General features: G+C 33.8%; 245 protein-coding genes, 1 tRNA gene, 1 other RNA gene, 8 pseudogenes and 3 riboswitches (1 of these 258 only partly in view). Of the genes and pseudogenes, 49 read left to right on the forward strand and 206 right to left on the reverse strand.

What is annotated here, in order from left to right; all coding sequences use genetic code 11:
- Window positions 1-25: 25 nt before the first annotated feature.
- Window positions 26-1357 carry a branched-chain amino acid transport system II carrier protein gene (brnQ, locus tag DM447_RS10070; RefSeq protein WP_112181100.1) on the reverse strand — a complete coding sequence of 444 codons (1332 nt, stop codon included), beginning with the start codon at window positions 1355-1357 and terminating at the stop codon, window positions 26-28.
- Between the two features lie 306 nt (window positions 1358-1663).
- Here brnQ and solA point away from each other — a divergent pair, with 306 nt between their 5' ends.
- Both solA and DM447_RS10080 read left to right on the forward strand, forming a co-directional pair.
- Window positions 1664-2797, forward strand: coding sequence for an N-methyl-L-tryptophan oxidase (solA, locus tag DM447_RS10075; protein ID WP_112181101.1), 1134 nt, complete (start codon window positions 1664-1666; stop codon window positions 2795-2797).
- Between the two features lie 465 nt (window positions 2798-3262).
- Entirely contained in the window at window positions 3263-3673 is a 411-nt protein-coding gene (locus tag DM447_RS10080) for a hypothetical protein (protein ID WP_112181102.1), read from the forward strand.
- A gap of 312 nt (window positions 3674-3985) precedes the next feature.
- Here DM447_RS10080 and DM447_RS10085 read toward each other — a convergent pair whose 3' ends face one another.
- The 7 genes from DM447_RS10085 to DM447_RS10115 all read right to left on the reverse strand — a co-directional run bounded on the left by DM447_RS10085 (window position 3986) and on the right by DM447_RS10115 (window position 12122).
- Window positions 3986-5122 (reverse strand): glycosyltransferase family 4 protein, encoded by a 1137-nt coding sequence (locus tag DM447_RS10085; RefSeq protein WP_112181103.1) that lies wholly within the window; start codon window positions 5120-5122, stop codon window positions 3986-3988.
- Window positions 5123-5139: 17 nt separating this feature from the next.
- Window positions 5140-6288: an NAD-dependent epimerase/dehydratase family protein gene (locus DM447_RS10090; protein ID WP_112181104.1), complete on the reverse strand. Its 1149-nt coding sequence runs from the start codon at window positions 6286-6288 to the stop codon at window positions 5140-5142.
- 111 nt (window positions 6289-6399) lie between these two features.
- On the reverse strand, window positions 6400-7164 hold the full coding sequence (locus DM447_RS10095) for an alpha/beta fold hydrolase (protein ID WP_112181105.1): 765 nt from the start codon (window positions 7162-7164) through the stop codon (window positions 6400-6402).
- 5 nt (window positions 7165-7169) lie between these two features.
- Window positions 7170-8711 carry an FAD-dependent oxidoreductase gene (locus DM447_RS10100; RefSeq protein WP_112181106.1) on the reverse strand — a complete coding sequence of 514 codons (1542 nt, stop codon included), beginning with the start codon at window positions 8709-8711 and terminating at the stop codon, window positions 7170-7172.
- A gap of 160 nt (window positions 8712-8871) precedes the next feature.
- The gene (locus tag DM447_RS10105; RefSeq protein WP_112181107.1) at window positions 8872-10104 is read right to left on the reverse strand and encodes a peptidase U32 family protein; all 1233 of its coding nucleotides are present in this window, start codon (window positions 10102-10104) and stop codon (window positions 8872-8874) included.
- 15 nt (window positions 10105-10119) lie between these two features.
- Window positions 10120-11046: a peptidase U32 family protein gene (locus DM447_RS10110; protein WP_112181108.1), complete on the reverse strand. Its 927-nt coding sequence runs from the start codon at window positions 11044-11046 to the stop codon at window positions 10120-10122.
- A gap of 89 nt (window positions 11047-11135) precedes the next feature.
- The gene (locus DM447_RS10115) at window positions 11136-12122 is read right to left on the reverse strand and encodes a P1 family peptidase (RefSeq protein ID WP_112181109.1); all 987 of its coding nucleotides are present in this window, start codon (window positions 12120-12122) and stop codon (window positions 11136-11138) included.
- A gap of 89 nt (window positions 12123-12211) precedes the next feature.
- Between DM447_RS10115 and DM447_RS10120 the strand changes: the two genes are divergently transcribed.
- Window positions 12212-12490: an acylphosphatase gene (locus tag DM447_RS10120; protein ID WP_112181110.1), complete on the forward strand. Its 279-nt coding sequence runs from the start codon at window positions 12212-12214 to the stop codon at window positions 12488-12490.
- Window positions 12491-12544: 54 nt separating this feature from the next.
- Here DM447_RS10120 and DM447_RS10125 read toward each other — a convergent pair whose 3' ends face one another.
- The 12 genes from DM447_RS10125 to DM447_RS10180 form a co-directional block, all read right to left on the reverse strand.
- A complete protein-coding gene (locus DM447_RS10125; protein ID WP_112181111.1) occupies window positions 12545-12784 on the reverse strand; it encodes a 4Fe-4S ferredoxin in 240 nt (79 codons plus the stop codon).
- 98 nt (window positions 12785-12882) lie between these two features.
- The gene (locus tag DM447_RS10130; protein WP_112181112.1) at window positions 12883-13428 is read right to left on the reverse strand and encodes a histidine phosphatase family protein; all 546 of its coding nucleotides are present in this window, start codon (window positions 13426-13428) and stop codon (window positions 12883-12885) included.
- A 98-nt stretch (window positions 13429-13526) separates the two neighbouring features.
- Entirely contained in the window at window positions 13527-13730 is a 204-nt protein-coding gene (locus DM447_RS10135; RefSeq protein WP_112181113.1) for a DUF6501 family protein, read from the reverse strand.
- A 77-nt stretch (window positions 13731-13807) separates the two neighbouring features.
- Entirely contained in the window at window positions 13808-14866 is a 1059-nt protein-coding gene (locus DM447_RS10140; RefSeq protein ID WP_112181114.1) for an AbrB family transcriptional regulator, read from the reverse strand.
- A gap of 86 nt (window positions 14867-14952) precedes the next feature.
- A complete protein-coding gene (msrA, locus tag DM447_RS10145; RefSeq protein WP_112181115.1) occupies window positions 14953-15915 on the reverse strand; it encodes a peptide-methionine (S)-S-oxide reductase MsrA in 963 nt (320 codons plus the stop codon).
- 67 nt (window positions 15916-15982) lie between these two features.
- The gene (gene vrrA / locus DM447_RS10150; protein ID WP_112181116.1) at window positions 15983-16543 is read right to left on the reverse strand and encodes a VrrA/YqfQ family protein; all 561 of its coding nucleotides are present in this window, start codon (window positions 16541-16543) and stop codon (window positions 15983-15985) included.
- 193 nt (window positions 16544-16736) lie between these two features.
- Window positions 16737-16985, reverse strand: coding sequence for a DUF2584 family protein (locus DM447_RS10155; protein WP_112181117.1), 249 nt, complete (start codon window positions 16983-16985; stop codon window positions 16737-16739).
- Window positions 16986-17036: 51 nt separating this feature from the next.
- Window positions 17037-20144, reverse strand: coding sequence for an AAA family ATPase (locus DM447_RS10160; RefSeq protein ID WP_112181118.1), 3108 nt, complete (start codon window positions 20142-20144; stop codon window positions 17037-17039).
- A 1-nt stretch (window position 20145) separates the two neighbouring features.
- Entirely contained in the window at window positions 20146-21300 is a 1155-nt protein-coding gene (locus tag DM447_RS10165) for an exonuclease SbcCD subunit D (protein WP_112181119.1), read from the reverse strand.
- Between the two features lie 66 nt (window positions 21301-21366).
- A complete protein-coding gene (locus tag DM447_RS10170) occupies window positions 21367-21582 on the reverse strand; it encodes a YozE family protein (RefSeq protein WP_112181120.1) in 216 nt (71 codons plus the stop codon).
- A gap of 24 nt (window positions 21583-21606) precedes the next feature.
- Window positions 21607-22107, reverse strand: a complete 501-nt coding sequence (locus tag DM447_RS10175) for a dihydrofolate reductase (RefSeq protein WP_338418753.1) — start codon at window positions 22105-22107, stop codon at window positions 21607-21609.
- An 8-nt stretch (window positions 22108-22115) separates the two neighbouring features.
- Window positions 22116-23075, reverse strand: a complete 960-nt coding sequence (locus DM447_RS10180; RefSeq protein ID WP_112181122.1) for a thymidylate synthase — start codon at window positions 23073-23075, stop codon at window positions 22116-22118.
- 143 nt (window positions 23076-23218) lie between these two features.
- On the opposite strand from DM447_RS10180, the gene DM447_RS10185 reads away from it, so the two are divergent.
- On the forward strand, window positions 23219-24292 hold the full coding sequence (locus DM447_RS10185) for a C40 family peptidase (protein WP_112181123.1): 1074 nt from the start codon (window positions 23219-23221) through the stop codon (window positions 24290-24292).
- Window positions 24293-24348: 56 nt separating this feature from the next.
- Here the strand turns inward: DM447_RS10185 and DM447_RS10190 are convergent, their stop codons facing one another.
- Both DM447_RS10190 and DM447_RS10195 read right to left on the reverse strand, forming a co-directional pair.
- Window positions 24349-24963 carry an HD domain-containing protein gene (locus DM447_RS10190; RefSeq protein ID WP_112181124.1) on the reverse strand — a complete coding sequence of 205 codons (615 nt, stop codon included), beginning with the start codon at window positions 24961-24963 and terminating at the stop codon, window positions 24349-24351.
- An 18-nt stretch (window positions 24964-24981) separates the two neighbouring features.
- Window positions 24982-25839 carry a DUF72 domain-containing protein gene (locus tag DM447_RS10195; protein WP_112181125.1) on the reverse strand — a complete coding sequence of 286 codons (858 nt, stop codon included), beginning with the start codon at window positions 25837-25839 and terminating at the stop codon, window positions 24982-24984.
- Between the two features lie 267 nt (window positions 25840-26106).
- On the opposite strand from DM447_RS10195, the gene DM447_RS10200 reads away from it, so the two are divergent.
- Entirely contained in the window at window positions 26107-26511 is a 405-nt protein-coding gene (locus tag DM447_RS10200) for an RNase H family protein (RefSeq protein ID WP_112181126.1), read from the forward strand.
- Here DM447_RS10200 and DM447_RS10205 read toward each other — a convergent pair.
- Window positions 26504-26776 (reverse strand): DUF6123 family protein, encoded by a 273-nt coding sequence (locus DM447_RS10205; RefSeq protein WP_112181127.1) that lies wholly within the window; start codon window positions 26774-26776, stop codon window positions 26504-26506. The genes DM447_RS10200 and DM447_RS10205 overlap by 8 nt on opposite strands.
- A gap of 268 nt (window positions 26777-27044) precedes the next feature.
- Here DM447_RS10205 and DM447_RS10210 point away from each other — a divergent pair, with 268 nt between their 5' ends.
- A complete protein-coding gene (locus tag DM447_RS10210) occupies window positions 27045-27569 on the forward strand; it encodes a hypothetical protein (protein ID WP_112181128.1) in 525 nt (174 codons plus the stop codon).
- 41 nt (window positions 27570-27610) lie between these two features.
- Here DM447_RS10210 and DM447_RS18750 read toward each other — a convergent pair whose 3' ends face one another.
- Both DM447_RS18750 and DM447_RS18755 read right to left on the reverse strand, forming a co-directional pair.
- Window positions 27611-28150 (reverse strand): cytochrome P450, encoded by a 540-nt coding sequence (locus DM447_RS18750; RefSeq protein WP_338418754.1) that lies wholly within the window; start codon window positions 28148-28150, stop codon window positions 27611-27613.
- A 5-nt stretch (window positions 28151-28155) separates the two neighbouring features.
- Window positions 28156-28866, reverse strand: a complete 711-nt coding sequence (locus DM447_RS18755; protein WP_338418755.1) for a cytochrome P450 family protein — start codon at window positions 28864-28866, stop codon at window positions 28156-28158.
- Window positions 28867-29204: 338 nt separating this feature from the next.
- Here DM447_RS18755 and DM447_RS10220 point away from each other — a divergent pair, with 338 nt between their 5' ends.
- On the forward strand, window positions 29205-29870 hold the full coding sequence (locus DM447_RS10220; RefSeq protein WP_112181129.1) for a hypothetical protein: 666 nt from the start codon (window positions 29205-29207) through the stop codon (window positions 29868-29870).
- 85 nt (window positions 29871-29955) lie between these two features.
- On the opposite strand, the gene DM447_RS10225 is transcribed toward DM447_RS10220, so the two are convergent.
- From DM447_RS10225 to DM447_RS10240, 4 genes are all read right to left on the reverse strand, one after another.
- Window positions 29956-30426, reverse strand: a complete 471-nt coding sequence (locus tag DM447_RS10225) for a hypothetical protein (protein WP_112181130.1) — start codon at window positions 30424-30426, stop codon at window positions 29956-29958.
- Between the two features lie 54 nt (window positions 30427-30480).
- Window positions 30481-31020, reverse strand: a complete 540-nt coding sequence (locus DM447_RS10230) for a hypothetical protein (RefSeq protein ID WP_112181131.1) — start codon at window positions 31018-31020, stop codon at window positions 30481-30483.
- A gap of 185 nt (window positions 31021-31205) precedes the next feature.
- Complete coding sequence (locus DM447_RS10235) at window positions 31206-31703, reverse strand: NUDIX hydrolase (protein ID WP_241964514.1); 498 nt, start codon at window positions 31701-31703, stop codon at window positions 31206-31208.
- Between the two features lie 55 nt (window positions 31704-31758).
- Window positions 31759-32565 (reverse strand): alpha/beta fold hydrolase, encoded by an 807-nt coding sequence (locus tag DM447_RS10240; protein WP_112181132.1) that lies wholly within the window; start codon window positions 32563-32565, stop codon window positions 31759-31761.
- A 461-nt stretch (window positions 32566-33026) separates the two neighbouring features.
- On the opposite strand from DM447_RS10240, the gene DM447_RS10245 reads away from it, so the two are divergent.
- A complete protein-coding gene (locus DM447_RS10245) occupies window positions 33027-33584 on the forward strand; it encodes a winged helix-turn-helix domain-containing protein (protein WP_112181133.1) in 558 nt (185 codons plus the stop codon).
- A 26-nt stretch (window positions 33585-33610) separates the two neighbouring features.
- Window positions 33611-34915 carry an MFS transporter gene (locus tag DM447_RS10250; protein ID WP_112181134.1) on the forward strand — a complete coding sequence of 435 codons (1305 nt, stop codon included), beginning with the start codon at window positions 33611-33613 and terminating at the stop codon, window positions 34913-34915.
- Window positions 34916-35276: 361 nt separating this feature from the next.
- Here the strand turns inward: DM447_RS10250 and DM447_RS10255 are convergent.
- Together DM447_RS10255 and DM447_RS10260 are read right to left on the reverse strand one after the other, a co-directional pair.
- Window positions 35277-36056: pseudogene (locus tag DM447_RS10255) on the reverse strand (IS256 family transposase); the annotation flags it as partial.
- Between the two features lie 94 nt (window positions 36057-36150).
- Window positions 36151-36300 (reverse strand): ABC transporter ATP-binding protein, encoded by a 150-nt coding sequence (locus tag DM447_RS10260; protein ID WP_112181135.1) that lies wholly within the window; start codon window positions 36298-36300, stop codon window positions 36151-36153.
- Window positions 36301-36699: 399 nt separating this feature from the next.
- On the opposite strand from DM447_RS10260, the gene DM447_RS10265 reads away from it, so the two are divergent.
- The 3 genes from DM447_RS10265 (at window position 36700) to DM447_RS10275 (ending at window position 38968) form a co-directional block, all read left to right on the forward strand.
- The gene (locus DM447_RS10265; RefSeq protein WP_112182719.1) at window positions 36700-37251 is read left to right on the forward strand and encodes a cysteine hydrolase family protein; all 552 of its coding nucleotides are present in this window, start codon (window positions 36700-36702) and stop codon (window positions 37249-37251) included.
- Window positions 37252-37325: 74 nt separating this feature from the next.
- Window positions 37326-37526 carry a DUF1272 domain-containing protein gene (locus tag DM447_RS10270; RefSeq protein WP_112181136.1) on the forward strand — a complete coding sequence of 67 codons (201 nt, stop codon included), beginning with the start codon at window positions 37326-37328 and terminating at the stop codon, window positions 37524-37526.
- Between the two features lie 191 nt (window positions 37527-37717).
- Complete coding sequence (locus tag DM447_RS10275) at window positions 37718-38968, forward strand: MFS transporter (RefSeq protein ID WP_112181137.1); 1251 nt, start codon at window positions 37718-37720, stop codon at window positions 38966-38968.
- On the opposite strand, the gene DM447_RS10280 is transcribed toward DM447_RS10275, so the two are convergent.
- The gene (locus DM447_RS10280) at window positions 38894-39700 is read right to left on the reverse strand and encodes a helix-turn-helix domain-containing protein (protein WP_112181138.1); all 807 of its coding nucleotides are present in this window, start codon (window positions 39698-39700) and stop codon (window positions 38894-38896) included. The two genes, DM447_RS10275 and DM447_RS10280, sit on opposite strands and share 75 nt — an antisense overlap.
- Window positions 39701-40113: 413 nt before the next feature.
- Here DM447_RS10280 and DM447_RS18680 point away from each other — a divergent pair, with 413 nt between their 5' ends.
- Complete coding sequence (locus DM447_RS18680) at window positions 40114-40236, forward strand: hypothetical protein (RefSeq protein ID WP_277871485.1); 123 nt, start codon at window positions 40114-40116, stop codon at window positions 40234-40236.
- Window positions 40237-40367: 131 nt separating this feature from the next.
- Here the strand turns inward: DM447_RS18680 and DM447_RS10285 are convergent, their stop codons facing one another.
- From DM447_RS10285 to DM447_RS10300, 4 genes are all read right to left on the reverse strand, one after another.
- Window positions 40368-41252, reverse strand: coding sequence for an LCP family glycopolymer transferase (locus DM447_RS10285; protein WP_112181139.1), 885 nt, complete (start codon window positions 41250-41252; stop codon window positions 40368-40370).
- Complete coding sequence (locus DM447_RS10290; RefSeq protein ID WP_112181140.1) at window positions 41245-41769, reverse strand: sigma-70 family RNA polymerase sigma factor; 525 nt, start codon at window positions 41767-41769, stop codon at window positions 41245-41247. The genes DM447_RS10285 and DM447_RS10290 overlap by 8 nt, the downstream gene beginning before the upstream one ends.
- 553 nt (window positions 41770-42322) lie before the next feature.
- Window positions 42323-42874, reverse strand: coding sequence for a YcxB family protein (locus DM447_RS10295; RefSeq protein ID WP_112181141.1), 552 nt, complete (start codon window positions 42872-42874; stop codon window positions 42323-42325).
- Window positions 42875-42912: 38 nt separating this feature from the next.
- Complete coding sequence (locus DM447_RS10300; protein WP_162632626.1) at window positions 42913-43485, reverse strand: YcxB family protein; 573 nt, start codon at window positions 43483-43485, stop codon at window positions 42913-42915.
- 887 nt (window positions 43486-44372) lie between these two features.
- Here DM447_RS10300 and DM447_RS10305 point away from each other — a divergent pair.
- Window positions 44373-44882 carry a GNAT family N-acetyltransferase gene (locus DM447_RS10305; RefSeq protein WP_112181143.1) on the forward strand — a complete coding sequence of 170 codons (510 nt, stop codon included), beginning with the start codon at window positions 44373-44375 and terminating at the stop codon, window positions 44880-44882.
- A gap of 632 nt (window positions 44883-45514) precedes the next feature.
- Window positions 45515-46162, forward strand: a complete 648-nt coding sequence (locus tag DM447_RS10310; RefSeq protein ID WP_112181144.1) for a hypothetical protein — start codon at window positions 45515-45517, stop codon at window positions 46160-46162.
- Between the two features lie 540 nt (window positions 46163-46702).
- Here the strand turns inward: DM447_RS10310 and DM447_RS10315 are convergent.
- The 9 genes from DM447_RS10315 to DM447_RS10355 form a co-directional block, all read right to left on the reverse strand.
- Window positions 46703-48202, reverse strand: a complete 1500-nt coding sequence (locus DM447_RS10315) for a carboxypeptidase M32 (RefSeq protein WP_112181145.1) — start codon at window positions 48200-48202, stop codon at window positions 46703-46705.
- A 14-nt stretch (window positions 48203-48216) separates the two neighbouring features.
- Window positions 48217-49350 carry a THUMP domain-containing class I SAM-dependent RNA methyltransferase gene (locus DM447_RS10320; RefSeq protein ID WP_112181146.1) on the reverse strand — a complete coding sequence of 378 codons (1134 nt, stop codon included), beginning with the start codon at window positions 49348-49350 and terminating at the stop codon, window positions 48217-48219.
- 101 nt (window positions 49351-49451) lie between these two features.
- Window positions 49452-49840, reverse strand: an RNA gene (rnpB, locus tag DM447_RS10325) — RNase P RNA component class B.
- Between the two features lie 131 nt (window positions 49841-49971).
- Window positions 49972-50274 (reverse strand): cell division regulator GpsB, encoded by a 303-nt coding sequence (gene gpsB / locus DM447_RS10330; RefSeq protein WP_112181147.1) that lies wholly within the window; start codon window positions 50272-50274, stop codon window positions 49972-49974.
- A 60-nt stretch (window positions 50275-50334) separates the two neighbouring features.
- A complete protein-coding gene (locus tag DM447_RS10335; protein ID WP_338418756.1) occupies window positions 50335-50904 on the reverse strand; it encodes an SLOG family protein in 570 nt (189 codons plus the stop codon).
- Window positions 50905-50976: 72 nt separating this feature from the next.
- Complete coding sequence (locus DM447_RS10340; RefSeq protein ID WP_112181148.1) at window positions 50977-51273, reverse strand: CotD family spore coat protein; 297 nt, start codon at window positions 51271-51273, stop codon at window positions 50977-50979.
- 134 nt (window positions 51274-51407) lie between these two features.
- Window positions 51408-51803, reverse strand: a complete 396-nt coding sequence (locus DM447_RS10345; protein ID WP_112181149.1) for a cytidine deaminase — start codon at window positions 51801-51803, stop codon at window positions 51408-51410.
- 49 nt (window positions 51804-51852) lie between these two features.
- Window positions 51853-52203: a DUF1798 family protein gene (locus DM447_RS10350; protein ID WP_112181150.1), complete on the reverse strand. Its 351-nt coding sequence runs from the start codon at window positions 52201-52203 to the stop codon at window positions 51853-51855.
- Between the two features lie 33 nt (window positions 52204-52236).
- Window positions 52237-52548, reverse strand: a complete 312-nt coding sequence (locus DM447_RS10355) for a hypothetical protein (RefSeq protein ID WP_112181151.1) — start codon at window positions 52546-52548, stop codon at window positions 52237-52239.
- Window positions 52549-52863: 315 nt separating this feature from the next.
- On the opposite strand from DM447_RS10355, the gene recU reads away from it, so the two are divergent.
- Together recU and DM447_RS10365 are read left to right on the forward strand one after the other, a co-directional pair.
- Window positions 52864-53454 carry a Holliday junction resolvase RecU gene (recU, locus tag DM447_RS10360; RefSeq protein ID WP_112181152.1) on the forward strand — a complete coding sequence of 197 codons (591 nt, stop codon included), beginning with the start codon at window positions 52864-52866 and terminating at the stop codon, window positions 53452-53454.
- Window positions 53455-53472: 18 nt separating this feature from the next.
- Window positions 53473-55998 carry a transglycosylase domain-containing protein gene (locus DM447_RS10365; protein WP_112181153.1) on the forward strand — a complete coding sequence of 842 codons (2526 nt, stop codon included), beginning with the start codon at window positions 53473-53475 and terminating at the stop codon, window positions 55996-55998.
- Between the two features lie 35 nt (window positions 55999-56033).
- On the opposite strand, the gene DM447_RS10370 is transcribed toward DM447_RS10365, so the two are convergent.
- From DM447_RS10370 to DM447_RS10455, 18 genes are all read right to left on the reverse strand, one after another.
- Window positions 56034-56375 (reverse strand): YpoC family protein, encoded by a 342-nt coding sequence (locus tag DM447_RS10370; protein ID WP_112181154.1) that lies wholly within the window; start codon window positions 56373-56375, stop codon window positions 56034-56036.
- Window positions 56365-57033: an endonuclease III gene (gene nth / locus DM447_RS10375; RefSeq protein WP_112181155.1), complete on the reverse strand. Its 669-nt coding sequence runs from the start codon at window positions 57031-57033 to the stop codon at window positions 56365-56367. The genes DM447_RS10370 and nth overlap by 11 nt, the downstream gene beginning before the upstream one ends.
- Before the next feature lie 14 nt (window positions 57034-57047).
- A complete protein-coding gene (locus DM447_RS10380; protein ID WP_112181156.1) occupies window positions 57048-57740 on the reverse strand; it encodes a DnaD domain-containing protein in 693 nt (230 codons plus the stop codon).
- A gap of 97 nt (window positions 57741-57837) precedes the next feature.
- Entirely contained in the window at window positions 57838-59130 is a 1293-nt protein-coding gene (gene asnS / locus DM447_RS10385; protein ID WP_112181157.1) for an asparagine--tRNA ligase, read from the reverse strand.
- 27 nt (window positions 59131-59157) lie between these two features.
- The gene (locus DM447_RS10390) at window positions 59158-60342 is read right to left on the reverse strand and encodes a pyridoxal phosphate-dependent aminotransferase (RefSeq protein ID WP_112181158.1); all 1185 of its coding nucleotides are present in this window, start codon (window positions 60340-60342) and stop codon (window positions 59158-59160) included.
- A gap of 18 nt (window positions 60343-60360) precedes the next feature.
- Window positions 60361-60891: a cell wall elongation regulator TseB-like domain-containing protein gene (locus DM447_RS10395; protein ID WP_112181159.1), complete on the reverse strand. Its 531-nt coding sequence runs from the start codon at window positions 60889-60891 to the stop codon at window positions 60361-60363.
- Window positions 60857-61027 (reverse strand): YpmA family protein, encoded by a 171-nt coding sequence (locus DM447_RS10400; protein WP_112181160.1) that lies wholly within the window; start codon window positions 61025-61027, stop codon window positions 60857-60859. Before DM447_RS10400 ends, DM447_RS10395 begins: the two co-directional genes overlap by 35 nt.
- 243 nt (window positions 61028-61270) lie before the next feature.
- The gene (locus DM447_RS10405) at window positions 61271-62062 is read right to left on the reverse strand and encodes a ComEC/Rec2 family competence protein (protein WP_112181161.1); all 792 of its coding nucleotides are present in this window, start codon (window positions 62060-62062) and stop codon (window positions 61271-61273) included.
- Between the two features lie 53 nt (window positions 62063-62115).
- On the reverse strand, window positions 62116-64908 hold the full coding sequence (gene dinG / locus DM447_RS10410; protein WP_112181162.1) for an ATP-dependent DNA helicase DinG: 2793 nt from the start codon (window positions 64906-64908) through the stop codon (window positions 62116-62118).
- Window positions 64909-65011: 103 nt separating this feature from the next.
- Window positions 65012-65401, reverse strand: coding sequence for an aspartate 1-decarboxylase (gene panD, locus DM447_RS10415; protein ID WP_112181163.1), 390 nt, complete (start codon window positions 65399-65401; stop codon window positions 65012-65014).
- Between the two features lie 11 nt (window positions 65402-65412).
- Window positions 65413-66285 (reverse strand): pantoate--beta-alanine ligase, encoded by an 873-nt coding sequence (panC, locus tag DM447_RS10420; protein WP_112181164.1) that lies wholly within the window; start codon window positions 66283-66285, stop codon window positions 65413-65415.
- Window positions 66286-66287: 2 nt separating this feature from the next.
- The gene (gene panB / locus DM447_RS10425; RefSeq protein ID WP_255421345.1) at window positions 66288-67115 is read right to left on the reverse strand and encodes a 3-methyl-2-oxobutanoate hydroxymethyltransferase; all 828 of its coding nucleotides are present in this window, start codon (window positions 67113-67115) and stop codon (window positions 66288-66290) included.
- Window positions 67116-67128: 13 nt separating this feature from the next.
- On the reverse strand, window positions 67129-68103 hold the full coding sequence (locus tag DM447_RS10430) for a biotin--[acetyl-CoA-carboxylase] ligase (protein WP_112181165.1): 975 nt from the start codon (window positions 68101-68103) through the stop codon (window positions 67129-67131).
- Window positions 68079-69281 carry a CCA tRNA nucleotidyltransferase gene (locus DM447_RS10435; RefSeq protein WP_112181166.1) on the reverse strand — a complete coding sequence of 401 codons (1203 nt, stop codon included), beginning with the start codon at window positions 69279-69281 and terminating at the stop codon, window positions 68079-68081. Before DM447_RS10435 ends, DM447_RS10430 begins: the two co-directional genes overlap by 25 nt.
- Window positions 69274-70410 (reverse strand): N-acetyl-alpha-D-glucosaminyl L-malate synthase BshA, encoded by a 1137-nt coding sequence (gene bshA / locus DM447_RS10440; RefSeq protein ID WP_112182722.1) that lies wholly within the window; start codon window positions 70408-70410, stop codon window positions 69274-69276. Before bshA ends, DM447_RS10435 begins: the two co-directional genes overlap by 8 nt.
- Window positions 70411-70418: 8 nt before the next feature.
- Complete coding sequence (mgsA, locus tag DM447_RS10445) at window positions 70419-70823, reverse strand: methylglyoxal synthase (RefSeq protein ID WP_112181167.1); 405 nt, start codon at window positions 70821-70823, stop codon at window positions 70419-70421.
- A 31-nt stretch (window positions 70824-70854) separates the two neighbouring features.
- On the reverse strand, window positions 70855-71655 hold the full coding sequence (gene dapB / locus DM447_RS10450) for a 4-hydroxy-tetrahydrodipicolinate reductase (protein WP_112181168.1): 801 nt from the start codon (window positions 71653-71655) through the stop codon (window positions 70855-70857).
- Window positions 71648-72004, reverse strand: a complete 357-nt coding sequence (locus DM447_RS10455; RefSeq protein WP_198663113.1) for a nucleotide pyrophosphohydrolase — start codon at window positions 72002-72004, stop codon at window positions 71648-71650. Before DM447_RS10455 ends, dapB begins: the two co-directional genes overlap by 8 nt.
- A gap of 197 nt (window positions 72005-72201) precedes the next feature.
- Between DM447_RS10455 and DM447_RS10460 the strand changes: the two genes are divergently transcribed.
- Window positions 72202-73077, forward strand: a complete 876-nt coding sequence (locus DM447_RS10460; protein ID WP_112181169.1) for a YitT family protein — start codon at window positions 72202-72204, stop codon at window positions 73075-73077.
- Window positions 73078-73122: 45 nt separating this feature from the next.
- On the opposite strand, the gene DM447_RS10465 is transcribed toward DM447_RS10460, so the two are convergent.
- The 32 genes from DM447_RS10465 to prsW all read right to left on the reverse strand — a co-directional run bounded on the left by DM447_RS10465 (window position 73123) and on the right by prsW (window position 102488).
- Window positions 73123-73803, reverse strand: coding sequence for a zinc metallopeptidase (locus tag DM447_RS10465; RefSeq protein ID WP_112181170.1), 681 nt, complete (start codon window positions 73801-73803; stop codon window positions 73123-73125).
- Window positions 73804-73868: 65 nt separating this feature from the next.
- On the reverse strand, window positions 73869-74636 hold the full coding sequence (locus tag DM447_RS10470; protein WP_157967312.1) for a sporulation protein YpjB: 768 nt from the start codon (window positions 74634-74636) through the stop codon (window positions 73869-73871).
- 80 nt (window positions 74637-74716) lie between these two features.
- A complete protein-coding gene (gene lhaT, locus DM447_RS10475) occupies window positions 74717-75307 on the reverse strand; it encodes a lipoprotein heptaprenylglyceryl N-acetyltransferase LhaT (protein ID WP_112182724.1) in 591 nt (196 codons plus the stop codon).
- Between the two features lie 123 nt (window positions 75308-75430).
- On the reverse strand, window positions 75431-75985 hold the full coding sequence (locus DM447_RS10480) for a ReoY family proteolytic degradation factor (protein ID WP_112181172.1): 555 nt from the start codon (window positions 75983-75985) through the stop codon (window positions 75431-75433).
- Window positions 75986-76085: 100 nt separating this feature from the next.
- Complete coding sequence (locus tag DM447_RS10485) at window positions 76086-77351, reverse strand: tetratricopeptide repeat protein (RefSeq protein ID WP_112182725.1); 1266 nt, start codon at window positions 77349-77351, stop codon at window positions 76086-76088.
- Window positions 77352-78139: 788 nt separating this feature from the next.
- Window positions 78140-79432 (reverse strand): 3-phosphoshikimate 1-carboxyvinyltransferase, encoded by a 1293-nt coding sequence (gene aroA, locus DM447_RS10490; protein WP_112181173.1) that lies wholly within the window; start codon window positions 79430-79432, stop codon window positions 78140-78142.
- Window positions 79433-79446: 14 nt separating this feature from the next.
- Window positions 79447-80547 (reverse strand): prephenate dehydrogenase, encoded by a 1101-nt coding sequence (locus tag DM447_RS10495; RefSeq protein ID WP_199286606.1) that lies wholly within the window; start codon window positions 80545-80547, stop codon window positions 79447-79449.
- Window positions 80544-81650, reverse strand: coding sequence for a histidinol-phosphate transaminase (hisC, locus tag DM447_RS10500; protein ID WP_112181175.1), 1107 nt, complete (start codon window positions 81648-81650; stop codon window positions 80544-80546). Before hisC ends, DM447_RS10495 begins: the two co-directional genes overlap by 4 nt.
- An 18-nt stretch (window positions 81651-81668) precedes the next feature.
- Window positions 81669-82031: a chorismate mutase gene (gene aroH, locus DM447_RS10505; protein ID WP_112181176.1), complete on the reverse strand. Its 363-nt coding sequence runs from the start codon at window positions 82029-82031 to the stop codon at window positions 81669-81671.
- The gene (gene aroB / locus DM447_RS10510) at window positions 82028-83113 is read right to left on the reverse strand and encodes a 3-dehydroquinate synthase (RefSeq protein ID WP_112181177.1); all 1086 of its coding nucleotides are present in this window, start codon (window positions 83111-83113) and stop codon (window positions 82028-82030) included. The genes aroH and aroB overlap by 4 nt, the downstream gene beginning before the upstream one ends.
- Window positions 83113-84279, reverse strand: coding sequence for a chorismate synthase (aroC, locus tag DM447_RS10515; protein WP_112181178.1), 1167 nt, complete (start codon window positions 84277-84279; stop codon window positions 83113-83115). The genes aroB and aroC overlap by 1 nt, the downstream gene beginning before the upstream one ends.
- A gap of 187 nt (window positions 84280-84466) precedes the next feature.
- Window positions 84467-85237 (reverse strand): CheR family methyltransferase, encoded by a 771-nt coding sequence (locus DM447_RS10520; protein WP_112181179.1) that lies wholly within the window; start codon window positions 85235-85237, stop codon window positions 84467-84469.
- A gap of 92 nt (window positions 85238-85329) precedes the next feature.
- On the reverse strand, window positions 85330-85734 hold the full coding sequence (ndk, locus tag DM447_RS10525; RefSeq protein WP_112181180.1) for a nucleoside-diphosphate kinase: 405 nt from the start codon (window positions 85732-85734) through the stop codon (window positions 85330-85332).
- Window positions 85735-85758: 24 nt separating this feature from the next.
- On the reverse strand, window positions 85759-86727 hold the full coding sequence (gene hepT / locus DM447_RS10530) for a heptaprenyl diphosphate synthase component II (RefSeq protein ID WP_112181181.1): 969 nt from the start codon (window positions 86725-86727) through the stop codon (window positions 85759-85761).
- A gap of 23 nt (window positions 86728-86750) precedes the next feature.
- Window positions 86751-87467 (reverse strand): demethylmenaquinone methyltransferase, encoded by a 717-nt coding sequence (locus DM447_RS10535; RefSeq protein WP_112181182.1) that lies wholly within the window; start codon window positions 87465-87467, stop codon window positions 86751-86753.
- A gap of 3 nt (window positions 87468-87470) precedes the next feature.
- Window positions 87471-88262 carry a heptaprenyl diphosphate synthase component 1 gene (locus tag DM447_RS10540; protein ID WP_232824055.1) on the reverse strand — a complete coding sequence of 264 codons (792 nt, stop codon included), beginning with the start codon at window positions 88260-88262 and terminating at the stop codon, window positions 87471-87473.
- 97 nt (window positions 88263-88359) lie between these two features.
- Window positions 88360-88584, reverse strand: a complete 225-nt coding sequence (mtrB, locus tag DM447_RS10545; RefSeq protein ID WP_112181184.1) for a trp RNA-binding attenuation protein MtrB — start codon at window positions 88582-88584, stop codon at window positions 88360-88362.
- Window positions 88585-88672: 88 nt separating this feature from the next.
- The gene (locus tag DM447_RS10550; protein ID WP_112181185.1) at window positions 88673-88945 is read right to left on the reverse strand and encodes an HU family DNA-binding protein; all 273 of its coding nucleotides are present in this window, start codon (window positions 88943-88945) and stop codon (window positions 88673-88675) included.
- 318 nt (window positions 88946-89263) lie between these two features.
- On the reverse strand, window positions 89264-90742 hold the full coding sequence (gene spoIVA, locus DM447_RS10555; protein WP_112181186.1) for a stage IV sporulation protein A: 1479 nt from the start codon (window positions 90740-90742) through the stop codon (window positions 89264-89266).
- 360 nt (window positions 90743-91102) lie between these two features.
- The gene (locus DM447_RS10560; protein ID WP_112181187.1) at window positions 91103-91363 is read right to left on the reverse strand and encodes a stage VI sporulation protein F; all 261 of its coding nucleotides are present in this window, start codon (window positions 91361-91363) and stop codon (window positions 91103-91105) included.
- Between the two features lie 60 nt (window positions 91364-91423).
- A complete protein-coding gene (locus DM447_RS10565; protein WP_112181188.1) occupies window positions 91424-92464 on the reverse strand; it encodes an NAD(P)H-dependent glycerol-3-phosphate dehydrogenase in 1041 nt (346 codons plus the stop codon).
- 18 nt (window positions 92465-92482) lie between these two features.
- Window positions 92483-93793 (reverse strand): ribosome biogenesis GTPase Der, encoded by a 1311-nt coding sequence (der, locus tag DM447_RS10570; RefSeq protein ID WP_112181189.1) that lies wholly within the window; start codon window positions 93791-93793, stop codon window positions 92483-92485.
- Between the two features lie 216 nt (window positions 93794-94009).
- Window positions 94010-94195, reverse strand: a complete 186-nt coding sequence (locus DM447_RS10575) for a capping complex subunit for YIEGIA (protein WP_112181190.1) — start codon at window positions 94193-94195, stop codon at window positions 94010-94012.
- 1 nt (window position 94196) lies between these two features.
- Window positions 94197-95090: a YIEGIA family protein gene (locus tag DM447_RS10580; RefSeq protein WP_112181191.1), complete on the reverse strand. Its 894-nt coding sequence runs from the start codon at window positions 95088-95090 to the stop codon at window positions 94197-94199.
- A complete protein-coding gene (locus DM447_RS10585) occupies window positions 95083-95688 on the reverse strand; it encodes a YphA family membrane protein (RefSeq protein ID WP_112181192.1) in 606 nt (201 codons plus the stop codon). The genes DM447_RS10580 and DM447_RS10585 overlap by 8 nt, the downstream gene beginning before the upstream one ends.
- A gap of 119 nt (window positions 95689-95807) precedes the next feature.
- On the reverse strand, window positions 95808-96947 hold the full coding sequence (gene rpsA / locus DM447_RS10590; protein ID WP_112181193.1) for a 30S ribosomal protein S1: 1140 nt from the start codon (window positions 96945-96947) through the stop codon (window positions 95808-95810).
- A gap of 103 nt (window positions 96948-97050) precedes the next feature.
- Complete coding sequence (locus DM447_RS10595) at window positions 97051-97632, reverse strand: lysophospholipid acyltransferase family protein (protein WP_112181194.1); 582 nt, start codon at window positions 97630-97632, stop codon at window positions 97051-97053.
- Window positions 97629-98315: a (d)CMP kinase gene (gene cmk, locus DM447_RS10600; protein WP_112181195.1), complete on the reverse strand. Its 687-nt coding sequence runs from the start codon at window positions 98313-98315 to the stop codon at window positions 97629-97631. Before cmk ends, DM447_RS10595 begins: the two co-directional genes overlap by 4 nt.
- Before the next feature lie 251 nt (window positions 98316-98566).
- Window positions 98567-99223 carry a flagellar brake protein gene (locus DM447_RS10605; RefSeq protein WP_112181196.1) on the reverse strand — a complete coding sequence of 219 codons (657 nt, stop codon included), beginning with the start codon at window positions 99221-99223 and terminating at the stop codon, window positions 98567-98569.
- Between the two features lie 128 nt (window positions 99224-99351).
- The gene (gene ypeB, locus DM447_RS10610; RefSeq protein WP_112181197.1) at window positions 99352-100692 is read right to left on the reverse strand and encodes a germination protein YpeB; all 1341 of its coding nucleotides are present in this window, start codon (window positions 100690-100692) and stop codon (window positions 99352-99354) included.
- Window positions 100693-100710: 18 nt separating this feature from the next.
- Complete coding sequence (gene sleB, locus DM447_RS10615) at window positions 100711-101640, reverse strand: spore cortex-lytic enzyme (RefSeq protein ID WP_112181198.1); 930 nt, start codon at window positions 101638-101640, stop codon at window positions 100711-100713.
- Between the two features lie 155 nt (window positions 101641-101795).
- Entirely contained in the window at window positions 101796-102488 is a 693-nt protein-coding gene (gene prsW, locus DM447_RS10620) for a glutamic-type intramembrane protease PrsW (protein WP_112181199.1), read from the reverse strand.
- 90 nt (window positions 102489-102578) lie between these two features.
- Between prsW and DM447_RS10625 the strand changes: the two genes are divergently transcribed.
- Window positions 102579-103553: an asparaginase gene (locus DM447_RS10625; protein WP_112181200.1), complete on the forward strand. Its 975-nt coding sequence runs from the start codon at window positions 102579-102581 to the stop codon at window positions 103551-103553.
- Between the two features lie 20 nt (window positions 103554-103573).
- Here DM447_RS10625 and DM447_RS10630 read toward each other — a convergent pair whose 3' ends face one another.
- The 3 genes from DM447_RS10630 to DM447_RS10640 all read right to left on the reverse strand — a co-directional run bounded on the left by DM447_RS10630 (window position 103574) and on the right by DM447_RS10640 (window position 106040).
- On the reverse strand, window positions 103574-104566 hold the full coding sequence (locus tag DM447_RS10630; RefSeq protein ID WP_112181201.1) for a YpdA family putative bacillithiol disulfide reductase: 993 nt from the start codon (window positions 104564-104566) through the stop codon (window positions 103574-103576).
- 27 nt (window positions 104567-104593) lie between these two features.
- The gene (locus tag DM447_RS10635) at window positions 104594-105178 is read right to left on the reverse strand and encodes a genetic competence negative regulator (protein ID WP_112181202.1); all 585 of its coding nucleotides are present in this window, start codon (window positions 105176-105178) and stop codon (window positions 104594-104596) included.
- Between the two features lie 226 nt (window positions 105179-105404).
- The gene (locus tag DM447_RS10640; RefSeq protein WP_162632634.1) at window positions 105405-106040 is read right to left on the reverse strand and encodes a CBS domain-containing protein; all 636 of its coding nucleotides are present in this window, start codon (window positions 106038-106040) and stop codon (window positions 105405-105407) included.
- A 141-nt stretch (window positions 106041-106181) separates the two neighbouring features.
- Between DM447_RS10640 and DM447_RS10645 the strand changes: the two genes are divergently transcribed.
- From DM447_RS10645 to DM447_RS10655, 3 genes are read left to right on the forward strand one after another with little or no spacing between them, the layout of a single operon-like run.
- A complete protein-coding gene (locus DM447_RS10645; protein WP_112181204.1) occupies window positions 106182-106406 on the forward strand; it encodes a spore coat associated protein CotJA in 225 nt (74 codons plus the stop codon).
- Entirely contained in the window at window positions 106403-106672 is a 270-nt protein-coding gene (locus DM447_RS10650; protein WP_232824038.1) for a spore coat protein CotJB, read from the forward strand. The genes DM447_RS10645 and DM447_RS10650 overlap by 4 nt, the downstream gene beginning before the upstream one ends.
- A 15-nt stretch (window positions 106673-106687) precedes the next feature.
- A complete protein-coding gene (locus tag DM447_RS10655; protein ID WP_112181205.1) occupies window positions 106688-107257 on the forward strand; it encodes a manganese catalase family protein in 570 nt (189 codons plus the stop codon).
- Between the two features lie 139 nt (window positions 107258-107396).
- Here DM447_RS10655 and DM447_RS10660 read toward each other — a convergent pair whose 3' ends face one another.
- From DM447_RS10660 to DM447_RS10675, 4 genes are read right to left on the reverse strand one after another with little or no spacing between them, the layout of a single operon-like run.
- On the reverse strand, window positions 107397-108005 hold the full coding sequence (locus tag DM447_RS10660; RefSeq protein WP_112181206.1) for a LysM peptidoglycan-binding domain-containing protein: 609 nt from the start codon (window positions 108003-108005) through the stop codon (window positions 107397-107399).
- Window positions 107998-108585, reverse strand: a complete 588-nt coding sequence (locus DM447_RS10665; RefSeq protein ID WP_112181207.1) for a CPBP family intramembrane glutamic endopeptidase — start codon at window positions 108583-108585, stop codon at window positions 107998-108000. Before DM447_RS10665 ends, DM447_RS10660 begins: the two co-directional genes overlap by 8 nt.
- On the reverse strand, window positions 108582-110111 hold the full coding sequence (locus DM447_RS10670; protein WP_112181208.1) for a RecQ family ATP-dependent DNA helicase: 1530 nt from the start codon (window positions 110109-110111) through the stop codon (window positions 108582-108584). Before DM447_RS10670 ends, DM447_RS10665 begins: the two co-directional genes overlap by 4 nt.
- Window positions 110108-111175 carry a YpbB family protein gene (locus tag DM447_RS10675; RefSeq protein ID WP_112181209.1) on the reverse strand — a complete coding sequence of 356 codons (1068 nt, stop codon included), beginning with the start codon at window positions 111173-111175 and terminating at the stop codon, window positions 110108-110110. Before DM447_RS10675 ends, DM447_RS10670 begins: the two co-directional genes overlap by 4 nt.
- Window positions 111176-111324: 149 nt before the next feature.
- Between DM447_RS10675 and DM447_RS10680 the strand changes: the two genes are divergently transcribed.
- Entirely contained in the window at window positions 111325-111576 is a 252-nt protein-coding gene (locus DM447_RS10680) for a ferredoxin (protein WP_112181210.1), read from the forward strand.
- Between the two features lie 74 nt (window positions 111577-111650).
- On the opposite strand, the gene DM447_RS10685 is transcribed toward DM447_RS10680, so the two are convergent.
- The 15 genes from DM447_RS10685 to DM447_RS10755 form a co-directional block, all read right to left on the reverse strand.
- Window positions 111651-112811 (reverse strand): hypothetical protein, encoded by a 1161-nt coding sequence (locus DM447_RS10685; protein ID WP_112181211.1) that lies wholly within the window; start codon window positions 112809-112811, stop codon window positions 111651-111653.
- 5 nt (window positions 112812-112816) lie between these two features.
- Window positions 112817-113341 (reverse strand): sigma-70 family RNA polymerase sigma factor, encoded by a 525-nt coding sequence (locus tag DM447_RS10690; RefSeq protein ID WP_112181212.1) that lies wholly within the window; start codon window positions 113339-113341, stop codon window positions 112817-112819.
- A gap of 67 nt (window positions 113342-113408) precedes the next feature.
- Entirely contained in the window at window positions 113409-113897 is a 489-nt protein-coding gene (locus tag DM447_RS10695) for an ECF transporter S component (RefSeq protein ID WP_112181213.1), read from the reverse strand.
- 3 nt (window positions 113898-113900) lie between these two features.
- Window positions 113901-114290, reverse strand: a complete 390-nt coding sequence (locus DM447_RS10700; RefSeq protein ID WP_232824039.1) for a DUF4430 domain-containing protein — start codon at window positions 114288-114290, stop codon at window positions 113901-113903.
- A gap of 98 nt (window positions 114291-114388) precedes the next feature.
- Window positions 114389-114570: riboswitch (cobalamin riboswitch) on the reverse strand.
- A 4-nt stretch (window positions 114571-114574) separates the two neighbouring features.
- Window positions 114575-116335, reverse strand: coding sequence for an ATP-binding protein (locus DM447_RS10705; RefSeq protein WP_112181215.1), 1761 nt, complete (start codon window positions 116333-116335; stop codon window positions 114575-114577).
- Entirely contained in the window at window positions 116335-117051 is a 717-nt protein-coding gene (locus tag DM447_RS10710; protein ID WP_112181216.1) for a response regulator transcription factor, read from the reverse strand. The genes DM447_RS10705 and DM447_RS10710 overlap by 1 nt, the downstream gene beginning before the upstream one ends.
- 130 nt (window positions 117052-117181) lie before the next feature.
- Window positions 117182-117928 carry a pseudouridine synthase gene (locus DM447_RS10715; protein WP_112181217.1) on the reverse strand — a complete coding sequence of 249 codons (747 nt, stop codon included), beginning with the start codon at window positions 117926-117928 and terminating at the stop codon, window positions 117182-117184.
- 104 nt (window positions 117929-118032) lie between these two features.
- Window positions 118033-118566 (reverse strand): spore maturation protein, encoded by a 534-nt coding sequence (locus DM447_RS10720; RefSeq protein ID WP_112181218.1) that lies wholly within the window; start codon window positions 118564-118566, stop codon window positions 118033-118035.
- Window positions 118563-119153, reverse strand: coding sequence for a nucleoside recognition domain-containing protein (locus DM447_RS10725; RefSeq protein WP_112181219.1), 591 nt, complete (start codon window positions 119151-119153; stop codon window positions 118563-118565). The genes DM447_RS10720 and DM447_RS10725 overlap by 4 nt, the downstream gene beginning before the upstream one ends.
- Window positions 119154-120056 carry a D-alanyl-D-alanine carboxypeptidase family protein gene (locus DM447_RS10730; protein WP_112182727.1) on the reverse strand — a complete coding sequence of 301 codons (903 nt, stop codon included), beginning with the start codon at window positions 120054-120056 and terminating at the stop codon, window positions 119154-119156. It abuts the gene before it with no gap.
- A 93-nt stretch (window positions 120057-120149) separates the two neighbouring features.
- Window positions 120150-121010, reverse strand: a complete 861-nt coding sequence (locus tag DM447_RS10735) for a superoxide dismutase (protein ID WP_112181220.1) — start codon at window positions 121008-121010, stop codon at window positions 120150-120152.
- 115 nt (window positions 121011-121125) lie between these two features.
- Window positions 121126-121716: an SMC-Scp complex subunit ScpB gene (gene scpB, locus DM447_RS10740; RefSeq protein WP_112181221.1), complete on the reverse strand. Its 591-nt coding sequence runs from the start codon at window positions 121714-121716 to the stop codon at window positions 121126-121128.
- Entirely contained in the window at window positions 121713-122453 is a 741-nt protein-coding gene (locus tag DM447_RS10745) for a segregation/condensation protein A (RefSeq protein ID WP_112181222.1), read from the reverse strand. The genes scpB and DM447_RS10745 overlap by 4 nt, the downstream gene beginning before the upstream one ends.
- A 147-nt stretch (window positions 122454-122600) precedes the next feature.
- The gene (locus DM447_RS10750; protein WP_112181223.1) at window positions 122601-122951 is read right to left on the reverse strand and encodes a GNAT family N-acetyltransferase; all 351 of its coding nucleotides are present in this window, start codon (window positions 122949-122951) and stop codon (window positions 122601-122603) included.
- Between the two features lie 335 nt (window positions 122952-123286).
- On the reverse strand, window positions 123287-125062 hold the full coding sequence (locus DM447_RS10755) for an ABC transporter substrate-binding protein (RefSeq protein ID WP_112181224.1): 1776 nt from the start codon (window positions 125060-125062) through the stop codon (window positions 123287-123289).
- A gap of 146 nt (window positions 125063-125208) precedes the next feature.
- Between DM447_RS10755 and DM447_RS18550 the strand changes: the two genes are divergently transcribed.
- Window positions 125209-125382 carry a hypothetical protein gene (locus tag DM447_RS18550; RefSeq protein ID WP_241964516.1) on the forward strand — a complete coding sequence of 58 codons (174 nt, stop codon included), beginning with the start codon at window positions 125209-125211 and terminating at the stop codon, window positions 125380-125382.
- Window positions 125383-125416: 34 nt separating this feature from the next.
- On the forward strand, window positions 125417-126118 hold the full coding sequence (locus DM447_RS10760) for a DMT family transporter (RefSeq protein WP_338418757.1): 702 nt from the start codon (window positions 125417-125419) through the stop codon (window positions 126116-126118).
- A gap of 167 nt (window positions 126119-126285) precedes the next feature.
- Here the strand turns inward: DM447_RS10760 and DM447_RS10765 are convergent, their stop codons facing one another.
- The 19 genes from DM447_RS10765 to DM447_RS10855 all read right to left on the reverse strand — a co-directional run bounded on the left by DM447_RS10765 (window position 126286) and on the right by DM447_RS10855 (window position 142196).
- A complete protein-coding gene (locus DM447_RS10765) occupies window positions 126286-126723 on the reverse strand; it encodes a peptidylprolyl isomerase (protein ID WP_112181225.1) in 438 nt (145 codons plus the stop codon).
- A gap of 2 nt (window positions 126724-126725) precedes the next feature.
- Window positions 126726-128030 carry a diaminopimelate decarboxylase gene (gene lysA / locus DM447_RS10770; protein WP_112181226.1) on the reverse strand — a complete coding sequence of 435 codons (1305 nt, stop codon included), beginning with the start codon at window positions 128028-128030 and terminating at the stop codon, window positions 126726-126728.
- 218 nt (window positions 128031-128248) lie between these two features.
- Entirely contained in the window at window positions 128249-129688 is a 1440-nt protein-coding gene (locus tag DM447_RS10775) for a spore germination protein (protein WP_112182728.1), read from the reverse strand.
- A 22-nt stretch (window positions 129689-129710) separates the two neighbouring features.
- Entirely contained in the window at window positions 129711-130277 is a 567-nt protein-coding gene (gene spoVAEA, locus DM447_RS10780) for a stage V sporulation protein SpoVABEA (protein WP_112181227.1), read from the reverse strand.
- Window positions 130278-130307: 30 nt separating this feature from the next.
- Window positions 130308-130733 (reverse strand): stage V sporulation protein AB, encoded by a 426-nt coding sequence (locus DM447_RS10785; protein WP_269813814.1) that lies wholly within the window; start codon window positions 130731-130733, stop codon window positions 130308-130310.
- Window positions 130714-131328, reverse strand: a complete 615-nt coding sequence (locus tag DM447_RS10790; RefSeq protein WP_112181228.1) for a stage V sporulation protein AA — start codon at window positions 131326-131328, stop codon at window positions 130714-130716. Before DM447_RS10790 ends, DM447_RS10785 begins: the two co-directional genes overlap by 20 nt.
- A gap of 204 nt (window positions 131329-131532) precedes the next feature.
- Window positions 131533-132282: an RNA polymerase sporulation sigma factor SigF gene (gene sigF / locus DM447_RS10795; protein ID WP_112181229.1), complete on the reverse strand. Its 750-nt coding sequence runs from the start codon at window positions 132280-132282 to the stop codon at window positions 131533-131535.
- A 16-nt stretch (window positions 132283-132298) separates the two neighbouring features.
- Window positions 132299-132739, reverse strand: a complete 441-nt coding sequence (gene spoIIAB, locus DM447_RS10800) for an anti-sigma F factor (RefSeq protein ID WP_112181230.1) — start codon at window positions 132737-132739, stop codon at window positions 132299-132301.
- Window positions 132736-133089, reverse strand: a complete 354-nt coding sequence (gene spoIIAA / locus DM447_RS10805) for an anti-sigma F factor antagonist (RefSeq protein WP_112181231.1) — start codon at window positions 133087-133089, stop codon at window positions 132736-132738. Before spoIIAA ends, spoIIAB begins: the two co-directional genes overlap by 4 nt.
- Before the next feature lie 105 nt (window positions 133090-133194).
- Window positions 133195-134376: a D-alanyl-D-alanine carboxypeptidase family protein gene (locus tag DM447_RS10810; RefSeq protein WP_112182730.1), complete on the reverse strand. Its 1182-nt coding sequence runs from the start codon at window positions 134374-134376 to the stop codon at window positions 133195-133197.
- Window positions 134377-134513: 137 nt separating this feature from the next.
- The gene (locus DM447_RS10815) at window positions 134514-135815 is read right to left on the reverse strand and encodes a pyrimidine-nucleoside phosphorylase (RefSeq protein WP_112181232.1); all 1302 of its coding nucleotides are present in this window, start codon (window positions 135813-135815) and stop codon (window positions 134514-134516) included.
- A 28-nt stretch (window positions 135816-135843) separates the two neighbouring features.
- A complete protein-coding gene (locus tag DM447_RS10820; RefSeq protein WP_112181233.1) occupies window positions 135844-136662 on the reverse strand; it encodes a purine-nucleoside phosphorylase in 819 nt (272 codons plus the stop codon).
- An 11-nt stretch (window positions 136663-136673) separates the two neighbouring features.
- Window positions 136674-137852: a phosphopentomutase gene (gene deoB, locus DM447_RS10825; RefSeq protein ID WP_112181234.1), complete on the reverse strand. Its 1179-nt coding sequence runs from the start codon at window positions 137850-137852 to the stop codon at window positions 136674-136676.
- Between the two features lie 30 nt (window positions 137853-137882).
- Window positions 137883-138770: a site-specific tyrosine recombinase XerD gene (xerD, locus tag DM447_RS10830; protein WP_112181235.1), complete on the reverse strand. Its 888-nt coding sequence runs from the start codon at window positions 138768-138770 to the stop codon at window positions 137883-137885.
- A gap of 3 nt (window positions 138771-138773) precedes the next feature.
- Complete coding sequence (locus DM447_RS10835; protein ID WP_112181236.1) at window positions 138774-138989, reverse strand: DUF4227 family protein; 216 nt, start codon at window positions 138987-138989, stop codon at window positions 138774-138776.
- A 174-nt stretch (window positions 138990-139163) separates the two neighbouring features.
- Window positions 139164-139622, reverse strand: a complete 459-nt coding sequence (gene fur, locus DM447_RS10840) for a ferric iron uptake transcriptional regulator (RefSeq protein ID WP_112181237.1) — start codon at window positions 139620-139622, stop codon at window positions 139164-139166.
- Between the two features lie 106 nt (window positions 139623-139728).
- Entirely contained in the window at window positions 139729-140367 is a 639-nt protein-coding gene (gene spoIIM / locus DM447_RS10845; protein ID WP_112181238.1) for a stage II sporulation protein M, read from the reverse strand.
- A gap of 94 nt (window positions 140368-140461) precedes the next feature.
- Entirely contained in the window at window positions 140462-141637 is a 1176-nt protein-coding gene (locus DM447_RS10850; RefSeq protein ID WP_112181239.1) for an endonuclease Q family protein, read from the reverse strand.
- 10 nt (window positions 141638-141647) lie between these two features.
- Entirely contained in the window at window positions 141648-142196 is a 549-nt protein-coding gene (locus DM447_RS10855; RefSeq protein WP_112181240.1) for an NUDIX hydrolase, read from the reverse strand.
- Window positions 142197-142315: 119 nt separating this feature from the next.
- Here DM447_RS10855 and DM447_RS10860 point away from each other — a divergent pair, with 119 nt between their 5' ends.
- Entirely contained in the window at window positions 142316-143224 is a 909-nt protein-coding gene (locus DM447_RS10860; protein ID WP_112181241.1) for an aldo/keto reductase, read from the forward strand.
- Window positions 143225-143379: 155 nt separating this feature from the next.
- On the opposite strand, the gene DM447_RS10865 is transcribed toward DM447_RS10860, so the two are convergent.
- From DM447_RS10865 to DM447_RS10885, 4 genes are all read right to left on the reverse strand, one after another.
- A complete protein-coding gene (locus tag DM447_RS10865) occupies window positions 143380-143931 on the reverse strand; it encodes a GNAT family N-acetyltransferase (protein WP_112181242.1) in 552 nt (183 codons plus the stop codon).
- Window positions 143932-144690: 759 nt separating this feature from the next.
- Window positions 144691-144909 (reverse strand): YqkE family protein, encoded by a 219-nt coding sequence (locus DM447_RS10875; protein WP_112181243.1) that lies wholly within the window; start codon window positions 144907-144909, stop codon window positions 144691-144693.
- Window positions 144906-145238 carry an iron-sulfur cluster biosynthesis family protein gene (locus DM447_RS10880; RefSeq protein WP_157967313.1) on the reverse strand — a complete coding sequence of 111 codons (333 nt, stop codon included), beginning with the start codon at window positions 145236-145238 and terminating at the stop codon, window positions 144906-144908. Before DM447_RS10880 ends, DM447_RS10875 begins: the two co-directional genes overlap by 4 nt.
- Window positions 145239-145305: 67 nt before the next feature.
- Window positions 145306-146097, reverse strand: a complete 792-nt coding sequence (locus DM447_RS10885) for an SDR family NAD(P)-dependent oxidoreductase (RefSeq protein WP_112181245.1) — start codon at window positions 146095-146097, stop codon at window positions 145306-145308.
- 756 nt (window positions 146098-146853) lie between these two features.
- Here DM447_RS10885 and DM447_RS10890 point away from each other — a divergent pair.
- From DM447_RS10890 to rnz, 3 genes are read left to right on the forward strand one after another with little or no spacing between them, the layout of a single operon-like run.
- Window positions 146854-147600, forward strand: coding sequence for a glycerophosphodiester phosphodiesterase family protein (locus DM447_RS10890; RefSeq protein WP_112181246.1), 747 nt, complete (start codon window positions 146854-146856; stop codon window positions 147598-147600).
- Between the two features lie 16 nt (window positions 147601-147616).
- Window positions 147617-148633, forward strand: coding sequence for an NADPH dehydrogenase NamA (gene namA, locus DM447_RS10895; RefSeq protein ID WP_112181247.1), 1017 nt, complete (start codon window positions 147617-147619; stop codon window positions 148631-148633).
- Window positions 148634-148636: 3 nt separating this feature from the next.
- Complete coding sequence (gene rnz, locus DM447_RS10900) at window positions 148637-149560, forward strand: ribonuclease Z (protein WP_112181248.1); 924 nt, start codon at window positions 148637-148639, stop codon at window positions 149558-149560.
- Window positions 149561-149616: 56 nt separating this feature from the next.
- Here the strand turns inward: rnz and DM447_RS10905 are convergent, their stop codons facing one another.
- Both DM447_RS10905 and DM447_RS10910 read right to left on the reverse strand, forming a co-directional pair.
- Window positions 149617-150864: a DNA polymerase IV gene (locus tag DM447_RS10905; RefSeq protein WP_112181249.1), complete on the reverse strand. Its 1248-nt coding sequence runs from the start codon at window positions 150862-150864 to the stop codon at window positions 149617-149619.
- 145 nt (window positions 150865-151009) lie between these two features.
- The gene (locus tag DM447_RS10910; RefSeq protein ID WP_112181250.1) at window positions 151010-152131 is read right to left on the reverse strand and encodes a M20/M25/M40 family metallo-hydrolase; all 1122 of its coding nucleotides are present in this window, start codon (window positions 152129-152131) and stop codon (window positions 151010-151012) included.
- Between the two features lie 155 nt (window positions 152132-152286).
- Here DM447_RS10910 and prli42 point away from each other — a divergent pair, with 155 nt between their 5' ends.
- Window positions 152287-152424, forward strand: a complete 138-nt coding sequence (gene prli42, locus DM447_RS18370) for a stressosome-associated protein Prli42 (RefSeq protein WP_157967314.1) — start codon at window positions 152287-152289, stop codon at window positions 152422-152424.
- A gap of 40 nt (window positions 152425-152464) precedes the next feature.
- Here prli42 and DM447_RS10915 read toward each other — a convergent pair whose 3' ends face one another.
- From DM447_RS10915 to DM447_RS10925, 3 genes are all read right to left on the reverse strand, one after another.
- The gene (locus tag DM447_RS10915) at window positions 152465-152971 is read right to left on the reverse strand and encodes a L,D-transpeptidase (RefSeq protein WP_112181251.1); all 507 of its coding nucleotides are present in this window, start codon (window positions 152969-152971) and stop codon (window positions 152465-152467) included.
- Between the two features lie 62 nt (window positions 152972-153033).
- Window positions 153034-153996 carry an aromatic acid exporter family protein gene (locus DM447_RS10920; RefSeq protein WP_112181252.1) on the reverse strand — a complete coding sequence of 321 codons (963 nt, stop codon included), beginning with the start codon at window positions 153994-153996 and terminating at the stop codon, window positions 153034-153036.
- Between the two features lie 107 nt (window positions 153997-154103).
- Window positions 154104-154508, reverse strand: coding sequence for a BrxA/BrxB family bacilliredoxin (locus DM447_RS10925; RefSeq protein ID WP_112182731.1), 405 nt, complete (start codon window positions 154506-154508; stop codon window positions 154104-154106).
- 236 nt (window positions 154509-154744) lie between these two features.
- Here DM447_RS10925 and DM447_RS10930 point away from each other — a divergent pair, with 236 nt between their 5' ends.
- Together DM447_RS10930 and DM447_RS10935 are read left to right on the forward strand one after the other, a co-directional pair.
- On the forward strand, window positions 154745-157387 hold the full coding sequence (locus DM447_RS10930) for an EAL domain-containing protein (RefSeq protein ID WP_112181253.1): 2643 nt from the start codon (window positions 154745-154747) through the stop codon (window positions 157385-157387).
- A gap of 63 nt (window positions 157388-157450) precedes the next feature.
- The gene (locus DM447_RS10935; protein ID WP_112181254.1) at window positions 157451-157792 is read left to right on the forward strand and encodes a DUF5634 family protein; all 342 of its coding nucleotides are present in this window, start codon (window positions 157451-157453) and stop codon (window positions 157790-157792) included.
- 64 nt (window positions 157793-157856) lie between these two features.
- Here the strand turns inward: DM447_RS10935 and DM447_RS10940 are convergent, their stop codons facing one another.
- Complete coding sequence (locus DM447_RS10940; RefSeq protein WP_232824040.1) at window positions 157857-159500, reverse strand: methyl-accepting chemotaxis protein; 1644 nt, start codon at window positions 159498-159500, stop codon at window positions 157857-157859.
- A gap of 72 nt (window positions 159501-159572) precedes the next feature.
- Window positions 159573-159661, reverse strand: a riboswitch (cyclic di-GMP riboswitch).
- A 414-nt stretch (window positions 159662-160075) separates the two neighbouring features.
- Between DM447_RS10940 and DM447_RS10945 the strand changes: the two genes are divergently transcribed.
- Window positions 160076-160900, forward strand: a complete 825-nt coding sequence (locus DM447_RS10945) for an MBL fold metallo-hydrolase (RefSeq protein ID WP_112181255.1) — start codon at window positions 160076-160078, stop codon at window positions 160898-160900.
- Between the two features lie 56 nt (window positions 160901-160956).
- On the opposite strand, the gene DM447_RS10950 is transcribed toward DM447_RS10945, so the two are convergent.
- From DM447_RS10950 to DM447_RS11130, 38 genes and pseudogenes are all read right to left on the reverse strand, one after another.
- Window positions 160957-162993, reverse strand: a complete 2037-nt coding sequence (locus tag DM447_RS10950) for a methyl-accepting chemotaxis protein (RefSeq protein ID WP_112181256.1) — start codon at window positions 162991-162993, stop codon at window positions 160957-160959.
- 194 nt (window positions 162994-163187) lie between these two features.
- On the reverse strand, window positions 163188-164105 hold the full coding sequence (locus DM447_RS10955) for an aldo/keto reductase (RefSeq protein WP_112181257.1): 918 nt from the start codon (window positions 164103-164105) through the stop codon (window positions 163188-163190).
- Between the two features lie 108 nt (window positions 164106-164213).
- A complete protein-coding gene (locus DM447_RS10960) occupies window positions 164214-165464 on the reverse strand; it encodes a dihydrolipoamide acetyltransferase family protein (protein ID WP_112181258.1) in 1251 nt (416 codons plus the stop codon).
- A 29-nt stretch (window positions 165465-165493) separates the two neighbouring features.
- Window positions 165494-166477 carry an alpha-ketoacid dehydrogenase subunit beta gene (locus DM447_RS10965; protein WP_112181259.1) on the reverse strand — a complete coding sequence of 328 codons (984 nt, stop codon included), beginning with the start codon at window positions 166475-166477 and terminating at the stop codon, window positions 165494-165496.
- Window positions 166478-166492: 15 nt separating this feature from the next.
- Window positions 166493-167488 carry a thiamine pyrophosphate-dependent dehydrogenase E1 component subunit alpha gene (locus DM447_RS10970; RefSeq protein WP_112181260.1) on the reverse strand — a complete coding sequence of 332 codons (996 nt, stop codon included), beginning with the start codon at window positions 167486-167488 and terminating at the stop codon, window positions 166493-166495.
- Window positions 167489-167507: 19 nt separating this feature from the next.
- The gene (gene lpdA, locus DM447_RS10975; protein ID WP_112181261.1) at window positions 167508-168932 is read right to left on the reverse strand and encodes a dihydrolipoyl dehydrogenase; all 1425 of its coding nucleotides are present in this window, start codon (window positions 168930-168932) and stop codon (window positions 167508-167510) included.
- Window positions 168933-169154: 222 nt separating this feature from the next.
- Window positions 169155-170249 carry a Glu/Leu/Phe/Val family dehydrogenase gene (locus DM447_RS10980; RefSeq protein ID WP_112181262.1) on the reverse strand — a complete coding sequence of 365 codons (1095 nt, stop codon included), beginning with the start codon at window positions 170247-170249 and terminating at the stop codon, window positions 169155-169157.
- Window positions 170250-170386: 137 nt separating this feature from the next.
- The gene (locus DM447_RS10985; protein ID WP_112181263.1) at window positions 170387-172147 is read right to left on the reverse strand and encodes a sigma-54 interaction domain-containing protein; all 1761 of its coding nucleotides are present in this window, start codon (window positions 172145-172147) and stop codon (window positions 170387-170389) included.
- Window positions 172148-172151: 4 nt separating this feature from the next.
- Window positions 172152-173918, reverse strand: a pseudogene (locus DM447_RS10990) (IS1182 family transposase).
- Window positions 173919-174090: 172 nt separating this feature from the next.
- The gene (locus DM447_RS10995) at window positions 174091-175443 is read right to left on the reverse strand and encodes an aspartate kinase (RefSeq protein WP_112181264.1); all 1353 of its coding nucleotides are present in this window, start codon (window positions 175441-175443) and stop codon (window positions 174091-174093) included.
- 234 nt (window positions 175444-175677) lie between these two features.
- Window positions 175678-176271 carry a SafA/ExsA family spore coat assembly protein gene (safA, locus tag DM447_RS11000; protein ID WP_112181265.1) on the reverse strand — a complete coding sequence of 198 codons (594 nt, stop codon included), beginning with the start codon at window positions 176269-176271 and terminating at the stop codon, window positions 175678-175680.
- 79 nt (window positions 176272-176350) lie between these two features.
- Window positions 176351-177133: a sporulation transcription factor Spo0A gene (gene spo0A, locus DM447_RS11005; protein ID WP_112181266.1), complete on the reverse strand. Its 783-nt coding sequence runs from the start codon at window positions 177131-177133 to the stop codon at window positions 176351-176353.
- Window positions 177134-177476: 343 nt separating this feature from the next.
- Window positions 177477-178765 (reverse strand): annotated as a pseudogene (spoIVB, locus tag DM447_RS11010) (SpoIVB peptidase).
- 177 nt (window positions 178766-178942) lie between these two features.
- A pseudogene (gene recN, locus DM447_RS11015) lies at window positions 178943-180671 on the reverse strand (DNA repair protein RecN).
- A 29-nt stretch (window positions 180672-180700) separates the two neighbouring features.
- A complete protein-coding gene (gene ahrC / locus DM447_RS11020; RefSeq protein ID WP_112181267.1) occupies window positions 180701-181150 on the reverse strand; it encodes a transcriptional regulator AhrC/ArgR in 450 nt (149 codons plus the stop codon).
- Between the two features lie 106 nt (window positions 181151-181256).
- Window positions 181257-182078: a TlyA family RNA methyltransferase gene (locus DM447_RS11025; RefSeq protein WP_112181268.1), complete on the reverse strand. Its 822-nt coding sequence runs from the start codon at window positions 182076-182078 to the stop codon at window positions 181257-181259.
- Between the two features lie 3 nt (window positions 182079-182081).
- Window positions 182082-183975: pseudogene (gene dxs / locus DM447_RS11030) on the reverse strand (1-deoxy-D-xylulose-5-phosphate synthase).
- A 39-nt stretch (window positions 183976-184014) separates the two neighbouring features.
- A pseudogene (locus DM447_RS11035) lies at window positions 184015-184600 on the reverse strand (hypothetical protein).
- Between the two features lie 694 nt (window positions 184601-185294).
- On the reverse strand, window positions 185295-185417 hold the full coding sequence (locus tag DM447_RS18760; RefSeq protein WP_338418758.1) for a hypothetical protein: 123 nt from the start codon (window positions 185415-185417) through the stop codon (window positions 185295-185297).
- Window positions 185404-186180, reverse strand: coding sequence for a polyprenyl synthetase family protein (locus tag DM447_RS11040; RefSeq protein WP_338418759.1), 777 nt, complete (start codon window positions 186178-186180; stop codon window positions 185404-185406). The genes DM447_RS18760 and DM447_RS11040 overlap by 14 nt, the downstream gene beginning before the upstream one ends.
- A gap of 1 nt (window position 186181) precedes the next feature.
- Window positions 186182-186418: an exodeoxyribonuclease VII small subunit gene (locus DM447_RS11045; RefSeq protein ID WP_112181269.1), complete on the reverse strand. Its 237-nt coding sequence runs from the start codon at window positions 186416-186418 to the stop codon at window positions 186182-186184.
- Window positions 186411-187763: an exodeoxyribonuclease VII large subunit gene (gene xseA / locus DM447_RS11050; protein ID WP_112181270.1), complete on the reverse strand. Its 1353-nt coding sequence runs from the start codon at window positions 187761-187763 to the stop codon at window positions 186411-186413. Before xseA ends, DM447_RS11045 begins: the two co-directional genes overlap by 8 nt.
- A gap of 24 nt (window positions 187764-187787) precedes the next feature.
- The gene (gene folD, locus DM447_RS11055; protein ID WP_112181271.1) at window positions 187788-188642 is read right to left on the reverse strand and encodes a bifunctional methylenetetrahydrofolate dehydrogenase/methenyltetrahydrofolate cyclohydrolase FolD; all 855 of its coding nucleotides are present in this window, start codon (window positions 188640-188642) and stop codon (window positions 187788-187790) included.
- A gap of 10 nt (window positions 188643-188652) precedes the next feature.
- On the reverse strand, window positions 188653-189039 hold the full coding sequence (gene nusB / locus DM447_RS11060; RefSeq protein ID WP_112181272.1) for a transcription antitermination factor NusB: 387 nt from the start codon (window positions 189037-189039) through the stop codon (window positions 188653-188655).
- A gap of 179 nt (window positions 189040-189218) precedes the next feature.
- Window positions 189219-189617: an Asp23/Gls24 family envelope stress response protein gene (locus DM447_RS11065; RefSeq protein WP_112181273.1), complete on the reverse strand. Its 399-nt coding sequence runs from the start codon at window positions 189615-189617 to the stop codon at window positions 189219-189221.
- Window positions 189618-189638: 21 nt separating this feature from the next.
- Window positions 189639-191003, reverse strand: coding sequence for an acetyl-CoA carboxylase biotin carboxylase subunit (gene accC, locus DM447_RS11070; protein WP_112181274.1), 1365 nt, complete (start codon window positions 191001-191003; stop codon window positions 189639-189641).
- Window positions 191004-191015: 12 nt separating this feature from the next.
- Complete coding sequence (gene accB / locus DM447_RS11075) at window positions 191016-191501, reverse strand: acetyl-CoA carboxylase biotin carboxyl carrier protein (RefSeq protein WP_112181275.1); 486 nt, start codon at window positions 191499-191501, stop codon at window positions 191016-191018.
- 220 nt (window positions 191502-191721) lie between these two features.
- A complete protein-coding gene (locus DM447_RS11080; protein WP_112181276.1) occupies window positions 191722-192321 on the reverse strand; it encodes a SpoIIIAH-like family protein in 600 nt (199 codons plus the stop codon).
- 3 nt (window positions 192322-192324) lie between these two features.
- Window positions 192325-192975: a stage III sporulation protein AG gene (gene spoIIIAG / locus DM447_RS11085; protein WP_198663190.1), complete on the reverse strand. Its 651-nt coding sequence runs from the start codon at window positions 192973-192975 to the stop codon at window positions 192325-192327.
- The gene (spoIIIAF, locus tag DM447_RS11090) at window positions 192975-193592 is read right to left on the reverse strand and encodes a stage III sporulation protein AF (RefSeq protein ID WP_277871488.1); all 618 of its coding nucleotides are present in this window, start codon (window positions 193590-193592) and stop codon (window positions 192975-192977) included. The genes spoIIIAG and spoIIIAF overlap by 1 nt, the downstream gene beginning before the upstream one ends.
- Window positions 193593-193609: 17 nt before the next feature.
- Window positions 193610-194794 (reverse strand): stage III sporulation protein AE, encoded by a 1185-nt coding sequence (gene spoIIIAE / locus DM447_RS11095; RefSeq protein WP_112181278.1) that lies wholly within the window; start codon window positions 194792-194794, stop codon window positions 193610-193612.
- Window positions 194795-194819: 25 nt separating this feature from the next.
- On the reverse strand, window positions 194820-195209 hold the full coding sequence (spoIIIAD, locus tag DM447_RS11100) for a stage III sporulation protein AD (protein WP_112181279.1): 390 nt from the start codon (window positions 195207-195209) through the stop codon (window positions 194820-194822).
- 4 nt (window positions 195210-195213) lie between these two features.
- On the reverse strand, window positions 195214-195420 hold the full coding sequence (gene spoIIIAC, locus DM447_RS11105; RefSeq protein ID WP_112181280.1) for a stage III sporulation protein AC: 207 nt from the start codon (window positions 195418-195420) through the stop codon (window positions 195214-195216).
- Window positions 195421-195434: 14 nt separating this feature from the next.
- Complete coding sequence (gene spoIIIAB, locus DM447_RS11110) at window positions 195435-195947, reverse strand: stage III sporulation protein SpoIIIAB (RefSeq protein ID WP_112181281.1); 513 nt, start codon at window positions 195945-195947, stop codon at window positions 195435-195437.
- Window positions 195892-196869, reverse strand: coding sequence for a stage III sporulation protein AA (gene spoIIIAA / locus DM447_RS11115; protein ID WP_255421351.1), 978 nt, complete (start codon window positions 196867-196869; stop codon window positions 195892-195894). The genes spoIIIAB and spoIIIAA overlap by 56 nt, the downstream gene beginning before the upstream one ends.
- Before the next feature lie 162 nt (window positions 196870-197031).
- A pseudogene (gene efp, locus DM447_RS11120) lies at window positions 197032-197591 on the reverse strand (elongation factor P).
- A 45-nt stretch (window positions 197592-197636) separates the two neighbouring features.
- Window positions 197637-198699 (reverse strand): annotated as a pseudogene (locus DM447_RS11125) (M24 family metallopeptidase).
- Window positions 198700-198819: 120 nt separating this feature from the next.
- Complete coding sequence (locus DM447_RS11130) at window positions 198820-199317, reverse strand: YqhR family membrane protein (RefSeq protein ID WP_112181283.1); 498 nt, start codon at window positions 199315-199317, stop codon at window positions 198820-198822.
- A gap of 245 nt (window positions 199318-199562) precedes the next feature.
- On the opposite strand from DM447_RS11130, the gene DM447_RS11135 reads away from it, so the two are divergent.
- Window positions 199563-199949 (forward strand): SA1362 family protein, encoded by a 387-nt coding sequence (locus DM447_RS11135; RefSeq protein ID WP_112181284.1) that lies wholly within the window; start codon window positions 199563-199565, stop codon window positions 199947-199949.
- A 138-nt stretch (window positions 199950-200087) separates the two neighbouring features.
- Here DM447_RS11135 and DM447_RS11140 read toward each other — a convergent pair whose 3' ends face one another.
- The 5 genes from DM447_RS11140 to mntR form a co-directional block, all read right to left on the reverse strand.
- Window positions 200088-200978 carry a patatin-like phospholipase family protein gene (locus tag DM447_RS11140; RefSeq protein ID WP_112181285.1) on the reverse strand — a complete coding sequence of 297 codons (891 nt, stop codon included), beginning with the start codon at window positions 200976-200978 and terminating at the stop codon, window positions 200088-200090.
- A gap of 63 nt (window positions 200979-201041) precedes the next feature.
- Entirely contained in the window at window positions 201042-201971 is a 930-nt protein-coding gene (locus DM447_RS11145) for a hypothetical protein (protein WP_112181286.1), read from the reverse strand.
- On the reverse strand, window positions 201958-202503 hold the full coding sequence (locus DM447_RS11150; RefSeq protein ID WP_112181287.1) for an RNA polymerase sigma factor: 546 nt from the start codon (window positions 202501-202503) through the stop codon (window positions 201958-201960). Before DM447_RS11150 ends, DM447_RS11145 begins: the two co-directional genes overlap by 14 nt.
- Window positions 202504-202634: 131 nt before the next feature.
- Window positions 202635-204344, reverse strand: a complete 1710-nt coding sequence (locus DM447_RS11155; RefSeq protein WP_112181288.1) for a DNA-binding protein — start codon at window positions 204342-204344, stop codon at window positions 202635-202637.
- Window positions 204345-204576: 232 nt separating this feature from the next.
- Window positions 204577-204999, reverse strand: coding sequence for a transcriptional regulator MntR (gene mntR / locus DM447_RS11160; protein ID WP_112181289.1), 423 nt, complete (start codon window positions 204997-204999; stop codon window positions 204577-204579).
- Between the two features lie 217 nt (window positions 205000-205216).
- Here mntR and DM447_RS11165 point away from each other — a divergent pair, with 217 nt between their 5' ends.
- Window positions 205217-205609 (forward strand): rhodanese-like domain-containing protein, encoded by a 393-nt coding sequence (locus DM447_RS11165; RefSeq protein WP_112181290.1) that lies wholly within the window; start codon window positions 205217-205219, stop codon window positions 205607-205609.
- A gap of 42 nt (window positions 205610-205651) precedes the next feature.
- On the opposite strand, the gene gcvPB is transcribed toward DM447_RS11165, so the two are convergent.
- Genes gcvPB through gcvT form a run of 3 tightly spaced genes read right to left on the reverse strand, consistent with a single transcriptional unit; the run spans window position 205652 to window position 209564 of the window.
- Window positions 205652-207109, reverse strand: a complete 1458-nt coding sequence (gene gcvPB / locus DM447_RS11170; RefSeq protein WP_112181291.1) for an aminomethyl-transferring glycine dehydrogenase subunit GcvPB — start codon at window positions 207107-207109, stop codon at window positions 205652-205654.
- The gene (gene gcvPA, locus DM447_RS11175; RefSeq protein WP_112181292.1) at window positions 207102-208448 is read right to left on the reverse strand and encodes an aminomethyl-transferring glycine dehydrogenase subunit GcvPA; all 1347 of its coding nucleotides are present in this window, start codon (window positions 208446-208448) and stop codon (window positions 207102-207104) included. Before gcvPA ends, gcvPB begins: the two co-directional genes overlap by 8 nt.
- A 12-nt stretch (window positions 208449-208460) precedes the next feature.
- Window positions 208461-209564, reverse strand: a complete 1104-nt coding sequence (gcvT, locus tag DM447_RS11180) for a glycine cleavage system aminomethyltransferase GcvT (RefSeq protein ID WP_112181293.1) — start codon at window positions 209562-209564, stop codon at window positions 208461-208463.
- A gap of 164 nt (window positions 209565-209728) precedes the next feature.
- Window positions 209729-209820, reverse strand: a riboswitch (glycine riboswitch).
- A gap of 142 nt (window positions 209821-209962) precedes the next feature.
- Between gcvT and DM447_RS11185 the strand changes: the two genes are divergently transcribed.
- Window positions 209963-211633 (forward strand): DEAD/DEAH box helicase, encoded by a 1671-nt coding sequence (locus tag DM447_RS11185; RefSeq protein WP_112181294.1) that lies wholly within the window; start codon window positions 209963-209965, stop codon window positions 211631-211633.
- Entirely contained in the window at window positions 211611-212420 is an 810-nt protein-coding gene (locus DM447_RS11190) for a YqhG family protein (RefSeq protein ID WP_157967389.1), read from the forward strand. Before DM447_RS11185 ends, DM447_RS11190 begins: the two co-directional genes overlap by 23 nt.
- Window positions 212421-212427: 7 nt before the next feature.
- On the opposite strand, the gene DM447_RS11195 is transcribed toward DM447_RS11190, so the two are convergent.
- Window positions 212428-212616, reverse strand: coding sequence for a YqzE family protein (locus tag DM447_RS11195; protein ID WP_112181296.1), 189 nt, complete (start codon window positions 212614-212616; stop codon window positions 212428-212430).
- Window positions 212617-212661: 45 nt separating this feature from the next.
- Window positions 212662-213156, reverse strand: a complete 495-nt coding sequence (locus tag DM447_RS11200; protein WP_232824277.1) for a shikimate kinase — start codon at window positions 213154-213156, stop codon at window positions 212662-212664.
- 237 nt (window positions 213157-213393) lie between these two features.
- Between DM447_RS11200 and comGA the strand changes: the two genes are divergently transcribed.
- The 8 genes from comGA (at window position 213394) to DM447_RS11240 (ending at window position 217423) form a co-directional block, all read left to right on the forward strand.
- Entirely contained in the window at window positions 213394-214398 is a 1005-nt protein-coding gene (gene comGA, locus DM447_RS11205) for a competence type IV pilus ATPase ComGA (RefSeq protein ID WP_338418760.1), read from the forward strand.
- Window positions 214376-215434 carry a type II secretion system F family protein gene (locus DM447_RS11210; protein WP_112181299.1) on the forward strand — a complete coding sequence of 353 codons (1059 nt, stop codon included), beginning with the start codon at window positions 214376-214378 and terminating at the stop codon, window positions 215432-215434. Before comGA ends, DM447_RS11210 begins: the two co-directional genes overlap by 23 nt.
- A 3-nt stretch (window positions 215435-215437) precedes the next feature.
- Window positions 215438-215767 carry a competence type IV pilus major pilin ComGC gene (comGC, locus tag DM447_RS11215; RefSeq protein ID WP_112181300.1) on the forward strand — a complete coding sequence of 110 codons (330 nt, stop codon included), beginning with the start codon at window positions 215438-215440 and terminating at the stop codon, window positions 215765-215767.
- A 3-nt stretch (window positions 215768-215770) separates the two neighbouring features.
- Window positions 215771-216208, forward strand: a complete 438-nt coding sequence (gene comGD / locus DM447_RS11220) for a competence type IV pilus minor pilin ComGD (protein ID WP_112181301.1) — start codon at window positions 215771-215773, stop codon at window positions 216206-216208.
- Window positions 216198-216539, forward strand: coding sequence for a hypothetical protein (locus DM447_RS11225; RefSeq protein WP_112181302.1), 342 nt, complete (start codon window positions 216198-216200; stop codon window positions 216537-216539). The genes comGD and DM447_RS11225 overlap by 11 nt, the downstream gene beginning before the upstream one ends.
- Window positions 216490-216933, forward strand: a complete 444-nt coding sequence (gene comGF, locus DM447_RS11230; protein ID WP_112181303.1) for a competence type IV pilus minor pilin ComGF — start codon at window positions 216490-216492, stop codon at window positions 216931-216933. The genes DM447_RS11225 and comGF overlap by 50 nt, the downstream gene beginning before the upstream one ends.
- The gene (locus tag DM447_RS11235) at window positions 216908-217288 is read left to right on the forward strand and encodes a hypothetical protein (protein ID WP_112181304.1); all 381 of its coding nucleotides are present in this window, start codon (window positions 216908-216910) and stop codon (window positions 217286-217288) included. Before comGF ends, DM447_RS11235 begins: the two co-directional genes overlap by 26 nt.
- Window positions 217289-217351: 63 nt before the next feature.
- Window positions 217352-217423, forward strand: a tRNA-Gln gene (locus DM447_RS11240).
- A 583-nt stretch (window positions 217424-218006) separates the two neighbouring features.
- Here DM447_RS11240 and DM447_RS11245 read toward each other — a convergent pair.
- Window positions 218007-218627: an MBL fold metallo-hydrolase gene (locus DM447_RS11245; RefSeq protein WP_112181305.1), complete on the reverse strand. Its 621-nt coding sequence runs from the start codon at window positions 218625-218627 to the stop codon at window positions 218007-218009.
- 139 nt (window positions 218628-218766) lie between these two features.
- On the opposite strand from DM447_RS11245, the gene DM447_RS18850 reads away from it, so the two are divergent.
- Window positions 218767-218931 (forward strand): DUF2759 family protein, encoded by a 165-nt coding sequence (locus DM447_RS18850; protein ID WP_112181306.1) that lies wholly within the window; start codon window positions 218767-218769, stop codon window positions 218929-218931.
- Window positions 218932-218981: 50 nt separating this feature from the next.
- On the opposite strand, the gene DM447_RS11255 is transcribed toward DM447_RS18850, so the two are convergent.
- The 4 genes from DM447_RS11255 to DM447_RS11270 all read right to left on the reverse strand — a co-directional run bounded on the left by DM447_RS11255 (window position 218982) and on the right by DM447_RS11270 (window position 223879).
- Window positions 218982-220901, reverse strand: coding sequence for an LTA synthase family protein (locus DM447_RS11255; protein ID WP_112181307.1), 1920 nt, complete (start codon window positions 220899-220901; stop codon window positions 218982-218984).
- 278 nt (window positions 220902-221179) lie between these two features.
- Window positions 221180-222139 carry an ROK family glucokinase gene (locus DM447_RS11260; protein ID WP_112181308.1) on the reverse strand — a complete coding sequence of 320 codons (960 nt, stop codon included), beginning with the start codon at window positions 222137-222139 and terminating at the stop codon, window positions 221180-221182.
- A 12-nt stretch (window positions 222140-222151) separates the two neighbouring features.
- A complete protein-coding gene (locus DM447_RS11265) occupies window positions 222152-222346 on the reverse strand; it encodes a YqgQ family protein (protein ID WP_112181309.1) in 195 nt (64 codons plus the stop codon).
- Between the two features lie 78 nt (window positions 222347-222424).
- On the reverse strand, window positions 222425-223879 hold the full coding sequence (locus DM447_RS11270; RefSeq protein ID WP_112181310.1) for a spore germination protein: 1455 nt from the start codon (window positions 223877-223879) through the stop codon (window positions 222425-222427).
- Window positions 223880-224191: 312 nt separating this feature from the next.
- Between DM447_RS11270 and DM447_RS11275 the strand changes: the two genes are divergently transcribed.
- Window positions 224192-224905, forward strand: coding sequence for a hypothetical protein (locus tag DM447_RS11275; RefSeq protein WP_162632638.1), 714 nt, complete (start codon window positions 224192-224194; stop codon window positions 224903-224905).
- Here the strand turns inward: DM447_RS11275 and DM447_RS11280 are convergent.
- From DM447_RS11280 to rpmG, 4 genes are all read right to left on the reverse strand, one after another.
- Window positions 224881-226434, reverse strand: a complete 1554-nt coding sequence (locus DM447_RS11280) for a rhomboid family intramembrane serine protease (protein ID WP_162632640.1) — start codon at window positions 226432-226434, stop codon at window positions 224881-224883. The genes DM447_RS11275 and DM447_RS11280 overlap by 25 nt on opposite strands.
- Window positions 226435-226528: 94 nt before the next feature.
- Window positions 226529-226714, reverse strand: coding sequence for a hypothetical protein (locus DM447_RS11285; protein ID WP_112181313.1), 186 nt, complete (start codon window positions 226712-226714; stop codon window positions 226529-226531).
- A 94-nt stretch (window positions 226715-226808) separates the two neighbouring features.
- Complete coding sequence (locus tag DM447_RS11290) at window positions 226809-227384, reverse strand: 5-formyltetrahydrofolate cyclo-ligase (protein WP_338418778.1); 576 nt, start codon at window positions 227382-227384, stop codon at window positions 226809-226811.
- A gap of 44 nt (window positions 227385-227428) precedes the next feature.
- On the reverse strand, window positions 227429-227578 hold the full coding sequence (rpmG, locus tag DM447_RS11295; RefSeq protein ID WP_112181315.1) for a 50S ribosomal protein L33: 150 nt from the start codon (window positions 227576-227578) through the stop codon (window positions 227429-227431).
- A gap of 184 nt (window positions 227579-227762) precedes the next feature.
- Between rpmG and DM447_RS11300 the strand changes: the two genes are divergently transcribed.
- Both DM447_RS11300 and DM447_RS11305 read left to right on the forward strand, forming a co-directional pair.
- Window positions 227763-228116: a hypothetical protein gene (locus DM447_RS11300; protein ID WP_112181316.1), complete on the forward strand. Its 354-nt coding sequence runs from the start codon at window positions 227763-227765 to the stop codon at window positions 228114-228116.
- An 11-nt stretch (window positions 228117-228127) separates the two neighbouring features.
- A complete protein-coding gene (locus DM447_RS11305; RefSeq protein WP_112181317.1) occupies window positions 228128-228598 on the forward strand; it encodes an endolytic transglycosylase MltG in 471 nt (156 codons plus the stop codon).
- 42 nt (window positions 228599-228640) lie between these two features.
- On the opposite strand, the gene phoU is transcribed toward DM447_RS11305, so the two are convergent.
- The 3 genes in view from phoU to pstA are tightly spaced (at most 46 nt apart) and all read right to left on the reverse strand, a layout consistent with a single transcriptional unit that may run on beyond the window.
- Entirely contained in the window at window positions 228641-229300 is a 660-nt protein-coding gene (gene phoU, locus DM447_RS11310) for a phosphate signaling complex protein PhoU (RefSeq protein WP_112181318.1), read from the reverse strand.
- Window positions 229301-229329: 29 nt separating this feature from the next.
- Entirely contained in the window at window positions 229330-230133 is an 804-nt protein-coding gene (gene pstB, locus DM447_RS11315; RefSeq protein WP_232824281.1) for a phosphate ABC transporter ATP-binding protein PstB, read from the reverse strand.
- Window positions 230134-230179: 46 nt separating this feature from the next.
- On the reverse strand, window positions 230180-230686 hold the 3' portion of the coding sequence (gene pstA / locus DM447_RS11320; RefSeq protein WP_112181319.1) for a phosphate ABC transporter permease PstA. Its footprint extends 378 nt past the window's final position; only the last 507 of its 885 coding nucleotides appear in the window; its start codon lies beyond the right edge, outside the window — the gene reads right to left on this strand; the stop codon is at window positions 230180-230182.

Consider the following 230686-nt stretch of genomic DNA (forward strand, 5'->3'; position numbering starts at 1 on the left):
AATTTTGGTTTCTATTGTATCAACGTTATCTTGTTGGCCAAAGTAATCCAATGATCGCCCCAATTAACGCTGGCAAAATCCAACCAAGTCCAATTTCATAGAATGGCAGATATAAAAGGTAGAATTCCCTTATCGATTCAATGACTGAAATTCTTACACCCGGAATACTATTTGCTAAAGCGTTATAACCATCAATGATACTAACGAAAAAAGTAAGAAACATCGACACAGCATAAACTTCTTTCTTATTCGCGAAGAAAGAAGAGAAGAGGCCTAACAAAATAAGAACAATTGCTAAGGGATATAAAAACATTAATACTGGAACAGCAAATTGGATAATATTATTTAAACCAAAGTTAGCAATTATAAATGAAACAAGGCATAAAACAAGAACAAATGTCTTATAGCTAATTTTAGAGTACGTTTCATGGAAGAATTCACTACAAGCCGTTATGAGACCAATACTTGTTTTTAAACAAGCTAGAACAATAATAATTGCAAATAAAATAGCTCCAAACGGACCGAAATAGTGTTGCGCTACTTTAGCAAAGATAAGACCACCATTTTCAAGAGTGCCAATGACGGATATACTAGATGCTCCAGTATAGGCAATTAGTCCATAGATCACTGTCATTAAACCCATTGCAAAAAAGCCAGATTTCCATGTTGCACTTGCAATCTCTTTTGTGTCTGTAATTCCTCTTCGTCTAATTGCACGTATGACAACAATACCGAACGCAAGTGATCCCAGTGCATCCATTGTGTTGTAACCTTCTTTAAATCCTGTCATAAATGCAAATTCTTTATAATCTCCAATTGGATCACCAAAGTTACCCATTGGTTTAAGTATAGCTACAATTAGTAAAAGAAACAGGAATAGCAGAAAAGCTGGTGTTAAATATTTGCCAATATAATCTGCAATTTTTGCAGGATTTAATGAAAAATAATAGACCATAATAAAAAATAAAAAACTAAAAATCGCTAACCATAAACTCGCTTGTGCTGGATTAATGAATGGTTCGAATCCAACAACGAAAGGTACGCTAGCTGTACGCGGAATGGCAAAGAAAGGACCAATTGTTAAGTAAAGAAGTAGGCTAAAAGTAAGACCGAAGATTGGATGGACACGACTCGCTAAGTCGCGCAAACCGTTACTTCCCGATAGGCCAATAGCCAATATTCCCATAAAGGGCAAACCAATTGTTGTTACTAAAAACCCAATTAACGCAGGCCAAAAATTTGTACCAGCAAGTTGCCCTAATTGAATAGGGAAAATCAGGTTCCCTGCACCGAAGTACATTCCAAACAGCATCGTACCGATAACTGCATAGGTTGAAAAAGAGGTTCTCTGTTGCATTTTTTATGACTCCTTCTAGTTGTAAACTTCATATTCTTTTATCGACAATAAATAATAGTAACAATAATTTGTTCAAGAAACAATAGATATTATGTGAACGATCCATGATACTAGTAACAATATCAAGGATCGATTTATTATTTTAACAAAAATCCACATAATATAATCTGTTTTTGATAGTATTAGAGGATAAAACTAATATTTTACTTATGAGCCTTATCTTAGATTAGGATTCTTAATGGTTCATTATAATAGTAGTTACAACTTAGTGAAGATTACTAGAATTATTTATGGAGGTTAGGTAGCGTGGACTATGATGTAATTGTAATTGGCGCAGGTTCAATGGGAATGGCAGCAGGTTATTATTTATCCAAAAGTGGTAAAAAAACGTTATTATTGGACTTATTTAACCCACCACATAATAAAGGGAGCCATCACGGGGATACGCGAATTATCCGTTATGCCTATGGTGAGGGGGAAGAATATGTTCCATTAGTTCTCAAAGCACAGGAATTGTGGAATGATTTAGAGAAAGCCAGTGGGAGGAAAATCTTCACGCAAACTGGGGTTTTAAATGTTGGTAAGGAAGAATCCGATTTCATACAAAACACTATCTCTAGTGCGAAAAAGTATTCCTTACCACTTGATATATTGGATGCAACAAAAGTTCAAAATCGATGGCCAGGCATTACGTTACCAAACGACTTTGTTGGTTGCTTTGAACCAACATCAGGCATACTTAAATCCGAGGAAATTATTAAAGCGTACCGTGAGCTTGCGGAATTAAATGGTGCTACCATAATTTCGAATAGTAAGGTCACTGAAATTTCCGTTCAAGATGATCGTGTAACAATTAAGACAGACAAAGAGACCTTTTACTCGAAGTCGTTAGTAGTATCAGCAGGAGCAGGCTCAAAAGATCTACTTTCTATGATAGATTTAGATATGCCACTTACACCAGTGAGAAAGACTTTTGCTTGGTTTAATGTTGACGAAACTAACTATAATCATAGTAAGTTTCCAGCCTTTGGATTTGTTACACCACTAGGAACATATTATGGTTTTCCAAGTATTGATAAAATGGGTTTGAAGTTAGGGCGACATGATGGTGGGGATCAAATAAATCCAGATAAAACAATGGTAGAGTTTGGTGGAATAACAGAAGATATAGAAGATTTAACACAATTCTTGAATCAATATCTCCCTATTACTCAGGAATTAAAGTATGGGAAAACGTGTATGTACACACTTACACCAGATGACAAATTTATTATTGATCTCCATCCAAAGCATTCAAATGTTGCAATTGCAGCAGGTTTTTCTGGTCATGGTTTTAAATTTAGTAGTGCGGTCGGACAAGTCCTAAGTGATTTAATTATCTCAGGTAAGAATGAAATAGATATTTCTCACTTTTCTATAAAGCGATTTATTAATGAATAATAAAGTTAAAGAGCGTATTCAATACGAACACGCTTTTTTTACAATTTATTTAATAGATACTAATTCACTATCTGTAATCCATTTATGATTTATTAATATTATCATAGTAAATAACAATACAACACAATAAAAGGGAGAGGGATAGTCAACTGTCATTATATTATAGGATTTGTTGTAATAATTACAATTGCAGGCACCTGCAATAATGAATTTATTAACAATGTCTTATTTATTTTCTACACTATCAAGAGAAATATGGACTTGAAAGTTTAAACTACATATAATAGAAACATAAAATTCTAAACTTTTAACTTGCGGGATACATACAGCATATAGAGAGAAGTATAAGCATATGAACGCTATATGTCTATATGTCTAAAATTTAAATAACTAAATTGGATGACCTAATTCAACTTAAATTTTAAAGTTTTAAAAAAGAAGTATATGTGCGAAGGGGTGGATATATTGAAAAAGGTTTTGTTTCTATTGCTTATCTCTATATTTTTAAGTGGATGTACACAAACTGAAACTGAAGTATTTAATTTTGAAGGTGAAAGTGATAATTGGAAGGTAATTTACACTGCGGAAATACTTGATGCACAAAAAGCGCAAACAAAGTTAAAAATACAATACATTGGTGAGGAATCAATTCCTGAAGAAGGTGAAGGTGGTTATACGCTGGAAACTAACAGTGACATAATGGGAGGAAGTATGTCACTAGATGATAAGGGTGTAGTAGAAATAGAAGGGCTTGCAGGTGATTGTAATGACTGTTTATATTTATATGTCGATGAAAATGAAGATCTAACATCAAGTATAAGTTGGAACGGAAACATCGAGGAATTAAAACTATATAACGATGTAACCGTCGAGTAGAATCAAAAGGTATCTTCACAAGTTTAGTTCTCTAAGGTTATTTAAGTATAGACAACTGTTTCATTGTCGGAGAGTTAAAAATAAATAGTAATAGATAAGCAAGGCAAAAAAACATAAATAGAAATAAACAATCTTACATGAGTGTGAAGAGGATATCCCAAAGTAACGATATTATAGAGATATCAGAGGACACAATCAAATTAAATAAAATTTTATTCTAGTTTACATAATATATATTATCGGAAGTTAAAGAAATAAAATATATTCTGTCTCAAAACTAAAGTATTCTCTAGATAGTGAGACAGAATATATTTATTTTGCTAGTTTATGTGATTCATTCATAATTAATAATTCATCATAAAAATCTACTAATTGCTGTGACGGTTCAGTCCAACTGAATTTTTCAGCTTCTTTGCGCGTATTATGTCTTAATTGTTTATACGTTTCTTCGTTATCTAATTTACTAATTGCGGCAATTAGACTGTCTATATTTTCATTTTCAAATAAAAAGCCAGTTTGTCCATCTGTAATTTGTTCCATAGTTGGACCACTTTTTGCTGCAATTATTGGTAAACCTGTCGCCATTGCTTCTAATATTACTAAGCCTAATGTCTCTGTAACTGATGGAAAAATCAACGCATCAGCTGATGCAAATGCTGTTGAAAGTTCTTCTCCTTGCATAAATCCGGTAAATACAGTATTTGTTTCTTCAAATGTTCGCTCTAACATTTCCCTTGCTGGACCATCACCAACAATGGCTAAACAAACATCGTCACGCGTATCTAATAAAGGTTTTAATTTATGGATTTCTTTTTCTGCTGCCAATCTTCCTACGAAAACTAATAATTTTTTGTCTTCTAATCCATTAGATAAACGTTGTCGCATTGACTTATCTCCATAACTTGGATGAAATTTATCAATATCAACTCCGCGTTTCCATAAATGAACATTATGAAAGTTTTTTTCAACTAATTCATCTTGAATTGCTTTAGATGTACATAAATTTATATCCGCCATGTTGTGTAATTTCCGTGCATAGCTCCAAAAGATTGGTTTCATTGGTTTATACAGCTTATAATAGTCCAGATATTTCGGAACATGTGTATGATAAGATGCAATTAACGGATAACCTAATTTCTTAGCATAATAGACGCCTGTTGCGCCAACTAACGCAGGATTAACAACATGAACTAGATCAGGGTCATGTTTACGTAATAACGTTTTAACTTTTCTTTGTGGAAGTGCAAACGGACGATAGCGATAAAAAGGCATTGTCGTTGCTTTTAACCCTTCAACAATTGCACCTTCATATTCATAAACCCCTAAGTCTGGTGCAATTACAACTACTTCGTGATTTTGTTGACGCAAATGTTTAATTGCTGCTGTTAACCTCGTTACTACTCCATCTATCGAAGGCAAAAAGGTTTCTGTTACGATGACTATTTTCAAAACAACATGCTCCTTTGTTACTTCCAAGAAATAGTAGGTAACACATTATCCTTAATAACGCGGTCCTTATGTTCCACTACTGTCTCCAATATTTCTTTTAAAACTTGATCTGTTAATAAATTCGGTTCCAGTCCTAATGACTTTAATTTTGTATTTACTGCATGATAATAATGCTCTTCAGTTTCTACTCTTGGATTTTCTATATGAGCTATATTGGTCTCAAGATTAAGTTGACCGGCAACGTTTTTCACCTTTTCAGCTAATTCTTGGACAGTAAAGTATTCTGTGAATTGATTAAATACACGAAACTCACCATTGTCAGCTGGATTATTTACAGCTATTTCAACACAACGAATTGTATCTTTAATGTTGAGAAAAGCACGTGTTTGTGAACCTGATCCATACACGGTTAAATCATGACCAGTTACAGCTTGTATCAGAAAACGGTTCAATGCTGTACCATATACACCGTCATAATCTAGTCTATTATTTAAAATAGGATCTAATTCAGTTTCTTCTGTATGTAACCCATAAACAACACCTTGATTTAAATCTGTAGCTCTTATGCCCCAAGCCTTACAAGCGAACATGATATTATGGCTATCATGTACTTTAGACAAGTGATAAAAGGAGCCTGGTTGTTTCGGAAATGGCACGGTATCTTTACGTCCGTTATGTTCAACTTCTAAGTAACCTTCTTCAATATCAATATTCGGTGTACCATATTCGCCCATAGTTCCCAATTTAATTAGATGACAATCGGGCGCTAGTTCTTTAATCGCATATAAAACGTTTAGATTCCCCATCACATTATTTGTTTGTGTATAGATTGCATGCTCACGATCAATCATGGAATACGGTGCTGATCGTTGCTCACCAAAGTGAACAAATGCATCTGGTTTTGTTTGTTCAAATACTTGTGTAAGGAAGTCATAATGATTTAAGTCACCGACAAAGATCTTTATATCATTTCCGGTAAGCTCTTTCCACTTTGTGACACGTTCTTCTAATGTGGCAATAGGCGTTACTGAATTTGAACCTAATTCCTCATCGATTTTTCTCCGTACCAAATTGTCTAAAATGGAAACTTCATGGCCTTGTTTTGATAAGTATAATGCGGTCGGCCAACCACAAAAACCATCTCCCCCTGCTACTACTATTCTCATAGTTTCCCTCCTGTTTCTTCTTAACATCTCTCTTATTATAAGATAAATAAATTGAAAATGAAAATGAAAAGTGTTAATATTTTTAATAACAAAAATTTCACAAATATTAACTTACTTGAAATAACGTTGCATATAGTGTCTAATAAGCTGATTAAATGAAAGCCAATTCTTTGTTGGTAATTGATGAAATGCATTTGCAACAATAGTAATTTCGATATTCGAATTGTCTTGATAATACTTCTTATGCATGCGTACCCAGTAAGCGCGCTGGCCATATGCAAAAAGGCTTGGACAGTTAATGTCATTAATCCAATCTCTCACATCATAGTGATACGTATCATTATAATATGCATACCAATGATCAATATTAGTCTTCATCGTATGGTCAAATAGTATATCTTTATATACCTTATTTCGTGCATTACTAAACGCCAATAGTTTAGCTAATTTTTCGGGATTCTTTTTAACCATATATAAACCAAATTTATACATTAAATCTAATCCTAAAGAGCCTACTTTCGGATATGCTCCAGCAATCAAAAGGCCTTTTACTTTTTCAGGAAACGCATGAACAAAAGCATGTGCTATTGTACCTCCTGCTGAATAGGCGCAGATAATCACCTCTCCTATTTGCTCCTTTAATAAAATCTGTCTAATCTCAATAACATATTGGTTGACAATATCATCACTTAAGATAGATGTAGAATTTCCATGCCCACTAAAATCTGGTATTAATAAATGAAATGCATCAGCCAATTTCTTCTGATTATCAAATATACGTCTCCCTAAACCTGGTGGGTGAATAAATAGAATCGGTACACCCTTCCCAAGGCTATCATAATAGACGATAGTATCATCGTATGTTACAGATTCCATTATATTTACCTCTCTTCATTTGTTGGTATTTTTTTTAACGGTTTATGTGCCGGACCTTCAATTACTTCTCCATCTATAGTGAAACGCGATCCATGACAAGGACAATCCCATGTATGCTCTGCTTTATTCCAATTAACCTCACACTTCATATGTGTACAGGTGGTATCTATATGCTGTATCTTTCCTGAAGTATCGCGATATACGCCAATTCTTTTTCCATTCTCACGTATAATAGTAGCTCTATTCTCTTCTAATTCATTTAATTTATCTTCGGGAATTTCAAACTTTCCTTTAATCATATGCTTAGCTACATCTGTATTTGCTTTAATAAAATTCTTTACATCAGGATCAAAATCAAATCGTGATGGCTTAAATAAAGATATATACGGATTTTCTTTGTTTCGAATAGTGTCTGATAGTATCATTGCGGCCGCTGTTCCACTTGTCATACCCCATTTACGATAACCAGTTGCAACAAGTACATTTGGTTCATTCGCTGTAACCGGTCCAATATATGGTAGTTTATCTATTGTAGTCAAATCTTGAGCAGACCAACGATATTTATATGACTTTATTCCGAAATTTTCGTTCACAAATGTTTCCAACTCTTTATGATGATCAAGCGTTTCCTTTTCCTGACCTGTTTTATGTCTTTCACCACCAATTAGCCAAACTTCCTCTCCTTTATTCATCGTTGTTCGAATAGATCTTGTTGGTTGCTCGGCATTAATATACATACCACCAGGAAATTTTTGATTAGTTGTAACGGCTATTAAATAAGAACGTTCAGGATGAATTCTAGAAAAATATAATCCCTTTTTATCATAAAAAGGATAATGAGAGGCAATCACGACGTGTTTACATGTTATTTTTTTCTTATCTTTTGTATGAATCGTTGGATTATCACCAAAATCTATATTGGTTGCGGTTGTGTGTTCATAAATATCTACACCACTATCACTTATTGCTTTAATTAAATAATTCAAATAGTGTAGGGGATGAAACTGGGCTTGGTGTTTCATAACTAGTGCAGATTTCATTGGTATGTTTAACGGCATTTTTGATACGAGTTCCCCGTCAATTCCTAATTTTTGATAAGCATTATTTTCATCTTCTATATTTTTTATCTTTTTTTCTGTATTTGTATAAATATATGCATCCTCTTCTGCATATTCACAAGAAATGTTATGCTTGACAACAGTATCCCTTATTTGTTGCTTCGCGTCCATTGCGGCTTGATAATATAATTTGGCTTTCTCTAAACCAAAGTGTTGGATTAGTTCATGATAAATCAAGCCATGTTGTGCAGTGACTTTTGCCGTTGTATAACCTGTTGTTCCACTTAAAATGGTATCAGCCTCTATTAATGCTATTTTATAACCTTCATTTCTTAGAAGATATGCTGTAGTAATACCAGTAATACCAGCACCTACAATTGCAACATCCACTTCTATGTCTTGTGTTAATTGCGTAAATGCAGGAAAAGCTGCAGTATTTCTCCAATATGACGCTGTTTCAGTAGGCACCTGATATGATTTTTGATCCATTAGCCAAACCTCCTATAATTCATTTCGGTTATTATTCACTAGTAAGGTTGGATTCATGTAAAAAGCCTTAAATTTTAAAGTTCCAATTATTAGTTCAGTTAATTAAAACAGAAAAAAACACCTGTAACATCTTTAAGTGTTATAGGTGCCGATCTATTGTTTATTTACTTTTTCGCATCATATCGTAATAGCTTAACGGCTGATCTACTTTTATTTTCGTAATCATCAAGGCATGTTTTGCTCGATCAATAGATTTTCCGCTTTCATCCATTATTTTCCTGATTTTCTGTTTAAAGTGATAGAAGTTAGGACCAAAAAATTCAATCTCATCACCAACCGCAAAACTATTGCGCTGTTGGATCGTTGCAATCTGCGTTTTTTCGTCATAATTTAAAACAAGACCAGAGAAATCATATTTTTGAATCCGATCAGGCTTTCCAAATAACTGATCTTTTTCGGTTGGTTCCTTGTAATAAAATGCTGTGGTTAAAGAACGTTGTGCTGCTTTCCATATTTCATCTACCCAATTTGGGTCTAACTGATAGTTATCTGGATCTTCATAATACGTATCAATAATCTCTCGATAGACATTTACAACAGTTGCTACATAGTGAATACTTTTCATTCGACCTTCAATTTTAAGACTATCCACACCGGCTGCTAATAAATCTGGTAACTGTTCTACCATACTAAGATCTTGTGAACTCATGGTATATGCTTCATCCGTTTTATCCGTCACACTAATAGCACCATCGACACCATCTTCAAATAAATCATATTTCCAACGACATGATTGTGCACAACCACCCCTATTTGCATCTCTTGCAGTCATATGATTAGATAAGACACATCGGCCAGAATACGAAATGCACATTGCACCGTGAATAAAGGATTCAATTTCAATATCAACCTTTTCTTTTATCTCTTTTATTTCTTCAAGGGAGACTTCACGCGCTAATACAACACGCGGAATACCTTCTTTTTTCCAAAATTCTACTGTACGCCAGTTAACAATTGAAGCTTGTGTACTAATATGAATTTCTAATTCAGGCGCTCCTTCTTTACATGCCTGAATTAAGGCAGGATCAGCAACAATAACTGCTGCAATACCTACTTCATATAACTTCTTAAAATACGCCTGTGCACCCACTAAATTTTCGTTGTGTGCAATAATGTTAGCTGCGACATAAACTTTCGCTCCATATTGTTTGGCAAAAGCAACGCCTTCTTTCATATCTTCAAATGAAAAGTTTCCTGCTTTCGAACGTAAACCAAATTGTTTTCCACCAATATAAACAGCATCAGCACCATAGTGTATCGCGAATTTTAATTTTTCTAAATTACCTGCTGGTGCAAGTAATTCTGGCTTTTTAAGCTTTGTTTTCTTATGCATAAACGACACCTCTTATTAATAAATCTGTTCTTTAAAGTAAAAACCAGTATGTAACTTTCGATCTTTTGGTTGAATTTTATATAAGCCTTGCTTCCAATCAGCCTTTTTAAAATGAAACGTTACCGGATCTTCGAGATATAAGTCTACTGCTTTACGATACATTTGCACTACAGCTATGTTGTATACTCTGCTCTTGAGTAAGCCATTGATACGCAAACCATCAATCTTAGCGTCTAAGACGTGATCTAATTGTTCAATCATACATAAATCTTCATTACTCATAATGTGTGTTCCATTCTCATCCTCATAGACAGGATAATGTGTAGCTTCTATTTTTCTTTCTTTTAAGTAAAAAGATAAATCACTATCATAAGGTAAATCTACATGTGAATAGTAATTACGAACAAGTTTTCGTTTAGAATGAAAAATACATGTCATACCGTGAACTTGTACTTCAATTGGAAAGGTAAGTTCATTCTTGATGTCCTTAATTTCATTTAAGGTTAGTTCATTAGATAAAATTGCACGTTTGATACCTTTTTGATGCCAATAGCGTAAAGTTTGGTAATTAGTTGATAATGTTTCTGGATTCCATGTGATTGGAATAACGTATTTAAATTCATCCATAACAGTAAATATAGAAGGATCTCCACAAATAATCCCGTCAACCTGCAGTTCTACCAACTGTTTTATATAAGCTGGTAAAGTTGCTAGAATTTCATTATGAAAAATCGCATTCACTAGAATATATACTTTTTTATTCACCTGATGAAGGTATTGAGTCGCTTCTGCTAAAGCATCTATGGAAAAATCGCCAGCTACACGTAATCCATAACGTTGATGCCCAATAATGATTGCGTCAGCTCCTGCATCAGCTAATGCCTTAACTTCTACTATATCCCTTGCTGTAGCAAGTAGCTCTGGTTGATAAGATTTCTTCATTTTTTCACCTCAAAATACAGTCTACAGTAGATTATGACTGATTTTGAAATTCCATCAGTGATCTTTATCACAAATAAATATACTTTTCATTACTTTTGGTTTATATCTTGGTAGCTGGGTTGACCAAATAAAGAACTTGCTTGCTTTACAGCACGTATAATTGCTTGTTCTACTACTTCTACCGCGAGCATACCAACAATATTTAAATCCACATCTACTTGATTCGAAGTCATTGCGAATAACGTATCGCCATCTACTAAAGTATGAGAAGGTCGCATTGTTCTAGCCATACCATCGTGGGCGATAGATGCTATTTTATTCATTTCTGCTTTACTAGCTTTCGCATTCGTTAGTATGCTGCCGATTGATGTATTACTTGAAAAACGATTTGTTGTGCTCTCTAACTGTTTCAGTAATTGTTTCTCCGTATTTAAATACACACCTTGTTCTCGGTCAAATATACCAGCTAAAATCTCATTTGTACTCGGATCAATAATATCACCAAAACTATTGACTGCAATAACAGCTCCTATTTTTAAGTCTCCTATTTGAATAGCATAAGTACCAACTCCACTCTTCATGCTGTAAGAAGGTCCAAGGCATTTCCCAACAGTTGCCCCCATTCCTGCTCCAACATTTCCTTGTGCATGATCACGCATGTCATATTCACTGTTCAGACATGCTTGGTATCCCATTTTCGCATCAGGACGAATATTCACTTCACCAATTGCTAGATCAAACAGAATCGCTCCTGGAACAATTGGTACCTTTGCAACTTGCACGTCAAAACCTATTTTTCTCTCTTCTAGATAATGCATTATGCCAGTTCCGACTTCCAGACCATAAGCACTCCCACCGCTTAAAAAAATAGCATGGACTTGGTCAACTAAGTTTTCTGATTTTAATAAATCAGTTTCTCGTGTACCAGGTGAACCACCTCGAACATCTACTCCTGTAACCGCACCTTTCTCAGAAATAATTACGGTACAGCCAGTAGCTGCTTTCTCATTTTGAGCATGACCAATTTTAAATGCGTCTATTTCGTTCATAGTAATTTCAATAATATTATGATGCATTATAGTTCCTCCTCGATTTTTGATAAAAATTAGTTTAAATTGTTGATATAAAGTAAATAGTTAAATAACAACTGATATGGGGTGATAATATGAGTAAATTAGGAGCACACATGCTTGTTAGTGGCGTCGTACAAGGTGTAGGCTTTCGCGCTACAACCCAAATGAAGGCAACTGAAATGGGAGTTAACGGTTGGGTGAAGAATTTAGCAGATGGTAGGGTTGAAATTGAAGCAGAAGCAGAAGTCGAAACCTTATATGAGTTCATTGATTTGATTAAAAAAGGTCCAAGAAAATTTATTAAAGTAGATCACGTAGAACTGACAACGTATGAGAAATTAAATGACTTTCAGAATTTTAAAGTCGTGTAGATAAAAAAGCCGTAATTTCACAATCTGAAATTAGCGGCTTTTTATCTATTCTGTCTATTTCTCTTCAAAGAATTTACGATTCAAAGCAATATAATCATGTTCCTTATCTGGAACTTCATCTTCCATATAAATTGCCTCTACTGGACAAACCGCTTCACACGCTCCACAATCAATACAAATATCTGGATCGATATAGAACATATCTTTTCCTTCTTCTATACAATCAACAGGGCAAACTTCTTCACATTCGCCTGCTTTCTCTTCTATACACGGTGACGTTATTACAAAAGCCAAAAATTACTCCTCCTTTAAAACATTCTTACTGTGTTATCATATCACAAATACATAATCTACCCAATGTATTTCATGCATCCAGCTAACTGAAATTCACTTTACCATACATGTTCAACGGCATACTTATCTGCTTCTTTTTGAATAACAAATACATCAGGAGTTGTTAGCATCTTCCAGTTAATAAAGCCGAATTCTTTTTCAAATTGTGATAGTAATATCGTTAATAAATTACCATGGGTAACAATAGCAATATGTTCATGTTCTTCATCTTTTAGTGCTTGATGTAAGACTTCCAAACCTCTTTTTAGTGCATCATTGGAAGATTCACCACCAGGTAATCGAAAATCAAAGTTAGAAAACGATGTCTCCAACACATCAATCCAGTCATCTATTGGTTCATTACTTAATATTCTTTCTTGTAAGCGACGATCCTTTTCAATTGAGATATGGTGTTCATCTGCATAAGGTTTAATGGTTTCTATTGCACGCATAAATGGACTGGATATAATCCTGTCCAATTTAATTGGTTGTTTATTTAAAAATGCAGCTAAACGATGTGCTTGATTGACACCACTTTGTGTTAGTGGTGAATCTTTATGTTGCCCTTCTGCCTGACAATGACGAATTAATATAAGTTGTTTCACTACATCATCTCCTAAAAAGGGTTCAGTCTATTATTATACATAAATAGTGGAAACACAAGTCTGATAAGTAAGTCTATTTTGATTATTTATAATTAATTTCATTTTTCTGTGAAATACTCTTTCCTAAAACCACCAATACGATTCGTATTATCTATTATAAAATAGAATTCGTCTGTTTCATTTTTAACGTCGTACACTTTCTCAGGTGTTAAGACATGATTGACTACAAACTTTTTTGCATCTGCATGTACGCATTTGATTTGTTTTACTGTTACGTTATTTTCCCAATTTAAATGGATCATGTTTGCACTCCCTTCTTCTATCTCTAAGTAAAGCACTTTACTCTCTTAGTTTATCACGTTTTCTATTAAAAAATAAGCTATTGATTTCTAGATTGGACAAACTTTGGTAAAATCAGTTGAATGATAAAGGGTACTAATAGAACAATAGTGAGTAATCGAATCGTTTGCAAGGAGCTAACAATGGAAGAATCACCACCAACTGACTGAGCAGTTAGAGCCATTTCAATTAAACCTCCAGGTGCAAAACTTAGTATAGCAGTAGCTAGATCCACCGCTGTCAACATGCTAAATATATACCCAAAACTACCCGCCACTATTATTAGAAAAACGGAAAGCAAAAAGTAATACAAGGCGAATTTCCCTGCCTTTTGTATATCTTTTAATGAGATCGAGTAACCAAGATAAATACCTAAAGTAAGTTGTGCAAAAATATAGAATACATTTGGTAAGATAAATAATTGAATGGGCAGCATTTGCAAGATACCGACTAGTATCATTGGAATAATAACAAGTGCTGCTGGTACTTTTTTCTCAAATCTAAAAGCTATAAAATAAATGACTACATATAATGCTACTGTCCATAGCGGACCTTGGTTAACAACAACAGCTGATTGCAAAGTAGTTGAATTGACAGGTATAAAATAATGTGATGCTACAAAGGGAACGATTAGTAGAACAGACAACAAACGAATGGTGTGAAAAATAGTCACTAGTCCAGTATTACCCTTTACTGACTCACTTAATGCGATAATTGCCGATAAACCACCTGGAATACTACCAAGCATACTCGTAATCGGGTCAATAGGTAACCATTTCGACAATAAATAGGCAGCTATTAAGCTAATAGCAATCAACAAAAGCGTAAATAAACCATAAGGAATGATATAAGGCATTACATCAGTGAATGTCGTAGCTGTAAAGGTTGTACCAATCTGAATTCCCATTATAGTAAAACTTACTTTACGTAAAGGTAAAGAAGCTTGGACCTCTATTCGTGTAACTGTTTGAACTGCAAAAATACCTATTAATGGACCTAATATCCACGGTAACGGAACATGAAGCCACGTAAATAATAAACCAATAATGACCCCCACTAGGTAACCTGTTCCTAAACGTTTTATGTAAGGCAATGTCATAGAAATCCTTCTCTCAATCAGTTCAATATTAGTTTATTATAAATAAAATGACCTCCTACCACAAAAGTAGCATGAGGTCATTGGTCTTATTTAAAAAAGGCTGTTAGATATCCATACCCTTCTTCTTCCAATTTTTCTTTTGGTACGAATCGCATGGCTGCTGAATTCATACAATAACGCATTCCACCAGCTTCAACTGGTCCGTCATCAAAGACATGACCTAGATGAGAATCTGCATCTGTACTGCGAATTTCTATTCTTCTCATGCCATGTGCAGTATCAAGGTTTTCTTGTAATTGGTTACGATCAATTGGCCTGGTAAAGCTTGGCCAACCACAGCCCGCATCATATTTATCTTTAGATGAGAACAAAGGTTCTCCACTTACGATATCTACATAAATGCCCTCTTGTTCTAAATCATAATATTCATTTTGATAGGGTGCTTCGGTACCCTTTTCCTGTGTTACTTGATATTGGATTGGTGTTAATTTCTTTTTTAGATCTTTTTTATCATATTTAGGTTTCCAATTGTTCTTAATAAAATCTTCTCTACCAGAGCCTTTTTTATATAAACGATAATGAAAACCTTGCTTTTTATAGTAATCCTGATGGTGTTCTTCCGCACGATAAAAGGTAGAAGCTGGTAATATCTTTGTTGCAATTGGCTTTTTAAATTTACCTGAATCTTCTAGTTCCTGCTTTGACTGTTCAGCTAGCTCTTTTTGTTCATCTGTATGATAAAAAATAGCTGTCTTATATGAATCGCCTCTGTCATTAAACTGTCCACCTGGATCGGTAGGATCTATTTGACGCCAGAAGAGTTCAAGTAATCGCTGATAGGGAAAAATGGTCGGATCATAAGTAATTTGAACCGCTTCGACGTGACCTGTTGTATCGGAACACACTTCTTCGTATGTGGGGTTTTCTGTATATCCCCCTGTATAGCCTGATACAACCTTCTCTATACCAGGTTGTTCGTCAAAAGGTTCGACCATGCACCAAAAGCACCCACCCGCAAATGTTGCTACTGCTTTATTTAATTGATCCACAGATCATTCCTCCAATGATTAATAGTGTTCGTACATAGGTATAGTTTAATTCTTTTTACATTTGTTTTCAAATATATAGTTTAGGTTTCGAACTCTGTGACTGTGTTTGCTTTATTTGTTTGGTATTCATTTCTGTTTCAATATGATAAAGATCATCTGATGATTCATTAATGGATACTTTTTGTCCTTTATCAACCAATTCGTCTTCCTGGGTTGGATTTGTTACTTGATCTTCATCCTTAATTTCATCTTCATCAAGGACCGTATCCGCTTCGTCTTCCTCATCATCAGACTCTTGAAATGCTTTTAATAACGCTAACATAGAAGGTATATTTTTAACCATTGGTCCGTATTGTTGAATTAGTGGTGTAACAGACTGTGACATCTTCAGCACTTGTTGAATATTGTTTAGTGTTCCTGTAACCCCAGATCCGCCACCTGAGTTTTCTAACAGTTTAGTAGGCAAATACTTTTGAAGAATCCCCATTATACCTGTTTTTTCAACTGGAGCGACTTGAGAAGGTAATCCTCCTTGTTGAAATGGTCCCCCCCAATAATCAAATGGTTGTCTGCTAGCTGGTGGTAACAATTGTTGTGTTGGAGGCCTTCCTTGGAAACGTGAAACCATAATAATCCCTCTTTTCTACTGATTTTGCTATGATATTGTACGCCATGGAACGGAATCTGTGTAGGTCAGGTACACAAAAAAAGAGCCGTTCATTAAATAAGAACGACTTTTTCATTATAGAATAGCTGCATTATTTCCTGGGCAAGCGCAAAATAATTGTTTATATTACATAGGAGTAGAAGCAAACGTGTCATTAATTGACGCTATAAAGAGAAAGAAGTTGATACGTGCAAATTGTTTCGTCATTTTTCCAAGTTAGTTCGATAACTTTTCCAAAACCAATTTGATCTGATTCTTGATGGCGTCTAATTTCCATCCGCTCTTGCATGGGAAATAACCAATAACCTGCTAATGTGATAGAAAAATGATTCTCAAACCCTTCCACACGTATTTCTTTTGCATCTGTAACGAGTTTTGTTTCTATTGTAAGCGGCATTGTCATATAAAACCCTCCGTTCTATTTTCTTTCATTATACAGTAATATCGTTTCAATTTAAAAAGTAAAGACTGCACGTGATCCTTGTGGAGAAGGTTTAATTTGTAACTTCGCATAAATTTCCTCTTTTAATTGTGGTACATGTGAAATAATTCCTAATACACGATTAGATTGTTGCAGTCCTTTTAAACATTCTATAGCTTGCTCTAAAGATAGTTCGTCCAATGTTCCAAATCCTTCATCAATGAAGAGCGTTTCTAATTGTACGCCACCTGCATGAGCCTGGACAACATCTGCCATTCCTAAAGCTAGGCTAAGTGCCGCTTTAAATCCTTCGCCACCTGATAGTGTTCGGACAGAACGTTGTTGGCCTGTGTGTTGATCCATCACCTCTAAGTCTAAACCACTCTTTGCACCTCGTTTTGCGACTTCATTACTGCGTATGAGTTGGTAACGATGTTCTGTTAACTGATCCATCCGTATATTAGCTTGTAATAGTATTTCATCTAAGAAAGAAGATAAAACATAGCGCTCAAATGATAATTTCAAATGATTCGTACCACGCGCAAGATCTGCTAATTCAGCAATATCATAATATTTCTTTTCATATGATTGTTGCTCTTTCACTAATTTTAGAATACTAGTAAGAAGTCTTTCATGTTGTTGTATCCTCAAATCACTTGCATGAAATGCTTGATTTGTTTGTTCTAGTTCTACTGTATATTTATCAACCATTTCTTTTAACTTATCAAGATCTGGTTCTGTTTGATTGTATAATTGTTCGGTTAATACATGTAACTGTTCCGTAATCTTTTGTTTTAATTGTGTGTAGTGTTCAATTTCAGTTCTTAACTTATTTAAGTGTTCGATTGATCGTTTTGCTTCTTGATAATGCTTCATACTTGCAAAACCAGCTTCTTCAACTTTTTGATTTAAAATTGCTTCCTGTTCTTCTTTTCTATGTGCTAATTCTGTTGTGAACTTTTCAAAAGAGACAAGATTAATTCGAGCTTCATCACGTTTTCGTTTACTACTTTCCCATATCTTTTGTTGTTGTTCCAACTGTTTAAACCATTCATCCAATACTTGTTCTGTTTTTTGAATATGGTCCTGCCATTCATTTACTGTCAGTGACTGTGTTGGAATGTCTGATTTTAATTGTGTTAGTTGCGCTTCTATTGTTAATTGTTCATTCTTTGCATCTTCTAATCGTTGCTTCTCTGATTCCAACTCACTAGTTAACTTTTCTATTTCCTTTGTAATCTGTTGCTTCTCTACTTCCGCTTTGTCTAAACGTTTAGCTTTAATCTCTTCTTCTTTGAAAGCTTGTTTTCTCTTTTCTACTTTAGCTAAAGATTGCATCGTTAGTTCTTTTAAAGCTTCTTGATTAAGGCTATCAATGGAAAGATTAAATTCTCCAGCTAGATTCTCAACTAATTCCCGTTTTGTTTCCCCTTTAGACTTTGCATTAACATATGCATCTTGCCATTTTGTTACTGCTTCCTCTAATTGAACTAAAATAGCTTGTTCTTTATTATATGCTTCTTCTGATATTATAGTTGCTTTATTCGTTGCTTTAGAAGGATGATCTTGTGACCCACAAACTGGGCACGCTTCACCATCGTGTAAGTTATTCGCTAATACAGAAGCATGATGTATTTGCTGTTTTTTTTCCATTTCTTGCAAACGTTGACGCTGGTCTTTTATTTGTTGATTTATATTTAAATAGCTATTTTTCACTTGTTTATAGTCCTTGCGCAATGCTTCTAAATCAGTGAGAGCCTCTAGCAACGTATGGCTCTTTTTATCTGATTCTTTTGCGTGTTGTAAATCTTTCTCTGCCTGATAATAAGCTTTTGTTTGTTGGGATTGTGTACGTAATAAACCGTCAACTTGTTGAAACGCTTTTTGCTTAGCTTCCATTACTTTTGTCACAGATTGTACGTTATCACTTGTTTTAGCAACCTTTTTCTTAGCTGCTTCTAAAGCGCTGTTACGTTGTGTGTATTGACGTAACTTTTCAACTTGTTTTTTCTTTTCAACAAGTTGGGCTCGTTCTTCTTGTTTTTCTTTTTCCATTTGTTTTTGTTGCTCATACTTTTCTGTCACGTCTTGAAAACCATTTTCGAGAGTTAGTAGTAACTTTTTTTGGTTCGTTACTTTTTCTTGTTGCTCTTTCCATTCTTGTCGACGATCAGCTGCTTGTTTCTCATATGCTAGTAATGTATTTGCTTTATCACCCAACAATAACACGTGCCTTTTCTCTTCTATTTCTTTTTTTTGTTGCTCCATGTTTTGCTTTTCTTTTGTCAGTTGTGCCTTCTCTAGAAATTTATTTGCCATCTGTTTTCCGTTGAAGAAAGCTTCCTGACTATGTTGAAGTTTATCCTTTTCTTTCGTTACCCTTTTATTTAAATCTATTCTCTTCTCTTTATCTACTTTTATTTTATCTTGTAGTGCTTCAATAGCTTTATTAGTAGTTGATAGATCTACTAGAGTAGGATCATCCCATTCTATTTTGTTCATTTCCTGCGTTACTTTCCACTCTGTTTGCTCTAATTGTTCTTTTATATCTTTTGCTTGTGCTTTTAGTGCTTCTGTTACATCTTGATAAAAATACGTTCTAAATATTTTCTGTAAAATTTCTTCCCGCTCGTTACTATTTTCAGCTATTAACTTACGAAACTCTCCTTGAGGAATCATAATCATTTTACGAAATTGATCATAATCAAGACCTAGCATCTCCTCGATTGTTTCGTTAACGTCTTTAATTTTCGAGTGAATTAGCAGTTTTTCACCGTCTTCTATCTGATAAAGTTCCGCAAGTGCGGGCTCTTCTCGAAATCCTTCACCTCTTTCTTTTAACTTTAGCTGTTTAGGTTGTCGGTAAACGAAGTAGGTCTTTTCTTTTAATTGAAAGGTAAAAGAAACTGCGGTTTTGTCATCAGGTGTAGCAAAATGACTACGAAATGTATCATGATCACGGTCACTACCACTTGCTTTTCCGTATAGCGCAAAGCAAATTGCATCAAATATGGTAGTTTTACCAGCACCAGTTGGGCCTGTTATTAAAAAAATAGATTCATTGCCTAACTCCCTGAAATCTATCTCCTGTTCTTCCTTATATGGTCCAAAAGCAGATAGTATAATAGATACAGCCCGCATCTTATTTCCCCCTCTCTTGTTCGATTAACGTTTGAATAACTTGATCGATATGATCTTCACGTTCTTTCGTAATTGGTTCGCCTTTCATTTCTTCATAAAACGTATGAAATAGTTGTGCATGGGTCATCTTCTGTTTTTCTTTAATTTGATTTAATTCATTTAACTGTCGGTTCGATTGCAGTACTTTGCGCTCTAGACGTAAAATATTTGGATACTTTTGCCGTAACTTCCCAATCGGATCTAATATTTGACCATCATCCAGTAAACGAATGTGTAAATAATCCTCTGTTGGTTCCGCTTTATCCCCATTTATAAATTCATCAAAGTAACCTTCAATAATTCGCAAATCACGTTTTGGTTGCAGTGGAATACGTGACATGTCAATGGTTTTGTCTGCGGCTAAGTTAATCATCGTAACTGATTTTGTATTACTGGCTTCCGAGAAAGAATATTTCAAAATAGATCCACTATATTGAATCCAGTCATAGGTAACCTTTTGTGGCTGATGTAAATGGCCTAAAGCTACATAACTAAAATCTTTAAATAAATAGCTATCAATATAGGGACTACCACCAATCATCGATAACCTTTCTTCAGAATCAGTTTCCATACCACCAGCAAGAAATGCATGTCCAATTAAAACATGTCGTTCTTCCATATTTTCACGTGCTTTTATACGGTCAATAATCGTTTCCATTGCTTGTTGATGTGATTGAATCGTCTCGTCCTCAAATACAGATCGAGCATCAGCAGGTTCAATATATGGAATAAGATGAAAATGAACAGGTCCAAATTCGTCATCAAATGTTAGTGATCTCAATTCAGTTGTTAACTTTGTTTCGATAAAGAGATTATTTTCTCTAAATAAACGACTACCAAATTGTAAGCGATCAGGACTATCGTGGTTACCAGATATAATCAAGATAGGACAATTAAATTCCGTAATTAATTGTGTCAAGACACTATCTAAAAGTTCAACCGCTTCTTTAGGTGGGATTGAACGATCGTAAATATCTCCAGCTATAATAATTAAATCTGGTTTTTCTTCTCTAACAATATCTATTAATTGTGCTAAAACATGTACTTGATCTTCAGTCATGTGAACGCTGTTAACGATTTTTCCTAGATGCCAATCTGCAGTATGCAAAATTTTCATGTATTCTACTCTCCCTCTTGCTAAAAAAGCTAATATAAATGGAGAGGCCCTAGTATACACTAGAGCCTACTTTACTTCTTGATAGTCATCCCATAAATGATCAAATACTTGAACGGCCTCTTTGAATGGGATATTCCATTCTAAATACCGACTAATCTCATCATATGATTCACTATGTTTAGGAAAATCATGATCACGAAACATCCATTCTGCTAATCGGCTTTCGTTTGTTACTTTCTTCGCTCCTCGGTACCGCATCATATATTGATAGAATGAGCGCATTTTTTCTCTCCTTACATGACTTGCTTATTTTTTTCGGTCATATTGTATAAAGTAATAATCCTCTTGATTTTTTTCATCCTTTATTCCTTTTGTTTTACTAGTGATGATCCACTCTTCTTCGTTGTAGGAAGGAAAATACGTATCACCTTCAAACGTGTTATCGATGTAGGTCATATACATTCTGTCAGCATAAGGCAAGACTTGTTCAAAAATAGTACCTCCACCAATGACGAAGTATTCCGTTTCTGGGTTAGCTTTATTCCAATCAAGAATTGTATCAATAGAATGGATTATGTCACATCCTTCTTGTTGATAGGTTTGATCGCTGGTTAAAATAACGTTCTTTCTTTTTGGTAAAGGTTTCTTAAATGATTCGAATGTTTTTCTACCCATTATAATCGTATGATTTAGTGTTACATCTTTAAAGAATTTCAAATCCCGTGGTAAATCCCAAGGCATCCATTGTTCATATCCAATTACCTGATTTTTATCCATAGCAAAGACAAATGAAATCACGCTATGCACTCCTTTCTTTATACAGCTACTGGTGCTTTAATTGCTGGATGTGATTGATAATCAACAATTTCTAGATCATCCATTTCGATATCAAAAATAGACGATAACGCCGGATTAATTTTTAATGTAGGAAACGCATAAGCTGTTCGATCAAGTTGTGTTTTCACTTGTTCTAGATGATTAACATAGAGGTGTGTGTCTCCTAATGTATGAATAAAATCACCAACTTCTAAGTTACATTCATGCGCAATTAAGTGTGTAAGCAAAGCATAACTTGCTATATTAAACGGAACACCTAGAAAGACATCACCACTCCGTTGATATAATTGGCAAGAAAGTTTACCATCCGCTACGTAAAATTGAAACATGATATGACAAGGTGGTAATGCCATATTACTTGGAACATCTTCTGGATTCCACGCAGTGACAATATGTCTTCGTGAGTCAGGGTTTTCTTTAATAGCCTTTACTACTTGACGCAATTGGTCAATGGTTTCCCCTTGTGACGTTTTCCATGCTCGCCACTGGCTTCCATATACAGAACCTAAATCCCCATATTTTTTTGCAAAAGCATCATCATTTAAAATGTTATCTTTAAACTTATCCATTTCCGTTTTATATACTTTTGCAAACTCTGGATCATGTTGACTCCGGTTGCCAAAATCGGTCATATCAGGACCTTCATATGCTTCGCTTTCAATCCATTTTTTAAATGCCCACTCGTTCCAAATATTATTGTTGTGCTTTAATAAATATTGGATATTCGTGTCACCTTTTATAAACCAAATTAATTCACTGGCTATTAATCGAAACGGAACGCGCTTCGTTGTTAATAAAGGAAATCCTTCTTGTAATGGAAAACGCATCTGGTGTCCAAATATGGATAATGTACCTGTTTGTGTTCGATCATTTTTTTTGTTTCCATTTTCTAAAATCATATGACATAAATCGAGATAAGTTTGCTCTCCTGTTGTCATGATATACACTCCTTTATTTACAAAATTACTAAAATCTTATTGTATCATATTACAAAAACATTTCGTTTTGTATAATAGTACATTTCTTAACCAATTGCATCATAATTTACTACGTACAGATAATTTGAAAGGAGGCGTTTTACATGCTTTCGACTAGTAACATCCAACAAGTCGCAAAACACTCCATGGCTTATGGCTATATGATAAGTCAACCTTTCGCCTTTTACGTAGATGCCTATCCGATGATTCAAAATGAAATCTTTCAAAACGAAGACGTAGCTGTTGAGTTTGGTGAACATAATCAAGCTGTTCGTGTACTGCAAAAAAAATTAAATTACTTATCGTATTACAACAAGGAAATTGATGGAGAATTTGGTATATTTACCGAATATGCACTAAAGAAATTACAGATTGAACATGATCTAAGTATAACAGGTAAAACTGATCAACAAACAATTAATATCATATTAAGCAGGGAACGCGAAAAATATTTAGCACCTTTAAAAGACATAGACCAAACGTATTATCTAGGTGAAACTGGAGAAGCAATAAAGAGCATCCAACAGGCATTATACTATTTTGGTTATTATAAAGATTCATTAGATGGCATTTTCGGTCCAAAGACTAATCAAGCACTGATGTATTTTCAAGAAGACAATGGATTAGAAGTAAGGCAAGAAATCAATCAAGAAACCATACAAACACTTCAACAAAAAGAAACCGAAGCAAAGACTGCTGCTATAGAGGTTGCTGTTGAAGTGAAAACAAATCAAGAAAAAAGTGTAAAAGAAGACAATGCTACACCAAAAGAAAGCGTAGTCGTCCCTAAAAAAGAGACAAATCAATCAGTTGATATCAACCAGTTAATTACTACAGCAAAACAGTATAGAGGAACAACCTATTTATGGGGCGGGACGTCACCTAGCGGATTTGATTGTAGCGGTTATATTCAATATGTATTTCAGCAAATTGGTATATCTATTCCAAGAACTGTTTCTGAAATATGGAATATGTCAGTACCGGTGGAACAACGTTCAATTGGTGACTTAGTCTTTTTTGAAACCTATAAATCAGGACCATCACATATGGGAATATACCTAGGCAATAATCAATTTATACATGCTGGCGAATCAAATGGTGTAGAAATTAGCGATTTAGGTATTAGTTACTGGCAAGAAAGGTATATTGGAACAAAGCGCATGGCTGTGGAAAAATAACTACTAAAATTGGTGAAGCAAGCGGAAAGCTAATGGATCCACCGCTTGCCTTTTTATTAATGATATGCATCACTGTTCCACTCGTTATAAAAAATAGAAAGAAAATGTTCCATATATGTATGGCGTTCGATCGCTATACGTTTCGCTGTCGGTGTTTTTATTTTGTCCTTTATTAATAATAGTTTATCGTCAAAATGTTGAATAGTTGCATGTTGTTTTTGTTGTTCATCCTCTGAATGTATGGGACGATTTTTATTGCCACCATAAGCAAATGCTCGTGCAATCCCCATTGCCCCGATTGCATCTAAACGATCTGCATCTTGAACGATTTTACCCGCTAAAGATTTTGGATCTTGTCCTTTTCTAAATGAAACAGTAGATATTATCTCTACGATCGTATTAATCTGATCGTCTGATAGAGAAATAGACGCTAAAAATAGTTTTAACTCTATTATTGCCTTTTCGGGATCTTTCGTTAGTTTATCGTCTGCAACATCGTGAACCCAACCAGCCAATTCACAGAGAAGTACATCACCATGTTCTTGTTCTGCTAAATACTTCGCCATTTTGGCCACACGTTTCATGTGATAATAATCATGTCCGGTGGCATCCGAATGAAACATCTTATAAATGTAAGCCTCTACTTTCGCTATAATAATCTCGTTTTTCATTAATAGCTCACCTCATTTCTATTCGAATAAATCTAATTGTCTCGGATTTAGGTTATCATATGAAATATGTAATAACTGTATTAATTCTTTTGCATTATTACTAGCATCTCCACCGGAATTATTATTAAATAAGACCGTGACGGTTTGTGTCATTTTCTCTAATTGTCTTATGTATGTTGCCCATTCTGTTAACTCTTTTGCATTATATTGATAAAGGTATCGTACATTTCGCCAGTCTTCACCACCACGACCATTGCGATTCCAGCCATGGACATTTTTACCATGCATGCGAATAAGTGCAGTAGTTGGATTGGTAATTTCTAAGACAGTCGGAACAGATCCTTCACCAGCTTGTGGTTCATCACAAATCGTATGTATCCAGTCATTCTTCTTAATTAAATCTAATGTAGCTTGTCGATGAGCAGCTTCAAACCATGTTTGGTTCCTGAATTCAATTGCTATTGGTTGATTTGGAAGTAGTTGTTTTATTTTTTGCAACTTTTGAATGTGGGCCACGCGAACATCGAACCAAGGTGGAAATTGAAATAAAATAGCATGTAGCTTAGATGCCTTACTTACTGGTTCAATCGATTCAAGAAATGACTGAAATAATTGCTTCGCTTCCTGAATCGTTCGTGTTATACGATCATGTCCGGTCATAGATTGATGCGCCTTGATAACAAATTGAAAATGATCTGGTGTCTCAGAAATCCATTTATCATAATTTTCTTGCGACTGAATGGCATAAAAAGAACTATCTATCTCCACAACTGGGAAATGTGAACTATACGTTGCTAATTTATTCTTCTTTTTATCTGCATCTGTATACAAGGTGGTATGATCTCCCCATCCAGTTAAGCCAATTAGTATTGTCATACATGCTCCTCCATTTATTCTGGTGTAACTAACAAGCAAAAGAAAAAGGCAAAAACTCTCTTTGCTTGAAATTTCACTTTATAGTAAAACGAATTACTTTATTTTACCACATGCAAAAGGGATAGTGTATTCAATTCCTTGACTGCTTAAATTGAATAAGCTATATTGAGATCAAGTAGTAGACCGTATTAGATGCATGTATGTAAAGTAGCTTTTTTAGAATTGGATGCACAAATGCTCAACGTCTTTAGATAGGGGTGCGTACTAATGATAGAAGTATATGTAGATGGGGCTTCTAGTGGAAATCCTGGACCAAGTGGTGTTGGTATTATTATTAAAAACAAACAACACTATTTATCCCAATATTTTTATGTAGGTATTCTTTCTAATCACGAAGCCGAAATACATGCCGTGATCAAAGCACTACAGTTATGCAAAGATAATTTCCCAGATCAAATCTTGTCTATACGTTCTGACTCAAAATTAGTCGTAGATATGATTGAAAGAGAGCACACTAAAAATAAAACTTACCAACCCTTATTACAGGAAATACTAGCCGAAATTGAAACGTTTCCCCACTGTTTTATTAAATGGATACCAAGTACACAAAATAAAAAGGCAGATCGTCTCGCACGAGAAGCAATTTTACAATGGAAAAATACAACTACATGATTCCTTTATTCTGAAATTCCTTTATCGCCTGTTTTTCGGTCGTCACCTTTTTCTCTTGTAACAACTCCAACAAACTAATATAGAAACTTCCATCAAATTGATGTTGAATTTGGAGCGTCGTTTTTAATGCCATGATGATTAACCAATCATTTGCATTCGTATACTGTTTACCAAAATAAATAAATTGCACTTCCTCATCTGTTAATTTGAAACCCTTTTCCCATAATAGTTCAATATAATCTCCAAGCGTTACATTATTCTTCATTCGATCCCCTCTTTCAAAAAACCTCACCAACACATTAAAATGGAATCATGACCTTACTAATGACAGCACCTATAGTAAGTATAATACAGTTTTTTGTCGAATACTAGATTAATTTTATACGCCATTGCCCATACTGAGACTATCTTTATTTAATTAACAGAATTATTTTAATAATTAAACTAATTATTAATATATTTACATTTCATAACAAGCGGAATAAAATAGATAATTAGCATTATATTACATAGATACAGTAGGAGGAAACAACATGAAGAAATTTTTATTTGCGTTTAGTTTAGTAACACTATTAATTATCACTGCTTGTTCATCGGATGAAAACGAAGATGCAACAACAGAAACACAAGAAGAGCAAACAACAGATGAGCAATCCGTGCAAGTTGGGTTATTAGATGCTCAAGCTGAATTAACAAGTGATGTAGCGCCATACCAACAACAGATTAATGCTTATCAAGCAGCAGCCGCTGATGAAGAAGTAGACGAAGCAACAGTTCAATCTGCATTAGATGAGGCGAAAACTGCTGCTGAAGAGGCATCTAGCACGCTTGAAGGTTATTCATTAGAAACTGAATTACCAGAAGAACAAAAAACGCAATATGAAGAAGCTATTGATACTTTGCAAAGCTATTACCAAGAAGTTCAAACTGGTTTAGATGCTGATGAAGTAGATTTAACAACTGCACAAGCTGCGTGGGATGATTTTCAAGCGGAAATCACTTCACTTTATGAAGCAAATGATTTAATTGCTCCTGATATGGCCTCAGCATTAAGTTAATAGAATCAAAAAGGATTATGAGAATTTCTCATAATCCTTTTTTATACGCATTTTATGTTTTTTATTACCAATTTACTTTCTGGTAAACTTGGCATTTTAACCATACTTAAACTTAAATCTTGTTTAGGTACCTCATAGTCTATTTGATGGATTAAAAATTTTAGACTTACTTTCATAATATCTAGTGTTATCCATTCACCTGCACAGCGATGACCAAGGTCAAATTCTCCTCCACCTTGAGGAATAAAATCAAATGGACTACCTTTCCATTCATGAAAACGTTCTGGCTGAAATGAATATGGATTCTCCCAAATTTTCGGATCATGGTTTGTACCATATAAATCTAATAGTGTAAGTGTTCCTTCTTCAAATGAAAAACCGTTCCAGGTGAAATCTTTTTTTACTCTTGCTGCTGCAAATGGGAAAAACGGATAAAATCTGCGCACTTCTTGTATGAACCATTGGTGATCTTTATCTTTTCCAGATTCTAGTTTTGCTACTTCATTCGGAAATTGATGTATCGCAAGCCCTGTTAAACATACATAAACAGATATCGCTACTATAGGCCGTAATAAATTCAATAATTCTACTGCAACAGTTTTTTTGTCAAGTAAATTTCCCTCAAGATCTTTATGCCATGAGAATGTGTATAATGCACGATCAGGTGAAACGGCAAGTTGTTCATTAGTACATTCTCAATCAGGTCCTCTAGCCATTTCTCAGCACTAGCACGGGCTTTTCTGCCTTTCCAATGCTTTGGCCCAATAGCTGCTGCTGATTCAAACATATCTGCTAGCTGTTCAGCTCTTTTTGCTAGATCACGTTCCGGTAATGGCACTCCTGTCCATGCACAAGCAACCTTTGTCATTACTTGTTTCGCTTCTTCATACAGAATAATTTCCTTTTCACTTTCCCAATTCTTAGCCGCTTGTTTCCACTGTTTTTTGGTTATATTAGAAATTTCCTCAAGCGCATCTTTTGTCATCAATGACATGAACATAGCTTTTCTATGCCGATGTTCTTCTCCATCTAAGCCCTGCACACCACCCTGACCAAATAGTGTCTTCTTCAGACGTTTCGGAGCAGCATCACTTCTTCTAAAATAGTTCGTATCATAAAAAAGCGTTGCGCTCTCTTTACCTGATAAACAAATTGCATCCTGAGCTAGTAATTTCGTTTTAAAAACGTTTGTATCATAACGATCACGTCTATTTAGAATAAAGTGATACCCTTCTTTTAACAGCGCTATGCTATGATCCAATCCACCTTCGACTGGCATGGTTCTTCTTTCTCCCATATCCTCTTGTTCCTCCCTCATAATACATTTAGTTATTATATATACTTACCTTGCGCTATAAAATTAAACATTTTGATATGAAAATCACTTACTTTTTAAGTAATGCATAGATAACTAACTATAACCTCTAATTTAGATATGTATGAAATAAGAAATAATACTGTTTCGAGGTTGTGGTAAATAATATTTTGACTATATTAATAGTGTGAATTCATTACAAAAGGAGTCGTATTTGTATTAGAAGAAGGAATTATTATAATTACTAAACTTTTACATTTTTAAATTGATTAACAGACTTTTAGTGTGATATGTTGTGAGTGCAAGAAAGGAATGATCAAATGAATAAATTCACAAAAATGTTTATTTGCAACATAACTCTACTAATGCTCTTTGGTTGTACAAGCGGGATGAACGAAGAATCAAATACAGATTCTTCAGTGAAGGACTCTGCTTTACAATATGAAGAGGAAATTGACGATAATACAGAAGACATCAACCTACAAGGCACAGAGGTAAATGAATCGGCGCCTACAACTAAAACAGAAGAAGATATGAATAGCGATTCAGGCAAAGAATCTTCAGAAGAAACAGAAAGTGATGAGCAAAATGAAGAATTATCAAGCTATTCTTCTGAAGAAATTGAATATGCTCGGGTTTGGTTACAACTTGGAATGATTAAAGACGTAGAAGGATTGTATGTTCGACATATACAGGCAGGCGAATTAGTGAATCCTAACGATGATACTAGTGTTAAATATCCAGAAGATGTTATACAACTATCAGGTGGGCGCCTAGTGGCTGGTTCGGTAACTTACAGTAGTAATGGGGATGGCACAATTAATGTATACAGTGTTCCATTACGTTGGGATTCCTCTCCAGATTTAGAAGAAGGCGTGATGCGAGAAGTAACAGAAGATATGATTAATAATCTAAAACTAGTTTATGTTGACACAGGTGACAATAAAGAAATCATAAATCTTATTGACGTAATAATTATTCAATAATCTGAATTAGTCGTTTTATAATAGAGAAATTAGCAGAAATGGAAGCAGACAAAAAACAGTCTCAATTGAGAACGTTTTTTGTCGGTTACTTATCTATCAGCATATGAATTTCTTCTTGAATATCTTCTATTTCTTCAAAATATTCCTTTTCTGATTTGTTGTTTTGAAAAGATTCTTCTGTAATTTCAATTGCCTCATCTACTAAATCCGCAACTGATTCAGGCACTTCATCTAGTGCTTTAAAATGCTTTAAATAAGAATTTGCAACTCTTATTCTATGATTTTTAAAATCATCTTCTTGATAAATAGATTTTTGTTCATCGAATTTTTCTTGTGTTATTTCACTTTCAATGTAGCCTTCAAACGAACTATATTCTGGTTTTGATAATATATTTGAACTATTATCTTCAACAGTGTCAATTTCCTTATTTAGTTTTAATTCATAAGAACTGTCAGCTTCTACCTTAACCCTATCAGCGTTAGAATTCTCTGCATATGTGATACCAAATACCAATACAACTAACAACGTAAATAAACCTATAAACGTTCTTTTCATCAAACCATCCCCTTATTTTTTGAAGGAACCTATCAATTTACTCATTAACATAATTTATTCTACACTCACTTTTTCCAAATTTAAACCAGTATTCTTGATATATTGATGAATTCGAGTATTATATTCATTTATTTCCTCATCCGTAAAATTAACGGGATAGTTTTTAATTACAAACAACTGAGGAGTTCCAGAAATTAACAAGAAATATCTTCTTGCATCTTCTTTGGCCATTGTAATCGATGACCATTCCGTTTTGGTTATTAAATCACTATACTCTCTTATAAACTTATCTTCAGAAATAGTAAGTTTACACTCTCCATCTAAATATTTATTTTTAGCAACTTTTTTTTTCACAAATTTGACTAAAGCTCTTTTATAAACATATTTACTACCTACGAAATACATGATAAGAGTAAAAAGTATAATATAACGCCAAAATTGAACACCCACTAGCGATGTTGCAAGTACTAAATATAAGATACTTATAAACAAACCACATATTATCTTGTTCTTTTTATAATTCGGGAATTTATCAGCAAACTCTTTATATATCGCTATCAAATCCTCTTGGTCCACTTTAAAATATGCAATCATACAACTTCACTTCCTATATTTTCAATTATAAATTATCTACTAAATCACTAGTTTAATATCAGCTTACTTCTTCTATTAAAAAACAATTAAAGTTTAATTTACAACGACATCTAGTTTTGAAATAATATGTTCACTTAACTTTTTAAAAACAAGCGCATGTGCTTCTGAATTACCTAGATTTGTCATCACAGAACTTTGCTAAATGTTTTAAAAAATATTTTAAGTAATGTAGTTCTCATAGGTGAAACGGTAATTGCTTCTTGTATTAATATGTCTTTATAGCTCAAGTACTTGCTTAGTTGTTTTCTTCTATTAGGAATCATAAATAAAGGTAATCTATTAGGACTAAACCATTTTACCTTTTCTGTTTCAGGACCATCTTTAATTGGTTTACCACCTTTTAATTCTCCTAAGAATATATGTTGCATATCATCATATTGAGGTTGATAATATTCCCCAACTTTCTTCTTGATTTTAATAATGTATCCTGTCTCTTCCTTAGTTTCTCTTATAGCGCACTGTTCTATTGACTCTTCTTTTTCCAAAGTTCCTCCTGGAAAGTCCCACACAGGGTAGTCCTTTCGCTTCGCCAATAATACATTTCCATCTTTGTTAAAAACTATAGTGAAGCAACCCGAACTTTTACTCAAATTAATCATCCTCTTTTTAAAAAATATCCCCATCTAAATTATACTTTAAGTAGGGCAATTTGGTAGTTAATTACCTTAATTTTAAAAATCATTCAACCCTGTCCAACCATTCATTTATAAGGAAATCAAAAATTTGTGGTTGGTCAATTTGTAGATTGTGACCTGCTGTATCCAATACAGTAAATGTTCCACGTGGGTATTTATTCATAATGTCAAGTGCATCTTTATAGCCCACAGAAGAGTCTTGTCTTCCTAATAGAAATAAACTTGGATTATTGAAATCAGACTGATCAATCTTAAAAGAAAATTCATATTTACTCTTAACTTTATTTAGAAACTCTTCATCTCTAATTTTAATACCACTTAAAATTTCTTTGTTGTATCTCAACCAGTTGTACTCATTGAGTACAACTTGATTATTTCTAAAATCCTTTAATTCTTCTTCTGATAAATTGAGTAAAAATTTGTCATCTGTTTTTAAAACTTCATGTTTTTCAATTAACCTATTTTCTGGACTAGGAATAATTAATGGACATATAAATGCTGCACCAAGTATTCTTTCTTTTTGCTTTTCTATAATACCCCTGGCAATATATCCACCGTACGATTCACCAACAATTAAATATTCTTGGTTAGGAATTACTGTTTCAATAAAATCTAAAACGGTATCCAACATTTCATCAGAACTGCATATATCATGGTAATTTTTTGTTAATCCCATTCCAGGTAAATCAATATAAATACGACGCCACCCTTCTTTCTTTTTAAAAATAGGTTCCATACAACCACTCATTAATCGGTGGTCAGGAGAATAACCGTGTATCATTAATACTGGTTTTCCTTTCCCTAAATCTTCATAAAATATATCCGCTTGGTGAACTTTGCAATATGCCATATTTAATTCCTTTCAATTAAAAACTGTGTAATCGTTCACAATACATATTTAGTTTAACATAAATATTCAGATTATTTTTAAAACAAGAAGAAAACTAATAAATTCACAATCTATCTATGTAACATCCACATTAGTTTACAGTAGAAAATGTACCATTCTTGTTTAAAACTAGATGACCAAAAATATAACAATGAATGAAATACTGTGTATCACTTCATACCTTAACCTACGGGGTAACGTTCTTTTGGGTATTCATTATTAGCGAAAAAACAAGTTATTTCCGATCAATCTGTCCTTAGGCTTTAGATGAGGGCATATGTAGTGAGCTCAAAAAGTTAGATTTTTTAAAGGGTCTATTTGCTTTCTAATCTTTAAAATTTATAGACAAAATTCACGACGCGTGTTAATCTATTTTAAACAGGTTAATATTTTTTAACCATAAAGAGAAAAGAGGAATAAACATGTTAGAAAGATATGTAATAAAAAATTATACGCAACTTAAAACTATTTCTGATCCTTTAAGAGTACAAATCGTTATCATGTTAATTGAAAAAGAATGGACTGTCACAGAAATTAGCAAAGAGATTGGATTAGAAAAAGCTAAAGTTTTTTATCATTTAAAAGAATTAGAAAAACAAAACATGATTGCCATTGTAAGAAAAGAAGAAGTAAAAGGTAATATTCATAAATATTATAGAGCAACACATAAAGGCTTTAAGATAGATAAAGAGTTAATACCTCTATCAAAGGAAAATGCAGAACATGTCTATAATTCTCTTATTGTACAACAACTTGAAAACACTAAAAAAATCGTTTCTAAAAATAGTCATTTAGTAACAGAAGAAACCAGTATGGCTCAAACTGTACAAATCAACTGTTCAACTAAACAATTTCATATGTGGAAGGAGAAATATAATCAACTCATAGAAGAATTAGAGCAAATGAAAAGCGATGATGACAATCATACTTTTTATATCAATACGATTGCAATAGAATTAGAAAATAAGGTCTTTGAATAGAGACTTAAAGAAGGGATAGATAAAAGATGGATGTGTTAAAAAACAAAAACTTTCTTTCTCTTTTTTGGGGCCGTTTAATTACAAATGCGGGAGATAGTATTTATTACATAACAACCACTTGGTTAGCAGCTACAATAACAGATGATCCATTTTACGTAGGTGTAACAAGTGCTGTGATTTTGATACCTAAAACCTTACAATTCTTATGGGGACCTTTAGTTGATCGCTGGAATATTAAGCCTGTTCTTATATTTACTCAACTGATTCAAGCGGCTTTGATTCTCTTAATCCCTATTCTCTATTATATGCAATTATTAACTATTTTTAACTTGTTGCCTATTGTTTTTGTAGCAGCAATCGTTGCAGAACTTGGGTATCCTGTACAACTAAAAGCTCTTCCTATTATTCTACCTAAAAATCAACTTATTAAAGGAAATTCTTTGTTAGCTATGGCGAATCAATCAGCCGATATTGTCCTAAATGCTTTGGCTGGTATCTTATTAGCCATTTTAGGAGTTGCGACTTTATATTTAGTTGATTCGGTTATCTTTACTTTAGCTGCTCTTACATTTTCTTTAATCAAACTTAAAAAAACATCTTCAGCTACTATAAAAGTAGAAAAGTTTAGTTTAAGAAATTATCGATTAGAAATGAAAATGGGGTTAAAAATTGTTTTTACATCTATGATATGGATTTTTCTAATAGCAAATACGATTAGTAATTTTTGTTTAGGAATTATGTATGCCATATTACCTATTTATGCAAACTCACTTGGCGGAGAAGAAAAATATGGCTTTATATTAACAGCTATATCTGTGGGTACTGTTTTAGGGGCATTAATTAGTACTAAGCTGAATAAAGTTCCAATTGGATTATTTATTGCCTCCTCCTTTATTTTAGCTTTTATTCTATGGGGCATTGCTCCTTATATGAACTTTTACGTCTTTCTTTTATTATTTACGTTATCCTGGATACCAGTAGGAGCTGCGAATATCATTATCGGTTCCATCATGCAATCCGTTATCCCTTTATCAATTATTGGAAGAACCAACACTGTTATTGCTAGTTTTTGTGCCATTGCTATGCCCTTAGGTTCTTTAGCTGGAGGATTACTTGTAAGGTATCATGATAGCCGATTAATTCTTTCCTTATCAGCTATTGGCTATTTAGCAGTTGGGTTAACATGGTTATTAAATAAAAAACTTAGGAATCTTCCTAATAGTGAAATCATTCGTTTTACAGATTTTAATATACCTAGAGAATTAATAGATGTAGATACTATGGAAAAAGAAACAAGAAATCATACAAATGTATTTGGAGGGCGTGAGTAACCGAAAAAGACAGCTGAGCAACAAATGAACATAGTAGACATGAATGAGATGTTGTTGAGACAGGTTATTCAATCAGTTATACAACTATTCGAAATTTTGTGAATCAGGAAACGGCTATATCAAAGTAGGTTTTCATTCGAAGATGTTGTGAATCTGGCTACGAAGTACTGAAATTCAAGCTGATGTCCTTCCGTAATCGCATCCGACTACCGATTAAAATTAGTAATTCAACCCACGTCATGTAACTCATCCTTGTTTAAATCCTAACAGAGCATAAACTATTAATCTTGTCTTCTTGTGCTTTGCTTGGGCAATATTTTTAAGTTTTTAAGAAGCTAGTTTTGTTTTATGGCTGTAATCAAATATCAAACAGGATATTACGCATAAAGTGAACTTGACATCGTTGGCATGAAGCATTTGTAAATGACTTCTTGATTGCTTTAACCAAGCCTTTGTGAGCATCAGAAATAACCATTTCTACTCCGTCTAAACCTATGGTTTTAAGGTAGTCGAAGAAGAGAGACCAGGTCTCGTCACTTTCTTAATTTTGGATCATGAAACCAATAATCTTTCGCTCTCCATCTCCTGAAATTCCAACCGCTATATGGCAGCTTTTAGAAACCAAACGATGATTTCCTCTGATCTTGATGTAGATTACATCGGTCATAACATAAGGGAAATAACGGTCTGATAGAAAGCGATTTTGCCATTCAGAAACCATGGGGTCTAACTGGGCAGTTAAACTTTAGACAAAGGATTTAGAGACTGATTTACCGCACAGTTCTTCAACGATTCGAGAGACTTTACGAGTAGAGACACCATCTCTAACATAGAAGCTAAAAGAGCCTTCTCATTGCGTTGATACCGCTTAAATACAGTCGGTGTAAATTCGCCGTCGCGTGTTCGAGGAACTTTCAATTCAAGAGAACCAATACGGGTCGTTAATTCTCTTTCATAATAACCGTTGCGCTGGCTTATTCGGTTGTCTGATTGATCTTTCATAGTTCGTGGCTTGAATATAATCTGTTCGCTGTTCGTCCATCAATTGATTGAATACCGTTTGAAGAATTTGTTTAGCTGCATTATCTTTGACCGATTGGTCAATTAGGCTTTGAATATCTTCTGTTTCTAGGTAGTAAATTAAATGAAATTGTATGACTATGGTACTCTCAAAAAAAATTTATTCTGAGAGATTTTTTCCTAAATATAGTATTTTTTACGACAAACAAGCTAAATCACCTATTCTTTGGATTAAATTTAGCTAATTTTTCATTTCCTCGTTTAAAATTACCAGTAATTCTAGCAAGTAGATATTGTTCTTCTTCCTCGCTAGAATCAATAAGTTCTTCAAGTAATTTTTGGGCTTTTTGCTCTTTTAAAACCATGACTTCTTTCCTATTAAAATAAATAAATAATTTGTTATTTTTACCTTTTTTCCAAGAAAATGTTTAATTATTTACTAATTCATTTAATCCCACGTTAGTAACTCCTCAATTTTTGACTTACAGTATGATATAAAATCGCTAAATTTATTATATCAAAAAAGAACATGAATTGTTCGTGTTCTTTATCTATTTTACTTTGTCTTTATCTTTTTTTAAGTAAAAAGAATCAACACCAAATTCGATAATTTAAATTAATTAAGAATCTATTCCTTAATATAGTGCTATTTTTTTCTCCTTTCTGTATTAATAGATTGTGGTTGATATTCCAGAGTTTTAAGACGGAAATTAATTAATTATAATTAAGTTATTAATTCTCTGGGGGTAAAGGCTTTGATAAAGTTGCGAAACAATGTCCCGTTAATTGTAATAGATGTCCAAAACGCTTTCGATAATGTCAGCTGGGGAAAGAGAAATAATCCATGTGCTGAAAGAAATATCAAAATGTTAATAGAGTATTGGAATTTAAATCAAAGATTAATCATCTATGTTAAACACTTATCTAAGAATATAGAATCGCTTTTTTATTTTAAAAGTAAAACAAGTGAATTCAAAGCAATGATTAAACCGATGCCTAAAGATATTATTATGATCAAAAGTGTAAATAGTGCTTTTATCGGTACTAACCTCGAAGAAACATTAAGGAAAATCAATTGCCCTAATATTATTATTACTGGACTGACTACTAACCATTGTGTTGAAACAACAACTCGTATGGCTGGAAATCTAGGCTTTAATCCTTTTTTAGTTTCAGATGCGACAGCAACCTTTGATAGGCGTAGTGTTAATGGGGAAACATTATCTGCTGAAAAAATACAAGAGATGACTTTATCAAATTTGCATGATGAATTTGCAACTATAAAAAAAACAAAAGAAATAATAGCAATGTTATAAAAACGAATTGGGGGGTTTTTAACTCATATTCATTTGTGCTCTAAATAAAAATTAACTTAACAAAGAAGTCATAAATGGCATTAGAAATGAGAAAGTCTTGTGAAGCTTGTGAACAAAAAATATCAATAGAAACTACTGCGTACATTTGTACTCACGAATGCACTTTTTGTGAACCTTGCACAGAAAAAACGAATTATATTTGTCCTAATTGCAGTGGGGATTTTGTTAGACGTCCCAAACCTAGTGGATCGTGCCCTATCATTTCTTCAGGATAAAACATAATAAATTCAAACTAATTTAGGTTAGCTTGTAAAAATGAACAAAAGATTGAAAGTGTCTGAAACCTCCCTATATTAATAAAGCATCGGTAAAATAAATATTCTTACAGAAAATTGTCCTTTTTTTAACAATAATCAAGCAGACTCTAACTAGCTTTCTTCTTATAGTTGTATATGAGGTGATTTAATTGTATACACGGATATGGAAAGATAAGAATATACGGTACTACTTACTTGGAGGAGGAGCTTCTAAGCTCGGGGATGTTCTATCGGGAATGGCTTTTCTATTTTTAGCATATGACTTGACAGGATCCAAGATTCTTACAACTGGTATGGCTATTGCTGAGACCCTACCCTATCTACTATTTGGTTTAATTGGTGGGGTTGTAGCAGACTGGCTACCTAAGAAAAAATTATTAATCGTTTTAGATGTGATTCGGGTTCCATTAACATTTTCCATTGTATGCCTATTTTACTTAGAATTACTCTCCTACTCTTACTTGTTAGTCGTTAGTTTTCTTATTCAGAGTATTGGTTGTTTCTTTAATCCGACGCACAGAACTGTCCTGCCTACCATAACAGTGGAAGAACATAGAACTGAAGTAAATAGTATACATGATACCTTAACTAGAGGCGTGACTGTTTTAAGTCCATTTCTATCTGTTTGGCTATTAAGCAATTATGGGGCCATCCATTTCTTTACTTTTGATGCCTTAACATACGCTGTTAGTGCATCCTGCATTTCAAGAGTAAATATAAAGGAAGGAAAACAGGTAGTTAACAAATCAGTTAAGAAGGTTTTTAGTTCTATCACAGAATTTGCTTCTTGGGCTAAAACTCACACTAGTGTAAGGCAACTATTTATTTTCACTTTTATAACAGTTTTTTTCAACACATGGGTCTGGGAAGTGGGGCTTTTACTTGCTCTTAGTGAAATGAGTTCCAAAAGTGAAGAATTGTACAGTATCATCCAAGGAGTTTTTGGAGGCGTAGTTATTTTAACCAATATCATCCTAGCCTTTTTCTTAAAGAAAATGACTCTTCAGATTCATCTTGTTGGGGCAATGATTTGGGGAATTGGGATAACTTACTATGGTCTCTTCTATGGAATAAACTACTTTTTAATTGGCAGCGCAATAGTAGCTATTGGATTACCAATAGCGGGTCTATCACGTATTTATCTTATTCAAACACTTGTACCTGAAGAAAAGATGGGGAGAGCTTTTAGTTCAAATGCAGTTTTATTGTATTTTTCAAATACTGTTTCATTAGGAATCTACGGTTTTTTAGCATCATTCATTTCGATACAAAAGTTAATGCTGTTTAGTGGCATTCTTATAATTACAATAAGTGTTATAGGCTTATTAATTACTATGAATAAAACGAAATTCCGTTGGCGTTTTATTATAAACTTTTTTAAACAACTGGTTATAAGATGACACGTTACTAAAACCATTTGCAAGGGCAATGGTTAAAATAGTTTGATTTGTTGAAATAAGGGCTTGTTGACTTTTAAATAAACGATATAACTGTAGCCATGAATAAGGGGATATTCCAATTTCCTCCTTAAAAAAGTGTGCAAACTGGTATTTACTCATTTTTGCGACTACAGACATCTGATCCAGTGTCCAATCTTCTTGATAGCTATCCTTTAGTGCATCTAATACATCATTAATATTCTGCTGGCTAATTATCTTTGGGAACTGATTTTGGTGTGAACCAGAACCATATTGAAGCATTAAAATAGAAACTTGCGCTAAACTATTTTCGAGAAAAAGTTGATTGGACATTGGATTAGAATCCTTGTTAATTATTAAGAAGTCTCTAATAAATAATGTCCATTGATGGATCTGGGCATGTCGATAGGAAAGCAAAGAAAATTCAGGTTCTACCATATTGAAGCCTAATTGCTGTGCCGTCTCTTGTAATAATGATGGCTGTATCTCAACTAGAAACTTTTCCTTTGTGGCTTTTAATTGTTTATGATCTATATTTGGGTTAAAAATAAAAAATTCATTTTGACCGATAGAAATATCGCCTTGACTTAACTGATATTCAGCTTGCCCATAGGGAGAAAAAATAAGTTTATAGCAATCATCGTTTCTCCAGTCTCTTTCATGTAAGTGATCATGGCGCATGAGAAGAAGACCATTATTGTTATTTAATATCATTTGTTTGTCTCCCCATTCCGTAATTGTTTTACGGTTTATTCTATCACATTTTCCAACTTTAAAGGATTGGTTTTAATTCTGTAAATATAATGATATCAGATATCATTATGATAACTATTTATTTCACTGAAGAATAACAATGACTTTTCAATAAAATGATAGGAATGAATGTGCTTTCAGTGCCGGGAAACATTATTTATATTGAACATTTGATAGTTATTAAAATAGTATATTATCTGACCCTGAAGTATTTCCAGTTTGCTTTAGTACATACAACCAGCAAATCTTATCTTTAAAAGTTCTGTTATTGAAACCATATTTGTATTTAATAAACCATTAGGAAGATGCATCACGCTACAAAAGGTTAAATCAAATTACTAAAAGATCAACCAGCCATCTGAAAAGCGTCTTTTGTGACAGTTCACTCTTCAATTCTTGATTATCGGAAACAGAAAACAATAGATGAAATCATCGCTCGTAACAAAAAATCACGAGATTTTAACGAGAAGAAGAAAAACCTTAAAAAACAACAATAATTGTAAGTGTAAATACGTTAATACATTGGTTTGATTTGAAATTGCAATAGAATTCAAAAAATGAGGATACCATATAGATGTTCTCTGTTAATCTTAACTTCCGCATTCCGAAGCAATTCAAATTTAACTCATTATTTATTATCCAAATGCTGTTTTAAAGTATTAGAGGTCATATCTAATAGATTTTGGTTAATTTCTACATAATAGACATCATTAATAAATTTCTCCTCAATTCCCTCTTCCATATCAATCACCTGAATGGATTCAGAATTACTGTCCTCCAGTTGAAATTGATTAAATATGTCACTTGGAATGTTAGTTTCACTTTCTTCTAAGAGATTTTTAAATTGAGAGAAGGATAATTGTTTTTTTAATAAATTTCCAACTTCATTTTTTTTAATAATATTATCTTTTTCAGCACTTTCACTAACTCCTAACACTTCGTAAAAATCTTCTATTGATGTAACTGAATAATAATCAATTGAAATATCGAATAGGTTGGATACAGTTTTCAAGACTGGGTCACGCTTTACATTTAAAGCAGTTGCATGGAGTAACTTATCCTTACCAATCATTTTTCCTTCCGAATTAAACATTTCAACATACGTATCACGTGGAATTGGGACAAGAATTATACTGTCGTCACCGCTATTATAAGTAAGTAAAATATTAATATCACTTCGATGAGAATTTGAATCTACGCCCATCAGTAAGGTGGAAAAAGATATGTCTTCCTGTTGAGATGCTTGTTGTTTATTCGGAGTTTCCTGACTAATTTCATTGCCTGAATATAGATTAGGTAAAAGTAAACCAATTGCTAAGATTAATACCATTACACTACCCAATATAGGACCTACATAATGTATACCAATACGATGGAGAGTAGTATTATTGTTTTCTTTTTTATATTTTTTTTTCTGAATTTTATTTAAAGTTTCGACTCTATCTTTTTTAGTAAAGGCTAAATCTTCCTCATCCAAATATGAAAATAACTCCTTATTAAATTTGTTATCCATAAATATTTGCCTCCTCAATTAAAGTTTTTAACCTTTGCTTTGCTCTACTTAGCCTTGTTTTAACTGTATTAATATTCAGATCTGTTACTTCGGCTATTTCACCAATTGATAAAGACTTATAGTAATATAGAAAGATAACTTCCCTATAATTTTTGGGTAAAGAAAAGATAAACCCCTTCATCTCTTCGTGTTCCGAATCTCTAATTACCTTGTCTTCTGTTGTAGGTAAAAGGCCTGTAATAGAACTTCCAAATAAACTTTTAGCATGAACTTTTCTGTAATGCCAACTTCTTAAATAATCCTTGCACTGATTAATTGTGATTCTATATAGCCACGTTTTTATCGATGAATCAAAATGAAAATCATCTAAGTTCTCATAACATTTGATAAAGGTATTCTGAACCATATCTTTTGCAGTCTCTTTGTCTTTCACATAATTAAATGCTAACCTAACCAATTCACTCCCATGTTCTAACATAATTTCTTCTAATAAATATTCTTTTTCATTTTCCCCCATAACAACCCTCTTTTCTAACCTGTTTCAGTGATTTTACCTTTAGACGATAGCTAAACAAAAATAGTTTCAAGATCCGTTAGTAATCATTTTTAACTTTCACCAGTTACATAGTGCATTGATTTATATAAAGAAAAAAACATTATATACAAGATCATGTATCTTGCAAATAATGCTCAACTTTAATTATTCCATTACAGAAAAATAGAGTCGCCATAATCGACGACCCACTGTTTAACTATTGCACCGGTTTGTTTAAGTACAATAGTTAATATAATATTACTTCCTTTTCATTAAACAACTTTTAGCAAAAGGCAACCGTTCGAGTGCCTGTTTCGCAATCAAGCTCGATTAGTATATAGAATAAAAAAACAGTTTCAACATTTTATGATTACTTTTTATGACTATACGTTTCTAAGGTTTTTGATGCTTCTTTTCTTATCTATTGCTTACAAGATAATTGAACCAGAAACTAAAATGTCGATATTATTAAAGGTTATTGATTTTGGAACATAACTATTCTGACGGCAAAAAAGTAAGAGTATGGAATTTATAACTAATATTTTGTATACATGTACCGATGATTATGAATATATTTTTCTAATTTCCCTATACTGTCCGGATTTCTATCATTTGGTGTTTTTGGCAGGATAACACCATCCACTTTGCTATAGTAGATGAAGTATCGTTCTTCATCCTCTCTTATCCGTTTCACCGCTTCCCACGGGACTTTTACAGTATTCTCCGCTTCTAAACTATGATTAACCTGCTTGATTTCCTGGTCATTTATGACGTATTCCATCTCTTTTTGTACGTTGTCGGTTATTCTTTTTTTTAGTACAAAACGTTCAGATGCCAATGCAATCAATTCAAATAAGACGGGCGCTTTACGATTAATATATATAGTGAAAACCACCATAATTAAGGCGATAATAAAACGTCCAGGTATTATCGGAGTCAGAAGCAGTAGTAAAATTAGTATTATCCAGATAAAGACAATACACCATTGAAAAACTTTTCTTCGAAAACCATACATGTTCGAATTCATTAATAAATCTTTCTGCATACCCCATATGTCTTCAAATGTTTCTGTATAATGAAAATTCAATGCTACACTTCCTTTGTATTTTTTCTTTGTGTAAACAACTATTTAACTTTTTTCAATTGGTGATTCGTACGAGGGAGAATATATTTATGGATCAAAGCTTGATAATCTTCTTTTTGTTCCTCGCCAGCTCTTGAAATTTCTTTCGGCAAAAGCAAAGCAGCTCGATCTTCATAGTAGACAAAGTAACGATGCTTGTCGTGACTTACTCGTTTTACCCCATCCCACGATATTCGATTGATTATCTTAACTGATTTCCCTATATTTTCTTCTACAATCCCGTGGCTATCAATCGTTAATTCGATTTCTTCTCCTGCCTGGTTGAAAATACTTCTCTTCAGTTTAACTTTCTCCTTTAGAAATTCAATTGGGTTGTAAATAAACGTTATAAACCAAAAGAAAAAAATAGAAAGTAGTATTAGTATCCCTATAAAGGTTAGTAAATTCATATTCTCCAGGTAGGTTCCTTCACTAAAAAAAGAGAAATAAATCGTTAAAGAAACAATGCAGATGGCTACCATTAACCAACTTTGGAATTTCTTATCTCTATTGTGGCCAGTTGATGTTTCAATCACATTTTTCTTCATAGCCAGTATATCTTTCTTTTGCTGCATATAACGTATAACCATTTTAAGTTCCTTTCATTTACTGTTATTTTTAGTTATCAGTGACATTCTAAACATTATCAAATAAGCACTTTTCCAACTGACAGTTTAAGTTTCCTAATCCCAGTTTTTTTTATAAACACATGTAACATAACGTGATGGTCAAGTTTCCAACCATGCAACATATATGGGATACATCCCCGTCCAATAACTTTATTGTTGAATCGACATGGGCACTTAATCCTATGATACATATATCACAACTTTACAACCTTCATTGTTTACTTAAATGCTTCTTTAGCGCAACAAGCAATTGCTTTCTTATTGAACAATTGCATCCCGATAGTTTAAGTGAAGACTTTAATGTTTTTTTATTTTCCCCTCTCCAAAAATTCATAAAATAATAGTTTTTCATACCAAAATTTTACCATAGATTAGAGTTTTATTGTTCTTGTTCTTTAAAAATATGGAAATAATTTCTCTATGACATTCAAAATATATTGGCGGAATCAAGCTATGCAATTAACTAAAGCTTGGCATTCTTAAGGCGTGGCATTTAGTGATACATTCTTTGTAATTCGGTGGTTCATAGTATAGCGACGTCGATAAAATTCATTTGCTATAATCACATTAGACAAGTGTGACCACTGAACAAGATGACACCGCTTTTGCTTGATAAAATGAATCACTTTTTTCAATTAATACTTCCCTTTTTTATGGAAGATTGTGTATGATTGTCTTAACGATAATGAAAACATTTTTTCTATGTATTATTAATGCTCACGAAAATGTATATAAGCTAATAATTATACTCATTAACGTAGATCTGCTTGTTGTACTAACAAGCTGTTATGTTTAACAAGATGATAAAAAAATTTATAGAGGGGAAGGTCGTAATGATTAAGATAAGAAAAGCCATATTAGAGGATATAGATGGAATTATTAAAGTTTGTTCTGAAGGACATAGATATACCTATCCAGAATTGTTACCCCAACAGCATATAGAAAAGATGATTAAAGAATTCTACAATGAAGAAAGAATAAAAAAAGAAATTACAAGTATTACTCAAGACTGGAACGGGTGGTTTGTTGCCATTGATAACGGAAATATAGTAGGTGCAGCTGGAGGCGGGTTTATTGATAGTGGTGTTTCTGAGTTATTCGTCATATATTTAGACCCCGAAAGAAAACAAGAAGGAATTGGTAGTAAGTTATTAGAAGCTGTTACAAAAGACCAAATTGAACGTGGAGCAAAAGAACAGTGGGTGTCAGTTGCAAAAGATAACTTTATGGGAATTCCATTTTATGAGGCGCTCGGTTTTAAATATCAAGGTGAACGTCCATCATATGAACTGCCAGAAGAAGAAGGATATAAAGCTCTTAGATATAAAAGAGAACTAAACTAAACTGTGTCTATATATTCTTCAACTAAATGATGGTTAGTTCATCAATACAAATGTTTTAAAGAGCTTTTTCCGTTTAAATTCAAGACGTTGATTTATAGATGTCTCGTAAGTAGAGGTTGCATTTCAATTTCAAATGGTAAGATATTTTCCAGTAATGTGTATCAGTTAACAGCAACAGTTGCATTTTAAATGACCATCACAACATGTTTACACATAATAATATCGTCAATATAATCATTAAAGTATTACTTTCATCCGCTAAACTGCATCTTTAGTTTAAGTTCAGTATATAAAATAAACCAATTCTTCATAAGAATAATTACTCTAAACATTCAAAGTACATCGGAAAGATCCAGCAATGCAACTCGCTAAATCTCTCAAACATAATACGTTTGTAGTCGTTAAAAATGATTACCATTTATGAATACTAACTTAATATTACACAAGAATGATTGAATAAGAATGTAAACTTTTGAGTTGTACCTTCATATTAATTTAAGATGGAGAACATACATGTACAACTAAATATTTAAATAGAATTTAACATATAAACTATACTATTAATTTATGGTTCTGTCTTCTCCTCTACTCCCCTTAAGATGAGGACACTATCATTAGTTAGGAGTTTTGTTATGTCTTATACAGATGTATTAAAAAAAGAATGGAAATCCGAGGTTAAAATAAATACCCTTGGTTTCTTAACGGCTATTTTTGTTTCGATATATTTTTTTATCACGCAAACTGATTCAGTATTAATATACTTCCTTTTATGGATTTATCCTGCATTGATTTCTATACACCCTGCGCGTCTTCCAAAAGCTACTGTACAGACTTATTGGTCCAAATATCCAGGTCACTCCCTCAATTTTTACCGAGGTAAAGTCTCGTTACGATTTGTTCAGTTAGTGTTACATATGCTATTACTTATCTGTTTAAATCAAATATATAATGCATTCTTTGATTCTAACTTTACAAGTAATTTTTGGAATCATCAATTCTATATTGTTTTCGTGCTTCTTTATTTGTATTTAATGTGTTTAGGACAATCAATGAAAGAAACTATCGTACCTCGAAAAAACTTCGTAAAATCGATCGTACTCATACTTTCGATTTTTGGAGTTACTATATTGGCTGCATTCTTTTCTTGGGTATTTGACTTTATATATTACCTTGTAAATTCTACTTATATTGAATTTAAACTAATGAGACCCCTCGTATTTATGATGTTTTCTATAATTCAATATAATGTAAACAAGAAATTTATCCGTCAATTACCATAGAGCACAAAAGACCACACTAAACAAAGTGACTTTAGATTACCACTAAAGTCGCTTTTCTATTAATCAATTAAACAACTGCGTCCTCAATATAGAATCAGCCAAAAATTACTAGGCGAATACAATACTTAATAATGCAATTAGAGCTACTGTTGATGCATGTTTTAACAACATAACTATTAATAAATCAATTAATATATACTAATCCCGTATTAACTTCATGAAGAATTTTTTTACATTACGTATAGACAAACCAAGTATTAAAGTGTGAATATATATGTCACCTGTTTCAAGAGCATTCAAGATTGATAAATGACCTCTTTTCTCTTACTTCGTATTTCCATCTATGGTAAAAAACTCAATAGTCCTACAACCTCTTCCTCTTATAAAATAAAAAGAGATCATATTCTAACGGGGCAATGTTTTCCCCTATTGAATTGATCTCCTCCATATGACAGTCTAAAGGCATTGAAATTATTCATATTCACTCGCTAACCAATAAGTTTGCAAATATTTTAGAAAAAAGCAGTTGCACAGTTACTGTTATAGATCGTATATTTTTGTGTATTTATCTGTTAAATAGTCCAACAAATAGTTTGCATTCAAAGGTTCATTGGTGACTTCTTTAATGATTTCAAGTGGCTTTTTCATTTTACCATGCTGATGTATGTGACGCGTAAGCCAATTCTTAATTGGAGAAAAATCGCCTGAATTTATTATTTCTTCGATATTCATCTCTTTTGACAATTGATTGTTAAATTGTGCAGCATACATGTAACCTAATGCATAAGATGGGAAATATCCGAAGTCTCCGGCAGACCAATGAATATCTTGTAAAACTCCTTCTTGGTCAGAATTAGGTCTAATTCCTAAATAATCTTCCATCTTCTGATTCCAAGCTTCAGGTAAGTCCTTTACAGCTAACTCCCCATCAATTAGAGCCTTTTCTAATTCATAGCGAATCATAATATGTAAGCAGTATGTTAATTCATCCGCTTCGATTCGGATATAAGAAGGTTTCACTTCATTGATTGCTGTATAAAAGTCAGAAAAATCAAGTGTATGAAAAGCAGCTGGTGCATAGCTATGGAATAAATCAAAATGCTCTTTCCAAAACGCTTCGCTTCTTCCAATGAAGTTTTCCCAGAATAAAGATTGTGACTCATGTATGCCCATAGAAGTTCCACTAGCCATTGGTGTTTGTGCAAGTGACGCAGAGATGTTTTGTTCGTATAAGGCATGTCCACCCTCATGAATGGTACCAAAAACGGCCATGCGGAAATCATTTTCGTCATAACGAGTCGTTACACGCACATCATTCGGATTTATTCCAATTGCAAATGGATGAATTGTTTCATCTAATCTTCCAGCATTAAAGTCATAACCCATCTTCTTTAATATATCTAAACTAAAATTCTTCTGATCATCTTTTGGAAAGTGATGTGTCAACAAATTCGCGTCTGGTTGTACTTTTGCTTCACTAATTTGCTGCACAAGCTTTGTTAAACCTGTCCTAACTTGTGCAAATACGTTATCTAAAATCTCTGTAGTCATTCCTGGTTCATATAAGTCTAATAAGCCATCATATTTATTATCTTGATAGCCCCAATACGTGGCAAACTTTTTATTATAAGATACAAGCTCTTCTAAATAAGGTTGAAGTAGACTGAAATCATTTTCTTCTCTTGCTTTTTGCCAAACAGATTCTGATTTAGAACGAAGTGTAACAAATGCTTTATATTCAGCATCAGGAATTTTGATATTACGTTTATATTCAACTTCACATTCTTCCACTGACTTTTGTAACAGGGTATTACTTGTTTTATCCTTTAACTGATCAATTAAAAGTTTCATTTGATCGGAAGTTGCTAGTTGGTGCATTTTCTGTGATAAGAAACCAATTACTTCTGATCGTTGTTCTGCTCCCTTTTCAGGAATTTTCGTCCTCAAATCCCACTGAACTAATGCTAACGCTTCACGATAAGCATCTTGATCTTTTAATAATTCTTTGAATTCTTCTTCTAATTGTTCTAGAGTTTGCATTTTATCACTCCTTATTACATTCTTTTACCAAAGTATTGATAATAATCCACTTTAATAAAGCCATTAAATAATTTGCGTTTTTTTGTTGCCTTTTTACCATACATGGCTTCAAACTTTTCATCAGATGTTAAGACATAAGAACTCCAAGAAGGATTTGATCGCATCACTTCTCCTACTTGTTGATAGGTATGTCTAACTTCCTCTTGATCGCCAATACGTTCACCGTATGGTGGATTTGATATCAAGTAACCATTCGGCCGTTTAGGATTAAAATCCTTTGCTTGCATCTGTTTCCAATCAATTAAATCTGCTAACCCTGCTTCTGTTGCATTATTTTGTGCAATTTGGATCATTTTGTGATCAATATCAGTGCCAGTAATATCTAACACTTGGTCATAATTAGCAAGATCTTCCGCTTCTTCAAATGCCTTATCCCATATTTTACGCTGAATAAGAGGCCATTCTTCAGATGCGAATGAACGATTAAATCCAGGTGCAATATTTTGTCCTATTAAAGCTGCTTCAATTAAAATCGTACCAGAACCACAGAATAAGTCAACTAAGGGATAATCTGGTTTCCAATTTGTTAATTGCACAAGCGCGGCTGCTAACGTTTCTTTTAATGGCGCTTCCCCTTGACCTGTTCGGTAACCGCGTTTATGTAAGCCAGCACCAGTAGCGTCAATTGTCAAGGTAACGAGATCTTTTAATATCGCAACTTCAACACGATATAATCCATCTGTTTCCGGAATTCGATCTACTATTGAGTACTTATTCTTCAGCCTTTCAACGATTGCTTTTTTAACAATTGCTTGGCAATCAGAGACACTGAACAGTGTTGATTTATGCGACTTTCCTATAACAGGAAATTTTCCGTTTTCAGGTATGTACTGACCCCACTCTAATGCTTTTGTTGCTTCAAAAAGATCATCAAACGTTGTTGCATAAAACTGGCCAATAACGACTTTTAATCGATCTGCCGTACGCAACCACAAATTACAACGTGGGATTGCACTAATATCCGCTTCAAATATTACTTTTCCATTCTCGACTTGTACCTCTGTGTATCCTAACGCTTTGACTTCATTTGCAACTACTGACTCAAGTCCCATTGCAGCTGTTGCTATTAATTTAACTGTTTGTGTCATTATTTTTAATCCCTTCCTATCCAAAATAAAAACCCTTCCAAACACCAATTAACAATTAGTTTAGGAAGGGCAATACATCTTATTTAATAGACCAATGAATGTTTTGTAAGCCATGTTCTGTACTATTTGCACTACAAACGGTGGTCAGCCTCGTGCACAAGTAGTAATCATCTATCTACAAGCAATCAAGCTTGTCCTTGTTTCGGTTGAATTCCCTAATCCAAGATGCCCCTACCAAAATTTGGGTTGCTCACTCATGGGGTTTACCCGTTCCACTCAGACTGTTTCCAGCCTGATTACGTCACTGTGGCACTTTAAAGGACATCACACCATATCTATTTAAATAGACGTAGGTGCTTATCCTGCCGTTAACCATATAGGTTACCTTGATTTATGTCTTCATCAAGCACGAACACTACAAGCATCTCAGTTTGTGTGAGCATGGACTTTCCTCTACACATCATAATATGTGCAGCGATTACTAAAACATTCATCTTATAATTATTTTAATTCAATTTATGCATTATTATTGCCGACCCAGTATTTCATTGCGACAACTAAACTAGTATACCATACTTTTTCATTCTAATGTTGTGGTAATTTACGGTAAATGCATAAACATTAAGAATCTGCGTATTTCTTACCAAATACAGACTTCTCTAAATTAGATAAACGTTTTAAAATATCATAATTGACTTGATGGTTTGAAGTTGATGGTCTCGTTCTAGTTTGATCTGTTGTTTGTTTTTTAATACGATCATTTTCTTGTCTTAGTTTGGCAATCTCATTTGCAAACCGCTCATAGTCTTGAATGATTACATCCAAAAATTCATCTACTTCTTCTTGGTTATATCCACGCATTGACGTTTTAAAATCTTTATCTAAAATATCTTTTGTTTTCAATTGATTAACTTCTTCTGTCATTTTATTCACCTCGTATTTTCCAAAGCTCTGACCCTATTTTTTCAAATTTCTCGCCAAATGTCAATCACTGTTTGGTAAATCAGGATTATTTTCAAGCCATTCTTGTACAATATCATCTAAATCAAATGGTGTTATGTAGTATATTGGATAGTCAGTCTGGTTATGTTTTTTCTTCGCTTCTTCTAAAAAGAACTTTACACTGCCTGGATTTTCTTCATCAACAAGTATAAGGCTTGCTTGACTTTTTTCTAAAAGCCATTTGTTTTTCGCCTTAAATTGATGGGGTCCTTTATAATCGCTTTGGTAAAGTAGTTCAAAAAAGTCAGCTTGAATGATAACTTGCTGATAAGCCTCTTTATATGGCTCAGGCCAACGAGATTCTTGATTATCAAATGGTGGAATAACAGCTAGTTTTATATCATATGTATCCTGTAAATCCATAATTACCTCAGCTGCCCATAATTCTACACCCATTTGACCGGAAACAATGACCCATTCTAACCCTTCCTCAATAAGAGAAATAAGTCTTTTTTCTATTGCCTTTTTTATAAAGCTAATTTTCTGATCATCACTATTATAAATATTTATTTCAAATGATTTATAACCTGTAATAGTTAATATCTTTATCATAGATCCATCTTTCCTTTTTTCATAAAAAAAGCTGGAAGCTCCAGCTTTTTTTATGGTACATAGTTGATTCTATTATCTCCAAAACCCTGGTCTAGGTGGTTGATTCACTGTTGGTGCTGGCGGAGCAGGTACTTGCGGTGCGCCTCCATATACGTTAACACTATTCACAGAATTCTGAAATGATGTTGAATGCGGGTAAATATGCGTATTTTTCACTAAATGATGATTCTTTACCACCGTATGTGATGGATGAATATACTGTACATTACTCTGACTAGCAGTATTTACCTCATTACACGTAGTAGGGCAAACAATAGTTTCCGTTGGCCCACAAGCTTGATTACCATAAAAAGGTTTGTGATGTCTCATAAAATTATCTCCTCTCCAATTGTTTAACAGTTAACAATCATTCTCTGAATACAAAGTAATGATTGATTCCCTATTAACCTATGTTAGGATTGGGATAATTGTCTGAGTCAATGTCCTAGTTTTTTAAACTTTCTTTATTTCATATCTGTAGCTTGAAAAGAGTACGGTAATAATTGATCAATTGTTACTGTCTTTAAATCATTTTTTAAATTCGTAATATGCACAGAGACATCTTGATTAAAAAATTCACTCATCACTTGTCGACATGATCCACAAGGGGATATTGCTCTATCTGTATCCGCAACAACCGCTAATTGTTTGAATTCCGTTTCTCCTTCTGAAATTGCTTTAAATATTGCTACTCTCTCTGCACACAAGCTTACAGGATAAGCAGCATTTTCAATATTACAACCTAAATAGACTTTCCCAGACCTTGTTTCTAAGGCTGCACCAACTGCAAATTTAGAATACGGTATATATGCTTGTTTTCTAGCTTCCTTTGCACTTTCAATTAATGTTTCTTTATCCATACAGGAACCCTTCTCTCACTTTTTTATGTAAATTTGAACAGAATATTCTTTATTGGAAATCTTCTAATATTAAATCGCATACATATTGTACGGATTGGTACAATTCCATATATCTTTTTCTTTTTACATCTATGTAATAACTATGCATTAATAATAGATCCATATTCTCTCTTGTCGATGCCACTTGCTGTGGATGTACACGGATATTTCTGTTTTTAACATGCTCAGCTGCAAGAGTTTCCCATGATTCATTTAATTGAAACACGGGAATTGTCTTTTCTTTTACAAAAAGGAAAAAGTCTTTGTCGCGTTTATGTGCTGGTTTCTCTTGTTCAAGATAATTTGACTTCAACAATTCTAATTCTTTTTTTAATTGAATGGTTGTTTCTTTTAAATTCATTCTTATCGCTCCAATCACTACCTTCTTACTTTATCATGATTTTTGTACAAATGGGAGTAATTTAACCCAATTTTTATTTCTTTTCTGTCTCTTTAAAGGAATGGAATGGACATTATCTGCATGCGTTTGTTGCAAATCTTCTACTATCTTATGGATATGATTCACTTCCTGTTGTAAATTTTCAATTTCACCACGATGAGCCAATACCATCGTTAACACAACATCATCAGCCTTAGAACTAATGCGTTGATCCATTAAACGAATAGTTTCGATAAGTTTTGTATAGGATTGATTATATGCTTGTTTTGATACACCATTCATTTGATTGACTAATTTTTGTCCCAAATCGATCACTCCTCTAGTTTAAGTTTGCATTGTTTTAAAGATTCTCTATCGAATGAAATAACCCTGCACAGTTGACAAAACTAGAAGAAAACATACATATTTAGTGCAAAAAATCTTATTTTTTTATCTGAATCATTCTATCAATAGATTAGCTTGTTTTTGTAAAAATAGTGAAAAACAATTATAATAAGATAAAGCTTTGATCTTCCCTATCAAAAATAGGTATTTGCACACATTTTTGTAAAAAAAGACACTTTTATACTCAATTTGCGGACTTATTTGGTATGATACTTTCTAGCAGGAGGAATAAATAGCATGAATTACCCGAATGGGAGTAAAGCTTCCTCCCAGTCTAAACTTACTACTAATAAAAATAAGACAAGCTTTAGTAATCGTGGAATGACGTTAGAAGATGACATTAATGATACAAACGACTACTACCGTATCACGAATCTAGCAGTCATTCATAAGAAACCCACGCCAGTGCAAATTGTCAAAGTAGATTATCCGAAGCGAAGTGCAGCAGTAATCAAGGAAGGTTATTTTAAACAGGCTTCCACCACTGACTATAATGGGATATATCGATCCAAGTACATTGACTTTGAGGCAAAAGAAACGAAAAATAAAACATCGTTTCCTCTTAGCAATATTCATGATCATCAAATAGATCATATGAGGACAATTATCGATCATGGTGGTATCTGTTTTCTATTAATTCGATTTGCTGTATATGATCAAACTTTTTTTCTACCAGCAATGAAACTTTTCCCTTATTGGGATCGTCAATCTAATGGTGGAAAAAAATCTATTCCCTATCAAGAGATTAAGGAAGCTGGTGTTGAAATCCCAATAGCTTTCCAAGCACGAATAGATTATTTGAAAATTATTGACCAGCTTTACTTTTAGAACGGAGGAAGATGAGTTATGGCAAATGATAGCCAATCTCGAGCAGCAAGAAGAAAACAACAAAATCAATCAAAAAAGAAAAATAAATCTATATTCAAAAAAACATTGCTAGTCATAGGCATTGTATTTTTAGCATCTGTTATCGGAATTGGTGGGTTATTCACTTATTATGTTGCCACTGCGCCTAACTTAGATGGTGCATTACTTTCAGATCCTGCTTCTTCAAAAATTTATGATATGGATGAAGAATTATATGCGGATCTAGGTACTGAAAAGCGAACAAAAATTAGTTATACAGATCTACCAGATACATTAATTGATGCGGTATTAGCAACAGAGGATGTCCGTTTCTTTGAACATTCTGGTATTGATTTAAGAAGGATTGGCGCAGCAGTTTTAGCCAATTTCACGGATGGATTTGGTTCCGAAGGTGCAAGTACAATTACACAACAGGTAGTAAAAGATTCATTTCTATCTACTGATAAAACAATAAAAAGAAAAGTACAAGAACAATGGATAGCGATTCAATTAGATCGTGAATATTCAAAAGAAGAAATACTTGAAATGTATCTAAATAAAATCTATTATGGCTCTGGTGCTTATGGTGTTGCAACAGCGGCAAATACGTATTTTAGTAAAACGGATTTATCAGAATTAACGCTTGCAGAATCTGCTATTTTAGCTGGTTTACCACAACGACCTTCTGCATACGCTCCAACAGTTAATCCTGATTTAACCCAAGAAAGAATGGAAACTGTTTTAACTTTAATGGTAAGACACGGTAAGATTACAGAAGCAGAAGCCGAAGAAGCGAAAGCTGTTAATGTAGAAGATATATTAAATGTTTCGGTAGAACAAGAAACACCGTATCAAGCTTTTATACAAAAAGTAGCCGATGAAGTGGAAGAAAAAACAGGTGCAAATATTTATACAGATGGTTTACAAGTTTACACTACACTTGATCCCGTTGCGCAGGAAGAAGTTGAATTGGTCTTATCTAATTCAGATGATAACCCTATTGACTTTCCGGATGACGAGTTACAATCAGGTATTGTTGTAACAGCTACCAATACCGGTGCTATTCGAGCTATTGGTGGTGGAAGAAATCGTGAAAATAATAATGGTTGGAATTACGCTTTTCAAGGTGATGGTCGACAAGCTGGTTCAGCAATTAAACCTATACTTGATTATGGACCTGCAATTGAATATCTAAATTGGTCAACATACCAACAAATAAATGATGATGCACCTTATGAAATTGGAAATGAAGCTGGGGATACGATTAATAACTGGAATAATCAATTCCAAGGATGGATGAGCATTCGATATGCCCTCCAATGGTCACTTAATGTTCCTGCCGTTAAAACGTTAGATGAAGTTGGTACGTCACAAGCAGCAGATTTCGCGAATGGTTTAGGTTTTAATTATGATGAAAATAATTTAGGTATTACAGAGGCGATTGGAGGAGCTGAATCAGATGTCACTCCACTAGTAATGGCTGGAGCTTATAGTGCATTTGGTAATGAAGGTATTTACAATGAACCATATGCTGTAACAAAGATTGTTTATGATGACGGTAGCTCAGAAGATTTGAAATCAGAGCCAGTAGCTGCTATGTCTGACTCAACTGCTTACATGATAACAGATATGTTGAAATCGGTAGTTCAAAGTGGTACAGGTACAGTTGCAAATGTATCTAGTATTCCAATGGCAGGGAAAACGGGAACAACTGATAACGATGCAGATATTTGGTTTGCAGGTTATAGCACAAATTACACTGTTTCTGTATGGTCTGGTTACCCAGAAGGTAATGAAAGAGCAGTACCTGATACAAAGATTTCACAAAATTTATTTAATCATGTTATGTCAACTATATCAGCAGGCGTTGAGACACCGGACTTTGAGAGACCTAGTTCTGTTGTTGAAGTGAAGGTTGAAAAAGGTTCAAACCCTGCTAAATTAGCAAGTTCATACACCCCGTCATCACAGATAGTTACTGAATTATTTAAAAAAGGTTATGAACCAGAAGCGACATCCGAAAAGTTTGAACAAATTGATCCTGTTTCAAGCTTACGTGCAAGTTATGATGAAGAATCGAATCTGATTGATGTCTCCTGGAGTTATAATGGTGACGAAGATGTTACATTCCAAGTTAGTACCGGTTCAAATAGTACAACTACTGATAATAACGAACTTGAAATAAGTAACGTGGAAAGAGGCACTTCTTACACCATTGAAGTTATTGCGATCAGTAATACTGATGAAAGTAATGTAAGTGAAGTAAAAACTGTTGAAGTCACTGTTCCAGAGGAAGAAGTTGAAGAAGAAGAACCTGAAGAAGAAATAGAAGAAGAAGAACCTGTGGAGCCTGAGGAAACGGAAGAACCCGAGGAACCCGCAGAACCTGAAGATACTGATGAAAATAGTGAAGAACAAGACGATCCAGCTAGTGATGATTCGACCGAAGATGAAGAAACGACAGAAGATCCAGAAACTCCTGTAGTTACTCCACCAGAAGAAGAAGAAGAAACGACACAAGAATAATATAGATAAAAAAAGGCAGCATCTGCTGCCTTTTTTTATTGCTCTAATATTTCCGCTTTTGCATACAGTTTCTCTGTTTCTTTATACAATTCATTCAAATGAATATAAGAGTGATATTGATGTGGGTATGACTGTATAAATTGAATTCTTTCTTTTATATTTAATGGTTTGTAGGTGAAGTTTTCCAGTTTGTCAACACCATCTAGTTCTTCATCCCACTTCTCTTTATTTAATAAAAATAACAAGTGAATATAGTTTTTAATAAACTGTTGCATAGGAAAAGAAGCTTCTTGAAATTTTCTTTCATGAAATAGATTTGAAATATTTCCTGATTTATCTTTCCATTCGTTCAACAATTCTATCCCTTCAGTTTGCATATTCCTCACGTTCCTTTTGTTTCATTCTTTTCTTACCTTCTCGACAAATAGTTAACAAGGGGCATGCAGGACAATTAGGATTTCTTGCTTTACAATGATAGCGACCAAAGAAAATCAAGCGGTGGTGTGTATCACTCCACTCCTCTTTGGGGACCTTGCGCATTAATGTCTTCTCCACTTCTAAGACAGAATCTTTCCAACGACACAAAGCCAATCGTTTAGATACACGTTCAACATGTGTATCTACAGCAATTGCTGGTTCTTTAAAAGCTACTGATGCAACAACATTTGCTGTTTTACGGCCAACACCAGCTAATGTTTCTAAATCTGCTTTACTTTCTGGAACCTCTCCATTAAAGTTATCCAATAATGATTGGCAAAGCTTTTGTATATTTTTTGCTTTATTACGATATAAACCAATAGATCGTATATCTTGCTCTAATTCTTCAACTGTTACAGCTAAAAAATCTTCCGGAGTTTGGTATTTTTGGAAGAGATTTTTAGTTACTTTATTAACCAAATTATCTGTACACTGCGCTGATAAAAGAACAGCAATTACAAGTTCAAATGGATTTTTATGCACGAGTTCACATTCTGCGTTTGGATACATTTCCTTTAAACTATCTAAAACGTAAGCAATATCTTTTTTATTAAGCATAATACTTTCTCTCCTTATTCATCTTCTAACCAATTGTAATACAAGGAGACATCCCGTTTTGGCTCTTCTCGTTCTAAGTTTGAATTTGATTGATTACTATGGAATGATTTACTCTGTTCTCTTGCTTGTTCAACAGATCGAATTCCTTTCTTCTTCCACTCTCGTAAGATTCGATCTATATATTTAAAATTGAGTTTACTCATTAATACAGCTTCACGTAAGGCTGCTTTAATAAGTGCAGGTTTTTGTTCATCTTCATCAATCCAAATATTAATCGTCTCAATTTCAAATGGTGATAATGCTCGTCCGAATTCTTGTTCAAATAAAAGAAAGATATTCATTGCAAGCTCATGATCCGTGTCATCTTTTTTTGGTTGAGCTTCCTGATATAACTTCTCCCACAAAGGTTCGAGGGAATATTGTTCACCCATCAAAACTTGTTCTGCTTCATTTTGTTCAATTGCTAACATATTTTTTTGTATTAATTTGCGTAATATCGTCGAACACTCTTGTTGATCAAACGAGACACAGTCAGCTATTTCATCAGGTGTTGGAAAATAAACCGCAGATATACTAAAGCGATGAATTTGCAAAAGAACAATGACATCTTTTTCTGTTAATCCAAGTGTATGATATTCTCCTAATAGTTTTGCAGGAATCGTTAATTGATCCCTCAAAAAGGTTTGATAAGAATGTTTATTTTTCATGTAAGTCACCTCAAAATAGTCTGAACATCTTTAGAAATTGATAGTAAAACCCCTGACAACATCAAATATGTCAAGGGTTCTACATTAAATAAACCTATTATGGATATAGTCGATTTAACAGACGTGGAAAAGGAATTGTCTCACGTACGTGTTCAACACCTGAGAACCATGCAACCGTTCTTTCTAAACCTAATCCGAATCCTGCATGTGGAACACTTCCAAATTGACGTAATTCTAAATACCATTTGTAAGCATCACCTGATAATTTATGTTCATCATAACGCTGCTTCAATAATTCCAGGTCATCTATTCTTTGTGACCCGCCTATAACCTCACCATAGCCTTCTGGTGCAATCAAGTCAGCACATAAGACTACTTCTGGCCGATTTGGATCAGGCTTCATGTAGAAGGCTTTAATGTCGGCTGGGTAATTCGTAATAAATACTGGTAAGTCAAAACTTTCTGCAATCGCCGTTTCATGAGGAGATCCAAAATCTTCGCCCCACTCAATATCTGTGAAACCTTTTTCTTTAAGGAGTTCCACCGCTTTATCATATGTAATCCGTGGAAATGGCGCTTTAATTTTTTCTAATTTAGATACATCACGTTCAAGTGTTTTTAATTCTAATTGACAATTATCTAAAACTGCTTGCGCTAAATAACTAACATAATTTTCTTGAACTTCTAAACTTTCCTCATGATTCATAAATGCCATTTCTGGTTCAATCATCCAGAACTCAATTAAATGTCTTCGTGTTTTAGACTTTTCTGCTCTGAAAGTTGGTCCAAAAGAAAATACTTTACCAAACGCCATTGCTGCTGCTTCCATGTATAATTGGCCACTTTGTGAAAGATATGCCTCTTCATCGAAGTATTGTGTGTGAAACAATTCTGTCGTACCTTCTGCAGCAGCTCCAGTTAAAATCGGTGGATCAATTTTCATATAGCCATTTTCATTGAAAAATTGGTAAGTTGCACGAATTATTTCGTTACGGATTTTCATAATTGCATGCTGTTTTTTAGAACGTAACCATAAATGACGATGATCCATTAAAAACTCAGTACCATGCTCTTTTGGTGTTATCGGAAAATCAACTGCAGCATGAATAATTTCAATTTCTTTGACTTGTAGTTCATAACCAAACGCTGAACGTGTATCTTCTACAACAGTCCCAGTAACATACAATGATGTTTCTTGCGTTATATTTTTAGCCAATTGAAAGATTTCCTCTTCTACATCAGCTTTTGCAACGACACCTTGGATAAAACCTGTTCCATCTCTAAGTTGAAGAAAAGCAATTTTACCACTTGATCTTTTATTGGCTAACCATGTGCCAATTCTCACTTCTTCCCCTACATGTTTTGCTACTTGATCTATTGTTGTTTTCATCCTTAATTCCTCCAAAAATCTCAATACTTATGATTGATGATTAATTACAAATCGTTTAATTCTCTTCATTGCTTCCTCTAGTTGCTCTAACGAAATCGCATAGGAAAGTCTGACATTTTCTGCTGCACCAAAACCAGTTCCAGGAACCAATGCTACCTTTTCCTCTTCTAATATTGCTTCTACCCAATCATCAACTGTTTTATAACCTGTCATCTTAACTGCTTCTTTTACATTTGGAAATAAATAAAAAGCACCTTTTGGTTTAACACATGTAATACCAGGTATTGCAGTGAGCCATTGATAGGTTTTCTCTAATCTATCTTGGAACGCTACACGCATCTGTTCAATTTCTTCATCTCCGTTTGAATAGGCAGCCAATGCAGCATATTGTGCAATTGATGTTGGGTTTGACGTTGAATGTGATGCTAGTCCCGTCATTGCTTTAATAATTTGTTTGTTGCCAATCGCATAACCAATTCGCCAGCCTGTCATAGAGTGAGATTTTGATACACCATTAATAATGATGGTTTGTTCTTTTAATGCGTCGGAAATCTCAGCTATTGATACATGTGCTTCTTCTGTATAGATTAGCTTCTCATAAATTTCATCTGAGACAATCAAAACATTATTCTCCAAACAAATTTTACCAAGGTCGTTTAATTCCGATTTAGTATACATAGAACCTGTTGGGTTACTTGGTGAATTAATAATAACAGCTTTTGTTTTATCTGTTATCGCATTCTTTAGTTGATCAGGTGTTAATTTAAACTGGCTCTTTTCATCCGCTTCTACATAAATAGGTGTACCTTGGGCTAACTTAATTTGTTCTGGATAGCTTACCCAATAAGGCGAAGGAACAATTACTTCATCGTCAGGATTTAACAAAACTTGAAATAAAGTATATAGTGCATGTTTAGCACCAGTAGTAACGATGATTTGATCTCGATCATAGTCTAAATGTTGATCGTTTCTCATTTTCTCAATAATTGCATCTTTTAACTCTACTATACCACCTGCAGGAGTGTACTTTGTAAATCCACTTCTCATTGCATTTGTTGCTGCATCTAGAATATATGATGGTGTATTAAAATCTGGTTCACCTGCGCCTAATCCGATAACATCATGTCCTGCATCTTTTAGCTCTTTTGCTTTAACAGTAATTGCTAATGTTGAGGATGGCGTCAATGCTTGTACTCGATGTGCTAATTCCATTTGATCACCCTTCTTTTTTTAATAATCATTTGAAAACGATACACCACTATCATAAGACCCATCATCTAAGCGGTAGTATGCATAACTTAATCGATCTTCTGCATCAAAGTAACTTAATTCTAACAATGGGGTATCCCCTCTGATCCCGTATTGTGATTGTAATAGCTCACATGATGTACTACAGGAATTTTGCCATTGTGATAATAACGTATTCTTATCCAAAAAATTAGATAACTCAAAAGTTTTTATCTCAACTTCTTGATTTGAAACCTCTACAAAGGCAAGGATACTGTCACCAGTTTCTGTCTGTCCCTCTACCACATTATAATAAATCTCACCGTGATAGCGAGAAATATCATCTATTTCAATGATCGCTGTTTCTTCTAGCACACGTTCTTCTGAAGTTGAAAAGTCGGACGTTTTATTCGCTTCTACAGTTTGATACAAGATGACACTGTAAACAAAGATTCCAATAATAAGCAGAATAAATCCAACTAGAATCCAACTTAGCCAATTAGGTACGGTAAATAGTAAAGATTGCTTTTTCATGATCATCCTCATCCAATGCTAATCCAAACATTAAATCATCTTCTTTCAATGTACGATTTAAACTGTCAACTATTTTATACATGTCTGTTGAATGTGTTAATTTTACTGTTGATAATGTTTCTATTTTATCCTTCATAAATATCTCCTAAATGTGAATTTTTAATTAACTGAGAATTAAAGTGTTTTTATTACAAAAAATTGTTACACATAGATAACTAATTCATTTGTATACTAATGATATGTTGAAAAGAAATATGTAATATGTCTATATATTATAACAGGTTTTATGACAAAAATTGATAGACAATTATAATTTTTCAACTAAATTTATCCCAACCCACCATATTTACTGTGTACAGTTTACTGTACACAGGTTTTTTTATGAAATTATTTCGTAATCATTCAAGTCCATTCGGATAATTGTCGTTCCTACTTGTTTTAGTTGGTAGACATCAATCCAAGATTCATTAAGTCTCTCCATTAAATCTTTATTAGGTGTACCAGCCTCTTGATTAAAAACTATACTAATATGTGGATCCATTTTCTGTAACAATTTTGCGCTGGGGGAATTACTTTGACCATAATCAGCAATTTTAATTATTTCAGACTGCAAATTGTAAGCTTCCAATCCTTTATCACTATCTGGATCATTGACACTCATATACAAAATGCTGTTTTTTCCAAATTCAATTAAAAACGTCATTTCTCCCGCAGTATTTGTTTGTAATACATGAATGTTTAAAGCACTACCAAGTTTGATTTGGTCATCTTTTTTCCACATTGTTTTATTAGTGATACCTGTTAATAACTGTTTTTCTGAATTTGCATAATAAACATTTTGCACATCAAAATTCTCGTGTATTTGATCTATATTACCACAGTATTCTTCTGTTTGCTTCGTTAGTATTAAGCCATCCAACTTCTCTACATGTAGTTCCTTTAACTGTTTCCAAAGCTCTAATCTACTCTCTTTTGAACCAGTATTAATCAAAAAATTCTTACCATCAGGTGTTTGAATAATAGTTGCTTCACCATCTGGTATATTCAGAAATGAAACATATAATTCGTTTTCCTCGACCGGCGATGTTGAGGCAATCACATTAATTATACCAGTTACTGGAAAGAAGAACAACGCTAATAAAAGCGTAAAAACATGAATAAATCGATTCATCTAATCACCTACTTCACAATATTGTAGGCTTAGGATGCGTAAATGTTAACAGATCATAACCAATCTTGAGCTATTTCCATTAATTCTTTTGTTGTTTTATGATGGATAGGTATTTCTGGTATCGAATCAATAAAGTAATTACTGTATTTAGCAGTCATTATTCGATCATCACAAACAAATACAATACCTCGATCAGTACTGGAACGAATTAATCGACCAAATCCTTGTTTAAAACGAATAATTGCATTAGGTAAGGCTAGTGTGGCAAACGGGTTTTTTCCCGACTTTTTTAGATAGTTTGCTTTTGCTTGATATACCGGATGATTAGGTGGTTGAAATGGTAATCGCACGATCACAACACAAGATAAATCACTTCCTGGAATATCAATTCCTTCCCAAAAAGAATTCGTACCTAACAAGATAGCCTGATCAAATGTTTGAAAATTCTTTTTTAATCTAGATCGACTTCCGCTTGAAACCCCCTGAGCAATTAACATATATTCTTCTTCATCGATTATCTCACGTAATAAAATATACGCTTTTTTTAACATATCATAAGATGTAAATAAAACGAGCATCCTACCCTTTGTAATATGAGCTAATGATAAAATCGCTTCACACGTTGCTTCAATAAAATCATCCATTTTACCGTATTTTGCATAGGGGAAATCAGTTGGAATTAATAACTGAACTTGATCTTCGTATGCGTATGGTGAAATGATTTTCTTTTCTAAAACATCTTCTTTTAGAAGACCGACTCTTTCCTTAAAAACAGAGAATGAATTTTTCATTGTTAACGTTGCACTCGTCATGATAACGCTCTGTTTTTCTTGGAATAGTTTCTCCTGTAACAGATCGGCAACATCAATTGGTTCTTGGTATAAATACACTGCATTTTGAGCTCCAAATGCATCAATTTCAATCCATTTAACTTCTTCCATTTTCAATTGGTGAATAAAATAATTTTCCAATTCATCGATAATAGTCTGAATGCGTTTCATATGCCATTTAACTTCTTCCATTAAATCTACAGCCATGTCACTTTCCCGCATCAAATGTAAGATTCGTGATAAAATATGAATGAGGTCACGTAATTGAAAAGACAATCGGTTTACCATCTCAATAATTGTGTCCCAACCTTGATCTGTTCCCTCTGGTATACGATATTGATAACGACCTATATCGTTAATTGCAATGTCATTTACTTGTTTTTCTTTAACATATTGAAATAAAAAGCGAAATAAGGTATCCGTTTCTTCTTTAGCCTCTAACCACCATTTATCCCATTCGTATTCTTTACAAATAAGAGCAATGTCATTGTCATACTTCATTAATTTTTGAATCCAAGCTCCATCTTCCATACTTCCAATCGCTTGTAATGTTCGTTGAACGGAAACGTAATCTAAACTCAGTCCAAAATGTTTAGAAGCAGTTGCTTCTAAATGATGTGCTTCATCGATAATTATCTTCTGAAATGATGGCAATAAAGGAATCTCGCTTGTCATATTAGCACATAATAATGCGTGATTCGTAATGATTACATCCGATTTTTGAGCATTTGTTTTAGCCCTATAATAAAAAGAACGTGTGAACCAAGGAGAGCTAACATCTAAACCACCTTCTGCTTCAGTAGAAACTTTACGAAAGAATTGTTGTCCACTTGATGGTAATTGAATTTCATCTATATCACCAGTAGTAGTTTCCGTTAGCCAAATTAGGATAATTGCTTTTGTTAACGTAATATCGTAGTTGTCAAATTCAGATGAACGGAGTGTTTGTTCAAATTTAGCCAAACTAAGATAATGTTGTTTTCCTTTTAAGATAGCTGTTTGGAATGGAAAAGACAGTACTTTTTCTAGTAAAGGTATTTCTTTCTCGATTAACTGCGTCTGTAACTGCGTTAGATGCGTACTAACTACCACTCGTTCATTATCATGAACTGCCTGAAATAAAGCCACGATTAAGTAAGCTAATGATTTACCTGTACCCGTTTCTGCTTCAATAATAGCATGTTGTTTTGACTGAAATGCATCATAGATTAGTTCAGTCATTTCACGCTGTCCACTTCGCATTTCAAACTGACTCATCGCCTTCGCCAAGTCACCATCTTTTTGATAAAATCGCTCCATGATTTCACCAAAAGAAATAGTTGTGTTGTTAGTCGACTTTGCTTTTGTTACGTGTTTCTTTAAAGCTAACCCTCGAAAAATTTCAATACCTTCAGGTTCTTCTGTTAGAAAAGCTAATTGATTTTCTCGTTCTTTTAAAACTTCTCCTAGATCACTTTTTATTCTTGGTTCCATTTGCCTAAGTTGAACAATTGTTTCGTATGGTAATGCATATATTTTATTTAATAAATGCGCAAGTAAATAAGATGTTACATGCGCATCAGACAGCGCTCGATGTGGGTCTACATGGCTTAATTCTAAAAACGTAGCTAACTGACCCAATTTAAAACCTGGTGCTTGAGGTAATAATATACGTGATAGTTCTACCGTATCAATCACCGGTTGTATTAAGGGAGCAAGACCTACCCGTTTAAACTCATCATTTAAAAACCCTAAATCAAACGGTACATTATGCGCGACAAAATATGCATCATCAAAGAGTATTCTGATTTGTTCTGCTATATCCTCGAATATTGGTTGACCGGAAACATCTTCATCCGTAATACCTGTTAAATTTGTTATAAAAGTTGATATGTTGACTTCTGGATTTACTAAAGTAGAATATTCTTCAATTATTTCGCCATTTGACCAAACAATTATGCCCACTTCTATAATTCGATCACCTTTAGATGGTGTATGTCCAGTAGTTTCCAAATCAATAATTACATATTTGTTCATTAACCCATCCCCATATGATAACTTATAAGAAGTTATTTATATTTCTTCCAGTATGTAGGATATATAAAAAGAAAACTCCTACCAAACATACTGTTGATAAGAGTTAAGACTGAAGTGACGTAAGTGGTGTCTCCTGTTCAAGCATCTCAACCACGTCATTTTTTTCGTTCATAATGGCAACTTTAGGTTTATAAGTTGAAAACTCTTCATCAGATACTAGCGCATATGAAACGATTATCACTATATCGTTTTTTTGAACAAGTCTTGCGGCAGCACCATTTAGACAAATAACTTTACTTCCTCTTTCTCCTGGAATCACATATGTTTCTAATCTAGCTCCATTATTATTATTAACGATCTGCACCTTTTCGTGCGGTAAAATATCGACTTTATCTAGTATATCCTGATCAATTGTAATACTACCAACATAATCTAAATTTGCTTCGGTAACACGAGCTCGATGGATCTTCCCTTTCATCATCGTGCGATACATACGCTTTCCTCCTAGCCTAATACGTTTGAACTTGTGCCATCAGGCATTAAGATAATATTATCAATAAGCCTAGCTTGACTAAATTGTACAGCAACTGCAATGATCACTTGCTGATCTACTCTAGTTAAAGGCTTTAACGATGGAAATCGTAATATTTCAACATAATCTATATTACCAGTTGTGTGCGTATTGATATATTTTTTTACTTCATTCACTATAATAGCAGGATTTTTTTCACCGTCAAATATTTTTTGTTGCGCTACTTGTAAACTCATAAATAATGAAGGAGCTTCAGTGCGTTCTTGTTCTGTTAGATAGACGTTTCTACTGCTTTTAGCTAAACCATCTACTTCTCTTATTGTCTCTAACATGTGCAATTGTATTGGAAAATTGTAATCTTTAATAAGTTGATCAACAACCGCAACTTGTTGCGCATCCTTGATTCCAAAATATACATGATCTGGTGAGGTTGTATGGAATAATTTCGTTAATACAGTGACAACACCATCAAAATGACCTGGTCGTGATTTAGCGCATAAGACATCAACACGATCAACCACTTGAATTGTTATACCTAAATCTGTTGGGTACATTTCTTCTACTGTAGGCATATAAAGAGCATCCACGCCATTCTTTTTCGCAATTTCTATATCATGTTGTTCGTTTCGTGGATACTTTTCGAAATCTTCATTAGGACCAAACTGTAAGGGATTGACAAAGATACTTGCAACCAAAATATCATTTTCTTGACGGGCTTTCTTAAGTAAAGATTCATGTCCTTCATGCAAATAGCCCATTGTCGGAACAAATCCAATCTTCTTCCCAATTCTCTTGTTTTTCAATGTATACTCCTGCATGGAGCTAACTGTTTTTATAATCTGCATGCTTATTCCTCCGGTAGTATTGTATCTGCATTAATCGTGTAGCTATGTTTTTCTTCCGGAAAGCTCGCAGTTTTAACTTCTTCGACATATGTTGATAATGCTTTAAAAATAGGTTCCGTAACATTTTCATATGTTTTTACGAATTTCGGAAGATGATTGTCACCGTATTGGATCAAATCATGATAGACAAGCACTTGACCATCACATGAACTACCTGCTCCAATACCAATTGTCGGAATTTCTAGTTGATTCGTTATTATTTTAGTGACTTCTTTTGGTACACATTCTAATACTAAAGCAATTGCACCGCTTGCTTGTAATGCCTTGGCATCTGCAATGATTTTTTCAGCACTAGCCTGGTCTTTACCCTGAACACGATATCCGCCAAGGACATTGACTGTTTGTGGAGTCAAGCCTATATGAGCAACGACTGGAATTCCAGCATTTGTTAAATGTGTGACTAAAGTTAGAATCTCAGGTGATGCACCCTCAATTTTTAAACTTTGTGCATTTGTTTCTTGAAAAATACGTTTTGCATTTTTTAATCCATCTTCTAATGAAATATGATACGACATAAAAGGCATGTCTACTACAACATATGTATCATTTGCAGCTCTTGTTACTGCTTTTGCATGGTGAATCATGTCATCTACTGTTACTTGGATGGTTGAATTATAACCTAGTACAACCATCCCTAAGGAATCACCGACTAAAATCATATCAACATTTGCCTGTTGTGCTAGTTTCGCTGCAGGATAGTCATATGCAGTTACCATTGCAATCTTCTCATTTTCATGTTTCATTGTCTGAAATGTTCTACTAGTTTTCAACGTTGACGCTCCTTTACCACTTTATTTCTGCTGAATACAAGACTTCAATTTGATTTTGCTCGTTTTCTATCCGTAATGCACCATCAGCACTAATCCCTCTAATAATTCCTTGCTTTTCAACATTTCCTGCTTTATAAACTATTTCTTTATTTATTTTATAACCAAAGGATTCCCATTTACTTTTTGTTTCTGAAAACCCCATTAATAGATAGCGATCATACGCTTCTTCAAAGCGTTGTAATAGTGCTTGAATCAATTCTTGTTTTTTAAGTGTCTTTTCAACTTCTATTTTTAAAGAAGTGGCAAATTGACTTATCTCCTCTTCAAAACTATCTGCGGTTTGATTTACATTCAGACCAATTCCTATTACAATGTGATTGATATTATCTTGTTCTGCTTGCATTTCAGTTAAAATTCCTGCTACTTTCTTACCATGAATAAGTATATCATTTGGCCATTTAATTGTAGGTGTAACACCTACCTCTTCTTCAATCAGTTCAGCTAATACTGTTGCTGCTACTAAAGTGAATTGTGGCGCCTGTAATGGCGGAACATCAGGACGTAAAATAATACTCAACCACGCACCTAAATCATTGTTAGAGAACCATGACCGATTCATACGTCCTCTTCCGCTTTCTTGTCGATCCGCTATTACCACGGTTCCATGGGCATATCCATCTTGAGCTAATTTATTTGCTTTCGTTTGAGTGGAGGGCATTTTCTCTTGGTAGACCATACTTTTCCCTAACCACTTTGTCTTCAATCCCCATTGGAGTGTGTTTTTACTCATTTTCAAAGGGAATGCAACAATCCGATAGCCTTTATTTGGAACGGCTTCTATTTGGTAACCTTCTTCTTCTAAACGTTTCATCTGCTTCCATACTGCTGTGCGTGATATGTCAAGTCTTTCAGAAATAGCTTGTCCAGAAATAAATGCAGTACCACTTAATGCTAATAACTCCATTAATTGTTCTTGGGTGGATGACATGTAATAACCCACTCCTTAATTTCTATCTTTTTATTTAATAACTCACCATCAACAATCGCCTTTTCAATTTCATTAAGATAAGTTGCAATCCAATCACCTTTTTCTCGATTCGGATACAACGCAATTAGCTCTGTACCAGATAATTCGACTTCCTTACGAGATTGAATAGGTAAGCTATCTACAACTGCTAACAAATCTGTTTTTTTTATTTCAACTTGATAAAGGATTCGGCTTAAACGTATAAACGCTTCATATAATGTTTCAGGTAATTGATATAAAAGCCAGTTATGTATACCATCTTGTTTATATAAATGTAAAATTCGCACTAACTTATCAGCCATTAAAAAAGTTCGATTTGATTGTTTCCATTCTCGGACCACATCTTTAATCGATACATGTGATGCTTCCATTTTTAAAAATGCAAATACTTCATGTAGCGATAAAAGTGGGGTCTGTATAGTTTCCATACTTTGCACTAAGATTGGATCGTGCTTAAATACAGGCAATTTATCCCACATTTGTACAGTTGACCAAAGTACCATAGCATCTGAAACTGCTTGACCTGCAAGGGTTTTCTCAAATTCAACTGCTAAACGTTCTACTGCAATCTCTTCTATCCATGCTACTTTTTCTTTAATTGCAACTAATGTCTCTACTTCTAGCGTGAAATTTAATTGACTGACAAACCGTAATGCACGCATCATTCGCAGTGGGTCTTCATGAAATCGATCACGAGCATTTCCTACTGTTGAAATAATCTGTTTCCTTATGTCCAATTGACCTTTAAACGGATCATATAAGTCTCCACTTTTATCCATTGCTATCGCATTAATAGTAAAATCTCTACGACTAAGATCTTCACCGATTTGATTAACGAATTGCACTTGATCTGGATGTCTAAAATCCGAATAATTGCCTTCTGTTCGAAATGTAGTAACTTCAAAAGATTGTTTCTTTAGACGTACAATGACAGTCCCATGCTCAATTCCAACTGGGATAACTTTCGGGAAAATGGCTTGAACTTCTGTCGGAGTTGCAGATGTTGCAATATCAATATCTTTAACCGGGTTCTTTAATAGATAATCGCGAACTGCACCACCAACAAAAAATGCCTGATGCCCTTTCGCTTCTAATTTTTCTAATACAATTACAGCTTGTGAAAATAAGGCATCAAGCATTATTTTCACCCTCTAAAAGTCGATCATAGATTTGTTCATATTCATCAACTATTTTATCAGCCGAGAATTCTTGCTTTACGTGAGCTATTGCCGCTTGAGAAAATGCTTTCCATTCATCTTTATTTGTTAATAAATGAAGTGCCTTGGAAACGATCGCTTCGTTATCTCCTAATTCCACAATATAGCCATTTATTCCATCCTCAATTACTTCAGGAATACCACCAATATTTGTACCAATACAAGGGACACCACACGCCATTGCTTCTATTAAAACAAGGCCAAAACTTTCTTTTTCAGATAACAATAACTTTAGATCAGCTAACGATAATATTGAAGCGATATTATTTTGCTTACCTAAAAATAGAACGCGGTCTTGTAATTGCAACGATTCCACTAGTTGGAACATTTCAGCGTACTCTGGTCCATCGCCAATCAGTATTAATTTAGAAGGAATTTTCTCATTTATGTCACGAAAAGCATAGATAACATCTTGTATTCTTTTCACTTTACGAAAATTAGAAATATGTAATAGTACTTTTTCATCAGACTTGATACCATAATGATTACGAAGATCACTCGTATCTTGATAATAATATTCACTTTCATCGACAAAATTATAGACAACATTAATTTTCTTGTTAACTGCTAACATATCTTGTGTTTGCTTAACTAGACTGTTTGAGACAGCCGTAACAGCATCTGAATTCTCAATTCCGTGCGTGATCATTCGTTTTAAACTTCGATCAATACCAAGTACAGTAATATCTGTTCCATGCAATGTCGTAACAATCTTTATATCACGTCTAGCCATTTGTTTAGCCAGTAAGGCACAAATAGCATGAGGCATCGCATAATGAACATGTAAGATGTCTAATTCTTCTGTATCAATTACTTCAGCCATTTTATTTGCAAGAGCTAGATCATACGGTGGGTATTGAAAAACTGGATAATGGTTTACCTCTACCTCATGAAAGTATATATTCTTATGAACGCTATTTAATCGAAATGGTATGCTTGATGTTATAAAATGAACTTCATGTCCTTTTTTTGCTAAAAATTTCCCTAATTCAGTAGCAACGATGCCAGAACCACCTACAGATGGGTAACATGTTATTCCAATTTTTTTAATATTCATCATTAATTATCCTTTTTATTTAGATTTCTCCAATCAAAAAAACCAGCTTCTAAAGCACGTATGACAATCTCTGCTCCCGCTAAATTAGTAACTAAAGGAATTTGATGCACATCACATAAACGCATTAATGCACTAATATCAGGTTCATGGGGCTGTGCAGTTAATGGATCTCTGAAAAAAATTATTAAATCCATTTCATCTGTTGCTATCTTCGCGCCAATTTGCTGATCGCCACCTAGTGGTCCAGACAGAAAGCGTGTGATAGAAAGACCAGTTCCTTCACTGATTTTAGTTCCTGTTGTTCCTGTAGCAAAAAGCTCGTGTTTTTCTAATATATGTTTATAAGACATAGAGAATTGAATAATTGCTTCTTTCTTTTTATCATGCGCTACCAATGCAATTTTCATTTAACAAACACTCCTCGTTTAATTTCTAACTCTACTCCAATAGATTTTCTAAACCATATACAAGTACATCTAGCTTCATTACATGATCAATTGAAAACTTAATTCCAGACATAAATGATTCCCGATGAAATGAATCATGTTTAATAGTTAAATTCTCACCAGGTCCACCGAATATGACTTCTTGATGAGCAACTAGTCCCGGTAATCTTACACTATGAATGTGCATACCATCAATATTAGCACCTCTTGCACCAGCTATTGTTTCTTTTTCATTTGGATGTCCCTGTTGTTTCGCTTCCCGTTCTTGCTTTATTAATTCAGCTGTCTTCACCGCTGTGCCGGAAGGGGCATCAAGTTTTTTATCATGATGTTTTTCAATGATTTCAACGTCAGGAAAATACTTAGCTGCCCACTTCGAGAATTCCATCATTAATACTGCCCCAATCGCAAAGTTTGGTGCAATTACTACGCCTATTCCCTTCTCTTCTGCTAAATCAGTTAATTCCTCTAATTGTTCAGATGTAAAACCCGTTGTTCCCACAACTGGACGTACACCATATGAAATAGCCGTTTTTGTATGTAAAAAACCTACTTCTGGTGTAGTAAGATCTACTAATACATCTGCTTGTGACTCACTAAAACATTGATCAATATCCGTATAGATTAGTGCATTAAAGCTTGGTAAATCTTCAACATCTTTAACTTTTTTTTGGTCATTTTTCGTATCTAAACAAGCCACTAATTCTAAATCATCATGTTTTTCAATCATACGAAGCGCTTCACTACCCATTCGTCCACGAGGTCCTGCCACTACTACTTTAACTTTACTCATCTTGATCACGCTCCAAATCTATTTTTGTCCATCTGTCTTTGTCTCTTGTTTCAATTTTTGTCATCGCTTTATCAAAAGCTTGACTAATGTCAATATCTAACGAATTAGCAAATGAAAGTACAACAAACATCAAATCACCTAATTCATCTTCAATTGTATTTGAATCTTCTGTATCCTTTTTAGTTTTTTCTCCATGCACATGATTAACTTCTCTTGCTAACTCCCCAATTTCTTCTGTAAAGCGAGCTAACATACTTAAGGGACTAAAATATCCTTCTTTAAATTGCGCTATGTATGTATCGACACGTTTTTGCATTTCCACTGTATTATGTTTATCTTCAATTGACATAAAGGAAACTCCTTCTTTTTCTTATAAGTATAACATTTCCTATTCAAATTCTCTTCTAATGTTAGCGAAAACAACTCAGTTTGACAAATTTTTTAATCTATTTAGGACAAAATAATTTTTAAATTGATTCGTTAGTTGAGAATACGCTTCTGTTTGACTATAATAGATAAGGTGCTTTTAACAGGAGGTCGAATAGTTTGTCATTATTTGGTTTAAAATTGAAAAATATTTTCTTTATTTTAATTGGTTCAGCTATTTTTTCGTTTGGTATAGTTCACTTTAATATGCAAAACAATTTGGGGGAAGGTGGATTTACAGGGATTACGTTACTTTTCTATTTCTTATGGAATTGGGACCCAGCTATTTTAAACATCATTCTAAATATACCGGCATTTATTATAGGTTGGCGTTTCTTGGGTCGAAATACGTTTCTATATTCGATTATTGGAACTTTAGCAGTATCTGTGTTCTTATATATTTTTCAGATTAGTCCTTATCAACTTCATTTAGAATCCGACATGACACTTGTCGCATTATTTGCAGGTGTGTTTATTGGTGTTGGTCTTGGAATTATCTTTCGCTATGGCGGGACTACAGGTGGGGTCGATATTATTGCTCGGATCGTTCATAAATATGTTGGCTGGAGCATGGGGAAGACGATGTTCATTTTTGACGCAGCCGTAATAGCAACATCTCTTGTTCTGTATTTAGAATTAGTTGAAGGTATGTATACACTAGTCGCCGTTTATCTTGCTTCACGTGTGATTGATTTTATACAAGAAGGTGCTTATTCTGCAAGAGGTACAACGATTATCTCCAATTATAGTCATCAAATTTCAGAGAAAATCCTAATAGAGATGGACAGAGGCGTAACTGTCTTGCAAGGAAAAGGCCGATTCTCTGGAGAAAATAAAGAAATATTATATTGTGTCGTTGGTAGAAATGAAATTGTACGCTTAAAATCAATCATTCATCAGATTGATCCGCATGCTTTTGTAGCTGTTTCTGCGGTACATGATGTTTTAGGAGAAGGTTTTACGTTGGATGAGAATAAAAAGCCCTATCCAGATTAAAAAAACAAGCTGGCGTCTAAAGACACCAGCTTGTTTTTTATCTAATTACTCGTCACCTAGCACAAACATCAGTACAAAACGAATTAATTCCGCTACAGCAACCATTGCTGCGGCTACATATGTTAGTGCAGCTGCATTTAATACTTTTTTAGTTTGTCTTTCCTCATTATTTCGAATGACACCAGATGAAACTAGCTGGGTCATCGCTCGACTAGATGCATTAAACTCAACTGGTAACGTTACTAATTGGAATAAAACAGCAAAAGCCATAAAAATAACACCAATCAAGATTAAATTTGATGCTTGCAAGATTACACCTGCAATGATCAGAATAAACGACGTCTTATCCCCAAAACTAGCGATTGGAAATAAAGAGTGTCTAAAACGCAAGAATGCGTATGCTTCAGCATCCTGAATAGCGTGTCCCACCTCGTGTGCTGCAATTGCAGCTGCTGCCATAGAATGGCCATGAAAATTATCACTTGATAAGCGAACAACTTTTTTACGTGGATCATAATGATCCGATAAAGTTCCTCTTGTTTCTTCTATCGTTACATTATATAAACCATTATCATCTAATATTTTTCTAGCAACTTGTGCACCTGTCATATAAGATGAAGTTGCAATTTTGGCATATTTTTTATACGTACTTTTTACCTTTGATTGCGCCCATATAGGAATAATCATTAATAACGCAATATAAATTAGGTAAGAAACCCAGTCCATTTCCATTCCTCCATAAATTTTCTTCAACTACTTACGATTAATTTTAGTCAATAATGGTCAAATAGTCAACTGTTATGTTGTTTCTGTTTTTTCTTTTTCTGACCTTTGTATTTTCTCCACGCAACATACGTTAGCGTTAAAATAATGGCGCCACCTACGATTAGAATAATCCAATAAAAAGATAAATAAGCACTTTGTTGAGCGGGAATCGTAATGTCCATTAATTCAGCCTGTCTAAATACTACTTGAAAGGGTTCCATATTTGTTTCGCTACGCACATCATACAATCGATTGTAGGAAGAAACGAGTTCATAATAATCTTCTTCTTCTAACATGATCGATAATGTTGGTTGAATTATTTCCCATTGTGAAATAATCTCTTTTCTTTTACTGTCAGATGCCAGTCCTTCTGCAAGCACAGATTCGACGGTTTGGTGCAATGACTCCTTCGTTTTTACCCAAATTGGTTGTTGATTATGCTCAAGTGCATCTAATGCAATAACAAGCGACATGGCAGTATGTAGTTTTTCCACCCGACCTATTGATGTATCATTTACTATTTCAAGATTTTCATGAATTAACTCTCCGATGACAGCTTGTGATTTTTCATGATCTGTATTCGCAGCAAGGCGAATTACTTCCTGATTTTCTTTTAACCAATTATTTGCCATTTGATATCTTTCTTCTGTTATATACCGTTCATATTGATATGCAATAGAAGAAGCCTCTATTTCATCTGCATCTAATTCGGAGAATAACTGATATAAAACAATACATAAAAGTATTGTCAGGCTAGTAATAATGGCTTTTTTTTGAAATTTCCAGTGTTTCACTCGAGATCCCCTTCTCTCATTCATTCTTCCTTACTTAATACTTAATGTATGAGAAGAAGGACGAGCTTAGACCAGATGAATTAGGATAAATCTATTTGATTTCTGCTTCGAATCGTTAAATAATATGCCAACGCTACCGAAAATACACTTAACCAGAAGGTGAAATAACCAATCTCATTCATATACAGATCTAAACTACTATATCTGGGCATCATATTATAAACATAATCAATAAAATCATTATGAAATGTCCAAACTGCAGCCACAACTAAATGGCGAATCTTTATTTTATAATGAGGCGCATATAAAAGTCCTTGTATAGCCATTGCGCCATGGGAAGCTATTAACATATACCCTGCCCAAGAGAGAGAACCATTCACTAGTAACATAAGAAGATTCATCACAACTGCCCAAACACCATACTTAAACAAAGTGACTATTGCTAATGCTTCAATATATGGAATGTTTTTACCAAAAATAAAAAACGTTAAAAATATGGTGAAAAATAAACTGGCTGTTGGACTATCCGGCACAAAAATCAAAAACTTAGCAGGTGTGTTCGCTAGTTGGCCTTCATACCACATATAACCGTAAATCGTTCCAAAAAAATTAATCATCCATAAAAGAATCAAGAAAGTTCTGTTCTTTAATATCAACCTTAGGTAATTCATCATTTATTCCTCTCCACTCAAATAAGAAACCCCAACCAATAAGGAAGGAGTTTCCTGATTATACACTATTTACTGATTAAAATTAAACATAGCATGTACGTGCCTACATATCAAGCGTAAAAGCTATTTCTTATTTGGGTCTATTAACCCATTTAATTGATCAATATACATTGTAAAAGCAATCTGATCTCGTTTATCTAGCGCTTCATCAATTTTGTCTTCTAATCGTTTCTTTTGTGATTGATAAATTGTATATTCTAGAACCTCTTTAGCTATTTCCTTTTCCCTTTTCGTAATAAAAAAGTCTTCAGATAAATATGGATTATCCTCTAAAACCGCTACATAATTAGCATTTTGATGGGCATTTTCAAAACTTAATTGTACATAAATGGGGTCACTTCGATTCAACCTTATATCATGAAAAGATTTCTCAGCATCGGTTGTAACAATATGATTTTTATAAAAACGAAAAGGTACATCATTCGAGCAATGCGTAGATATAACAATCCCTCTTGGGCAATAGCGTGCTTCTCTAATAAAGTGAACATGCGCTAATAAAGCATCATGGTTTGTTAAATAGTTCAATATCCAGACGCTTTCTCTTTTTTTTAATTGGTAATTTTGCAAAAACCAACGAATAAATAGTTTTTTATCTTGTACAGAAACAGATGTATCCAAATTATATCCCTCCTAAACCGACTATAGGAAAGTAAAACACCAGATGTAAGAAAAGTATTATAATCGTCATTATGTGCTAGTTCAATACAACATAGCTATATTAATAATCTTCAGCTTGGTCTTTTAACCTTGCAATATATTCTTCTAATTCTGTATCACTTGGTTCCAAACCTAAGTAACGTTCTAATATCGTAATCGCTTCGTTTCTCCTCCCCTCTTCTACTAGAAAGTAACCATATTCTTTAAGGAAATCCTCATCATCCTTAAAAGTATTATATGCATCTTGATAAAATTTTAGTGCTTCAGAGAAGGATTCTTCTTCTTTATATGCTTTCGCAAGTTCCCATTTATAATAACCTTCTTCTTCCCCTTGTTCAATACTATGCGTTAACAGGTCTATTATTGCCTCTTGATCTTGATCGTGTTTATAACTTTCAACTAAAAACAGAACAGCCTCTTTAAATCCTGGATCAATACTAACCGCTTCTCTTGCTAGCTGATAACCTGCCGCATGATCACCCATTTTCCGTGCTAATGAACCTGCTACAAGATATAAGTCCTTGTTTAATTCATCCATATCTAAGCCTTTTTTTGCCGTTTCATAGGCCTCTTGAATAAGCCCTTCCGCTTCGTATACTTCTGCTAAATATAGATAGACAGATTGATATTCGGGATCTAATTCTATTACTTGTTCCCATGCCTGTTTAGCAATATCATACCGATCTGCGCGATAGCCAATAAAACCATAGCGGAATAGCACATCCACATCATCTGTTTCAACGAGTTGAAAATATTCTATCGCTTTCTCAAATTCACCAGTTGCTGCATAGCATTCAGCAAGTCTTACAGGAATTTCCACTTCCGCCATTACTTGTTGCATGGCATAGACTTTCTCATAATAGGGAATCGCTTTTAGATATTCACCATTTGAAAAAGAAAGCTCACCTAATGCAAAATCAAGTAACGTTTCAGCAGGATCAAGTTGCTTTGCCTCTAGTAACTTTTGTTCAGCAACTTCAAATAGACCTTGGGTTTGGTAAAGATCAGCTAATTGCAATAAAACAGCTAAGTATTCTTCATCTTGTGGATTGAATTTGTTTAGCAATTCAATTGCTTCTTGATCCTCTTGTAAGTCAATATGTATGTCAGCTAACATTAACTTTAAATCCGTTTCATCTGGATATTGTTGTACAATACCTAGCAAAATCATCTTCGCTTCTTCTAGCATGCCCCATTGTTTATATAATTCTGCAATGGTATATTTTTCATCCTCATTCGCTTGTGGTAAGAATTCTTCTAGAACCTTAATTGCCTCTTCTGTTTTATATTGTTCCATTAATTTAATAGCTCGATGTATTTCTTCCATTTTCACGTCCAACCTCTCTGTCATAAAATATAACTATCGATAGCTCCATAATAACTAAAAAGTGTTTTAACAGCAATTAATTAGTAGTCGCCACTGTTATTTATTTAATAGTAGTTAACTTAAATTTCTCAATTCAAATTAGAATTTGACTTCACACTTGAGAGAAACTGCTACGTAGTGGAGCTTTTTAATCCGCTACGTCAGCAAATGGATGCCCTTTCCTTGGGCACAGGAGTGTCATCCATTTGCTTCCTTCGCTAGAAAGAACTTAAAGTCCGAAAAAGTCTGTAATTGTTGATATTGTAACTTCATCAATAAACATATTACCGACCAGCGATGAAAATCCACTACGACTCCTGCAGGAACAGCGCGATCTGAAGATCCACTTGGAAGTGTCTTTCTTCCAAGTTAGCTGAAGACGTGCCTGCGGAAAGCGTAGTGGATTTTCAGAGCGAAGTAATCTGGTGAGTTAAGTCGTAGTTGATGATGATTCCGATGTAAGGAACGTTACGTTGGAGTCTAGGCTTAATCCGTTATTGACAACTTTTTTAGAATGCAGAGCTGTTTAAAGAATATCAAGTAATAGAACAGCTATAATCCAAACGAATGACAACCAATGATAAGCGCTTATTTTTCAAGTTAGAAAGTTAATTCATTTAATATAAAGCATTCTATTTGTTTTTATCCAACTATCAATGAATTCCTTTAACATAGCCAAACAAAAAAACACCCCCATTTTTAAATTTATTGTTACATACGCAGAGGGTGTCTGATTAATTATAAAGTAATTATTTTTTTATACTTTTATCCAAGTGTTCAAAAAATGTTGGATAAGATATGTTTATACAGTCTGGGTTATTTAATGTTACCTGATCAGTAGTGATTAACGATGCGATTGCAATCATCATTCCAATACGATGATCTCCTAATGAGTCTACTGAACCACCAGTTAATTTTGATTGTCCTTCTATTATCATACCATCATTTGTTGCTGTAACCGACGCACCTAGTGCTTGTAATGTATTGACAACGGAAGCAATTCGATCTGTTTCTTTATATCGCAATTCTTCTGCATCGCGAATAATCGTAGTTCCTTTTGCTTGGGTCGCAAGCAATGCTACAATTGGAATTTCATCAATCATTCTAGGAATTAAATCTCCACCAATTTCAATTCCTTTCACATCTGACGAACGAACAGTTATCGATCCAATCGTCTCTCCACCTATATGACGTTCTTCTACTACATCAATATCAACACCCATTAACTGAAGTACATTTATAATACCTGTTCGAGTATGATTTAAACCAACGTCTCGTATGGTTAATTCACTATTAGGTACAATTGCTGCAGCAACAAGGAAGAATGCAGCTGAAGAAATATCGCCTGGTACTTGAATCGTTGTACCCGTTAATTTCTGTTCTCCGTCTACTATTATTTTCTCATTCTCTACCGTAATATCTCCACCAAATGCTTGCAACATATTCTCAGTGTGGTTTCTTGTTGTGGTTTTTTCTATAACTTCCGTGGAACCCTCTGCTAATAAACCAGCTAATAAGATGGCAGATTTAACTTGCGCACTTTTAACTGGTGATTCAAAGGAAATCGAATGGAGATTCCCACCACGCATTGCTAAAGGAAGGTACTTACCATTTTCTCTTCCATCAATATGGGCACCCATTTCTCTTAACGGAACTGTTACACGATCCATTGGTCTTACTGATAAAGAATCGTCTCCATATAACGTGACATGAAAAGGTAATCCCGCTAACACCCCTATTAGTAAGCGAGCTGTTGTCCCAGAATTCCCTAAATTAATTGGTGTTAGCGGCTCTAATAATCCTTCTACACCAGAACCCTCTATTGTAACTTCCTGAGCTTCTTTCTTGATGACTACTCCCATTGCTTGAAAAGCATGAATGGAACGCATACAATCTTCGCCATCCAAAAAATTAGTAATAGATGTTTTACCATAACTAAGTGAGCCAAATATAATGGCACGATGTGAAATTGATTTATCACCTGGAACGTATATATCACCACTTAAACCAGATGTGATTGGAGATAACTTTTTACTATCCATATGATTACGACCTCCTATTCTTGAAGCATTGTTTCATAGCCCTTTTTGACTAATAATCGATGACTTTCAATTTGATCTTCTTGGGTAATAAAACTTAACCGAAGTACACCAGTAATACCTTCTCTAATTTCAAGAATTTCAATGTTTTTAATACTGATTTCATGTTCTGCTAATAAGGATACAACTTTTAACAACGCACCTGTTTGATCAAATATATCAATATATAAATCATAAAAAGATGGAATAGCTCCTTTTTTCTTTGTTTCTAGACCGTCTCGGTATTCTCTAGCTTCTTCCAAGTATTGGTACATTACATCTTTCTCATTCATATCCAACAAGTTTTTCAGTTGATCCATTTCTTTGATCCAGTCTTCTAAAAGATTGGCGATCACTTTTTTATTTTGAAAAAAGATATCTTGCCACATTGCTGGATTACTAGAAGCAATTCGGGTGATATCACGAAATCCACCAGCTGCTAATGTAGGAATATTAACGTGTTTTTTTTGCCATTTTTTTGCTTGATGGACAAGTGAAGAAGCAATTAAATGTGGGAAATGTGAGATCACACTTGTCATTTCATCATGTTCAGTCGGTTCTAACACCAAAAAACTACTTCTTGTACCTTCTAGCAGCATTTTTAAAGCGTTTATATGTTTCTTTGGACATGATTTCTCTGGTGTTAAAATATAGATGGCATTTTCAAAAAGATGTCCTTTTGCAGCTTGTATACCCTTTTTATGTGAGCCCGCCATTGGATGTCCGCCGATAAAAGTGATCAGATTTGATTCAATTCCTTTAGCTGCTTCGACAACAGGGGATTTCACGGAAGAAACATCTGAAATAAGCAAAGGTTTTTTAATCTCTATTTCATTTAATTGCTCAATTAATTCGACCGTCTTTGAAACCGGTGCTGCTAAAATACAGTAGTCCGCTAGTTTTAATGCTTCAGAAAAAACAGTATAAGCTTCATCTATTATTCCATTCATTATAGAATAGTCCAATGTGTTGGAATTAACATCGTAACCAATAACATAATGGTCCGTATTATCTTTAATATTAACAGCGAGAGAACCGCCAATTAATCCCAATCCCGCAACTAAAACGGTTTGTTTCACGATTCCATACCTTTTAATATAGGAGTCAAAAATGCGCGAATATGTGCTTGTATTTGTTCCATGTCTTCTTTCTTTCCAATAGTTATCCGCACACCATTAGGATGTCCTAATGCTTCTCCAGAACGAATGATATATCCTTTACTCAATAAGTGTTCAAATAACATATCACCGCTAGTAGGTAATTTAACAAAAACAAAATTGGTTTCGGAATCATAATATTCTAAATTCAGTTCATCTAAGAAATCCAAAAATGCTTGTTTATTCTTCTCAGTTTCTGTTAATGAATAAGAAAGAAAGTCAATATCTTCTAAAGCAACAACTGCAGCTCCTTGTGCAACACTCGTTGTATTGAAAGGACCTCTTGTTATATTTAATAGAGTAGTAACTTTTTCATTCGCTACCCCGTATCCTATACGAAGACCTGCAAGTCCATATGCTTTTGAAAAGGTACGTAAAACAATTAAATTTGGATATTTATCTAATGCTTTAATCGCATCTGGAGCATTTTCAGCGGTAACATACTCATAATAAGCTTCATCAACAACAACTAGAACATCACTAGGACATTCATCCATAAATATCGTTAAAGACTCCTCGTTAATTAAACAGCCTGTTGGATTATTTGGTGTACATAACCAGACTATTTTTGTTTTATTATCAACTGCATCTAACATGCCTTGTAGATCATGATAGCCATTAAGTAGTGGTATTTCTTTAACAGTAGCGCCTTGAATAAGTGCGTTATGTTTATATTGAGGAAACGTTGGATTAGCAATGATTGTATTAGAACCCTCTTCAAGAAAAGTTCGGCAGATAATATCAACAACTTCATCAGAACCACAACCAAATACAAGTTGGTCTTTATCCACTTGTAATTTTGCTGCTAACACTTTTCTAAGTTCTGTTGTATAGCCATCAGGATAAATTTCAAAATTAGTAGCTAAAGATGGAATTGCATTTTTTACTTTATCTGAATAACCGAATGGATTCTCATTTGATGCCAGTTTCACTATGTTCTTTAGACCATATTCTTTCATTACTTCTTCCGTCTGCTTTCCCGGTTTATAAGGTGTCATTTCTTCAAATACTTTTTTTCCATTCATTTTAATTCGCTCCTAACGTTAATTCAATAGGTCTGGTCTAAGTTTTGTCGCATTGTGATGATAGACATGTCTGATTTCTTTTTGTGTTTGTTCTGTGTCAACTGTCATCATAATTCGAATACACTTTTCTAAACTTCCTGGGACATCTATTTCTTGCATGCACATCACGGGGACATACATCCACCCATCAAGTTCTCTAATTGGTTTTGCAGGAAAGGTTGCATTTAAGTCGGACGTTACGGATACTAATACATTTGAAACGCTCTCTGGCTGAATCTGATTCGCTTTAATCATTTCGCTTACTAATTCATTTGTATTTCTTAATATTTCTTGCGCTTCGTTATGTACAACAGTTGTCGCACCTCGAACACCACGTATCAATAGCCCACCAACTCTCGTAAAAATTTCTCTAGTAATATCGCTAAGTTATGGTCATCAATCAATTCAATTGCTGGTTCACCAACTGATTTAAGTAATACCATCTGAACGTTATGATTTCTAGCCTTTTTGTCTTTTTTCATACGATCTATTAACTTATTTATTTGTAACCGCGGTAGATCGAATGGATACTGATTTGTTCTAAGCCATGTCAATAATTCATGATAAGGTAACTTATTGTTATTATCATAAAAATATTCACTAACACGGATAGCAAATAGCATTCCAATTCCAACTGCTTCTCCATGTGTAATTTCCCCATAACCTAACTCAGCTTCTAGAGCGTGACCTAACGTATGTCCGAAATTTAAATACTGACGGATGTTACTCTCTCTTTCATCTTGTTCCACAATTGATGCTTTTACTGCAATCCCTTTTAACAAGTGATCCATTAATACTTCTTCAGACAAAGCATCTTTTACATTAACAGAACTAATTTTATCCCAAAACGGTTTAGGACTAATTAAGCTATGTTTAGCTATTTCTGCATAACCAGAACGAATTTCTGTTTGTGTGAGTGTATGTAATGTTTCTACATCATAAATGACTGCTTGTGGCGGGTGAAAGTTACCGATTAAGTTCTTCCCTTCTGGGTGGTTAATCGCTACCTTACCACCTACACTACTATCATGTGCCAGAATAGTTGTTGGCATTTGAATATAATCTATCCCTCGCATAAAGGTAGAAGAAACAAAGCCAGCTAAATCACCAACCATACCTCCACCCAATGCGATTATTAATCCATGTCGATCTAGTCCATATTGTAACGCTTGTGTAATGACATCGAAATATACACGAACACTTTTAGAACTTTCACCTGCAGGTACAATTGTATAATTAACTTCTTGATGTTTTTGTAAGGACGTTAGAACGTCTTGTAAGTATAACGATTCTACATTGCTATCTGAAATAATAAATATACCGCTATACGACTTTGATATGAATTTGTCCGTATCAAAGCGTAATTTGGTTCCAATAGTAACATTATACTTATTTGTACTCGTCTTTACTGTTATGGTTTCCATTAAAAGCACCTTAATTCTTCACGATATTGTTTCACCGCTTCTTGTAATTTAGGAAACTGATCATGTGGAAATTGTTCTAGTATAGCTTTTGCAACTTCGAATGCTACAACGTGTTCCATTACAACGGCAGCAGCCGGAACTGCACATGAGTCAGATCTTTCTATACTTGCATTAAAAACTTCTTTTGTTTCAATATCAACACTTTGTAATGGTTTATAAAGTGTTGGTATAGGTTTCATAACACCTTTTACAACGATTGGCATGCCAGTAGACATTCCACCTTCAAATCCACCTAAACGATTGGTTTTTCTATAATACCCTTGTTCTTTATCCCAAGCGATTTCATCGTGAACTTGACTACCATTTTTTCTAGCAGCTTCAAAACCAATTCCAAATTCCACACCTTTAAAGGCGTTAATACTTTGAACTGCTCCGGCAATTTTAGCGTCTAATTTGCGATCATAGTGCACATAAGAACCAACACCCGCTGGCATGCCTTCTATGTATACTTCACAAACTCCACCAATTGAGTCACCGTCTTTTTTGGCTTTATCAATAGCATCCATCATTTCCTGTCCTGCATTTTCATCAAGACAACGTACAGGAGATGCTTCTGAAACTTCCATTTTTTCTTTGATTGACAAGGTTTCGATTTCTTTTGCCTTAATGCCAGCAATTTCTTTTACATATCCAACTATTTCGATTCCTAAATGAGTAAGCATTGTTTTAGCTACAGCACCTGCAGCAACTCTAGCTGCAGTTTCTCTAGCAGAAGAACGTTCTAATATATTACGCATATCACGATGGCCATATTTTAAAGCACCATTTAAATCAGCATGTCCAGGGCGTGGACGTGTAACTTTTCTTCTAATATCCTGATCACTTTCGATTGGATCTTCTCCCATAATATCTTCCCAATGTGCAAAATCATCATTGCTGATAACCATCGCGATTGGCGAACCCAACGTATAGCCATGTCGAACGCCACCTGCAATGTCAACTAAATCCTTTTCAATTTGCATCCGTTTACCTCGTCCATGCCCTTTTTGACGACGTAATAAAGAATGATTAATATTTTCTGATGTCAATGGCATTAAAGCTGGTAAGCCTTCTACTATTGTTGTTAGTTGTTTACCATGTGACTCGCCTGCTGTTAAGTAACGCATTAAAATCCCCCCGTGTGATTACAATTTTGTATTACTATACCATACCTTGAACCATCTGTGTGGTTGCAATTAATAGATTATTCATTTTTTTCGAAAAGTTTAGAATCGTCCAATACAAATCATTTATATTTTACCATAAATGTGATTTACTGGACGATTGATATACGATTAATTTAATTTGTCTATGCTAATTCTTTTGATAAAAAAAGGTATCCAAAACTTCAAAACCAAATTTTTCAGGAGTGAAAATTTGTTCGGTACTTCCGACAAAAAACACACCTTTTTCAACTAAAGCATTATTGAATTTATTATAAATAGTTGTTTTAGCCTCTTCTGTAAAATAAATAAGTACATTACGACAAACAATTAAATCAAAATTAGATTGGTACGGATCCGATAAAAGATTATGTTTTTTAAAAGTGATAGATTTCTTTATCTTATCATCAATAACATAAAGTGCTCCCTCTTGTTTAAAAAACTGGCTCTTTAATTTAGGTGGTACTTCATTTAATGCACGTTCAGTATATATACCTTTTCTAGCACGTTCTAAAATTTTATCATCAATATCAGTTGCTAAAATACTAACATTAGCCAAGTCAACGTATTGACTTAACATCATCGCAAGCGTATATGGCTCATCACCAGTCGAACAGGCAGCACTCCAAATTTTTAATTTTTTATTTTTTTTAAGTAAATCCGGCAAAATCTTATTTTCTAATACATTCCATCTTGTTGAATTCCGATAAAACTCTGACACATTAATAGTCATTTTATCTAGAAATTCTTCCATTAATTCTTTATCTGAAACTAACGCTTTATAATATGAATTAAAATCAGAGAACCCTTTTTTATCACGTAACGAAGTCAATCTTCTTTTCATTTGAACTTCTTTATACAATGATAAATCAATTCCTGTTTTTTTCTTTATTGAATCGCTAAACGTTTGATAGTCAGTCATCTTAATATCCCCTAACATAGATAATAATAAGCTAAGCCTCACCCATTAAAAGGGAATGAAACGTTCTTACTAAATATATAATTAAAAAACCTTTACAAGTCTGGAAAAAATAAATTGATTTCTCGCCTTGCATTTTGCAAAGAATCCGAACTGTGTATCACGTTTCTTCTTTTATCTGTTCCATAATCAGCTCTTATCGTTCCCGCCTCTGCTTGAGCAGGATCGGTTGCACCTATCATCATTCTCGATTGCTCTACTATATCTTCTCCTGCCCAAACCATTGCAAATACAGGTCCAGAGGTTATATATTCTTTTAGTCCAGGATAATATTCTTTATTTCGATGTTCTTGATAATGTTGGTTTGCAACTTCACTCGTCATTGTTAACATTCTAGCAGTAATCATCCGATAACCTTTTTTCTCAAATCTAGAAATGAGTTCACCAATTATAGCTCTTTTTACACCATCAGGTTTTATCATAATAAACGTATTATCCATGAGTATCCTCTTTTCCTAATGTAATTATGTTTTTCGATTTCCTATGTAAGTAGCGATGTCTTTTAACGTTTCTTTTGCTTTTATATCAGGTAGGGCATCTAATGCATGGTAAGCTTTTTCTAAATAAAGATTGCTTAATCTAAAAGAAGCATCAATAGCATCTGAATTCTTAATTTGTTTTATAAGTGCTGGCATCTTCATATTGATATTCATCGGATCAGAAAATACTTCTTTTAACTGCTGATAAAAATAATGATCTCTCATCGCGTATAGGACAGGTAATGTTATATTACCTTGCATTAAATCACTACCCGCTGGTTTACCTAATTGTTGTGCCGAAGCCGTGAAATCTAAAATGTCATCTATAATTTGATAAGACATGCCAATATAATAACCATATCGATATAATAAAATCTCTTGCTCCTTAGGAACTTCTCCAGCAATTGCACCTAATTGACAACTAGCAGCTATTAAGGAAGCAGTTTTACGTTTTACTCTTCTCAGATAGTGCCGTACATTCTGATTTACATTAAATTTACTCTTTATTTGTTCCATTTCACCAATGGTTAATTCAACCATTGTTTTAGATAGAATTTGATGTGCTTTTGCGTTATTTATTATAGTCAGATATTCTAAGGAACGAGCAAAGATATAATCACCCGTATACATTGCAATTCGGTTGTCCCATTTAGCTTTAACAGTTGGTTTACCTCTCCTTAGTTCAGACTCATCAATTACATCGTCATGGACCAAAGAAGCCATGTGAATCATCTCAACTGATACAGCAACAGCTTTTATTTTTTCTAAATCGTATACTCCAAACTGGCCGGCTAGTAAAACAAACACTGGTCTTAGCCGTTTTCCTCCAGCATGTAAAAGTTGCGTAGAAGCTTCTCCTAAAACGGGATGATCCGCTTTAACCGTTTCTTCCAATGCCTTTTCAATTAATTGAAGATCTGGTTTTAAATACGCATAGGTCATTGCTAATTTCATTCTGTTCACCTTTATGATTTAATTTACAGATGGTTTGGTTTTTCACCTAGATGCATAGCTGCAACACCACCAGTATATCCTTTTACTTTCACAGACTTCAGTCCAACTTCTTCAAATAACTCTTTTAATTCTTTTTTACCTGGGAATGCTTTAGCTGATTCGTGTAACCATGCATATTCATCTTGACTTTTCGCTATAAGTTTACCAACTAATGGCATAATGAAACGAAAGTAGAAGTAATACAACTGACGAAATCCTAGAGCAGTTGGTTGTGATGTTTCTAGACAAACAACTTTTCCACCTGGTTTAACAACTCTTGTCATTTCCTCAAGTGTTTTTTTGTAATCAGGTACATTCCGTAACCCAAAACCGATTGTCACATAGTCAAATGAGTTTGACTCAAAAGGAAGTGCCATTGCATTCCCTTCAACAAACTCCAGTTGAGGATACGTTTTTTTATCTAATTTATTTCCTGCAACAGATAACATATTTTTACTAAAATCTAATCCAATTACTTTGCCACTTTTCCCTGTTGCATCAGCTAAAGCAAATGACCAGTCACCAGTTCCACAGCATACATCTAATGCTTGATTTCCAGCTTCTACTTGCATGGTTTTCATGACATTTTTCCGCCAAGATTTATGCCTGTTAAAAGATATAACTGAATTCATAAAATCATATCGTTTATATATTTTTTCAAATACGTGATGTACACGTTCTTCTTTTGATTGCTCGGCCACTGATTACCCTTCTTCCATCGCGATTTTGTTAGGCGTGTAGTTCTCTGCATATAGATTATGAACATCATTTTTCAACATTTGATAGTGTGTAGGCAGAAAATCCACAAGCTCTTTTGAGACGAGTAAATGTTTATAGATAAATGATTCAATTGTTTGGTCTACTTGATTATATGTGAGATTAAAATCTTGGCCATGGATCAAAAATTCTACTAATGGTGCTCTTTGATCTGTTATAAAAAGGTGCTTCTCTTTAATTAATTTTCGTGTAAATAACCAATTTTTCGCAAACTCGTTAATCGCTGACCTGTTAAAATGTTCGGCTACGCGTATAACCAAAATTGATTCTAGACTTTTTATATTTTCCATGAGATCTGAGATTGAATCATGCACTTCATAATAGATCATCATCTTTAACTCATTAATTTCTTTAATCGCTGATGCTAGTGTGCGAATCATCGGTATGTCGTCAAGCTTTGCGAGCATATAGTAATATAGGCCACTATAATAATCTCCAGCCAATACCGTTAATTGCCTGTTTCTTTTATATGTATCAGATTCTTCTATATTATTTTCAGTTACCAAGTCATGTGTATCTAATGCAATTTGCACTAACATTGTAGTGATAACATAATTCTTTTTCTTTATATCAGTATAATTTGTATTTTGTATTAATGTATACAATATCATGAGTTTATCATTATCGATCTCGGGTTTTTGTAGATGCTTTTGCAAATAAGAATCTTGTAAGATATCCTCTAATTCCTCTTGTATATGTTTGATGGACAAACCCGACATACTTTTCACCCAAACCCTTCTTTAAAACCCCTTAATTTCTAAACATAATTATAACATAAGATATATAATTCCGCTTTTTTTATGTATGTAGTAACAATTAATTATCATTTCTAACTTCTCCAACATTTGATTGAATAATTGCTTTACCTTTAATTTTAATTGCTGAAGTGTGCTCTGTAAATTGAACAACTAAAATTTCATCCTCATCTAATTTTTCAGCATGATGAAACCGTGTATCAGTACCTCTAGTCAAACCGATTACTTGAACACCATTTTCTAGTGCTTTAACAATGAAATATTCACCTTTATTTACATCCTGCATAAAAAGCACCTCCTAAATATGTAAGAAGAAAATTGTAAAAGAAAAAGGGTGCAATATGCACCCTTCACTCATGCCCGTATGTAAAAAATTATTTTACAATATCTTTAAGGGCTTTACCTGCTTTAAAAGCTGGTACTTTACTTGCTGCAATTTCAATCTCAGCACCTGTTTGAGGGTTACGTCCTTTACGTGCAGCACGTTCGCGCACTTCAAAGTTACCGAAACCGATCAATTGTACTTTTTCACCATCTTTAAGTGAATCCATGATAGATTCAAAAACTGCATCTACAGCTTTTGTAGCATCTTTCTTGGATAGTTCACTTTTTTCAGCGACTGAATTGATAAGATCTGTTTTGTTCATGATATTCACCTCCTCCCAAAATCATTTACGTTGAAGCATCGAACTAAAATGGCAATATTCCATTTGTTCACTAATTTCATCCAACTTATACTTCCAATCATCAATAAAATGATGACAAAGCTTATAATAAACGACTTTCTGCTTAAATTCAACAAAAAACAGCAATAATTATAATATTTTGTTCTTTATACCTAGTAATAAGCCCACTTTTTACTAGGATACATTATAAAATATAATTAAAGAGAAATCTTAATAAATGCTTATGTGATAGGTTTTTCAGTCATTTAAAAACCAAAAAACGACTTGGAATTCAAGCCGTTAAAGGATAATTGCTATTAAGCCACCAGAACCTTCATTAATAATTCGTTCTAATGTCTCTTTTAATTTATATCTAGCGTTTTCTGGCATCAATGATAACTTCGCTTGGATACCTTCACGTACGATGGAACTTAATGATCGACCAAATATATCAGATTGCCAAATCGATAATGGATCATCTTCAAAGTCTTGCATTAAGTATCGCACTAACTCTTCACTTTGTTTCTCTGTACCGATAATTGGTGCGAACTCGGATTCTACCTCTACTTTAATCATGTGAATAGACGGCGCTACTGCCTTTAACCTGACTCCAAACCTTGCACCTTGACGAATGATCTCCGGCTCGTCTAACACCATATCAGCTATCGATGGTGCAGCTACACCATAGCCGGTTTGTTTAACCATTTGTAAAGCATCAGCAATTTGATCATATTCTCGTTTTGCTTTCGCAAAATCTTGCATTAATTCAAGTAAGTGATCTTTACCTCTGATTTCTTCTCCCACTATTTCTTTTAAAACTTGATCATATAAGTGGTCTGGAGCTTGCAAATCAATTTCAGCAATACCCTCACCCATTTGGATCCCAGCAATCTGTGCACGGTCAATGTAATCATAATCATCGAATTGACCAACAACGCGATCTACATCTCGCAAACGTTTAATATCTCTCACTGTTTCCTGAATTGCCAATTGATAGCTCTCTCGTAACCAATGATCATCATCTAAAACCATTACCCAACTAGGTAAGTTAACATTCACTTCTAAAACAGGAAATTCATACAATGCTTCTCTCAATACATTATATACATCATGTTCTTTCATACTTTCTACACTCATAGCTAATACAGGAATATCATATTCATCTGCAAGCTGTTGTCTGAGTAGCTCTGTATCTTGATGGTAAGGCTGAACAGAGTTTACCACCATGATAAAAGGTTTACCCACCTCTTTTAATTCATCAACCACACGTTGTTCTGCTTCGACGTAGTCAATACGAGGTATATCCCCTATCGATCCATCAGTTGTTACAACAACACCCATGGTAGAATGCTCTTGAATAACTTTCCTTGTTCCAATCTCTGCTGCTTCATGAAACGGAATTGGCTCTTCATACCACGGCGTATGAATCATCCTTGGACCATTTTCATCTTCGAAACCTTGTGCACCCTCAACTGCATAACCAACGCAGTCTACAAGCCTTACATTTACATCCAAACCATCATCAACATGGATGGACACCGCTTGATTTGGCACAAATTTCGGTTCAGTTGTCATAATCGTTTTACCCGCTGCACTTTGTGGTAGTTCATCTTGTGCACGTGCACGATCGCCTTCATCTGCAATATTAGGTAAGACAACCTGTTCCATGAATTTTTTAATGAATGTAGATTTCCCAGTACGTACTGCTCCTACAACACCTAAATAAATATCTCCATTCGTTCGTTTCGAGATATCTTTAAAAATATCAACTCTTTCCAAGTGATCCCCTCCCGATCTACTTCACCATAAACGATTACGAATCTTTGACATTTACAGTCTATGACATTGTCCTACTGTAATATGACTCGAATGAAAATAAAAATTCGAAAATGTCAAATCTTATGTAGATGAAGCCCAGTTGAACTAATTGTCCACTCCTAAGATTATTACTACAGAGAATCACTTTTTATGCTAAAAAGAATGTCATTTTTAAAAAAAGTATAAAAAAGACCGAGATAGAAGGGGCAATTTCTATCTCGGTATGACTAAATAATACCCAAAGCAACTCTAAAATGAATGCTTGTGCGTTTTATATTATGCTAATGATCCTATTTTGCATCCTCATATGCCCAGTTCTGTCTACTTTTTAAAAAGTTGACTCAATGAGTTTATATCAGTTGGAACATTATTCTTTGTAATAGATTCGACTAACTTATCTTCTTTCTCTTTTGAAATTGGCTTATTTGCCATCTTAGCTAACTGTCTAACTAGGTTTCGTACTGTTGTTTCATTTGAAAAATCAGCATTTTGAACAGAATTAGCTACCTTTATTATCTCATCTGATTTAATATTGGATTTTTTCTGGATCTGATCAAACATATTGTTTTTGTAATCGCTCACGAACTTCTCCTCCTTGACTAAATAGCTTCAACATACTATATGCAAGGAGGAATCATGATGTTAATCTATATAACGATTACTTAAAATAGCTGATAAATCTTCCATTTCATGGCGTCGCATTCGTGTCATTAATTCATCAACAACATTTTTCGGATCAGCATTTTCAAATAGAATGTGATATAAGCCCGTCGTAATAGGCATGTCGATCTTTTGGGAAATCGAAAGATGATATGCTGCCTCTGTTGTATAAACGCCTTCCACAACCATTCCCATTTCTTCTAACACATGATCAAGTACATTACCTTTAGCTAAAAGGTTACCCGCTTTCCAATTTCGACTATGAACGCTTGTACACGTAACAATCAAGTCACCAACACCGCTAAGTCCGATAAATGTTAACGGATCTGCCCCCATTGCTGTACCTAACCGTGCTATTTCAGCCAAACCTCTCGTCATTAAAGCTGCTTTTGCATTATCACCATATCCTAGACCGTCAGATATACCTGCTCCTAAAGCAATAATATTTTTTAAAGAGCCTCCTAATTCTACACCTATCATATCTGGACTAGTATACACACGGAAATCCTTATTAATAAACAGATCCTGTGCTTTTTGTGCTTCAGCAATACTTTTTGATGAAGCAGTTACTGTTGTAGGATGTTTTATAGCTACTTCCTCAGCGTGACTTGGTCCAGATAAAACAACTATTTCCTCAAAAAGATTCTTTGGAAGTTCTTCCTCCATCATTTCTGAAACACGTTTAAATGATTTAGGTTCAATTCCTTTTGTACCATGGATAATAGTCACTTTATGATCAATTGTTTTAGCCACTTGTCTACAAACCTCACGAATAGCTTTCGTAGGTAAGACAAATACAATTGTAGTAACTTCTTTTAATGCTGTGGCTAAATGATTCGTTATAACTAAATCATCCGGTATTTCGATATCTGGCAAGTAGTCGTCATTTTTATGTGTACTGTTCATTTTGTCCGCATGCGCTTGTTTATTTGTCCATAAGCGAACATCATGACCATTCTCTTTTAATACCAAAGCTAAAGCTGTTCCCCAACTTCCAGCACCTAACACTGCAATTCTATCCATCTATTTCTCCCTCCTAATTTAACTTCTGCGTCTTGCAAATATTTTGATAGGCGTGCCTTCAAATCCAAAAGCAGCACGTATACGATTCTCTAAGAATCTTTCGTATGAAAAGTGCAACAGTTCTGGATCATTAACAAACACAGCAAAACTAGGAGGTTTAACTGCTACTTGTGTTGCATATAATATCTTAAGTTTCTTGCCTTTAAATGTACTGGTTGGATTTGTTGCAATAGCATCCATAATAACGTCATTTAAAACGTTTGTTTCTACACGTTTTGAATGATTCTCACTAGCTATTAAGACTTGTGGAATTAACGTTTGCGTACGCTTTTTCGTTTTAGCTGATAAAAACACAATTGGTGCATAATCTAAAAACGGAAAGTGAACACGAATCTTTTCTTCGAATTCCTTCATCGCCTTATCATCAGACACCACTGTATCCCATTTGTTCACTACAATAACAACAGCTTTACCTGCCTGATGTGCATAACCTGCAATTTTTTTATCTTGTTCAATAATACCTGTTTCAGCATCAATTAATGTCAAAACAACGTCTGAACGCTCAATTGCTTTTAATGCACGTAAAATACTATATCTTTCTGTCGACTCATAGATTTTACCACGTTTACGCATACCAGCAGTATCAATTATCACAAAATCCTGGTCATCTTTTGTAAAAGGAGAATCAATCGCATCACGTGTCGTTCCTGGAATATTACTAACAATCACACGTTCCTGTTGTAATAAGGAGTTAACTAATGACGATTTCCCTACATTTGGTCTACCAATTAAACTAAAGTGAATAGTATCTTGATCAACATCATCCTGCTCTAAGGATGGGAAATACGATACCACTTTATCTAAAAGGTCCCCTAGTCCTAGCCCGTGCGTACCAGAAATAGAATATGGCTCACCAAAACCGAGTGAGTAGAATTCATAAATTTGTTCACGCATCTCTGGATTATCTACTTTATTTACAGCTAAGACAACTGGTTTGTTTGATTTAAATAAGATTTTAGCTACTTCTTCATCAGCAGCTGTAATTCCTTCTCGTCCATTTACCATGAAAATAATAACATCGGCTTCTCGAATGGCTACATCAGCTTGTTCTCGCATTTGAACAAGTAATGGTTCATCGCCTAATTCAATACCACCTGTATCAATAAGATTAAATGTAGTTGTCAACCATTCTGCCGGCGCATAAATACGATCTCTCGTAACACCAGGCGTATCTTCTACAATGGAGATCCTTTCCCCCACAAGTCGATTAAATATCGTTGATTTACCTACGTTTGGTCTTCCTACAATTGCTACTACTGATTTTCTCATGAAAGGTACATCCTTTCTTCATACATTCATATAATGTGTTTCACTTATAGTAGATAGAAATTACAATTTATCAGATAATAATCTATTTCTATAACCTTAACTTATACATTTTAACAAAAGCGGTAACTTTAAACAACAATTGATTTTATCAAAGCATATATCCAAAAAATAGTAATTTTCTAACCTCTAAATTCCGTTACACCTCATAAAAATTAGTTAATGTTTCACAATGATATATAATTCATCGCTAAGTGCATGACAGATACCATCAATAATTGCTTCTAGATTTGCAGCAACCTTTTCCAATTCATCTTTATTATTACACAAAAAAATAGGTGCACCACCAGATACTTTTTCTTCATTTGTTGTAATGATAGCTAAAATTGCTTTCTCTATATCCATCCTACTTCCCTCTATTCTTTTTATTAGCTTTAGACTCAGAAGGCATTCGTATTGCATTTTCTAATACTGGAACGGCTCCAATGACATTCACAGCTTTTTCAACGTCTTGATTCTGAGGTAAAATGAAAACACCAATTCTTCCGTCATCTAGATCTCGTTTAATTAATGGGACAAGGGCCGGTGTTCCAGAATCACGAAACACACCTAAAGAAACAGAAACATCATGTAAAATAGCCTGTCTCTGTCCTAAATTTGCTATAGTAGAGCGGACGTTAAAATTTTTGGGCGTGAGTACAAAACCCATTCCATACTGCAATATTTCTTTTTGTCTAGCCGGGAGGCCAATATTCATAATGTAGATATTATCAACATACAGTCCAGCACCGTCAAAATGAACTTCTTTCTTTTCAATGTTTACAATTTCTTTCATAGTCGAACCACTCATTAATTTTCGCACTACGATAAAACTAAAAACAGCAAAAATTGATGCTATCCACCAATTAAACACAATGTAGATTAATGTAGTTAAAAAAGATACGAAAATAACAAGATAATTTCTGCTCTCAAACGCTACAGCAATACCTTCAATGTATGTATTCCCTCTAGGAACTAACTCATAACTATCTAATTCTGCTAATGTATTACGTTCCATATTTCGAACTTCTCTAAATTGTGATGCAGCAATTGTAAGGAAGGTAACGGCAGTAAATTCCTTTTCCATAATAGCTGGTATTGCAACAGCACCTAGGGCGGCAGCAATAAAACCTAAGGCAAGATGAATTACTTTTCCATGCAAATATGTGGGATACTGTCGATAGTCTGTTCGAAGCATAATAGCACGAGAAATTGTCCCAAATGTTACGCCAAAAATAATTGGTAATGTGTATTCATTCATTTGTCCACCTCTTCTTTTGCAGTTCTACTTGTTGTAGTATATCCTCGAACTTTAATTTTATTTCCGTCCATAAATATAAAATAAACAAGGAAGCAGTTTGTAAACATATTAAGTCCAATATATTACTATCTCCAATTGTGAGATTCCAGCCAATTTCACCAACTATCATGATATAAACTACTTCACCAAAACTTACTGCAAGGCAACAGACTAAATAACGTTGTAAGTATTTACGATTACATAACATCGTAAGTGTAATTACAATAAAAGCATATAAATACATACGAGGTATAATCACCCATATAGGGCTGACAACTTCCCATAAACGTAAACCAGCGTAGCTGAAACCAATCAATATAATAACAAAAAGCATGTATACTTTACGGGTTTGTCTAGTAAGAAGAAAAAATGAACCTAAAACAACGATACAAAAAGACAGACCTATCTCGTAACCCAGAATAGTGAATTTCACTAAAGATAGGGATATGATAAGCAATATAAAGAAAGATAATGTTGTTCTAAATTTCCCCTTTTGCATTAAAAATGTTGTAATAATCCAAAATATCCAGCCAAGCCAATAAAATAAAACCCCATCCATCCTAATCACCACCAGTAACCATTATAGCTATTGATACGTACTTTTAAACACAAATTAGTTAAGGTAATGAAACGCAAAAAAATCCATGCTTATGAGTATAAGCACGGATTCCTCTTAATTTATTTATATTTATCTAATTTGTTACCAATCATATCACCAAGTTGAAAACCTGCGTGATCACTTTCCTTTACATAAGCTTTTAAATCTTGTTGATTCTGATCGGCTTCTATTTCTTTAATACTCAATGAAACACGCTTATCCTTTTCATTTACATCTAACACCTTCACTTTTATTGACTGCCCTTCAGACAATACTTCTTGAGGCGTACCAATATGTTCAGTAGATATTTGCGAAATGTGTACAAGTCCCTCAACTCCAGGCAAAACTTCCACAAAGGCTCCAAAGTTAACTAAACGTTTTACTGTCCCTTCCGCTATGCTACCAGATTGTAATTTTTCTTCAATATTTTCCCACGGTCCTGGTTTTGTTTCTTTTACGGAAAGTGAAATTCGTTCGTTTTCTTTATTAATTGCAAGGACTTTTACTTTAATTGCTTCACCTTCTGAAACGACATCCGATGCTTTTTCAACGTGATCATGTGATAGTTGAGAAATGTGTACAAGTCCATCAATTCCACCTAGATCAACAAACACACCGAAATTGGTAATTCGCGCAACTTTTCCTTCTAGTATTTGACCTTCGGTTATGGAAGCCAATACTTTTTGTTTTTTTTCACTCTGATCAGCTTCAACTACTGCACGATGAGATAGAATCAAGCGGTTTTGATCTCGATCGAATTCCACAACTTTCAAAGCTAGTACCTTATCTTGATAGTCAGAGAAATCCTCAACGTAATGATCCTCTATTAGAGAAGCAGGAATGAACCCCCTTAAACCAACATCGACAACTAATCCACCCTTTACCACGTCTTTAACTGTCGCTTCAAATATTTCACCATTATTAAATTTACCTTCTAAGTCATCCCATGCTTTGTCTGCATCAATAGCACGTTTAGAAAGAACAATTTCTTCATCATCTACTTTTTTAATTTTTAATGTTAGTTCGTCACCTTCACTAACAACATCACTTGCCTTTTCTACGTGAAGACTAGATAATTCACTAATAGGAACAATTCCTTCTACCTTGTAACCAATGTCAACTAATACTTGTTTTTCTTCTACTTTTACAACTTTACCTGTAATTGTTTCGCCTTCTGTTAATTCTTTGAAATTTGATACTTCATTATTCATTTCATCCATACAAGAGGCCTCCTTCAATTTACGACAAAACTCAAAACTGCAATGTCCTTTTTTCTAACTTCTAATATTTCAAGCTGTTTGTCAAGTGTTAGGCAGTGAAAACTTATAAATTAGCCTGTCTTATTTGCCTTATTTCTTCCATAATTACATCCGTCACTTCTCGTGCTGATGCCTTTCTTTCACGTAATTCTTCCATATTAATTGGTTTGCCATATACAACCTTAAGTCTTTTTCCTTTTTGGTATGGCCCAACAATAGCACATGGAACTACTCTGGCATCCGAGCGCAAAGCAAAAAAACCAATGCCTGAAAATCCTTCTCTAACTTCTCCATTTTTACTTCTCGTGCCTTCTGGAAATAATCCTAATGTATTTCCACCTTTAAGGATTTCTAGTCCAGATCTTAGTGCATTACGGTCCTTCATACCACGCTTAATTGGGAAAGCATGCACTTTTCTTAATAATGTACCAATAATTTTATTAGAAAATAATTCCTCTTTAGCCATAAAGTATATATTACGTGGACAAGTTATACCTACAACTAATGGATCCCAATTTGATATATGGTTAGAACAAATAATAACAGGACCTTGTTGTGGAACATTTTCTTTTCCAATAACGTGCATACGATATACTGGTTTAACATATAATCCGACAAGATTTTTAGCAAAATTATAGAAACTCATCTGCTTTGCTCCTTTACACGCTGAACAATGTCTAATATCTTACTACTAACTGCTTTAATTGATAAAGCTGTTGTATCAATCTCTACTGCATCATTTGCTTTTAGAAGAGGAGAAACTTCTCGTTCTGTGTCTAGCTTATCTCTTTTTGCGATTTCATACTTTAACTGCTCAAGTTCTGAAGCAATTCCTTTTCTATCATTTTCTTTTTGTCTTCGCTCTGCTCTTTCTTCTACTGATGCAATCAGGAAAATTTTCACCTCTGCATCTGGAATGACATGGGTACCAATATCTCTTCCGTCCATTACAACACCGCGTTTTGCAGCCATCTGTTGTTGTCGCTTAACCATTTCGTTACGAACGCTAGCATGTTTTGCAACAATAGAGACAAGGTTAGTAACCTCTTGCGTTCTTATTAATTCCGTCACATCTATTTGATCAAGATAAACTTTTTGACCGTTTTGACCTTGATCTAACTCCAACGAAGTCGTTACGATTAATTCATGTAATGCATCGCTATTCTCTAAGCTAACATTCTGCTGCAATGCTTTAAATGTTATCGCTCGGTACATCGCACCCGTATCTATGTATATATAATCCAATTCAGATGCTACAATCTTAGCAACTGTGCTCTTTCCAGCTGCAGCTGGACCATCAATAGCAATAGCTATTTTCTCTTCAACCATTTCTATTCTTCCTCTCTAAACAAAACCATTTCATAAATTAGTATATCTAAAAGAATAACATATTTTTTAAATCAACGTTATTCTTCCTTCAAAATATTATTTTTATCGTCAAAAGGTTGGGGATTCCAACCTTTCTTTTCCGCTATTAAGGTGAATATTTGATGATGGGTCGCTTAATCGTAGACCCTCTATGGAATTTCTGCCATAATGACAAGACTTAGCTTATCCTGCTAAATAACATCATGCTCAAATTAAAGATCTTTCCGTCTTTCTCTTAATTGTATTTCAAAACAATAACGGATAATTTTTTGTCTGTCTTTTTCATTTATATTGGTAAATTTCATAGATAGTAGTTGCCTATCTGATTCTTTTTTTTGATAAGTGCGTATTGCTTCAGCTTCGGCAGTTACATAAATAGTTTCACCTGATTGCATAGGTAAAACAAGCCACATATAAACTGTTTTCCCAGGTTCTACAGCATGATTTGAAGGAAGAATGATAGCTAAACCTCCACCACTTATATCATAGGTAATTGTCGTAAAGGGTTGGTCGATTTGATTAGCATGATGAATAGATACATCAAGGGTAGTCAATACACGGACATACTCTCTTCTTTGAATTCTCTTTAGATCATCTTTTGGAAAATGTAGTAGCAACATAGGGAGATTCGCTGTTTTTTTTCCTTTTATTTCTGTGTCAAATTGATAAATAGATTGATCATTACCAATAAAATTCGCTTGAAAAATAGTTCCCTTTGGAAAGATACTAGTTCTACCACTCTGTTCATTAATTGGATAATCTATATAAATTGTAGATCCTTTCATCTCTACAACCTTGCAACGATACCGATGCGTTTCTCCATCCTCATTTTCAGCTTCTAATGTAAGCGTTGTTCCAATTTTTATCAAAATGTTTCCTTCTCTCTAGGTAATTCTACACACGTCTATATGTATTATCGCAAAGAACATATAGAATACGCAAGTAAACTTTTTAGAGATTTCAAGAAAAATAAAAAAGGAAAGGAGTTTTTCCCTTCCTAATCAACATTCCATTTTGCTTCGGCTGTTTTTAACCTTTCTACATGAATTTCCGCACCGGACATCGCATTAATAAATATGCGAAATGTTTCATTATCCTTCGTCCCTAGAAATGCATATGCTAAAACCTCTTCCATACCACTATCATCGACAATAGCTAAATGCTGATCTTGAATAGCTACAGAAGGATTTACCTTCTCTTTTGCTTCATCTATTGATAATGTTGGTTCTTCAATTTTTCTTTCAACATGGTTTCTATAAAAGTCCGTTCCAATAAAACCTAATACTTCACCATTATCCAATGCAACTTTCATTTGAATTTTATCTGGATAAATACGCACATCATCTTGTTGGTATAAGAATTGAAAAACACCAACATGATCATATTGGCTACTTTGGAACATTTCCATGTTTTCAAAGCCATTTTTTTCAAGAAATTTTTCCGCTTCTAACTGTGCGTCATTTAAACTTAACTTTTGATCTTTAATTTCGCGATTCAACATAAAGGATAACGGGTGACCGCCTTTTGTTGAAATATCAATATATCCATGCTCATCATCTTTTTCAAAGGAAGCACTGTACATTGGAATCGTTGCACCATCTCCACTTTTGGCAACAGTTAAATCAATATCCTGATCTAAATCAAATAATTCACGAATTCGATCTTCAACTTTTGTTTCTGAGATATTTTTACCATTAATAAACTTAAATTCATGTGTTTCATTAGATATTCCTGTTAAACTTGCGGATAGATCACTTTCAGAATAGCCTCCTAATGTCTCTTCAACAGTCTCAAAACCATCTATAATCGTATTATCCATCGGTTCATCTTCAGATGCTAAAGCTAATTGAACATCCATCCAACGTAAATTTTCCTCTAGAACAGCGTGCTGTACTTTTCGTAATTCATTTTTTATATCACCTGCAGTTTGATACAACTCGTTTAATGTATTTATTTCATCATCGGTTAAAGGTTCTTGTTCAAGGTTACGAACAGATGCACGGTAACTAAAATCACCGATGTCAGATAAAAATTCTTCTGTTTTATTAAAAGGCATTAATACTAGTGGTAATTGGCCTACGTCGCTTTGTGCCTCTGATGTTATTCTCCAAATTTCAATCAATTGTGGCGATATTCTTTCTTTTGAATTCATGGCTAAGGTAGTACCTATCTTGTCATGTAATAAATCCATTTCATAACTTAAATCGTGAAAGGCCCGCTGATAATTATTCTCTGCTTGTACTAAAATTTCATTTTTCTCTTGATGTTCTTGATAACCCCATGCACCGGTTGCAAATACAACAATCGTAAGTAGACCGATTGCAATCCATTTAAACATAATAGTCATACTCCTTTCTTACATACAAAAAACATGTTTACCTATTTTTTTGATTTGAGGTCTTGACCAAATCCAACTAGATGTAGCAGTATCTGGATTAAAATAATAAATGGCTTCTCCAGTTGGATCCCACCCGTTAATCGCATCAACAACAGCATCCTTAGCTCGATCATTTGGCGTTAACCAAATCTGTCCATCTGCTACAGCAGTGAATGCTCTCGGTTCAAAAATCACTCCAGAAACTGTATTTGGAAAAGTGGCGCTGTTCACCCTATTTAATATGACTGCGGCTACAGCAACTTGTCCTTCATACGACTCTCCTCTTGCTTCTCCATAAACAGCATTTGCCATTAATTGAATATCATTTTGTGAAAATCCATTAGGAACATTTACCGCAGTTGGTTCAAGTGAGGTATCTGGGCTTTCTTCTGCCTCTTCTGCTTGTGGTTGTGGTTGTTCTTTAGTTGGTGCTTGTGGTTGTTCTTCTGCCTTTGGTTCTTCTGTTTTTTCTTGTTTAGGTGCAGGTTGTGCTTCTTGGGCATTATTTTTCTTTTTTACTTGATCCGCATTGGACATACCACCATAATGCGTAAAATTATTACCTGCTTCAATTTGTTGCTTTACATATGCTCTATCATATTCAGTTGCTTTTTCTAACTTTTGCTTTGCAGCTGTACCTGCTAAACCATCAATCTCCATTCCAAATTCGTACTGAAAATTGCGTAATGCCCAATACGTGCTCCATCCGAACACACCATCAATTTTTCCGTTATAAAATCCGATATACTGTAATCTTGCTTGTAACTCTATAACATCTTCACCAGTTGCACCATGCTGAATTACTTGGTCGCTAAATGCATGACTTGTGTTTATAGGTACAACGTTCGTAAAACTTAATAGTATACCTACGAAACTAAATAAGAAGATGCTTTTTTTAACTATATTCATCCTGCGCTCCTCCTAGATTCTTAGAAGTAATGATTTCTATCTTGTTATGTATTTTCGTGCGAAATAATGATTTTATACATTGAATTTAGTTAACTACATCGTTAATTCCATAAAAAAAGCAAGTATTCTCATTACGGTCTCGTAAGGAATACTTGCTATAAATCAGTCATATTCTCGCTTTTAACTTGATTACAAATTGGGATATATGGTTGATTTGCCACCTTCACTTTTTTCATTCCATTTAACCATAATATAACCATAAATGGTATTAATATATATATCCATCTACCTCCAGGAACAATTTGTAAAATATAATCATACAAGCCATGTAAGGTTACTGGAATGAAGAGGGCACTGATCATGACAGCTCGGGAATGTGTTGAATTAAACTTTGCCTTACCTAAATAATAACCCATGATCACACCAAATAAAGCATGTGAGGAAACGGGGAATATAGCTCTACCGATAGCATATTCAATTCCATGTGCAAATAAGTACAAGATATTCTCAAGTGTAGCGAAACCTAAACTAATTGCAACACCATATATTATTCCGTCGTAAACGGAATCAAAAGCAGTGAACTTGTAAATCGTATATATAAATATAAACCATTTAAAGAATTCTTCTAATAAACCGGTTAATATAAAAGAAGATACTAATGGAGACTGACCAATATTTTCAACTGAAAATGCATATTGAATAAACATTATTGGGAAAACAAGAAGAGCACCATATATAAAACTACGAATTATCGGTAAAAGTGGCTCCGTATTAAAACGGTCTTTCAAATAAAAAAAAGACATTAGAGCAAGTGCTGGTGCAATACCAGCAGATAAAAGTGCTACCATAATTCGGCACCCTCTTCCATAAAAATTACTTTCATCGTATCATGAAAGTATGAGACTTGAAAATACAAATAATAAAGTTGGTGCAAAATAATGAAAAATATTTTACTCATCCATACTGGTGGAACCATTGCAATGACAGAGAATGCGAATACTGGTTCTGTCTCCACTACCAATAGCCATCCCTTGGCAAGTGAAGATGCAATAATAAAGCAATTCGCAAAAGTAAATGACGACTATTTATTTGATTTACCCTCTCCACACATTACACCAGTTCATATGTTAAAACTAGGTCAACATATTGAAAGAAATTTAAAAACCAACACATACGATGGCATTGTAATTACACACGGTACAGATACGTTAGAGGAGACCGCTTATTTCTTAGATCTGTATTTGGAAACAAATAAACCAATTGTTATAACAGGTGCAATGCGTTCAAGCAATGAGATAGGATCAGATGGTTTATATAATTTAATTAGTGCTATCCGCGTTGCAAGTGCTGAAGAGTCTGAGGAAAAAGGAGTACTTGTTGTAATGAATGATGAAATTCATACTGCGGCATATGCAACAAAGACCTCAACAAGTAATATCGCAACCTTTAAAAGTCCGCAATTTGGACCTATAGGTATGCTAACGAAACAAACAGTTTATTTTTATCATAAATCGATTTCATTTGAAACGTATAAAGTAGAATCAATAACGAAACAAGTTCCCTTAATTAAGGCCTATGCTGGAATGGATCAAACATTATTTAATGCAGTAACTTCGATTTCATTAGATGGAATAGTTATAGAGGGGTTTGGCCAAGGAAATTTACCTCCAGCTATCGTAGATTCCATCGAACAACTTATTAAAAAGTCAATTCCAGTTGTTTTAGTATCACGAAGTTTTAAGGGAATTGTTCAACCAACATATGATTACCCTGGCGGTGGAAAACAATTAAAAAATGCCGGTGTTTTATTTGCGAAAGGTCTAACTGGTCAAAAGGCAAGAATCAAGTTACTTTTATTGCTTGAATCTAATTGTTCACTAGATCGGTTAGAAACGATATTTGAAGCGAAATAAAGCAGCACAATTGTGCTGCTTTATTTCATGCGTTTTTTTATTTTTTTTGCTATATCTTCAGCGATTAGAGGCCCATGAAATCGACCGTTTTCAATAAATATCTCATTGTTATTAAACCCAGCTGCAATAACACCAGCAATATATATATTTTCAACATTTGTTTCCATTGTTTCTTGATTAAATACAGGTCTTCCAGTTGCAATATCTACTTTAATAGCCATTTCTCTTAGGAAAGATTGATCAGGTTGATAACCAGTCATTGCAAAGACAAAATCTGCTTTTGCATGTTTCCGTTGTGTATGAACAGTAAAGTCTACCGTATCTTTCTTAATTTCTGTAATAATAGCATTAAATTCCATTGTTATCCTTCCTTTACTTGCTAGTGCAACAAATCCAGGTAATATCCATGGTTTAATGCTATCAGAGTAATCACTGCCCCGATAAAGTACAGTAATATGCGCCCCAGCTTTATGTAACTCTAACGCTGCATCAACGGCAGAATTTTTTCCACCAATGACGACAACGTTTTTATTGTAATAAGGATGACTTTCTTTGAAGTAATGACTTACATGGGAAAGTTCTTCCCCTTTTATACCCATTTCATTTGGTTGATCATAGTAACCAGTTGCAGCAATAACAAAACCAGCTTTGTAAACATTTTGTGAACCATTATTAGTTTCTGTATACAAAAGATAAGCGCCATCTTCATGTTTTACCTTTACTACTCGTTCGTAACTATTAATACGTAGCTCTCTTCTTCTTGCTACTTCACGATAATAGGCTAACGCTTGATTGCGGACAGGCTTTTTAAATTCTGTAATAAATGGTATTTCTCCAATTTCTAAACGATCACTGGAACTGAAAAATGTTTGGTGTGTTGGGTATTGATAAATAGCATTCACTACATTCCCCTTTTCAATTAGTAAAGGGTTAATGCCTTTGTCTTGTAATGCTATAGCTGCTGACATACCACAGGGACCAGCCCCAATAATAATAGCTTGCTCTTCTTGCATAGTAGATCCCCCTAGCAATTATTTCTTTTAGTTAGCAAAGTATTTGTTTAATTGTTCTACCGCGTTTTGTGACATAATTGTATTGCCGTATTCAATTAAACGATGGGATGTTAGAATACTAGGTGAAGCAAACTCGGACAAAATTGCTATAACATGTTCTCGGTTCATATCAACTACCTCTTCATCCGTCAATTCCATATAATAATTTCCGTCAAATGAATAAACCGTACCGCCTGTTATGCCAACTTGTTCTAAATGTATTGCTAATTGAATCAGATCCTCAAACGATTGGAATAGAAAGATCAATTCTTTACTTTCGTCCAACGTTACTTTCATTTCTATAAAATCTTCTTCATCTTCTTCATCTTCAACATCACTTTGTGTTACGATAATTAACATACCCTGTGCTTGCATTACGTGAACTTGCACCAATAATACACCTTCTAATTCAAATCCCAATTCATCACTAGCTTCATACATCATATCGTGAAATAAAGCTTGCATTCTGGGTAAATCTTTCCATAGATCTTCTTTTGTTAAACCTCTATCAACTAAATCATCAAAAGTCAGAAAAATTTTAAATTGATCAGAAGAAAGTCTTTCTAAACGCATGTTAATTACCCCCCTTATTAAATACCTTTATATTGTAATACGTAATTTATATCATAATATGTTATTGTATACGAATTTGTAACGAATACCAACCCATTAATAAGCAAAAAAATTTAATTGTTTGCAAATAAGGTACTTTCATTTAATTAAAAGTACCTTATTTGAAATTATATTATATAGTACAGGTAGCACGATTGAAAGCAAATAGATTTCAATACAGATGCCTTTACATATTCTTAATATCTAAAACACGAAAACCCGCTCTTTCTAATTTACTTTTCAGTTTACTCGTATCTACTTCCTCATTAACTTTTAAAACAATCCGTCTTGCTAATTTGTCTGTTTCGTCAAATGTTGTTATAGAAATAATATTAGCCTGTAGTTGTTTTAAAATGTCTGCTAATCTAGCAAAACGACCTTTTGATTCTTCAGAAGTAAACGCAATACGAACACCCGGTTTCTTCATTCCAAATACACTTTCAAACTGTTCAATTACATCAAAACGACTGATTATGCCAAGAAATTTTCTATCATCATTAACAACAGCTAATATCGGAAAGCCTTTAAAAGTTGTTAACGTATTTTCAAATACCTCATCTTCAGAAATATATACATTATGTTGTGTTAAAATATCTGTTACTTTTTTCGATTCCAGAAAATTAGTTTGATCAGAATTTTCTTGGAAAAACGCCTTATAAATATCTTGTTTTGAGATCATTCCTATAAAAATTTTATTCTCATCAACTACAGGCATCGCTTGAATACTTTCTTTATCCATCATTTCTATTGCACTTTTTAATGATTTATTTGGAGCTATTACAAAACATTTATGAATTGGTTTCATTGCACTTCTTACAAACACATTAAACACCTCATTTTTCATTTACTATTTTATTCCGTTTATTACGATAAAAAGATGTAATATTTATCATTATACACATAGGACACGCTTATATGCCATACATTGTAACATAGTTATTTTTTAGAGAAGGAGGTTCTATAAATGAATCAAACAAATACTAAATATTACTATCCTTATATCAGTCCGTTTGACCCCTGTCCCCCTATTATAAAAAAGAGTTATTCGACACCCCCTAACTTGTACATGGGATTTCAACCGCCAAATCTTGCACAATATCCTACAGCGCGTGAAGCACTGTTTGCAGGTACTTTATGGCCCGCACTATTTGATCCTTATCCACCTAAGAAAGGGAGAGAACAAACATGAGCACCCCTAAACAAATGCCTCAACAATACTATGATCTGTTAGAACAAATTCAAGCAATTGATTTTGTTCTAGTTGAACTTAATTTATATTTAGACACGCATCCCGAAGATATAGATGCTATTCAACAATTTAATCAATGTACATTAGAAAGCAAAAAATTAAAGAAAAATTTCGAAAAACAGTTTGGACCACTCATGCATTTTGGGAAAAGCTACTCTGGTTATCCATGGAATTGGGATGATGCACCATGGCCTTGGCAAGTGTAAAAGGAGGAAAACAATTTGTGGTATTATGAAAAGAAATTGCAATATCCAGTTCGCGTAACCGAATGTAATCCACGTTTAGCGAAATATCTTATCGAACAATATGGGGGGGCTGATGGGGAATTATCCGCGGCTTTACGATACCTAAACCAACGTTATACCATTCCAGATAAAGTAGTAGGTCTCTTAAATGATATTGGTACTGAGGAATTTGCTCATTTAGAAATGATAGCCACTATGATATATAAATTAACTAAAGATGCTACCCCAGAGCAAATGGAAAAAGCTGGTTTAGCCGCTCATTATGTTAATCATGATAGCGCGTTATATTACCAAAATGCTGCTGGTGCTCCTTGGACTGCTTCCTATATTCAAGCAAAAGGTGATCCGATTGCAGATATCTATGAAGATATTGCAGCAGAAGAAAAAGCACGTGCCACATATCAATGGATTATCAATGTATCGGATGATCCGCAATTAAATGACAGTTTGAAGTTTTTACGTGAACGAGAAATTGTACATTCTCAACGTTTTAGAGAAGCTGCTCAAATATTAATTGATGAAAAAGATAAAAAACAATTTTTTTAAATAATCCTCACTAAAATAATAGACGTAAACATTACAGGTTTCACGCGCTCAAAAAGTATATTACACTTTCTACAGGCACAGGGCAAGTATAGATGAAAGGCAATAATGCTTAGTAATCAATAAAAAGAACTGAAGGTTTTCATTCTACTATCTTCAGTTCTTTTTCATTGGGTAAAAAAAGTTTTTGACCCGGTGTGATAACATTTGAATCTAACTCATTCAATACACGTAAAGAACTAACAACGCTTGTTCTTTGATAATAATTTTCTGCAATTGAAATTAATGTATCACTTTCTGTTACATGATAGTATCTGCCAGTCACTTCAACAAATTCGTTCTCATTGGTATCCTTCACTATAGAAATAGTCACTTCGTTCGATAAATCTTGATTTATCGGAATAACCGTAACTGTTTCCCCTCCAGGAAGTGAATAGACTGCATTCTCTTCATTAACCGATTTAAACCATTCTTCTCCCCATACCTGATATGTTAAAACTAAACCTACAATAATAATAAATAAGACCATTAAAAAACGAATAAACAAAAAATTTATCTTCCATTTTGTTTTTGCTTTTTTATCTGCATGTACGTAGCTCCGTGGTGGTAAATCTAAAATATCAATGTTTGGCTCATCTTCCTCTAATTTTTCAGGAGTAGCACTTGGTTGTTCAGTAGCAGTAGAGTCACGTTGAATTTGATTCATTTGCTCGCGTAGTCTCATTGCTTGATCTTCTCTATAGTCACTCATCTTTAACCCCTCCTAAAAAACGTAAGTATAAAGCTAAACTGCAGTCAATAACAAAATGCATGATGATCGTTACACCAAGATTATTTGTAATTTCAAACATAAAACCAATATAGAAACTTAGCATAACAACACTAATAAATAAAACAGGCTTAAACAAATACCGGATATGAATAAAAGCAAATAGTAAACTCGTTGCGATATAGCCAATACTAGGCTGCAATACCCCACGAAACAATACCTCTTCTGCTATTGCAACAAACATTGTTAACATAATAATTTGGTAGATATTACTTCCTCTAAATATTTTTTCGTTAATACCGCCATCATCCCAATAGCGTTTAGGCAGGGTCTTATACATAACCATATCGATTATCACAACAATAAAACCTGGTAGTAAACCATACAGCATTATTTCAGTGACAGACCCCTCAAACAGTTCTGAAAAAAAGGTAAATGAACCATAAATAAACCAAGCACAGATAAGACTTATAATAAGCAGGAGACTTTGTGATATATAAACTTGTTGTCTGACTTGTTTACTAGTCATAGTAGCAATAATAGCTGCTTGTTTATTTTTCATTTACTTCCCTCTCGAAAAAACAAATTTGCTAATTCGATCTCCCAACTACTTTCTATAAGTTGCTTTGATTCAATGATTGGTTCCCATTTATTAAATTCAAAATCACAGTAATCACAGCAGAGATACTTTGCTTTTGAACAATTAGGTTGAAACGCTTGATATAATCGTTCTCTTCTACAAGACTCACAGGTAACCCATGTTAACATTTCATCTAATTTGTTTATTTTGTAGTTTGTTCTTTCTATAATTCTTTGTGTTATTACGTCAACTATTTCTCTCTTCTTATCATATATCGGCAAAATACGATTTTCTTTAATCATATCATGTTTTTCTAGTTGATAATGTAAAAATCGCCATTGTGTCTCATTTATTTGAAACTCTTCTAATAATAATGGGCTACCTAAATCAATAGACTTTTCTGATCTTGCTAGTGAATCAAGTCTATTGATAATTATAGGAATTTGTTCAGTTGTTGGCAACTCTGACTCAATTAAGCGCTTTGGTAAAATATCATCGTAAGGTGCATGCAATACTAGACTGACACTAGACAATCCATCTCTACCTGCCCTACCAATTTCTTGAATAAATGATTCAATTTGCGTTGGAATATGATAGTGTACTACGAGACGTACATTTGATTTATCAATACCCATTCCAAATGCACTCGTACAACATATGACATCTAATTGATTCTCCATAAATTGCTGTTGAATTAAAATGCGATCTACTTGTTCCATCCCACCGTGATAAAAGGCAATACGAAGTTCCGTTAGACTATCTCTTAACTGACTTGCAACAAACTCAGCTTCCTTTTTACTGGAGAAATAAATCATAGTTGGAACTGGGAATTTCCCTAATAATCTTTTTAAATAGTTTACTTTTTCTTGTTTTGATTGAAGAGCTTGAACTGTAAACGCAATATTATCTCGATCCATTGGATAGACATGCTTATTTAAATGAGCGTTATTCAATTGTTTAGCAATATCCTTTTGAACTTCAGGTGTTGCTGTTGCGCTCAGTGCTAATATCGGTGGATTATTCAACGCTTCTATAACCGGGTTTAGTTTAAGGTAATCAGGTCTGAATTCATGTCCCCATTGAGATATGCAATGTGCTTCATCAATAACAAACAGCGATATTTTCAATCTTTTTAATCGCTCCAATAAACGATCGTTTTGTAACATTTCTGGTGAAAGATAGATTAATTTATAAGAATCCAATTGATCAAATAAAAAGTGTCTTTCCTTGTGGTCAACAAAACTATTTATTGCTACAACCTGCTTAAATCCCCTTGCTTTTAACTGTTTTACTTGGTCTGACATAAGAGATAGAAGTGGCGATACGACAATGACGGTGTTATCTCCCTTAATAGCAGGAATTTGATAACAAATTGATTTCCCTGAACCTGTAGGTAAAACCCCTAAGACATTATTCCCCGCTAAAACATCTTCAATAATTTCCTTTTGTCCAGTTCGAAAAGCATTATAGCCAAAATACTCTTGTAATAGCTTTTCTAATTGACTCATTTCAATAAATCCTCCTTCTGCACAAGATCAGCATATGTTAATACGAGGCGAATTTGAAAATAACTAAAATTATTTCCTGCCATTTCTTTGATTTGTTTTAATTTTACTGTTTTATTATTTCTTATTGCAGCAAGTATTATTGTAAATGACTCTTGATCAACATAAGGCTTAATTGAAAAGTCGGGATCAATATAAGCAATTTCAACAATATGATCTTCTATAGTATTTATTTTCAGTTGTCTAATTTGGGAAATTTGCTCAACATCGAATCCTTTTTTTACTAAAATAAACGTTTTTTCTGCTGAATTCGTAATGAATTTCTTCGATGTCTTTGTAAATTGATAAAATACCGGTAAATATATCAATTCATTTTCTCGTTCCTGTAGATAAGTTAGTAATTTATGTAGGGTAATAGTTAAATATAAATGCATATCGATAGGAGTTGTCTGATTCTTTCTTGCTAATTGATCCAACGTTAAGCCGATCTTTTGATAACCTGTTAATCGATCTACAAATAATTGTGCTAATTCTGGATTAATTGTTTTGAGAAATCTAGATAATTCACGATACACACCAGCTAACCATTGGTCCGATTCATCTCTATGCATTTGAAAATGTTTCTTCACCCATGCTTGTATGTCTTTTTGATCGGTAATGGCAACAAAGTAGCCCTTTTGCCGAGCCATATTTGTATAGGTTTGAATCCACAATTGTAGTCGTAGCCAAAATAAATCACTGATTCGATCAAAGATAAAGCCATTTAATTGATGAATAGGGTAGCTATCAATTCTTATATTTAAATACGTTTCACCACTTCGCGTGATACTTGCATTATTTTGTTGATCCACTGTAATATAGTTATCAATAATAAGGGATTTAATTTCCTGCTCAAAGTAGTTTCTATCTAAATGCTTACAAATACCGAAATATCTGGTTATTTTATAGAGTTTAGCATCTTGTAAAGTTTGTATCGAACGCTTTCCAACTAAGAGATGAAAAATAGAAGCAGTACTTCGTTCCATACTTATACTGGCTATACAGTCTAGTAAGATTGACCTGAACATATACTTTAACTCCTTTTTTAAAAATAGTCAGGGAATGTATTCTTTATCTCCTCCTACACTCTCATTGCAAAAATAAGTATTCCCACTTAAAATAGTAAAGGAAGACATACTTTTTATAGATCATGAAATAGCAAGAAGGGAGAATTAGCATGGCTCATTACACAATAGTAGATAAAGATACATGCATTGCCTGCGGTGCATGCGGGGCAGCAGCTCCTGAAATATACGATTATGATGATGAGGGAATTGCCTACGTTCTCTTAGATGATAATACAGGAAACGTTAAAATACCAGAAATATTAGAAGAAGATATGTTGGATGCGCATGAAGGTTGTCCAACTGACTCGATAAAGATTGCTAACGATTCCTTTGATCGTGATCCATTCAAATTTGAAAAATAATTCCTTATCATTCAAAAAGTGAAGGTACCAATATCAATTGGAACCTTCACTTTTATGTTTATACTTCTCGGTGATCAGTGTAAGACAAGGGGATTAACCCCATCCGGTACCGGAATAGCTTCCTGAAGTCTGTATTCGCCTACTACTTCACTATCAATTGGGATATCGAATTCCACACTTCTATAGCCAAATGTTTTAGCTGTTATTAGAATCGCTTCAATCATCGACATGGTTAGCTGATTATCAGCAAAGTCAGTTGACTCTGAAAATGAAATCAGTATGTCCTCAGTGCTCTTCTCTTCTAAGTTAAAACTGGTATCTTTTGGAATAGTTGCTTCGATATACTGTCCCTCATCCATTTGCATAAGAGTTAATGCTTCGTTTATAGATACTATTTCATTAACACTAGTAGGTATAAGTAACTTATCTCGATCTTCATACTGATAAATTTTATAAACTTGGTTTTTAATCTCACTTAAAGGGAATTTATCTAGCTCTCCAAATGGCCCCAAGGTTACTGGATCCATAGATTCTGTTTGTGTAATAATATTAGTAATCCCATATGGTGTGAACATGAGATTCAACATTTTTTGAAACATATTTGCGTTACTAGAGCCTGGAGGAAATTCATATGCATCTGAAACCGTCATAAAAAGTTGTTTATTATTATCAGTAAACTCAAACACAATATCTTCAAATGGGAAAGTTTTTATTCCAGCATCTACTACTAAGTCTCCAACAAAACTGTTAATTCGGTTATAATAATCATTTGGTTCTCCTGTTGAAGTAGAATCAACTAATGTGATTGGTATAGCATATTGATAATTTTGATCAGCTACTGCTAGTGTAAACATTTGTTCTTGTTCAAATTCTTTGTAATATAACATACTTTCCATATCTACCACTGCATCATCTATGATCATACTATTTTCACTTGAATCCCCTGAAATAGCTTCTTCTTGTGAGGTTACTTTATCTCCATTATCTTCTATTTGTTCTGCACGTTCAAACTCTGTTGTATTGGAACTTCGTATAAAAATAAAAACTAAAGAAAAAGCGGCGATTAAAGCCAGAGAAGGAATAATCCAGGATCGATTTTGCTTAGATTTTGGCGTTGAATTTAGTTTTTGTTGGATATTGCTATACAAGTGCTCTTTTGATTGATGATCATGTATTTTTGGCATTTCTTTTAGTTTTTGTTCTAAATCTGTTTCACCTAACCTCTGTTGATCCATGATTATTACCCCCTCTCTTGTTGATCTCGTAGTAGTGTTTGTAATTTTTTAAGCGCTCGATGTTGTGTAGTTTTCACCTTACTAGTTGAACAACCCATAATATCAGCTGTTTCTTGAATGGTTAAAGATTGCAAATAACGTAATATTAATACCTGTTTTTGATCTAGACTACACTTATCTAACTGATAATAAATATCCTTTAATTCCTCATCAAGAATAACAATCTCTTCAGGTAACCGGGAAGTGTCCTTAAAATCAGACGCCTGTTTATTGAAATTTAAAAAGTCTATTAGTCGCTGTTTATTTCGTGTTTGTTTTCTAAAAGAATCCATTGTTGTATGTCTTGCAATAGAAAACAACCATGTTTTTTCGGAACTTTCACCTCGAAAAGAATCATATGATTTTAGAACTTTGATATACACTTCTTGAATAAGATCTTCAGCCAAAGACTTATCTTTGACCATATAAAAGATATATTGAAATAAATCTTGATGATATTTATTATATATGTCTTCAAACGTGGTCTTCATTTATAAGACCTCCCGTCCTAGTATATTAGTCGTCAGTTATGACAAAAGGTTACACAATTTCGTTTATCTACAAATATCTTTTAAAAATAAGCGAAAGAGGTTCATACAATACGAATAGAAACACGACATTACCAATTGCATGAGAGATATCAAATGGCAGACCTGCTAAATAATAAGCAAGAAACTTACCTGTAATAAAATAGTTCGTAATAGCAAATGTAAATCCAAAGAATAAACCAGCTATTAGAGCATAAATCAATAAATAAATGAATGGCTTCTTAAGATACATTTTTCCTAATAAACCACTAAAAATACCGATAATCGACCAAGCAATGATTTGCCAAACCGTCCAAATTCCCATGCCTAAGAACAAATTGGATATATATGTAGTGATAACTGCTAAAAAGAAAGCAGAAAACGGTCCTAAAAAAAAGCCCGTAATAATAATAATTGCAGTTACGGGCTGTATGTTTGGTAAAAATTGAAAGCCTACTCGTCCAACAACACATAATGAAGCTAACACAGCAATGAGTGTTAAACGATATGTCTGCTTCATTAATTATTCCGTTCCATGTAAATCAAAAATAACTTCATCACCTGATGATAACTCATATTCACTTGCACCAACATTAGCTTGTTCACCATTTACTTCATACAACCAATACTTATCATCCGATTGCTCGACACCATCTATCGAAGTTATAAAGCCATCAGCATCTTCAATTTCATAGTTTTCTTCCAATACATCCATCAATATTTCATTCTCTTCTATTTCAATCGTTTCCGAAGAAATAACTTCTTCTCCATTATCTGTTGAAATAGTTATATTAACTACTTGTTCTTGCTCTTCTACATTAGTTGTTTCATCTGGTGTCTCTGTTTGTCCACAACCAAATAAGATTAGTGTACTAAGTAAGAAGGCCATAATTAACTTTACGTGATTTTTCATAATAAATTCCTCCATTTTTTTGGAGGACTGAACAATAATTTGTGAAATAAATTAAAAATTAACATTAACAAACAAATCAATCGCTCAACCCTCGAAGCATTGATAAAGTGAAATTGGTAGGTCTACTGACTTGTACATTTATCTACTTTGAACCCTTCCCATACCGAAAATTGATACAGTGGACTTATTCATTTCGTCTGTACTTACAGTTGCGAGGACAGTTCTGGTCTCACACCAGATTCCCTGTTATGTTACATACACCAATAACACGCTATTTTATTAGTTTACTCTTCACCATTACTTTTGGGAAGCTCAAAAGTAAAAGTAGTACCTTCTGATTGCTTACTTTGAACAGATATATTCCCTCTGTGTGCTTCCACGATATTTTTGGCAATCGCTAAACCAAGACCTGTACCTTTCTTTCCAGCTTTTCTTTTTCTTGATTTATCTGCTTTATAAAATCGTTCAAATACAAACGGTAAGTCATCTTGTGGAATACCCGATCCGTTATCCTTGATCGTAAAACGTACTTTCTTATTTTGTTCTTCTACACCAACAACAATCTCACCCTGTTCTTGTGTATGATTAATTGCATTGTCAATCAAATTAGTTAAGACTTGTTCCATCCGATCCGGATCAAATAATAATAGCAATTCTTTATTAGTAATAGAATATGTTAAAGTAATTTGTTTTTCATTAGATAGACCTTTAAACTTTCGAATAATTCGATCTAAATATAACTCTACTTCTATTAGTTCTTTATTTAATTGAATTTGTCCTGCTTTTATCCTTGCAAGATCAAGTAGTTCATTGACCAATCTACCCATTCGTAACGATTCATCTCGGATAATGTGCGCTAATTCATTTTTTTCTTCTTTCGATTCAGCAATATCATCCACTATTGCCTCGCTGTATCCTTGAAGCATGGAAATTGGCGTACGTAACTCATGCGATACATTTGCAATAAACTCTTCACGTAACTTGTCCATTTTTCGTTCTTCTGTCATATCACGAATAACAGCAACGACTCCACGTACTTTTGTCTGATCGTATAACGGAGACATGATCATAACCCAGTTACGTCCTTGAATAAACACTTCACGCATAGACTCAGATTCAATTGTTATTACCTCTTGCATAAGATCTTTCACTTCATGTGGTAATGTTTCTTCATCTTCCATATCTAGCTCATAACGCCAGTCTTCTAAGAATTTATTAGCAGGTGGATTAGAAACAATAATATCTCCTACTCGATTTAATGTGATAACACCATCAGCCATTGATCGTAAAATACTATACAATTGTTCTTTTTCTTGACTTAATGCATCAATATGATAATTGAGTTGCCTACCCATTCGATTAAATGCCATAGCTAATTCACCAATTTCATCATGTGTTAAAATTGGTACCTTCGTACGAAATTCACCTTTTGTTAATTCTGAAGCTGCTTTACGCATTTGAATTAAGGGTGCTGTTATTCGTGTTGATAGAAAAAATGCAAAAATAGTCATTAACACGATAGCAATTGCAGCTGCTAAGAGAATGATACGTGTAGTCTGTTCTGTAGTGGCAGCAACAACATTACTTGATTGATAAGCATAAACTGCTCCTACTTGATCAGTTAACCTAGTACCTACCAACAAAACTTGGGTACCATCATCTAGCGTTGTTTCTGTCTTTACCACATTGTTATTAAAGTAAACAGATCTATAATCCTCCTTGTTAAATAACCATTCTTTAGTTATGAGTGGAAGTGTTTCATCCGTACTTTCCGATATCCAACTTTCTTCTTCATTTTCTACAATAATAATCCTACTTGCAGGATCTTTAATTGTAGTTATCATTTTTTCAATAAGTTCTTGATCTTCATATTCACTTAGCAATGTTGACACTTTATTGGCAGTATCCAATAATTCTTTTTCTGCTTGGTTTACATGATAACCCTCAAAAAACTCCAAAAGAAAAAAACTAATAATTGCTAACACAACAAAGATAACAATTAAAAAAGTTACCCAAAGCTTAAATACAACACTTCTCCAAAACATTAGGCATCAGCTACTTCAAATTTGTAGCCTACTCCCCACACCGTCACAATCATTTTCGCTGCATCTGTTGAGACCTTATTTAACTTTTCACGTAAACGTTTTACATGTGTGTCTACAGTTCGTAAATCACCAAAGAATTCGTACTTCCAAACTTCTTTTAAAAGTTGTTCACGTTCAAAGACTTTATTAGGTGAACTAGCTAAGAAATGGAGTAATTCATATTCCTTTGGCGTTAATCCAACTTCAATTCCTTCTACTAACACACGGTGCGCATCATTTTCTATTAAGATATGTTGAAATTCAAGTATATCTTTTGCTGTTTTATCTAGATTGGATACCGGTATGGAGGATGACCTTCTTAACAATGCTTTTACTCGTAGTACTACTTCTCTAGGACTAAATGGTTTAACAATATAATCATCTGCCCCAACTTCAAAGCCTTCTATACGATTTGCTTCTTCCCCTTTAGCTGTCAACATGATAATAGGTGTCGTTTTCTTTTCACGTATACCTTTACAAACTTCAATACCATCTTGGCCTGGAAGCATTAAATCTAATATAATTAATGTATAGTCTTCTTCAATCGCAAATTCGAGACCTCGAAAACCATCATCGGCTTCGTCGACAATATAACCTTCTCTTTCTAAATACATTTTTAATAATCGCCTAATTCTTTCTTCATCTTCTACCACGAGTATCTTATTGTTTTCATCCATATCAAATACCCCTTTCTCCTACCCCTACATTAATTAATCTTCTCTATTTATTTGGTCAGTTGAATAAAAAGGTGATTATTTCAACATATTTCGCAATAAACACATAGGTTTTTCTAATTTTAAAATAAAGTTACTCTTTTGTTTTTACTTGCATTGCTTCGTTACGAAGCTGCTTGACTTCATGTGGAGTTAATTCACGGTAATCACCTGGCTGTAAACCTTGCAACGTCAAAAATCCATAACGCTCTCGTTTAAGTTTTTTAACTGGATGATTAATCCCCTCAAACATTCTTCTTACTTGGCGATTTTTACCTTGATGCAGGACTAGTTCCATTATAGCTGTGTTTTTTTGTTCATCGGTTGATAAAATTTTAGCATGAATAGCTTTTAAAACTTCACCTTCAGATTTAACACCTTTTCTCAATTCTTTAATAGCTTCTCTTGATGGTATACCCTCGATTTTGGCAACATATACTTTATCCATTTCGTGACTCGGGTGCATTAATAATTGAGCAAAATCTCCATCATTTGTCAGCAAAATAATACCAGAGGTATCATAATCTAATCTACCTACAGGATAAACACGTTCTTTTAAGAATGGAATGAGGTCTGTAAGTACTTTTCGATCTTTATCATCTTTCAGACTAGAGATCACGCCTCTAGGTTTATATACGACATAATAGACAGGCTGTTCCTTTTCAAGTGGTAAACCTTCTACTTCAATTTGATCATCTGGTGTTACTTTTGTTCCAAGCTTCTTAACTTTTTTTCCATTAACTGTTACTTTTCCATCCTCGATAAGTTTTTCTGCTTTTCTTCTTGAAGTAACTCCACTGTGTGCAATCACTTTTTGTAAACGTTCTTCTTTATTTGACATAATATCACCATAATTTCATTCGATTTTTAATAACTTGTTTTGTATTGTTATTTTGACAGAAAAAGCTCAACAAAACAATAGCGTTAACAGTAGCGTTAACGCTTTTATTGTGAAAATACAATTGATACAACTATAATTGATGTTATTATACCAATAAAATCTGCTATTAGTCCAACTTTTAATGCATCACCCATTTTATGAATACCTACTGCACCAAAGTAGACAGTGATAATATAAAACGTCGTATCTGTGCTGCCTTGCATCGTAGAAGCAAGTCTTCCAATAAAGGAATCCGGCCCATATATCTTGATTAGTTCTGCAGTAATCGCTAATGCTGCTGTGCCAGATATTGGCCTTGTAAATGCTAAAGGTGCTATCTCACTAGGGATGCCTAAAAATGATAAAACTGGTTCTAGTAAGGTAATAAATGCATCCAATGCTCCTGAACTGCGGAAGATAGCAATTGATACAATCATCCCTAAGAGGAATGGTAGTAACGAAATCGCCGTTTTAACTCCTTCTTTTCCACCTTCAACAAATAGTTCGTATGTAGGGAGTTTTTTTACTGTAGCAGTAATTAACACAATCATCACCATACTCGGTATAATCCATGCACTGATTAATGTAATGGTGTTCATTTTTTGTTTTTACTCACCCTTTTCAAATAAAATAATCGATCAATTATAATGGCGAATGACGTTGTGATTAGCGTAGCTATTATTGTCGTACCCACAATTTCTGTTGGGGCAGCCGATTGGTACTGCATTCGAATCGCGATTACAGTGGTCGGAATTAACGTTAAACTGGATGTGTTTATCACCAAAAAAGTGATCATCGAACGACTTGCCTTATCCGAATTTGAAAGTAACTTCATTTCTTTCATTGCCTTTATTCCCATTGGTGTAGCCGCATTTCCTAGCCCAAATAAATTCGCAATAAAATTTGAAAGAATATACCCCATTGCCGGATGGTCTTTCGGTATATCTGGAAATAGCCTTGTTACCAATGGTTTGAAAAATGCAGATAGTTTACTTAAAATACCTGCTTTCTCTGCAATGCGCATTAAGCCAAGCCAAAAGACTAGTACACTGATTAATCCAATTGATAATGTCACCGCTTCTGATGCACTTGAAAAAATTGCCTCATTAACCTGATCCATAGTTCCGTTAATCATTGCATAAATGATTCCAATAATCGACATGCCAGCCCAAATGTAATTAACCATCTACATCGCACCGACCATTTTATTAAAAAATGTAAAAACAGTTTTTATGAAGTTCTCCTGTTTTTCACTTTGCGCTCCTCCTGCTAATTGGTCTTGCAATAAACTGGTACTTGATGATACATCATATTGTTCAAATCCCCAATCAAATAAACGAATATGATCCTGCCAATCATTTGGATCATCTAAAGTCACTACTATTAATGTTACATCATTTTTTTTAGCGACAGATACCAGTGTTCTTCCAGCGGCCTTTGTATAACCAGTCTTTCCACCAATTGTATAAGAGTAATAAGTGGTTAGTAACTTATTTTTGTTTCCCCAAGCATAAGTACGTTGATCCGAATGATATGCTTGGGCACCAGTTATCGTAACAAATTGTTCATTTTCCATAGCATGTTTCGTTAATAAAGCCATATCATATGCTGTTGAATAGTGTGATTCCGAATCTAAACCATGAGGATTATCAAAATGTGATTGTTCCATTCCTAACCAAACTGCTTTCTCATTCATTAAATAAGAAAACCCTTCTACGCTACCACCAACGTATTCAGCAATTGCTGTTGCCGCATCATTTCCAGAACGCAACATTAATCCATAAACAAGGTCTTTTAATTTTATTTTCTCTCCTTCCTTCAAATAGATAGAGGAACCCTCTGTGAAAGCAGCTTCATGACTAATTGTCACAGTCTCTTCCATTTTGCCAGATTCAATAGCTAATACGGCAGTCATTATTTTCGTTATACTGGCAATCAACTCTGGATCAGTAGCGGCTTTTTCATACAGAACATCACCATTTGATTGGTCCATTAAAATAGCATTACGAGCTGTTACACTAGGATTAGCCTCAACATTTTCAGGAATAATTGTTATGAAGCAAATACAACCGATTATAAATAGCAGCATTGGTTTCAAGTTTTTACACCCTCTCTACATACTTTCTCTATAATCTTATGCAGAAAGGACGAGCATATGACTTGAAACAATTACAGGATCTTCTTAATGCGGCATCCAAGTTATCTGTTTCGCTTCTTCAAACCTTTCTTTAACGTTCTCCCAATCAATTACATTCCACCATGCATTTATATAAGCATTGCGATCATTTTCATATTGTAAATAATAAGCATGTTCCCATACATCAAGTACTAGTAAAGGGATACTATCCGCTAATGCATAATGTTGATGTTTTTCTCTTGTTTGGATCCCTAATCTCTGTGATCGAGGAGACCACACAAGCAATGTCCAACCACTTCCTTCAACTGACCCTGCACCACTTGTGAAAATTCGTTTGAAATTTTTAAAGGAACCAAAATCTTTATTAATTTGTTTAGCAAGCATCGTGTTATCTTTCGGTTTTCCTCCTCCATTTGGTTTCATGTTAAACCAAAAAATAGTATGCAAATAATGACCAGAACCGTGAAAGGCTTGCTCTCTAAACCAATGTTTCCACATCTTATTATTGGAATCTCCTTGATAAATGGCTACTTCCGCTTTATTTAATCCATCAACATAAGACTTATGGTGCTGATCATGATGTAATCGCATTATTTTTTCTGAAATAAACGGTTCAAGCGCATCATAATCATATGGTAATGGTGGTAGTTTATGTTTTCCTATTGGAACCGAACCGTTATTCGTATTTCCCTCTAAACGTCGTGCGAAAATTTCCGCTTGATCTCTTAAATACATAATTTCTTGTTCAGCAATACTTCGCTCTTGCAATCCTTCTTCTAATTGTATTTTCCAATCTTCCCAACCTGATAATTCTTGTCTATCTTCATTGCTTTGCAGTGCCAATTCTTCCACTTCATCAGACCACTGTAACAAGTCATTTAGATAAGCTTTTGTGTTCTTCTCCATCAAATCACCTCAAACGTAGCCTATGATACAGACAAAGTTTTGGTGTCAACAATAACTACATATGCTTTCTTATTCTTTAAAAAAAGAGAAGTAGCACATAAATGCGCTACTTCTCTTAATCTATTTGATTCATTTTTGCTTCAAAATTCTCAAAAAATAGATCTGCTTCTTCACTTACATCTGATTCATTCACACTTTCTGGTAATGGTGGTAATTCTTCTATTGACTTTAATCCAAAGTAAGTTAAAAAGTCAACGGATGTACCAAACATTACTGGTCTTCCAATTCCATCTTTTCGTCCAACCTCTTCAATTAGTGCTCTAGATAGCAAAGTTTGAACACCACGATCACTTTTAACCCCGCGTATGTCCTCAATTTCCGTACGAGTAATTGGTTGGTTGTAAGCAATAATGGCCAACGTTTCAAGTGCTGCTTGCGAAAGCTTTGAAGTGTGTGGAGATTCCAGCAATTTTTGATAATAAATTGTATGCTCTGGTTTCGTTGCCAAATGGTATGTATCTTTAGACTCAACAAGCATAATACCACGTTCTATCTGCTCGTAATCTTGTTTTAATTCAAGAATGATAGCTTCTACTGTATCTAGATCAGTTTCTAATACAGCTTTTATTTGTTTTTTACTTAAACCTTCATCTCCAGTGGCAAATAATAATCCTTCTAAAATTGCTTTATAATTTCTAAGTTTCACGCGTTATCCTCCATGCTATAAATAATCAATGCATCAAAATGTGTTTCTTGTTTGCAATAGATTTTTTTATCTTTCATTAGCTCTAGTACAGCCATAAATGTCACAACTATATGAGAACGTGATGGATATTCAAATAATGCATCAAATGAAACACCTAATCTATGATCTTGTAATTGAGTTAAAACCTCTTCCATTCGCTGTTTAATTGGTATCTCCGTTCGCTGAATTGTTGTTTCTAAAGGCCGGTTCCATTTTTTGCGATCAAATACTTTTTGCATTGCTGCAAGCATATCATAAATAGATAGATCACCTTTCGTATTAACTTTTTCTTGGTTCTTTTTAAACGCTATAACTTGAGCAGGTCTTGTAAAGCTATAACTTAAATCTGATTCTTTATCTTGAAGTTGACTAGCAGCTTCCTTATACTTCCGATACTCAATTAACCGACGCATTAATTCCTCGCGTGGATCTTCTTCATAATCCTCTTCTATATCTAATTCTTGATTTGGTAAAAGTAGTCCACTTTTCATTGCCAATAATGTAGCAGCCATCACCAAGTATTCACTAGCAACATTTAATTCAAGCTGTTGCATTGTATGAATATAGTGCATATATTGCTCTGTTATTTTTGAAACAGGAATATCATAGATATCTATTTCATATTGATTAATTAAATGTAAAAGAAGATCCAATGGACCCTCAAAAGTATCCAATTTCACTTGATAGGATTGTTGCATAGAATCCTTCCCCTTTTTTCTATATCGCCGTATTTACACTGATCTTAAATTATTATTTTAGCATATAGTACAACTAAAAATGCCTGATTCTATAAATTCTCTCTAAAAAAAGTAAAAACCAGCTCATAAGGAGCTGGCTTCAAATCTTTAAGAATCACACTTGGTTAAAAACTCTTCTGTTAAGTCATTGGCACATACTTGATATTTCTCACTATATTGTTCTTTAATACCATTCACCATTTTCTTGCCTATTCCTGTATTTCTGTGTGAAGGATTAACTGATATATGCTGAATGATAACCTTACCAAATTCTTCATCCACATATATGCCAATTGCTCCTAAAACATCTTCTTCTTTCCACAAATATAAATGCCAATTATCATTGTTCTCGTATTCCTTAATTGTTTGTTGTAATTTTTTAACATCTTTTTCTTCCGGCATAAAAGACAATAGTCCCATAGCAATCTTTTCTAGTGATTTTTTAAAACGAATTAACATATATACCCCTCATTATTTAAGAACTTATTATATAGTATAACGTTACCAGTCCTCAAAAGGTTCCAATAAGTTCTTAAAACTTTTATTATATCTGTGCTATTTAAAGTGTTTTCAAAACTTTATTCTAATATATTATTTTTTTGCACATATTGATCATACTACTTTTTTTAATGATTGTCATGATTTTGCTAGCAATTGTTATAAAATATCCATAATTTCAAGCTTAAATAAAACGACAAAGACTAAACTAAGTATAGAGTGATTAACACTTTAAGAAGTAGCTTTCAGCTTAACAATAGTGGTCAATTAGTAACTTTTTTTATAAATTCAATGTACTAATTCTTTCGGAAGAATAATCTATCAAACGGAACTAATCCAATTGTACTCAGAGATATCCCCATTAATTTTTTATGAATTAGAGCTTTTTGAAACGTAGTATATAACGGTATAATTATATCTTGATCAATCAATTTTTCTTCTAACTGTTTTAGCAATTCAAAACGTTTTTCTTGTCGTTTTTCCCTCATAACTTTATCACAAAACTTATAAACCTTCTCTTCTAAATTATATAATTCAGAAAACACACTACTCTCAGATAGAAATAAATTATATACAGAAACCTCTCTTGAATTTTCAGAAAGAAAACCAGATAGAACTAAATCTGCTTGTTTTGACATTTCTATAAAACTTGAATATGGCACTTGAATAATATCAAGTTTTATACCGTATTTGGTTAATTCAGTCTGTATCCAATTAATATCATCTTCATTAGGAGTCAATTCATATGTCATTAAAGTTAAAGATTCATCGTACTTAGTGTCTTGATAAATCCAAGAATTAGAAGAATCATCATTTTCTTGATCTATAAATGAATTTGCCTTTTTAAATCTTGGATACCCCAAGTCCCTAACCATATTATCTTTGTTGATCATTAATGATACCCTTCTCCTTAATAAATGATTTATTCTAATAGTTTTTTTATTCATATTCCACATAAGATACTTAGTTGATAGATGATTTCTTCGAACGTGATTATATCCATCATCACTATCTTTTTCTAACGAAAATGGAATGTAAAATAGAGGTTCCCGCTTCATTTTATTAGCATTAAAATATTTCTCAATAGTTGGTAATATAAATATTGTAATTTCATCAAGGTAGGCCCTACCCTTAAAATAAGTAGGATGAACTTTTAGATTTAATAATGTCTCATCATGTTTTTCTATCATAAAAGGTCCAGTACCTATGGGAACTTCAGCAAATATTTCTTTTGTTTTACCACCATAATCTTCAGGAACAATGGAGCACTTGGGGGAGGATATAAGAATATCCCAATTATACATCGACTGTGAAAATTCAAATCGTATAACGTGACTTCCTATACAGCTTATACTTTTCAGATGCCTAATTATCCATTTTGATGGTGTATTACCAAGCCTCTCAAAACTAAATTTTATATCTTTTGAAGTAAGGTTTTTATTGTTGTGGAAATTAACCCCTTTCCTTATATAAAAAGTCCATTCCTTCCCCTCATTATTTTCTTCCCAATAATGCGATATACTTGGCACTATGCTTTCACTTTCCTTACTGTAAGTAACTAATGTATTGAAAATTTGTTCTACAATGTGCCTTTCCGATTCCCTTTCAACAACAGCAGGATCTAATGAGTTATAAATACGAAAATATGGGATTTTTAAGTGTTCATAATCATTTTTATTTTCATTCTCCTTTGTTACATTATCAACTTTCAGTCCAAAAAGTTTGAGAATCATACCATAAAAGACTTGCTCAATCTCATTATATAAATCATTATTTTCAAACAAAGATATTAGCCTAATAATTTCATCATAATCAGGTGACTGGTCTTCAAAGTAATCAAACATTTCTTCAATAGTTACTAAAAAGATTATTGTGGTTGCATTCCCTCTTCCTTCTCCTTTATTTCTATTTATCCACTTTTTATCAGCCATCTTATTCAAGATATTGGTTACAGTTCTTTCTGAGCATTGTAACTCTTTACTAATCTCACTTCTGGTTAATTTGACCTCTTGAAACGCTATGAACTGTGAGTACTTAGCAAAAAGATGAAAATAGTGTTCTATAAGCTTCATGATTATACGTTCCCCCTACTATAAAAGGTGAAATTGCAATCATTAACTTTCACTTTTTATTCTCCTTTTAGTAAGTATAATTATAATTACGGACTTTGTAAATTTTATACATTAGTGAGATATAAATTTGGGGGGAGGTTTGATGAATGGGAGGATTACAAAAAGGTCATTTTTTCAATCTAGTTTCTGTTATCACGATGGCGGTCGGGCCATTATTATCAAAATTTGGTTTATTGGAGATTTCCCCTGCTCAAGCATCTGTTATTAACACTATAACTGTTTATCATTGCAAGTTATCTATTGGGAGTAATACAACATAGGAAGGTGAATTTCTATGTTGAAAAGGAAATAATGATGTTAGCTTTATTCAATTCAATAGGGGTTATCTTTTTATTTTTAAGTACAAATTTACTTTCTCCAGTTGAAATAGGGTTTATTGGAAGGTTTTATACTGTATTTGCTGTGATATTATCCGTTTTAATACTAAAAGAGAGACTAAGTAAAAAGGAAGTAATATTTATAACTCTGGCAATCTTAGGAGCTTTTTTATTTGTTAATAGAGGTGGAGATTTTGATTCAAATATATTAGGTAGTTTATTTGCAGTTATATATACGTTCTTCTTCGCATTAACAAACATATTCATTAAAAAAACTATGTCTAAAGAAAGAGATTCAAATTCTATTTTATTTACTAACAATTGTATTACCCTCATATTTGTTTTACTTTACGCAACTATAACAGGAGATCTTTTAAATTCTGAGTATTCAATAACAGGAGTAAGTTTTATAATTACATCTTCACTTTTAACTGGATTTTTGGGAACGCTTTTCTTATATAAAGCTTTGCAACACTTACGTTTCTCGATCGCTAATGTAACCAGAGCATTCAGTCCGTTATTACTTGCTACAATATCATTTCCGTTTTTCCCAATTGAAATAACCATTCAAAATGTATTAGGTGCAATAGTTTTAATACTTTCAATTCTTTTATTATCTTTAGGAAAAACCAACAAAGATAAGTCTATCGATACAAATAAAAAGGCTTCTAATTCTTAACTGAATGGTTTAAATTGTAACTCTAGTAGTACGTCTTTATGCACGTTTTATTTATTAATCGAACAAGGAGTTGATTCTCCCCAATAAGAACTTAAAAAAGATATGATTCCCATAGTAAAATGGAAATCATATCTTTATATGTCTTTTAAAATTATTTAATCGAGAACTTACTCTTTTTCAGCAAATGTGACAGTTTTCATAGCGTCACCTTGTTTAATACGTAAAACAACATCCATACCTTCTATTACTTGTCCAAAAACAGTATGAACACCGTCTAAATGAGGTTGTGGCTCATGTACTAAGAAAAATTGACTTCCACCAGTATCTTTGCCTGCGTGAGCCATTGATAACGATCCTGCTTTGTGCTTATGCGGATTACCTTCTGTTTCACAAGCAATAGCATAACCAGGTCCACCTGATCCTGTTCCTGTTGGATCCCCACCTTGTGCAACGAAACCAGGTATTACGCGGTGAAATACAACACCATCATAAAAACCACTAGTTGCTAATTTTTCGAAGTTTGCTACCGTATTAGGAGCAGCTTCCTCATACATTTCAATTACTATTTTTTCGCCATTTTCAAATTCAATTGTTGCTTGTTTCATCTTTATTCCTCCTCGTAAGATAAGTCATTTTTACTAACTTCTTGATAGGTCTCGCGCTGAATGACAAGTTTATCTTGTTTATTTTCAATAAATACTACAGCTGCTTTTGGAAAACGATTATAATTACTTGACATGGAATAGCCATACGCACCAGTACTAAAAACAGCAAGAAGATCGCCTGGTTCTGCATTTGCTAATGGAACATCCCATAATAACATATCGCCTGATTCACAGCACTTTCCTGCAACGGACGCGGTTGTAGAAGCTGGTACATTCGCTTTATTTGCAAGAATAGCATCATACTTGGCTTGATAAAGTGCAGGTCGAATGTTGTCTGTCATTCCTCCATCGACTGCAATATAGTCTCGCACACCTGGAATTTGTTTTTTTGAACCTACTGTATAAAGTGTTATTGCAGTATTGCCAACAATCGCACGACCTGGTTCAATCCATATCTCTGGGAAGTCCATGTCATGTTTGACAACTTGTTGTTTAATCTCATCAACAAGTGCATTAACATAACCATCTAGTTGTAGAGGTTCATCTTCATCAGTATAACGAATTCCAAAACCACCACCCAAATTTAATACTTCTGGAGTGTAGTCATAGTTTTTTTTCCAGCTAGCTAATGAATCAAATAAACGACGTACTGCCATAACAAAACCATCTGTTTCAAATATTTGCGAACCTATATGACAGTGTAGCCCTTTAACATGCATACTGTCAATTTCTTGTAACTTTCTAAATGCCTCTTCCGCTTGTCCATTTGCTAAATCAAATCCGAATTTTGAATCTTCGTTACCAGTAAGAATATAGTCATGTGTATGTGCTTCAATACCTGGCGTCACACGAATAAGTACATCCATTTCACTTTGATAGTTTGCTAATATTTCTTTTAACAAATCAATTTCATGAAAATTGTCAATGACAATACAGCCGATGTCATGTTTAACAGCCATTTCTAATTCAGCTACACTTTTATTATTCCCATGCATATGAATTTTCTCAGTAGGAAAGTCGGCTTGTAAGGCTGTATACAATTCCCCTTGTGATACAACGTCTAAACTTAAATTCTCTTGTTTAGCAACTTGTAACATAGCAATAGATGAAAAGGCTTTACTTGCATATGCAACCTGAGCATTTACACCTAAACGAGCAAAAGTGTCGACAAAAGCACGTGCATTCTCTCTGATTTTTTCAACATCATATACAAAAAGAGGGGTTTCATATTTTTTCGCTAAATATGTGGTATCGACGCCTCCGATTGTTAAATGACCTTGAATATCTATATCTTTAAGCTCTTGCATCAAATACACCTCCACAATCCTTCAGAAAATATGCTTCTTTTCATCAATCTAGCTGAAAAAAATAAAAATCCCTTGCCAGTTTATACGATGAATAAATAGCATTCATAACATATAATGGAAGGGATTCCTAACATATTCCCAACTTCTTTTTCTTTTTAGATAAAATTAATTTACCACAAGTTAGGTCCGCGTTCAACTTTTATAATTGAATAATTATATTATGGTTGTTTATAATTGTTTTTTGGATGTACAATGCTTGGTCGTTCTTTCGATTGTGGAACTGCAAATCGAAACAATATTTGAATTAACGCTTTCCCATTAAAAGGTAAAAACGGCCATAGGTATGGTGTATTTAAAGACTTTGTTCGAGCTAATAATATTACATAGAGTGAAAAACCAATTAATAATCCTTTCACACCGAAGATCCCGGTAAATATTAGTAATAAAACTCGAATCATCTTGTTTGCAATACTAAGTTCATAACTAGGGGTTGCAAACGAACCGATTGCACTTATTGCTACATATAAAATAACTTCAGCTGTAAAAAGACCAACATCAATAGCTATTTGCCCAATTAAGACAGCTGCAATTAACCCCATGGCAGTTGATAATGGTGTTGGCGTATGGATCGCCGCCATTCGTAGAAATTCTATACCGATATCAGCTAATATAATTTGTAAAATAATTGGTATATTACCTGATTCATTAGGACCAATAAATGACAACGCATCAGGGAGTAATTGTTGTTCCATCACCATAATGTACCATAATGGCAGAAGGAAGATAGAAGCGAGAATACCAGTAAAACGTATCCACCGTACAAATGTTCCGATTGCTGGTGATTGGCGATATTCCTCCGCATGTTGTACATGATGAAAATAGGTAGTAGGTGTGATAATTATACTTGGTGAAGTATCAACCATGATTAGTACATGCCCTTCAAATAGATGATTGGCTGCAACATCAGGACGTTCTGTATATCGAACCAAAGGAAAAGGATTAACTCCTTGTTTCACCAAATATTCCTCTATTGTTTTATCAGCCATTGCTAAACCATCTATGTCGATACTCTCTAATTCCTTTTTAATCTTTCTGACCAATCCATCATCAGCAATATCTTGAATATAGGAAATGCAAATATCGGTTTTAGATCGTTCTCCTACTTGTAAAATTTCATTACGTAGCCGTTCATCACGTACACGTCTTCTTGTTAAGGCTGTATTTTCGATAATATTCTCTGTGTAGCCATCCCTTGCACCGCGAACAACCTTTTCTGTATCTGGTTCTTCAGGACTTCTTCCAGGGTAACTTCTTACATCTACCGTAAAACCAACATCTTGTCCATCAATAAAAATAACAATTAATCCAGAAAGTAATTGTGTCATTAAATCATCTAAATATTCATATTCTTCCACTTGTTGATGAACTAGACGATTTTTAATAATTGTTGTAAGTTGACTTTTATTTGTCTCTTCCTCGTTAATGGAGACAAGTTTTTTTAATAATTCTACAATCACAGGTGTTTCACATAATCCTGTAACATAATACAATTGGACTTTCTGTTTTAATAAAATAATTTCTCGAAAACCAATATCAAAAGACGTTCCCACACCTAATTTACTTTTCATATAACTTTGAATTTCATTTATATCATTCATAATTGGTTTCTTATCTTTTTTTTTACTCAATCGGGACACCTCTTTCTAAAATCAATTCAACAGCCTTTCGAGTAATTGGACAACCTTTCTTTTCATCATCATACCCATGCATCTTCCCAATATCTCCAATTGCTATAACATTAGGTAGATTAAGTTGATCCAATATGTAAACCGTGTCCCCGTTTATTCTACCTACTTCAGCAATCGGGACACCTTCTTTATCAACACCATGCTCATTAATCTGTCCATCTTGGTCTATTGAAAGTGCTACACGTGACCACTCCATATTTTTCGTATGTGCAGCTACTGCAACAACACCTAAAATCGTGATGATCGGATCATGCACTAAGGCTAAGATAGTTTCTTCACCAGATCCTATACCAAATACACCAGCATCATCAACTAAGACATAAACAGGATTTACTTTAGCTTCATAAACAGCTTTAATGATATCTTCTGATGTATAAACACTAGGATTACCAGCAAATGCAGAAAGTGACGTGCCACCCAAAGTTTTAGCTATGTAATCAATCGTGTGTTGCGCATATTGATCACCATCTGTAATGATAATAACTTGTTTTTTATCCATAGTAATTATCCTTTCGTCTGATTAATCTAGTTACTTAACAAACACCAACCATTGAAATAATGAACCAATAATTTTCCCTAGAACTATAGCCATCATAAGCCAAATAATTTGATGATCTACCCGAATTCGCTTGGCCAAGATAGGAAAAACATTTAGTACTTCTGTCAACGCTGCAGCTAACATACCAATAAAAATACCATGCAGTAATCCCCAAATTACTAAGATAAAGTTTGGAAGATAAAAGGTGTAATTGCTAAATGAGAGATACGTACCAAAAAAAACACCCACTATAACTGCCATTTCATAATAATGTAAGAATTTTTTTGTTTTGCTTAATGTAACTAATCTTGGTATGATCCCTAACATTGTTAAGAATGCAACGAAACCTGTTCCTACTACCAATCCGGAACCTAAACCAATACATACATCAACAAGTTTATTTATCATTTGAATCATTCAATTTGTTCTCATAATGACTTACATATTGATCGATATCTTGTTGGTACTTATAAATTTCAATTTCTAACGGACTAGGTTCTTCATTAATTCGCTTTTTAAAAATATGATTAAAAAATAAAATCATCCCAAGACCTAGACCTAGTGAATAAGGAACCTGCATCCAAAGAGGATATTTTTCCTTTTCTCCTGTAAACAAATAATGAAGGCGTTGCTGTACACTTTGCATGCTTACATCATAATGAAAATTCATAATTGTCATAGCTGAGCCAACAAATAATAAGGACCATACAAACAGGATAAATGTTACTCTAGGTACTCTTCTTTTTTTAGTAATATGTATAATTGTTTGATTTGGACCTAATAACTGTAGATCAATTTCAGGAAAATACGCTTGTAATTTTTTAATAACAGTAAATCCTTCTATTACACAAACTTCTAAATCTTCTTTTACTATTTCTCGTAAAACGATTTGGTTTAATTTAGCAACCATTGCTTCATTTCCTGAAATAAAGGCAATGTCTTTTAACCTGACTTTTTTCTTTGCTGTTGTCTGGTAATGTTTTTTCATTCTTAAATAAATGATTCCATTCAAGTGAACACCTCCAAAACTTCTTTTTAGTATGGATCAGATCACAAGGAATCATGCATTTTAAAAACGATAAAGTTATTTTAAGCGGTTGTAGCTTTTTTGCCTCTTACCAATACTGATTATTAATTTGACCTGAACAAAAAAACTGCAAGCCCTTTGTTAGATATTATCTAACAAAGGGCTTGCAGTTAGTTCTATAAAATACTTTTATATCTCAATCTGGTTTTTCATCCAGTCTAAGATTTTCTTTTCTAATCGTGATACCTGTACTTGTGAAATCCCTAACCTTCGTGCAACTTCTGCCTGTGTTTGGTCTTGATAGTAACGTAAATAAACGATTAATCGTTCACGTTCATCCAAATCACGTATCACTTCTTGAAGCGCAATTTTATCAAACCAATTGGTTTCTTGATCAGAAATCTGATCAAGAAGTGTAATTGGATCTCCATCATTCTCATATACTGTTTCATGGATTGAATGTGGCGTTTTGGCAGCTTCTTGTGCATGTACAACATCTTCAATAGATATCTCAAGCGCTTCTGCAATTTCAGAAATCGTTGGCGATCTGCCTAACATTTTTGTTAATTCATCTTTTTTTCGCCTTATTTTATTACCTGTTTCTTTTAAAGAACGACTAACTTTCACGCTACCATCATCACGCAAAAATCGCTGGATTTCTCCAATAATCATTGGCACTGCATAAGTTGAAAATCTAACATCATAAGATAGATCGAATTTATCAATTGATTTAAGTAAACCAATACAGCCAATTTGAAATAAATCATCTGGATCATATCCACGATTCATAAAGCGTTGAACAACAGACCAAACCAACCTTACATTTCGTTCAACCAAAATGTCTTTTGCATTTTGATCGCCCGCTTGGCTAAGACGAAGATATTCCTTTACCTCTTCATCACGCAACTGTTTGACATTATGAGTTTTATTTAATTCCATTTTTTAGTCCATCCCCTTAATTGCATAAGGTTCGACTTTTATTAAAATGTTTGATCAATTTCACTATTGTTCCTTGACCACTTGTTGATTCAACTTCAACTTTATCCATGAAATTTTCCATAATTGTAAAACCCATTCCCGATCTTTCTAACTCCGGTTTAGAAGTGTAAAGTGGTTCAATAGCTTGATCAATATCTGCAATACCTACACCTGTATCTCTAATAACAAGTTCTACTTGATCGTCATCAATCGAACAAGTCATATAAATCATTTCATTCGCATTATGGTTATAACCATGAATGATCGCATTCGTAACAGCTTCAGAAACCACTGTCTTTATTTCTGTTAATTCATCAAGTGTTGGATCTAGCTGGGAGACAAAAGCCGCAATAGTAACTCTGGCGAATGATTCGTTCGCACTAATACTAGAAAATTTAATGTCCATCTCATTCTTCACGATGCCACCCCCAAACGAAGTAATGCAAATGACTCATTTTCTTCCAATCGAATAATCTTAAACAATCCAGATAACTCAAACAAGCGTTTTACAGCAGGAGAAATCGAACAAACTACCATTTCTCCGTCTCGTTGTTTTATTTCCTTATATCTGCCTAAGATAACTCCTAAGCCTGAACTATCCATGAAGGTTAATTGTTCTAAATTCATAATGACATGCTCGGTTTTTGTCTCTTTAATCATAGTCTGCCATTCTTTTTTGAATTGTTCTGCTTCATGATGATCTAGTTCACCCGATAGCCTTACCAGCAATACATTTTCTTTCGTCTTCCAATCTGTTATCAAGCTCACTGTTTTTCCTCCTCTTATTCCTTTGTTCTTTGGTTTCTTTCTATTTTGTTTAATTGAATTCCTGCAACATGACAAAACTAGTGTTTATTCGAAACAAAATGATACTTATCCCTCTTTTTTCACCAATTCCTTCATCGAGTATTTAAATAACTTCCAAACACTCGCTTCTTCAAGTGTTTCTTTTAATAGTAAAGGGGTTTCTGACAACAATTTCCCATCTTTCTTCACTTCTAATAAGCCAACTTGACTCCCCTTAGTTAAAGGTAATTGAATATCTTGATTTATTTTTATATTTGTTTCAATTCCAGATTGTTTTTCCCCTTTTTCTAATACAATTGAGACAGCATCTTCTGTAATAACATCTACTTCATCTTTATCAGCTTTAACCATTGAAATTTTCGTTACTGCTTGCTGTCCTTCATACAGTTGTTCTGTTTTATATTGAGAGAAAGCATAATCAAACATCTGTGTAACTGCTTGATTTCTTGCTTTAGTCGATTCAGCTCCAAGTGCAACTGCAATCACACGCATATTATCTTTTTTTGCAGTTGCAGTTAAACAATATTTTGCTTCTGAAGTGTAACCAGTTTTTAGTCCGTCCACACCATCATAAAACTTAACTAATTTATTTGTGTTTACTAACCAAAACTCATCTTCTGTACCTTTACGTAAATAATCTTCGTAAACACTTGTATACGTTGTAATTTCTTCATGCTTTAAAAGATCTTTTGCAATAATCGACATATCATATGCAGTTGAGTAGTGGTCTTCTGCTGGTAAACCAGTTGGATTTTGGAAACGTGTATTTTCTAATCCTAGTTCTTTAGCCTTTTCATTCATCATTGTTACAAAAGCCGCTTCACTTCCAGCAATACGTTCTGCTAGAGCAACACTTGCATCATTACCTGAGGCCATAGCAATTCCTTTTAAAAGATCTTCAACCGTCATCTCCTCCCCTTCTTCTAAGAAGATTTGTGATCCACCCATAGAAGCTGCATATTCACTAACTCGAACTTTTTCAGTCAATGTTATTTTTTCATCATCCAATGCTTCCATTATTAAAATAAGTGTCATCATTTTTGTCATACTAGCTGGTGGTAATTGTTCATGTGCATTTTTTTCGTAAAATATTTTACCGGTATCTCTTTCGATTAAAATAGCAGAACTTGCGTTTTCAGCTAGTGCTAATTCATCTGTTGTCGATTCATTTTCATTTGCGTTTGTCACCATTGGTTGGAAATAAAATAATAATAGTAACATCGTTAATAGTAGGACTGTTCTTTTCATCATGTGTAAACCTCCAAATACGTAATGTTCATATTTTTTCCATAAACCGTGATTTTTATAACAAAAAAAACACCTGAATTAAAAATTCAGGTGTTTTTCTGTTCTCTATTCTATTGGAGGTAGTCTTTTTCTTGATATTATTTAATAACCTGATAGATTAAATCAAGTCCAGCTACTTTTTTATCAGATATAGTATATGCCTGTTGCATCGTTTCTTCGGACTGCCCAGCAACCTGTGTATCACTAAATAATATAGCAATTGGGTCATCAATAGCTACGTGATCGCCTAATTTTTTTAGAAGTCTAATGCCAACACCATGATTAATAATATCTTCTTTGGTAGCTCTCCCAGCTCCTAAATGCATAGCAGCTATTCCAATTAATTCAGCGTCCATAGAGGATATATAACCTGTTTCTTTCGCTTTAATTTCTATCTCATATGAAGCTTTAGGAAGCTTATCAGGATCATCAATTACACTAATATCTCCACCTTGTGCTTCTACAAATGAGCGAAATGCTTGAAAAGCTTTCCCATTATCAAGGTTTTTCTCTAACTCGATATAAGCCGTTTCATAAGAATCAAAGACTTCAGCTAATACCGTCATATGTGCTGCTAATTCAAGCGATAATCTTCGCAAATCAGGTATATTCTTTCCTTGAAGAACGTCAATCGCTTCCTTCACCTCATTTGCATTGCCAATTTCATGGCCTAATGGTTGGTTCATATCACTTATTACTGCAATCGTATTCCGACCTAAATGTTTTCCGATAGTTACCATTTGTTGTGCTAAAGCTTGTGATTCTTTCATAGTTTTCATAAAAGCACCAGAACCAGTTTTTACGTCTAAGACAATACTATCGGCACCAGATGCTAGTTTTTTACTCATAATTGAACCTGCAATTAATGGAATTGAATCGACTGTTCCAGTCACATCACGTAATGCATATAATTTCTTATCTGCAGGAGCTAAATTACCTGTTTGACCTGCAACTGCTAATTTATATGTATTTACTTGTTCAATAAAAGCTTCTTTATCTAATTCGATTGTGAATCCAGGAATCGATTCTAATTTATCTAATGTACCACCAGTGTGTCCTAAACCTCTTCCAGACATTTTAGCTACAGGAACCCCTACAGACGCTACTAAAGGACCAACAATAAATGTCGTCTTATCTCCAACACCACCTGTAGAGTGCTTGTCTACTATATGGCCTTCTATAGCAGACAAATCAATTGTTTCACCTGAGGCAACCATAGCCTCTGTTAAATCCGCAGTCTCTTTTTCATTCATTCCGGAGTTATAAATTGACATTAACAAAGCAGAAACTTGATAATCAGGAATTGTTCCTTCTGTATAGCCATCAATAAAAAAAGATATCTCTTCTTTTGTTAACGCATGTCCATTTCGTTTTTTTAATATAACATCAACCATTCGCATTCTATTCACCTCTTATCTACAGATTATTTTAAACTAATGTTTTCACCATTTCTTTTACAAAAGTTAAGAAATCTTGTTTCACTCTTGTTGTAGTTTCAATAACTTCTTGATGATTAAGTGGTTGATCTAGAATACCTGCTGCCATATTAGATATACAAGATATTCCCAAAACGGATAGACCGGCGTGGTTTGCAACAATAACTTCTGGTACGGTTGACATACCAACAGCATCTCCACCCAAATAACGTAACATTCTCACTTCTGCTCCAGTTTCATATGATGGTCCAGTATTTCCAACATATACACCAGTTTGAACCTTTAAATTTAATTGCTTTGCAGTGTCTTTTGCGTGCGTGATTAATTCTCTATTATAGGCTTGTGACATATCAGGAAAACGGTCACCTAATTTATCATCATTTGGACCGATTAAAGGATTCGTTCCCATATTATTAATATGATCTTCAATTAACATTAAATCTCCTGGTTCAAATGATTCATTAATTCCTCCTGCTGCATTTGTCACGAACAATTGTTTAATGCCCAATTCTCTCATTACAAGAACTGGAAAAGTAACTTGTTCCATTGTATACCCTTCATAAAAATGGAATCGTCCTTGCATTGCAATTACTTGTTTTCCTTCTAAATTACCAATTACAAGTTGTCCTTTATGACCAGAAACCGTCGATACAGGAAAATGTGGAATATCTGCGTAAGGTATAGAAACAGCATCTGTTATCTCATCTGCCAACACGCCTAAACCTGAGCCTAAAATTAAACCAATTGTAGGCTGTACCTTAAGTTTCTCTTTTATAAATGTTTGTGCTTCTATTACTTGTTTTCTATCCATATTTATCCCCCTTATTTAATATCTTTCAAAAAACTTTCTCCATATTTAGGCATGCTTATTCCAAAGTTTTCGGCCACAGTAGCACCAATATCGGCAAAAGTTTGACGAATAGGTAGTTCTTGACCTGATTCTATTGCCTGATGATGAACAAGTAAAGGCACATATTCTCTAGTATGATCTGTTCCATGATGAATCGGATCATTTCCATGATCAGCTGTAATAATTAAAAGATCATCTGCCCGTAATTTGTTCAACACTTCTGGTAAACGAGCATCAAAAGTCTCTAGTGCTTCACCATATCCTTTTGGATCGCGTCTGTGTCCATATTTTGCATCAAAATCAACTAAATTCAAAAAGTTTAAGCCTTGAAAATCCTTGTCCATAGATTGAATGAATTTTTCCATGCCATCATCGTTATCATCCGTTCTAATCGATTCAGTAACTCCTTCACTATCAAAAATATCAGAAATTTTACCAAGTGCAACCACGTCAAAAGAAGCATCTTGTAATTCGTTCATTACTGTTCGACCGAATGGTTTTAACGCATAGTCATGTCGATTAGAAGTACGCTCAAAAGCACCTGGCTTTCCTGTAAATGGTCGCGTGATGATTCGTCCGACCATGTATTTATCATTTTTCGTTAGTTCACGTGCTATCTCACAAATTCTATATTGTTCCTCAATAGGTATGACATCTTCATGTGCTGCGATTTGTAACACAGAATCAGCAGAAGTATAGACGATAAGAGCCCCTGTCTCCATGTGTTCTTGACCAAGTTCTTTAATTATTTCTGTACCAGAAGCTGGTTTATTACCTATAATTTTACGACCAGTACGTTCTTCTATTTCTTTTAGTAAATCATCTGGAAACCCATCTGGAAATGTTTGAAAAGGCTGATCAATAAATAAACCCATCATTTCCCAATGACCAGTCATTGTATCTTTTCCATTTGATGCTTCTTGCATTTTTGTGTAATGTGCTAAAGGTTTAGAAGCTTTCTCAATACCCTCAATTTCTCTAATATTACTAAGCCCCATTTTTCCAATGGTCGGCATATGTAAACCGTTCATATGCGAAGCAATATGACCTAATGTATCTGCACCAACATCATTAAACTTTGGAGCGTCTGGTGCTTCTCCTATACCAACTGAATCCATTACAATTAAAAATATGCGTTTAAATGGTGCCATTATTACGTCCTCCTAGTTTTTCTGTTTAGCTTATGCTCTTGGATGATAACTTGAATATATATCCTTTAGCCTTGCTTTAGAGACATGGGTATATATTTGAGTAGTTGAAATATCAGCATGTCCTAACATTTCTTGAACGGATCTAAGATCTGCTCCGTTTTCAAGTAAGTGTGTGGCAAATGAATGTCTTAACGTGTGTGGCGTTATTTCCTTCTTAATGCCAACATCTCTTGCAACCCCTTTTAATATCTTCCAAAACCCTTGTCTTGAGAGCGGATTACCATGATGATTAACAAATAATTGGTCAATTTTTTTGTGTTTGACCAATTGTTCTCGACTATTTGTCAAGTAATTTTCTATTGCATCTTTTGCGATATCACCTAATGGAACGATTCTCTCCTTGCCACCTTTTCCAAGACAACCAACAAACCCCATCATTAGATGTAAATCACTTACCTTTATCTGAATTAATTCAGACACTCTTAAACCAGTAGCGTAAAGCATTTCTAACATTGCTTTATTACGAATGGTTAACGAATTCGGAGTAGGGATCATCAATAGCGTATCTATCTCTCTTGTTGAAAGAACTTTTGGTAGCGTTCGAGCCTTCTTAGGTGATTCAATATGTAAACTAGCATCCGCTAAAAATTGATATTCTCTAACTAAAAATTGGTGAAATAGTCTTATAGTTGAGAGTGCGCGGGCAATAGTTGCTTGTGAACGATCATGGTCCTTGAGATCATAAAGATAGTTTAATATATGACTACGGTCAACTTGTTTCCAATCTGATAGTTGACAATTCGTTTGTAAAAACGAACAATATTTTTTTATGTCGCGCCGGTAAGATTGTAACGTGTTAACTGATAGTCCTCTTTCTATTTGTAAGTAATGAAAAAAGTCATCAATAATATCTTGCATTTGCTATTCCCCTATTCGAAAAAAGATTGATAATCGATCAATCCAATCATGTTGTTCCTGTTGAATCACTTTTACAGCTTTTCCTTCTGGTGGATCATAGCGATGATAATTTTGGTATTCCACCTCCATAGCTCGCAATCCGAAATAGAATAAAGAAGTGCAAAGTAAGAATAGTAAAAATAGTTTCATTGTGTCTTTCATATAGCGCATTATATTCATAATTGGCATATCTCCTATCTATACCTGTTTCGCACATATTTAAAACGTGCTCCCTACAAGATATGCCAAATTGGTAAGAATATATACACACACTATAGCTAGATTACCGAAAAAAATGGTAACTGTAAATAAAAAAGCCCAAAATAAAAAGCCTTCTTCACTAAAAGGCTCTAATCATGAGGATGCTTTTAATTCTTCTTCTTGACATTTCCGACAAACACCGTGAAATGTTAAACGATGATCTTTTACTTTAAAACCCCAATCATTTTCAACAATTTTTTCTACATCTTCTAATAAATCATCCATAATCTCTTCAACAGATCCACACTCCATACATACTAAATGATGGTGGAAATGTGCGGCACCTTCTTCACGTAAATCATAACGGGATACACCATCACCGAAGTTTATTTTATCTACTATTTTTAGTTCAGATAATAACTCTAGGGTTCGATAAACAGTTGCCAAACCAATTTCAGGCGCTTTCTCTTTCACTAATAAATAAACATCTTCTGCACTTAAATGATCTTCTTCACGCTCTAATAAAACACGGACTGTAGCTTCGCGCTGTGGTGTAAGTTTATAGCTCTGCGAATGTAAATGCTTTTTTATTCGATCAATTCGATGCTCCATGTATGAAACCTCCCTTACATTCTCAATTATAAGTAGGGAGTAGCAACCTGTCAATTAAAATAATTATAAATTATTAGTGATAATCATTATTAATTTATAATTATTATTAATTATATAACCATGATATAACTAATTTCATTGCAGAACTAGACACAACTGATTCTACAAATGCTGCTATAGTTGCAATTCCAATAAACAAGATAAACACGACAACATATTGTAAAAATGGGCGGAATGTTGGTTGTTGTATTCTTCTAGAGAAAAGTTTTTGAAATAAAGCTAGTGAAAATATCATTGCTACGCTACTAGCTAATAAATAGATAGGAATAACAAATAAATTTTGCGGTGCAATAGATGCAGCAGCAAAGACTAACCCTTTCCACCCTAATTGATTCACAAAAAAACCAACAGAAAAACCAACGACAACTCCCTTAATAAACATTAATATCCAGATAATCGGTAAACCGATAACAGATAAACCTAATATAAAAAATAAAAGTAAGTATTGTAGATGATAGGAAAAACTTGTTTTAAAAAGCTCCTGCTTCTCTACTGTTGAACCTTCTAGTAATTGATTCATAAATTGATCAAGATAAAAATAGAGATCTTGTTTCTGAACAAAGTCCATACTATTTACGATGACTGCTCCAAAAATAACACCGATTAAAAACAAAACTAGCATAAAAAAATAAACGAGTCGATATTTTTTTATGTGGACTATTACATAATTGTGATTGCGATTCATAGAACTCCCTCCACTCCTACCATGAAAACTAGTGATTATAGTAAGAATCTATGAGGGAAGTTTATTAAATAGACCAATTACTCACATTTTCGTTCTAATTGTTCTCCCAAGTAACTTGTCCATATTTACCTCCACCACCTGATTTGACAGTTTGTTTCCCTTCGCGCATTTGCAAAATTTGTTTCGTTATCGATTTTGTCGTAATTTTCGTTAACTCTGCTTCTGCAGCATGATGGATAATATTCATTTCTGTACCAAATGTTTCAAGAAGTTTATCTACTGTTTTTGGACCTAGCCCTTTAATATATTCAAGTGGGATTTGATGGATATATGGAACACGGTTTATAGGTTGTTCATTTGTATCCTTTAGTTCGTTAATCCGATCCGCTACGCCCTTTATAACCCCATCGTGACCACATGTTTTGCAAATAGTCCCCTCTATTTGATTAGACAAGCATTGTTTACATACTGTCGTATGGTATTTACCTAGTTGTGGGTTCATTCCATAGTTTACTTCTATTTTTCTGTTTTCGACCCGATGCAGTGCCCATGTTAATTCTTTGAAGCTTGGGTATGCTACTTGCACCTTTTGGTATTCTCGGGCAATTTTTGCTAATGAGTGTGCATCAGAATTAGTTAAAAAAGTATAAGCGTGTAATTCTTTAATTACATCTGCCATTTCAGTATCAGAACTCAGGCCTAATTCAATTGCATCAATTAAATCCGGATCAAATACTTCCGTTAATGATTGATTAACCCCTTTACCATATAGACTTTTAAATGGTGTAAATACATGAGCGATAATGAACAAACCTTCTAATTCTTTCACTTTATATTGCAAATCTTTTCCTGAACCGTAATATCGTTGTGAACTTAAATTGATATTGGTCATTCTAGTTGATAACCAATCGGTGAATTGTTTCATTTTATGCAAATTAGGTAAATAACAAAGAACATGAATAGGTCCATGACAATTTTCATCATAGACTTCGATTTCAGATCCTAAGATTAATGTTACCTCTTCGAATTTTATACCGCCATCCTCTAGCTCTTCTGCTTTGTTCGTTGCTAGTAATTGATCCAATTCGTTTTGTACAGCAGGGACATGACAATCAATCACTCCAATTAATTGTATGCCTTTTTTACGACTTGCTTCTTTTAGAATATTGGTTAGTGTTAACGTTTTAGAACCCGTAATCTTAACGGGTTTGTTATGATAATCTCGGCCAATGTGTATATGTAGATCAGCATATATAGACTGTAACGACATATAAAGAACCTCACTTTTTTAATAATTGTTTAACATACATTAACGCATATACTGTTTTTGCATCATGAATTTTTTGTTCTGCCATTAATGCTTCCGCTTCCTCTAAAGTTAATTCCATTAATTCAACAAACTCATCTTCATCTAGAGATTTTTTCTCTTCTAACGGTTTAAGTTTATCTGTGAAATAAATATATAAAAGCTCATCTGCAAAACCAGGTGATGAATAAAAAGAAATAACAAGTTCTAATTGATCCGTTGTATAACCTGTCTCCTCCTCTAATTCACGTAAAGCAGTTACCTCTGGTTTTTCTCCCTCTTCCAATTTCCCGGCAGGTATTTCTACTAAACTTTTTTCTAATGGTTTACGATATTGTTCAACAAAAACAATTTTATTCTCTTCTGTCAATGCTATAATTGCAACAGCACCAGGATGTTTAATGATCTCTCTTTTTGATGTCTTACCATTCGGAAGAGATACCTCATCAATTTGTAGGCTTACCACTTTTCCATTAAAAATATTAGTTGTTTGAATTGTTTTCTCTTCAAATTTTTCAGCCATTATACTAAACCCCTCTCGATTATTCTTTCATTTATTTTACCATAGCAATTGCAAGAGTTGTATTTCGTTGTGTTTCTTTTTACAATAAGTAGTATCTATAAAGGAGAGGACGATTATTCATGAAGAAAAACCGTTTAGGTAATTCAGATTTATATGTTTCTGAATTGGGATTAGGATGTATGTCTTTAGGAACAAATCAACAAAAAGCCACTAACATTATTACAGAAGCTCTTGACCAGGGGATTAATTATTTAGATACAGCTGATTTATATGACAAAACAGAAAACGAAGCAATTGTTGGTAAAGCAATAAAAGGAAAACGAGACGATATTATTTTAGCAACCAAAGTAGGTAATCACCTTACTGAAAATGGCACTTGGTTTTGGGACCCTTCCAAGTCATATATCAAAGAGCAAGTAAAGAAGAGCTTACAAAGGTTACAAACGGACTATATTGATCTCTATCAGCTCCATGGTGGAACGATTGAAGATCCAATTGACGAAACCATAGAAGCATTTGAAGAGTTAAAAAAAGAAGGGCTCATTCGTTATTATGGCATCTCCTCAATCAGACCAAATGTGATTCGTGAATATGTGAAGCGCTCTTCGCTTGTATCTGTAATGATGCAATATAGTTTGTTTGATCGAAGACCAGAAGAAGAAGTATTCGATCTATTAGAAGAAAATAACATCAGCGTCGTAACTAGAGGTGCTTTAGCAAAAGGAATGTTAAGTGATCAAGCATCTGAAGTTGTTAAGCAAAAAGGTAAAGATGGTTATCTAGGATATAACTATGATGCGTTAGTAGCTATGACGAATGAATTAAGTAAAGAAACAAACTCTTTAACAGTAGCTGCCTTACAGTATGTTTTACACCAACCTGCTGTTGCAAGTGCTGTAGTTGGCGCAAGTTCAACGAAACAACTGCTAGATAACATAAAACTGAAAGATGCGGCTCCATTTTCTGAGTCTACTTATCAAGCCTTACAAAGAGTATCAAAACCTATCACTTACCAAAATCATCGATAAATAGAATGAAGTCAGTAACATAAGTAGGGTAGATAATATAGCTAGAACACTAAAACTAACAGGTTTATAAATAGGGAAAGCTACACTGCTGATTGTTAGATTATGAACAACAATCAGTAGTGTAGCTAAACATGCGAAAATTTTTATTCGTTTTTTTAATTAGTTGCATTTTTCCACTCCTCTAATAGCATTCCATAAATGACTCTATCATGGTATTCACCATTTAAATATTCGTAGTTACGGATAACGCCTTCTTGTTTAAAACCTAAACGTTCAGGAATTGCTTTGCTTTTTATGTTTTTATTTGCTACACTAATTTCTACTTTTCTTAATTGCAAATCGTTAAATGCGTGATTAATCAGTTGTTTACATGCCAACGTTGCCAATCCCTTGCCGATATAATCATCGTCTAACCAGTAGCCTATTTCAGTTTTTTTTGCACGCCAGTCCATATATAAATATCCTATCGAACCAGCAATATTCTCTTTGTACCAAATCCCAGCCCAATATCCGTTATTTTCAGATAAATTTTTTAGAGATTTCTCAATAAATAAATGTGAATCTGCAACAGTGTTTGTTTTTGCAGGAAAGGAAAGCCATTCCCCTAAAGTTTCTCGACTTCTATTAATTAACTGATACAATTCCTCAGCATGCATAGGTTCTAAAATGGAAATATAAGTTTCTTTATTAATAATGGCCTTGTACATCCAATATACCCCTTATAAATATCTTTAACTTGTGAACTAGAAAGTCTCACCATACAAAATGGAAGTTGACTTCATTATTCGAAAGCTTTATGGTGCTTTGACTGACAAACTTGATAGAAACTGCGACGTAGTTTCCATATTCGCTCCACAATTGAAATGGGATCGCTTTCCGTGGGCACGGCTTCAGCTAACTCGGATAAGCATAATTCGCTTTCCGAGTGGATCTTCAGCCCGTGCTGTTCCCACAGGAGTCTCGCCCATTTCACTTGCTCCGCTGGATAGGCGATAAAACTGATACATCGTCTACTGTTCAAGAATTTTAATTGTGCTTATGACAATAGCTGTTCACGTTATGCTAATTGATTGTAGCGTAGGACAGTCGACTCCTGCGGGAAAAGCAACAGCTGAAAATCCCGCAGGAAGTGCTTTTTGCTTCCGAGGAAGTTGAAGCGTTGGGTTTGCGATTACTCGACCCATCGAAAAGACTTGCCCGCGGAAAGCGACTGTCCGAAGCGAAAATCAACATGGCGGTTTACATCGCAGTTGATGGTAATTCCGACTCAAGGAGCGTTTTGACGGAGTCTATCAATTATTAATAATATTACATACTTTTAGAACGTAGCTTCTTTTAAGGACTGCATTTTTATAAGATTATAGTTTATCTAAAAAAGACCAAATTACTATACGATTTGGTCTTAAAATTGTTATAGACTTGTTTTTACACAAATATTAAACTACATATCCTGAGACCCAAGCCTTTCACTTGAATTTTTTCCAATTCAAGTCACTTTCTCCTAAAAGCTCTTCAAAACTTTTATTTGCTTCTCTTTCTTTACGTTCAGCTATTTGTTGCTTCCGTATCTTTTCTACTTTATCTGCTTCTACTTGTTTTAACGATTCTTTCTTACTTTGTAAAGCTTTTAATAAAGCGGGATCTAATCTATCTTTTAAATTATTTATTTCTTCGTTTTTACTCATGCTAACACTTCCTTTATTACTGTCTTCCTAGAAATAACTGGATTTAACATGCCTGCTGGACTTGATAAACGAAATACATTCCCTATAAAATCAAGTTTAACTTCTGATTCAAAAAACATTTCATGGAACGAATCTACAATAACATCAAATTCAGTGCACGTTACGTCATTATCTTTTTCTTTTCTATTATTAGAAAAGCGAATAGTAGGTATACCACTTACACTGCAATCACATCCATCATTGTCATACAATAATACAAGGTAATTTTGATTATGAGTATTCAGTGCTTTCAATTTTTCTACTGCTATTTCCGTAATCGTTAAATTCATCGGAGTACCCTCCATTATTTCAACTTATATTTTATTATAAAAATTTCTGTGCAAAAATACAATACGCTTATTTTTTACTGAACTGATTACGCAATATACGTTCAGCAAATCCAGGCAATATGTGATATAGCCGGCTACCAAATTCCATCCATCTTGGTAAGTTAATTTCCCGTTTTTTTCTAAATAAAGATTTAGTAATTTGATCAACAACTTGCTCTGGCTCAATCATAAACCTTTTAACACTTTTTTGATACCTTCCGGTTGGATCAGCTGCATCAAAAAAGTTTGTTCGCACTGGGCCAAGATTAACTGTTGTTACATACACACCCTGTTTCTCCACCTCTAAACGAAGTGCGTTACTAAATCCTAAAACAGCATGCTTACTTGCACTGTAAGCAGAGGACTTAGGAGTAGAAATTTTACCAGCAAAGGAGGCTATATTTATAATATGTCCCTGTTTTCTTTTAATGAAATGGGGTAAAAAGTAATGAATCCCTTTGATTAAAGCTAAAACATTTACATGGAACATCTTTTCTATGTCTTGATAATCCGCATCCTCAACAGCATCAAATATTCCAAATCCTGCATTATTTATCATCGCATCAATTGTAAGATGGTTTGCTTCGATTTTTGACAAACAAGATTCCCATGACGCACTATTAGATAAATCAACTATATAATAGGTACATATAATCGGGTAATCTTGTTCTAATTTTTCTTTAAGTTTCTTTAATTTATCTCCAGAACGTGCCATTAGAATCAAATTCGCACCAGACATCGCTAGCTTATAAGCTAAACCTTCTCCTATACCACTAGATGCGCCAGTAATCATTATTGTTTTATTTGTAAAATCTCTCATTTTTGTTCCCTTCTCTTATACAATTGATCTTATATTTCAATTATCCTATTTAGTCGTTGTTTATGCAAATAAGTAGTTTTATTGTTATTTTTAGCAGATTTAGAAACGTATTAAAGCTATATTCTAGATCTAATCGCTCTGTTGCCTGATGTGGGTCTCTTCCCAAAAGCCCCAGGTTTAGTATTGGTATAATTAAATTAGCAAATGGTTCCTCGATACTATTTTGATAGAATAAGGAAAGATCTTTGCCATTCGATAATGGGCCAATATAACTCAAATCTGATCAGCCTTGAAAATACGTTATACGTTCTAATGGAATAGCGTACTGCTTCATTGAATATCGTTGCATCTCTTCAACCACATGCTTAATAAGCGGATCTTTATCTGAACTGACGGGAGGATAAAACGGTTTATTAAAAAATATGATAATCATTGGACCAAGATCATTACAAAGGTAGCTAAATCATTTACTAATTCAATCATGATCGACATTCTCAATTGAAACATCATTAAGTTTAATATTATCGGGATTATTTTGAAAATATTTGTTTCTAGATAATTTTTCTTTTAAATAAGTTGGAAAAAATTCTCCGTTTCGCTCCCTGTCACTGTTGGGTGCGAGACAAACTCACAAAGTAATTTTTGCTAATGCCTTTTTCCTTTGCCATTTCATGAGATATCCCTCACTTTCAAATTGACTTTTTTTTAGAAATATAACACAATCATAAAGAATACCTTAACTATGAGGTGAAAAGATTGAAAACAATTATTTATGCACACCGTGGAGCTAGCAAACTAGCACCGGAAAATACAATGCCAGCATTTCAACTTGCTTATGAACAAAACGCAGATGGAATTGAAACGGATATTCAATTAACTAAGGATCACATTCCTGTATTAATTCACGATGAGAATGTAAGACGGACTACTAATGGAACTGGTTTTGTTCAAGACTATACATTTAAGGAGTTACAGAAATTAGATGCTGGATCTTGGTTTTCAGAATATTATGTTAATACTCGTATCATATCACTTGAGGATTTTTTATGTTGGTCAAAAGATAAAAAACTATTACTTAATTTAGAATTAAAAACAAATATAATTGCATATAGAAACATTGAAAAACTTGTTTATGAACTATTAAAAAAATATAATAAGCTTCATCAAACAGTTATTTCTAGTTTTAATCCAAATAGTATAAAACGAATGTATCAAATTGATCCAAATGTAACAACTGCTTTATTGACGTCACAACGAATTACCGATTTATTTACCTATACTCAAAAGTTGGGTGCTACTGGTTTACACATAAAATATCGTTTATTGAATCGTGCATTTATTGATCATGCAGCATCTAATGACTTATATTTGGCTTGTTATACAATCAACAGACCAGCTAGAATGTTACGTTGCTATAAATTAGGGATACGTGCGATCTTTACCGACTTACCACATATCGCGATTGAAACAAGAGAATTATTTGAACAAGATATTTTAGAATGAAACAGGAGGTTAATAGATGGAAAGAAAATTATTTAGTCCAATTACATTTGGGGATGTAACATTAAAAAATAGAATTGTTATGGCACCCATGTGTATGTACTCAAGCGAACCAGAAGATGGAACCGTTCAACCGTTTCATCTTACACATTATGAATCACGTGCTGCTGGTCAAGTCGGGCTAGTCATGCTAGAAGCAACTGCGGTTCAACCTGAAGGTAGAATATCAACTAAAGATTTAGGGATTTGGCACAATGACCATATTGAAGGATTACAACAATTAACAGACCGTATTCATGCACATGGGGCAAAAAGCAGTATACAATTGGCACATGCTGGTAGAAAAGCAGCTCTTCCTAACGACATTTTTGCCCCAAGTGCGCTTGCTTTTGATGAGAACTATCAAACACCAATCACTCTGTCTGAAACAGCTATTAAAGTGACGATTGAAGCATTTCAATTAGCTGCTAAACGAGCTAAACAGGCTGGTTTTGACATCATTGAAATACATGCTGCACATGGTTACTTAATTAATCAATTCTTATCTCCCTTAACAAATAAACGAGATGATCAATATGGTGGAAATCGAGAGAATCGTTATCGTATTTTATCTGAAATTATTGATGCCATTAAGTTAGAATGGACAGGTCCACTCTTTGTTCGTATATCTGCTGATGAATATGATCAAAATGGTAATACAATAGATGATTTCATTTATTTTAGTAATGAAATGAAAAAGCAATCTATTTCACTAATTGATTGCAGTACTGGTGGGGTAATACCTGCGACAATCAAACCTTATCCAGGCTATCAAGTACCAAAAGCTGAAGTCATTAAGAATCAAGTAGCAATTCCAACTGGAGCTGTTGGCTTAATTACTACTGGTATTCAAGCGGAAGAAATATTACAGAATGAACGTGCTGATTTAATTTTTCTAGCACGAGCGTTATTACGTAATCCATATTGGGCGAAAACCGCAGCTGATGAATTAAACACAACACTAGAAGCACCAAAACAATATAGTCGAGGATGGTAAGTAATGAAACTACAATTTTTAGGTACTGGAGCAGGTGTTCCTTCTAAAGAACGAAATGTATCTGCAATTGCTTTAGACCTTACACAAGAACGTGGTACGGCTTGGTTGTTTGATTGCGGTGAAGCGACACAGCATCAAATCTTACATACAAAAATTCGACCGCGTAAAATAGATAAAATTTTCATCACGCATTTGCATGGAGACCATATTTATGGTTTACCTGGATTTCTTAGTAGTCGATCATTTCAAGATGGAATTACTCCTGTAACAATATACGGTCCTAAGGGAATAGCAGAATACATTTCTGTTAGTCTAGAGGTTAGTCGAACATATCTACGCTACCCGCTTCATTTTCATGAAGTAGAAGAAGGCCTTTTGTTTGAAGACAACCAATTTTACGTTTATTGTAAAAAGTTAGAACATGCAATTGACTCTTATGGCTATCGCATTATAGAAAAGGATTCACCAGGGGAACTCTTAGCTGAGAAATTAAAGTTGAATGGAATTCAACCAGGGCCTATTTATCAACAAATTAAAGAAAATGAAACGACCATTCTCGCTGATGGCAACACGATTAAGCGTGCTGATTTTATCGGTCCTAACAAAAAAGGACGAGTAGTAAGTATTATAGGGGACACAAGATATGTAGCTGAATTAGCTTCATTTATCAAAGACAGTGATGCCCTAGTTCATGAGGCAACGTTTGCTCAAGATGAAGACGAAATGGCTTATAATTATTACCATTCCACAACGAAACAAGCAGCAGAACTTGCTCGTGCTGGAGATGTAAATCAGTTGCTATTAACTCATATTTCCTCTCGCTATCAAGGGGAATCAATTGATCAACTAGAAGCAGAAGCTACCGTAATATTTCCTAATACAAAAATTGCGGCTGATTTACTTGAGTGGGAAATCAATCAAAAGTAAAACATAAATGAACATACTAAAAAGCACAATTCTGTTGTAGTGAAAGAGAATTGTGCTTATTTTTTATAATCATCTAGATAATCTTTTTGAAAGCTAGTGCGTGGTTGGCTCTTATCTTCTACTTGTTTTATCCTTTTAAATGTGTTTTCACCGTATCTTTCGGTTAATTTCTCCATTGTTTGAAAAAGTTTTTCTTTAGAGGCCGCTTTCTCATAAGTAAATAAATTGAGTTGTTGACTAATTTCCTTTTTGTCTACTAAATCTTGCACCGTAACTCCTAGCAAACGAATGGGATCACCATTCCAATGCTTTTCAAACAAATCATAACTAACAGAAAAAATCGTTTCTTCTTCTTCAATAAATTCGGATAATTTAACACTTCTTGTAATCGTTTTACGGTCATGAAACCGAATCATAATTTGCACATTTTGTCCGACTACTTCTTTTCGTTTTAACCTCGTAGAAACTTTTCGTGCTAATTTCCGTATTAATTTTTCAATTTCTCTATCATCAATCGTATCCTCAGGTAATGTTTCTGAATTACCAATACTCTTAAAATCATATATAGCTTCTGGATCAACAGGTCTTAAATCAATTCCATTCGCTCGATTCTGAAGCCTTTCCCCATTAATACCAAGCAAACGTTTTAGAGTATAAGTATCCGCTTCAACCAAATCTTTAATAGTAATAATATCAACTTTGTTTAGCTTCTCTGCAGTTTTAGCACCAATTCCATGCATTGCATCAACAGGTAATGGCCAAAGCTTATCTGCTAAATCACGTTTTCGCAATACAGTAATTCCCATCGGTTTCTTCATATCTGAAGCCATTTTAGCTAAGAATTTGTTTGGAGCAATACCTATACTACAAGGTATATCTAATTCATCGCGTATCTGATTTTGAAGACGTTCAGCTATTTCTAAAGGAGAACCTAAAGCAACGCAAGCGGTAATATCCATGTACCCTTCATCAATTGATACAGGTTGCACACAAGGTGTAATTGCTGCAAGCATTTTAAACATTTCACTAGAGGCTTTACGGTAACGATCAAAATTTGGACGCATAACAATTAGATTGGGACAAAGCCTTTTCGCTTCCCATAAAGGCATTGTCGTTTTGACACCTTTTGCTCTTGCTTCATAGCTACTCGTGACTACAATTCCGCGGCGTTCTTCTGGATTACCTGCAATTGCAAGCGGTTTTCCTTTTAATGACGGGTCATAAGCCACCTCTACTGATGCATAGAAACTGTTCATATCTACATGAAATATTACTCTACCGTTTTTTGGATACCATTTAGACATAGGTCTCTCCCTTTACAAGAACGTTCGTTCTAAATTAGTATAGCACGATTTTTATTAGTATGGCTAGTCGATTGGATAAGTCCAACGTTTATATTTAGCACAAAAAACGTCTCCCCATGACAAGAGAGACGTATTATACTTTCATTTACTTACTAGTGGCTGCTTCTTCAATAATTGCAACGATAAATTCGGTAACTTTAATTAAATCTTTTACAGGCATTCTTTCATTTGTTGTGTGGATTTCTTCATAACCAACCGCTAAGTTAACTGTTGGAATACCAAACCCTGCAATCACATTAGCGTCACTTCCACCACCACTTGTTTTTAACTTACTCTCACGTCCAATACGTTTTGCTGCTCTCTTAGCAACTTCTACAACATGATCCCCATCAACTTGTTTATATCCAGGATACATAATGGTACTTTCCACTTCTACTTTACCACCCATTTCAGTTGCTGCTTCCTCAAAGGCTTTTTTCATCTTTTGCACCTGTTTTTCCAGTTTCTCTGGATCAAGCGAACGAGCTTCTGCTAGAATTTCAACATAGTCGCATACGATGTTTGTTTTTTGACCACCTTCAAAACGTCCAATGTTAGCTGTAGTTTCCTTATCTATTCTTCCTAAGGGCATTTTTGCAATTGCTTTTGATGCAATTGTTATTGCAGAAACACCTTTTTCTGGTGCTAGACCTGCATGTGCCGTTTTCCCTTTAACAATCGCAATAACTTTAGCTTGTGTTGGGGCTGCAACAATAATGTCACCAACAACGCCATCACTATCTACTGCATAACCAAATTTCGCTTTCAAAAGACTTGTGTCTAATTCTTTTGCACCAACTAGACCTGACTCTTCACCTGCTGTTATAACAAATTGTATATCACCATGTGAAATATTTTCTTCTTTAAGTAATCGAATTGCTTCTAATAGTGCGGCTAATCCAGCTTTATCATCTGCACCTAGTATCGTTGTTCCATCTGATACGATGTAACCATCCTCTATTGATGGTTTAATACCTTTTCCTGGAACGACAGTATCCATATGCGATGTGAAATAAATTGCATCAGCCTCTTTATCGCCTTTCAATGTGCAAATAAGATTACCTGCTCCATGTCCTGTTCTTGATTTACTATCATCTTCTACTACTTCTAAGCCTAAATCTGTAAATTTCTTTCTTAAGACATCAACTATTTCATTTTCTTCTTTCGTTTCTGAATCAATTTGGATTAATTCCATAAATTCTTCAATAAGTCGATCTTGATTGACCATTTTTTGACTTCCTCCTCTATCGTAAAACATGTTTCACTGATTACGTTAGCGAACCAATTATCAATTGTCAATTTTAACATATGGAAAAAGGTTGTACCTTTTGCTAATTCACGATAAAATACTTAGTAGTAATGTGTTTGAAGGAGGCGGAAATAATGGCGAGCAAAACAGTATCCAAGGAACCAAGAAAAATTTCAAAACGTCAAAGACGAAATAAAATAATAGTCTATATAATGATTCTTGCTATGGTGTTATCGACATTCACAGCAGGACTAGCTTTCCTAGTAAATTAAATTAAACTAATAAACCAGCCAATTCTTATTGGTTGGTTTATTACTCAATTGCCCCTGCTTCTCTTGCAAGACTTTCAAAATCCTCATTTGAACTTAAAATCCATACTTTTGTACCTATAGGAACTTGATCGTAGAGTTTTTCGACATGCTCATTTATCATACGAATACATCCAGCTGAGATACGCTTTCCTATTGAATCTGGTTGATTAGTGCCATGAATTCCATACATTCTACCATCTGTTTCTTTTGCATTAAAACCTATCCATCTGGATCCGAGTGGGTTTTTTGGGTCGCCACCAGGTATATCCTTTTTTCGATAATAAGGATTGATTGCTTTAACAATGATTGTATGGATCCCATTTGGTGTTAGTTCTTCTGTGGCGCCCGTTGCAACTGGATAAATCTCTTGTACTTTTCCTTCATTTACAAATGCTAATTGATTACTTTGTTTATTCACTATTATAAATGGCGCATTTAAACTTGGATTTTCTCCTAATGGCCACAGTGGTGAAACTATCAAAATGATGGCAAGCATGATCGATTTCATTTTAATCCCTCATTTTTATGTTTCCCATAGTGTTTACAATCAAAGTTTAATTATGTCCTTGTTTAAATTTTTGTTAATTTCTCAGGTGTACGTGCTTTTTTAATCTCTAAATATTCCTCAATTTCATGTAACAATTGAAATAGATTAGCTCTTGATTCAAATTCCTCTCGTGTTTTAGGAAGGTCATCTTCTTCAAATTGTTTTTTTAAATCATCAACTGAATCTAAATGTTTATTTGCTGTATTACCAGGATGAACTGCTTCAGCTAAATCATCAAAAAAGCTCCCTATGCGGTCGGATTGTTCCGTAAACTCATTCATTTGACTAATAACTGGCAACATTCGTTTTAACAATTCAAATTGTTTTTTACGCATATCAAAATAATCCTTATAGGGATGTTCTTCGCGCAATAAATGATTTTCAGCATCTCTTGATACTAATAAATCAGCTTGTCGAAATAACTTCTCCGTTTCGGTAATCTCTTTACCAGTCCAATTTTTTTCACCTTCATGAAGATAGACCGCTATTTCTTCTAAAATTTGCTGAAAGTTTTTCTCAACCTTTTTACGTAAAGATTGCAATTTCGACTCTAAACTTGGCATATATAAGTTTAAAAGCAAGGCTGAGCCTATTCCAATAATAATCAATAATACTTCATTCCAAACTAATTCCCAGGTAATATAGGTTGCACTATACAAATGTAATAAGATTACTGAACTAGTAACGATACCTGGTGTTAAGTTTAGTTTGATCGTTGTTGGAATAAACACTAACAGTAATAGTCCAATTGAAATCGGATGATAACCTAGCGTTTCAAAGATAACAAATGAATATACCATTGCAACTAGACAAGCTCCAAAACGATGCCAAGCACTTAAGAATGATCGTTTTCTTGTTGTCTGAATACATAATACTGCGATAATTCCTGCAGATACAAAATTGTCTAATTGAAATAGCTCTGCCAGCCAAATTGCTAAAGGAGTTGCAATAGCAGTTTTGATCGTACGGTAACCAATTTTCACAATTTCTGCTCCCCACTTAATCTTTTCTATTTATATAGATAGTATAATACATAAGTATAGAACAAATCCCTGATCTCGTAAACATAAGAACAGGGATTTGAGAAAAAGTATTAGTTAGCCTTTTCAAAAGCTTCTTGTAGTTGATAAACAACTTGCTCAGCGCTATAACCTTCAATATTACTACGTTCTACCATTGTTACAATTTCTCCGTCCTTTAATAGTGCAAATGAAGGAGAGGAAGGTTGATAACCTTTAAAATATGCACGAGCCTTCTCCGTTGCCTCTTTATCTTGACCCGCAAATACTGTTACAAGATGATCAGGACGATGAGTAGCTTTTACAATATGAGTAGCAGCTGGACGTGCAACTCCACCAGCACAACCACATGTAGAATTAATCATTACAAGTGTTGTCCCTTTTGCTGTCAATGCTTGATCCACTTCTTCAGCTGTTGTCAATTCCTTGTAGCCAGCTTCATTCATTTCTTGTCGAGCTGTTTGAACAATGTCTCCCATAAATAAATTAAAATCCACTCTATTCAACTCCTCTGTTTATCTGTACACTTTTCCTACCAACATTATTTTAACAACTTTCAATTGATCTAGCAATTAATTGTATTTCCCGGGTAACCGCAAAATGTGCGATTTTTAAAAGTTTATTTGTAGTATTAAATAGTTATAAGACGAAATAATGCATAATTAGTCATAAAATAGTATACTGCATAGGTAGACATCAGAGGGGGTTGTTAACAATGAAAAAGGAGAATCTTAAGTTCAGTAGCGTAATCAACCGCTTATTTTCAAACAAATCAACTAATGGACATTCAAAAGATGACGACATTGCGAATAAACAAAACCACGGTATGTTAACGAAACAATTTGAATTAACTCAGAAACATTTAATACACGCACAAGAAATTGCCCAGGTTGGTAGTTGGGAATATATTATAGATGAAGATAAATTATATTGCTCTGATTATTTTTATGACATTTTCGGACTTGACCATTCTCAATATATTCCAATGACTGAACCATTCCAATATGTGCATCCAGATGATTTTGACGAAGCTTTAGCAAAGGTTAAAAAAGCTTTAAAAGGGGAAAATTACTATTCTGAATATCGAATTTATCATGGGAAAACCAATGAACTACGTTACTTAAAAACACAAGCTGAAGTATCTTTTATCAATAAAAAGCCATATAAATTAATTGGTATGATTCAAGATATTACTGTTGAAAAAAAATTGGAACAAGAACTTATTACCATCAACAATCGGTTTAAACAAATTTTTGACCATCTGAGCTCTGGGATTTGGATGAAAGATTATCCGTCAAGTAAACTTAGTTTCATTTCAAAAGGTGCCGAGGAAATTTTCAATTTGTCATTAGATGATATATATGATGACGAAACTATTTGGCATACAATTATTCACCCTAATGACCGCGAACAAGTTTTCAATCGCCAAAAGGAGCTAGTGGCTGGGAAGTCAATTAAACATCGTTATCGAATTATCACACATGATGGAGAAACTAAATGGGTTTTTGACCAAACAATTCCATCCTTTAATAGTGACAATAAATTAATAGCTCTATTTGGAGTTATAGTTGATATAACTTCAGAAATGGTAATGCATGAGGAATTAGTTTATTATGCATCACACGATGTTCTAACTAATCTACCAAATCAACGTAGCATATCTGAGAAAATTGCTGAGTTAATTCAGAAGAAAAAACAATTCACCCTCTTTTATTTGGACTTAGATCGTCTCTCTCACATAAATGACTCTTTAGGCTATCAAATTGGCAATAAAGTTTTACAAAATATTGCTAGCAAGCTAACAAAGACTTTATCTTCTACTAGTTATGTTGCTAGATTAGTAAGCAATGACTTTATTATAATTGATACTGAAACATTGCAAATAGATACAGCAAGTAATTTAGCTGATAAACTCTTGCGAACAATTGAAGAGGAAATCAATATATTTGATTATCAGTTAAATATTACAACAAGTGTAGGTATTAGCTTTTATCCAGATAATGGTGATACAGAATTAAAAATTTTAGAAAGTTCACACATTGCATTAAAAGAAGCAAAAAATAATGGAGGAAATACCTATAAATTTTACTCACCATCCAATAATATTTCATCTTTTAAAAAATACATGCTTGAACGAGATTTAAGAAAAGCGATTACTAATGAAGAATTTGAAGTCTATTATCAACCACAAGTAAATGCCTTCACTGGATTAATTGAATCCGCTGAAGCTTTATTAAGATGGAACCATAAGGAATGGGGTTTAGTGTCTCCATCTGAATTTATTCCATTAGCTGAAGAGAACTATCTGATGAACGATATAGGGGATTGGGTAATCACAAAAGTGATCGAACAATTAAAAATATGGAAAGATCAAGATTATATATTACGACCTATTTCTATAAATATATCTCCTAATCGATTTTTAAAACCAGGATTAATTTCATTTATCAAGGAGCAATTAGAAAAATATGATATTTCTGCACACTTTCTAACATTTGAAATCACAGAAAGTACATATTTAAAAAATGAAAACAAAGTACAGCATACACTTTCACAACTACGTGCATTAGGTATATCAATTGCAATTGACGACTTCGGAACTGGCTATGCATCTTTACAATACTTACGCGATTTTCCTGCTGATGAATTAAAGATCGATCGCGTTTTTATCTTAAATATATTGGATGATAATAAAAAGGATGCTGCAATAGTTAGTAGCATATTATATCTCGCAAAATCATTAGATATGAGAGTCATTGTTGAGGGTGTAGAGAATTTTGAACAACTTCAATTTCTAAAACAAAAAGAGTGTCACCTTATACAAGGTTATCTTTTTTCCGAAGCTGTACCAAATAACAGATTTGAAGAATTGATTAAGAAAAGTTTTCTTCCAATTCCAAAGTCAACTAAAGTGACAAAACCTAAAGTAGAAAGAAGAAAATATTATCGATTATCCTTCCCTGGATATTTACAAGGTGGACTATCTATTCTTGAAATTAATAATCGTAAAGTAGATGTAGGCACGGCAAACATATTAATTGAAAATATTAGTTTAGGTGGCTTAAAGCTAATGTCTGATTTAAAATTACCAGTTCAATCAAACATGAAAATTGTTTATACTTTTTCACTATTAGGATTTGATTTTGAAATCATTGGATCTTTCGTTTGGAAAAGTGAAATTGGACAAGATATTTTTTATTACGGTGTTGCTTTTGATGACTTTTCTGAAGCAAATAAGGATCATCTAGCGAAAGTAATTAATCAGTTGACTATTTACTCGAAAAATAACAAGCCGATTCCAGATACAGACTTCTACACAGATAACCCAATTACCTACTTTCTTAAAAATTTTGACTAAAATATGTTTAAACTTTAACAAAAATCGCCATCCTAGTAATAAACTTATTCGGAGGCGGTCTTAATGAAAATACGTATGCGCAATCAATTAATTGAAAATCTTGAGCTTTCCATACCACAATTATCTAATAAATATCATTTTGATAGTATGACAACATATCTAGCCAAAGGTCAAGCAGACTCTTTGTATATAGGTTATAAAATTACTGTAAACACTAGAAACTATTATGTTTATTTACCTTTTATGAGTTATTCTGAAGAAGCTTTAATACCACTAACACCAATTTGGACTTTACAATCTGAAAATTATAAGGGACCTTCCTTCAGAGGTTTTGATCATTTGGATAATTGCTTAGATGCACTAGATCAATCTGGTAAGGATAATAGTATTAACCAAGCTATTTAATAAAAACACCTTCGTTTATGAACACAATATCGCGTCATTTTTCGAAGGTGTTTTTTATTTACGTTTATAGTTTATACTTATTGACTTGATTCGCTAAATTTTTTGCGACATTTGTTAAGTCTTCTGTATGATTAGCCATCTCTTCCATTGCACTGCTTGTTTCTTGAGCTGAAGCAGAAGTTTGTTCGACTCCTGCAGCTGATTGCTCTGCAACAGCTGCTATTTCTTCTGTGGCACTATTCATTTCTTTACTTGTATTTGTTACTTGTAGTAAATTATCATTTACTATTGTAATTTGATTAGACATATCTACTAAGGCTTGATTAATTTGTTCAAATGTTTGTCCCGTTTTCTTAACTTGCTCACTACCCTGCTTTACCTCTTGATAACCATTTTCCAATGTGTTCGTCACGTCTGAAGTTTCTGTTTGGATCATATTAACTATTTCTGTAATACTTATAACTGAACCAGAAACTTGTTCTGCTAATTTTCTAACTTCATCAGCTACTACTGCAAAACCTTTTCCTGCTTCTCCAGCACGTGCTGCTTCAATCGCAGCATTTAAAGCAAGAAGGTTTGTTTGCTCAGCTATGTCTTTAATAACTGACACTAGTTTTGTTACCTCTTTTGATTTCACATCTAATCCTTGCACCTTAACTACTGCTTGATTAACAATTGAATCAACATTTTCCATTTGTTTAACAGATTGAAGCATCAATGAACTTCCCTCTCCACTTAAATTACGGACCGCGTTTGAAGCGTCTTTTATGTGGATACTCTTTTCGTTTGCTTGCTCAATTTTCTCCGTAAATTCTCGCATAGATATGGATAAATTACTAGCATGTGTTGCTTGCGTATCTGATCCTGATGCAATTTCCTGCATGGTAACTGCGATTTGTTCTGAAGCAGCTTTTACTTCATTTGTTGAAAGGGAAAGCTCATGACTATTAGATGTAATAGCTTGCGCTGCTTCTGAAACACTGTTTAACATAGTTCGTAATTTTTCTTTCATTTCATTTGCAGAAATGGAAAGTTGACCAATTTCATCTGTTCTTTTCTGTATTAAAGTTATAGATAAATCGCCATTTTCTACTTCCTTCATATTACTTTGTAAGGAACGTATCGGCTTTGTGATTTGTTTAGATACAAATAAAGATACAATAATAGCAATAATAATAGAGAGAATTAGTGCAGTAGCAATGGGTAAAAGAATTGGCGTTGCTTTGTCCTCTAATTCATCTATATAAACTGTTCCTATGATTATCCAATCTTTTGTTTCATTAACAGAAAAACCTAATATTTTTTCTTGACCTTCATACATATATTCCACTGTACCAGATCTAGCATTAGTAGCGATAATCTTTTCATAATACTCTTCATGTGTAATATCTACACCCGTCATCGTTTCATCTGGATGGGCAATAAATTCGCCATTACTAATAACGGCAAAATATCCTGTTTCACCAATTTTTGTATTATCTGCTATATCTATTATTGCTGTTTCACTTGCTCCAGCTGTTGCTGCACCACTAAGTATATTAGCCTGTTGTTTGACACTTTCACTTAATTCATTTGTTGTGATCGAAACACTATATGTATAACTAACGAAACTGATTACTATGCCTACTACTATTAATAATGTAATAAATGGTATTAAAATTTGCCTTTGTAAGCTTTTGTTAAAAAAGGATTCTAGTTTGTTTTTCATCTTGGTGTGTCCCCCTTGTAATTTCACAAAAATAAAACTATTCTCAATTAGAATGGCCAAATAGTAATATTATTTGGTAGCTAGGCTATCCTAGTATAAACAAATACGTTAGACCCTTAGCTTTGCGTCCTGTTCTTTCAAACAATTTGCCTTTTTATAATTAAATAATACGATTTGCTTTCACCCCATTTGATAAAGTAATTATTACTTCTTTATAATAGTTATTTTATACTACGACTTTATTCTTATGTTGTCAAGACTTTTATCTTTGTATCGTGCCATATTTCATTCGAATATCGAGTCTTTTTGAAAAAATTGTTTCATTACAATAAAGATAGAAAATACGATGTAACTTTATAAAAAATTTGTTCTACTCTTTATAGTTCTGTAGCGCTTAAACGTACAAACTCACCATCTAATTTATCATTTCCTTACGTCGCAATTTATAGTGATTTGGTCTTAAACAACAAACTTTTAGAAAGCAGCTAAGCTAATAAAATCCAAGAAAGTCGCGTGAAATGCATAATTACAATATTATTTTACAAACTAATCAAAAAAGGAGTAGCTATATATTTATGGAAAAGCATACGGATATATCAACCCATCTAGAAACAAACATGGATCATGCAATTGCAGAAGAAATAACCGAAGATATTGCAGTTTATCGTACTTTAGTATCCAATGTATACATGCTTGGTAATCCATCAGAAAAAAATTGGGTACTTATTGATACAGGAATTGCTCATTATCATGGGCGAATAATTTCAGCTGCAAAAAAACGCTTTAATGACACTCCACCAAAAGCTATTATTTTGACACATGCTCATTTTGATCATGTAGGATCTGCAAAAAAGTTAGCAAAGCATTGGGATGTATCTATTTATGTACATCCTGAGGAATTACCTTTTGTTGATGGCACATGTGAGTATCCACCAGCTGATCCAACTGTTGGTGGCGGCTTACTTTCTTTATTATCACCAGTGTTTCCTACAGATGCAGTCAATTTAAAACATTTAGCTAAGACATTGTCAGCTGATGGAAAACTTCCCTTCCTTGATGACTGGCATTATATTCATACACCTGGACACACACCAGGACATATCTCCCTTTTCCGAGAAAGTGACAAAATTTTAATTGCAGGCGATGCGGTTACAACTGAAAATCCCGAATCAAGTTTGGCGGTACTTCTACCAATCATTAAACTATATGGACCTCCTGCATATTTTACACATGACTGGGATGATGCAGAAAGATCAGTTCAAACACTTGCCAAATTAAAACCAAAATTACTTTTAACTGGACATGGATTACCTATGAAAGATAAAGAATTAAGTGAAGGGTTTGAAAAATTAACAGCTGATTTTTATGATATTGCAATCCCAAAACACAAAAGGAACTAGACAATAAAACGAAAAGCTAATGTACGTTCATTAGAGAGCGTATCATTAGCTTTCACTTATTCAATTTGAAATTTTTTCACTCTCAGATTTAACTTATTTGATAATGTCTTTAATACCTCTGCTTGTTCTAATAAGAAATCTACTGCTTCTTTTTGTTGTTCTATCGATCCAGAGGTTTCTTCTATATTTGCTGCATTTTCTTCCGAAACAGAAGCAATTTGGATAATACCAACATTCATTTCCTTACTGTTATCTTCGATTCTTTTTAGGTTAGTTGTAACAGTTGCAATACGTTGATTCATTTGAGTGACTTCATTTTTTATAGTTGAAAAGTATGTTGCAGATTGCTTTATTTGAGTAACACCTTTGTTTACTTGCTTATGAGCTCCATCCAGAGAAACAGCTAGCGATTTAGATTCTTGTTGCATTTGATTGATTACCTCAGCTATATCTACTGCAGATAAACTAACTTGTTCTGCTAACTTTCTAATTTCATCTGCTACTACAGAGAAGCCTTTCCCAGCTTCACCTGCTCTTGCTGCTTCAATTGCTGCATTCAGTGCTAATAAATTTGTCTGTTCTGTAATATTGTTAATTACAACAGTCAAGTCAGACACAGCCTGTGATTGTTTTTCTAAACCTTGAACTTTACTCACTGCATTTCTCACTTCATTATTAATTACTTCGATTTGTGTAATGGAATCATTCATCTGATCTGTTCCTTCATTCGAAATGTTCCAAACACTTATCGAAGACTTTTCCAATAATACTGATTCATGTTTTACTTTACCAATTTGCTTATCTAAATGTTGTTCTGATGATGCTATATCTGTTGCAGAAGTAGCTTGTTCTTCTGCTCCGCTAGCTAACTCCTGCATGGTAGAAGTCAATTGTTGACTACCTATTTGTATAGTATTACTAATCTTTTGTAATGCATTACTTTGCTGATCAATTCGATCGGAAGCATCACTAGTGTGCTCAATTGTTTCTCTTAAATTAGCAATCATTTGGTTCATCGCTTCAGAAAGTTGTCGAACTTCTCCCCTACCTTTCATTTCTACCTTTTGAGTTAAGTTTCCTTTAGCAATGATTAATGCTTGATTACGTAACCCAATAAGTGGATCAGCAATATTCCTTGCGATAAATATTGACAATACAATAGCAGTAACAAGTGTGATACTACCAATTAGTAAAATAACAGCGCCTACTTTTTCAATGGATTGTAATGCGTTTTCTGTTGGCTCACTAACAATTAGCGACCAATTAAATCCTTTAAAATCTTTATATCCAGCACTTTTGACATACCCTATAATTGCATCATTACCTGAACTGTTTTTTGCTTTGATAAAACCTGATTCACCAGGTGTAGAAACATTTAGTTCAGTGAATAGTTGAGATGACTGATCAAGTTCTGTTATCTCTGCATCAACATCAGTACTTGCGCTAGAAATTGTATCAGCAACTTTTTCACCATCTTGATTTACTAATTCAACCACAACATTATCACTTGAAATACTATTAACATCATCCCAAATATGCTCAACATTGAACTTAGCTTGCAATACTCTATCCTCTGTATTATTATCTATTCGTACATTAATTTCTAAAACGTGGCTATCTAACGCATCATCATAGACTACTTCTGAGATAGATAATCCATTCTCAACCACTTCATTCCATTCAGTCGTATTAGTTTCTAATGATACGGAATTACCGTTACTAGATTGACTAATGACAGTTCCGTCTAAATTAATTATAGATAACGAAGCATAATAACCTAACGTCTCCAATTGTTGATCTAAATAATCCTCCGTTTCTACACTATCATCCATAGCATTCAGAACAGTATCTGAGTTTGCCATGATTTGCACGTCCCTTATTCTTTCATACATTGTACGATCTAATTTCTCCATATTAACTAGTGCATAGTCTTTTACTTTATTACCAACTTCATTTTCTAGCGATGTTGCTGCTTGATTATAAGAAAGCAAACCTACCACTATTATTGGAACTAAAGCAACCATACTAAAATAAATAATTAATGTACTCCTAATACCCCTATTTAAAAATTTCTCTTTCCATTTTCTAATCATGCAATCCAGTCCTTCTGCCTCTATGTATTTGTTAACTAACTAAATAGAAGGTAATCTTCTAATTTTTGTTAGAAAAACTAACCAAAGTATACTATAGAATACAGCGTCTATAGGTGACGTTTTTGTGAAATATAATTTTATACGAGTAAAAAAAAACACTACCAAAACTAGTTGGTAGTGAGTTCTATTAATATTTAAGGTAACACATTTCCTGCAGAACGATATATCTCATACCATTCTTCTCTTGTTAAAGTAATATGTGAAGCTTTTTCAATATCCGCTAGTCGTTTCGGATTCATCGTTCCAACAACCGGTTGAATTTTTGCCGGGTGACGTAAAATCCAAGCAATCGCAATCGCTGAATCAGTTACCCCTTTTTTTTCTGCTATCTCTTGTATTTTACCATTCACTTCTGGAAAATCTTTATTACCAACAAATACACCTTTGATCATGCCATATTGGAATGGTGACCAAGCTTGTACAGTTATATCATGTAAACGACAATACTCCAAAACACTGTTCTCTCGATCAATCGCTTTATCATGTTGCATATTAACATTTAAACTAGCATCTATCATTGGTGTGTGCATGATACTTAGCTGAAGTTGATTAATGATTAAATCATCTTTTAAATACTTTTTAAGTAATTCTATCTGCATCGGATTTTGGTTACTAACACCAAAATAGCGTACTTTACCACTATTTTTTAATTTTGTGAAAGTCTCTGCTACTTCTTCAGGTTCCATCAATGCATCTGGACGATGTAAAAGCAAAATATCAAGATAATCTGTATTTAAACGTTTTAAACTTCCTTCGACTGAAGATGTAATATGTTCTTTAGAAAAATCAAAAAAGCCATTACGAATCCCACATTTTGATTGTAAAATCATTTTTTCTCTTAATAACGGATTCATTTCAATCGCATCAGAAAATACCTCTTCTGACTTTCCACCACCATAAATATCAGCATGATCAAATAAATTTACGCCTAAATCCATTGCGTTTTCAATAACATGTCTAGCATCTTTTTTAGAAAGCGCATCCATGCGCATGCAACCTAAAGATATTTCCCCAACCTCTAAATCACTTGTACCCAATTTTATACTATTCATCTAAACACCTCTTTTTACTATAATATATCTATTCTATCATGTTCTACTAAAAAGCGCACAATATCAGTATATTAAAAAAATCATCCAAGACTATGGATGATTTTTCTTTTAATATATTGGCGTTGTGTCAACCGATATGTTTTCTAAAATCTCTTTGACATGTGACATAAACTTACCTGAAATTACGCCATCTAATATACGATGATCTAACGAAAGACATAGGTTAACCATATCTCGTGCTGCAAACATATCATCAATAATGATCGGACGTTTTACAATTGATTCCACTTGTAAAATGGCTGCTTGCGGGTAGTTAATCACTCCCATAGATTGGACAGATCCGAATGAACCCGTATTATTAACAGTGAAAGTACCACCTTCCATATCCCGTTGTGTCAAGTTACCATTACGCGCTTTCCTTGCTAAGGAATCAATTTCTTTCGCTATTCCTTTAATACTTTTCTCGTCAACATTTTTAATCACAGGTACAAATAATTCTTTTTCATGTGCAACTGCAATGGATAAATTAATTGCTTTATGTTGAATGATTTTATTACCCGCCCAAGAACTGTTTAATTCCGGATATTTTTTTAATGCCTTTGCCACAGCGTTCAAGAAAAAAGCAAAGTAAGATAAATTATATCCTTCACTCTCTTTAAAATTCGTTTTTTCCGCATCACGATATTTAACAAGGTTGGTAACATCAACTTCGATCATCATCCACGCATGTGGAATCTCAGTTGTTGAACGAACCATATTATTTGCAATTGCTTTTCTAATACCGGTTACTGGAATCTCTTTATCACCAATAGCTGTTTCTACTGTTTGTTGCTCTTCATTTCTAATGTGACTGTTTTGCTCAACCTTTTTTTCTACTGTTGCTTCAATTTTTGAAGGTGGATTTGCAATCGTTCTTTCCAAATCCTTGCGGGTGATTCTTCCCCCTTGTCCACTTCCTTTTACTGAAGTTAGATCAATGTCATTTTCTTGTGCTAAACGCATAACAGCTGGAGAATAACGTTTTTTCATTGATGTATCAGTAGATTCTTCTTTCACTTTCATTTCATCATTAACTTGCTGTTGCACACTTTCATCAGCAACTACTGCTTCATTGTTATCTTCTACTTCGATAAAACACATTAATTCTCCAACAGCTATTACTTGTTCTTCATCTGCAACTAACTCTTTAATTGTTCCAGTAAAAGAAGATGGAACTTCTGCATTCACTTTATCTGTCATTACTTCTGCAATTGGGTCATACTTTTCAACATGATCTCCAACTTGCACAAGCCAGCTACTTACCGTTCCTTCTGTCACACTTTCACCAAGTTGAGGCATTGTAATTTTTTCGAGAGTCAAAACGTTTTCCCTCCAATTCTATTTACTACTTAAAATATAGCAAGATTTCTCATAGCTACTTCCACTTTTTCAGCATTAATCATAAATTCTTTCTCCAATGGAGGTGCATAGGGCATTGCCGGAACATCCGGTCCTGCTAATCGCTTGATCGGTGCATCTAAATCAAATAAACAATGTTCACTAATAATTGCAGCTACTTCACCTATAATGCTTCCTTCTTTATTATCTTCAGTGATCAACAGTACTTTCCCTGTTTTTGAAGCAGCTTCTTTTATCGCTTCCTGATCTAATGGATAAACAGTGCGTAAATCTAAAATGTGTGCGTCAATTCCTTCTTCAGATAATTTTGCTGCAGCTTCCAATGCAAAATGAACACATAAGCCATATGTAATAACTGTAATATCGGATCCTTCTCTTTTTACATCAGCTTTTCCAATTGGAATTGTATAGTCTGTTTCTGGTACTTCACCTTTAATTAATCGATAGGCACGTTTATGTTCTAAAAAAAGCACAGGATCATTATCACGGATTGCAGCTTTTAATAAGCCCTTGACATCATATGGAGTAGACGGCATAACAATTTTCAAACCCGGCTGATTAGCGAAAATAGCTTCTATAGATTGTGAATGATATAAAGCACCATGTACACCACCACCGTATGGAGCACGAATTGTAATTGGACAACTCCAATCATTGTTCGAACGATAACGAATTTTAGCTGCTTCAGAAATTATTTGATTAACTGCTGGAAGGATAAAGTCAGCAAATTGCATTTCTGCAACAGGACGCATGCCATACATTGCAGCACCAATTCCAACACCAGCAATTGCTGATTCAGCTAAAGGTGTATCGATAACTCTTTCTTCTCCAAATTCATCATATAAACCTGCTGTGGCACGAAAAACTCCACCATTTATGCCAATGTCTTCCCCTAACACAAATACTTTACTATCTCGTTTCATTTCTTCCTGTAACGCTTGTGTGATTGCCTGAATATAAGATATTACTGCCATTATAATCCTCCTCCCTTACTTCTTTTCATAAACAAAATCATAAATTGATGATGGATCAGCATAAGCTGCAGCTTCTGCGTAGTCAGTAGCGTCATTTATGATTTGTTTTAATTCTTCTTCAAGTTCTTTTTCTTTTGATTCGGTTAAAATATCTTGTTCTCTTAAATATGCTGCAAAGGTTAGCACACCATCTTTATCTTTTGCTTCTTTTACTTCTTCTTTCGTACGATAGATGCTATCGTCATCATCACTTGAATGTGGTGTTAATCGATAAGATACTGTTTCAATTAAGCTAGGTCCATCACCATTTCTAGCGCGGTCGGCAGCTTGTTTAACAGCCTGATATACAGCCAATGGATCATTACCATCTACTGTTATACCTGGCATTCCATATCCAATTGCACGATCTGATATTTTCTCACATGCCACTTGTTTACTTAATGGTACTGAAATAGCATATTGATTATTCTCAACCATTAAAATTACAGGTAACTTCTGTACACTAGCAAAATTTGCACCTTCATGGAAGTCTCCCTGATTTGAAGAACCCTCTCCTAAAGTAACAAAACTAACAATATCTTTTTTCTCTATTTTCGCTGCTAACGCAATACCAACTGCATGCGGAACTTGAGTGGTTACTGGCGACGAACTAGTTAACATTCGATTTTTCTTTTGACCAAAATGACCTGGCATCTGTCGTCCACCTGAATTAGGATCTTCTGCCTTTGCAAATGCTTGTAACATCAAGTCACGAGCCGTCATACCAAGTGCTAAAACTACCCCAACATCCCGGTAATATGGTGCTGAATAATCCTTTGTGCGATCTAAAGCAAACGCAGCTCCTACTTGTTGTGCTTCTTGACCTTGACAGGAAACAACAAATGGAATTTTACCTGCACGATTTAATAACCACATACGTTCATCAATTCTTCTTGCTAACAAAATGGTTCGATACATTTCAAATACTTCATCATCTGTTAATCCTAATGAAGCATGACGGTTTTCACTCATGATAACTCCTCCTTTTTGCTTATCCATGAATTTTCATTCCATCTACATCAAGTGCAGCCTCAGCCATCGCTTCTGCTAAAGATGGATGCGGATGAATAGTTTCTCCGATTTCCCATGGGGTTGCATCTAAAACTTTGGCTAAGCCCGCCTCTGAGATTAACTCAGTTACATGCGGACCTATCATATGAATGCCTAATAGATCATTTGTTTTTTTATCAGCTATTATCTTAACAAATCCATCTGACTCACCATAAACAAGGGCTTTACCAATTGCTTTAAAACTAACCTTACCAGACTTCACTTGAAAACCCTGGTCTTTTGCCTGTGTTTCAGTTAAACCAACACTTGCTACTTCTGGATTTGAGTAGATACACGTAGGTATATGATGATAATTAAGATGCATTGGACTATTACCTGCAATATGTTCTACTGCGTGCTTCCCTTCATGTGACGCAACATGTGCAAGCTGCATCCCACCAATACAATCGCCAATTGCATATATATGCGTTTCTTTAGTTTGATAATCTTTATTTGTTCTAATTGAACCAGACATCTCTAACTGAATATCAGTATTCTCTATACCTATCTCAGTTGTATTCGGTTCTCGGCCAATAGCAATAAGCATTTGATCTGCTGTTAAAGTAGTCTTTTCGTTTTTATAATCAACTTGTATTGTTACATTATGTGCCTTTTCAACTGTTTCACTTAACACTTTTGCATTTGTCATAATTTTAATGCCTTTTTTCTTCAGTAAACGCTGCATTTCTTTCGCAATTGCACTATCTTCAGTTGGCAAAATCTGTTCTGCATACTCTACTAATGTTACATTTACATCAAAATCTGCTAGCATTGAAGCCCATTCAACACCGATAACACCTGCACCAACGATAATAATTGACTTTGGTAATACCTTAAGGTTTAACGCTTCATCTGATGTTAAGATATGCGTGCCGTCTGGTTTTAAGTTCTCGATAAGCTTCGGTTTTGATCCTGTTGCAATAATTAAATTTTTACTGAGTAACATTTCATTATCAGAGCCATCTTTCATCTCTACAGAAACCGTTCCTGCTGTTGGCGAGAAGATAGACGGTCCTAAAACTCTACCTATTCCGTCATAAATATCAATTAATCCCTTTTCCATCAATCCGATTACACCTTGATACAGTTGGCTAACTATTTGTTCCTTACGATCTTGTACTTTTAAAAAATCCAGACTAATATCAGAGGTGTTAATTCCAAATTGATCTGCTTCTTTAGTCTGTTTAAACACTTCTGCGCTTCTTAGTAAAGCTTTTGAAGGAATACAACCTTTATGTAAACATGTGCCTCCAAGCTTGTCTTTTTCAACAATCGCAGTCTTTAACCCAAGTTGAGAAGCACGTATAGCAGCAACATAACCTCCTGTACCACCTCCTAGTATGACTAGGTCATAATTTTTGGTCATAAAAAACCCTCCTTTAATTTAAGTTAAAAAAATAATATGCTATGTAAGAAGATAATAGTGTAGACTATTATCATTTAATTCAGAAGTTCTTCCCTCTCTATAATATTCTTCTATGTAGAAAAGGTCAACTAGCTGTTTATCTTATTGAAAAGTCTTCTTCCTAGAAACACCGTTAGAACAGTGCTCAAAGAAAAAGACTTTTCACAATCTATTTAATTAATTTTAACGTCTACTACTAACATGGTGTTCATTTTGTAAGAATGTACTTCTAGAGTTACGTAAACTCGCTATTCTTTCCTCTGCCATTCTTTCAGCAGCAACGTAGGTAGGAATATTATCGCGCTTTGAGATAGCAAAGACCGTTTCAAGATTATCATATATCTTATCCACGCGTTTCATTGCCCTTTCGCGATTATAACCACTAAGTTCGTCAGCAATATTAATTACACCTCCAGCATTTATAACAAAATCTGGCGCATATAAAATGCCTTTTTGATGCAATAAGTCCCCGTGTTTTTCTGATTCTAATTGATTATTTGCCGCCCCTGCAACAATTTTAGCTTTCAGTTTAGGAATTGTCTCATCATTTAATGTTGCTCCTAGTGCACATGGCGCATAGATATCACAATCAACTGAATAAATTTCATCTAATCCAACAGCTTTAGCACCAAATGCATCTACAGTTTTTTGAACAGCTTCTTCATTTATATCAGTAACAATTAATTGTGCACCTTCATCATGCAAGTATTCACACAGTGTGTAGGCAACACTTCCTACCCCTTGAATTGCTATTTTCTTTCCTTCTAATATATCTGTTCCAAATACTTGTTTGGCACTTGCTTTAATTCCTTTATAAACACCATATGCAGTTACTGGTGAGGGATTACCTGATGAACCAAAAGCGGGTGAAATACCAGCTACATAATCTGTTTCTTCATGAATAATATCCATATCTTCTACCGTTGTCCCAACGTCTTCGGCTGTAATATATCTACCATTTAACCCTTGAATATATCGTCCAAATGCACGAAACATTGCTTCATTTTTATCTTTTTTTGGATCACCAATTATTACTGTTTTACCACCACCTAAATTTAACCCTGCAGCAGCATTTTTATAAGTCATACCTTTTGCTAATCGCAGTGCATCTTCTATTGCAGCTTCTTCCGATGCATATGTCCACATTCTTGTACCACCTAAAGCAGGTCCAAGTGTTGTATCGTGAATAGCGATGATTGCTTTCAAACCAGATTCTTTGTCCTGACAAATAACTAATTGTTCATAATCATACTTTTCCATGTAAGTAAAAATTTCCAAAGTTGGTCCTCCTTAAGTAATGAGATTACTCATTGCTCTCCATAATAACACCATGCAATTTTCGTGCCAAGTTATGTATGTTATTGTATCAGGTTTTGTTATTTACAAGTCATGCAATAATATGCGTGGTTTGCAAATTATTGCATGCCATTACCTGCGATATGATGCTTCTCTATTTTATAATACAAACTTCTAATGGATATATTTAATATACGAGCAGTTTTCGTTTTGTTATAATTATTTGCCGCTAAGGTTTGAGCTATAATCTTTTTCTCATACGTATCTAAAGTGTCCTGAAGATTACTATTTTCGGAAATTGAAGTAACAGCATGCTCTTCATTCTCTTTTACTCCATTCTCAACTGCAATTAACTGTGGTAAATTTTCTTTTTTAATTACTTCTTCATTTATCTGCATATATATAATAGATCTACTAATAACATTCTCTAACTCCCTGACGTTTCCAGGCCAATGGTATTCTTTTAAATATTCTAGAGCATCTTTAGCAATCGTTTTTATGTTTCTTCCGTAATCCTGATTGATTTTATTAATTAAGTAGGATACCATCTCTTTAAAGTCGCTACTACGCTCCCTCAAAGCAGGAATATAGATAGGTAGACGATTTAATCGATAATATAAGTCTTCCCGAAACCGACCTTCTCTTATCGCCTCTTCTAAATTAACATTTGTTGCAGTTATTACCCGAACATCCACAGAGATTGGTTTAGAAGCACCAACTCGAACAATTTCATTCTCTTGTAAGACTCTTAATAGTTTGGCTTGAATATGTAGTGATAATTCACCGATCTCATCTAAAAATATACTACCATTATTTGCCGCTTCAAAATACCCCTTTTTACCTCCACGATTAGCACCTGAAAAAGCACCTTCTTCATATCCAAACAATTCACTTTCCAAGATTGATTCCGTTATTGCGGCACAGTTTACTCGAATGAATTTATCCCGTCTACGATCACTCGCATGATGAATAGCATGAGCAAATAATTCTTTTCCTGTACCCGATTCACCTCTTAAAAGAACTGTAGCAGCTGTTTTGGCTACTACTTTTGCTTGATTTATAGTCAATTCCATTTCATCCGATTGGCCAATAATATCATCAAATGTATATTTAGATTCTAAGTTTCGAATAATTTTACGCGCTTGCATTAATTCTTTTGTTAAATGTTGTATTTCAGAAACATCGTGTAATACGCCTACACTACCCTTTAAGATGCCATCTACTATAATAGGTGATACATTCACGATCACAGCTTTTTTAGCAGGTCCTACCTTCATTTGAACTCCTCGAACTGGTTTACGTGTTACTAATACTTGTTTGTGCATGCTTTTTCCTTCAGAAATATCAACTGTAGCAGGTTTACCAATGATCTCATCCTCTGTTAAACCAGTAATGCGTGTATACGCTGGATTAATCATAATACCGTGACCTTTTTCATCAACAACGCTAATTGCTTCATCTGATGAGTGAAAAACTGCTTCTAGCATCTTACTTTCATGTATATTATCTAAAATTAAATTTTGTTGATACCTTTGCGTTTTTAGTTTGCTAATTTGCTTCTCTTTCTCCTCCATCAGTTCAGTAAGGATAGACTCGATATTTTTTGAAACTATAATTGTATTTGCAGACTTTACTAATTGCAATTCATCCAAAACAGCTAATGAACCAGTTGTTTCAAACACAATATCTATTGTATTATCTAACCAATTACTCCAGTCCTCATCTATTTTGATTTGATTATCCTTTGCTAACTTTAAATTCAGATTATTTTTTTGATTAGCAATGACAGCTTTTATTTCCATTCTTTCAGATGAATTTATATGTTTAATTAGTTCATTTGTAGCATTATCGCCACCAATAATTAATACTTTTTTCTTCATTTCTTCACACACCCTGCATTATTTTGCACACCATTATCATAGCTTTTACTCTAAATATTTGCAACAAAACCACTTCTACTAAATTAAACAAAAATGAGGCTGGGACATAACTAGCCAAAATAACGAAAAAGATTCCGATCATCTTAGGAAGATGGTCGGAATCTTTTTTTGTTGGATTATTTTCAGGATTTGTTGCACCATGCGCATGCTTAGCCGTGTACTTTCTCAAGTTCACCGCCATGAATGCAAATCCTAATTCATTTTCCACTTTCTTCTTGCCTCTTACTGACATACGAGTGAAACGCAAATTAGCCTTCAAAAATCCGAAGACTGGTTCTACATCTATTTTTCGTTTGCCATAAATTTTACCGGTTTCTTTTTCTGAAAGCTGCTGTTTTGTGTATGCTTTTTGTTGTTCCCATTTTTCATTATAATAAATTTTTCGATTATTTCCTTCCTTTGCTTTTGTACAGTGGGAACGCAACGGACAATCCGAACAGTCTTCACATTCATAGACTTTAAAGGATCGGGTGAAGTTATCTTTACCTGTTCGATTAGATAGATACTGGAAAGCCACTTTTTTATCATTTGGACAACGGAAAGAATCACTCGCTTCATCATACGCCCAGTTCATTGTGTTAAAAGGGTCTTGCTTATATTTCTTTGTCTTCTCTTTTCAATACATATTGTATGTAATCAGCGGGATGCGCTCCCGATTAATGCGGACATCTTCATAATTCTGTTCACTTCCATACCCTGCATCAGCTACGATATATGTGGGAAGTTCAAAGAAGCTTTCCTCGATTTTATCTAGAAAAGGAGTGAATGTGCGTACATCAGTTGGATTGGGAAATACGTCATATGCGAGTGTATATTGTCCTTCGGTCGCAATTTGTACATTGTAACCTGCTTTTAATTGGCCATTCTTCATATAATCGTCTTTCATGCGCATAAAGGTGGCATCATGGTCTGTCTTTGAATAACTATTGCGCGCTTCAAATATAAGCCTATCCTTTTCGTATTTTTGTTTGCGTGCTACGTAATCTTTAAACTGTTTGCGGTATTTTTTTGGTGTTTTCCTTGCAGAGCGAAGCTGCTTCCGTTTGCTGACATCTTTACTTTCTTCGATCTGTTTGTCGTATCCTTCAACGGTCTTCTCTAGTTTCTCAACTACTTTTTCGAGTTCTTTAGTGGATAGTTCTTCCGTACTTTCGCGTTCTATTTCTGGAATAATTTCGTTTGCCAATAATTCATCGTACAGTTGATTTGATTTCTCCACCAAATTCGCACTGTATTTTTCAATCGCTTTTCGCCAAACAAACGTAAATTTATTGGCATTTGCTTCTATTTTGGTGCCATCAATAAAGATCGCTTCCTGGTCAATCAGCTCTTCTTTCACCAGTTGGCATCGAAATTGTACAAAACATTGGCGTAACAGTTCTTGTACTTCTTCATTGACTCGAAAACGATTAATCGTTCGATAGCTTGGCTCATAACCTTGCGCTAACCACATCATGCGTACACTATCTTTCAGTAATGATTCAATTTTTCTTCCAGAGAAAACAGATTGCGTGTAAGCACATAAAATAACCTTCATCATCATGCGTGGATGATAAGCAGGACAACCTGTTTCATGTAAGAAAACAGAAAATGCTTTATCAGGTATTTGTTCTACTAAGTCATGGATCGTATAGGCAATATCATTTTTTTGTAATTTCATTTCAAAATCTAACGGCAAAATTACTTGATTCATGTTATAATCTTTAAACATAAGGATACCTCCGATTGTTATTGTGTGGTACTTTAATTTTATCAGAAGGTATCCTTTTTTACTTACTAAAATTTTCGATTTTATAAAAAAGTTGCATCTTCCAACTACCGTTGGAAGATGCAACTTTTTATTGTTTATCTGAGTTTTGTCCCAGCCTCATTTTTTAGCTTATTTAATTTTCTAAGAAAAATATTTCATATAATGATTTTACTGCTTGCTTAACACCATCTTCTTTCACACCAAACATCATTGATGTTTCAGAAGATCCTTGGTTAATCATTTCTAAATTCACATTTGCACGTGAGAACGCTTCTGTTGCTTTAGCCGCGATACCAACAGAGCTATTCATTGATTCACCTACAATCATTATTAATGCAAGATCTCTCTCTGTATAAACTTGATCAGGGTCTAACTCTTCTTTTATACGTTTGATTACCTTTAGTTCTTTGTGTTCTGGTAACTCACTCTCACGAATAATGACTGACATGTCATCAATTCCAGAAGGTGTATGTTCGAAAGATATACCTTCATCTTCTAATATATGCAATAAGCGACGCCCAAAACCTAATTCTCTATTCATTAAATATTTACTGACATATAAACTTAAGAAACCAGTATCACTTGCAATTCCTACGACTGGATTACCATTTTGCTCTTTTTCTGAAACAATTATAGTTCCTAATCCGTCTGGATTGTTCGTATTTTTTATACAAACAGGGATACTTGCTTTAAACGCTGGGATAAGTGCCTCATCATGAAAAACAGAAAAACCTGCATAAGACAACTCTCGCATTTCTTTATACGTTAAAGAAGTAATCTCTTTAGGATTATCAACTATTGTTGGGTTAACACAATAAACTGAATCAACATCTGTAAAGTTTTCATATAAATCTGCTTTTACTCCAGCAGCAACGATTGAACCCGTAATATCGGAACCACCTCTTGAGAAAGTAACTAATTTGCCTTCTTTTGTATAGCCAAAAAAGCCAGGGATTACTACGATTTCTTTACGCTCACGTAACTTATACAATAGATCGAAACTTTCATCTAAAATTTGCGCACTACCTGGTTCATCACTTAAAATAATTCCAGCCTCTTTTGGATTTAAATAGCTAGCTTTTATTCCAAGTGATTGTAAATAGGCACTAAGTATTTTTGCAAGTGAATCTTCCCCAATTGATTTAATCGCCTCTAATTTAAGTTCTTTTGGATAATCACTTGCAAAAACAGATGAAACATCGTCTTTTATTTCTTCTAAAATACGATCAGATAAATCCAATTCTGTTGTGATAGAGCTGAATCTCAATAAAACTTCTTCTAATTGATTTTGATATGGCTTATCTGCTAGATAAGCTTCCCCTAATTTAATAAGAAGATCGGTTACTTTATTATCTTCAGAAAATCTCTTACCCGGTGCTGATACTACAATTGCTTTTCTATCATTATCCGATTGAATAATCTGTGCAACTTTTTTTAATTGCGCAGCACTAGCAACTGAACTTCCTCCAAATTTCGCTACTTTCATCTTTAAAACCTCTCCATTTATATTTTTCTATGTCATTAAAAATATTATCATACTTTTAATTAAATTGTTATAATAAAATTCTGATTATTCAAGATTATATAAGAGAATTAGTCCGATGAGTTGTTTAGAGTACTGTAAACAACATAATTTATCTATTAATCCTATTATTTCAACTTAAAAAATAAAATTCATTAAAAAAAGGCCTTGAATAATATTCAAGGCCTTTTTTCAATCTTACTTTGTTATAAACATTTGTGTCCAATAATTACCATCTTCTACATAACCAACACCTATATGAGTGAAATCACCTAATATGTTTTTACGGTGACCTGGACTATTCATCCACGCTTTTACCACTTCTTGTGGCGTACGTTGACCTCTTGCAATATTCTCTGCTGCTCTCTGATAAGAAACCCCGAAGTTTTCCATCATAGAAAACGGAGAACCATATGTTGGACTAGTATGAGAAAAGTAATTCTTATCAAGCATGTCTACAGACTTATATCTAGCAACACGTGACAACTCCCAGTCTGGTCGAAGTGCAGACAGTCCATTTTTTGCACGTTCTTGATTGGTTAATTGAATAACTAAATGTTCTGTGTGTTTAATTGCATCAATTGTAGGTATCGTTATTTTTTGATTTGGATAGATAAGATCTGGATTATCTATAGATGGGTTTGCTTCAATAATTTCAGTTACACCGATTTGATATTTCACTGCAATTCTCCACATTGAATCTCCAGGTTGAACCGTGTAAGTATCCTCTGCCAGTACAGAAGCTGGTAATAAAAAGCTTAAAACAACTAAAAAGAACAGCACTTTTTTCATAATAAAAATCCTCCTTTTTTGCTTAACTTACCGCAAAAAGAAGGATTTATACATACACATGTTATCCATAATTTTTCTATTATGATGCGCGGTGTTCAATACGAAGACGATCAGCCACCATCGCAATAAATTCAGAGTTAGTTGGTTTTGCTTTAGATACATTTACAGTATAACCAAATAATGACGATATAGAATCAATATTACCTCGACTCCATGCTACTTCGATTGCATGTCTAATAGCTCTTTCAACACGAGAGGCTGTAGTATTAAACTTCTTAGCAATGTCTGGGTATAAAACTTTCGTAATAGAACCTAATAGTTCGATGTCATTATAAACCATTGTAATTGCTTCTCTTAAGTACATATAACCTTTAATATGAGCTGGAACACCTATTTCATGTATGATATGAGTAATATTTGCTTCTAGATCTCTCTTATGATTTTCTTTTGAGGATTTTTGTTTTACTGTTTTATTTTCTGACGTTGGTGCACCGTGAACTTGTCTAATTTGGCTAGCTAAACTATCTAGATCAAATGGTTTTAAAATAAAATAAGATGCCCCTAAATCAACTGCTTTCGTCGTAACTTCTTCTTGTCCAAATGCTGTGAGCATAATTACTCTAGGATGTTTAGCAATATCCATTTCTTTTAATTTCGCTAAAACAGCCAATCCATCCATATGAGGCATTATAATATCAAGAACCACAATATCTGGTTCGATTTCATCAAATAAACTAATACATTCCTTTCCATTAAAAGCAGTACCAATCACTTCAATATCTGATTGACTTTCAAAGTATTCCTCCATTAATTCAATTAGTTCTCTGTTATCATCCACTAAACAAACCTTAATTTTTTGCACTATTTGCTCCTCCTTCGACTAATCCAATCTGATTCACACTTACAATTTCGACACAAGTTCGAAAATTCCTTCTTTTAGATAGAATTAATTGCGTTTTTTTCTATTTACTTCAATTTACTCTTGTTTTCGAACAAAATCGATATTTTTCGTCATATAAATTGTAACTTTCTGTGATTTGTCGAATATTCTTTATCAGAGTATAGCATATATATCCTTCAATATAACAATTTATTGCTATTTATTCGAAAAAAAAAAAAAAGAATTAATAAGGACCTAATTTAGATGCGAACATATAATTAATTTATATTTAGTAAAAAAGAACAGAAAAAAAAGCGAGATTGTCTTAACTCGCTTTCTCTTCGTTCTTATATATGTCGATTCCAGCTTCTTCTAACATCCATTCAATATGAATCCCGTAACCTGATGTTGGATCATTTACAAAAACATGTGTAACAGCACCAATTAATTTTCCATCTTGTATTATTGGACTTCCACTCATACCTTGTATAATACCTCCTGTTTTCTCTAACAGGTCTTCATCAGTGATTTTTATTATCATTCCCTTTGTAGCAGCGTTAGGTTGATCTACACTGTTTACAATCTCTACATCAAATGATTCGACCAAATCATCTTCGACAACCGTTAAAATTTTAGCCGGACCTTCTTTAACTTGATTTGGCAATGTTATCGGCATCGGTTCATTCCACTTACTTGCTTGTAGTTTACTGTCTAATTTACCAAATACACCGAAAGATGTATTCTTTGATATTGTCCCTAATGGCGTATCATCCGCATTAAAGGTTGCTTGTTTTTCTCCAGGCACACCGTTATCACCTTTTTTTATCGACGTAATGTTTGATCTAACAATCGTACCATCATGGATTTGTATTGGTTTTTTTTGTATCCATGTCAGAAATAACGTGACCTAGCGCTCCATATCTTTTCGATTCTGGATCATAAAAAGTCATTGTTCCAATACCAGCAGCTGAATCCCTTATATATAATCCGATTCGATATTGGTTTTCCTTTTTATCAAGTGCTGGTAATAATTTTTTTTCTACCGTTTCTCCACCACGTTTAATTTTCACATTTAGTTCCTTGTTGTGTTTTCCTGCTTCATCAACAAGTGGCGTCATTTGTTCCATTTTTTCTATTTTCTTTCCCATTCACTTGCAGGATTATATCGCCAACTTGAATATCAGCATCTTCACCAGGCGATTTTTCTCCACTGTCAGTATTGATTAAGTGGTGTCCAACTACGAGCACCCCTAAAGTTTGTAAATTAACGCCTACTGATTGTCCACCTGGTATGACCTTAAAGTCTTCTAAGACATCTACATTGACCTTTTTAAGAGGCATTCCTGCAACTTCATATACAATAGAGCTTTCGCCATTATTAACAGCTTTAAACTCTGATGTGTCCATTGCTTCTAAAACTTCTTCTTGCTGAGATAAAACAGTTGTTGTATCATTTCCTAACTTCGGAATTGTTAGGTTCTCTCCTGCATCATCGAACAGTGTTAAGTCATTCGGTATTGCGACATATTGTTGTATAAATTGATTGAATGGCATGCTTAGGAAAGTAAGAAGGAGTAATAATCCTATTGCAGCCCGAATTTTATTCATGTTCATTATCCACTCTCCTCGTTCCCAACCCACTTTTTTATTTTTTCTGTATTTCTAATGTGACCTTCGCGAGCCTTTTTTAAACCCTGTAAAGATCTGAAATTGGGGAGATGTTTTCCTATTTTAGATAGTATTAATTTTTGTTTTTGGGTATTAAAAAAACCATGCTAGTTTAACATGGCTTTATTGTTTGTTTTTATTAGCTAATGCAATTAATTCTCTTGCGTGTACTTTTGAAGTTTCTGTAAGTTCACTTCCTGTAACCATTCTTCCAATTTCCATTACTCTTGATTCAGTCGAAAGTTCATCTACAGTTGTACTAGTTCGTTGTTCGTTAACATTCTTTTCAATTAATAAATGTGTATCGGCCATTGCAGCCACTTGAGGAAGATGTGTAATACACAATACTTGCGATCCAGTAGATATCCCGTGTATTTTCTCTGCAATAGCTTGTGCTACCCTTCCACTTACACCGGTATCAATCTCATCAAAAATGACACTAGTAGCTCCCTGATGTTTAGCAAATATATTTTTCAAAGCCAACATGATTCTAGATAATTCACCGCCTGAAGCGACTTTATTCATTTCTTTGACAGGTTCACCAGGGTTTGTTGAAATTAAAAACCTGATCACATCAAAACCGTTAGGTGTTAATTGTACTGGTAAGGACTTAGAATTCATATCATCATTTTTCGGCTTTTTCGTATTTATATCTACTTCAAATGTTGCTTTTTCTAAATATAAATCCTGTAGTTCTTGTTGAATCGCTATTTTTAATTGTTTAGAAGCTTGGCTTCGTAAATCATGTAAGTGCCTTGCCTCAACGAGTGCATCTTGACCTATTTCTTCAATTTCTTTCTCTAATTTCTCTAGAGATGTATCACGATCTTGAATTTCATCAATTTCATCTTCAATTTTAGCAGCGTACTCCAACATATCATCTACTGTAAACCCATACTTCTTCTTTAATCGACTAATATCATTTAACCGACTTTCCAAAAAATTAAGACGGTCTGAATCGAATTCGAGTGAATCTAAATAATGACGTAAATCATAAGATAACTCTTCAATTAGATAAAAATGATTTGAAAATCCTTCTTTTTTATCTACTAAATCCTTTTCAAATTCACTTGCTGTTTCTAACCCAGAAAGTGCTAGTCCCAACCAATCAAGTGCACGTTGCTCACCATTTAAAGCTTCATATGCTTCATTTACACCTTTATAAATTTTTTTTCATGGTTCATTAACTTTTTACGCTCTTCCTCTAAGGCATCGTCTTCTCCAGGAGAAAGCTCTGCATCTTGTAATTCATTAAGTTGAAATTTAAGCAAATCTAATCGCTGTGCCATTTCCTGTTCATTATCGTTTAATTTTTGATAACGCTTTTTTAGCGTATGTAATTTTTGATATAAATATAAAATAATCTGCTTTTACTTCGTCGATTGACTCTTTATTATACATATCTAATAACTCAAATATGGCGTTCTACATCCATTAATGATTGCGTTTCGTGTTGCGTATGAATATCAATCAAAGTCTTTCCAAATTCTTTTAAAATAGCTAGCGTTACCAAATTTCCATTTACTCTACAAATACTCTTTCCATTTGCAGTTATTGTTCGATTCAAGACAATCATTCCATCTGCATCAATCTCGATACCAAAATTTTTGCCTTTTTTAAAGATTGGGTGAGAGGGTTCATCAATTGTAAATAAACCTTCTAAGGTAGCCTTTTTTGCACCATATCTTACAAATTCAATAGATCCTCTACCACCTGTTAATAATTCAACTGCATCAATAATAATTGACTTACCAGCTCCAGTTTCCCCAGTTAGTACAGTTAATCCTTCTCTAAAGGTAATAGTGATCTCATCGATAATTGCAAAATCTTTTATAGTAAGTTCGGTTAACATAAACTTCCACCTCACTTTTTATTTTTAAATTATAACATTTCTAAAAAGCGATCTTGAATTTCAAAAGTATGCTCTTCTGTTTTGCATATAATTAAAATCGTATCGTCTCCACATATAGTTCCTAATATTTCAGACCAATCTAAATTGTCGATTAAAGCACCAAGCGCATTTGCATTACCTGGTAACGTTTTAAGTACTAAAAAGTATCCTGCTTGGTCAATTCGTATAAAAGCATCACGCATTAAGCGTCTGAGCTTCTCTAAAGGGTTAAAGCGTTGATCAGCGGGTAAACTGTATTTATACCTTCCATCAACCATTGGAACTTTAACTAGATGCAGTTCTTTTATATCACGTGAAACTGTAGCTTGTGTAACGTTATAGCCTAGTCCACGTAATGCATCTACTAATTCATCTTGTGTATCAATAGCGTTATCTGTTATTAGTTCACGAATTTTTATATGACGTTGTCCTTTGTTCATAGTAAACCTCCTTGCCATATTCTAAATAAAAAAGTGAAAAATTTTTTTATTCACATAACCCTTCACCTGTTAAACAGTCTTTTATGGTAACTTTTTTTCATGCACTTCATGAGCTTGTCCAACTACTTTGGTCCACTATAGAATTAAATTCTACAACACCATCCAAATTACCTGCTTTTTCATGTGGTTTCCATGTTAAGTGAGTAAGAAATTCAATATTACCATCACCACCAGTGATTGGTGAAAATGTTAGATCATTTACAACATATCCTTCGTCAGTAGCAAATTGAAGAATGCGTTTTAAAACATCTTTATGAATTCCTTTATCTCTTACGATTCCTTTTTTACCAACTTGTTCTCTTCCAGCTTCAAATTGTGGTTTAATTAGTGCTACAACATCACTATTCTCAGCTAAGATTGTTCTTAAAACGGGTAAAATAATTTTTAATGATATAAAAGAGACATCTATGGTTGCAATATTAGGTGTTCCATTATTAAAATTAGCAGGTGTTACGTAACGAAAGTTCGTACGTTCCATTACAACAACCCTTGAATCGTTTCTTAACTTCCAATCTAATTGATTGTATCCAACATCAACTGCGTAACATAGCTCAGCTCCGTTTTGCAAAGCACAGTCTGTAAAACCACCTGTAGATGATCCAATATCAACCATTGTCTTCTCATTTACTGAAAGATTGAAGGTTTTTAAAGCCTTTTCTAATTTTAGTCCTCCCCTACCAACGTAAGGAAGTAATTTACCTTTAACAGTTATCGGAATGTCATTATTTACCTTAACACCTGGCTTATCTAGTCTTTGTTGTTCACTAAAAACTAAACCAGCCATAATTGTACGTTTCGCTTTTTCTCGTGTTTCAACTAAACCACGTTCCACTAATAATATATCTAATCTAATTTTTTTACTTATCATTATTTAAACCCTTTGTTGTTTAGTTGGTAATAACTTTTGAACTTCTCTTATTACCACTTGTTTTGTTAATCCAATTTGTTCTAGTATCAGTTCTACACTTCCATGTTCAATAAATTCGTCTTTAATACCCATTCGCTTTATATATTTTGTACCGTAATTGTGTGTTTCAGCAAATTCTAGAATGGCACTTCCAAAACCACCTGATAATATTGCTTCTTCAATTGTTAGTATTGGCAATTCCCCTGCAAATATATCGAGAAGCATAAGCTCGTCAAGTGGTTTAATGAACCTTTGCATTAATCACACGAACAGACACTCCTACGTTAGCTAACATCTCACTTGCTTCTATAGCCATCCTAATTGTTGTTCCAAAAGTAAGAATAACCGCATCTGTTCCTTTTTTAATTATCTCCCATGTTCCAATTGGGACAGTTGTTAAACTCTCGTCCATTGTAACACCAAGCGCATTACCCCTTGGATAACGAATCGCTATAGGACCTTCATTATACACTAATGCAGTGTATACCATATGTTGACATTCATTTTCATCTTTTGGCATCATGAGAACCATGTTTGGCATTGAGCGTAAGAAGGAAATATCAAATAATCCTTGATGTGTCTCTCCATCAGCGCCTACTAATCCAGCACGATCAATTCCAAACACCACATTTAATTTTTGTCTACAAACATCATGTAGAATTTGATCATAAGCTCTTTGTAAAAAGGTAGAGTAAATTGCAAGAAACGGCTTCATACCTTGTGTTGCTACTCCAGCCGCCATTGTTGTTGCATGTTGTTCTGCAATACCAACATCAAATAAGCGATCAGGATATTTTTTTTGAAAATTTTCTAATTTGGATCCTAGCACCATTGCTGGTGTAATAACTGTTAGTTTATTATTCGTTTCAGCAATTTTTTCTAGGGTTCTGCTCACGACAGCACTCCATAGTGGTGCAATATTAGTGGGGGATATTTTTTTACCCGATTCGATTTTATATGGTCCAACACCATGCCATTTATCTTTATCATCTGATTCTGCTGGATGATATCCTTTACCTTTGCGGGTAATAATGTGGATTAAAACGGGGCCTTCCGTTTTTTTAGCATATTGAATGTTTTCCTGTAACGCATGAAAGTCATGTCCATCAACTGGTCCATAATAAGTAAAACCAAATTCCTCAAAAAACATACTTGGAATCATCAAGTGTTTCATGCTATCTTTTATCCGCTCAGCTGCATTCGCTAGTTTTCCACCAACTGTAGGGATTTTCTTTAAAATCCAATCTAATTCTTCTTTCGCTTTATTATATTTGTCAGCGCTACGCATTCTTCCTAGTGCATTATGAAGTGCACCTACATTATTCGCAATAGACATTTCATTATCATTTAGAATAATGATGATATTTTTTTGTTCATGACCAATATTGTTTAATGCTTCAAAAGCCATCCCGCCTGTAAAAGCACCATCACCAATAATCGGTACAATAAAATCATTTTCCCCTTTTAAATCACGTGCAATTGTCATACCCATTGCAGCCGATAATGAAGTTGAACTGTGGCCACTCTCCCATACATCGTGCTCACTTTCAGCCCTTTTCGGGAAACCTGACATTCCTTTATATTGTCTTATGGATTCAAATTGATTAGCACGTCCTGTAACTATTTTATGAATATAAGACTGATGTCCTACATCAAAAATCAATTTATCAGTAGGACTATTAAAACATTTGTGGAGAGCTAAAGTTAATTCTACCACGCCTAAGTTTGCTCCTAAATGTCCACCTGTTATTGATAATTTTTCAATTAGAAATTTACGAATAGAGTTGGCTAATACCTCTAATTCTTCATTGTTCAACTTCTTTAAAAAAGAAGGATCTTTTATTGTAGTAAGATCCATTTGGGAATCCTCCCTAAAAATGATTTATAAATATGACCACTAACCTTTTTTTAGTATTTCAATTTTAGTTTTATTTTGTACAAATGCAATCACTTTACCTACAAAAAAAACAATTCTTGTTGAAGAATGAATGCCATAGTACTTTCCTAACGCTTTACCACCTACAGTTAGAGCAGCAACTAAGCTTGTCATAATGACAGATATAACAATCTGTAAAGTTGAGCCATCTCCCTGTCCAAAACCGTTCGCCAATTGTAAAACTTACAATGGCGGAAGCTGTACCACTAATAACCCCAGAAATGTCACCAATTACATCGTTACAAAAACTTGCAAAACGATCAGCATTACGAACAATTAATATTGCTTCTTTTGATCCGCTAACCTTCTCTGCAGCCATTGCATGAAAGGGTACCTCGTCTGCAGCAGTTGCTGCTATCCCTAACATGTCAAAAACAATACCAATCAATACAATAAGTAACACAATTATAAATCCAACAACCCACATAACCTCTCCTAATATAGAAGAAGAAATAACTGAAAAAATAGCCGCTAACACAAATGTGATAACGGCAATACTTATACTAAATTTTATTGACTTTTTTATTTGCGATTGTGACTTCGCCATCTATTTATACCTCATTTTTAGAAAAAAACTATGTAATGGAATGGTCGTTTAAAAGGTAAAAACTGCGGCTTAGGTCCAGTAGGTTTTCCCAAATGCTTACCGAATGTTGCCATTCTGGCGGTTCCCCCATTAAAAGCATCTTAGCGTTGTTTCCAACAGCTAGACTGGATTACCACTTAGTCCGCACTATAATCCCTTTTAAACGTCTTATGGAACAGTCTAGGAGATTTCCTCAGCAGCTCTTAACCACTCCCTAGCCTCTTTTGCAGTGCTGATTTCATATACATAATAACACAAAAGTCAGTGGCCATCCGACTTCGGTATTCACAATAATAATCCCCTCAGACACCACTCAAGGCAGGCTACGCTACGAATAAGATACCCTTCCACTTATTACGTAGGTTCATACCCCAGTCCATGGTAATTCTTTGGCTAAAGTCTAACCACAGAGTTGGGCCTCCGCGGAAGCAGGGTCCTCGCCCACATGCCTTTGTGGATCGCCCTGCAACCTTAACTCCCAGCACCGACCCAAGGCTGGGCGCCTCAAGCCGACACAAGGAACTTCATCGATGTGCCCTTTGGCGGATTTTTAGGCCCGCCTTCAGAAGCGGAGAACCGGACTAGAATACTGCACCATTCCTAATATAATAATATGATAACATATTTTTTACATGTACTCAATAATTAATACATACTAGATTGTACGGTCACTTAAATAATCAATTAATTCGTCTAATACGCTAGATTGTACATTGGCTATTTTTAGTGCATTTTTTGCTTTTTTAACATATTCCTCTTTCTTTTCAATCGCGGCCATTTAAGCCAAGTAATTTTGGATACGTACTCTTTAAATTAGTTTCATCACTACCAATAGGTTTGCCAATCGTGTTTGGATCCCCCGTTACGTCCAAGATATCATCTTGAACTTGAAAAACAAGTCCGACGAAATAAGCAAAATCTTTGATAGCCTCTAGTTGATAACTTGAAGCACCACCAATATAAGCACCAATTTCAATAGCGAAAATTAGTAGTTGGCCAGTTTTCAAATGATGAATGGTTTCCAATTCATCAAACTGGATCGCTCTATCTTCAGCTCCCATGTCAAGCGTTTGACCTGCTACCATTCCTTTTGGACCACTTGCTTCTGCTAGTCGTTTTAATATGTATACTTTTTGCTCATCTGTTAATTGACTGTCATTAGAAATTAGCTCAAAACTGTATGTTAATAATGCATCTCCAGCCAGAATAGCAGTAGCTTCATCAAAGACGCGATGATTTGTTGGTTTACCTCTTCGTATATCATCATCATCCATTGCAGGTAAATCATCATGGATTAATGAATACGTATGAACCATTTCTAATGCAAGCGCTACGGAAAGCACTTGTTGATGTGTGCCGTGATAAGATTCACAGCTTGCAATCATTAATAGAGGGCGAAGTCTCTTACCTCCAGCACTAATAGAATAAAGCATCGAATCCTTTAATCGTTTTGGAATTGCTAATTCTGTTATTGTGCGAATTAACTCTTCGGACACTATTGTTTCTTTTTCCGATAAAAACATCTCTAATTTATCGCTCACTTTATTCTTCCTCCTGTACCGAAAAAGCCTTTAAATCCCCTTGTTCGTTAATAATATTCGTCATTTGTTTTTCAACATTTGTTAATTTGTTACTACAAACCTTGGACAGTTCCATTCCTTGTTGATAGTATTGAATTGCCTTTTCTAAAGGAACTTCACCTTCCTCAAGTTTTTCGACAATCGCCTCTAAATCTTCCATTGCTTGTTCAAAAGATACTTCCTTTTCCTTATCAGTCATTTTCCAAGTCCTCCTTTATTCCTGTTACGTGACAATCTAATGTTCCATCGACAACTTTTACAGAAATCGCTTCTCCAGGTTGTATTTCTTTTGTTGATTGTATTAATGACCCATTACCACCATAAGCAATTGCATATCCTCGTTTCATGGTATGTAACGGACTTAAGACTTCTAATTTTTCCACTACATTTATGAATTGGCGATTCTTTAAGGTATAAATAATTTGCATAGCACGTTGCTTTCTTTCCATAATTTGTATTAATTGTTTTTCTGCAAGCTTCCGTTGTGCTTCCGGATGTTGATAAGTCAATCGCTTCATAACCTGTTCGTATCGTTTGCTTTCGTTTGATTGTATTTGTTTTGTGGCTTTTGCTAAACGTTCTACCAACTTATCTAAATCTTGCTCTTTTTGGTTGAGCAGTTGAACAGGGTAACGAAAAGCATAACTTTTTTTCAATCGTTCTAAGTGTTTAGCAGATTGATCCAAGTTATATTGCATGTTTCTATTTAAGCTATGGTTCCAGGTTCTGATTTTTTCTTCTAATTCTTGTATTGATGGAACTGCTAATTCAGCTGCACCTGTTGGGGTTGCCGCACGTACATCTGCTACAAAGTCTGCAATTGTAACGTCCGTTTCATGTCCTACAGCTGAAATGATTGGAATGGTTGAATCAGCAATAGCACGAGCGACTGCTTCTTCATTAAAAGCCCAAAGTTCCTCAATTGACCCACCACCACGTCCTGCTATCAGCACATCTATCGTTTTTAATTGGTTTGCTTGTTTTATTGCATTTGCTATTGATGAGGGAGCCATTTCACCTTGTACTAAAGCTGGGAAAATAGTAATATTCGCAATTGGATACCTTCTCTTTAATGTAATTAATATGTCTCGAACTGCTGCGCCTGTAGGAGAAGTAATAACTCCAATATGCTTTGGATATAAAGGTAACGGTAATTTGCGATCATGGTCGAACAGACCTTCTTTTGTTAGTTTATCCTTTAATTGTTCAAATGCTACATATAATGCTCCGACGCCATCTGGCTCCATTTGTTGGATATACAGTTGATATTGACCTTGTGGTTCATACACATTGATTTCGCCCTTGATTAATACATTCATACCATCTTCAGGTTCAAATTTGAGTGTGCGATTATACCCAGCAAACATTACTGCTTTTATTCTTGCTTGGTCATCTTTAATGGTTAAATACATATGACCACGACTATGGTGCTTGAAATTTGATATTTCACCCTTTAACCAGACATCATTTAAATGCTTGTCCATTTCAAATTTCCGTTTGATATAGCGTGTCAATGCAGAAACCGTTAAATAATTATCATTCATCATAAAAACACCTACATTTTCAATTTAAACTTGATAGATTTTTTTTGCGGACTTGATTGTATTATGCAGTAACATGGTAATTGTCATTGGACCTACACCTTTTGGAACAGGTGTTATATAAGACGCCTTCTCTTTTACGTTTTCAAAGTCAACATCTCCTGTTAAAGAACCATCTTCTAATCTATTTATACCCACGTCTATAACGACAGCTCCAGGCTTTACAGATTCTGCACGAAGGAAATGTGCAATACCGACTGCTACTATTAAAATATCGGCCTCTTTAATAAATTGATCCATATTTTTTGTGCGAGAATGGCAATACGTTACGGTCGCATTTTCATTCAACAATAATTGACCAACAGGTTTTCCTACGATATTGCTACGGCCAATTACAACAGCATTTTTTCCTGATATCTCAATGTTTTTTGATTTCAACATCGTAATAATACCAAATGGTGTACACGGCAAAAATGTGTCTTTACCTGTTAACATTCTACCAATATTGATTGGATGAAAACCATCTACATCTTTTTTTGGACTTATTGCCTCAATAACCACTTGCTCTCTAATTTGATCTGGCAGCGGTAATTGAACTAATATCCCATGAATTGTTTGATCATCATTTAATTGATCAATTAGATCCAATAATGCTTTTTCCGTTGTATTTTTAGGTAATTCAATTAAGTTCGATTCCACCCCAACAAATTCTGAAGCTTTTTGTTTCCCTTTCACATACGATTTGGAAGCTGGATCATCACCAATTAGAACGACAGTTAGTTTCGGTTGAATACCCTTTTCCTTTAGTAAGCTTACTTCGTTCTTCATTTCAATTCGTAAATTTTCAGCTAATACATTCCCATAAATAATTTCTGCAGTCATACAAATCCCCCTAGCGAATCATTTTAGACAATACACCATTAATAAATTTACCTGACTTATCATCACCATAAACATGTGCTAATTCGATTGCCTCGTTAATTGCCACACCATGAGGCGTATCAACTTCATAAAACATTTCAAATACAGCAATACGTAATAAGGTTTTTTCAACAGAAGCCAATCTTTTCATTGACCAATTCTCTAGATGGTTTTCGATCCTTTCATCAATCTCCTTTATATGACGATGAACGCCAGATACGACTTCTGATAAAAAGGTAGAGGCTACTTCTGCTTCTTCTTCTAATACTTGTTCCTTTGCTTCATCTGGACTGTAATTTTGATTGTCAATTGAAAAAAGGATTTGAAAGGCCTTTTCTCTTGCAGTTCTTCGATTCATTACTCATTCTCCTTGTATTTATCTAGCATGCACCTTTGAAATTTGTGTTCTACACTCATTTATCTTTATCATATCGAATACAAAGACAAAATGCTATACGCACTAAATAAAAATCATTATATAAAGCAAAAAAGACCCTATCAAGAGACCTATAAAATCTCTTAGGGTCTGTAAATCCATTATTCTTCTGTTTGCTCTACTTCTTCTTTTGCGTCCATTTGCATGCCAACTACATGTACGTTAATTTCATCAATTTCTAATGCTGTCATGTTCTTTAATGCTTGTCGAATGTTTTCTTGTATTTTTTGCGCAACAACTGGAATCGTTACACCATAATCTAATATAACAAAAACATCAATCATAACACCAGTGTCAGTCAATTCTACTTTGATTCCTTTACCATGTGCTTTTTTACCAAAGCGCTCCACTACACCACTAGCAAAATTGCCCCGAGTTGATGACACACCTCCTACTTCAATAGTTGCAATACCAGCAACAACTTCAATAACTACAGGTGCTATTTCAACTTTTCCAAGACTTGAGTCTTCACTTACATTTAACATTGTATTCTCACTCATTAAGATCCACTCCTTTTAGAGTTAATCGGACTCTTCATTTTCAATTATTGTGTACTTCTCCAGAAACTTCGTATTGAAATCTCCCTCCACAAAAACGGGATGTTCCATCATTTTATAATGAAACGGTATGGTAGTAGAAATACCTTCGATAATAAATTCACCTAATGCACGCTTCATACGATCCATCGCTTCTTTTCTCGTTGCACCATATGTAATCAACTTCGCAATCATCGAATCATAATGTGGTGAAATCGTATAACCTGGGTAAGCAGCAGAATCCACACGAACTCCTAGACCACCAGGAGGAAGGTACATTTCTATTTTTCCAGGGGAAGGCATAAAATCTTTCCATGGATTTTCAGCATTTATACGACACTCCATAGCCCATCCTTGAAAGATTACTTCTTCCTGTTTTAATGATAACACTTCATTGTCTGCAACTCTAATCTGTTCTTTGATTAAATCCACACCAGTAACCATCTCTGTAACAGGATGTTCAACTTGAATACGTGTATTCATTTCCATGAAATAAAATTTTTGATCTTTTTTATCAAAAATAAATTCAATTGTACCTGCACCTGAATAATTCACCGCAAGAGCAGCTTTTACTGATGCTTCTCCCATTTGTTCACGTATTTTATCGTTAATTGCTGGTGAAGGCGTTTCTTCAATCAACTTTTGTAAACGACGTTGTACAGAACAATCTCTTTCACCTAAGTGTATCACATTTCCGAAATTATCTGCTAAAATTTGAATTTCAACATGTGAGAAATCTTCAATGAATTTCTCCATATACACGCCTGGATTACCAAATGCTTTTTCTGCTTCTTGTTGTGTGATCGTTATACCTTTTACTAATTCTGCTTCATTATGCGCAACGCGAATACCTTTTCCGCCACCACCAGCAGTAGCTTTTATAATTACTGGGTAACCAATTTTATTTGCCAATTCTATTGCTTCTTTATCATCTTGAATAATGCCATCAGAACCAGGTACGATAGGTACACCAGCTTGTTCCATTGTTTCTCTAGCCACATCTTTTGTTCCCATTTTTTGGATCGCATATACACTCGGTCCAACAAATGTAATATTACACTTATCACAAATCTCTGCAAAATCAGCATTCTCTGATAAGAATCCATAACCTGGATGGATGGCATCAACCTCTGTTAATGTAGCAATGCTCATAATATTAGTGAAATTCAAATAACTGTCTTTACTTGCGTAAGGACCAATACAGTATGCTTCGTCAGCAAATTGCACATGTAACGCATCCCGATCTGCTTCAGAATAAACAGCGACCGTTTCAATTCCAAGTTCTTTGCAAGCCCGAATGATGCGTACTGCAATTTCACCACGATTTGCAATTAGAAGTTTCTTTATCATGCAATCATCCCCTTAGTTCTGCTTTACTCTGAATAATGGTTGCCCATATTCTACTAGCTCTCCATTCTTAACTAAAATCTCTGCGATCTCTCCGTCAACATCCGCCTCAATTTCATTAAAGAGTTTCATAGCTTCTATAATACATACAACTGTATCTTCTGTAACTTTATCTCCTACCGAAACAAACGCTTCTGCGTCTGGAGAAGAGGAGTGGTAGAAAGTACCAACCATTGGTGACGTAATTTCATAATCATCTGTACCTTGTTCTTCTACTGGCTCTTCATAATGAATTGGGATTGCTCCAGTTGTATTAGACTCCGTGTTTGTATGTGGAGAAGCTGAAGCGTGACTAATAGGCGTTTTATTCTCAACAATTACTTCTTGCTCTGTATTCTTCTTTAGACTTAATTTTGATCCATCCACTTCATAGCTGAATTCATCAATAGACGATCCGTCGATTTCTTTAATTAACGCTCGAATATCTTCTATTTTTAACATATACTACACTCCTTAGTTTACAAGTATTCATTATTAATTAATTCATATGGTTATGAACAGGTACTAATAACTCCTCACAACATTTTACGAAAACATAGGAGAAACTGCAACTATTCTTTTTAAAATGATCCATTAATTAAGTTATATCATAACACAAATAAATAAGCTAACCTATTTAAGGTTAGCTGTTTATAAGAATACCTATAGATTTTTTAGATGATTAACTATTGGGTTGAAACTTCACTTCAACATTCATTGAGCCAAACTCATCATGTACCATCTGCATAATTCCATTTGCTTCTGTTTCAGATAACTCATCTGCTTTAACTGTTACAATTACGTTTTCATCTTCTGTTCGAACAAGAACATCCGTATAACCATTATCAGCTTTTAATGTTTCTTCTAATATCAACTCTTTAGATGATATGCTATCTAATTCTTGCATCTCATCATAGGCTTGTGTCTTTTCTTCAGTTGAAGCAGCACTTGATGCGACGATATTTTCTAATTGCTCTAACCTACCACTTCTTGTCTCCTCTAATTCCATTCTTATTGTAGTAAAAAGATCATCTGTTGATGTAGAAGATATTTCTGATTCATCCGATGTAGCTGCTGGATCTTCTGTACTTTCTTCATCACCTGAACCAACCTCTTCACTTGTTTCTTCAGCTAAATTTCCAGTTGTTATTTGATTTTCTGTATCTGTTTCATCATTGATAAAAGCTAATTCACCATCACTTGGTGAACTCATATAATATACACTTAACACAATCATTAAACTGAGCATTGTTAATAACCACACTGTTTGTTTTTTTAACATCTTTTATTCCTCCTCGTTATTCTTTGGCATAATAGAAATACGGTGAACTGGGACATCTAGCACACGTGAAACAGCTTCTGTTACCCACTGTTTTGTTTCCAGATGTTCAACACCTTTCGCTACAACTAATACACCACGTATTTCTGGTTTTTTTGTTTGTATTAACAAAGGTACTTCATCGTCTCCTTGCCTTACAATTACTATCTGTTGCTCTTCTGTTGTATCTTCAATACTTCTTTCTCCACCATTTTGATCTGTCTCTTCTGTTGTTTGTGTACCGATGATTAAATTTTTCTCATAAACTTGTTTATTTGTTGCATCTAAATTCACCATTACTTCTACAGCTGAGACACCAGAAATTTTCTCAAGTAAATCTTTCAAGTCTGTCTCATATTGTGTTTCAATTTCATCCACATCAGAACTTTTAGTATCCTTTTGCAAAAAGGTTTCTTCTTCTGTTGCAGCTGGTTCTTGTTGCGATAATTCACCTGATTGATCAAGCGAATTTGTTTCTCCTTGAAATAAACTACTCGTGATGATCACAAGTATTCCAACTAACCCCAGAATGAGTACATAGCCCATTTTTGTTGGTTTTTTACCATCTGCTGTTTTGAGTTTTAAATTTCTGAAAATTTTATTGAAAGGATTTCCCATTATGTTCCTCCCTCCCATACCAACACTAATGTTTGTTTTTCTAACTCCCAAACTTCGGTTAAATAAGTACGAATTTCATCTAGTTTTGATTCAGAGGCTTCATTAGTAACCTCTGTGTCTTGCTGTTCACCAATAATTATTTCTTCCACTACACCTTGATCTGAATTGCCATTTTCCAGTAAGTATACTGTTACTTCTTTTAAGTTTTCTATATCTTGATTATTCTCTGAATCAAATTGGAAATGAATATCAGAAATCGTTACACCATAAGTATTATTCAACTCCTCTTCCACTTGTTTTTTCATTTGGACAACTATCTCTTCTACAACATATGCATCTTGTGAGGCTTGTATTTCATTTTTCTTTAATTCAATTTCATTTTCTAATGTATTTTCATCCATCGACCCCTCAAATTTAGTCATTGCTTGGTCTATTGCTTGTTTCACATCCATATTTAAAAATTGAAATAATGGTTGCAAAAAAAGTAAAAGAAATAAAAGAGATAATACCGTATGAATATATTTTTTCATATTGGTTTGTGGAATTAACATTTCTATAATCATTACTAAGAGTAAAAATACTATGATCTGGGTAATCCAATCTAATAAGGAAGACACAGAAAGCGCCCTTTCTCTTAACGAAGCATTAATGTAATATTGCTTGCTATTACGAGTAAAACAATAGTCAAAAAAAACATCAATGATACTGCGAGCAGTGCAGCAAATAAATATAAAATATGCTTACTCATAATATCCATACATTTTAATATCGGACCATCACCTAAAGGTTGCAATATAGCTGCAGTTATTTTATAAATCAATGCAATTACAATGATTTTTATTGCAGGAAAGATAACAATAATTAACAGTATAATTAACCCAACTAATCCAACAGCATTTTTCAATAATAACGAAGCACCAAGAACAGTGTCCGCTGCATCTGTAAATAGCTTTCCAACAACTGGAATGAAGTTACTAGTAACAAATTTCGTTGTTTTCATTGCTATGCCATCTTGAATTGCAGAAGTTGCTCCTTGGACTGAGACAACGCTCAAAAAAACGGTTAAGACTATACCTAATAAAGCTAGTCCAAAATTTTTAAATAGCTCTGCTAACTTAGTAACTTGAAATGCTTCATTCAGTGTACTAACCATTTGTAATAATGCTGATAAGAAGAACAATGGCAGTATAATTTTTGATACAAGTACGACAGTAAAATGCATTAACGCAACAACGACCGGATGAAAAAAAGCAACAGCTGTTAAATTTCCAAAGGAGGCCATTAAACCAAGCATTAATGGTAACAACGCTAGCATGAAATCCCGCATCTGAATAATTGTTTCGTTTACATACGTTGATGCAAGTTGAAAACTTTGTAATGCTAAGATAAGTAAAACAAGCATGATTACAATATCCGCTACTTTACTAACTGTTTTTGATTCGAACGCTGTTTGAATACTCTGGAGAACTGCCGAACACATCGTTAATATAATTAACGTGCCTAGCAACTTTCCATTCTGTATAACTTCGTAACCAAGGTACGAAATAACAGCTTCAATCCAATCCTTAATGGATAGTGCATCTTGATTCTGTAAGAATTCGCGAAATGTTACATTTTTTATATTAGGTAGAAATTCACCATAGTTTGTAACCAACTGATTCCAATAGGTAGTTGTTTCATCCATTGAAACTTGCTCTAATAAAGATGTATTTTCTGCCGTTGATGAGGGAGAAGTAGTAGCTGTAATGGTTTCAGGGAATTGGTAATATATGAACAGAAGGAAAATAAACACTCCTATTCTTCTCACATATACCTTCATATGCTTACCTCACTTTTATTTAGCATTATTGCGGTAGAAAGTTTAGAATCGTTTCAACAACGGCTGTTAATATGGGTACTGCCAAAACAATAATAAGTAATTTTCCAGCTAATTCAATTTTTGCTGCTACCGATACTAATCCAGCATCTCTTGTTAAGTGAGCACCAAATTCCGCAACATATGAAATTCCAATTATTTGTAAAATTGTTTCCAGATACATATTATCTATGTTTGCCTTGTTACTTAATGCACGAATTAATTCGATTACCTTCCCAATATATTCCATTACAAAAAAGAAGATAATCACACTCGTTACTAAAACAATTAAAAATGCGAAAGTTGGCTTTTGCTCTTTCACTAACAGAACTAGTAAACTTGCTATGATAGCAATTGTTACAATTTGAATTATAGCCATTTCATTACCCCTGAAATAAAAATACGGATTTTATTTGCTGGAATAGTTCGTCAATGCTATCAATTACGACGATCAGTACAATAATAAATCCAATTAGACTAGCAAATTGTGCATACTCCTCTTTCCCCATCTGTTTTAAGATAGTGTGAATCATTGCTACGATGATTCCTATTCCAGCAATTTGAAAAAGAATTGCGGCATCTTGATACATAATTTTACTCCTTTCTAAATCAAGAGTAAGACGATAAATAATCCAGCTAAAAACCCTAAACTTTTAACCATTTTTCCGTATCTTTGTTGGTTATCCTGTGCTTCTTCTAAAGCACGTTCTAAATGTGTAAAAGCAAGTTGAATATGTTTAGTTTGTTGTTTAATATCATGTTGTCCTAGTGTTTGTCCAAATTGATGCATAATTTCCTTCTCATAATCTCCTAAAGAAACATTGGCAAAGAAGATCGTAAGATGCTTGTCCCAGCTAGCAGGAAAATCTACTGATTGAGTTTGCAAATCTTGACATACCGCTTGAAAAAACGAAGAAACTGGCTGCGGAATTTGTTTCGCTACTACTCTGAAAGCTTCTTCTAGTGGTGCTTGACTATAAACCATTTCCGCTTCAACTATTTGTAAGGCGCTTTTTAATTGTCTAATTTCTTTTGGACGGTTGTTCAATTGAAATGCTATTTCAAATCCGATCCACGTGGTGGCGCCTAATAGAAGAAGAGCCCCTATCCATTTCATTCTTCCGCCACCCCTGTTTCTTTACAATATTTGTTCCATTTGAATCGAGAATACATTGGACTACTCCCGGTTTTTTAGTTCGTTCTAAACAAATAAATCGATCAAAAACTTGTTCTTCCCATAACATTTTAAAAGTAGAACGGGTTTGAATATCTTTCAATGATTCACCGTGTACTGTGCAGATTATACGAACACCAGCATGTAATGCCTCCTGCAATGCTTCTACATCTTTTTTAGTCCCAATTTCATCTACTATGAGCACTTCTGGAGACATGGAACGAATCATCATCATCATGCCTTCAGTCTTAGGACATGCGTCCAATACATCTGTACGAATACCTATTTCATGTTGGGCGATCCCTTCTATACATCCAGCTATTTCTGATCGTTCATCAATAATACCGACTTTAGCTGGATTAATATTACTCCAACCATTTCCAATTACTCGCGCAATGTCACGCAGTAATGTTGTTTTACCAGTTTGAGGCGCTCCAATTATCAAGGTATTAAAGTATCTTTCATCATATAAATAGGATATATAGTTATCTGCTATACCTTTTTTTGCTTTTGCAATTCTAATATTAAATGATGTAATATCCTTAATTGCTTTCACTTCGCCATGCAGGGTGTTAACTTTTCCAGCTAGACCAACACGATGTCCCCCACGAATAGTTATATAACCTTGTTTTAGCTCTTCTTCCATACGATACAATGAAAATTGGCTGAGTTGATTTAATAGAAATATCCCATCTTGTTTAACCGGGACGTTTTCTATTAGCCACTCTGTATTCGTATCAAAAACTAATTCTATTGGGCGCTCAATTCTAACTCTAATTTCCTGTAAACTTTGCCAACGCGAACCAATCTTAGTCATGAGCTGCCGCTTCAATATGTCCGGGAATAATCTCATGATCTCTCCTATCATATCCTCACTTCTTTCTCTAGTAACACATTTGTATTTATAGTAAGTCTATGCTTGTCTTCATATGATATGACTTGAATTTCACATCTAGTTAGATATCAAAAAAAGGACAAATAAAAAACTGGCATGCATATTGCATACCAGTTCAATCATTCTTTTTATTTAAGCACGTGAAACATATTTACCATCCGTTGTATTAATAAGAAGAATGTCTCCTTCATTTATAAAGAAAGGTACTTGAACACTTAAACCTGTTTCTAAAATTGCAGGTTTCGTACCACCACTTGCAGTATCCCCTTTTATACCCGGTTCTGTTTCAGTAACCTTAAGCTCAACGTTGTTTGGTAAAGATACACCAATTGTTTCATCATGGTAACTCATAATATTAACTTCCATATTTTCTTTTAAGAATTTTAATTCATACTCAATTTGACTAGCTTGCAACTCAGTTTGCTCATATGTGTTGGTATCCATAAAAGTATGTACATCAGCAGCAGCATATAAATATTGCATTTTTTTATTTTCAATATGTGCTCGTTCTACTTTTTTCTCCAGCACGAAACGTTTTTTCTTGGGATATTACCATTTCGTAAATTACGTAATTTTGAACGTACAAAAGCTGCACCTTTTCCTGGTTTTACATGTTGAAAATCTACGACCGACCAAATACTTCCATCAAATTCAATTGTTAGCCCAGTCTTAAAATCATTAACTGAAATCATTTTTTGTTTCCTCCCTATAGTAACTATCTCTTTATCTTTTATAACTTATAATATAATAAGTTCTTTTGTTGAATGATTCAACCTCTTATTACCATCTTTCGTAACAATAATATCATCTTCGATACGACAACCACCAACATTTGGTACATATATCCCTGGTTCAACGGTAACAACCATACCTTCTTCTTAGAATTTCACTTGAGCGAAATGATAGGCCTGGACTTTCGTGTACTTCTAACCCTAAACCGTGACCAGTAGAATGACCAAAGTATTTACCATATCCTTTTTCTGTAATGTAATCTCTTGTAAGCGCATCGGCTTCTTTGGCAGTTATTCCTGCTTTAATGCCTTCTACACCTTTTAACTGTGCTTGTAATACCGTATCATAAATGGTATGTAATTCATCTGATACTTCACCAACAGCCACCGTACGTGTTATATCGGAACAATACCCTTTATATAAGGCACCAAAATCTAATGTCACAAGCTCCCCATTTTCAATTGTTTTATCGGATGCCACACCATGAGGGAGCGCTGAACGATAGCCTGATGCTACAATAATATCAAAACTAGATGAAGTAGCGCCTTGTTTACGCATGAAAAATTCTAGTTCATTTGATACATCAATTTCTTTCACACCAGGTTTAATAACAGTTAGAATATGCTCGAATGCTGCATCTGCAATTTTAGCAGCTTCCTTTAAAATAGCAATCTCATCATCTGTTTTAATCAAACGTAATTTTTCTACTAAACCTTTTGTCGGGACTAACTCAGCACTAATTTCTTTTTGATATTCTTCAAAAATCTCATATGTTAGATCTGTTTTTTCAAATCCAATACGCTTTATACCCAATGTCTTCACTTGGTTAGCAATTTCTTTAATAACACCTTGTTTATGTTCAATAATTTCAAATGATGGAACTTCATCGGCTGCTTGTTGCGTATAACGAAAGTCCGTAATAAACAGTGCTTTCGATTCAGTAATAAGCGCAATACCTGAAGTACCAGTAAAACCCGTCATATATCTTATATTAAACGAATTTGTGATTACTAAAGCGCCTAAATTATCCTTTTTCATTACAATACGGAGTTTTTCTATTTTCCCCATGTTAAATCCTTCCCTTCTAATTAGTAACATACAAGTTCTTCTTTTTATACGTCAATTTGTCTTTATCTAGTTTATCATAATTCTGCTGTTTTGTGTTTAATCTGAGACTTTTGAATAACATTAAAATATTTTCTTTGTTACTGTATCAAGATAATCATAAGAAATAGAATAACCAATGAAAATACCATATAGTAAAAATAAGCAAAGGGTTGTCACGATCGTATCACCATTCAACTGATTTAAAGATGATATATTCGGAAAAATCGGCAATAATACATAGAATACAATGCCCCATAAGGCTATTCCAAATATAGCGCTTGGCCATAATCCACGTAATTTTTTTAACAGTAAATAGTAAATAATTGCTACTGCTAATGATAATACGCCGATTAGAATAATTGCAATTAATTCAGCTAACCATCCGCTTGTCCAATCTTTATTTAACCAAGACCTAATTATGAAAGATGCTGGAGATACAGATGTAAAATTAAAATAACTAGCAAACCATCCCATAAACCCCCAAAAAACACCCCCTACAAATCCAGTCATAAGTGATTTTGTAATAATCGAAGTCGGTTGTTCTCTCTTGTTTTGTTCTAATTGTTTTTTAGCTACCATCCTTATCACCTCGAGATATAGGATGACCATTTTTTTTTACAATATGCTTGGTTTGTTATAAAAGAAAATTTATCTACTACTAGTGCTTTCTTGTATTTTTTAGTAAAATAGATGTAAGACTTTTAAAAAAGCAGCATAATAAATGCATATAATTAATAGATTACGGAAATAATATATGATAGAAATGATTCGCCTAGCCATAAACAAAAAAGGTTTTAAAAAAAACAGTAGAAAGGGTGAAAAAAATGTTCCGTCATAGGTTTTCTGTATGGATATATATCCTTCTTGGTCTTGCTATTATTGGTTTAGGAAGTAAATTACTCACAAATCCAACAGGTTTCATTATGAATATATTAATTATCGCAGGTCTTGGTGCATTAATTTACGGTGCAATCTACTTCTTTATCATTCGAAAGCGTACGACAGATGATTTAATAAAATATAAAAAAGCTGTTAAACAATCAAAGAAAAAATATAAAAATCAACAAACAAAAAAAGCATCGACATCTAAAGCCATTAAAAAGAATCAACCTATATTAAAAAAGAAAAAACATATTAAAAAAACTGATGCACCGCATTTACGTGTAATCGATGGAAAAAAACAAAAAAGAAAAGATCGAGCCACATTTTAGTGGCATGTCTTTTCTTTTTTTATTTCATAAATAGTGTTGGTTTTCAAACTGTGCAGTAGCTGTAAAATACGCGTAGTGAATAATCGAAAATACTTGCTAACGAAAAGGGAACTTATTTTTTCCATAGCGAATACTTATTTAGTTAGGCCAGTGTGTTAGAAATGATGTGGCTCTTTTTTTACCAAATAGGATTAAATCCCTTTTTGAATCTTTAGATAACGATAAATCAGATACATCAACTTCTTTTACTGGTATGAATAGGAGATCATCTGTATGTTTTTTTGATATATATCTAGCGTCATGTGCTAAACGCATCGTTGTAACCAAGGCTTCTGAAAGATTAAACGCATTTGTAATCTTTTTCTCGGGGATTTGATCGTATGCTGCACTTAAATTCATACCTAATAAAGGTCTTCTTCTCATAGAACGATCTTTATCAAAAATCCACATCGGTGTATTACTTAAAATAGCACCATCTACTATAATACTTTTTTGGTTTTTTTTATTGACTAATTTCTTGGGACGAAAGAAATAAGGTAGACTTGCACTCATCCGAACTGCTGTCGCTATTAAGAAACTCTCTGGTTTTATTCCATATAAACGCTCCAAGTCATCTGGTAAAACAACAATTTTACCTAAAGATAAGTCTGCAACAACCACCTTTAACAAGCCTTCTGGAAGATCACGAAAAGTATATACATTCTTATCAGCAAGTCTTTGATATAACCACTTCTCAAAAGCATCACCTTTATATATGCCCATTGTAAAGTATAGTGAAAAGACTTTACAAATAGGAATATATTTATCCATAATACTTGTATCCAAGAATTTTTTTAAATCTAAATTTATCAGCGTTAATTCAATTTCTTTTACAGTATATCCTGCTGCAAGTAAGCTCGCTAAAATTGCACCTGCCGATGTTCCGGCTAAACGCTCAAACGTAAAACCTTTCTCTTCCAATACCTCCAATGCACCGATAAAGGCAAAAGCTTTGACTCCTCCTCCTGAAAAAACACCATCAATTTTCATAAGAACCCCCAACATGTGTTTATTCTATATATAGGAGAAGCCGTATTAATTTAGAACTATAAACTATTTTACAGATACAACCATATCTAATGCATTTATTGGTACCTCAGTTGTCTCTAATTGATAAACAATATTATCATTTATCCAAATTATATTAACATCGACAGAATTACCACCCTCATCGTATGCTACGAACACATTTCCTACGTCTGGTGCAGGTAAAAGTTTTTTTTCTAAGAATTCAACTATTTGTATAGCAATATTCTCAATCTCCATCTGGTCAGATATCATAGACGATACTTGTAGAAACCATCTTCCTTCTTGCCAGTTCACACTCTCCCTCAATTTATCTTCTTCATACTTACCATATATGTCAAACCCAAGATCTAATGCTGTTTCTTCTCCAGGCTCAACATTTATTGGATCGGTATTTTCAGTGAAATCCTCCTCTAGACTATTAGAATCTTCTTTATAATCCTTAGCAGAGAAAGTTGCGATTAATTCTTCATCTAACCTTGTCAATTGGTCAACATTAATTTCTCTGGAATCATTAATTTGATAATAAGATATCTTATAGCTATTACTCGTGTTTTCTTCGATATAACCAGTTAAAAAAGTATTATCATCAATTGGAAATGTTGTCGGTGTAGTAGCATTATCCATTACTAGCAAAGCTTTTAGATCATTCACTACCTCTTCAACAGGCTTAGATCCAACTATTTCCTCTTCTGTTCTTTCCTTTGAAATTATATTCGTTTCTTGTGCTGGTTTTGAAGCATTCTGATTTGAACTATCCCAATTTAGTATTAATATTAAAAATAATCCTGCCGTAAAAATTAACCCAAAAATAGGATACCAAAAAATTGTCTTCTTTTTAGAAAACTTATCTACTAATTTGTCTTCCAGTTCACTACCAAATTCATCTCTTGGCTCTATCTTGTTATATTCCTTTTTCAAAAGATTTAATAGCGCTTTTTCTTTATTCTGATCCAAATAACCCACCTCCTGACTTAATCCCTTGCTCATAATCTTCTAACAATGTTCGCAATTGCTTTATCGCCCGATGATACGTCACTTTCACTTTAGACTCAGACCAGTTCATAACATTTGCCGTTTCTTTCACTGAAAAATCATGCATGTTTCGGAGTACGATAACCATTCGATAATCAGTTTTAAGTTCACTCAATTTATCGTACACCTGACCTAATTCGTCTTTACTTTCCACTTTTTCTTCCGTGCTTTTTTCCTTAAATGGAATAATATTTAGCAAAAAGTCTTGCAATATTACTTGCCTACTTTGTTTTCGAAAATGATCCATCGATATATTTTTTGCTATCGTGAACAACCATGTTTTCATTGATGAATCACCCTTATATTTTGAACTAGTATTGAATAAGCGAACGAAAACTTCTTGTGTTAAATCTTCAGCATCTTCTTGTGATTTCGTAAATGAAAGAATAAATCGATAAACATCTTTATAATAAGTTCGATAAATAATTCGAATTTCGTCTTCATTCCATTGCAACTTGTTTCACCCTCTTTATTATATTTTATTAGACGATTTTAATCATTTTACGTTACAAAAAAGTACAATATATAATTCCGTCACAAAAAATCACCAGTCCGTCTTACTGATCGGGCTGGTGATTTTACTATCTATTCTGTTAATCCCTCTATGGTCATCTCTTCTACAGTTGCTGTTTGCTCATCGCGAACTTTTACTTGCATAGTAACCTCGTCACCCTCTTGTAAAAACACAGCTAACGGCTGATTACTCGCATTTATTGTATAAATTGTTTCTTCACCATCTAATAAAAACTGAACTACTTGGCTCGTATCAGTTGTTATAACAAGCACACGATATACAATTCCACTTCTTGATTCTGCTTCAACTTCTTCAGTTGATTCAACCCTTCCAGGATCTTGTTGTAACGCAATACGATAGGCATCTAATGTACCTTCTGCTGTATCGCCAAAAACGACAAAGTCAGAATCAGATGCATCGATATATGCATAATGCTTAAACAGTCCATTAGGATCCAATACATTTACTACCCAAGTTGGATTCCCATCGATATTATACAAAATTGGCATGGAGCCTTCCCAATTTTTTTCAGGAAATTCTTTATTTACAATTTGTTTTGCACCTTCACTATCCATTATTCCATTATTAATATCTCCATTATAATAAGTTAATGTTCCTGTTCGCGCATGGATTAATGTGTAACCAAGAGCTGAGTCAATATTTTCTTTTGGAGAAGTCATGTCTGTAAAATAAAACATTTCTCCATTTTCATCAAAAATAGGTGTAACACTTTTCTCCGTTCCTGAATCATTTGGAATTCGAACATCTTTTTTACCAAAAAGACTATTAAACCAACCATGAACATAATTTCCAAAATATTCATTTTGTAACGCTGCCATTTCCGAACTAACAGAGCCTTCGATAAAGTCTGGCGCTTGATTCGTTTGATATAAGGATAATTCACCAGTAACTGGATCTACAACCGCTACCATCAGTTCATTCATATTTGGTTTATTGGTAATCTTAACTGGTTGGTATAATGTTTGTACGTACCAGGGTTTGCCTTGTTCATCCACTTCTATTTGTGCTTCTCCACTCTGGATATACTGTGGATATTGATTGTAAATAACTCGTTGAATGTTGTCATTAAAATAACTTGAGTTTGTATAGCTCATCTTACTATCCACAAACTCCGGTTGCGCGTTAACATTTGTCGCAGATATTCTAAAATAACCTTCTGTTTCACTTCCTCGTAGGTATTTCCAAAAACCAGTAAATTCTAATGGAGCAACATAAACAATCTCTTCATCAATTTTTTGAACTTGTAATTTACCTAGGTCATAAAATTGAGGATTTGGTACAACACTCATTGCTTTTTGCATCTTGTTTCGAGCTGACTCTGGAGCAACCGCAATTGGTGTATCTTCTTTACTAAGGGGTTCTGATTGATCTTGTTCTTCTTTATCAATTGATTCATATGAATCATCCAATGCGAAAAATCCTGCTATAAAAACAATAGGCAATGCTACTATTGCTAATATAAAGACAAAACCAATAATCGAATTCTGTGGAGCCTTATAAACTTTAACTCCTTCAATCATTACAAATAACAAAGCTGTAGTTATTAAACCTACAAGTAAATTTGATAATAGCATATTTGGAATTGTAATCGTAGGCATAATGACATAGATTATGATACTAAATAAAATAAAAGCTACTATAAAAATAGAAACACCGTGTTTAAGTATAGCTTTTTTATTTTTTTTCGTAATTAGCAATGTGAGCAATACGAAAAGATATAATATAAATGATAAAGCTGTGGTAATTATAACGCCTAACATGCAGACCTCTCCCTTTTTGTTGTTTATCTTACTAAGATATACGGATTACGCTTGAATTTAGTTTCAATATTTTAAAGTAAATTACTTAGTAGAAAATCGCCTTGTTAGCAACAAATGAGTCCTGTTTTAAGCTATTGGGAGAAACTTACGTGACAGTTTTTGAAAATCTGATTAAACAATTTAAAAACAGAAGAAATACGTATATTTACGAATTCCTTCTGTTTTTAATTAATTATAATTCGTCATTCTCTTTATGTAATTGCTTTAGTTCTTCTACTCTACTTGGGTTCTTTTCAAAATACTGGACTAAATCACCAATTCGATCGATAGAGTTCCAACTTAAATGATGCTCAATTCCTTCTACATCATGATAAATATTTTCTTTATTTACGCCAATTATCCCGAGAAATTGTTCTAATAACTCATGTCGATATACAAGTCGTTTACCTATTTTTTTTCCTTGAGGAGTTAGAATCAATCCTCTATATTTCTCGTAATTTAGATATTCATCTTTATCAAGTTTTTGAACCATCTTTGTAACGGAGGAAGGGTGAACTTCTAAAGCTTCAGCAATATCAGAAACACGAGCATAACCTTTTGAGTCAATTAACATGTATATTTGTTCTATATAATCTTCCATACTAGGTGTTGGCATGGTAGTCCTCCAATTCTTCAATTCCCTTTAATACCTATAATAAAAAGGATACAATAGTTTTGCTATGTACACAAGCGATTTTCCTTGTTGGTAAGTTTTTAAATAGATTAAATATACTAATTTAAGATATCTAGCATCAATGAAAGAATTTTTTTGGAAAAAATGATATAATTGTCGTACAATAGAATATGACTTTTATAAAAACGGGGGAAGTAAAATGGAATTGTATATCTTAATTGGACTATTAATAGCGCTAATCGTATTTAGTGTCTATAGATATGTTAAACAACGACGCATACTAAAAACGATTTCGGAAGAAGAATTTCGTGAAGGATATCGTAAAGCACAGCTAATCGATGTAAGAGAACCAAAGGAATTTGATGGTGGTCACATTTTGGGAGCGCGGAATATTCCATTAACCCAAATGAAACAACGCATGAATGAGTTACGTAAAGATCAAGCTATCTATTTATATTGTCAAAACGGCTCTCGAACGGGACGAGCAGCATTAATGCTAAGTAAAAAAGGCTATACTGACATAAGTCAGCTTCAAGGCGGTTTTAAAAAATGGTCTGGAAAGATTAAAAAATCAAAAAAAGCAAGCTATTAACTAAATAAGAAGGCCTCTTCCAACTGGAAGAGGCCTTCTTATTTAGAACTCGTATTTTAATATTGGTTTTCTAGCTGCTCTTGTTTCGTCCATACGCCGAACAATCGTTGTATGTGGTGCTTCTTGAACATATTCCGGGTTATTTTTTACTTCGTCTGCTATTTCTATCATTGTATCTATAAAACCGTCTAGTGTTTCTTTTGCCTCTGTTTCTGTTGGTTCAATCATCATGGCTTCCTCTACATTTATAGGGAAATAAATCGTTGGTGGATGATACCCAAAGTCCAACAACCGTTTAGCAATATCTAATGTTCGAACACCTAATTTTTTTTGGTTTTCTCCCGATAAGACAAATTCATGTTTACAGTGTTGTGAATATGGTAATTTAAATACTGGTTCTAATCTTCGCATCATATAATTAGCATTTAATACAGCATATTCACTGACCTTTTTCAAACCTTCTGCACCCATTGTCCTAATATAGGTATATGCACGTACATTGATGCCAAAATTCCCATAAAAAGGTTTCACTCTGCCTATTGAGTGTGGACGATCATAATCCAATTCGAATTTATTATTATGTTTTCTTAACACTGGTTTTGGTAAAAATCGTGCAATTTCTTCCGATACACCAACAGGTCCAGATCCAGGTCCACCACCACCATGTGGGCCAGTGAACGTTTTGTGTAAATTCAAATGAACAACATCAAAACCCATATCACCGGGTCTTGTATATCCCATAATCGCGTTTAAATTAGCCCCATCATAGTATAATCGACCACCAACATCATGAATTATTCGAGCCATTTCGGTAATTTCTTCTTCAAACAAACCTAATGTATTCGGATTCGTTAGCATTAGTGCAGCTGTATGGTGATCTACAACCCTTTTTAAATCCTCTAGGTCTACTAATCCTCGCTCGTTTGTTTTTACTGTAACAGCCTCAAATCCAGCAACGGAAGCTGATGCAGGATTTGTTCCATGTGCCGAATCTGGAACAATTACTTTTGATCGTTTAAAATCATTATTTCCTTCATGAAATGCTCGAATCATCATTAATCCAGTCCACTCACCTTGTGCACCTGCTGCTGGCTGAAGCGAAACATCATACATACCAGTAATTTCAGTCAAAGCAGTTTGCAAATCATACATAACCTCTAGAGCACCTTGTACTGATTCTGGATCTTGATATGGATGGATATGACTAAAACCTTCTAATCGGATAACATCTTCGTTCATTTTCGGATTATATTTCATCGTACATGATCCAAGTGGATAAAAACCTGAATCCACGCCATAATTCCGACGTGACAATCCAGTATAATGTCTGATAATTTGTAATTCACTCAGTTCAGGTAAGTTAGGAGGAGTTGACCGAATATAAGCTGGATCTAGCAGCGATTCGATATCCGTCTCTTCCACATCTAAATCCGGTAAACTATGACTTGTTCGACCTGGCTTACTTAATTCAAAAATTAATGGATAATCTTGATTATTCAATGATCACACCTACTTTCTTAGCAAACCTATTAATTTCTTCTTTTGTCCGCATCTCCGTAACAGCAAGTAACATATAACCTCGATATGATTTATCAATTAGAGATAAATCATATCCACCAATCATACCTTCTTCTAACAATGCTCGATTTACTTTTGCAACATCTCGATTCAAATTGATGACTATTTCATTAAATAATGCACCTTGATAGATAACTTCTATTTCTTGTTTTTCGAGCATTTTTTTTGCATAGTAAGTTTTTTGCATGTTTTGCCAAGCCATCTGTTTAATACCTTTTTTACCTAATGAACTCATTGCAACTGAAGATGCCAGAGCGTTTAATGCCTGATTTGAACAAATATTAGAAGTCGCTTTATCTCTTCTGATATGCTGTTCTCGAGCTTGAAGAGTTAAAACAAAACCTCTTTTTCCATCTTCATCTACGGTTTGCCCTACCAACCTTCCAGGAACTTTACGCATTAGTTTCTTCGAAGTTGCAAAATAGCCACAATGCGGCCCACCAAATTGTGCAGGGATTCCAAATACCTGTGTATCACCAACAACAATATCAGCACCAAATTCACTTGGTGGTGTTAAATACCCTAGTGCTAAAGGATTACTAGATACGACAAACATAGCTTTACTATTATTCATCACTTGTCTTATAGTAGCTAGTGGCTCTATTTGACCAAAAAAGTTTGGATACTGAATAACAACACTTGCTACCGTTTCATCTACTAACGTCTCAAGCATACCTAAATCAGTTAATCCATCTTTTTCAGGTATTTCTATAATTTCAATACATTGACCTTTTCCATACGTTTCAATTATTGCTCTAGATTCAGGATGGACTGTTTTAGAAACAAGTACTTTTTTTCTCTTTGTTTGTGCAACACTAAGATTGGTTGATTCCGCTAATGCAGTTGGTCCATCGTACATCGAGGAATTTGCTACATCCATACCAGTTAATTCACAGATCATCGTTTGAAATTCAAAAATAGCCTGCAATTCGCCTTGTGAAATTTCAGGTTGATAAGGTGTGTAAGCAGTGTAAAATTCTGATCTAGAGATTATATGATCAACTACTGATGGAATGTAGTGATCATAAACACCTGCACCTAAAAAGGATGTATGTGTCTTCGTGTTCACATTTTTCTTTGCTAGAGCAGTTAACTCCTGCATTAATTGCGATTCATTTGCTGGCTTTTTTAACTGTAATTCTTTCTGTAAACGTAATTCATTAGGTATATCCTCAAATAGCTCATCTGTAGTAGATACACCAACAGTGTCTAACATTTCCTTTTTATCCTCTTGTGTCATTGGTAAGTAGCGAAACTCCATTTTTTCTCCCCCTTATCCCCTTCTATAAAACGGTGTAGCAATTACTTTAGCTTGGACTTGCTTTTTTCTAATTTGTACATTTACGAGACTTCCTTCTATTGCATAATCTGCTGCTATTAGTGCTAAACCAATATTTTTATTTAAAGTTGGTGATTGTGTTCCGCTCGTAATAAATCCTATTTCTTCCTCTTGATTCATAACTGAGTAACCATGACGCGGTATCCCTTTTCCGACCATTTCTATCCCTACCAATTTACGTTGTGGACCCTCTTTTTTTTGGTGTAGTAATAACTTTTTACCTATAAAATCATTTTTTTTATTTGTTTTAACCGCAAACCCTAGTCCTGCTTCAATTGGTGAAATAGTTGAGCTCAGTTCTTGACCATACAATGCTAAATTAGCCTCAAACCTTAATGTATCTCTTGCGCCAAGACCAATCGGTTGAATCCCTTCGTCTTTACCTGCCTCGATGATTGTTTTCCATAGTGCTACACCACTATTCACTGCAATATATATTTCAAAACCATCTTCACCCGTGTAACCTGTTCGCGCGATCAGTGCTTTGTCATCTAATCCATTAAAAGATACATCTTGTGAAAATTCAAAAAACTTAATATTAGCTAATTTCTTATCAATTACTTTTTGCAACACTTGTTCAGCCTTTGGCCCTTGTATAGCTAATTGAACGAATTTTTCTGATTGATTCGTGATCGTTACCTGCTCCACTTTATGTTTCATTAACCAGTTAAAATCTTTTATTATATTAGCAGCATTCACTACTAATAAATACTTCTCATTAGCTAACTGATAAACAATTAGGTCATCCACAGTTCCACCATCTGGATAACACATAATTGTGTATTGCGCATGATTTGAGCTAAGATTTGACAGATCATTTGTAAGCATCTTTTGCAAGAAAGCTTCTGCTTCTTTTCCTTCTACAAGTATTTCTCCCATATGTGATACATCAAACAAACCGACTTTATTTCTTGTTACATGATGTTCATTTTTGATACCAGTAAAATAGACTGGTAATGCCCATCCACCAAAATCAATTGTTTTAGCATTGAATTTTTCATACTCGGAGAATAATGGTGTTTTCTTCAATTCTTCCATTTACTCAAAACCCCTCTCAAACTTAAATTAGTCAAATAAAAAGACAGGTGAAATTATCATATTTATGATAATTTCCCTGTCCTTGTACCAGAAAGATTCATCCATCTTTTCAATGGACTTGCTTCTTGGGTAGTTTATTCATTGATAAACATTCTCCAGAGTTGCGTCAGATAAAAGTCTTTTTTGCCTGAGAGATTCGTATTACATACTTGCTCCTTCGGCGTCACATTATAGTGATCTCTCCTATTATCTTCATTCGCTTGTAAAATTATTAAATTTGGACATACTAGAATTTACATTGTTTTTTTACTTGAAATCAACATAATTATAGCATGATTTTAGATTAATGGCGAATGAAAACAGAAAAAAATCAAAAATAGTTCGGAAGGTGGACTTTCGTGGAAATTGAATTAAAAAGAGATCCGAAATTTATCGAGAGTTTAGAAGAAAAAGTAAATGCAGACGGTCCATTTAGCTCATGGGAATTGTTCGATTTATCTTATCAAGCTACTTTAACAACTTTAACCCATGACTTTTCTGGATTACAAGCACCTAGATTATTACCACATGTTACTTTTTTATCACATCAATTATCTTGTGCTGAGCAAGTAGTAGAAGAAATGAATGGTAGAGCTATTTTAGCTGATGAAGTAGGCTTAGGAAAAACGATTGAAGCTGGATTAGTCTTAAAAGAATATATGATGCGTGGGTTAGTAAAAAAAGCACTAATTCTCGTCCCTGCATCGCTAGTTAATCAATGGGCATTAGAATTAACGCAAAAGTTTTATATTCCAGTTGTAACAACTAGAAAACGCCCAATATGGGACCAAGACAACATTATAATTACTTCAATAGATACAGCAAAAAGAGATCCACATCGAGAGATTATTCTACAACAAAAATACGACTTTGTTTTAGTAGATGAAGCACATAAATTAAAGAATCATCAAACAAAGAATTATCAATTTATTCGATCTCTACAGAAAAAATATTGTTTGTTATTAACTGCTACTCCTATTCAAAATAAGTTAAGTGATATTTTTAATCTCGTTTCCATATTAAAACCTGGCTTTCTAGGAGATTACCAAACATTTGCAGAAAAATTCGGTAAAAACATTAAAAATCTTGATCAAGATATACACTTGAAAAAACTTGTTCAAAAAGTAATGGTGCGTAACCTTAGACTAGAAACTGGCATTGATTGGACAAAACGAAAAGTGGAAACGATTCAAATTGAATTTACAGATGAAGAAATGCAAGCATATGAACAATTAAAAAAAATCACAATAGAAGCACCGCATTTTTCAGCAATTACTTATTTACGTGAATTATGTTCTTCACGTGAAGCTTGCTTTCTTTCGATTAAGAAAAACTTAGAGAATGATAATGCGGGTATATATGCAAATGAATACAAAGAGTTTTTAGGTAAACTAGGAGAGTTACCAAACCACTCGAAAGCAATTAAAGTGGTGGAATTAATAAAACAATCGGACGAAAAATGCATTATATTTACCGAATACAGAGCCACGCAAGTTTATTTACAATGGTTTTTACAACAAAACAATATTACCTCTGTACCATTTAGAGGTGGATTTAAACGAGGCAAAAAAGATTGGATGCGTCAGTTGTTTAAAGATAAAGCCCAAGTATTAATTGCGACTGAAGCTGGAGGAGAAGGAATTAATCTTCAATTCTGCAACAAAATGATTAACTATGATTTACCATGGAATCCAATGCGTCTAGAACAAAGGATTGGTCGAATTCACCGCTATGGTCAAAAGAACGATGTACAAATTTATAATTTTGCGATCAAGAATACAATTGAGGATCATATTCTGCGATTATTATATGAAAAAATTCATTTGTTTGAACGAGTTATTGGTAATTTAGATGCGATTCTTGCAGATTTACAATTAACAAACCTTGAGAATGAGATGGAGAAAATATTTAAGGAATCTCAAACAGATGGTGAAGTAAGGATTAAGATGGATAATTTATCTGCGGTTATTTCAGATGCGCAATTAACTTATGAGAAGGAGAATTCACATGGCAATCGAGAATCTTCATAATTTCCTTCATGACTTTTTTATCGCTAATCAATGTACAATAAAGGAAAATAGTCCTGGGAAATTATCTATCCAACTAACCGATAAGATGGATGAATATATCATGAATCGTCCCTTTTATTGGCAATATATTAAAAAAATTGGACAAAAAGGAGAGCCTGGATCAATTACTTTCTTAACAGATCCCAGTTTGGAGGAGCAAGGAGCAGAGATAATACACTTTGGCAGTCCACGATTACAGCAAATTTTTCGTATGCTAAAAACACAAGGAGAAAGTGTACGACTCTATCAACAACTTAACGTCCAACAACAAACTGCTTTAATACCTTGGCTGATCTTAAATATAAAAATAAGTTATATTGGAAAACAGAAGAGAGAAGAAATCAAATCTATTGGTATTCATATGATAAATGGGGCAATGATTGATAATATGATGGACACAATAAAGCAATTCTCATGGCATACCACCATACCCGACTATTGTTATAACTTAAGTCCATTAATTCGATTAAACAATAGTTATCAACGAATTGTTCACTATTTAGAAACAGATCTGCTTAATAAACAGCATGATTGGGCAATTGAATCATGGCAATTCATGCAAGAAGAAAAAAAATTGTTAGATTATTTTTATCAATCTGATACAGGTGATCAATTAATTCATTATGAAAAAGAAGCGGCAGCTATTGAGGAATTATATCAACCTAGCATCGCTATTGATATTATAAATGGTGGTATTTTTCATATTAGTCAGCCTACTTCAGGCGAAATATTACAAGGAAACAGATGATTAATTATTAATTATTTTTATTTTTCCACAACTTTATGGAAACAGGCAATAAACCAAACCATTTATTAGACAATGGTTGATTGTCTTGTTTCTTTCTTTTGCGCGCTTTTCTTTGTGCTTTTCTTTCCCTTTTCGGTTTATCAATATATTTCATGAATTCTTCCGTCATATATTGTACTAGTTCAGTTCCAGACATAAAAATCTCCCTTTCTCTTGTTTTATGTCTAGGATACCCTGAAAATCACCTATTTATAAGTGTCATTATTTCTGTTACTATCTGATTAGTTGTCTTTCCATCTGTGTTTACAATTATAGATGCAGCTTCGATATATCTAGCTTCACGCTTATGTAACAGTGCTTGCTTATCTACTTCTTGATTATTCCATATCGGCCTATCCTTGTCACCCTTTAATCGATTCATTATTACTTCCCAACTTGCTTGCAAATATATTGTTTGTTGTTTTTGTAATTCTAAAATATTTTCTGGAGTTTCGATAATTCCTCCCCCTGTTGCAACAATGCAATTTTTCTTTTCTGTTTTTTTTAACATTTGATGCTCATAATCCCTAAAAGTTTCTTCCCCATAGTTTAAAAATATATCTTTTATCTTCATTTGATAAAAACGTTCAATCATTTTATCTGTATCCTGTACAGCTACTTGCATTTTTGTACCTAGTCGGTTAGCAATCGTTGTTTTTCCACTACCCATAAAACCAATTAAATATATACTATCCATTATGTACTCCTTATGCGACTAAATTTGCGTTCATTATATCATGATTTGGATAAAATTTCGATTTCATTAAATTTTTTTCGTGCGTTATTTTAGCCTGTAAAAACTAATTTCAACTGAAACAAAATTAAATAACAAAAAGTAAAAGTAGGTATAAAAACACTTTTTCTGCCAAATGAAATAATTTATACAACCTTGCATTATTGAAAAGAGCTTTGTATAGTAACATTATAAAGTGAGGTGAACCTATTGAATCCTGCAGCACTCTTTTCTACTAAATTAATTCATGCTGCTTTAGAACTTGCTGCATCTGATATCCATTTTTGTCCTTTCACTTCAACAGTAAAAATATACTTTCGGATTCACGGAAAGCGAATATTTCATTATGAAATCGATTCAAAACAATATCAGGTTTTAGTAAGTTATTATAAATTTACTGCTGGCATGGATATTGGAGAAACTCGGAGCCCCCAAAATGGTGCGATTACATTTCCATACAAGCAACAAACAATATCACTTCGATTATCCACATTACCTGTTAATGGTTCAGAAAGTCTGGCTATCCGTTTACTCCCTCAACAAGAAACAATTTCATTAAACCAATTATTTTTATTCCCCTATCAACTAAATAGTATTAAACAATGGATAACCAATCGAAGTGGTGTAATATTATTTACCGGTCCAACAGGGAGTGGTAAAACTACCACCTTATATGCCTTATTGCAGGCTCTGTTACAAGAACAATCTTACCAAACCATTACGTTAGAGGACCCGATCGAAAAGGAAATCCAAGACTTACTTCAAGTTCAAGTTAATGAAAAAAGCGGTATTACTTATCAGGCTGGATTGAAAGCTGCACTCCGACATGATCCTGATATTCTCATGGTTGGAGAAATTCGTGATGAGAAGACGGCTCAATTCGTTTTTCATGCAGCTTACACTGGACATCTTGTTTTATCTACGTTACATGCAAAAAATGCCTTTGGTACTATTCATCGACTAAATGAGATGGGAATAAGAAAGACAGATTTAGACCAAAACTTAATTGCTGTTGCTTCTTTAGAACTATTTCCAGTCCTTACAAAAGGTCAAGTTCCTTCACGAGCAGCAATTTTAGAATTACTAGATGGTGAAGTATTACAAGAGGCAATAAACGGTACAACTAATGAAAAAAATCCAAAATTCCATACTTTTGATCAGTTAAGGAGGAAAGCTGTTGCCTATGGATATGCAAAGTATTCGTAATATAGTGTTCATTAAAAAATCCACAACATTATCTTTAGATGAACAAAATAAATTTTTAATTCGATTAGCTCGTTTATTGGAGCAGCACTACACGTTACTCGATGCGCTAGTCGCTATGCAATGGAATCAAAAATGGGAGAATCATTCTAAAGAAATTATTACTACCCTTAAGGAAGGGAATTCTATTACATTAGCATTAGAACGAGCGAAATTCGACTCACAAATTATCTCCTTCTTATTTTTCTCAATGGCACATGGAGATATTAGAAAAGCATTAAAACAAAGTATTCAGTTAATAAGTCAACAATTAACTTTGATTCAGAAGTTTAAACAAGCGATCCGGTATCCATTTGTTCTTTTCATTATGTTTATTCTACTTTTATATTTCATTAAAACATCGGTATATCCTTCTTTTATTCAACTATTTTCATCTACTGCATATACCTCAGACCTAACTATATTTTCCATTCGATTAATCAATGTTTTATTTACTGTATTTATTATTTGTTTTGTTGCAATAAGTTTAGGATTTCTATATTGGATCTATGTTAAAAAGAATTTATCAATTGAAACAAAACTTATCATCTATGAACGTATTCCCTTAATAAAGAAAGTCATTCGACTACACACAACGTTTCTATTTTCCTTGCATTTAAGCTCTTTGTTACAAGCTGGACTGTCTTTGAAAGAATGTTTTGAGGTTCTATCTAAACAACAACAGCTTCCCCTCCTCAGTTATTATTGTGATATTTTAATGCAAGGTTTACAAAGAGGCCAAGCTATCTCCACAATTCTTCCAAGTTGTACTCTTCTCGAACATGATATTAATGCCATTTTCCAAAAAAACGTTACGAATAATCTATTAATAAAAGATTTAAAAATGTATGCTGATTTTTTAATCGAGCTGATTGAAATTAAAGTGAAAAAAATAATTACCCGTATTCAACCAATCTTTTTTGTTGTGATGGCTCTTAGTATTATTTTTATTTATCTTTCTTTACTATTACCAATGTTTCAACTAATAAATACAATTTAGGAGATGATTAAAATCAAAAATGAAAAAGGCTTTACATTAATTGAAATGCTAATCGTTTTAGCAGTGATTACAACACTTTTAATTTTGTTAATACCTAATTTAGCCGATAAAAATGAAACTGTACAAGAAAAAGGCTGTGCTGCGTTAATTCAAATGACAGAGAATCAAATGGAATCTTACAAAATTGATCACGGGGCTTACCCAGCTACAATTTCAATTCTCGTAGATGAGCAGTACATTCAATCTGATACTTGTTCAAATGGAACCAAACAAATAGTATATGATGGAGAAGCAATTAACCATAAACTTAAAACAATTGCTGTAAATAATTAAAAAATGAACAAAGATAGTGGTTTTACTATTATTGAATTATTAATTGTGTTAAGTATCCTATCGATTTTACTTGTAATAGGAACAACCTTTCATATAAAAACTTATCAAACCTATCAATTTAATCGATGGTATCAAATATTTGAGAGTGACATTATGTTTATGCAACAACAAACGATAGCCTCCATGGGAAGTTTCTATATGCTAATAAAACCATCCTCACATACTTATGAAATTAGAAATGGGGGTTTAGGAGAAATAATAATTGAACGTCCTATACCTGACACATGGGAAATTAAATTAGACACATTAACCATGCCCTTATCATTTTCAACCAATGGGACAGTTAAGCAACCTGGTAAATTTCAAATAAGAACACCTTCGAATAGTTATGATATTACTTTTCCTTTTGGAAAAGGGAGGAGTTATCTAGTTGAAACATAAACAACAAGGATTTGTTATAACTGAATTACTTGCTTCCTTCAGTATTCTAATGATGATTAGTTTCACTTTAGTCCCAATAATATTACAGCTAAGTATCGAACAGAATATTTTATTTCAAAAAAGAGATATCCAATCATTTCTACATGACGAACTTCAGAGCTTTTCAGAAAACTCAAATTCAAGCCAAGATACTCAAAAAGATTTAGTTAGAAATAACAAAGAAGTTACCCTTTCATTTATTAAAGAAGATCCGCTATGGAAAGGATGTGCGATATGGAATAATGTTAAAAATCAAACCGAAGAAATTTGCTTATATTATTATCCAGACTGAGAAAGGTTTCACACTCATCAGCATTCTGTTTTCACTTGCACTAATCAGTACAACTTTAGCTTTAATACCAACAGTTTATCGGTTAATCGATCAGCAATCTTATACAGACGAATTGTCAGTCCGTCAATTTTTTCATTTTTTAAGCAATGAGATACATGAAAATGATTTTAACTATATAGATGACAATACGATACATTTAACTAAACAAACTGGAGAACATATTTTAATCTCTCCTTATCAAAATACGATTAGAAAACAAATAAATAATACTGGTCATGAAATATTAGTTCGGAACGTTAAAACATTTATTCTAGAAGAATTAAGCTTTGGTATACATGTAACAATTACAACAATCACAGGAGAATTATATGCAAAAACAATTAGCTTTTATTAAAAGATTACAAACAGAAAATGGTTTTTTCTTTCCTTATATAACTTTTATTGCCGCGATTGTTTTATTAAGTGTCATTACCAGTATATCGTTATATGCGAATGAAACGAAGATGACCACCTTACAAATGGAACAAATTGTGTTAGAAACATTACATCAAATGGCTTATCAAAAATTCGTCAGTGAACAAAACAAAAATAGTTTCAGCCTTGACAAAGAAATACTTCAATATGAATTTCCAAATGGGATAGTCAAAATTACTTATGATGCACTCGAAAATGATGCAATACGATACAAATTTGAAGCTACAACATTATTAGGAAATAGAAAACTAAGTAAATATTTAATAAAAGATTAAATTTATTACATGATTTATGAATAAGAATTGAGCAAATAGTTAAAGATAACAAATGTTACTCGATGGGCTATAGCCAAGCGGTAAGGCAGCGGTTTTTGGTATCGTTATTCGTTGGTTCGAATCCAGCTAGCCCAGTATTAAAACTTTAAAACCTATCTCACTTTTGTGAGATAGGTTTTTCTCATTACTTATAATAAAAGCTAATCATTGACTGTTTAGTGTTTGGAGTAGAACTTTACTATTACTCGACAGTCTTTTAGAAAAACTACTTTCTATAAGATTTAAGCCGGAATAATCATCAACTACGGCGTAAACAACTATTGTCATAAGCACAATTAAATTTCTAAACAGTAGACGATGTATCGCTTTTAACGCATAATCAGCGTAGCAAGTTAAATGGGTGAGACTCCCGTGGGAACAGCGAATGTTTTTGATGGGATGAGTAATCGCAATCCCACGCGCTGAAGATCTACTCGGAAAGCGGTCTTTGCTTATTCGAGTTAGCTGAAGCCGTGCCCACGGAAAGCGAGTCCATTTTACTTGTGGAGCGTAGCCCTAGCGGGTAATAAAATCTAACTCCGTCACAGTTGCTATCAAGTTCGTCAGATGAAACACTATGATACTTATGAAAGGATTTCGAAGTTACCTTCCATTTTGGTTCAAACTTCCTCATTATAAAAAGACCTATTTGCCAGTTGCATTCTATGAATTTGAATAATTATGATATAAATGGATTATGCATTCGCTCTTCTTCGATTGTTGTAATTGGTCCATGTCCTGGATAAACAGTAAATTGCCCGTCTAAAGTCAAAAGTTTTTCTTTAATGCTTTGAATCAATTGTCTACTATTTCCACCAGGTAAATCTGTTCTTCCTATACCACTTTGAAATAAACAATCACCTGAAATTAATATCTTTTCTTCTGAGAATATAAAAGAAACACCACCTGGTGAATGACCTGGTGTATGTATAACCTCAAACGAAAAAGCACCTAGTCTCATTTCACCTATCCCAATAAATTTATTTGCAGGTCTACAAATCACATTTTCAACTGGAAATAATGCAGAACCGTTTAATTCAGGATCATGTAGCCATTTTTCCTCTGCTTGATGTACGTAGACAGGTATTTCATAATAATCCCTTATACTTTCAACTGCACCAATATGATCAAAATGTGCATGTGTTAATAAAATAGCACTAGGTATTAGCTCTTTTTTCTGCAACCATGCTAATAATACGTCGCTATCACCACCAGGATCTATAATAATAGCTTCTGTATCTTTGTAAATCACATAACAGTTTGTCCCTAATTGTCCTAACGATATACCATGAATTTGCATATTATTCATCCTTTAATTATTTATTTTTAATAAACACTCGACAAAATACTTTTATTATTCTAAACTGTGGAAGGACATTTATTAATATATTTTCACTAAATTACTATGCACTATTTTTGGCGAAAGGAAGTACAGTTAAATGGCACTTGCATTAATATTAATTATTATAACATTACTATGTGGCTCTGCTCTTTGTCGAGAGTTCAAATCAAAAAATACTTCAGCTACAATTATGACAGGTTCGTCAACTATATTGTTCGGTTTTCTATCGATCACCACCATTATAACAAGCTATTTTCAATAGGAAGTAATAAAAAACACCTTATTCTCAAAAATGAGATAAGGTGTTTTTTATTACTCTTCTTCTACTTCTTCTTCATAACCAAAATCATAAAAACGGAATAAATCTCCATAAATAATTTGATCTGAATACGATAATTCCTGTTCAACTTGTTCTGATATTGGTTTACAGACGCTTACTTCTGATTCACTTTCATCTTCACTTAGTAGACTAGATGTTTCGACAGAGAGTAAGTCACCTGTTTCACGATCAAAACATTGATCTTTCGTATAAATATAGTCATTACTTATAAAACTACCATCACGCAATGCTACATAGTCTTTTCGATCTGTACCAAATAAATCCGTACCAAAACTAAGATCATCACTATCATCTATTCCTAATAGATTTAGAAGTGTTGGCTTTATATCTACTTGACCAGCTATTTCAGAAACAACCTCTCCATCTTCACCAGGAATGTGTATATATAATGGAACTCTTTGCAACTGTATATGGTCATATGGTGTGATTTCTTCTTTTTCTAAATACTGTGCCATTGCTTTATCATGAAAATCACTAATTCCATAATGATCTCCCATTAAAACAATAATAGAATTTTCATACTCACCTGATTCTTTTAAATCAGTAAAAAATTCTTCAACCGCTTCGTCTGTATAACGCACTGTTTGAAAATACTGATTTAAAGTTTTAGAATTTGAATCATATTTATCAATCGTAGCATCTTCTTCATCTAAATCAAATGGATAATGATTCGTTAACGTAATAAAACGTGTATAATATGGCTCTTCTAGTGCTTGTAAATATTTAATTGATTGTTCAAAGAAATCTTTATCCTTTAATCCCCAACCAACTTTATTTTCATCAGTAACTTCATAAGAATCCACATCATAATAGTGATCGATACCAATATTATCGTACATTACATCACGGTTCCAGAAGCTTTTGTTATTTGCGTGTAGCACCGCAGATGTGTAACCTGCTTCCCCTAAAATTTCTGGTGTTGCATTATACTCATTTTGACCATGGGTAAAATAAACAGCACCACTAGGTAAAGGATATAATCCAGTCTCAACTAGAAACTCAGAATCTGACGTTTTTCCTTGTTCAGTTTGATGGTAAAAATTATCAAAATAGTAACTATCGTCAATTAAGTCATTTAAAAAGGGCGTAATTTCTTCCCCATTTAACGTATTATTAATCACAAAACTTTGAATAGATTCTAATGATATAAAAATTACATTTTTACCTTCTGCAATACCTGACAGTTTATTATCTTCTTGATCTGTCGCATTTTCTTCAATATATTCTTCAATCTCAGGTAATTCGTTACCATCTGCAAATACACGTTGTGCTTGTGACTTGGACTGTTGTGCAATATCATAGATATGGTAGTTAAAAATACCAATATTTTTAACTAAATATTCACGGTCAAACGTTCTTTGTAATAATTGTGGACGTTCAATCTCTGCAAGTACATAATTACCTAATAAAAAAGCTAAAGAAAGACTTAATGCTAATACTTTTTTACGTTTTATATAAGTTGCTGACAATATGCCACTGTATCTTTTACTCAAATACCATACAATTGCTACATCAAGAAAAAGCAAAAGGTCTGGTAAATGCATTAGTGCCATTGCACTCGTTCCTAAATCAGCAGCGTTACTTCCTTGAAACAACACTGGAATTGTAATGAAGTCTGAGAAATTTCGATAGAATACTAGATTAAAATACAAAACTAGTGATCCAATTAGTGCTGTATATTGAATAAATTTCATTTGATTTTTCTCTTTAAACCAAACACTTATTGCAAATATTAAAAACGCTGAAACAAATGGATTAATCAATAAGATGATCTCTTGCATAATATTATCTAATTGTATATTAAATAAGAATCGATAAACAATATATGTCTTTGCACCAAATAACAAGCTCGCAATGACATATAACGGTACATTATATTTTTTCTGAAGCATATCTATAACTTCCTCCTAGCCATATTCTATTATTTATATTTTAAGTTTAATTTACATTCACAACTTAAACATTATATAACACAAGTGTAAATTAATAAACCCTTACTATATAGACGTATTTAAAAATAAAAAGTTTCATTTTTATTTACAATAAATTAATAATAACCTATTTAAGTAGATAAATCCAAAAAAATAAACCCTCAAACAAGGATTTATTTAAATATATTATGTTAATGTAGATTATTTGAGAATTTATTTTACAAAATAAAAAAATCTTTTTAGTGATGTGCTTGCTTTACTAAATAAGCGCCACCTATTATTCCAGCATCATTACCTAACGATGCAATAACAAACCTACAACCTTCGTCTATACGAGGCAACGTATAGGATTCAAAAGCTTTTCGAAGTGGCGTTAATAATTTATCTCCTGCTTTTGAAACCCCTCCACCTATGACAATAATGGAGGGATTAATAATTGTTGCCATGTTTGCGATCGCTAATCCGAGAATATCTGTTACTTTATCAATAATCCCTTGTGCAACTATATCTCCAGAGGTAGCTGCTTCAAAAACGTCTTTCGCTGTCAACTCTTTTAACATTGAAAGGTCTTTTAAAGATGTAGTTGATCCAGACAGAATAGCTTCATTTGCTTGCCTAACAATCCCTGTTGCAGACGCCACTGTTTCTAAGCAACCATTTCTACCGCAGTTACATGGGGTTCCTTCAGGTTCAACCATTATATGACCTATTTCCCCTGCAGTCCCATTAACACCATTTATCACTTGGCTGTTTGCAATAATACCACCACCAACTCCAGTTCCCAATGTGATTGCGATTAAGTTATCTGCTAAACCACCAGAACCTTTCCAATTCTCACCAACCGCTGCTATATTTGCATCGTTATCAACAATTACAGGTAATCCTGATAATTCTTTTAATACCTTTCCTAATTTAAAGTCCTTCCAACCTAAATTAACTGCAATCGATACGTCACCGGTTTCAACATCAACAAAACCAGGAGCCCCAACCCCTATTCCAAGAATGGATGTTGGATCAATATCTAGTTTCTTTAATTTCAGGTTAATCGAAGTCCAGATATCATGCGGAATACTTTTAGCATTATCATTTTTATTCGTTTCTATTTCCCATTTATCAATAATAGTACCTTCTATTTTAATTATTCCAAATTTGATTGTAGTTCCACCAATGTCAACACCAATTAATAGTTGCTCACTCATGCTTCCACCCCTTCAATTCCTTAATTTTGCTATTTCTTGTCTTAATAACAAAATCGCCATTTGATAATCTGCAATAGAAAGACATTGCGCTTGGTATAGCTCTTTTATTTCAGCTTCCATTAGTTCTAAATCTGCTAATCGATCACCAATATAAATAATTATTCCAAACTTTTTTAGCAATTGTTGTATATCATAAATTGTTTTCATATAATCACCTATTTCATTATAACAAATTTAAACAATAATATATCAATAAAATAAATAAAAAAAAGACCTAGATCAATTTTACCGATCTGGGTCTTGTGGATCTAAGAAAGTTGGTCTTCTACTTTTTAATGGAACGGGCGTCCGAACAAGTACATCAAGAAAAGCTTTCGGCGAAAAAGGAATGAATGGCCACATATAACCAGTTTTAAATGTATTCATTCGAATCAGATATATTAACCACGCGGTTACTCCAATGACATATCCTATAACTCCAAAACTCGCAGTGGAAAGTAATAATAATATACGTACCAGCCTATTCGCTAAACTTAATTCATAACTAGGAGTTGCAAATGTCCCCATCACTGCAACGGATAAATATAAAACAACCTCATTTGAAAACAATCCTACCTCTACCGCTACTTGACCAATCATTATCGCCGCAACAAGACCAAGTGCAGTAGCAAGCGCTGTTGGTGTATGAATAGCAGCCATTCGTAACATGTCGATTCCAATTTCAGCTATTAGGAATTGAAGGAGTAAAGGAATAACCCCTGTTTCACTTGGCCCAAAAAAGGCAAGCTGTTCCGGTAATAAAGCAGGTTGAATAGAAATCAAATAGTAGAAAGGCAAAATAAAGATAGATCCAATAACAGCAATGAATCGTACAAATCGTAAATATGCTCCTACCAAAGGTTTTTGTCTATATTCCTCCGCATGTTGTAAATGATGCCAAAACGTAGCAGGTAAAATCATTACGCTCGGTGAACCATCAATAATCAAAATGATATGACCTTCAAATAAATGTGCTGCAGCCGTATCAGGACGTTCTGTATATCGAATGGTTGGATATGGATTCCAATGCCTTCCACTCAAATATTCTTCTATTGTTTTTTCAGCCATAGGTAGACCATCCGTATCAATCTTCTTAAGATGATCTTGTAATAGTTTAACTTTTTTGGGATCAGCGATATCCTCAATATAACAAATACAGACATCGGACTTAGAACGCCTTCCAATACTTGTATATGCCATTCTTAATGAACGATCACGAACTCGCCTTCTTGTTAGTGCTGTATTAAAGACAATTGTTTCTACGTATCCATCCCTTGATCCACGTACAACCCTTTCCAAATCTGGTTCTTGTGGCCCTCTAGCTGGATAAGTTCTAGCATCAATCATAATAATTTTATCTAGTCCCTCAACCATCAATGCAGTTGGTCCACCAAGTACAGTATCACCAGCCTCTATTAAATCGTCAACCGTTGCTAGTTCTACATATGGTATATACGTTTTTAAAAGTTTAACCATTGGATCTGGTTGAAGTTTCTCTTCTTCAAGATCTGCCAAAAAACGCATCAGATGAAACATAATGTCATCTTTAACAAAACCATCGATCATAAACATTGCCATATCTTTACCAGCATAGTGTAAGTCTAATTGTATAATATCAAAACTTTTTTCCACGCCAAGATAATCATGTAAATACTCTACATTATCAGTAAATGACTTACTTAACGACCTCTTCTCATTCATTACGACACCTTCATTCTATGTAAATAGATTAATCCACTAATAGTAGTAGGTTCTACAAAGAAATAAATATCATGCATATACATATAAATAAATGCTTGTACATATATATGTATATGAATAAAACAAGTCACCAGAAATTGGTTAAACTGGATTGGAGGAAGTATGAAGCGGTATATTTCGATTATCTTTATTTCTATAATACTCTTTAGTTCACTAATTATTTTTAACAATCTGTCTGAAACCACGGTGAAATTTTTTCCTATTGATGAATCTAGGTCTTTCAAAAGTGCAACCACTAAACTTACATTATTAATGGAACAAGACCATGATTCCTATACAATAGATTGGCATGCTTCTTCAGAGTTAGATGAATTAACTTATTTAAGACAAGATATCTCTCTTTTATATGTTGATGGTCAGTTGAAAGCTATAAAAAGTAAATGGAAGGAACAAGAAAGTACTATTGATTTACAAACAACAATAACTGGCGAAGATAGCAGCCATTATCAAGCCATATCATATCATCATGCTGAAGTACATTATCCAGAAGATAAGATAAAAAGTGTTCAGGCTATGACGCATGATGAGTTATACGTAATTGACTCACCTCAGACACCATTAGAAGCTTTTAAAATACCTACAAACGATTTACAAACAGAATGGAAGGAAACACTGAATCATGCAACGAACCAACAATTATATTATCAATGGCAACAATTACTAGATCACTTTCAATTAAACAGTGATGATTATTTATCTGTCCCATTAAATATGCTGTATCAATATGAAACCACAGCCCTTCCTAATTTGACTGCTAAACAAACTAAAAAAGTCATTGGACAAATGTGGGAAGGTTTATACGCAAATTATATTTTGCCATTTAATGAGTCTGGTCCTTCTTCAAAAAGTTTTATTCCCTTGATACTATTAGATAAAGAAGGAACACATCTACGGATATTATATCAAGACCATAAAGGCGAGATGCAACAACTTATCCAAAACTATTCATTTGAAAACCAATCTTGATATAGATCGGTAAATAATTTATTTGTAGAATCTAAATCCATTGCTTTTTCTAGTGACTTTTTCGCTTTGTTTGCTTCATCATTATCCATGTAAATCAATGCCAAATTATAATGCGCTTCCGGAATTTTATTTGGCTCGATCGAAATTAAATTCTCTAAATCCTTCCTAGCCTTATCTGTTTGTGCTAATTTGCTATATGCATAAGAACGAAGAAACAATAATTCAGCTGAATAATCGCTAGGATTACTTTTTATAATTCGAGTTGTAACAGTAATTACTTCATCATATTCTTCTCCTACAATAAGCTGTTGTGCTATTTGCACTTCTAGAGCTGGATCATAATGTGTAGATGTATGCAATATGCCGTATATAAGCAATGTTGTAATAATTATAATATATCCAAAAATCGCCATTGATTGTTGTTTAATTAGTTTTTTCTTTGGAAAGAATGCGATTCCCGAAGCAATAAATCCACCGACTAGACCTCCAATATGAGCTCCGTTATCGATCTGCTGTACTACAAAACCAAATATAATATTAAATGCAATAATAACAATTATATTCCATCCCATTGTTTGAAAAAAGATACGACGATAATGCAATCCAAAGAATAATAATGCACCAAATAAACCAAAAATCGCACCAGATGCACCTGCAGCTAATTGAGGACTAAAGGCAAAACTAGTTATGCCGCCTAGAATTCCAGAACCAAAGTAAATAAATAAAAAGCGTTTCACGCCATAAATTCGTTCAACTAGACTACCTACAATATGTAAAGCAAACATATTCATAACAAGATGTAAGAAACCAATATGTAAAAACATAGAGGAGACAATCCGCCACCACTCTCCATCTAATATAGCTGGATTATATTTTGCTCCGTACCTAATCAGAGTCTCTGTTGAAGTACTTCCACCTTGCCACTCTAATAATAAAAACATAAGTACATTAATAACTAGAAGCACATACGTATAAAAAGGTTTTGCATACTCGAAAATTTTTGTCGATGTGTTTTGAATTTGTTGAAATTCTCCCAGAATAGACACTTTTAGATACTGTGTAATTCGTTCCATATCTAATACATCACGAGGTAAATTAAATTCAATTGGTTCTACAGATGTTTCTTGAAATAAACGTTCCTTCTCATCTGATCTATTTTCGTCATTTAAATAATATACGTGCATATTTGTAAATTTTCCTTGATTTATCTTTTTCGTTTCATTTAAACTTTCCCAATCATCTACAGGAGCATGTTTAGCTACATAGACATTATGTAATTCAATATTCCTACCTAGGAATAGTTTAGCTAACTTTTTAGCATTAGTATATGTGCGGTCCACATCTATTTTTAATTGATTCTTCCAATCAAATTCTTGATTTGTCAGTCGAATCACATGATTTTGTTTTCTTTTAGTTCTTTGTAGCCACACTTCTGTCTGTCTATTATCAATAAAGACTATGTCAAACCCTTGTTGATGGATAAGGTAATCTGTTAATTTATAATAATAAAATGTGTCTTCTAGAAACATCTCTACCATCTCCTTCCCTATCTCTATATGATATCATTAAATTATAGAAGAAGGAGACGTTTCTAATAGTAGAAACGTCTCCTTCTTCTATAATTTATTTTGCATTTCCAAATATACTAGGCATCAAGTAATTTCTTAAGAACGGAACACGCATACTTAAAGCAATCATTACTTTTCGAATAACGGTAAAAGTTAAAAGCATATTAATTATTTTATATTTTTTTCTATATAAAATAACTCCACCAAACACCATCGCACAAACCATTATCATTTTTTGCATCTCATAACTTCATCCTTCCTTTTTGTAATCGGCAAGGATAGTTTACCTCGAAATGAAAAAAATATGATTTATCTTTTCAGAAAAACCAAAAAAATCAATTCATTATTATATGATCTACTGGTACATCGAATGTCTCTGGATAAATACTTTTAATAATTTGTTCATTCCATGCTAATGCTATCGTTTTCCCAGAATAATTGGATAAAAATCGATCATAGTATCCTCCACCATGTCCAATTCGGTAATTCATCTGGTCAAATAGTAATCCTGGAACAATAATTAAGTCTATTTTACTTGATTCAACTTGAACGGATACTGCTGGATTAGGTTCTAACAAGTCAAAATAAACTTTTTCCAATTGCTCATACGTTTCAAAATAATAAAATACTAACTTAGAATCTTCTGGAAAACATTTAGGTACTACAACCTTTTTACCTTGTTTTTTCGCAGCTTCAATTATTGGTTTTGTGTCCCACTCATAACCTTGTGAAATAGTAACAGCAATAACTTCTGCTTCCGACCAATATGTACTGTTAAATAGGTTATGATATAGTTGTAACTCAATCTTGGCCTTTTCCTCACTAGATAAACTCATTAACTTTTGTGTTAGTTTATTTCGCAGCCTTTTTTTCGTTTCCAGCTTTATTCTCTCCTTTGCCAGTAAAAAGATGAAAAGCTCTTACCTAATATTAGGTAAGAGCTAGAACGGAACTTTTATTTTGTTTCGCGGTGAAGCGTTTGTTTCTTCAAACGCGGGCTATATTTTTTCATTTCTATACGTTCCGGGTTTGTACGTTTATTTTTTGTAGTAATATAATTACGGTCACCTGTTTCAGTACAAGCAAGTGTGATATTTACGCGCATCATTATCCCTCCAAACTATTCATCTAACAACTCTTAAATTTAATATCATTTTCAGACTTATTAATAATACCAAATATAAATCTATAATTCAAGGTTCTTTATTGATTTTGGATAAAATAAAATTACTTTTTTTCAAGAAACAATTGTGTTATAACTATTAGTGTGAACATTAGGAGGGAACTTAGTGCTATATACAATTATTAGTCTACTTGTCATTGTTATCGTATTATTTATTATTTCATTTTTTGCGAACAATAAATTCAAACTATTGGAAGATCAATTAGAACAGATCTCTTTATCTTCCTTACAAGAAACGTATCAAATGAAGAAAAAAATTAAAATTTTAGAGGAAGAATTGCTTTCAGATGATATGGAAGAATTTGATTTACAAAAACCGAAACAAACACAAACTCCTTTGATGCGGAGAGTACAGCAAATGCATCTAGCAGGAAACTCTGCAGCTGAAATTGCAAGATCAACTAATTTAAGTGAATATGACATCCATTCACTTATTAGACAATTCTCAACTAAAGGATAGAGGCATTTATAATGAAACCATTCATACGCGTATTCGCACTAGGAATTTTAACAGCTACAATCTTATTAAGCATTACATATTTTTTAGAAAGCAATAAAAATACAGTAAGCGAAGAGTTAAGTACTGATGAAATGATAACTGCAATAGAAAATCAAGGGTATTTCGTCACGGATGAAGATCCAACATCTATTACAGAGGAAAATGAGACAATAGATAATGAAAGTGAACAAGAAGAAGTGACAGAAAATGAAACAGAAGAAGAAACTGTTACTGATACTTATACGTTAACAATTGAATCTGGTATGACCATTGCAGAGGTTTCAAATTATTTAGTAGCAGCAAACATAATCGATTCTCAAGAAGCGTTTATCAACTATTTAACAGATAATGATTATGGTACAAGTATACAGATAGGTGAATTTGAATTAAATAGTGAGATGTCTAATGAAGAGATTGCAAATACAATTACGAATCAAAATTAAAAACCAGTAGTGTTTAGACAGTCGTCCTAACACTACTGGTTTTTATTCATTCAAGTCTAAAGACTCTCCTTTAACAAGATACATAATATTTTCTGCAATATTTGTTAAATGATCTCCGTATCTTTCAATATATCGACCACTAAATGCCATTTGCATGATTAATTGTATTTTTTGCGGATTTGTAGCTGTCTCTTCCAATAATTCCTGTAAGACATTTGCATACATACCATCAATTAAATCATCCAATTCAGAAAGTTTTTTTGCTAAAGTAATATCTTCTTGCTCATATGCATTAATTGCCAAATCAATCATTCTAAGCGCTACGTCACGCATATCTGCTAAAGACTCGTGAATCTCTAAACCATGATTTTCTCCTAAATGTTTCGTAGAACGAGCTATATTTTTAGCGTTATCTGCCATCCGTTCTAAGTCAGTAGAGATACGTATTGCAACAATTAACTTTCTTAAGTCGGACGCTACAGGCTGTTGCCTAGCAATTAATAATATGGCAGTTTCATTAATATCTAAGTCAATTGCATCTAAGCGTTTATCTGCTTCAACAACCTGCGCTGCTAAATTTGTATCTGAATGATAAAGAGCGTGAACAGCATCTTGTAATTGTACCTTTGCTCCTTGAGCCAAATCAATAACCTTTTGTTTCATTTTATCTAATTCAATTTCGAATTGCTCTCTTGCAACCATAAAAATCCTCCCCCATACCCTTTCAAATATTAACCAAATCTTCCTGTAATATAATCTTCTGTCCGTTTGTCTTTAGGTAAAGAAAACAAAGTATCCGTATCTGTAAATTCAACTAATTCTCCATTTAATAAGAAGGCAGTTTTATCAGAAATACGAGCTGCTTGTTGCATATTATGCGTTACTATAATGATAGAATAGTTCTTTTTCAGCTCTTGAATCAATTCTTCTACTTTTAAAGTTGATTTAGGGTCTAATGCAGAAGTTGGTTCGTCCATTAAAATAACATCTGGCTCAATTGCTAAACAACGTGCTATACAAATACGCTGTTGTTGTCCACCTGAGAGGCTATAAGCATTTTCTTTTAATCGATCCTTTACTTCGTCCCAAATGTAGGCACCACGAAGGCTTCTTTCAACAATTTCATCTAGTATTTTTTTGTTACGAATACCATGAATCTTTGGTCCATATGCAATATTCTCATAAATAGATTTTGGAAATGGATTAGGTTTTTGAAAGACCATTCCAACATTTGTTCTTAAGTCTTCTACTTTAAATGACTTATCAAGAATGTTTTTACCTCTATATTTTATCGTTCCTGATGTACGGACATTAGGAACTAATTCTACCATTCTATTTAACGTTTTTAGATAAGTAGATTTTCCACAACCTGAAGGTCCTATAATCGCAGTGACCTCTTTTTCGTATATTGGTAAATCAATACTTTTTAACGCTTGCGTGTTACCGTACCATAAATTTAAATCTTTTGTATCATATACTATATTCGCATTTTCTTTCGTGTTTTCTGGTATATTCTCACTTGAGACAAATTTCATATTATTTTGATTCATTTTTGTAGCTGTACTCATTCCATTCACCCCTTTAATATCTTTGTTGGAACTTATTTCTAATAATAATTGCTGTAGAGTTCAAGATAAATAATAGTACCAATAATACAATGATTGTAGCAGATGCTAAATACGCATATTCTTCCATCAATGAAGAATCTAATGTCCAATAATAAATTTGCATTGGAAGTACTGTAAACTTATCAAATATACCACCTGGAAATGGTAGTAATAAAGCCGGTATTCCTAATACAACGAGTGGTGCTGTTTCACCAATTGCTCGAGATAGTGCTAAAATAGTTCCCGTCAAAATCCCAGGTAGTGATGCCGGCAAAATAATATTTTTTACTGTTTGCCATTTAGTTGCACCCATTCCAAATGAAGCTTCACTTAAATGTTTTGGTACAGCACGAATTGCTTCTTGACTTGATACAATTACTATAGGTAACACTAAGAGTGACATGGTTAGCCCACCTGCCAAAACTATATTTCCAAAATCCATCGTTCGTACGAAGATAGTCAAACCTAATATCCCATATAC

The sequence above is a fragment of the Paraliobacillus zengyii genome, from assembly GCF_003268595.1.
Taxonomy (GTDB): domain Bacteria; phylum Bacillota; class Bacilli; order Bacillales; family Amphibacillaceae; genus Paraliobacillus_A; species Paraliobacillus_A zengyii.

Excerpts from the sequence above, each read along its gene's own strand:
- DM447_RS10730 (WP_112182727.1), bottom strand. The coding sequence starts at position 120,056 with ATGCTGCTATTTATAATCGGTTGTATTTGCTTCATAACAATTATTCCT.
- DM447_RS10970 (WP_112181260.1), bottom strand. The coding sequence starts at position 167,488 with ATGAGTGAAAACCGTCATGCTTCATTAGGATTAACAGATGATGAAGTA.
- DM447_RS10090 (WP_112181104.1), bottom strand. The coding sequence starts at position 6,288 with ATGAGAATAGTAGTAGCAGGGGGAGATGGTTTTTGTGGTTGGCCGACC.
- DM447_RS10565 (WP_112181188.1), bottom strand. The coding sequence starts at position 92,464 with ATGGATAGAATTGCAGTGTTAGGTGCTGGAAGTTGGGGAACAGCTTTA.
- hepT (WP_112181181.1), bottom strand. The coding sequence starts at position 86,727 with ATGAAATTAGCAATGACCTATGCGTATTTAAAACCAGATCTTCAATTA.
- DM447_RS11305 (WP_112181317.1), top strand. The coding sequence starts at position 228,128 with ATGAAACCATTCATACGCGTATTCGCACTAGGAATTTTAACAGCTACA.
- DM447_RS10645 (WP_112181204.1), top strand. The coding sequence starts at position 106,182 with ATGAATCAAACAAATACTAAATATTACTATCCTTATATCAGTCCGTTT.
- comGD (WP_112181301.1), top strand. The coding sequence starts at position 215,771 with ATGAACAAAGATAGTGGTTTTACTATTATTGAATTATTAATTGTGTTA.
- DM447_RS10285 (WP_112181139.1), bottom strand. The coding sequence starts at position 41,252 with ATGGATAACAAATTTAATAAGGAGTTATTTTCATATTTGGATGAGGAA.
- spoIIIAD (WP_112181279.1), bottom strand. The coding sequence starts at position 195,209 with ATGGCTATAATTCAAATTGTAACAATTGCTATCATAGCAAGTTTACTA.
- DM447_RS10180 (WP_112181122.1), bottom strand. The coding sequence starts at position 23,075 with ATGACAACAGGAGAGCAAACTTATCTCGATTTATGTCATATGATTTTA.
- DM447_RS10575 (WP_112181190.1), bottom strand. The coding sequence starts at position 94,195 with ATGGATATAGAGAAAGCAATTTTAGCTATCATTACAACAAATGAAGAA.
- DM447_RS11265 (WP_112181309.1), bottom strand. The coding sequence starts at position 222,346 with ATGAAAACAATTTATGATATACAACAATTGCTAAAAAAGTTTGGAATA.
- panC (WP_112181164.1), bottom strand. The coding sequence starts at position 66,285 with ATGCAGATTATAAAAACAGTTAGCTCCATGCAGGAGTATACATTGAAA.
- DM447_RS10885 (WP_112181245.1), bottom strand. The coding sequence starts at position 146,097 with ATGAGAGATTTTACAAATAAAACAATAATGATTACTGGCGCATCTAGT.
- DM447_RS10705 (WP_112181215.1), bottom strand. The coding sequence starts at position 116,335 with ATGTTTTGGAGAAGTGTTGTATTTAAGCTTTGGGTAACTTTTTTAATT.
- DM447_RS10675 (WP_112181209.1), bottom strand. The coding sequence starts at position 111,175 with ATGTTCAGGTCAATCTTACTAGACTGTATAGCCAGTATAAGTATGGAA.
- DM447_RS10925 (WP_112182731.1), bottom strand. The coding sequence starts at position 154,508 with ATGGGAGACATTGTTCAAACAGCTCGACAAGAAATGAATGAAGCTGGC.
- rpsA (WP_112181193.1), bottom strand. The coding sequence starts at position 96,947 with ATGGATGAAATGAATAATGAAGTATCAAATTTCAAAGAATTAACAGAA.
- DM447_RS11155 (WP_112181288.1), bottom strand. The coding sequence starts at position 204,344 with ATGTTAGGCGTTATAATTACCACAGCTTTATCATTTATATTATATCTT.
- DM447_RS10120 (WP_112181110.1), top strand. The coding sequence starts at position 12,212 with ATGAGTAAATTAGGAGCACACATGCTTGTTAGTGGCGTCGTACAAGGT.
- ahrC (WP_112181267.1), bottom strand. The coding sequence starts at position 181,150 with ATGAACAAAGGACAACGTCATATAAAAATTCGTGAACTAATAACAGAT.
- dapB (WP_112181168.1), bottom strand. The coding sequence starts at position 71,655 with ATGAGTAAAGTTAAAGTAGTAGTGGCAGGACCTCGTGGACGAATGGGT.
- DM447_RS10110 (WP_112181108.1), bottom strand. The coding sequence starts at position 11,046 with ATGAAGAAATCTTATCAACCAGAGCTACTTGCTACAGCAAGGGATATA.
- accC (WP_112181274.1), bottom strand. The coding sequence starts at position 191,003 with ATGATAAAGAAACTTCTAATTGCAAATCGTGGTGAAATTGCAGTACGC.
- DM447_RS18850 (WP_112181306.1), top strand. The coding sequence starts at position 218,767 with ATGGCACTTGCATTAATATTAATTATTATAACATTACTATGTGGCTCT.
- DM447_RS10235 (WP_241964514.1), bottom strand. The coding sequence starts at position 31,703 with ATGGGGATATTTTTTAAAAAGAGGATGATTAATTTGAGTAAAAGTTCG.
- DM447_RS18760 (WP_338418758.1), bottom strand. The coding sequence starts at position 185,417 with ATGGCCGCGATTGAAAAGAAAGAGGAATATGTTAAAAAAGCAAAAAAT.
- DM447_RS11285 (WP_112181313.1), bottom strand. The coding sequence starts at position 226,714 with ATGCAAAAAATGATAATGGTTTGTGCGATGGTGTTTGGTGGAGTTATT.
- DM447_RS10435 (WP_112181166.1), bottom strand. The coding sequence starts at position 69,281 with ATGCTTGATGCCTTATTTTCACAAGCTGTAATTGTATTAGAAAAATTA.
- DM447_RS10250 (WP_112181134.1), top strand. The coding sequence starts at position 33,611 with ATGGATGTGTTAAAAAACAAAAACTTTCTTTCTCTTTTTTGGGGCCGT.
- deoB (WP_112181234.1), bottom strand. The coding sequence starts at position 137,852 with ATGGCACCATTTAAACGCATATTTTTAATTGTAATGGATTCAGTTGGT.
- DM447_RS10165 (WP_112181119.1), bottom strand. The coding sequence starts at position 21,300 with ATGAAAATTTTGCATACTGCAGATTGGCATCTAGGAAAAATCGTTAAC.
- DM447_RS11080 (WP_112181276.1), bottom strand. The coding sequence starts at position 192,321 with ATGTTAAAAAAACAAACAGTGTGGTTATTAACAATGCTCAGTTTAATG.
- DM447_RS10995 (WP_112181264.1), bottom strand. The coding sequence starts at position 175,443 with ATGAAAGTAGCGAAATTTGGAGGAAGTTCAGTTGCTAGTGCTGCGCAA.
- DM447_RS10880 (WP_157967313.1), bottom strand. The coding sequence starts at position 145,238 with ATGAATTTAACGATTACGGAAATAGCAGTAGAAAAATTGAAAGCACTG.
- aroA (WP_112181173.1), bottom strand. The coding sequence starts at position 79,432 with ATGGATAGTAAAAAGTTATCTCCAATCACATCTGGTTTAAGTGGTGAT.
- DM447_RS10095 (WP_112181105.1), bottom strand. The coding sequence starts at position 7,164 with ATGGAATCTGTAACATACGATGATACTATCGTCTATTATGATAGCCTT.
- DM447_RS10230 (WP_112181131.1), bottom strand. The coding sequence starts at position 31,020 with ATGATTGCATATTTTAAAGTGGACCAAGAGGATTTGATAGCGATATAT.
- DM447_RS10635 (WP_112181202.1), bottom strand. The coding sequence starts at position 105,178 with ATGCGTTTAGAAAGACTTTCTTCTGATCAATTTAAAATTTTTCTGACT.
- phoU (WP_112181318.1), bottom strand. The coding sequence starts at position 229,300 with ATGGTTGCAAGAGAGCAATTCGAAATTGAATTAGATAAAATGAAACAA.
- DM447_RS10725 (WP_112181219.1), bottom strand. The coding sequence starts at position 119,153 with ATGGTTAATTACATTTGGGCTGGCATGTCGATTATTGGAATCATTTAT.
- spoIIIAC (WP_112181280.1), bottom strand. The coding sequence starts at position 195,420 with ATGTATCAAGATGCCGCAATTCTTTTTCAAATTGCTGGAATAGGAATC.
- DM447_RS10210 (WP_112181128.1), top strand. The coding sequence starts at position 27,045 with ATGAAGAAATTTTTATTTGCGTTTAGTTTAGTAACACTATTAATTATC.
- nusB (WP_112181272.1), bottom strand. The coding sequence starts at position 189,039 with ATGAATCGAAGAACTGCAAGAGAAAAGGCCTTTCAAATCCTTTTTTCA.
- DM447_RS10195 (WP_112181125.1), bottom strand. The coding sequence starts at position 25,839 with ATGACAATACTAATTGGCTTAACTGGATGGGGAGATCATACCACCTTG.
- DM447_RS10200 (WP_112181126.1), top strand. The coding sequence starts at position 26,107 with ATGATAGAAGTATATGTAGATGGGGCTTCTAGTGGAAATCCTGGACCA.
- DM447_RS10785 (WP_269813814.1), bottom strand. The coding sequence starts at position 130,733 with ATGATTCAAATGATAAATAAACTTGTTGATGTATGTATTGGTTTAGGT.
- DM447_RS10810 (WP_112182730.1), bottom strand. The coding sequence starts at position 134,376 with ATGAAAAGAACAGTCCTACTATTAACGATGTTACTATTATTATTTTAT.
- DM447_RS10935 (WP_112181254.1), top strand. The coding sequence starts at position 157,451 with ATGAAAATACGTATGCGCAATCAATTAATTGAAAATCTTGAGCTTTCC.
- brnQ (WP_112181100.1), bottom strand. The coding sequence starts at position 1,357 with ATGCAACAGAGAACCTCTTTTTCAACCTATGCAGTTATCGGTACGATG.
- DM447_RS10650 (WP_232824038.1), top strand. The coding sequence starts at position 106,403 with ATGAGCACCCCTAAACAAATGCCTCAACAATACTATGATCTGTTAGAA.
- lpdA (WP_112181261.1), bottom strand. The coding sequence starts at position 168,932 with ATGACCAAAAATTATGACCTAGTCATACTAGGAGGTGGTACAGGAGGT.
- dinG (WP_112181162.1), bottom strand. The coding sequence starts at position 64,908 with ATGAACAAATATGTAATTATTGATTTGGAAACTACTGGACATACACCA.
- prsW (WP_112181199.1), bottom strand. The coding sequence starts at position 102,488 with ATGGTAGCACTTTTATCTGCTGGTATTGCACCAGCACTTGCTCTAATG.
- DM447_RS11280 (WP_162632640.1), bottom strand. The coding sequence starts at position 226,434 with ATGTTTCTAGAAGACACATTTTATTATTATAAATTAACAGATTACCTT.
- DM447_RS10380 (WP_112181156.1), bottom strand. The coding sequence starts at position 57,740 with ATGAAAAATAAACATTCTTATCAAACCTTTTTGAGGGATCAATTAACG.
- DM447_RS10540 (WP_232824055.1), bottom strand. The coding sequence starts at position 88,262 with ATGTCGGGTTTGTCCATCAAACATATACAAGAGGAATTAGAGGATATC.
- DM447_RS10400 (WP_112181160.1), bottom strand. The coding sequence starts at position 61,027 with ATGAAGGATAAAATAGAAACATTATCAACAGTAAAATTAACACATTCA.
- rnz (WP_112181248.1), top strand. The coding sequence starts at position 148,637 with ATGAAACTACAATTTTTAGGTACTGGAGCAGGTGTTCCTTCTAAAGAA.
- DM447_RS11165 (WP_112181290.1), top strand. The coding sequence starts at position 205,217 with ATGGAATTGTATATCTTAATTGGACTATTAATAGCGCTAATCGTATTT.
- der (WP_112181189.1), bottom strand. The coding sequence starts at position 93,793 with ATGAGAAAATCAGTAGTAGCAATTGTAGGAAGACCAAACGTAGGTAAA.
- DM447_RS10680 (WP_112181210.1), top strand. The coding sequence starts at position 111,325 with ATGGCTCATTACACAATAGTAGATAAAGATACATGCATTGCCTGCGGT.
- DM447_RS10155 (WP_112181117.1), bottom strand. The coding sequence starts at position 16,985 with ATGACAATGCCGCTTACAATAGAAACAAAACTCGTTACAGATGCAAAA.
- lhaT (WP_112182724.1), bottom strand. The coding sequence starts at position 75,307 with ATGAATTACCTAAGGTTGATATTAAAGAACAGAACTTTCTTGATTCTT.
- DM447_RS10140 (WP_112181114.1), bottom strand. The coding sequence starts at position 14,866 with ATGACATTGCCTTACATAAAACGTTTAGGAACAGGTTACCTAGTGGGG.
- DM447_RS10160 (WP_112181118.1), bottom strand. The coding sequence starts at position 20,144 with ATGCGGGCTGTATCTATTATACTATCTGCTTTTGGACCATATAAGGAA.
- xseA (WP_112181270.1), bottom strand. The coding sequence starts at position 187,763 with ATGAATGATAATTATTTAACGGTTTCTGCATTGACACGCTATATCAAA.
- DM447_RS10715 (WP_112181217.1), bottom strand. The coding sequence starts at position 117,928 with ATGTCAAATAAAGAAGAACGTTTACAAAAAGTGATTGCACACAGTGGA.
- DM447_RS10750 (WP_112181223.1), bottom strand. The coding sequence starts at position 122,951 with ATGTTAATTCGTTTTAAAAAATCACTAGAAAAGATTGCTATGGGACTA.
- DM447_RS11260 (WP_112181308.1), bottom strand. The coding sequence starts at position 222,139 with ATGAGTGAGCAACTATTAATTGGTGTTGACATTGGTGGAACTACAATC.
- recU (WP_112181152.1), top strand. The coding sequence starts at position 52,864 with ATGAATTACCCGAATGGGAGTAAAGCTTCCTCCCAGTCTAAACTTACT.
- DM447_RS10310 (WP_112181144.1), top strand. The coding sequence starts at position 45,515 with ATGTCTTATACAGATGTATTAAAAAAAGAATGGAAATCCGAGGTTAAA.
- DM447_RS10105 (WP_112181107.1), bottom strand. The coding sequence starts at position 10,104 with ATGCATAAGAAAACAAAGCTTAAAAAGCCAGAATTACTTGCACCAGCA.
- DM447_RS10585 (WP_112181192.1), bottom strand. The coding sequence starts at position 95,688 with ATGGATGGGGTTTTATTTTATTGGCTTGGCTGGATATTTTGGATTATT.
- DM447_RS11200 (WP_232824277.1), bottom strand. The coding sequence starts at position 213,156 with ATGGATAGTATATATTTAATTGGTTTTATGGGTAGTGGAAAAACAACG.
- DM447_RS11195 (WP_112181296.1), bottom strand. The coding sequence starts at position 212,616 with ATGTCTGGAACTGAACTAGTACAATATATGACGGAAGAATTCATGAAA.
- DM447_RS10915 (WP_112181251.1), bottom strand. The coding sequence starts at position 152,971 with ATGAAATCGATCATGCTTGCCATCATTTTGATAGTTTCACCACTGTGG.
- rpmG (WP_112181315.1), bottom strand. The coding sequence starts at position 227,578 with ATGCGCGTAAATATCACACTTGCTTGTACTGAAACAGGTGACCGTAAT.
- DM447_RS10580 (WP_112181191.1), bottom strand. The coding sequence starts at position 95,090 with ATGAATGAATACACATTACCAATTATTTTTGGCGTAACATTTGGGACA.
- folD (WP_112181271.1), bottom strand. The coding sequence starts at position 188,642 with ATGACTGCAGAAATTATTTATGGGAATGTATTAGCTGAAAATTTACGA.
- DM447_RS10815 (WP_112181232.1), bottom strand. The coding sequence starts at position 135,815 with ATGCGAATGGTTGATGTTATATTAAAAAAACGAAATGGACATGCGTTA.
- DM447_RS10300 (WP_162632626.1), bottom strand. The coding sequence starts at position 43,485 with ATGCAGCAAAAGAAAGATATACTGGCTATGAAGAAAAATGTGATTGAA.
- DM447_RS10905 (WP_112181249.1), bottom strand. The coding sequence starts at position 150,864 with ATGTCTAAATGGTATCCAAAAAACGGTAGAGTAATATTTCATGTAGAT.
- fur (WP_112181237.1), bottom strand. The coding sequence starts at position 139,622 with ATGGAGCATCGAATTGATCGAATAAAAAAGCATTTACATTCGCAGAGC.
- DM447_RS10335 (WP_338418756.1), bottom strand. The coding sequence starts at position 50,904 with ATGATAAAGATATTAACTATTACAGGTTATAAATCATTTGAAATAAAT.
- aroB (WP_112181177.1), bottom strand. The coding sequence starts at position 83,113 with ATGGAAACCATAACAGTAAAGACGAGTACAAATAAGTATAATGTTACT.
- DM447_RS10115 (WP_112181109.1), bottom strand. The coding sequence starts at position 12,122 with ATGCATCATAATATTATTGAAATTACTATGAACGAAATAGACGCATTT.
- DM447_RS10865 (WP_112181242.1), bottom strand. The coding sequence starts at position 143,931 with ATGTACAAGGCCATTATTAATAAAGAAACTTATATTTCCATTTTAGAA.
- DM447_RS10430 (WP_112181165.1), bottom strand. The coding sequence starts at position 68,103 with ATGTCATCCACCCAAGAACAATTAATGGAGTTATTAGCATTAAGTGGT.
- DM447_RS10240 (WP_112181132.1), bottom strand. The coding sequence starts at position 32,565 with ATGGCATATTGCAAAGTTCACCAAGCGGATATATTTTATGAAGATTTA.
- DM447_RS10260 (WP_112181135.1), bottom strand. The coding sequence starts at position 36,300 with ATGGTTTTAAAAGAGCAAAAAGCCCAAAAATTACTTGAAGAACTTATT.
- DM447_RS10100 (WP_112181106.1), bottom strand. The coding sequence starts at position 8,711 with ATGGATCAAAAATCATATCAGGTGCCTACTGAAACAGCGTCATATTGG.
- panD (WP_112181163.1), bottom strand. The coding sequence starts at position 65,401 with ATGTATCGCACGATGATGAAAGGGAAGATCCATCGAGCTCGTGTTACC.
- comGF (WP_112181303.1), top strand. The coding sequence starts at position 216,490 with ATGTTAAAAATCAAACCGAAGAAATTTGCTTATATTATTATCCAGACT.
- DM447_RS10270 (WP_112181136.1), top strand. The coding sequence starts at position 37,326 with ATGGCATTAGAAATGAGAAAGTCTTGTGAAGCTTGTGAACAAAAAATA.
- DM447_RS10485 (WP_112182725.1), bottom strand. The coding sequence starts at position 77,351 with ATGGAAGAAATACATCGAGCTATTAAATTAATGGAACAATATAAAACA.
- DM447_RS10185 (WP_112181123.1), top strand. The coding sequence starts at position 23,219 with ATGCTTTCGACTAGTAACATCCAACAAGTCGCAAAACACTCCATGGCT.
- DM447_RS10625 (WP_112181200.1), top strand. The coding sequence starts at position 102,579 with ATGAAAAATATTTTACTCATCCATACTGGTGGAACCATTGCAATGACA.
- mntR (WP_112181289.1), bottom strand. The coding sequence starts at position 204,999 with ATGCCAACACCTAGTATGGAAGATTATATAGAACAAATATACATGTTA.
- spoIIIAB (WP_112181281.1), bottom strand. The coding sequence starts at position 195,947 with ATGAAATGGATAGGGGCTCTTCTTCTATTAGGCGCCACCACGTGGATC.
- gcvT (WP_112181293.1), bottom strand. The coding sequence starts at position 209,564 with ATGGAAGAATTGAAGAAAACACCATTATTCTCCGAGTATGAAAAATTC.
- nth (WP_112181155.1), bottom strand. The coding sequence starts at position 57,033 with ATGCTTAATAAAAAAGATATTGCTTACGTTTTAGATAGTTTAAAGGAA.
- DM447_RS10345 (WP_112181149.1), bottom strand. The coding sequence starts at position 51,803 with ATGGATAAAGAAACATTAATTGAAAGTGCAAAGGAAGCTAGAAAACAA.
- DM447_RS18755 (WP_338418755.1), bottom strand. The coding sequence starts at position 28,866 with ATGGGAGAAAGAAGAACCATGCCAGTCGAAGGTGGATTGGATCATAGC.
- DM447_RS10320 (WP_112181146.1), bottom strand. The coding sequence starts at position 49,350 with ATGACACAAACAGTTAAATTAATAGCAACAGCTGCAATGGGACTTGAG.
- DM447_RS10595 (WP_112181194.1), bottom strand. The coding sequence starts at position 97,632 with ATGAGTTTCTATAATTTTGCTAAAAATCTTGTCGGATTATATGTTAAA.
- accB (WP_112181275.1), bottom strand. The coding sequence starts at position 191,501 with ATGTTAAAAATAGAAGATATTCGAGCGTTAATTAAAGAAATCGACGGA.
- DM447_RS10665 (WP_112181207.1), bottom strand. The coding sequence starts at position 108,585 with ATGAAAAATAAACAAGCAGCTATTATTGCTACTATGACTAGTAAACAA.
- sigF (WP_112181229.1), bottom strand. The coding sequence starts at position 132,282 with ATGGAATTAAATAAAACTCATAATGTCAAACAGTTGCGTGATGAAGAG.
- DM447_RS11235 (WP_112181304.1), top strand. The coding sequence starts at position 216,908 with ATGCAAAAACAATTAGCTTTTATTAAAAGATTACAAACAGAAAATGGT.
- aroC (WP_112181178.1), bottom strand. The coding sequence starts at position 84,279 with ATGCGTTACTTAACAGCAGGCGAGTCACATGGTAAACAACTAACAACA.
- spoVAEA (WP_112181227.1), bottom strand. The coding sequence starts at position 130,277 with ATGGATAAAAAACAAGTTATTATCATTACAGATGGTGATCAATATGCG.
- DM447_RS10775 (WP_112182728.1), bottom strand. The coding sequence starts at position 129,688 with ATGAATGATATAAATGAAATTCAAAGTTATATGAAAAGTAAATTAGGT.
- asnS (WP_112181157.1), bottom strand. The coding sequence starts at position 59,130 with ATGAAAACAACAATAGATCAAGTAGCAAAACATGTAGGGGAAGAAGTG.
- DM447_RS11270 (WP_112181310.1), bottom strand. The coding sequence starts at position 223,879 with ATGAATGAGAAGAGGTCGTTAAGTAAGTCATTTACTGATAATGTAGAG.
- DM447_RS10225 (WP_112181130.1), bottom strand. The coding sequence starts at position 30,426 with ATGAAAAGAACGTTTATAGGTTTATTTACGTTGTTAGTTGTATTGGTA.
- DM447_RS10760 (WP_338418757.1), top strand. The coding sequence starts at position 125,417 with ATGTTAGCTTTATTCAATTCAATAGGGGTTATCTTTTTATTTTTAAGT.
- DM447_RS10670 (WP_112181208.1), bottom strand. The coding sequence starts at position 110,111 with ATGAGTCAATTAGAAAAGCTATTACAAGAGTATTTTGGCTATAATGCT.
- DM447_RS10455 (WP_198663113.1), bottom strand. The coding sequence starts at position 72,004 with ATGTCAATTGAAGATAAACATAATACAGTGGAAATGCAAAAACGTGTC.
- DM447_RS10820 (WP_112181233.1), bottom strand. The coding sequence starts at position 136,662 with ATGGATAGAAAACAAGTAATAGAAGCACAAACATTTATAAAAGAGAAA.
- DM447_RS11190 (WP_157967389.1), top strand. The coding sequence starts at position 211,611 with ATGGCAATCGAGAATCTTCATAATTTCCTTCATGACTTTTTTATCGCT.
- DM447_RS10395 (WP_112181159.1), bottom strand. The coding sequence starts at position 60,891 with ATGAAAAAGCAATCTTTACTATTTACCGTACCTAATTGGCTAAGTTGG.
- DM447_RS10860 (WP_112181241.1), top strand. The coding sequence starts at position 142,316 with ATGAAGAAAAACCGTTTAGGTAATTCAGATTTATATGTTTCTGAATTG.
- DM447_RS11255 (WP_112181307.1), bottom strand. The coding sequence starts at position 220,901 with ATGCTTCAGAAAAAATATAATGTACCGTTATATGTCATTGCGAGCTTG.
- DM447_RS10205 (WP_112181127.1), bottom strand. The coding sequence starts at position 26,776 with ATGAAGAATAATGTAACGCTTGGAGATTATATTGAACTATTATGGGAA.
- xerD (WP_112181235.1), bottom strand. The coding sequence starts at position 138,770 with ATGCAAGATATTATTGATGACTTTTTTCATTACTTACAAATAGAAAGA.
- DM447_RS10305 (WP_112181143.1), top strand. The coding sequence starts at position 44,373 with ATGATTAAGATAAGAAAAGCCATATTAGAGGATATAGATGGAATTATT.
- DM447_RS11210 (WP_112181299.1), top strand. The coding sequence starts at position 214,376 with ATGGATATGCAAAGTATTCGTAATATAGTGTTCATTAAAAAATCCACA.
- sleB (WP_112181198.1), bottom strand. The coding sequence starts at position 101,640 with ATGAATATAGTTAAAAAAAGCATCTTCTTATTTAGTTTCGTAGGTATA.
- DM447_RS10950 (WP_112181256.1), bottom strand. The coding sequence starts at position 162,993 with ATGATTAGAAAATGGAAAGAGAAATTTTTAAATAGGGGTATTAGGAGT.
- DM447_RS10910 (WP_112181250.1), bottom strand. The coding sequence starts at position 152,131 with ATGGTCAATCAAGATCGACTTATTGAAGAATTTATGGAATTAATCCAA.
- DM447_RS10745 (WP_112181222.1), bottom strand. The coding sequence starts at position 122,453 with ATGCAACAATCCTATCAAGTGAAATTGGATACTTTTGAGGGTCCATTG.
- comGC (WP_112181300.1), top strand. The coding sequence starts at position 215,438 with ATGATTAAAATCAAAAATGAAAAAGGCTTTACATTAATTGAAATGCTA.
- DM447_RS11130 (WP_112181283.1), bottom strand. The coding sequence starts at position 199,317 with ATGGTAGCTAAAAAACAATTAGAACAAAACAAGAGAGAACAACCGACT.
- DM447_RS10390 (WP_112181158.1), bottom strand. The coding sequence starts at position 60,342 with ATGGAATTAGCACATCGAGTACAAGCATTGACGCCATCCTCAACATTA.
- prli42 (WP_157967314.1), top strand. The coding sequence starts at position 152,287 with ATGGCGAGCAAAACAGTATCCAAGGAACCAAGAAAAATTTCAAAACGT.
- spoIIIAE (WP_112181278.1), bottom strand. The coding sequence starts at position 194,794 with ATGAAGGTATATGTGAGAAGAATAGGAGTGTTTATTTTCCTTCTGTTC.
- DM447_RS10955 (WP_112181257.1), bottom strand. The coding sequence starts at position 164,105 with ATGAATAGTATAAAATTGGGTACAAGTGATTTAGAGGTTGGGGAAATA.
- DM447_RS10465 (WP_112181170.1), bottom strand. The coding sequence starts at position 73,803 with ATGGACTGGGTTTCTTACCTAATTTATATTGCGTTATTAATGATTATT.
- DM447_RS10340 (WP_112181148.1), bottom strand. The coding sequence starts at position 51,273 with ATGAGACATCACAAACCTTTTTATGGTAATCAAGCTTGTGGGCCAACG.
- DM447_RS10875 (WP_112181243.1), bottom strand. The coding sequence starts at position 144,909 with ATGAGTAAAAACGAAGAAATAAATAATTTAAAAGATAGATTAGATCCC.
- DM447_RS10710 (WP_112181216.1), bottom strand. The coding sequence starts at position 117,051 with ATGGATGAAAACAATAAGATACTCGTGGTAGAAGATGAAGAAAGAATT.
- DM447_RS10135 (WP_112181113.1), bottom strand. The coding sequence starts at position 13,730 with ATGATCCATTTAAATTGGGAAAATAACGTAACAGTAAAACAAATCAAA.
- DM447_RS10700 (WP_232824039.1), bottom strand. The coding sequence starts at position 114,290 with ATGAAAAATCACGTAAAGTTAATTATGGCCTTCTTACTTAGTACACTA.
- ypeB (WP_112181197.1), bottom strand. The coding sequence starts at position 100,692 with ATGTTTAAATGGATTGCAATCGGTCTACTTACGATTGTTGTATTTGCA.
- DM447_RS10315 (WP_112181145.1), bottom strand. The coding sequence starts at position 48,202 with ATGCAAACTCTAGAACAATTAGAAGAAGAATTCAAAGAATTATTAAAA.
- DM447_RS10930 (WP_112181253.1), top strand. The coding sequence starts at position 154,745 with ATGAAAAAGGAGAATCTTAAGTTCAGTAGCGTAATCAACCGCTTATTT.
- DM447_RS11065 (WP_112181273.1), bottom strand. The coding sequence starts at position 189,617 with ATGAGTGAGAATACAATGTTAAATGTAAGTGAAGACTCAAGTCTTGGA.
- DM447_RS10290 (WP_112181140.1), bottom strand. The coding sequence starts at position 41,769 with ATGGGGGAAAATGAAAAAGAATATTTATTAGAAGAAATTATGTTAGAA.
- DM447_RS10720 (WP_112181218.1), bottom strand. The coding sequence starts at position 118,566 with ATGAACACCATTACATTAATCAGTGCATGGATTATACCGAGTATGGTG.
- DM447_RS11275 (WP_162632638.1), top strand. The coding sequence starts at position 224,192 with ATGGAACAAGACCATGATTCCTATACAATAGATTGGCATGCTTCTTCA.
- DM447_RS10280 (WP_112181138.1), bottom strand. The coding sequence starts at position 39,700 with ATGATATTAAATAACAATAATGGTCTTCTTCTCATGCGCCATGATCAC.
- DM447_RS10755 (WP_112181224.1), bottom strand. The coding sequence starts at position 125,062 with ATGAAGCTTATAGAACACTATTTTCATCTTTTTGCTAAGTACTCACAG.
- safA (WP_112181265.1), bottom strand. The coding sequence starts at position 176,271 with ATGAAAAAAGTGCTGTTCTTTTTAGTTGTTTTAAGCTTTTTATTACCA.
- DM447_RS10170 (WP_112181120.1), bottom strand. The coding sequence starts at position 21,582 with ATGCGCTCATTCTATCAATATATGATGCGGTACCGAGGAGCGAAGAAA.
- mtrB (WP_112181184.1), bottom strand. The coding sequence starts at position 88,584 with ATGCAGGATGTAAATAAAGGTGAATATTTCATTGTTAAAGCACTAGAA.
- DM447_RS10940 (WP_232824040.1), bottom strand. The coding sequence starts at position 159,500 with ATGAAAAACAAACTAGAATCCTTTTTTAACAAAAGCTTACAAAGGCAA.
- DM447_RS10350 (WP_112181150.1), bottom strand. The coding sequence starts at position 52,203 with ATGAATTTAAAAGAAACAACCATTCAATTAAAAAAAGAATTAGAATTG.
- spoIIIAG (WP_198663190.1), bottom strand. The coding sequence starts at position 192,975 with ATGGGAAATCCTTTCAATAAAATTTTCAGAAATTTAAAACTCAAAACA.
- DM447_RS11245 (WP_112181305.1), bottom strand. The coding sequence starts at position 218,627 with ATGCAAATTCATGGTATATCGTTAGGACAATTAGGGACAAACTGTTAT.
- gpsB (WP_112181147.1), bottom strand. The coding sequence starts at position 50,274 with ATGACAGAAGAAGTTAATCAATTGAAAACAAAAGATATTTTAGATAAA.
- DM447_RS10660 (WP_112181206.1), bottom strand. The coding sequence starts at position 108,005 with ATGAGTGACTATAGAGAAGATCAAGCAATGAGACTACGCGAGCAAATG.
- cmk (WP_112181195.1), bottom strand. The coding sequence starts at position 98,315 with ATGGTTGAAGAGAAAATAGCTATTGCTATTGATGGTCCAGCTGCAGCT.
- DM447_RS10685 (WP_112181211.1), bottom strand. The coding sequence starts at position 112,811 with ATGGATCAACAGAGGTTAGGTGAAACAGATTTAGAACAAAAACTAAAA.
- DM447_RS10850 (WP_112181239.1), bottom strand. The coding sequence starts at position 141,637 with ATGTCGTTACAGTCTATATATGCTGATCTACATATACACATTGGCCGA.
- mgsA (WP_112181167.1), bottom strand. The coding sequence starts at position 70,823 with ATGAAAATTGCATTGGTAGCGCATGATAAAAAGAAAGAAGCAATTATT.
- DM447_RS10765 (WP_112181225.1), bottom strand. The coding sequence starts at position 126,723 with ATGAAACAAGCAACAATTGAATTTGAAAATGGCGAAAAAATAGTAATT.
- DM447_RS11025 (WP_112181268.1), bottom strand. The coding sequence starts at position 182,078 with ATGATAAGTAAAAAAATTAGATTAGATATATTATTAGTGGAACGTGGT.
- DM447_RS10835 (WP_112181236.1), bottom strand. The coding sequence starts at position 138,989 with ATGAATATAATGCGCTATATGAAAGACACAATGAAACTATTTTTACTA.
- DM447_RS10690 (WP_112181212.1), bottom strand. The coding sequence starts at position 113,341 with ATGAAGACCACGTTTGAAGACATATATAATAAATATCATCAAGATTTA.
- DM447_RS10695 (WP_112181213.1), bottom strand. The coding sequence starts at position 113,897 with ATGAAGCAGACATATCGTTTAACACTCATTGCTGTGTTAGCTTCATTA.
- pstB (WP_232824281.1), bottom strand. The coding sequence starts at position 230,133 with ATGAAATTTGTCTCAAGTGAGAATATACCAGAAAACACGAAAGAAAAT.
- DM447_RS10365 (WP_112181153.1), top strand. The coding sequence starts at position 53,473 with ATGGCAAATGATAGCCAATCTCGAGCAGCAAGAAGAAAACAACAAAAT.
- DM447_RS11045 (WP_112181269.1), bottom strand. The coding sequence starts at position 186,418 with ATGACTGATAAGGAAAAGGAAGTATCTTTTGAACAAGCAATGGAAGAT.
- DM447_RS11135 (WP_112181284.1), top strand. The coding sequence starts at position 199,563 with ATGTTCCGTCATAGGTTTTCTGTATGGATATATATCCTTCTTGGTCTT.
- gcvPA (WP_112181292.1), bottom strand. The coding sequence starts at position 208,448 with ATGGAGTTTCGCTACTTACCAATGACACAAGAGGATAAAAAGGAAATG.
- DM447_RS11140 (WP_112181285.1), bottom strand. The coding sequence starts at position 200,978 with ATGAAAATTGATGGTGTTTTTTCAGGAGGAGGAGTCAAAGCTTTTGCC.
- namA (WP_112181247.1), top strand. The coding sequence starts at position 147,617 with ATGGAAAGAAAATTATTTAGTCCAATTACATTTGGGGATGTAACATTA.
- hisC (WP_112181175.1), bottom strand. The coding sequence starts at position 81,650 with ATGAATGGAAAAAAAGTATTTGAAGAAATGACACCTTATAAACCGGGA.
- DM447_RS10370 (WP_112181154.1), bottom strand. The coding sequence starts at position 56,375 with ATGCAAACTGAAGGGATAGAATTGTTGAACGAATGGAAAGATAAATCA.
- spoIIM (WP_112181238.1), bottom strand. The coding sequence starts at position 140,367 with ATGAATCGCAATCACAATTATGTAATAGTCCACATAAAAAAATATCGA.
- DM447_RS10550 (WP_112181185.1), bottom strand. The coding sequence starts at position 88,945 with ATGAACAAAACAGATCTTATCAATTCAGTCGCTGAAAAAAGTGAACTA.
- vrrA (WP_112181116.1), bottom strand. The coding sequence starts at position 16,543 with ATGGTTTCACGTTTCCAAGGAAGGCCTCCAACACAACAATTGTTACCA.
- DM447_RS10520 (WP_112181179.1), bottom strand. The coding sequence starts at position 85,237 with ATGACTGACTATCAAACGTTTAGCGATTCAATAAAGAAAAAAACAGGA.
- lysA (WP_112181226.1), bottom strand. The coding sequence starts at position 128,030 with ATGCAAGAGCTTAAAGATATAGATATTCAAGGTCATTTAACAATCGGA.
- DM447_RS10855 (WP_112181240.1), bottom strand. The coding sequence starts at position 142,196 with ATGGCTGAAAAATTTGAAGAGAAAACAATTCAAACAACTAATATTTTT.
- DM447_RS10985 (WP_112181263.1), bottom strand. The coding sequence starts at position 172,147 with ATGAAGAAAAAAGTATTAATTATTGGTGGCGATAATGCTACAAATGAA.
- DM447_RS10190 (WP_112181124.1), bottom strand. The coding sequence starts at position 24,963 with ATGAAAAACGAGATTATTATAGCGAAAGTAGAGGCTTACATTTATAAG.
- DM447_RS10945 (WP_112181255.1), top strand. The coding sequence starts at position 160,076 with ATGGAAAAGCATACGGATATATCAACCCATCTAGAAACAAACATGGAT.
- DM447_RS10245 (WP_112181133.1), top strand. The coding sequence starts at position 33,027 with ATGTTAGAAAGATATGTAATAAAAAATTATACGCAACTTAAAACTATT.
- DM447_RS10965 (WP_112181259.1), bottom strand. The coding sequence starts at position 166,477 with ATGGCAGTAATATCTTATATTCAGGCAATCACACAAGCGTTACAGGAA.
- DM447_RS18550 (WP_241964516.1), top strand. The coding sequence starts at position 125,209 with ATGGGAGGATTACAAAAAGGTCATTTTTTCAATCTAGTTTCTGTTATC.
- DM447_RS10735 (WP_112181220.1), bottom strand. The coding sequence starts at position 121,010 with ATGGAGAAGAACACAAAAGCTTATCTAAATGACTTGTTACAGTGGTCT.
- DM447_RS10630 (WP_112181201.1), bottom strand. The coding sequence starts at position 104,566 with ATGCAAGAAGAGCAAGCTATTATTATTGGGGCTGGTCCCTGTGGTATG.
- ndk (WP_112181180.1), bottom strand. The coding sequence starts at position 85,734 with ATGGATAATACGTTTATTATGATAAAACCTGATGGTGTAAAAAGAGCT.
- DM447_RS10405 (WP_112181161.1), bottom strand. The coding sequence starts at position 62,062 with ATGAATCGATTTATTCATGTTTTTACGCTTTTATTAGCGTTGTTCTTC.
- DM447_RS10220 (WP_112181129.1), top strand. The coding sequence starts at position 29,205 with ATGAATAAATTCACAAAAATGTTTATTTGCAACATAACTCTACTAATG.